The 230,686-nt window shown below is 68.8% G+C and carries 203 protein-coding genes, 1 tRNA gene and 5 pseudogenes (2 of these 209 cut by a window edge); 124 read left to right on the forward strand and 85 right to left on the reverse strand.

Annotated features, from left to right (window positions below; all coding sequences use genetic code 11):
• The 3 genes from IEY55_RS00845 to IEY55_RS00855 all read right to left on the reverse strand — a co-directional run.
• A protein-coding gene (locus IEY55_RS00845) for a putative bifunctional diguanylate cyclase/phosphodiesterase (RefSeq protein WP_189052855.1) crosses the window boundary here: on the reverse strand, positions 1-608 show its 5' end (the start). The gene continues 1,549 nt to the left of window position 1, outside the view; only the first 608 of its 2,157 coding nucleotides appear in the window; it begins with the start codon at positions 606-608; the stop codon falls past the left edge of the window.
• Between the two features lie 229 nt (positions 609-837).
• Complete coding sequence (locus tag IEY55_RS00850) at positions 838-1,662, reverse strand: SAM-dependent methyltransferase (RefSeq protein ID WP_189052856.1); 825 nt, start codon at positions 1,660-1,662, stop codon at positions 838-840.
• 313 nt (positions 1,663-1,975) lie between these two features.
• On the reverse strand, positions 1,976-2,788 hold the full coding sequence (locus IEY55_RS00855) for an SAM-dependent methyltransferase (RefSeq protein ID WP_189052857.1): 813 nt from the start codon (positions 2,786-2,788) through the stop codon (positions 1,976-1,978).
• Positions 2,789-3,056: 268 nt separating this feature from the next.
• Between IEY55_RS00855 and IEY55_RS00860 the strand changes: the two genes are divergently transcribed.
• On the forward strand, positions 3,057-4,406 hold the full coding sequence (locus IEY55_RS00860) for a cytochrome P450 (protein WP_189052858.1): 1,350 nt from the start codon (positions 3,057-3,059) through the stop codon (positions 4,404-4,406).
• Between the two features lie 76 nt (positions 4,407-4,482).
• On the opposite strand, the gene IEY55_RS00865 is transcribed toward IEY55_RS00860, so the two are convergent.
• Both IEY55_RS00865 and IEY55_RS00870 read right to left on the reverse strand, forming a co-directional pair.
• Positions 4,483-5,307 (reverse strand): SAM-dependent methyltransferase, encoded by an 825-nt coding sequence (locus IEY55_RS00865; RefSeq protein ID WP_268239262.1) that lies wholly within the window; start codon positions 5,305-5,307, stop codon positions 4,483-4,485.
• A 140-nt stretch (positions 5,308-5,447) separates the two neighbouring features.
• On the reverse strand, positions 5,448-6,323 hold the full coding sequence (locus IEY55_RS00870) for an SAM-dependent methyltransferase (protein ID WP_189052860.1): 876 nt from the start codon (positions 6,321-6,323) through the stop codon (positions 5,448-5,450).
• A gap of 739 nt (positions 6,324-7,062) precedes the next feature.
• On the opposite strand from IEY55_RS00870, the gene IEY55_RS00875 reads away from it, so the two are divergent.
• Positions 7,063-7,977 carry an alpha/beta hydrolase gene (locus tag IEY55_RS00875; protein WP_229685827.1) on the forward strand — a complete coding sequence of 305 codons (915 nt, stop codon included), beginning with the start codon at positions 7,063-7,065 and terminating at the stop codon, positions 7,975-7,977.
• 135 nt (positions 7,978-8,112) lie between these two features.
• Here the strand turns inward: IEY55_RS00875 and IEY55_RS00880 are convergent, their stop codons facing one another.
• Positions 8,113-8,928 (reverse strand): SAM-dependent methyltransferase, encoded by an 816-nt coding sequence (locus tag IEY55_RS00880; RefSeq protein WP_189052862.1) that lies wholly within the window; start codon positions 8,926-8,928, stop codon positions 8,113-8,115.
• A gap of 356 nt (positions 8,929-9,284) precedes the next feature.
• On the opposite strand from IEY55_RS00880, the gene IEY55_RS00885 reads away from it, so the two are divergent.
• Entirely contained in the window at positions 9,285-10,661 is a 1,377-nt protein-coding gene (locus tag IEY55_RS00885) for a cytochrome P450 (protein ID WP_189052863.1), read from the forward strand.
• A gap of 140 nt (positions 10,662-10,801) precedes the next feature.
• On the opposite strand, the gene IEY55_RS00890 is transcribed toward IEY55_RS00885, so the two are convergent.
• A complete protein-coding gene (locus IEY55_RS00890) occupies positions 10,802-11,290 on the reverse strand; it encodes a MarR family winged helix-turn-helix transcriptional regulator (protein WP_189052864.1) in 489 nt (162 codons plus the stop codon).
• A 193-nt stretch (positions 11,291-11,483) separates the two neighbouring features.
• Here IEY55_RS00890 and IEY55_RS00895 point away from each other — a divergent pair, with 193 nt between their 5' ends.
• The 3 genes from IEY55_RS00895 (at position 11,484) to IEY55_RS00905 (ending at position 14,865) form a co-directional block, all read left to right on the forward strand.
• Positions 11,484-13,223, forward strand: a complete 1,740-nt coding sequence (locus IEY55_RS00895) for a chloride channel protein (RefSeq protein WP_444543279.1) — start codon at positions 11,484-11,486, stop codon at positions 13,221-13,223.
• Between the two features lie 154 nt (positions 13,224-13,377).
• Positions 13,378-14,151, forward strand: coding sequence for an exonuclease domain-containing protein (locus IEY55_RS00900; RefSeq protein WP_189052865.1), 774 nt, complete (start codon positions 13,378-13,380; stop codon positions 14,149-14,151).
• Positions 14,152-14,160: 9 nt separating this feature from the next.
• Positions 14,161-14,865: a DUF5710 domain-containing protein gene (locus IEY55_RS00905; protein WP_189052866.1), complete on the forward strand. Its 705-nt coding sequence runs from the start codon at positions 14,161-14,163 to the stop codon at positions 14,863-14,865.
• A 483-nt stretch (positions 14,866-15,348) separates the two neighbouring features.
• Here IEY55_RS00905 and IEY55_RS00910 read toward each other — a convergent pair whose 3' ends face one another.
• On the reverse strand, positions 15,349-15,576 hold the full coding sequence (locus IEY55_RS00910; RefSeq protein ID WP_189052867.1) for a cupin domain-containing protein: 228 nt from the start codon (positions 15,574-15,576) through the stop codon (positions 15,349-15,351).
• 237 nt (positions 15,577-15,813) lie between these two features.
• The gene (locus tag IEY55_RS00915) at positions 15,814-16,020 is read right to left on the reverse strand and encodes a hypothetical protein (protein WP_189052868.1); all 207 of its coding nucleotides are present in this window, start codon (positions 16,018-16,020) and stop codon (positions 15,814-15,816) included.
• A gap of 131 nt (positions 16,021-16,151) precedes the next feature.
• Between IEY55_RS00915 and IEY55_RS32465 the strand changes: the two genes are divergently transcribed.
• Positions 16,152-16,286: a hypothetical protein gene (locus IEY55_RS32465; protein WP_268239263.1), complete on the forward strand. Its 135-nt coding sequence runs from the start codon at positions 16,152-16,154 to the stop codon at positions 16,284-16,286.
• Positions 16,287-16,312: 26 nt separating this feature from the next.
• Here IEY55_RS32465 and IEY55_RS00920 read toward each other — a convergent pair whose 3' ends face one another.
• From IEY55_RS00920 to IEY55_RS00940, 5 genes are read right to left on the reverse strand one after another with little or no spacing between them, the layout of a single operon-like run.
• Positions 16,313-16,507, reverse strand: a complete 195-nt coding sequence (locus IEY55_RS00920; protein ID WP_189052869.1) for an MbtH family protein — start codon at positions 16,505-16,507, stop codon at positions 16,313-16,315.
• Positions 16,508-16,523: 16 nt separating this feature from the next.
• Complete coding sequence (locus IEY55_RS00925; RefSeq protein ID WP_189052870.1) at positions 16,524-17,660, reverse strand: FAD-dependent monooxygenase; 1,137 nt, start codon at positions 17,658-17,660, stop codon at positions 16,524-16,526.
• The gene (locus tag IEY55_RS00930) at positions 17,657-18,541 is read right to left on the reverse strand and encodes an SDR family NAD(P)-dependent oxidoreductase (RefSeq protein WP_229685829.1); all 885 of its coding nucleotides are present in this window, start codon (positions 18,539-18,541) and stop codon (positions 17,657-17,659) included. Before IEY55_RS00930 ends, IEY55_RS00925 begins: the two co-directional genes overlap by 4 nt.
• Before the next feature lie 23 nt (positions 18,542-18,564).
• Positions 18,565-19,860, reverse strand: coding sequence for a phthiocerol/phthiodiolone dimycocerosyl transferase family protein (locus IEY55_RS00935; protein ID WP_189052872.1), 1,296 nt, complete (start codon positions 19,858-19,860; stop codon positions 18,565-18,567).
• The gene (locus tag IEY55_RS00940; RefSeq protein WP_189052873.1) at positions 19,857-26,837 is read right to left on the reverse strand and encodes a non-ribosomal peptide synthetase; all 6,981 of its coding nucleotides are present in this window, start codon (positions 26,835-26,837) and stop codon (positions 19,857-19,859) included. Before IEY55_RS00940 ends, IEY55_RS00935 begins: the two co-directional genes overlap by 4 nt.
• A gap of 603 nt (positions 26,838-27,440) precedes the next feature.
• Here IEY55_RS00940 and IEY55_RS00945 point away from each other — a divergent pair.
• From IEY55_RS00945 to IEY55_RS00955, 4 genes and pseudogenes are all read left to right on the forward strand, one after another.
• Positions 27,441-28,418: a LacI family DNA-binding transcriptional regulator gene (locus IEY55_RS00945; protein ID WP_189052874.1), complete on the forward strand. Its 978-nt coding sequence runs from the start codon at positions 27,441-27,443 to the stop codon at positions 28,416-28,418.
• A 1,779-nt stretch (positions 28,419-30,197) separates the two neighbouring features.
• Positions 30,198-31,073: pseudogene (locus IEY55_RS32880) on the forward strand (class I SAM-dependent DNA methyltransferase); the annotation flags it as partial.
• A 70-nt stretch (positions 31,074-31,143) separates the two neighbouring features.
• Positions 31,144-31,410: pseudogene (locus tag IEY55_RS32885) on the forward strand (N-6 DNA methylase); the annotation flags it as partial.
• A gap of 54 nt (positions 31,411-31,464) precedes the next feature.
• Entirely contained in the window at positions 31,465-32,973 is a 1,509-nt protein-coding gene (locus tag IEY55_RS00955; protein WP_189052876.1) for a hypothetical protein, read from the forward strand.
• A 95-nt stretch (positions 32,974-33,068) separates the two neighbouring features.
• On the opposite strand, the pseudogene IEY55_RS00960 reads toward IEY55_RS00955, so the two are convergent.
• A pseudogene (locus tag IEY55_RS00960) lies at positions 33,069-34,238 on the reverse strand (IS30 family transposase).
• Positions 34,239-35,409: 1,171 nt separating this feature from the next.
• Here IEY55_RS00960 and IEY55_RS00965 point away from each other — a divergent pair.
• The 3 genes from IEY55_RS00965 to IEY55_RS00975 are packed head-to-tail and all read left to right on the forward strand — an operon-like array spanning position 35,410 to position 41,548.
• Positions 35,410-37,155, forward strand: coding sequence for an HsdM family class I SAM-dependent methyltransferase (locus tag IEY55_RS00965; protein ID WP_189052877.1), 1,746 nt, complete (start codon positions 35,410-35,412; stop codon positions 37,153-37,155).
• A complete protein-coding gene (locus IEY55_RS00970; protein WP_189052878.1) occupies positions 37,152-38,411 on the forward strand; it encodes a restriction endonuclease subunit S domain-containing protein in 1,260 nt (419 codons plus the stop codon). Before IEY55_RS00965 ends, IEY55_RS00970 begins: the two co-directional genes overlap by 4 nt.
• A complete protein-coding gene (locus tag IEY55_RS00975) occupies positions 38,408-41,548 on the forward strand; it encodes a type I restriction endonuclease subunit R (protein WP_189052879.1) in 3,141 nt (1,046 codons plus the stop codon). The genes IEY55_RS00970 and IEY55_RS00975 overlap by 4 nt, the downstream gene beginning before the upstream one ends.
• Before the next feature lie 553 nt (positions 41,549-42,101).
• Here IEY55_RS00975 and IEY55_RS00980 read toward each other — a convergent pair.
• Together IEY55_RS00980 and IEY55_RS32890 are read right to left on the reverse strand one after the other, a co-directional pair.
• Positions 42,102-42,905 carry an IS630 family transposase gene (locus tag IEY55_RS00980; RefSeq protein ID WP_229685831.1) on the reverse strand — a complete coding sequence of 268 codons (804 nt, stop codon included), beginning with the start codon at positions 42,903-42,905 and terminating at the stop codon, positions 42,102-42,104.
• 15 nt (positions 42,906-42,920) lie between these two features.
• Entirely contained in the window at positions 42,921-43,109 is a 189-nt protein-coding gene (locus IEY55_RS32890) for a helix-turn-helix domain-containing protein (RefSeq protein ID WP_373289942.1), read from the reverse strand.
• A 71-nt stretch (positions 43,110-43,180) separates the two neighbouring features.
• On the opposite strand from IEY55_RS32890, the gene IEY55_RS00985 reads away from it, so the two are divergent.
• Together IEY55_RS00985 and IEY55_RS00990 are read left to right on the forward strand one after the other, a co-directional pair.
• Positions 43,181-44,017, forward strand: coding sequence for a hypothetical protein (locus IEY55_RS00985; RefSeq protein ID WP_189052880.1), 837 nt, complete (start codon positions 43,181-43,183; stop codon positions 44,015-44,017).
• 105 nt (positions 44,018-44,122) lie between these two features.
• Positions 44,123-44,890 (forward strand): DUF2637 domain-containing protein, encoded by a 768-nt coding sequence (locus tag IEY55_RS00990; RefSeq protein ID WP_189052881.1) that lies wholly within the window; start codon positions 44,123-44,125, stop codon positions 44,888-44,890.
• Positions 44,891-44,909: 19 nt separating this feature from the next.
• Here IEY55_RS00990 and IEY55_RS00995 read toward each other — a convergent pair whose 3' ends face one another.
• The 4 genes from IEY55_RS00995 to IEY55_RS01010 form a co-directional block, all read right to left on the reverse strand.
• Complete coding sequence (locus IEY55_RS00995) at positions 44,910-46,115, reverse strand: DNA adenine methylase (protein WP_308424702.1); 1,206 nt, start codon at positions 46,113-46,115, stop codon at positions 44,910-44,912.
• The gene (locus tag IEY55_RS01000; protein ID WP_189052883.1) at positions 46,112-47,137 is read right to left on the reverse strand and encodes a hypothetical protein; all 1,026 of its coding nucleotides are present in this window, start codon (positions 47,135-47,137) and stop codon (positions 46,112-46,114) included. Before IEY55_RS01000 ends, IEY55_RS00995 begins: the two co-directional genes overlap by 4 nt.
• Before the next feature lie 374 nt (positions 47,138-47,511).
• On the reverse strand, positions 47,512-49,581 hold the full coding sequence (locus tag IEY55_RS01005) for a helicase HerA domain-containing protein (protein ID WP_189052884.1): 2,070 nt from the start codon (positions 49,579-49,581) through the stop codon (positions 47,512-47,514).
• Between the two features lie 163 nt (positions 49,582-49,744).
• Complete coding sequence (locus IEY55_RS01010) at positions 49,745-50,068, reverse strand: hypothetical protein (protein ID WP_189052885.1); 324 nt, start codon at positions 50,066-50,068, stop codon at positions 49,745-49,747.
• A 178-nt stretch (positions 50,069-50,246) separates the two neighbouring features.
• Between IEY55_RS01010 and IEY55_RS01015 the strand changes: the two genes are divergently transcribed.
• Complete coding sequence (locus IEY55_RS01015; protein WP_189052886.1) at positions 50,247-50,723, forward strand: NUDIX domain-containing protein; 477 nt, start codon at positions 50,247-50,249, stop codon at positions 50,721-50,723.
• A 67-nt stretch (positions 50,724-50,790) separates the two neighbouring features.
• Complete coding sequence (locus IEY55_RS31805) at positions 50,791-50,949, forward strand: hypothetical protein (protein ID WP_229685833.1); 159 nt, start codon at positions 50,791-50,793, stop codon at positions 50,947-50,949.
• Between the two features lie 112 nt (positions 50,950-51,061).
• On the opposite strand, the gene IEY55_RS31810 is transcribed toward IEY55_RS31805, so the two are convergent.
• Positions 51,062-51,430 (reverse strand): hypothetical protein, encoded by a 369-nt coding sequence (locus IEY55_RS31810; protein ID WP_229685835.1) that lies wholly within the window; start codon positions 51,428-51,430, stop codon positions 51,062-51,064.
• 226 nt (positions 51,431-51,656) lie between these two features.
• On the opposite strand from IEY55_RS31810, the pseudogene IEY55_RS01025 reads away from it, so the two are divergent.
• Positions 51,657-52,684 (forward strand): annotated as a pseudogene (locus IEY55_RS01025) (IS110 family RNA-guided transposase).
• 456 nt (positions 52,685-53,140) lie between these two features.
• Here the strand turns inward: IEY55_RS01025 and IEY55_RS01030 are convergent.
• The 4 genes from IEY55_RS01030 to IEY55_RS01045 form a co-directional block, all read right to left on the reverse strand.
• Complete coding sequence (locus IEY55_RS01030) at positions 53,141-53,617, reverse strand: barstar family protein (RefSeq protein WP_189052887.1); 477 nt, start codon at positions 53,615-53,617, stop codon at positions 53,141-53,143.
• A gap of 329 nt (positions 53,618-53,946) precedes the next feature.
• The gene (locus IEY55_RS01035; RefSeq protein ID WP_189052888.1) at positions 53,947-54,354 is read right to left on the reverse strand and encodes a hypothetical protein; all 408 of its coding nucleotides are present in this window, start codon (positions 54,352-54,354) and stop codon (positions 53,947-53,949) included.
• 28 nt (positions 54,355-54,382) lie between these two features.
• Entirely contained in the window at positions 54,383-54,799 is a 417-nt protein-coding gene (locus IEY55_RS01040) for a hypothetical protein (protein WP_189052889.1), read from the reverse strand.
• A 175-nt stretch (positions 54,800-54,974) separates the two neighbouring features.
• Positions 54,975-59,162, reverse strand: coding sequence for a polymorphic toxin-type HINT domain-containing protein (locus IEY55_RS01045; protein ID WP_189052890.1), 4,188 nt, complete (start codon positions 59,160-59,162; stop codon positions 54,975-54,977).
• A 427-nt stretch (positions 59,163-59,589) separates the two neighbouring features.
• Here IEY55_RS01045 and IEY55_RS01050 point away from each other — a divergent pair, with 427 nt between their 5' ends.
• Complete coding sequence (locus IEY55_RS01050; protein ID WP_189052891.1) at positions 59,590-60,117, forward strand: hypothetical protein; 528 nt, start codon at positions 59,590-59,592, stop codon at positions 60,115-60,117.
• A 165-nt stretch (positions 60,118-60,282) separates the two neighbouring features.
• Positions 60,283-61,689, forward strand: a complete 1,407-nt coding sequence (locus tag IEY55_RS01055) for a ricin-type beta-trefoil lectin domain protein (protein WP_189052892.1) — start codon at positions 60,283-60,285, stop codon at positions 61,687-61,689.
• A gap of 226 nt (positions 61,690-61,915) precedes the next feature.
• On the opposite strand, the gene IEY55_RS01060 is transcribed toward IEY55_RS01055, so the two are convergent.
• From IEY55_RS01060 to IEY55_RS01085, 6 genes are all read right to left on the reverse strand, one after another.
• On the reverse strand, positions 61,916-62,680 hold the full coding sequence (locus IEY55_RS01060; protein ID WP_189052893.1) for an ESX secretion-associated protein EspG: 765 nt from the start codon (positions 62,678-62,680) through the stop codon (positions 61,916-61,918).
• A gap of 49 nt (positions 62,681-62,729) precedes the next feature.
• On the reverse strand, positions 62,730-63,788 hold the full coding sequence (locus IEY55_RS32470) for a hypothetical protein (protein ID WP_189052894.1): 1,059 nt from the start codon (positions 63,786-63,788) through the stop codon (positions 62,730-62,732).
• 211 nt (positions 63,789-63,999) lie between these two features.
• Positions 64,000-64,626, reverse strand: a complete 627-nt coding sequence (locus tag IEY55_RS01070; RefSeq protein ID WP_189052895.1) for a DUF3558 domain-containing protein — start codon at positions 64,624-64,626, stop codon at positions 64,000-64,002.
• A gap of 11 nt (positions 64,627-64,637) precedes the next feature.
• The gene (locus IEY55_RS01075; protein ID WP_189052896.1) at positions 64,638-64,961 is read right to left on the reverse strand and encodes a hypothetical protein; all 324 of its coding nucleotides are present in this window, start codon (positions 64,959-64,961) and stop codon (positions 64,638-64,640) included.
• A gap of 362 nt (positions 64,962-65,323) precedes the next feature.
• Positions 65,324-65,557 (reverse strand): hypothetical protein, encoded by a 234-nt coding sequence (locus tag IEY55_RS01080; RefSeq protein ID WP_189052897.1) that lies wholly within the window; start codon positions 65,555-65,557, stop codon positions 65,324-65,326.
• 49 nt (positions 65,558-65,606) lie between these two features.
• Positions 65,607-65,987: a hypothetical protein gene (locus IEY55_RS01085; protein ID WP_189052898.1), complete on the reverse strand. Its 381-nt coding sequence runs from the start codon at positions 65,985-65,987 to the stop codon at positions 65,607-65,609.
• A gap of 1,000 nt (positions 65,988-66,987) precedes the next feature.
• Here IEY55_RS01085 and IEY55_RS01090 point away from each other — a divergent pair.
• The 9 genes from IEY55_RS01090 (at position 66,988) to IEY55_RS01130 (ending at position 76,904) form a co-directional block, all read left to right on the forward strand.
• On the forward strand, positions 66,988-67,851 hold the full coding sequence (locus IEY55_RS01090) for a helix-turn-helix domain-containing protein (protein ID WP_189052899.1): 864 nt from the start codon (positions 66,988-66,990) through the stop codon (positions 67,849-67,851).
• A gap of 12 nt (positions 67,852-67,863) precedes the next feature.
• A complete protein-coding gene (locus IEY55_RS01095) occupies positions 67,864-68,079 on the forward strand; it encodes a DUF397 domain-containing protein (RefSeq protein WP_189052900.1) in 216 nt (71 codons plus the stop codon).
• Positions 68,080-68,586: 507 nt separating this feature from the next.
• Entirely contained in the window at positions 68,587-69,354 is a 768-nt protein-coding gene (locus tag IEY55_RS01100; protein WP_189052901.1) for a hypothetical protein, read from the forward strand.
• 545 nt (positions 69,355-69,899) lie between these two features.
• The gene (locus IEY55_RS01105; RefSeq protein ID WP_229685883.1) at positions 69,900-71,480 is read left to right on the forward strand and encodes a replication-relaxation family protein; all 1,581 of its coding nucleotides are present in this window, start codon (positions 69,900-69,902) and stop codon (positions 71,478-71,480) included.
• A 438-nt stretch (positions 71,481-71,918) separates the two neighbouring features.
• Entirely contained in the window at positions 71,919-72,785 is an 867-nt protein-coding gene (locus tag IEY55_RS01110) for a replication-relaxation family protein (protein WP_189052902.1), read from the forward strand.
• A gap of 521 nt (positions 72,786-73,306) precedes the next feature.
• Positions 73,307-73,618 (forward strand): hypothetical protein, encoded by a 312-nt coding sequence (locus tag IEY55_RS01115; protein WP_189052903.1) that lies wholly within the window; start codon positions 73,307-73,309, stop codon positions 73,616-73,618.
• Complete coding sequence (locus IEY55_RS01120; protein WP_189052904.1) at positions 73,615-75,666, forward strand: recombinase family protein; 2,052 nt, start codon at positions 73,615-73,617, stop codon at positions 75,664-75,666. Before IEY55_RS01115 ends, IEY55_RS01120 begins: the two co-directional genes overlap by 4 nt.
• A 657-nt stretch (positions 75,667-76,323) precedes the next feature.
• Entirely contained in the window at positions 76,324-76,596 is a 273-nt protein-coding gene (locus IEY55_RS01125) for a ribbon-helix-helix domain-containing protein (protein WP_189052905.1), read from the forward strand.
• The gene (locus IEY55_RS01130) at positions 76,593-76,904 is read left to right on the forward strand and encodes a type II toxin-antitoxin system PemK/MazF family toxin (RefSeq protein WP_189052906.1); all 312 of its coding nucleotides are present in this window, start codon (positions 76,593-76,595) and stop codon (positions 76,902-76,904) included. The genes IEY55_RS01125 and IEY55_RS01130 overlap by 4 nt, the downstream gene beginning before the upstream one ends.
• A gap of 1,627 nt (positions 76,905-78,531) precedes the next feature.
• On the opposite strand, the gene IEY55_RS01135 is transcribed toward IEY55_RS01130, so the two are convergent.
• Complete coding sequence (locus tag IEY55_RS01135) at positions 78,532-79,383, reverse strand: GntR family transcriptional regulator (protein WP_189052907.1); 852 nt, start codon at positions 79,381-79,383, stop codon at positions 78,532-78,534.
• Positions 79,384-80,119: 736 nt separating this feature from the next.
• On the opposite strand from IEY55_RS01135, the gene IEY55_RS01140 reads away from it, so the two are divergent.
• The 23 genes from IEY55_RS01140 (at position 80,120) to IEY55_RS01250 (ending at position 96,043) form a co-directional block, all read left to right on the forward strand.
• Entirely contained in the window at positions 80,120-80,521 is a 402-nt protein-coding gene (locus tag IEY55_RS01140; RefSeq protein WP_189052908.1) for a hypothetical protein, read from the forward strand.
• Between the two features lie 248 nt (positions 80,522-80,769).
• Positions 80,770-80,931 carry a hypothetical protein gene (locus IEY55_RS01145; RefSeq protein WP_189052909.1) on the forward strand — a complete coding sequence of 54 codons (162 nt, stop codon included), beginning with the start codon at positions 80,770-80,772 and terminating at the stop codon, positions 80,929-80,931.
• Positions 80,932-80,997: 66 nt separating this feature from the next.
• A complete protein-coding gene (locus tag IEY55_RS01150; RefSeq protein WP_189052910.1) occupies positions 80,998-81,837 on the forward strand; it encodes a DUF4097 family beta strand repeat-containing protein in 840 nt (279 codons plus the stop codon).
• Entirely contained in the window at positions 81,837-82,121 is a 285-nt protein-coding gene (locus tag IEY55_RS01155) for a hypothetical protein (RefSeq protein WP_189052911.1), read from the forward strand. The genes IEY55_RS01150 and IEY55_RS01155 overlap by 1 nt, the downstream gene beginning before the upstream one ends.
• Positions 82,118-82,609 carry a hypothetical protein gene (locus tag IEY55_RS01160; protein ID WP_189052912.1) on the forward strand — a complete coding sequence of 164 codons (492 nt, stop codon included), beginning with the start codon at positions 82,118-82,120 and terminating at the stop codon, positions 82,607-82,609. The genes IEY55_RS01155 and IEY55_RS01160 overlap by 4 nt, the downstream gene beginning before the upstream one ends.
• A gap of 67 nt (positions 82,610-82,676) precedes the next feature.
• Positions 82,677-82,862, forward strand: coding sequence for a hypothetical protein (locus IEY55_RS01165; protein ID WP_189052913.1), 186 nt, complete (start codon positions 82,677-82,679; stop codon positions 82,860-82,862).
• A gap of 111 nt (positions 82,863-82,973) precedes the next feature.
• The gene (locus tag IEY55_RS01170; protein WP_189052914.1) at positions 82,974-83,393 is read left to right on the forward strand and encodes a hypothetical protein; all 420 of its coding nucleotides are present in this window, start codon (positions 82,974-82,976) and stop codon (positions 83,391-83,393) included.
• Positions 83,393-83,575: a hypothetical protein gene (locus IEY55_RS01175; RefSeq protein ID WP_189052915.1), complete on the forward strand. Its 183-nt coding sequence runs from the start codon at positions 83,393-83,395 to the stop codon at positions 83,573-83,575. Before IEY55_RS01170 ends, IEY55_RS01175 begins: the two co-directional genes overlap by 1 nt.
• A 197-nt stretch (positions 83,576-83,772) precedes the next feature.
• A complete protein-coding gene (locus tag IEY55_RS01180; RefSeq protein ID WP_189053379.1) occupies positions 83,773-83,919 on the forward strand; it encodes a hypothetical protein in 147 nt (48 codons plus the stop codon).
• Positions 83,920-84,010: 91 nt separating this feature from the next.
• On the forward strand, positions 84,011-84,784 hold the full coding sequence (locus tag IEY55_RS01185) for a hypothetical protein (protein WP_189052916.1): 774 nt from the start codon (positions 84,011-84,013) through the stop codon (positions 84,782-84,784).
• Between the two features lie 2 nt (positions 84,785-84,786).
• Positions 84,787-85,014, forward strand: coding sequence for a hypothetical protein (locus tag IEY55_RS01190; RefSeq protein ID WP_189052918.1), 228 nt, complete (start codon positions 84,787-84,789; stop codon positions 85,012-85,014).
• Between the two features lie 157 nt (positions 85,015-85,171).
• Complete coding sequence (locus tag IEY55_RS01195) at positions 85,172-86,140, forward strand: ABC transporter permease (RefSeq protein WP_189052920.1); 969 nt, start codon at positions 85,172-85,174, stop codon at positions 86,138-86,140.
• The gene (locus tag IEY55_RS01200; RefSeq protein WP_189052922.1) at positions 86,140-88,344 is read left to right on the forward strand and encodes a cell division protein FtsK; all 2,205 of its coding nucleotides are present in this window, start codon (positions 86,140-86,142) and stop codon (positions 88,342-88,344) included. Before IEY55_RS01195 ends, IEY55_RS01200 begins: the two co-directional genes overlap by 1 nt.
• A gap of 137 nt (positions 88,345-88,481) precedes the next feature.
• Positions 88,482-88,790 carry a hypothetical protein gene (locus IEY55_RS01205; RefSeq protein ID WP_189052924.1) on the forward strand — a complete coding sequence of 103 codons (309 nt, stop codon included), beginning with the start codon at positions 88,482-88,484 and terminating at the stop codon, positions 88,788-88,790.
• Positions 88,791-88,821: 31 nt separating this feature from the next.
• On the forward strand, positions 88,822-89,169 hold the full coding sequence (locus IEY55_RS01210; RefSeq protein ID WP_189052926.1) for a nucleoside triphosphate pyrophosphohydrolase family protein: 348 nt from the start codon (positions 88,822-88,824) through the stop codon (positions 89,167-89,169).
• A gap of 90 nt (positions 89,170-89,259) precedes the next feature.
• Positions 89,260-89,865 carry a GGDEF domain-containing protein gene (locus tag IEY55_RS01215; protein WP_189052928.1) on the forward strand — a complete coding sequence of 202 codons (606 nt, stop codon included), beginning with the start codon at positions 89,260-89,262 and terminating at the stop codon, positions 89,863-89,865.
• Between the two features lie 26 nt (positions 89,866-89,891).
• Entirely contained in the window at positions 89,892-90,995 is a 1,104-nt protein-coding gene (locus IEY55_RS01220) for a DUF5131 family protein (protein WP_229685840.1), read from the forward strand.
• Positions 90,992-91,243, forward strand: a complete 252-nt coding sequence (locus IEY55_RS01225) for a WhiB family transcriptional regulator (RefSeq protein WP_189052931.1) — start codon at positions 90,992-90,994, stop codon at positions 91,241-91,243. The genes IEY55_RS01220 and IEY55_RS01225 overlap by 4 nt, the downstream gene beginning before the upstream one ends.
• A 106-nt stretch (positions 91,244-91,349) precedes the next feature.
• Positions 91,350-91,823, forward strand: coding sequence for a DUF2742 domain-containing protein (locus IEY55_RS01230; protein ID WP_189052933.1), 474 nt, complete (start codon positions 91,350-91,352; stop codon positions 91,821-91,823).
• On the forward strand, positions 91,820-92,644 hold the full coding sequence (locus tag IEY55_RS01235) for a DNA adenine methylase (RefSeq protein WP_189052935.1): 825 nt from the start codon (positions 91,820-91,822) through the stop codon (positions 92,642-92,644). Before IEY55_RS01230 ends, IEY55_RS01235 begins: the two co-directional genes overlap by 4 nt.
• On the forward strand, positions 92,641-94,365 hold the full coding sequence (locus IEY55_RS01240; protein WP_189052937.1) for an AICE element replication initiation protein: 1,725 nt from the start codon (positions 92,641-92,643) through the stop codon (positions 94,363-94,365). The genes IEY55_RS01235 and IEY55_RS01240 overlap by 4 nt, the downstream gene beginning before the upstream one ends.
• 71 nt (positions 94,366-94,436) lie before the next feature.
• Positions 94,437-94,625 (forward strand): helix-turn-helix transcriptional regulator, encoded by a 189-nt coding sequence (locus IEY55_RS01245; RefSeq protein WP_189052939.1) that lies wholly within the window; start codon positions 94,437-94,439, stop codon positions 94,623-94,625.
• A complete protein-coding gene (locus IEY55_RS01250) occupies positions 94,625-96,043 on the forward strand; it encodes a tyrosine-type recombinase/integrase (RefSeq protein ID WP_189052941.1) in 1,419 nt (472 codons plus the stop codon). Before IEY55_RS01245 ends, IEY55_RS01250 begins: the two co-directional genes overlap by 1 nt.
• Positions 96,044-96,173: 130 nt before the next feature.
• Here IEY55_RS01250 and IEY55_RS01255 read toward each other — a convergent pair.
• A tRNA-Arg gene (locus tag IEY55_RS01255) sits at positions 96,174-96,245 on the reverse strand.
• Positions 96,246-96,621: 376 nt separating this feature from the next.
• Here IEY55_RS01255 and IEY55_RS01260 point away from each other — a divergent pair.
• A complete protein-coding gene (locus IEY55_RS01260) occupies positions 96,622-97,545 on the forward strand; it encodes a cation diffusion facilitator family transporter (RefSeq protein WP_189052943.1) in 924 nt (307 codons plus the stop codon).
• Between the two features lie 172 nt (positions 97,546-97,717).
• Positions 97,718-98,973, forward strand: a pseudogene (locus tag IEY55_RS01265) (ROK family protein).
• A 570-nt stretch (positions 98,974-99,543) separates the two neighbouring features.
• Here the strand turns inward: IEY55_RS01265 and IEY55_RS01270 are convergent.
• From IEY55_RS01270 to IEY55_RS01280, 3 genes are all read right to left on the reverse strand, one after another.
• Positions 99,544-101,538, reverse strand: a complete 1,995-nt coding sequence (locus IEY55_RS01270) for an acyl-CoA dehydrogenase family protein (RefSeq protein WP_189052945.1) — start codon at positions 101,536-101,538, stop codon at positions 99,544-99,546.
• Positions 101,539-101,846: 308 nt separating this feature from the next.
• Complete coding sequence (locus IEY55_RS01275) at positions 101,847-102,563, reverse strand: DUF305 domain-containing protein (RefSeq protein ID WP_189052947.1); 717 nt, start codon at positions 102,561-102,563, stop codon at positions 101,847-101,849.
• Entirely contained in the window at positions 102,560-103,360 is an 801-nt protein-coding gene (locus IEY55_RS01280) for a thioredoxin-like domain-containing protein (RefSeq protein WP_189052949.1), read from the reverse strand. The genes IEY55_RS01275 and IEY55_RS01280 overlap by 4 nt, the downstream gene beginning before the upstream one ends.
• Positions 103,361-103,566: 206 nt before the next feature.
• Between IEY55_RS01280 and argS the strand changes: the two genes are divergently transcribed.
• The 6 genes from argS to rho all read left to right on the forward strand — a co-directional run bounded on the left by argS (position 103,567) and on the right by rho (position 112,477).
• On the forward strand, positions 103,567-105,231 hold the full coding sequence (gene argS / locus IEY55_RS01285; protein WP_189052951.1) for an arginine--tRNA ligase: 1,665 nt from the start codon (positions 103,567-103,569) through the stop codon (positions 105,229-105,231).
• A 35-nt stretch (positions 105,232-105,266) separates the two neighbouring features.
• The gene (gene lysA, locus IEY55_RS01290) at positions 105,267-106,694 is read left to right on the forward strand and encodes a diaminopimelate decarboxylase (RefSeq protein WP_189052953.1); all 1,428 of its coding nucleotides are present in this window, start codon (positions 105,267-105,269) and stop codon (positions 106,692-106,694) included.
• Complete coding sequence (locus IEY55_RS01295) at positions 106,691-108,004, forward strand: homoserine dehydrogenase (protein WP_373289943.1); 1,314 nt, start codon at positions 106,691-106,693, stop codon at positions 108,002-108,004. The genes lysA and IEY55_RS01295 overlap by 4 nt, the downstream gene beginning before the upstream one ends.
• Complete coding sequence (gene thrC, locus IEY55_RS01300) at positions 108,001-109,080, forward strand: threonine synthase (RefSeq protein ID WP_189052955.1); 1,080 nt, start codon at positions 108,001-108,003, stop codon at positions 109,078-109,080. Before IEY55_RS01295 ends, thrC begins: the two co-directional genes overlap by 4 nt.
• The gene (thrB, locus tag IEY55_RS01305) at positions 109,077-110,012 is read left to right on the forward strand and encodes a homoserine kinase (RefSeq protein WP_229685841.1); all 936 of its coding nucleotides are present in this window, start codon (positions 109,077-109,079) and stop codon (positions 110,010-110,012) included. Before thrC ends, thrB begins: the two co-directional genes overlap by 4 nt.
• A 605-nt stretch (positions 110,013-110,617) precedes the next feature.
• A complete protein-coding gene (gene rho, locus IEY55_RS01310) occupies positions 110,618-112,477 on the forward strand; it encodes a transcription termination factor Rho (RefSeq protein ID WP_189052959.1) in 1,860 nt (619 codons plus the stop codon).
• Between the two features lie 785 nt (positions 112,478-113,262).
• Here the strand turns inward: rho and IEY55_RS01315 are convergent.
• Both IEY55_RS01315 and IEY55_RS01320 read right to left on the reverse strand, forming a co-directional pair.
• On the reverse strand, positions 113,263-113,664 hold the full coding sequence (locus IEY55_RS01315; protein WP_189052961.1) for a hypothetical protein: 402 nt from the start codon (positions 113,662-113,664) through the stop codon (positions 113,263-113,265).
• A gap of 122 nt (positions 113,665-113,786) precedes the next feature.
• The gene (locus IEY55_RS01320) at positions 113,787-114,368 is read right to left on the reverse strand and encodes a hypothetical protein (RefSeq protein WP_189052963.1); all 582 of its coding nucleotides are present in this window, start codon (positions 114,366-114,368) and stop codon (positions 113,787-113,789) included.
• Between the two features lie 162 nt (positions 114,369-114,530).
• On the opposite strand from IEY55_RS01320, the gene rpmE reads away from it, so the two are divergent.
• From rpmE to prmC, 3 genes are all read left to right on the forward strand, one after another.
• A complete protein-coding gene (gene rpmE, locus IEY55_RS01325; protein ID WP_189052965.1) occupies positions 114,531-114,746 on the forward strand; it encodes a 50S ribosomal protein L31 in 216 nt (71 codons plus the stop codon).
• 101 nt (positions 114,747-114,847) lie between these two features.
• A complete protein-coding gene (gene prfA, locus IEY55_RS01330) occupies positions 114,848-115,975 on the forward strand; it encodes a peptide chain release factor 1 (RefSeq protein WP_189052967.1) in 1,128 nt (375 codons plus the stop codon).
• An 11-nt stretch (positions 115,976-115,986) separates the two neighbouring features.
• Positions 115,987-116,856, forward strand: coding sequence for a peptide chain release factor N(5)-glutamine methyltransferase (gene prmC / locus IEY55_RS01335; protein ID WP_189052969.1), 870 nt, complete (start codon positions 115,987-115,989; stop codon positions 116,854-116,856).
• Here the strand turns inward: prmC and IEY55_RS01340 are convergent.
• Together IEY55_RS01340 and IEY55_RS01345 are read right to left on the reverse strand one after the other, a co-directional pair.
• Positions 116,831-117,493 carry a hypothetical protein gene (locus IEY55_RS01340; RefSeq protein WP_189052971.1) on the reverse strand — a complete coding sequence of 221 codons (663 nt, stop codon included), beginning with the start codon at positions 117,491-117,493 and terminating at the stop codon, positions 116,831-116,833. The two genes, prmC and IEY55_RS01340, sit on opposite strands and share 26 nt — an antisense overlap.
• Positions 117,490-118,320, reverse strand: a complete 831-nt coding sequence (locus tag IEY55_RS01345) for an ATP-binding cassette domain-containing protein (protein WP_229685842.1) — start codon at positions 118,318-118,320, stop codon at positions 117,490-117,492. Before IEY55_RS01345 ends, IEY55_RS01340 begins: the two co-directional genes overlap by 4 nt.
• A 194-nt stretch (positions 118,321-118,514) precedes the next feature.
• On the opposite strand from IEY55_RS01345, the gene IEY55_RS01350 reads away from it, so the two are divergent.
• The 13 genes from IEY55_RS01350 to IEY55_RS01410 all read left to right on the forward strand — a co-directional run bounded on the left by IEY55_RS01350 (position 118,515) and on the right by IEY55_RS01410 (position 130,050).
• The gene (locus IEY55_RS01350) at positions 118,515-119,165 is read left to right on the forward strand and encodes an L-threonylcarbamoyladenylate synthase (RefSeq protein ID WP_189052973.1); all 651 of its coding nucleotides are present in this window, start codon (positions 118,515-118,517) and stop codon (positions 119,163-119,165) included.
• Between the two features lie 78 nt (positions 119,166-119,243).
• On the forward strand, positions 119,244-120,533 hold the full coding sequence (glyA, locus tag IEY55_RS01355) for a serine hydroxymethyltransferase (protein WP_189052975.1): 1,290 nt from the start codon (positions 119,244-119,246) through the stop codon (positions 120,531-120,533).
• Positions 120,534-120,551: 18 nt separating this feature from the next.
• Positions 120,552-121,706, forward strand: coding sequence for a glycosyltransferase family 4 protein (locus tag IEY55_RS01360; protein WP_189052977.1), 1,155 nt, complete (start codon positions 120,552-120,554; stop codon positions 121,704-121,706).
• A gap of 29 nt (positions 121,707-121,735) precedes the next feature.
• Entirely contained in the window at positions 121,736-122,212 is a 477-nt protein-coding gene (locus IEY55_RS01365) for a Cg1360 family ATP-synthase-associated protein (RefSeq protein ID WP_189052979.1), read from the forward strand.
• Positions 122,213-122,401: 189 nt separating this feature from the next.
• Positions 122,402-123,184 carry a F0F1 ATP synthase subunit A gene (gene atpB / locus IEY55_RS01370; protein ID WP_189052981.1) on the forward strand — a complete coding sequence of 261 codons (783 nt, stop codon included), beginning with the start codon at positions 122,402-122,404 and terminating at the stop codon, positions 123,182-123,184.
• A 64-nt stretch (positions 123,185-123,248) separates the two neighbouring features.
• A complete protein-coding gene (locus IEY55_RS01375) occupies positions 123,249-123,491 on the forward strand; it encodes an ATP synthase subunit C-like protein (RefSeq protein WP_189053318.1) in 243 nt (80 codons plus the stop codon).
• A gap of 32 nt (positions 123,492-123,523) precedes the next feature.
• On the forward strand, positions 123,524-124,069 hold the full coding sequence (locus IEY55_RS01380; protein WP_189052983.1) for a F0F1 ATP synthase subunit B: 546 nt from the start codon (positions 123,524-123,526) through the stop codon (positions 124,067-124,069).
• Between the two features lie 21 nt (positions 124,070-124,090).
• Positions 124,091-124,915, forward strand: coding sequence for a F0F1 ATP synthase subunit delta (locus tag IEY55_RS01385; protein ID WP_373289944.1), 825 nt, complete (start codon positions 124,091-124,093; stop codon positions 124,913-124,915).
• A 70-nt stretch (positions 124,916-124,985) separates the two neighbouring features.
• Complete coding sequence (gene atpA / locus IEY55_RS01390; RefSeq protein WP_189052985.1) at positions 124,986-126,632, forward strand: F0F1 ATP synthase subunit alpha; 1,647 nt, start codon at positions 124,986-124,988, stop codon at positions 126,630-126,632.
• A gap of 11 nt (positions 126,633-126,643) precedes the next feature.
• Positions 126,644-127,576: a F0F1 ATP synthase subunit gamma gene (locus IEY55_RS01395; protein WP_189052987.1), complete on the forward strand. Its 933-nt coding sequence runs from the start codon at positions 126,644-126,646 to the stop codon at positions 127,574-127,576.
• A gap of 1 nt (position 127,577) precedes the next feature.
• Positions 127,578-129,005, forward strand: coding sequence for a F0F1 ATP synthase subunit beta (atpD, locus tag IEY55_RS01400; RefSeq protein ID WP_189052989.1), 1,428 nt, complete (start codon positions 127,578-127,580; stop codon positions 129,003-129,005).
• A gap of 220 nt (positions 129,006-129,225) precedes the next feature.
• Complete coding sequence (locus tag IEY55_RS01405; protein WP_189052991.1) at positions 129,226-129,594, forward strand: F0F1 ATP synthase subunit epsilon; 369 nt, start codon at positions 129,226-129,228, stop codon at positions 129,592-129,594.
• A gap of 21 nt (positions 129,595-129,615) precedes the next feature.
• Positions 129,616-130,050 carry a DUF2550 domain-containing protein gene (locus tag IEY55_RS01410; RefSeq protein ID WP_189052992.1) on the forward strand — a complete coding sequence of 145 codons (435 nt, stop codon included), beginning with the start codon at positions 129,616-129,618 and terminating at the stop codon, positions 130,048-130,050.
• Positions 130,051-130,360: 310 nt separating this feature from the next.
• Here the strand turns inward: IEY55_RS01410 and IEY55_RS01415 are convergent, their stop codons facing one another.
• Positions 130,361-130,933, reverse strand: coding sequence for a cob(I)yrinic acid a,c-diamide adenosyltransferase (locus IEY55_RS01415; protein WP_189052994.1), 573 nt, complete (start codon positions 130,931-130,933; stop codon positions 130,361-130,363).
• A 251-nt stretch (positions 130,934-131,184) separates the two neighbouring features.
• On the opposite strand from IEY55_RS01415, the gene IEY55_RS01420 reads away from it, so the two are divergent.
• The 8 genes from IEY55_RS01420 to IEY55_RS32725 all read left to right on the forward strand — a co-directional run bounded on the left by IEY55_RS01420 (position 131,185) and on the right by IEY55_RS32725 (position 140,074).
• On the forward strand, positions 131,185-131,382 hold the full coding sequence (locus IEY55_RS01420; RefSeq protein ID WP_189052996.1) for a hypothetical protein: 198 nt from the start codon (positions 131,185-131,187) through the stop codon (positions 131,380-131,382).
• Positions 131,383-131,598: 216 nt separating this feature from the next.
• Complete coding sequence (gene murA, locus IEY55_RS01425; protein ID WP_189052998.1) at positions 131,599-132,867, forward strand: UDP-N-acetylglucosamine 1-carboxyvinyltransferase; 1,269 nt, start codon at positions 131,599-131,601, stop codon at positions 132,865-132,867.
• Between the two features lie 314 nt (positions 132,868-133,181).
• Positions 133,182-135,179 carry an ethylmalonyl-CoA mutase gene (locus IEY55_RS01430; protein ID WP_189053000.1) on the forward strand — a complete coding sequence of 666 codons (1,998 nt, stop codon included), beginning with the start codon at positions 133,182-133,184 and terminating at the stop codon, positions 135,177-135,179.
• 640 nt (positions 135,180-135,819) lie between these two features.
• Positions 135,820-136,725 (forward strand): ectoine/hydroxyectoine ABC transporter substrate-binding protein EhuB, encoded by a 906-nt coding sequence (ehuB, locus tag IEY55_RS01435; protein ID WP_229685843.1) that lies wholly within the window; start codon positions 135,820-135,822, stop codon positions 136,723-136,725.
• Between the two features lie 18 nt (positions 136,726-136,743).
• Complete coding sequence (ehuC, locus tag IEY55_RS01440; protein ID WP_189053004.1) at positions 136,744-137,442, forward strand: ectoine/hydroxyectoine ABC transporter permease subunit EhuC; 699 nt, start codon at positions 136,744-136,746, stop codon at positions 137,440-137,442.
• Positions 137,439-138,101 (forward strand): ectoine/hydroxyectoine ABC transporter permease subunit EhuD, encoded by a 663-nt coding sequence (gene ehuD / locus IEY55_RS01445; RefSeq protein ID WP_189053006.1) that lies wholly within the window; start codon positions 137,439-137,441, stop codon positions 138,099-138,101. The genes ehuC and ehuD overlap by 4 nt, the downstream gene beginning before the upstream one ends.
• A 46-nt stretch (positions 138,102-138,147) precedes the next feature.
• Positions 138,148-138,972: an ectoine/hydroxyectoine ABC transporter ATP-binding protein EhuA gene (gene ehuA, locus IEY55_RS01450; protein WP_189053008.1), complete on the forward strand. Its 825-nt coding sequence runs from the start codon at positions 138,148-138,150 to the stop codon at positions 138,970-138,972.
• 163 nt (positions 138,973-139,135) lie between these two features.
• Positions 139,136-140,074 carry a lytic polysaccharide monooxygenase auxiliary activity family 9 protein gene (locus IEY55_RS32725; RefSeq protein ID WP_189053010.1) on the forward strand — a complete coding sequence of 313 codons (939 nt, stop codon included), beginning with the start codon at positions 139,136-139,138 and terminating at the stop codon, positions 140,072-140,074.
• Between the two features lie 146 nt (positions 140,075-140,220).
• Here IEY55_RS32725 and IEY55_RS01460 read toward each other — a convergent pair whose 3' ends face one another.
• The 3 genes from IEY55_RS01460 to IEY55_RS01470 all read right to left on the reverse strand — a co-directional run bounded on the left by IEY55_RS01460 (position 140,221) and on the right by IEY55_RS01470 (position 143,049).
• Entirely contained in the window at positions 140,221-141,564 is a 1,344-nt protein-coding gene (locus tag IEY55_RS01460) for a GTP cyclohydrolase IIa (RefSeq protein ID WP_189053012.1), read from the reverse strand.
• A gap of 178 nt (positions 141,565-141,742) precedes the next feature.
• Entirely contained in the window at positions 141,743-142,162 is a 420-nt protein-coding gene (locus IEY55_RS01465) for a tetratricopeptide repeat protein (protein ID WP_189053014.1), read from the reverse strand.
• A 260-nt stretch (positions 142,163-142,422) separates the two neighbouring features.
• On the reverse strand, positions 142,423-143,049 hold the full coding sequence (locus tag IEY55_RS01470) for a LysE family translocator (RefSeq protein ID WP_189053015.1): 627 nt from the start codon (positions 143,047-143,049) through the stop codon (positions 142,423-142,425).
• Positions 143,050-143,102: 53 nt separating this feature from the next.
• On the opposite strand from IEY55_RS01470, the gene IEY55_RS01475 reads away from it, so the two are divergent.
• A complete protein-coding gene (locus IEY55_RS01475; RefSeq protein ID WP_189053017.1) occupies positions 143,103-143,876 on the forward strand; it encodes an enoyl-CoA hydratase-related protein in 774 nt (257 codons plus the stop codon).
• A gap of 125 nt (positions 143,877-144,001) precedes the next feature.
• On the forward strand, positions 144,002-145,549 hold the full coding sequence (locus tag IEY55_RS01480) for a succinic semialdehyde dehydrogenase (RefSeq protein ID WP_189053019.1): 1,548 nt from the start codon (positions 144,002-144,004) through the stop codon (positions 145,547-145,549).
• A 405-nt stretch (positions 145,550-145,954) separates the two neighbouring features.
• Here IEY55_RS01480 and IEY55_RS01485 read toward each other — a convergent pair whose 3' ends face one another.
• The 10 genes from IEY55_RS01485 to IEY55_RS01530 form a co-directional block, all read right to left on the reverse strand.
• Entirely contained in the window at positions 145,955-146,968 is a 1,014-nt protein-coding gene (locus tag IEY55_RS01485; RefSeq protein WP_189053021.1) for an ABC transporter substrate-binding protein, read from the reverse strand.
• A gap of 686 nt (positions 146,969-147,654) precedes the next feature.
• Entirely contained in the window at positions 147,655-148,809 is a 1,155-nt protein-coding gene (locus IEY55_RS01490) for an acyl-CoA dehydrogenase family protein (RefSeq protein WP_189053023.1), read from the reverse strand.
• 55 nt (positions 148,810-148,864) lie between these two features.
• Positions 148,865-150,817 (reverse strand): acetyl/propionyl/methylcrotonyl-CoA carboxylase subunit alpha, encoded by a 1,953-nt coding sequence (locus IEY55_RS01495; RefSeq protein WP_189053025.1) that lies wholly within the window; start codon positions 150,815-150,817, stop codon positions 148,865-148,867.
• A gap of 11 nt (positions 150,818-150,828) precedes the next feature.
• Positions 150,829-152,427, reverse strand: coding sequence for an acyl-CoA carboxylase subunit beta (locus tag IEY55_RS01500; protein WP_189053027.1), 1,599 nt, complete (start codon positions 152,425-152,427; stop codon positions 150,829-150,831).
• Entirely contained in the window at positions 152,424-153,569 is a 1,146-nt protein-coding gene (locus IEY55_RS01505; RefSeq protein WP_189053029.1) for an acyl-CoA dehydrogenase family protein, read from the reverse strand. Before IEY55_RS01505 ends, IEY55_RS01500 begins: the two co-directional genes overlap by 4 nt.
• The gene (locus IEY55_RS01510) at positions 153,566-155,260 is read right to left on the reverse strand and encodes an acyclic terpene utilization AtuA family protein (protein ID WP_189053031.1); all 1,695 of its coding nucleotides are present in this window, start codon (positions 155,258-155,260) and stop codon (positions 153,566-153,568) included. Before IEY55_RS01510 ends, IEY55_RS01505 begins: the two co-directional genes overlap by 4 nt.
• Positions 155,257-156,048, reverse strand: coding sequence for a TIGR03084 family metal-binding protein (locus IEY55_RS01515; protein ID WP_189053033.1), 792 nt, complete (start codon positions 156,046-156,048; stop codon positions 155,257-155,259). Before IEY55_RS01515 ends, IEY55_RS01510 begins: the two co-directional genes overlap by 4 nt.
• On the reverse strand, positions 156,045-156,659 hold the full coding sequence (locus tag IEY55_RS01520) for a TetR/AcrR family transcriptional regulator (RefSeq protein WP_189053035.1): 615 nt from the start codon (positions 156,657-156,659) through the stop codon (positions 156,045-156,047). The genes IEY55_RS01515 and IEY55_RS01520 overlap by 4 nt, the downstream gene beginning before the upstream one ends.
• Positions 156,660-156,809: 150 nt before the next feature.
• The gene (locus IEY55_RS01525; RefSeq protein ID WP_189053037.1) at positions 156,810-157,355 is read right to left on the reverse strand and encodes an NUDIX domain-containing protein; all 546 of its coding nucleotides are present in this window, start codon (positions 157,353-157,355) and stop codon (positions 156,810-156,812) included.
• A 4-nt stretch (positions 157,356-157,359) separates the two neighbouring features.
• On the reverse strand, positions 157,360-158,754 hold the full coding sequence (locus IEY55_RS01530) for an amino acid permease (RefSeq protein ID WP_229685885.1): 1,395 nt from the start codon (positions 158,752-158,754) through the stop codon (positions 157,360-157,362).
• A gap of 410 nt (positions 158,755-159,164) precedes the next feature.
• Here IEY55_RS01530 and nucS point away from each other — a divergent pair, with 410 nt between their 5' ends.
• On the forward strand, positions 159,165-159,824 hold the full coding sequence (gene nucS, locus IEY55_RS01535; protein WP_189053039.1) for an endonuclease NucS: 660 nt from the start codon (positions 159,165-159,167) through the stop codon (positions 159,822-159,824).
• Between the two features lie 249 nt (positions 159,825-160,073).
• Here the strand turns inward: nucS and IEY55_RS01540 are convergent, their stop codons facing one another.
• Positions 160,074-160,268 carry a hypothetical protein gene (locus IEY55_RS01540; protein ID WP_189053040.1) on the reverse strand — a complete coding sequence of 65 codons (195 nt, stop codon included), beginning with the start codon at positions 160,266-160,268 and terminating at the stop codon, positions 160,074-160,076.
• A 217-nt stretch (positions 160,269-160,485) separates the two neighbouring features.
• Here IEY55_RS01540 and IEY55_RS01545 point away from each other — a divergent pair, with 217 nt between their 5' ends.
• On the forward strand, positions 160,486-161,298 hold the full coding sequence (locus IEY55_RS01545; RefSeq protein WP_189053042.1) for a class I SAM-dependent methyltransferase: 813 nt from the start codon (positions 160,486-160,488) through the stop codon (positions 161,296-161,298).
• A gap of 47 nt (positions 161,299-161,345) precedes the next feature.
• Positions 161,346-161,792 (forward strand): HIT family protein, encoded by a 447-nt coding sequence (locus tag IEY55_RS01550; protein ID WP_229685844.1) that lies wholly within the window; start codon positions 161,346-161,348, stop codon positions 161,790-161,792.
• 172 nt (positions 161,793-161,964) lie between these two features.
• Here the strand turns inward: IEY55_RS01550 and IEY55_RS01555 are convergent, their stop codons facing one another.
• Both IEY55_RS01555 and IEY55_RS01560 read right to left on the reverse strand, forming a co-directional pair.
• Positions 161,965-162,186 (reverse strand): DUF397 domain-containing protein, encoded by a 222-nt coding sequence (locus IEY55_RS01555; protein ID WP_189053044.1) that lies wholly within the window; start codon positions 162,184-162,186, stop codon positions 161,965-161,967.
• Positions 162,183-163,037, reverse strand: coding sequence for a helix-turn-helix domain-containing protein (locus IEY55_RS01560; protein WP_189053046.1), 855 nt, complete (start codon positions 163,035-163,037; stop codon positions 162,183-162,185). The genes IEY55_RS01555 and IEY55_RS01560 overlap by 4 nt, the downstream gene beginning before the upstream one ends.
• 357 nt (positions 163,038-163,394) lie before the next feature.
• On the opposite strand from IEY55_RS01560, the gene IEY55_RS01565 reads away from it, so the two are divergent.
• The 3 genes from IEY55_RS01565 (at position 163,395) to IEY55_RS01575 (ending at position 166,385) form a co-directional block, all read left to right on the forward strand.
• Positions 163,395-163,676, forward strand: coding sequence for a hypothetical protein (locus IEY55_RS01565; protein ID WP_189053048.1), 282 nt, complete (start codon positions 163,395-163,397; stop codon positions 163,674-163,676).
• Positions 163,677-164,385: 709 nt separating this feature from the next.
• Positions 164,386-166,071 (forward strand): sodium:solute symporter family protein, encoded by a 1,686-nt coding sequence (locus tag IEY55_RS01570; RefSeq protein ID WP_189053050.1) that lies wholly within the window; start codon positions 164,386-164,388, stop codon positions 166,069-166,071.
• Between the two features lie 11 nt (positions 166,072-166,082).
• Positions 166,083-166,385: a hypothetical protein gene (locus IEY55_RS01575; protein WP_189053052.1), complete on the forward strand. Its 303-nt coding sequence runs from the start codon at positions 166,083-166,085 to the stop codon at positions 166,383-166,385.
• 775 nt (positions 166,386-167,160) lie between these two features.
• Here the strand turns inward: IEY55_RS01575 and IEY55_RS01580 are convergent.
• Complete coding sequence (locus tag IEY55_RS01580) at positions 167,161-167,376, reverse strand: hypothetical protein (protein ID WP_189053054.1); 216 nt, start codon at positions 167,374-167,376, stop codon at positions 167,161-167,163.
• A 188-nt stretch (positions 167,377-167,564) separates the two neighbouring features.
• On the opposite strand from IEY55_RS01580, the gene IEY55_RS01585 reads away from it, so the two are divergent.
• The 6 genes from IEY55_RS01585 to IEY55_RS01610 all read left to right on the forward strand — a co-directional run bounded on the left by IEY55_RS01585 (position 167,565) and on the right by IEY55_RS01610 (position 174,627).
• Complete coding sequence (locus tag IEY55_RS01585; protein WP_189053056.1) at positions 167,565-168,569, forward strand: DUF3558 family protein; 1,005 nt, start codon at positions 167,565-167,567, stop codon at positions 168,567-168,569.
• 241 nt (positions 168,570-168,810) lie between these two features.
• Entirely contained in the window at positions 168,811-169,812 is a 1,002-nt protein-coding gene (gene dhaK, locus IEY55_RS01590) for a dihydroxyacetone kinase subunit DhaK (RefSeq protein ID WP_189053058.1), read from the forward strand.
• Between the two features lie 2 nt (positions 169,813-169,814).
• A complete protein-coding gene (dhaL, locus tag IEY55_RS01595) occupies positions 169,815-170,450 on the forward strand; it encodes a dihydroxyacetone kinase subunit DhaL (RefSeq protein ID WP_189053060.1) in 636 nt (211 codons plus the stop codon).
• Positions 170,447-171,166 carry a dihydroxyacetone kinase phosphoryl donor subunit DhaM gene (dhaM, locus tag IEY55_RS01600; RefSeq protein WP_189053062.1) on the forward strand — a complete coding sequence of 240 codons (720 nt, stop codon included), beginning with the start codon at positions 170,447-170,449 and terminating at the stop codon, positions 171,164-171,166. The genes dhaL and dhaM overlap by 4 nt, the downstream gene beginning before the upstream one ends.
• 155 nt (positions 171,167-171,321) lie before the next feature.
• Positions 171,322-173,100 (forward strand): 3-hydroxyacyl-CoA dehydrogenase family protein, encoded by a 1,779-nt coding sequence (locus IEY55_RS01605; protein ID WP_189053326.1) that lies wholly within the window; start codon positions 171,322-171,324, stop codon positions 173,098-173,100.
• A 324-nt stretch (positions 173,101-173,424) separates the two neighbouring features.
• Positions 173,425-174,627, forward strand: a complete 1,203-nt coding sequence (locus IEY55_RS01610; RefSeq protein WP_189053064.1) for an MFS transporter — start codon at positions 173,425-173,427, stop codon at positions 174,625-174,627.
• Positions 174,628-174,663: 36 nt separating this feature from the next.
• On the opposite strand, the gene IEY55_RS01615 is transcribed toward IEY55_RS01610, so the two are convergent.
• From IEY55_RS01615 to IEY55_RS01635, 5 genes are all read right to left on the reverse strand, one after another.
• Positions 174,664-175,284 (reverse strand): Uma2 family endonuclease, encoded by a 621-nt coding sequence (locus tag IEY55_RS01615; protein ID WP_189053066.1) that lies wholly within the window; start codon positions 175,282-175,284, stop codon positions 174,664-174,666.
• Positions 175,285-175,375: 91 nt separating this feature from the next.
• Positions 175,376-175,585, reverse strand: a complete 210-nt coding sequence (locus IEY55_RS01620; RefSeq protein ID WP_189053068.1) for an FmdB family zinc ribbon protein — start codon at positions 175,583-175,585, stop codon at positions 175,376-175,378.
• A gap of 34 nt (positions 175,586-175,619) precedes the next feature.
• Entirely contained in the window at positions 175,620-175,811 is a 192-nt protein-coding gene (locus tag IEY55_RS01625; RefSeq protein ID WP_189053381.1) for a hypothetical protein, read from the reverse strand.
• A gap of 297 nt (positions 175,812-176,108) precedes the next feature.
• Positions 176,109-176,390 carry a hypothetical protein gene (locus IEY55_RS01630; RefSeq protein WP_189053070.1) on the reverse strand — a complete coding sequence of 94 codons (282 nt, stop codon included), beginning with the start codon at positions 176,388-176,390 and terminating at the stop codon, positions 176,109-176,111.
• The gene (locus tag IEY55_RS01635; protein ID WP_189053072.1) at positions 176,390-177,187 is read right to left on the reverse strand and encodes a hypothetical protein; all 798 of its coding nucleotides are present in this window, start codon (positions 177,185-177,187) and stop codon (positions 176,390-176,392) included. Before IEY55_RS01635 ends, IEY55_RS01630 begins: the two co-directional genes overlap by 1 nt.
• Positions 177,188-177,577: 390 nt before the next feature.
• Here IEY55_RS01635 and IEY55_RS01640 point away from each other — a divergent pair, with 390 nt between their 5' ends.
• Together IEY55_RS01640 and IEY55_RS01645 are read left to right on the forward strand one after the other, a co-directional pair.
• Entirely contained in the window at positions 177,578-177,889 is a 312-nt protein-coding gene (locus IEY55_RS01640; protein ID WP_373289945.1) for an Rv1322 family protein, read from the forward strand.
• A 176-nt stretch (positions 177,890-178,065) separates the two neighbouring features.
• The gene (locus IEY55_RS01645; RefSeq protein ID WP_189053074.1) at positions 178,066-178,815 is read left to right on the forward strand and encodes an alpha/beta hydrolase; all 750 of its coding nucleotides are present in this window, start codon (positions 178,066-178,068) and stop codon (positions 178,813-178,815) included.
• On the opposite strand, the gene IEY55_RS01650 is transcribed toward IEY55_RS01645, so the two are convergent.
• Positions 178,796-179,365 (reverse strand): GNAT family N-acetyltransferase, encoded by a 570-nt coding sequence (locus IEY55_RS01650; protein WP_189053076.1) that lies wholly within the window; start codon positions 179,363-179,365, stop codon positions 178,796-178,798. The two genes, IEY55_RS01645 and IEY55_RS01650, sit on opposite strands and share 20 nt — an antisense overlap.
• A 259-nt stretch (positions 179,366-179,624) precedes the next feature.
• On the opposite strand from IEY55_RS01650, the gene IEY55_RS01655 reads away from it, so the two are divergent.
• Together IEY55_RS01655 and IEY55_RS01660 are read left to right on the forward strand one after the other, a co-directional pair.
• On the forward strand, positions 179,625-180,437 hold the full coding sequence (locus tag IEY55_RS01655; protein WP_189053078.1) for an alpha/beta fold hydrolase: 813 nt from the start codon (positions 179,625-179,627) through the stop codon (positions 180,435-180,437).
• A gap of 61 nt (positions 180,438-180,498) precedes the next feature.
• Positions 180,499-180,918, forward strand: a complete 420-nt coding sequence (locus IEY55_RS01660) for an ArsR/SmtB family transcription factor (RefSeq protein WP_189053383.1) — start codon at positions 180,499-180,501, stop codon at positions 180,916-180,918.
• Between the two features lie 54 nt (positions 180,919-180,972).
• Here the strand turns inward: IEY55_RS01660 and IEY55_RS33200 are convergent, their stop codons facing one another.
• Both IEY55_RS33200 and ccrA read right to left on the reverse strand, forming a co-directional pair.
• The gene (locus IEY55_RS33200) at positions 180,973-182,829 is read right to left on the reverse strand and encodes a coiled-coil domain-containing protein (RefSeq protein ID WP_189053080.1); all 1,857 of its coding nucleotides are present in this window, start codon (positions 182,827-182,829) and stop codon (positions 180,973-180,975) included.
• Between the two features lie 150 nt (positions 182,830-182,979).
• Positions 182,980-184,311, reverse strand: coding sequence for a crotonyl-CoA carboxylase/reductase (ccrA, locus tag IEY55_RS01670; RefSeq protein ID WP_189053082.1), 1,332 nt, complete (start codon positions 184,309-184,311; stop codon positions 182,980-182,982).
• A gap of 279 nt (positions 184,312-184,590) precedes the next feature.
• Between ccrA and IEY55_RS01675 the strand changes: the two genes are divergently transcribed.
• A complete protein-coding gene (locus IEY55_RS01675; RefSeq protein WP_189053084.1) occupies positions 184,591-184,947 on the forward strand; it encodes an SPW repeat protein in 357 nt (118 codons plus the stop codon).
• 387 nt (positions 184,948-185,334) lie between these two features.
• Positions 185,335-185,961, forward strand: coding sequence for a TetR/AcrR family transcriptional regulator (locus IEY55_RS01680; RefSeq protein WP_189053086.1), 627 nt, complete (start codon positions 185,335-185,337; stop codon positions 185,959-185,961).
• Between the two features lie 26 nt (positions 185,962-185,987).
• Here IEY55_RS01680 and mce read toward each other — a convergent pair whose 3' ends face one another.
• Positions 185,988-186,440: a methylmalonyl-CoA epimerase gene (gene mce, locus IEY55_RS01685; RefSeq protein WP_189053088.1), complete on the reverse strand. Its 453-nt coding sequence runs from the start codon at positions 186,438-186,440 to the stop codon at positions 185,988-185,990.
• A gap of 153 nt (positions 186,441-186,593) precedes the next feature.
• Here mce and IEY55_RS01690 point away from each other — a divergent pair, with 153 nt between their 5' ends.
• Together IEY55_RS01690 and meaB are read left to right on the forward strand one after the other, a co-directional pair.
• Positions 186,594-187,784 (forward strand): acetyl-CoA C-acetyltransferase, encoded by a 1,191-nt coding sequence (locus tag IEY55_RS01690; RefSeq protein ID WP_189053090.1) that lies wholly within the window; start codon positions 186,594-186,596, stop codon positions 187,782-187,784.
• 10 nt (positions 187,785-187,794) lie between these two features.
• Complete coding sequence (gene meaB, locus IEY55_RS01695; protein WP_189053091.1) at positions 187,795-188,766, forward strand: methylmalonyl Co-A mutase-associated GTPase MeaB; 972 nt, start codon at positions 187,795-187,797, stop codon at positions 188,764-188,766.
• 28 nt (positions 188,767-188,794) lie between these two features.
• Here meaB and IEY55_RS01700 read toward each other — a convergent pair whose 3' ends face one another.
• From IEY55_RS01700 to IEY55_RS01725, 6 genes are all read right to left on the reverse strand, one after another.
• Positions 188,795-188,989 carry a hypothetical protein gene (locus IEY55_RS01700; RefSeq protein WP_189053093.1) on the reverse strand — a complete coding sequence of 65 codons (195 nt, stop codon included), beginning with the start codon at positions 188,987-188,989 and terminating at the stop codon, positions 188,795-188,797.
• 72 nt (positions 188,990-189,061) lie between these two features.
• Positions 189,062-190,042, reverse strand: a complete 981-nt coding sequence (locus tag IEY55_RS01705; RefSeq protein WP_189053095.1) for an ABC transporter substrate-binding protein — start codon at positions 190,040-190,042, stop codon at positions 189,062-189,064.
• Between the two features lie 177 nt (positions 190,043-190,219).
• Positions 190,220-191,221 carry an ABC transporter permease gene (locus tag IEY55_RS01710; RefSeq protein ID WP_229685889.1) on the reverse strand — a complete coding sequence of 334 codons (1,002 nt, stop codon included), beginning with the start codon at positions 191,219-191,221 and terminating at the stop codon, positions 190,220-190,222.
• A 62-nt stretch (positions 191,222-191,283) separates the two neighbouring features.
• The gene (locus tag IEY55_RS01715; protein WP_373289946.1) at positions 191,284-192,045 is read right to left on the reverse strand and encodes an ATP-binding cassette domain-containing protein; all 762 of its coding nucleotides are present in this window, start codon (positions 192,043-192,045) and stop codon (positions 191,284-191,286) included.
• The gene (locus tag IEY55_RS01720; RefSeq protein ID WP_189053099.1) at positions 192,045-193,064 is read right to left on the reverse strand and encodes a class I mannose-6-phosphate isomerase; all 1,020 of its coding nucleotides are present in this window, start codon (positions 193,062-193,064) and stop codon (positions 192,045-192,047) included. Before IEY55_RS01720 ends, IEY55_RS01715 begins: the two co-directional genes overlap by 1 nt.
• Positions 193,061-194,047, reverse strand: a complete 987-nt coding sequence (locus IEY55_RS01725; protein WP_189053330.1) for a LacI family DNA-binding transcriptional regulator — start codon at positions 194,045-194,047, stop codon at positions 193,061-193,063. Before IEY55_RS01725 ends, IEY55_RS01720 begins: the two co-directional genes overlap by 4 nt.
• Before the next feature lie 344 nt (positions 194,048-194,391).
• On the opposite strand from IEY55_RS01725, the gene IEY55_RS01730 reads away from it, so the two are divergent.
• The gene (locus IEY55_RS01730) at positions 194,392-197,748 is read left to right on the forward strand and encodes a GH92 family glycosyl hydrolase (RefSeq protein ID WP_189053101.1); all 3,357 of its coding nucleotides are present in this window, start codon (positions 194,392-194,394) and stop codon (positions 197,746-197,748) included.
• 23 nt (positions 197,749-197,771) lie between these two features.
• A complete protein-coding gene (locus IEY55_RS01735) occupies positions 197,772-199,232 on the forward strand; it encodes a glycoside hydrolase family 47 protein (RefSeq protein ID WP_229685845.1) in 1,461 nt (486 codons plus the stop codon).
• 90 nt (positions 199,233-199,322) lie between these two features.
• Here IEY55_RS01735 and IEY55_RS01740 read toward each other — a convergent pair whose 3' ends face one another.
• Positions 199,323-199,889, reverse strand: coding sequence for a GNAT family N-acetyltransferase (locus tag IEY55_RS01740; RefSeq protein WP_189053103.1), 567 nt, complete (start codon positions 199,887-199,889; stop codon positions 199,323-199,325).
• A 155-nt stretch (positions 199,890-200,044) separates the two neighbouring features.
• Between IEY55_RS01740 and IEY55_RS01745 the strand changes: the two genes are divergently transcribed.
• From IEY55_RS01745 to IEY55_RS01755, 3 genes are all read left to right on the forward strand, one after another.
• Complete coding sequence (locus IEY55_RS01745) at positions 200,045-200,350, forward strand: DUF397 domain-containing protein (protein ID WP_189053105.1); 306 nt, start codon at positions 200,045-200,047, stop codon at positions 200,348-200,350.
• Between the two features lie 282 nt (positions 200,351-200,632).
• Positions 200,633-203,068, forward strand: coding sequence for a GH92 family glycosyl hydrolase (locus tag IEY55_RS01750; protein ID WP_189053336.1), 2,436 nt, complete (start codon positions 200,633-200,635; stop codon positions 203,066-203,068).
• 51 nt (positions 203,069-203,119) lie between these two features.
• On the forward strand, positions 203,120-203,509 hold the full coding sequence (locus IEY55_RS01755) for a DUF3817 domain-containing protein (protein ID WP_373289947.1): 390 nt from the start codon (positions 203,120-203,122) through the stop codon (positions 203,507-203,509).
• 89 nt (positions 203,510-203,598) lie between these two features.
• On the opposite strand, the gene IEY55_RS01760 is transcribed toward IEY55_RS01755, so the two are convergent.
• Positions 203,599-204,111 carry a MarR family winged helix-turn-helix transcriptional regulator gene (locus tag IEY55_RS01760; protein WP_189053107.1) on the reverse strand — a complete coding sequence of 171 codons (513 nt, stop codon included), beginning with the start codon at positions 204,109-204,111 and terminating at the stop codon, positions 203,599-203,601.
• A 109-nt stretch (positions 204,112-204,220) separates the two neighbouring features.
• Between IEY55_RS01760 and IEY55_RS01765 the strand changes: the two genes are divergently transcribed.
• From IEY55_RS01765 to IEY55_RS01775, 3 genes are all read left to right on the forward strand, one after another.
• Positions 204,221-204,523 (forward strand): MTH1187 family thiamine-binding protein, encoded by a 303-nt coding sequence (locus IEY55_RS01765; protein ID WP_189053340.1) that lies wholly within the window; start codon positions 204,221-204,223, stop codon positions 204,521-204,523.
• A gap of 145 nt (positions 204,524-204,668) precedes the next feature.
• The gene (gene icmA, locus IEY55_RS01770; RefSeq protein WP_189053109.1) at positions 204,669-206,402 is read left to right on the forward strand and encodes a coenzyme B12-dependent isobutyryl-CoA mutase large subunit; all 1,734 of its coding nucleotides are present in this window, start codon (positions 204,669-204,671) and stop codon (positions 206,400-206,402) included.
• 132 nt (positions 206,403-206,534) lie between these two features.
• Positions 206,535-207,515 (forward strand): tetratricopeptide repeat protein, encoded by a 981-nt coding sequence (locus tag IEY55_RS01775; protein ID WP_373289948.1) that lies wholly within the window; start codon positions 206,535-206,537, stop codon positions 207,513-207,515.
• A gap of 174 nt (positions 207,516-207,689) precedes the next feature.
• On the opposite strand, the gene IEY55_RS01780 is transcribed toward IEY55_RS01775, so the two are convergent.
• On the reverse strand, positions 207,690-209,192 hold the full coding sequence (locus IEY55_RS01780; protein ID WP_189053111.1) for a neutral zinc metallopeptidase: 1,503 nt from the start codon (positions 209,190-209,192) through the stop codon (positions 207,690-207,692).
• Positions 209,193-209,402: 210 nt separating this feature from the next.
• On the opposite strand from IEY55_RS01780, the gene IEY55_RS01785 reads away from it, so the two are divergent.
• The 3 genes from IEY55_RS01785 to IEY55_RS01795 all read left to right on the forward strand — a co-directional run bounded on the left by IEY55_RS01785 (position 209,403) and on the right by IEY55_RS01795 (position 212,736).
• A complete protein-coding gene (locus IEY55_RS01785; RefSeq protein WP_189053113.1) occupies positions 209,403-210,008 on the forward strand; it encodes a DUF6230 family protein in 606 nt (201 codons plus the stop codon).
• Between the two features lie 354 nt (positions 210,009-210,362).
• Entirely contained in the window at positions 210,363-211,709 is a 1,347-nt protein-coding gene (locus tag IEY55_RS01790) for a DUF6114 domain-containing protein (protein ID WP_189053115.1), read from the forward strand.
• A 166-nt stretch (positions 211,710-211,875) separates the two neighbouring features.
• Complete coding sequence (locus tag IEY55_RS01795) at positions 211,876-212,736, forward strand: S1 family peptidase (protein WP_189053117.1); 861 nt, start codon at positions 211,876-211,878, stop codon at positions 212,734-212,736.
• A 129-nt stretch (positions 212,737-212,865) separates the two neighbouring features.
• Here IEY55_RS01795 and IEY55_RS01800 read toward each other — a convergent pair whose 3' ends face one another.
• The 4 genes from IEY55_RS01800 to IEY55_RS01815 all read right to left on the reverse strand — a co-directional run bounded on the left by IEY55_RS01800 (position 212,866) and on the right by IEY55_RS01815 (position 219,131).
• On the reverse strand, positions 212,866-214,248 hold the full coding sequence (locus tag IEY55_RS01800) for a neutral zinc metallopeptidase (RefSeq protein ID WP_189053118.1): 1,383 nt from the start codon (positions 214,246-214,248) through the stop codon (positions 212,866-212,868).
• A gap of 249 nt (positions 214,249-214,497) precedes the next feature.
• A complete protein-coding gene (locus IEY55_RS31845) occupies positions 214,498-214,914 on the reverse strand; it encodes a hypothetical protein (protein WP_229685847.1) in 417 nt (138 codons plus the stop codon).
• Between the two features lie 34 nt (positions 214,915-214,948).
• On the reverse strand, positions 214,949-217,150 hold the full coding sequence (glgB, locus tag IEY55_RS01810) for a 1,4-alpha-glucan branching protein GlgB (RefSeq protein WP_189053120.1): 2,202 nt from the start codon (positions 217,148-217,150) through the stop codon (positions 214,949-214,951).
• Between the two features lie 10 nt (positions 217,151-217,160).
• On the reverse strand, positions 217,161-219,131 hold the full coding sequence (locus tag IEY55_RS01815; RefSeq protein WP_189053346.1) for a maltotransferase domain-containing protein: 1,971 nt from the start codon (positions 219,129-219,131) through the stop codon (positions 217,161-217,163).
• Positions 219,132-219,446: 315 nt separating this feature from the next.
• Here IEY55_RS01815 and IEY55_RS01820 point away from each other — a divergent pair, with 315 nt between their 5' ends.
• Both IEY55_RS01820 and glgP read left to right on the forward strand, forming a co-directional pair.
• Positions 219,447-219,620 carry a hypothetical protein gene (locus tag IEY55_RS01820; protein ID WP_189053122.1) on the forward strand — a complete coding sequence of 58 codons (174 nt, stop codon included), beginning with the start codon at positions 219,447-219,449 and terminating at the stop codon, positions 219,618-219,620.
• 51 nt (positions 219,621-219,671) lie between these two features.
• Positions 219,672-222,224, forward strand: a complete 2,553-nt coding sequence (glgP, locus tag IEY55_RS01825) for an alpha-glucan family phosphorylase (RefSeq protein WP_189053124.1) — start codon at positions 219,672-219,674, stop codon at positions 222,222-222,224.
• A 915-nt stretch (positions 222,225-223,139) separates the two neighbouring features.
• On the opposite strand, the gene IEY55_RS01830 is transcribed toward glgP, so the two are convergent.
• From IEY55_RS01830 to glgX, 4 genes are all read right to left on the reverse strand, one after another.
• Positions 223,140-223,439, reverse strand: coding sequence for a hypothetical protein (locus IEY55_RS01830; protein WP_189053126.1), 300 nt, complete (start codon positions 223,437-223,439; stop codon positions 223,140-223,142).
• Between the two features lie 205 nt (positions 223,440-223,644).
• A complete protein-coding gene (locus IEY55_RS01835) occupies positions 223,645-224,070 on the reverse strand; it encodes a rhodanese-like domain-containing protein (protein ID WP_189053128.1) in 426 nt (141 codons plus the stop codon).
• 3 nt (positions 224,071-224,073) lie between these two features.
• Positions 224,074-224,613: a cysteine dioxygenase gene (locus IEY55_RS01840; RefSeq protein WP_189053130.1), complete on the reverse strand. Its 540-nt coding sequence runs from the start codon at positions 224,611-224,613 to the stop codon at positions 224,074-224,076.
• Between the two features lie 267 nt (positions 224,614-224,880).
• Positions 224,881-227,028 carry a glycogen debranching protein GlgX gene (gene glgX / locus IEY55_RS01845; RefSeq protein ID WP_229685849.1) on the reverse strand — a complete coding sequence of 716 codons (2,148 nt, stop codon included), beginning with the start codon at positions 227,026-227,028 and terminating at the stop codon, positions 224,881-224,883.
• Between the two features lie 149 nt (positions 227,029-227,177).
• On the opposite strand from glgX, the gene IEY55_RS01850 reads away from it, so the two are divergent.
• The 4 genes from IEY55_RS01850 to IEY55_RS01865 all read left to right on the forward strand — a co-directional run.
• Complete coding sequence (locus IEY55_RS01850) at positions 227,178-228,008, forward strand: ABC transporter ATP-binding protein (protein WP_189053350.1); 831 nt, start codon at positions 227,178-227,180, stop codon at positions 228,006-228,008.
• Positions 228,009-228,127: 119 nt separating this feature from the next.
• Positions 228,128-228,907, forward strand: a complete 780-nt coding sequence (locus IEY55_RS01855) for an enoyl-CoA hydratase/isomerase family protein (RefSeq protein ID WP_189053132.1) — start codon at positions 228,128-228,130, stop codon at positions 228,905-228,907.
• Complete coding sequence (locus tag IEY55_RS01860) at positions 228,904-229,869, forward strand: class I SAM-dependent methyltransferase (RefSeq protein WP_189053134.1); 966 nt, start codon at positions 228,904-228,906, stop codon at positions 229,867-229,869. Before IEY55_RS01855 ends, IEY55_RS01860 begins: the two co-directional genes overlap by 4 nt.
• Positions 229,866-230,686, forward strand: partial view of a class I SAM-dependent methyltransferase gene (locus IEY55_RS01865; protein WP_189053135.1) — the 5' portion only. Its footprint extends 364 nt past the window's final position; the window shows 821 of its 1,185 coding nt (coding positions 1-821); the start codon lies at positions 229,866-229,868; the stop codon falls past the right edge of the window. Before IEY55_RS01860 ends, IEY55_RS01865 begins: the two co-directional genes overlap by 4 nt.

Here is a 230,686-nt window from a genome sequence, read left to right on the forward strand (position 1 = left end):
TTGAGCCGGGACAGCCCGTCCTCCGGACAACCCAGGATGCGGGCGAACGCCTGGTTCGCGCGGGCGAAGTCGCCGTCGGAGTCGGTGACGGCGATCCCGCTCTCCGCGGAGCGGAACACCTCCTCGAACCGCTGCTCGCTGACCCGCAGCCTCCGTTCGGCGTCGCGTACCGCGCGGTACAACGCCCGGCTCAGGTTCTCCTGCTGCTCGAAGATCGAGGCGCGCATCGCCTCGGCGTAGCCGGCGGCGACCGAGCCGAGCAGGGTGATGACCCGGTCCTGCGGCCGGTGCGCGGCCAGCGCCTTGCCCAGCACGTCCAGGGTGCACTGCAGGGTCTGCCGGCCGTTGAGGTTCAGCTCGACCAGCCGGGCGCCGACCGCGGCGGCGGGCTCGGGATCGAACGGCTCGCTGCCGGCGGCGGCGAACAGGCGGTCGACCAGCTCGAGGAACTGGCGCTCGACCTCGTCCGGCGGGAGCGGGATGTAGGAGGTCTTGCTGACCAGGTACGCCCACTTGCGGGCGACGCGCGCCCGATCTCGGGCACGCTCCGCCGGCGTTCCCAGCTCGCGGAGCGGGACCGGCAGATCACCCGGGAGTGGCAGCGTCATGCCGTCCCACCAGGCGTCGTGGACCTCGGGGGTCCGGCGGAAGGACAGAAGTCAGGGACAACCGGTGCCGGACGGCAACGCGATCCCACGTGACACCTCTCCATTTCGACCCCCGCCGCAGATCGAAGGTACCGAACCTCGTCAGCCACCACCCACTTCTGTCCCCTCATTCGACCGAATGGGGATACCGGTCGACAAGTGGTGCGCGAAACGAGAATCTCGTTCGTAATCAACGCTTGCGGCCGACGCCCACGTAGAGCTGCGCCCCGGCCAGCCGTTCGGCGGGGTCGACCGGCTGTTCGGGGTACCACTCGTCCGCCGTCACGACACCCGGAGCAACCAGCTCGGTACCGGCGAAGAACCGCACCACCTCGTGATAGGGCTTCGGGTACACGGTGATCCCCTCCTTCCGGAGCGTCTCCACCACGACCTCGGTGTCCATCGGCCGACGGTCGGCGGTCGCGTGGGAGAGCACCAGGTAGCTGTCGGGCGCCAGTGCCTCGACGTAGCGGGCAACGATCTCCACCGGGCGCCGGGAGTCCGGGACGAGATGCAGCGAACCGGCCATGAGTAGGCCGATCGGCTCGGCGAGATCGAGCATCTGGGTGGTGCCGGGGTTGCCGAGTACCGCCGCGGGGTCGCACGGGTCGGAGTGGACCACGGTGGCCCGCGCGTTCCGGGAGAGCATCAGCTCGCCCTGCGCCACCTCGACCGGGTCCCGCTCCACGTAGACCACCCGGCAGGACGGATTCACTCGCTGGGCCGCCTCGTGCACGTTGCCCACCGCGGGGATGCCGAAGCCGACGTCGACGAACTGGTGCACGCCCCTGCCCAGCAGCAGGCTCACCGCGCGGCGCAGGAAGGCGCGGTTGAGCCAGGCCATCTCCCGGACATAGGGCAGCCTCGCCTCCAGGGCGCCGGCGACCCGGCGGTCCGCGGAGAAGTGGTAACTCCCGCCCAGCAGATAGTCGCGGAGCCGTGACGGGCTGGGTCGTGTGAGGTCCAGCCCTGCTGACAGGTCGTCCGAGTTCTCCGGCACAGTGCTCCCGATCATGCATCTCGGTCCGGGGTGACCAGCTTACTGATCTCGGGTGCAATGGAGTGTCACGCATTCGAGTGATTGTTTATTTTACAACCAAATTTCCGGCCGCGGCGTCCTCTTCGGACTCGGACCGCCCAGCGGTGTCACGCGTGGGACCGCCCACGTTGCGTGGATATCGTGTCGACTCATTCTTGTTGCGGCGCAGGGACATTGGCGCCCCTGATGTCTGGGCCCTGATGTCTGGGCCCAGGCGCAACCGTACTTGCACGCGAGGTCGTGTGCCTCAGCTGGGATGACCGCCGCGCCGAGGTTCGCGTTGCTGGAGCTAGGGCTTACGGCAGACCGCTCCGTAGACCCGTCCGTTGACGAGGGGGTCGTCCGAGATGTCGCCGGGTCCACGAGGACGCCACGCCGCGCACGCCACCAGCCCCGGGTCCACGAGCTCGAAACCCTCGAGGAGGTCGAGGAGCTGGTCGTAGCTGCGCGGGTAGACGTGGTCCCGGCTCCTGGCCTCGAATTCCTCGACCACACGTCCGGGTTCGCCCGCATCCAGGGTGAAATGCGAGATCGCCAGGAAGCTGCCGGGCACGACCGCCGCTCGGTAACGGGCCAACACGTCCTTGGGGTGGGCCGTCTCCGGAACGAAGTGCCACACCATGAGGGTGAGCAGGGCGATCGGCTCGTCGAAGTCGAGAAGCCGTCGTGTCTCGGGGTGCCCGAGAATGTCGTCCACGTCGCACAGGTCCGCCTGGATCGCGGTGGCACGATCGTTGCCCTGCAACATCAGCCGGCTGTGCGCCACCGCAAGTGGGTCCTTGTCCACGTAGACCACACGACTCTCCGACGTCGCCTGCTCGGCGATCTCGTGCACGTTGCCCACCGTCGGGATCCCGGACCCGAGGTCGAGGAACTGCCGGATACCGGAGTCGACCAGGAAGTCCACGGCGCGGTGCAGAAAAGCTCTGCTCAACCGCACGATCTCCCGCGCGCCCGGCATGATCTCGCGGTCGAACACCTCGGCGAGTTGCCGGTCGGCCTCGAAGTTGTGGCCACCGCCCAGCAGGTAGTCGTACACCCTCGCCACGTTCGGGATGCTCGTATCGATTCCCGCAGGCACCCACGGCAGGTCTTCGGACACGTGACACCTCTCCGCCTCCGTCAGCGAGGGAAGCATACTGATCACCAGACCGGATCCGTCGTCCCCCGGGGAGGAATGGTGGAGCGGTGCCTCGGCGAGAAACGGATCATCACCCATTTGGGTTTGCTCGGGCAGATCCCTTTCGCAGGCTCTCACGCGTCCAGGTGATGCTCGACCCGGTGGCACTACTTCTACCGTGGGCGGTGCGTTGTTGATCTTGAAAGCAGGGTTCGCAGGTGGATGTGGTGGGATGGTTGGTGACCAGGGGATGACGCGGAGCAGTGGCACAGTTCCCGGGAGTGCGCCCGGCCGATGGCCCGTACTCGGGCACGCGGTCGCGATGCTGCGGCAACCGCTTCGTTTCATGTCGTCGTTGCAGGACAGGGGATCCGTCGTCCGGATCTCTCTGGGCACCGTGCCGGTGTACGTCCTGACCACACCGGAACTGCTGCATCAGGTCCTGGTCAGCGACGCGGAGAGGTTCGAGAAGGGGATCTTCTTCCAGCGGATGCGCCCGTTCCTCGGCAATGGTCTGGTCCTCTCCAGCGGCGAGTTCTATCGACGCCAGCGACGACTGGTGCAACCAGCCTTCCACCGCACCCGGATCGCCAGGTACTCGGAGACGATGTCCCGGGTTGCGCGGGAGTTGGTCGACTCCTGGCATCCGGGACAGGTCGTGGACGTCGACAAACGCATGCAGGACCTGACGATCAGTGTCGCCGGGCAGACGCTGTTCTCGGCCGACCTCGGTTCGGAGGTGGTGCGCGAAATCGAGCGCTCCGTACCGATCCTCCTCAAGGACGGAACCATCCGGGCGTTGACCCCGAAGTTCCTGGAGAAGCTTCCGCTTCCCGGGAACCGCCGGTTCGACGAGGCGATCTCCCGGGTCCGTCGTGTGGTGTCCGACGTCGTCGAGTCGGCTCGGGAGGGTGACACGGATCGCGGGGACCTGTTGTCGACCCTGATCTTCAGCCGGGACAAGGAAACCGGCGAGGGCATGAGCGACCGGCAGGTGCTCGATGAGGTGATCACCTTGTTGATCGCCGGGACGCAAACCTCCGCGCTGGCGCTTTCGTGGTTCTTCTATGAGATCGCGCGACATCCGGGCGTGGAACGACGGCTGCATGCCGAGGTCGACGACGTCGTCGGTCCCGGGCCGGAGGTCACCTTCGACGATGTCTCCGCGTTGACCTACACCCACCAGGTGGCGAACGAGATCCTTCGCAAGTACTCGGCCTGGTTGCTGATGCGCCGGTCCACAGCGGACGTTTCACTCGATGGGATCGACCTCCCGGCCGGGAGCGAGCTGGCGTTCAGCCCGTATGCGTTCCACCACGACCCGAGGTTCTTCCGGGATCCGGAGCGCTTCGACCCGGACCGCTGGGCGCCGGACCGGGTGACGGAGGTGCCACGCGACACCTTCCTCCCGTTTGGATCTGGCATGCACCACTGTCCCGGGCATCATTTCGCGCACGCCGAGATCGCCATCACGGTGGCGACTGTGGCCTCGCGTCACCGGCTCGTTCCCGTGCCGGGGAGAACGGTGCGGCCCAACGTGACGGCGGGAATGCCATATCCGAGCCAGCTCCCCATGACCGTCGTGCCGCGCCGTGCGTGAGTGACGCTGACGCATTGGCTTCGTGGCGGTCGGTAGGCACGTTCCGTAGTCCGGCCGGCCAGGTAACCAAACCCTTTCAGCGTGGACTCGGTCCCGGCTTGCGTCCCACGCCGACGATGATGAACCTGGATGCCTCCCGTTCGTTCGGGTGCAGCGGTCGCTCGGGATTCCAGTCGCCCACCTCGACAACCCCGGGCGACACCAGATCGAAGCCGGAGAACAGCGCGACGATCTCGGCCCGACTCCTGGGATAGACCGGGTTCCCGCCCTGTTCCAGCATTGCCATCACCGCCTCGACCGCCGGCGTCCTACGTTCCACCATCCCGTGCGCGAGCACGAGATAGCTTCCCGAAACGACCGCCGTCTGATACCGGGAGATGGCTCCGGCCGGATCGGCGGAGTCGGGGACGAAGTGCAGTGAGTTCACCGAGAGAAGCCCGACCGGCCGGTCGAGGTCGAGCAGCCGCTTCGTCAGGGCGTGCCCGAGAACACCCTCGGCATCGAAGGGATCGCCTTCGATCATGGCGGCCTGGTCGTTGTTCTCCAGGACCACCCGCCCGTGCGTGGCCGTGAGTGGGTCCTTCTCCACGTATACTACCCGGCATTCCGGATGTGCACGTTGCGTGACTACGTGGACGGGATCCACCGTGGACAGTCCGGAGCCGAGGTCCAGGAACTGGCGGATCCCGTTCTGGAGGAGGAGACGCAACGCCCGTCGCAGGAAGGACCGGCTCAGCCAGATGATCTCCCGCACCGGAGGCAGTGCGCTCTGCATGTTGCTCGCCAGCGTGCGGTCTGCCGCGAAATGATGGCTCCCACCGAGCCAGTAATCGCGCATGCGAGCCATGCTTGGCGTGTCGACACCGAACTCGTCCGAACTGTCACCCGCGTCCTGAACCACTGTCGTCCCACCATCGACCAGGGAGTGATCAGCACCCTAGTGGCTGCGACCGGACCGGTTGGTAAGAGGTAGGCGAACTTGGTGCACAACTTGTCGTCGGCGGTGGGCTCGACGACGACCGTTCCGCACGCCGCTCACACTCAGCGACGCCTCCGCAGAAGCCGCCGCCAGCGCGGAGTCCGGGGTGGTGCCGGAACTCGAGGCTTTCGGCCGACGCCCCCGTAGACGAGGAGGTTCGTCGTGGGATCGTCGGAGAAATCGCCGACACCCTGAGGACGCCACGCGGCGCATCCCACGACGCCCGGCTCCACCAGCTCGAAGCCGTCGAACATTGCCACGATCTCGGCGTGGCTACGCGCGTAGGCGTTCTGGTTGGTCTCGGCGTGGTACTCGGTGATCGTGCGGCGTAGGGATTCGTCACCCTGGTCGTTGGTGAGATGCGAGATAGCCAAGCAACTGCCGGGGGCGAGGACCTGCCGGTAGCGACGCAACACCTCTCCCGGCTTGGCCGAGTCGGGAATGAAGTGCCACACCATGAGGGTGAGCAGACCAACCGGCTGATCGAGGTCGAGCAGCCTCCGGACCTCGGGACGACCGAGGATGTCCTCGGGGTCGAGCAGGTCGCCGAGGACCGCTGCGGCACGATCGTTGCCTTGGAGCATCAACTCGCTGTGTGCCACCGCGATCGGCTCGTGGTCGACGTACACCACCCGGCACCGCGGGTCGGCCTGCTGGGCGATCTGGTGGACATTGCCAACCGTCGGAATGCCCGACCCGAGGTCGAGAAACTGCCGGACGCCGTTCTCGATCATGAACAGCAGGGCGCGGCGCAGGAAGCCCCGGCTCAGCCGGACGAGATCCCGGGCGTGGGGCAAGAGCTCCCGCTCAATCCTGTGGGCCAGCTTCCGATCTGCCTCGAAGTTGTGGCCGCCACCGAGCAGGTAGTCGTACACGCGGGCGGGATTCGCGACGCTGGTATCGAGGCCGGTCGGCACCCAGTTCGGTTTTTCGGTCACCCGCACCACCTTTTCGTGCTCGAACGGCCATGTGAAGCTTACTGGTCGCGTCCGGTGTCACTTTGTCACCCGACCGTGCAGTTGTTGGCCGGAAGGGGGATGGGGTGTTCACTGGATCGGAGGTCACGGTGGCCCGCTGGGCATGCTTTGTGATCGAGATGATGGTCTGGTGTCACTCCCACTAGTGAGATTTTGCAGCAGAGAAGGTGACGACCGAGCAGTCGATACCGGAGAAAAAATGATCATCGGGCAGACCGGTCCGGGCGTGTTGTCATCCGGCTCGTCATGGCGACCGTGCTCCGACACGGCCTGCGTCGCGGCGTTGACGGGGGTGCTTCGACGATGAACCGTCACGATGCGCGATGGCTCGGGCGGGGTGGGTGACGGATGCTAACGCGATTAGTGGGATGATCGACCGGCACCGGGATGGTCCTTCAGGAGTATCTATGAACCGCCCTCCGGGCTAGGCGCGGGTCCGTCCGTGGGGGCCGACCCGATGCGATCTCCCTGTGCCATGCCGGCCGGTGCCGAGCCCGCGACAAGGCACCGCGCCGCTGCGACTGGTTCCCATCGGAAGTGGAGGTACCGCACCATGCGTCATCCAAGTCTCCTGCGCAGAGGATGGAAACGCGCAACCGCAGCTCTCGGCCTTGCGGCCCTGGGTGTCGTCGGGTCACTGGCACCGGCTCAGGCACGACCCGCGTCCGCCTCGTGCCAGGATCAGAACATCCCGGTCTCCATGCGGGGCGAGGCGCAGACCCTGTACGGCAAACTGTGCGTCCCCACCGGCGGGGCGAGCACCGTACAGCTTCTGATCCCGGGCGCCACCTACAACAGCACCTATTGGGATCCGCCGGCCACGCCGGGAGTACACAACTTCCGGGCCAGCATGAATCAGGCCGGGTACGCGACGCTGACCGTGGACCGCCTCGGAACGGGGCGCAGCTCGAAACCACTGAGCCTCAAGTTGAGCGCGCTGGGGCAGGCCGAGGTGATGCACCAGGCGGTGCAGAAGCTTCGGTCCGGGGAGTTGGGGCCCAAGTTCGAGAAGGTGATTATCGGCGGGCACTCACTCGGTTCACTGATCAGCATCCTGGAGGCGGCCACGTACCAGGACGTCGATGGTGTACTGATCACGGGTATCGCCCACAAGCTGGCCGTTGTGGACGTGCTCAAGGACGGCTTCGGGTCCATGTACCCGGCGACGCTGGACGGCCAGCTCGCCGAGCGGGGTGTTCTCGATCCCGGGTACCTGACGACCCGGCCGGGTACCCGGGGGAACGCGTTCCACTGGCCCGGTAAGGCGACTGACGCGGCCCTGAAGCTGGACGAGGCGACCAAGGACGTGTTCGCGACGACCGAGGCCGCGGACGGCCTCGGCGTGGCGCTGCTCACGCCGTACACGAGGAAGATCGCGGCACCGGTCTACCTGGTGATGGGCGGTCACGACCGGCTCTTCTGCGGTCCCCTGGGCGTCGACTGCTCCTCGGCGCAGACGCTGCTCCGGGACGAGGCACCGTTCTACTCCCCGGAGGCCCGCCTGCAGGCCTACCTGTTGCCCGGCAAGTACGGGCATTCCTTCAACTACGCGCCGAACGCGTACCAGTACCACCAGGCGGTCGTCCACTGGGCCGACACCATGGTGGGCCGCTGACCGACCGCGCCACGGCAGCCTCGACCGCGACCGCCCCGTCTCCGTCCGATCTGGACGGAGACGGGGCAGTTTCTGTGAGAAGGTGAGGATGCGGTGGTGACGTGGTCTCCGAGCCAGCGCGTCACCCCTTCGCGGTCACTGTTTCCGTGCCACACCGACGTAGAGCTGGGCGCCCGCGAGCCGTTCGGCGTGCCGCGTCGGCGGTCCCTCCGGCCGCCACTCGTCGGCGGTCACCAGCCCCGGGTGGACCAGGTCGAAACCGGTGAACAGGCTGGTGACATCCGGGCGGGGCCGGAAGTGGACGCTGATGCCGCTGGCGTCCAGCAGCTCGGCGATGACAGCGGAGTCCGCTGGCCTGATGTCCGCAGTTGCGTGGGAGAGCACCAGGTAGCTGCGGTCGGCGAGCCGATCACGGTAACGTTCGATAATCCGGGCAGCGTCCCGAATGTCCTTGATGAAGTGCACGGAGTTCATCGCGAGAAGGGCGACCGGCTCGGCGAAATCGAACGTGTCCCGTGCCTCGGGACGGGCCAGGACGTCCTCGACGACGTTCCACGGATCGGCCCGGATTGCCACGGCGTGCGGGTTCTGCGCCAGCATCAGCTGGCCCCTCGCCACGTCGACCGGGTCGGAGTCCACGTAGACGAGCCGGCACGGGAGCCCCTTTCGTCGGGCGACTTCGCCGACGAGTTCGACGCCCCGGACGCCGAACCCGAGATGGACGAACTGCCGGACACCCTGGCCGAACAGGAATGTCACCGCCCGGTGGAAGAATCCCTGGCTCGTCCAGGCCATCTCCTGGACGTGGGGAATCCTCGACTCCAGGTCGGTCACCAGTCGCCTGTCGGCAGTGAAATGGTAACTGCCGCCCAACAGGTAGTCGCGGAGTCGGTTGACGTGCGGGACGTCGATGCGGGAGTGTGCGGTTTCCTCCTCCGGGCGCCTGTGCATGGTTCTCCACGTCGCATATTGCCTGTACCCCACGTCGCTGTCGATCTCGTCGACGGCGGCGAGCCTACTCGGCCGAGCGGTTTCGACCGGCCCCCTGGCGCCGATCGTTGTGGCCCGGCGCCGCCTTGGCCGGCGCGGACAGCTTATGCGGGAGAGCCTGCTTTCGTTGTCACCCGTCCGGGGGTTGGTCGGATGGTGCAGGATGGATCCCCGAGTTACGCCGCGGTGACGCCGGACCGCCTGGCACTCGTGCTTGTTCTCGCTCTATCGGGTGAAGACCGGGGCGGGTGCGTCACGCCGGTGGGGTGGCCACTGTTCAGCTTGTTGGGCCCGATGGACCGGATCAGGGAGTGTCGATGGCGGAAATCGCTGGTGGCTCGCGTGGGGTGCGGGGCGTCTCCGGCGCGGTACCGGTGGCAGCCCGCCGCTGGCCGCTGGTGGGCCACGTGTTCTCCCTGCTCCGCGATCCACATCGCTTCATGACTTCGCTCTCCGTGCGGGGTGACGTCGTCTGCATCTACCTGGGTACCCTGCCCGTCTACGTACCCACCACCCCGGAACTGGTCCACCAAGTTCTGGCCACCGACGCGAACAAGTTCGAGAAGGGAATGCTCTTCCAGCGGCTGCGTCCGCTGCTCGGAAACGGCTTGGCGGTGTCCGGCGGTGACTACTACCGACGCCAGCGACGGCTGGTACAGCCGTCCTTCCAACGGGTACGTATCGCGCGGTACGCGGAGATCATGTCCGAACTCGCCGGCGAGCTGGTCAGCTCGTGGAAGCCGGAACAGGTCGTCGGGGTCGACCGGAGCATGCAGGACCTGGCGATCGCCGTCGCGGGGCGTGCGTTGTTCTCCACCGATCTGGACACGCGGGTAACAAGCGAAATCCAACGTTCGGTACCGGTCCTGCTCCAGGACGGCTCAGCACGGGCGCTTACGCCGAAACTGCTCGAAAAGCTGCCCATCAGTTGGAACCGTCGCTTCGACGAGGCGATCGGGCAGCTGCGGCGGATGGTGTCCGAACTTGTCAGGACGATGCGGACGGACGATGTCCGCCCCGACGACCTGCTGTCGGCACTGATCTCCGCCCGTGACGAGGAAACCGGCGAGAGTATGAACGACCAGCAGGTGCTCGACGAGGTCGTCACCCTCCTGATCGCCGGGACCCAGACGACCGCGCTCGCCCTCGCCTGGTTGTTCCACGAGCTCGCCAGGCACCCCGAGGTGGAACGGCGGCTGCACGCGGAGATCGACGAGGTTCTCGGTGGCCGGCGACGGGCCACGTTCGACGATCTGCCGGCGTTGACCTATACCCGGCAGGTGGCCAACGAGGTCCTCCGTAGGTATGCGCCGTGGCTGCTGATGCGGCGTACCACCGAAGAGGTCGCGCTCGACGGGCTCGTTCTCCCCGCGGACACCGAGGTTGCAGTCAGTCCTTACACCCTGCACCACGATTCCCGGTACTTCCCGGAACCGAACCGGTTCGACCCGCGGCGATGGGCGCCCGACCGCGACGCGGGCCTACCACGGAAGGCGTTCCTTCCGTTCGGCTCGGGGCTGCATCACTGTCCGGGACACAGTTTCGCGCACGCCGAGATCGCCATCACGGTGGCGACGGTGGGATCGCACTACAAGCTCGTACCCGTGCCCGGCAGACGGGTTCGGATGAAGATGACCGCAGGCATGCCCTATCCCAGCCAGCTCGCCATGAGGGTGATCCCACGGAGTCGGTGACAGACCCGCGGCGGCCCGTGTCGCGTGGCTCACGGGCTCGCCTCGAGGAGCGGGTGGCCACCAGTCGGCCGCCACGGTGCCCGCCCACGTCCGGCACGGCGGGCTGGAGTCCCGAGAGCGCGGGCAGAGTGGGTTCAGGCTCAGATGGCGTCCAGCGCGGTGCTCGCCGGGGGTTCGCCACCAGCCTCGGCAAAGGCAGCGAGCACCTCGACCAGCCCCTGGCGGGCACTGCTCGGCATCTTGGCCACGATCGCTGCGATCTCCTTGCGCCGGCGCGCGGTGACCTGGCGGACCACCCTGCGCCCTTCCACGGTGAGGTCGACGACGACCTCCCGGCGTGAGGTCGGGCTGGCCCGGCGCTGCACCATGCCGACCGAGGTGAGCCGGTCCACCATCCGCGTGACCGTGGAGGGATTGACGCCCAGCTGCTCGGCCAGCGCCGCGTGCTTGAGCGGGCCCCGGTTGTGCAGCACGACCAGCAGCCGGAACTGGGGCAACGTGATCGTCTCCTCCACCGCGGAGATCGAGCGGGCGGAGATGGCTACCAGCAGCCGCGAGGCGGTCAGCACGGCGTCGGTCACGGCATCGACGTCCGAACTGGCGCTGGCGGCGGCCTTGGTGCGGGTCATGGCACCCAGTGTGCCTGACGGCACGCCCGGCGCGGCTTCTGTTCCGTTCCCCACAACACCCTATCGGTGCACTGAGCAAGTGTTGCACACTGCAATGGTGACTGGGTCGAACGCGCCGCTGTCCCGAAATCGACTTCCCCTGGGAGCGCGGCAGCCCCTTGGTACGTGGTTGCGGGGGAGCACGGCCGGCCTGGTGACCCTGGCGGTGGCCATCGGTGCCGGGGCGGGGTTGGGTGCGATCGTGTTCAGGTGGCTGATCAGCAGCTTCACCTGGGTGTTCTCCGGGCATGCCGACTATTCGGCGACTGGTGGGCAGGCCCACCCGTGGCTGCCGGCGTTGGGGCCGTGGTTCGTCCTGTTTGCCCCGGTTGTCGCGGGTCTGGTGTACGGACCGCTGGTGCATCGCTTCGCGCCCGAGGCCCGGGGGCACGGGGTGCCCGAGGTAATGTACGCCGTTGCCGAACGGGGCGGCCGGATCGCACCGCAGGTGACGGTGGTCAAGGCCCTGGCCTCCGCGCTGTGCATCGGCTCTGGCGGCTCCGTCGGTCGGGAGGGGCCGATCGTTCAGATCGGTTCGGCGTGGGCGTCCGCGCTGGGACGCCTCGTCCGCCTGCCCGAGTCCCGTGTGCGGGTGCTGGTGGCCTGCGGCGCCGCAGGCGGCATCGCCGCGACGTTCAATGCGCCGCTGGCGGGCCCCTTCTTCGCGATGGAGCTGTTGCTGCGCGACTTTGCCGCCGAGTCCTTCGGTGCTGTCGTCCTTTCCAGCGTCACCGCGAGTGTCGTGGGCCGTGCGGTCCTGGGAGACACCACGTTCCTGGACCTGCCATCGTTCTCGCTGCGCACACCGTGGGAGTACCTGCTGCTCCTTCTGCTCGGTGTCGTCGTCGGGGCGGTAGGCGTGGTGTTCACCCGCGTGCTGTATCGGGTTGAGGACGCCTGCGATTGGGCATGGCGGGGGCCGGAGTGGCTGCGTCCGGCGGTTGGTGGTCTCCTGTTGGGCGGTCTCCTTCTCGTCCTGCCGCAGATGTACGGGGTGGGCTACCCGGTGCTGCAGGATGCCCTGGGTGGTCGGTACTTGCTGGGCATGTTGGTGCTGTTGCTCGTCGGCAAGATCGTGGCCACCAGCCTGACCATCGGAATCGGCGGCTCGGGAGGGGTTTTCGCGCCCTCGCTGTTCATCGGCGCGATGGCGGGCACCGCCTTCGGTGAGGTCGTGCACGTCCTGTTGCCGTCGGCCAGCTCCCCGCCCGGCGTCTACGGGCTGATCGGGATGGGGGCGGCTTTCGCCGGGGCGGCTCGGGCGCCGATCACAGCCGTGATCGTGTTGTTCGAGCTGACCGGCCAGTACACGATCATCCTGCCGCTCATGGCCGCGATCGTGGTGGCCACGCTGGTCTCCCGGAAGCTCAGCCGGGACACGATCTACACCCTGAAGCTACGTCGCCGCGGTGTCGACCTCGATCGGCTGGCCACGACGAACCCGCTTGCCGGCAGGACCGTGGACAGTGTCCTCGAACCGCTGCCCGAGCCCCTCTCATCAGACACCGACCTGGTCAGTGCCGGGCACCAGTTGGCCCTCTCCGGCCACGGGATTCTTCCCGTTGTTGGCGGCGACGGTCGTTACCACGGCTGTGTCAGCGCCCGCGCCGTGGCGGAAGCGCTCGGTGGGGTGCGGGCAGGTGACCTCGTCGTGGCGGACCTCGCCGAGCTCCCGCCCTTGATTACCTGCGACGCTCCGCTCACCGACGCGGTAGCCGCACTCGTGAACGCCCGGGGAACCGGCCTGCCCGTGCTCGATCGGGACGGCACCATACTCGTTGGCTGGATCACGCACCAGGCTATCCTCACGGTCCCGCAGTCAATTTCTCGAACCGGTTTTCCTCTCAAGGAAACCATCCGAAAGCCGGCGTCCGTGAGCACCGGTGCGGGCTGACACCGGGCATCGTCTTACCAGGCTCTTGGTCGGCCACCCGGAGTGAACCGCGCCGTGAGGAGGACCGGGGCAGGTAGCCCGGGCAGGGCCAGTCCAGGACATGACTCGGACTCACACGTGACTTCGCGGTCGGCTCTGCACTAACTTCCAGTTCATGATCACTACCGGTGTGTCGTGGGCTGACGGCCCCTTGTTGTCGTTCGACCTGGAGTCGACCGGCCTCGACCCGGCTACTGACCGCATTGTGGCCGCGTCGCTGGTGTCCATACTTCCCCAGCAGGCGCCGCAGGTTCGCACATGGCTGGCTGATCCGGGGGTGCAGATCCCCGCGGAGGCGACGGCGATTCATGGCATCAGCACGGAGCACGCGCGGGCGCACGGCCAGAACATCGCGGAGGCCGTGGCGGAGATCGTTGGCGAGCTAGGCCGGTCGTGGTCGTCGACAACGCCATTGTGCGTGTTCAACGCTTCCTTTGATCTCTCGCTGTTGGCCGCGGAGCTGCGTCGGCATCACGGGCAGGACCTGGTCGTGGCGGGCCCCGTCGTCGACCCGATGTGTCTTGATCGACACCTGGACCGTTATCGGAAGGGTAAGCGGACGCTGGGTGCGTTGTGCGCGCACTATCGGGTGCGCCTGGAGAAGGCGCACACCTCCACGGATGACGCGTTGGCCGCGGCCCGGTTGGCGTGGCGACTTGCCAAGTCCTATCCCGACAAGGTCGGGGGAGTGGCGTTGGCGGAACTGCACCAACGTCAAATCGGCTGGCACCGCGAGCACACCCGCGGGTTCGCCGACTATCTGGACCGATTGGCCGCGCGGACCGCTGATCCAGTCGAGGCTGGCGAACTGCGTGCCCGCGCGAGTGTGGAGCGCGCGGCTGCTGGGCAGTGGCCCTTGCGCGCCGTCGTGCAACCAGTTGAGGTGTGAGGAGCCTGAATGACGGAACAACGGATCTGGCTCGACGTTCCCTTCGCGGAGAAGAACAACGCCAAAGCAGCCGGTGCGCGGTGGGACCCGGCTGCGAAACGGTGGTACGCCCCACGTCCTGACATGGCGGAACTGGAGAGATGGGCGGCCTTGCCGGACGTGCCGGACCTGCTGCCCGGCGAGGATCGTTCGTTCGGTTCCGGGTTGTTCGTCGACCTCGTGCCGTCCTCGTGCTGGTTCACCAACGTGCGCTCGTGCGTGAGCCCGCGGGACTGGGAACGACTACGCCGCATGATCCTGAAACGGGCAGGCCACCGCTGCGAAGCGTGTGGGCAGAGGGAGGAGCGCGCTACCCGTCGCTGGCTCGAAGCTCATGAGCGGTGGGCTTATGACGACGCTGGACGGGTTCAGACGCTGCGTAGGCTGATCTGCCTCTGCACGCCCTGTCACACCGCGACCCACTTCGGGCTGGCCACCGTGCGCGGTGTGCAGGACCAGGCGCTCGCGCACCTGTGCTCCGTCACGGGGATGTCCCAAGACGAGGCTCTCGATCACGTGGACGCGGCATTTGACTTGTGGCGCCGGCGTTCCCTCGCATCCTGGACACTCGACCTGAGCATGCTCACCACTGCCGGGATCACCGTCGTACCTCCACCTGACGCCAAGGCTCGGGCCGCTGTCGCCGAACATACCCTCCGCCAGCGGTGCCCCTGACCCGGTGGCGACAGCTCGTCGATGCCGTGCATCCGATGTTCAGGTCCTGTTCGTGTTGCCAGGCGGTGAGCGGTTCGCCGGCTCCTGCGGCTTCCCCCCTTTGCCGCGGCTGCGCTGACCTGCGCCAAGAGGATCACCCAGAACCACTACCGAGACAGCCACCTAGTCGGCCAGTAGCCGGTTGAGTGCCACAGGTCAGGGGTGGTCTCCGTTGTTGGTCTGTGAGGGTGGTTGTTGGGGGTGTCCTGAGCGTCCGGGCACACCTGGGGCAACACCGTTCGTGATTTTCGATGGGGGACACGTACGCCGTGGGACGTACGCCGTGGGTTTGCGCTGTGGTGCATCAGCGAGACACGAAGGCAGCATCCACTTGGAGCTGAGAGCGTAGGGGACCCCAGGTTCAAGTCCTGTCGTCCCGACCCACCGAGCTTCTTCATGTCTCGTAGGATCTCACCTTGGCGCTTTCGTGATCGACGGTTGTGATCACCAGCGAGCATTACGGTCGAACAGAGACGCGCTCGTGATCTTCCCTTCGGTGACGGCGATGTGGGTCATGAACGTGCCGGGGGCCGCGCCGTGCCAGTGCTCCTCCCCGGGCTGGCAGCTGACCGTGTCGCCGGCCCTGATCTCCTGCCGTTCCCCGCCGCGGGTCTGGACCAGGCCCACGCCCTTGGTGACGTGCAGCACCTGACCGGCGCACCCGCAGATCACGCACGAACAGGACGGGAGCCTGCGACTCCAGCTCGGGCGAGATGAGCAGGTCGCTCGTCGGGGCGATCACCTTTACCGGGATGTCGGTCGAACGGGGCCGCGGAGTCAGCAGTCGCCCGGCGATGTTCGCACGGTACAGCTCGACGCCATGCACCATGTTCGCCTCGGCCCCTTCGGGCTGCGCCGCGGCGACCGATCCCCGGCCGAGCCGGTTCGCGAACCCGGCGACCCGGTCGATCACTCCCGGCGGACCGCGAACTCCGGCAGCATCGGTAGCTGGAACAACAGCGTGTAGTACGACTTCAGCAGTCGCTTGACCACCGCCCGAGGGAACCCATGGTCGATCCGCCACGGCGCAGCCCGCTTGCTTGTGCCGGAGAACAGACCTCCGGTTCCGTTGGCGCCGTGGCCAAAGCCGGTCCGGCGCCTGCATGCGGGGCCCATTCCAGTCTCGGCGCCTGGCAGCATGACGACCGTCAAGACAGCGATAGATCAGTCCTCCCGCTGGTGCGACATCGGACCAGCAGGCCGCCGCCATAGTCGAGCCATCGAGATCGCGCGTCGGCTGCTGCGGCATGGCCTCCGTCAACGCCGTTTCCAACTATCCGCAGATTCAGTCGCTGCCCATAGGCGGTGTCGGCGATCCCGGCTTCGGTCACACGGCGAAGATCGACAACCTCACGGCCGAGATCACGACCGTGCTGCACTGAGGCGAATTGCGGACGAATCGGTGCTCCTACGTCCGGGCACTGAGCGGGCGGATGTCGGTCCAGTTCCGCTCAATGTAGGCCACGCACGCGTCGCGGGTGTCGTCGGAATGCGCGACCTGCCACCCACTGGGCACCGGGACCTGACTGGGCCACAGCGAATGCTGTTGTTCCGCGTTGACCAGCACGGAGAACGTGCCGTCGGGGTCGTCGAACGGGTTCATCTCTGTCCTCCTCGGATCAGGCGGGAAGCTCGAAGCGCATCGCTGCGAAGATTTGGCTGCGCACGATGGACATCGGCGCGTACCGGAAGGCGAGGTCGCGCAGCCGCGCGACAATCGGGTTCTCCAGCTGTTCAAGCCGGCTCAAGCGCCGCGACGCCGAGACGAGCCAGCGAGCGTGATCGCGTCGTGTGCGCTCGTAGGCGCGCAATCCCGCAACTGGTTCGGTTCCGGCAGCCAGGTGGTGCGCGAGGGCGTAGCCGTCCTCGATGGACGAGCTGCCGCCCTGACTGAGGCTGGTCAGCATCGGATGCGCGGCATCTCCGACCAGGGTCACCGGTCCGTCGCCCCAGGATTCGAGAAACGTCCGGTCCTGGGCCGGTACAGTCGCGATGTCGGACTCCGGAGTCCGTGAGATGACGTCGAGCACCTCGTTTGCCCAGCCCGCGAAGCACTGCAGGATGTCGCCCTTGGTGCCACTCCAGCGGCGCGCAACGTTCTTCGTGCCCCACCAGTAGGCCTGCCCACCGCCGATGTCCATCAGACCGAACCTTTGCCCGTTGCCCCAGTAGTGGACGGCACCCCCGGCCGGCAGGCTGGGATGCTCGAACGGGGCGGCCGCGATCCAGCAGACGTAGCCGTAGTCGTTGACCCGTTCCTGGCCGACCATCTGCGCCCGGATGGCGGAGTTGATCCCGTCCGCACCGACCAGCACATCACCGGTGTAGCTCCGGCCGTCCGCGCACGTGATCGACACACTGTCTCCGACACCGTCGTACCGCACGACCTCGGCCCCGTAGTGGATCGGTGTATCGCCCAGGGAGTTGCGCAGCAGGGTGGTCAGGTCGCTGCGACGCACGTTGACCAGCGGCGTACCCACCTCATCGGCCACGGACCTGATCGGCAGCTCGCGCAGCGGTTTGCCGGTCGGAGTCCGCAGATGGAACTCGTCGCAGACGCGTCCCACCCCCGCCGTGGACAGATCGACGCCCAAGGCTCGGAGCACCTTCGTGGCGTTGCAGGCGATCCCGAGCCCGCCGCCGGACGTCCGGGGTTCGGACGCGGCCTCGAACAGCTCGACCTCAATGCCACGCCGGCGCAGGGCGATCGCGGTCGTCAAACCGCCCACCCCGGTGCCGACCACCAGAACCTTCATCGCCGGGCCTCCTGCCGTTTCGGTACGGCGGCCGCCAACTCGCGCCGGATCACCGCGTCGAGAAGGCGGTCTGGCAGCATCCGGGCGGCCACGGTTGCGCCCCAGGAGTCGGGGCCGACGCGGTAGCGGGTACGTGGCCGCCGTGCGGTCATCGCATGGCCGACGGCGCTCGCGACCGCCTCGGGTTTCGTCTTGCTGTCCCGCGCGCGCTTCTCGTTCAGGGCGACGAATGATTCGAACATCTGCCGGTACGAGTTCGCGACACCGTCAGGCGCCGCAATGAGAACCCGCCGGGCAGTGTCGGCGACCTTGTCCCAGATCGGGGTCATGATGGCGCCGGGCTCGACCACCGAGACACTGACCGACAGCGGCGCAAGCTCCCGGCGCAGCGCGTCCGACACGCCTTCCTTGGCAAACTGCGAGGCGGCGTACGGGCCGAGGAACGGTGCTGCGACCCGGCCGACGCCCGAGCAGACGTTGACGATTCGGCCCGCCAAGGCCGCTCCGTCAACCGGGCGCATGCGCAGCAGCGGCAGGAACTCTTGAGTCACCGCGACCGTGCCGATGAGGTTCACCTCCAGCTCGGCCCGCAGCTCATCGAGTGGCACGCATTCCATCGGCGCCGACACGCAGATACCGGCGTTGTTCACCAAGCCGTGCAGGCCCGCCTCGCCGGTCTGCTCGCGTACCAGCTTGCCTGCCAGGCGGATCGACTCGTTCGACGTGACGTCCAGGAGCACCGGACGAATGTTGCGGCTCTCGGCGGCGAGCCGCGCGCCGTTCGCCTGCGACCGCACCCCGGCGTACACCGTGAAGCCGGCGGCGGCCAGGCGCAGCGCGCTGGCCTGTCCAAGGCCGGTGGACGCGCCGGTGACCAGCACCGCGGGCTCGTTGTCTGACATGATCAACCTCCAATACTCGACAGTAGGATCTCGACCGCGCGGTCCGCGATCCGCTCGGCACGCTCGCGGATGAGTGCGCCCTCGATGTAGGAAAAGTTCCAGCTCAAGGCGGAATGGCTGGTGATCACGACCGCGACCAGCAACCCGCTGATCGAGAGGCCGGCGACGGGCTGGATTCCGGACACGTCCCACTCCCCAACTCGGTCCGGGAAGGGGAACCGCCCCAAGTTGGACAGGCAGACGTTTCCCGGCCCCATCCGGTCGACCATTGCGATCGTGCGTGCGCTGCGGCCGACCGAAGGCGGCGTCATGAACCGCAGCATCGAGATCAGCGCGAGGTGCTGGCCGAACCGCGTGCGCCTGTTCAGGTCTCGCTGGGCCCGGCGCGCGGTCGCCCACAAGGGACCGATTCGGATGTGGGACGGCACTGTGGCAACGTACGAGCCCAGGTCCCGGGACCCAACCGGCCTGACCAGCTCAGCCCGGAAGTCCACGGGGGAGCCGAGGGTGACACACCGGGCGTCTTCGCCCGCCACAGCGATCGCCATCGTCGCGGTCAGCGCGCTGTGCACGGTCAGGCCTTCGCGCTTGCACCGGCTCACCAACCGGTCCAGCTGCTCGGCATCGAGCTCGCGGTGGACCAGCCTGGTGCGCCTGCGCTCGGCCGGCACCGGCGTATCGGGTACCAGCCGGCGTGGCCGCGCGATCGCCGTCGCGATCTGATCGGCAACCGCCCAGGCGACCGTCTGCAACGTCCGAGGCACGCCCTTGATCCATCTTGGCAACATCGCCTCGGGCGGAGGCAGCGGGTCGTGCGGCTCCGGCGACGGCGTGCCCGCGGCCAGCTCCAGCAGCCGCCGTAGCATTTCCATCACGGCTGTCCCGTCGGCGATGATGTGCGACACGGTGAGGATCAGGTCGTGGCACTCCTGCGCGCTCCCCGGCGCGTGAATGATGTCGACGATCCGGGCCAGCGGACCCGAACGCGTGGCAAGGGGCGTGACCAGCTCAACCCCGTCGATCTCCCGTTCCCACCGGCCCGGGTCTTCGGCTGTGACAGTGCGGATCGGGATCCGCGGATCCTTCACGGGCACGAAACGTGGGCGGGTGCCGTCCGGCGCGGCGGCGACCGCCACCCGCAGCAGCGGGTGCTCGGCGACCAGCCCCGCCGCGGCACGCTCCAGGTCCGCGCAAGACACCGCTCCGGCTATGTGCACCCTGACGATACAGTTGAGCGGAGAGAGCTGGTCGCAGAGCCAGTACCAGCGCTCGGCGGGGCTGAGCGGTCGGTTGATCACTGGGCCACCTCGGCACGGGCAGAACGGAAGGAGTCTGCGCGCTGCAGGGCGAGACCGAGTTCGTCTGCCAGTACCTGGACGTTCGGAGCATCCATCATGGACAGGTGGTTGCCGGGGACCTTGACGATCTCGACGGGCTCCTCAGTCCACTGCTCCCAGCCGTTGTCCGGGCTGTTGAACAAGGTGCCGACGTTGCGATGTGCGACCGCGAGCCCGCTCGGCATCTCCTCGGTCGCCCGCAGCAGAAGGAGCGGCCTGCGCAGGTTCTCGACCCGATAATCCATGCCAGCCTGCATGTTCGCCCGGAAGACCCGGTACAGCCGCCGAACAAGTTGCGGTGAACTGTCCCGCGGCAGGACGCCGAGCTCGACGCACCGGTCCAGCGCCGAAGTGAGATCGACGATGTCGCCGAGCTCGTCGTCCAGCTGCACGTCGCCGCGCGAGCTCGCGAGAAGTTCCCCGATGAAGAACGTGATCATCTGCTTCTCGTCGAGCGCGGTCCTGGGGCCAGCGCCGAGCGCGATCGTGTCCAGCACCGTCAGCGAGGACACCTGGGCGGGGTCGAGCTGCCGAGCGATCTCGACCGCGACGAAGCCGCCGAAGGACCAGCCCGCGAGGTGGAACGGCCCGTCGGGGTGGACCCGCCGAATGGCCTCGATGTACGAGGCGGCAAGGGATTCCATCGACGTCAGCGGCTCGGTGCCCGGCTGCGTTCCCGCCGCCTGCAGGGCGTGCACCGGCCGGTCCGCGGGAAGATGGTTGACCAACTGGCGGTAGCACAGGACGGTGCCTCCGATGGGATGTATCAGGAACAGCGGCACGCCATCGCCCGCCTCCCGCAGGGGCACCACGGGATCGAAGGTGTCGCTGCCGTCGTGGGCGCGGATGACGGCAGCGATCTCGCGCGCGGTCGGCGCGGCCAGGAACGTCTGCAGCTGCAGGTCAACTCCCCAACGCTTGGCGATGGTCATCGCAACGCGGGTGGCGCCGATCGAGGTGCCGCCCGCATCGAAGAAGCCGGTGTCCACGCCGAGCGCGTCGACGCCGGCGAACTCCGCCAGCAGGCCGGCAACCGCCTCCTCGAGCTCGTCACCGGCCGACACCACGGTGTCGGACCCGCGCGAGCCAATCGCCCGCAACGCGGCGTCGTCCCGCTTTCCACTGGGCGTCAGCGGCATGGCGTCGATCCACTGGAAGGTCGACGGCACCATGTGCGGTGGAAGGACCTGGCGCAGCTCCGAGCGCAGCGCCTCGACGGGAACCCGATCGGCGTCACCGACCAGGAACGCCTGCAGCACCGCGTCGGGCCCGCCCAGCGAGCGCGCCACGACTGCGGCCTGCTCGACACCGGGGTACCTCGCGGCCAGCGCCAGGATCGCGAGCTCGACCTCGGCGACCTCGACTCGGAAGCCACGCACCTTGACCTGGGTGTCCGCCCGGCCCAGGCACACGATGTCGCCGTTGGGCAGTGCGAGGCCGATGTCCCCGGTGCGATAGCGGACGGTGCCGTTGGGCCCGGCGACGAATCGCTGTGCGGTCAGGCCCGGCCGCTTCTCGTATCCCTGCGCAACGCAAGCGCCTTCGAGGTAGATCTCGCCCTTGACGCCCGGCCGCACCGGGCGCAGCTTCTCATCGAGCAGCGATGCCGTGATCGCCGAGATCGCGGCGCCGATCGGCGGCAGCGGCGGGTGGTCGCTGACCTCCCCCGGCAACTGGTGCGCGAGCGCCACATGCGTCTCGGTCGGGCCGTACTGGTTCTCCAGCACGGTGCCGGGGTTCGCGGCACACAGCGCCCGGATCTCCGGGGTGATCCGCAGCTGCTCACCGGAGGACATGATTGTGCGCAGCGATGCCGGGTACACGCCGGTGACCGCTGCCGCCTCGGCCAGCCCTTGCAGCGCGACATAGGGCAGGTAGATCCGGTCCACGCCACCCTCGTCGATCGTCTTTAGCAGCGCCACCATGTCCTGGCGGGTGCGCTCGTCGATCACCCGCAGGGTGCCTCCGCCACATAGCGTGGAGAAGATCTCCTGGAACGAGACGTCGAACGACAGCGGCGCGAACTGCAGCGTGGTCCGCCCGACCGCAGTGGTGGGACGCTGGTTCTGCCAGCGGATGAGGTTCGTGAGCACGCGGTGCGGCACCGCCACCCCCTTGGGCTCACCGGTCGATCCCGAGGTGAACAGGACGTAGGCGACGTCCTCGGGATGGATCCGGGGCAGCGGCAGCGGCTCACCGTCAGCCGGCTGGCAGAGCAGCTCGTCGAGACCGGTGACCGTGAGATAAGGCTCGGCGATCTCGGCCATCAACCGAATGCGTGCCTCCGGGTACGCCGGGTCGAGCGGAACGACGGCCGCCCCGGCGCGCATTGCACCCAGCACCGCGGCCACCAGCTCGATCGAACGCGGCATGCGGATCGCGACACGTGCCCCGGTCGGCATTCCCCGCCGCAGCAGCTCCTGGGCGACGGCGTCGGCGATGTCGTTGAGCCTGAGGTAGTCCCACTGGCCGGTGTCGCTGACCACCGCGGTTTTCGCCGGGTGCAGCGTGGCGACCTGGTCGACCAGGGCGGTGACATCCCCGCTTCCGGCCGCCCAGAGGGCGATCTCGCCATCCGGGTCCCGGACGATCTCGCCCAGCAGCCCGATGAGCGCCCGGCCGAATTCGGTGCACTGGCTTGCAGCCAGCCCTTCCCCACCGGTGCTGATCCGCAGCCGGATGCGGCCGTCGCGTGGGTCGACCATCGCGGTGGTCAGCAGCGTGAAGTTGGTCTCCTCGCGGATCGTGACGTCGACCAGCTCCACCCCACCGAGAGCTTGTCCGAGCTGGTGGTAGTTCACGAAATTGAACGCGGTGTCGAAGGGCTGCGGGCTGAGGGGGAAGCGCCGGTGGGGGAAGGTGTCCCGCTCCCAACGCACGATGTGCTCCACGGCGTCGCGCCACGTTTCCTGCTCGCCGTCCAGGCGCACCGGGATCGTGTTGAGGAACAGCCCAGCGCACGACTCGGCATCCTCGCGTTGCGGCCGGGCGTGCGTCACGCAGCCGGTGACCACGTCGTCGGAACCGGTCATAGCGCGCAGCGCAAGGCAGTGCGCGGCCAGCAGCACCGACTTCAGCGGCACGCCGTTGACGCGCGCGAACTGCTTGACGCAGCGGTCCAGCCAGGAGGACAGCGTCATCAGGCTGGAGCCGTCTGGTTCGGGGGCCAGGTGGTTGCGCGCTGACTCGATCGACGTGGACCGGGCGGCCTCCAGCGCCTGGACCCAGAACTCCCGCGCGACGGGATCCTGCTGGGACTGACGTTCGGTGCGAGCGTATTCGGCGAGCAGGAATGTCGACGGCGACGCCAGATCTGCCCCGGCGTCCGACAGGTAGTCGGCCAGCAGGTCACTCAACAGGCTGGCGACGCTCCAGCCGTCGAGGATCGCGTGGTGGAAGTGGAACACGAGTTCGATGCAGTCCTCCCGGACGAACACCCGCATGCCGTGCAGGGCGGTGTGCTCCCCGTCGTCGACCAACCGGTACGTGGTGCGGTGCATCCGCTCCAAATACGCCGTGGCGTCCGAACCGCTGGAGTCGATCTCGAGCGTGTCCGGAATCTCGCGGAAGACAACCTGCAGCGGAGTGGCGCGGCCGGTGAGGTCGAAGTTGGAGCGCAGCGCCGGCTGGCGGCGCACCATCCGGTAATAGGCGCGGCGGAACTTGTCCTCGTCCCACGGCATCCGCAGCCGGTAGGCGAAGGCGTCCTTGTATAATGTGGAGTCCGCGCGTTCCAGGCTGTGGTATAGCATGCCCAGCTGGAGCTGGGTGGCGGGGAAGGCGTCCTCGATGCCGTCGGTGAAGCTCGCCCGGTCGATAGCCGGCACCAGCTCGAACGGCACGGTCACCGGGTTGCCGCTCACGTGTTCCCGGTGGGCCACGTGTACGGCAAGACCGGCGATGGTCGGATTGGCATAGAACCGGTCGACATCGAAGGCCAGCCCGCGCTTCTCGGCCTCGGTGCGCATGCGCAGCACCAGGATCGAGTCGCCGCCGACGGTGAAGAAATCGTCGTGCACGCCGAACTCGCTCGACCCGAGCACGGCGGACCAGATGTCGGCCAGTTTCCGCTCGACCGGAGTGCTCGGCAGCGCCGATTCGCGCTCACGGCGGCCCAGCGCGGCCAGTGCGCGCCGGTCTGCCTTGCCGCTGCCGGTCAGCGGAATGTTGTTCAGCAGCACGAAGTCCGAGGGGATCATGTACGACGGCAGCCGGTCGGCCAGGAAGCCCACCAGGGACCGGACAAGGCCGGGCCGCTCCCCCGCTCGCGCGACGACATAGGCGACGAGCCGGGTGCCCGTCTCCGATCGCTCGTCGACAACGGTCGCCGCGGCAACGTCCGGGCATCGGGCCAGCGCGCTCTCGATCTCGCCGAGAGTGATGCGGTTGCCGCGGATCTTCACCTGGTCGTCGAACCGGCCCAGATACTCCAGCGTGCCGTCGGAGAGCCACCGCGCGAGGTCTCCGGTGCGATACCGGCGCCCCTCCGGAATGGAGGCGTCGTCGACGAACGCTTCGGCGGTGCGCTCGGGCTGGCCGAGATAACCGCGGCCGACACCGACGCCAGCGATGTTGAGCTCGCCCGGCACGCCGATCGGGCAGCGTCGGCCCTCGGTGTCGAGCACCATCAGCGCGATGTTGTCGATCGGCCTGCCGATCGGCACCCGGTTGATCGGCCTCAGGGCCGAGATGTCGTAGTAGGACACGTCGACCGTGGCCTCGGTCGGCCCGTACAGGTTGGCAAGCTGGACGCCGGGAAGCGTCGAGCGGAACCGCTCGGCAAGCGCCGGGGTCAGCGCCTCGCCGCTGCAGAACACCAGACGCAACGACCGCACCTGCTGCGGGTTCTGCTCGACGTGATCGAGGAACGGGCTGAGCATCGACGGCACGAAGTGCATGACGGTCGCGCCGTGGCGCTCGATCGCGGCGCCGAGTTCGCGCGGGTCGCGCTCGGCCCCCGGTGGCGCCACCGCGACGCTCGCGCCGGCCAGCGCCCACCACATGAGCTCCCAGACCGAGACGTCGAACGTGGCGGGCGTCTTGTGCAGGATGATGTCGTTGTCCCGCAACGGATACTGGCGCTGCATCCAGATCAGCCGGTTGACCACCGAACGGTGCTCGATCATCGCGCCCTTGGGCATGCCGGTGGAGCCGGACGTGTAGATGACATAGGCCAGATCGGTCGGCCGCGGAGGCGTCACGTGATCGACCAGCTCACCCGTTTCCGAGGGGTCGACCGGCCGGATGCCGAGCTCGTCCAGCAGGCCGTCGAACTTGCCGTCAGTGACGACCAGCCGCGCGTCGCAGTCGGTCAGCAGGGTCCGCACGCGCTGCTCGGGATGCTGGGGATCGATCGGCACGTAGGCGCCGCCCGCGGCCAGCACCGCGTGGATCGCGACCAGGAACTCCGGCGATCGCGGCAACAGCACCGGCACGCACTCATCGGGTCGCAGGTCCCCGAGCTCCAGCGCCAGGTGGGAAACCCGCCGGTGGAACTCCTCATAGGTGAGCACACCATCAGACCCGGCGACGGCCGGACGGTCGGGTGCGCGGCCGGCCTGCTCAGCCACCAGCCGGTCGATGGTCGCAGACTCGTCGAACTCGACGGTATGCGGGCGCTCGAACCCGGAGAGCCGAGCGGCCTCGGCGGGGCTGATGAGCGACAGCGCGGCCAAGGGCGTGTCCGGCGCGCGCAGCCCTTCCCCAAGCAGGGTCATCACGTGGTCGATGGCCGACTCGATAGCGAAGTGGTCGTCGAAGACATCGTCGGCGTAAAAGACGTGGACATCCAGCGAACCATTGCGCTGGTACTCCCGCACGAGGACATTCAGCGCGCCGAGGGAGTACCCGGACGACATCACATTGGTCTCGACGTCGTGCTCAGCAACGATCATGTAGGAGTACGTAACGTCGAAGAGGTCATGGACCGGCTGACCCGCGTCACGCAACGCCGCCCGCAGATCGCCCAGCGCAAACCGCTGACGCGACTTGAGGCCCCGAACTTCCGACCGGACCTGGTCGGCGATCTCGACCAAGGTGCGCTGCTCATCGATCGCGACGTGCAGCGGAAGGATGTTCGTCACGTTCGACACGGTGGCCAGTTCGATCGGCGTCTCGCGGTTCAGCATCGGCATGCCGAGCACGATGTCGCCATCGCGGTGTACCCGACGCAGGTAGGCGGCCAGAGCGGCCGCGGTGACGGAGAAGATCGATCGACCAGTCGCCCGGATCCGGTCTGCGGTTAGCGCGTCGATGTGAACGGTCTTGCGCCGGTGGCGGCGACCGCGCCCAGTCGCCGTGCGAGCGAACAGGGCCGGGGTAAGCACGCCCATCGCCGCGGTAAGCGCGTCCCGGTCCGCCTGCCAGTCCGGCGAGCTCCGATATGCCTCATCGGCCGCGACGAGGTCGAGGCAGCTTGGTGCGGGGGTCTCCTCGGCGGTCTCGTCGGCGTTGGAGTAGTAGCGTTCGGCGATCTCCTTGATGAGAAGGTCGATTCCCCACCCATCGGCGGCGACGTGGTGGATCCAGCCGCATACGATCAGCGAATCGGTGTCCTCGGCCAGGATCGTGAACTTGACGAGTGGGCCGTCCAGTGCAATCACGTCGTCGGTGCTGCGACTCATCCACCGCTGGCACGCCTCGCGCGGATCCGACTCGGACAGGAACGAGACGACCTCGACGTCCGGGCAGTCGGGCACAACTTGCTGGACCGTCTTGTCACCGTGTTCCTCCAGCCGCAACCGCATGGCGTCATGCCGCAGCGCCGTGCGGCGTATGCACTCCTTCAGCCGGTCGACATCGGCCGGACCGGGCAACCGGACGTACCCGCCGGGAGCCAGCGGCAGATCGGGATGGGTGAGCGCGGTCGCAACGATGTCCTGTTGATAGCGGCTCAGCGGCGCCACGACAGTGCTTGGGCCCGCGGCTGGGACTGACATGGATTTACCCTCAACGGAGTGTCGATATCGTAACTTACACGTGTAAGTACGATATCTACCCGAGTCTTACCCCAACAAGAGGGCAGCGTGTGTTGATCAACACATCGACCTGCAGCGTGTCGACGGCCATCTTTCTGCGGCACCGTACGCCGACTTCACAAGTCAGCGACTTTGCAGGCGGTTCCCGGTGCTATCACTTTCCTTATTTTTCCGATCGGGTACAGAATGAAGCAATTCCGCTCCAATGGCCGCTGACGCGGACCATCGCCCTCATGCAAACCTTGACCGGAGACGGACAGTATGGCGCCCTAGCCCAGGTCAGCCCGGGAATCTCCAGCCGCACTTCCGGTGCCCGCACCGCCAGTTTCGGCCGTGCGATGTCGCGTCAATACGACCGGACAGCCCTGCTCGCATTTAGTCCGACCATTCGCGCGACACAGATATCTGCCTTCATGACCACTAGCAAACCTGGGTGCAAATATCGACCGGAGTCACATTCCGGCGTACCAACAACCATTACACAACAAGTCAGGACACTGACACGAGTAAGTGGTACGTTGACCGTATCCCTTCAGTTCACCTGAAAGACAAGGAAGCCCGGCCATGGCCGAGAAGCGGGTGACCAGCGCCGATGTGGCTCGCGAAGCGGGCGTGTCCCGCGCGACGGTCAGCTACGTGCTCAACAGCACGCCGAACCAGAAGATCGCGGCCAGCACCCGCAACCGGATTCTGGCGGCAGCGGCCCGGCTGGGGTACGCGCCGTCAGCGGCCGCACGAGCACTGCGTACCGGTCGCAGTGACGTGGTCCTGTGCCTGTTGCCTGACTGGCCGATCAGTCCCACGATCGCGCGGATTCTCGAGCATTTGACCACACACCTCGCCGAGCGCGATCTGACACTCGTCACCCACGTTCGTGCGCCCGCGTGTCGGTCCACCAGCGAGATCTGGAAGGCGATCACACCGGCCGCGATCATCGCGTACGAGCAGCTCGACGACGACACGCTTGCCGCGATCCGGGCCGCCGGCATCACGGCCACGGTAGTCCTGTTCGGCCGTTCGGGCGGTCCACTCGTAACGGCGCAAGAACGCGCGGGGCGCCTGCAGGCCGAGCATCTTGCCGCCGCGGGCCACCGACAGATCGGCTACGCCTACCCAGAAGACCCGCGTCTGCGGGTCTTGGCCGAGCCACGACTTGCCGGCGTCCGCGCCGCATGCGCCGAACTCGGCCTCCCCCAACCCGACGTCCGGGCCGTCCCCCTCGACCCGGCAGCCGCAGCCGACCCGGTACGCGTATGGCACAACGCCGACTATTCTGGGATCTGCGCCTTTAACGACGAGGTCGCCCTCGCAGTCCTCGCCGGAGCCCACACGAGCGGGCTTGCCGCACTCGGTGACCTCGCCGTGATCGGCGTCGGCGATCTCGCCGTCGCCCGGCTTACTTCCCCCGCACTCACCACCGTCGCCCTGGACACGGCGGCCCTCGCCGACGCGATGACCGCCACCGTACTCGCCGCACTCGCTGGGCAACCCGCTACGAGAAGCCCGGATTCCGCACGCGTCATCGTCCGGGCGTCCGCTTAGAGCCGGTACCCGCCGCCGAGGTTTGCAGCTCGGTGCAGCGGACCATCGGCCTCGCCCTACGGATGAGTGTTGGGACCACCTACCAGGGTGCTGCGGCCCCGCCGTTCATGGGTGTGGGCGGTTCGGGTGAGTGTTGGCCCCATCTGGTGGGCTGTGGTGGAAGCATCGGGGTCTGGTGGGAGGGGGCGCTCGTGCCACCGAGGTCCAAGGTCGAGTTGTTCGCACTCCTCCAAGATCCGCTTCTTATACTCCGCGATGTAGCCTCGAGGTGGCCGATACGCTCAAACCTCTCGGTCTGGCGCATCCTCACGTCGATCCGTCACGAGGGACGCGGTCTCCTTCACACGCCCTCAAGCCAACAGTTTCGGGAAGATTATCTGCTCAAGATCAGCTGGACAGCGAGCGCCGAGGGTTCCCCTCCACCGCGCCGCCCGTCACTTGCCCGCAAGTTGGTTAAACGTCAAGCTATGCCGTACGTAAGGGGGTTAGCACCCGGAGGCCATGGCTGTGGCACCGTGAGCATTCAGCGGGAACGACGGCCAGGACGCCCGTTCGGCGCGTAGTACTGCGACCAGCTTCCGGGGAGCGTGCTACACCTACCCGAAGCCGTTTCCGCAAGGTCTCGGCCGAGAATCGGTCGCCTATATCGTTCCCAGTGCTCAGCATCCGCCTGTCGGGCGAGTTCCAGGTACTGGTCCTCGCCAGTGCGGCAGGCATTGATGTCTGTTGTGGATTGATCATCCGCGGGTCGATCGGATGCCGGTACCGCTCCCCAATAGTCGGCTCCACCGGGAGGCTGCTCGACTCGGCGGTCCTGGGCAGGCACCCCATCGGTGTTCACGATTGGTGTGCGACCGATGTCGCCGATTGCCTGCAAGAGCCCGTGGCCGACTTCTGTCCATCCCATCAGCAGCAACCGGCAGGTCCACCGCTGGCGCCACCAGGGGTGCTACCCACCCCGGCACCCTCAGCCGCAGCGTGAGACTCCAGACATTGCCGAACCTGAACAAGAACGTCAGCCCGACGACAACACATGATCAGCGTCACGGCCCGGAGCGCGCGCTCGGTGTCTGCCGAGATGCTGTGCCGCGGGCGAGCGCCTAACGCAACCCAGGCAGCCATCAGACGCCACGTCCAGGCTGGAGATCTGGAAGCTGCCCTCGGTGATCAGCATGCCAACGGAACGTTGCTGGTGAGGGCCTGGGACCGTCGGTGAAGTGCCCCCGGCGGGACTACCAAAGGATGGGAATGGGGCTGACCAGCGGTTTTATGTCGGCAGCCTGGTGGTGGAGTCATCGTTCGGCCTATCCGCGCCCGAGTAGCGGCCTGGGACGGGTCGCTAGGACCCGTCCCCACCGCTGGTGTTCCCCCTCCAATCCAGCGACGGTGAGACTGTCTCAACCAGCCAGGAAGGCGGGGAATTGCGGGGGTGCCCTGCCGGAGAGGTCTTGCGGGAGCCACTCGGGCTGCGGCGTACGCCACTGTCCACTGCTCCAGCTGGTCGGTCACGTCATCTCGCAGTGTGACAACGGGCGTCTCGCGGATGGTGTGTGCGCTGATAAGGCGTTGTAGACCGCATCCGATCGATGAAGCCGTTGACTGCGGAACGAACGGGAACGAACGGGAAGGGTGACCAGACCGTCGTTGATCACCGCGCGGCGCCAGACCGCGCTCCTCGGCGTCGAGCTGGCGAACGCGGACCCGGAAGCGAGCTCTCGTCCGTAGTAGTGTCAGCCGTCTGCTCCGGGCGATAGCGTTGACCGGGTGATCACGGCTGAGATGAAGCGCAAGATCGACCAGGTATGGAGCTCGTTCTGGGCAGCGGGCATCTCGAACCCACTGGAGATCATCGAGCAGATCACCTGCCTGGTCCACCTCCGCCGGCTTGAGGAGCTGTACCCAGGCACCGACGGTTCGTCGCAGCCGCTGATTTACCGGGCGTCGACCGAGCGCCTGCGGTGGTCGAAGCTCACCGAAGAAGCCCCGCAGCGCATGCTCGCGATCGTTCGCGACGACGTTGTCGCGTGGCTGCGGGATCTCAGTTATCGGTTTCCGGATCACTTCGGCCAGTTCAAAAGCGTGCGGTTCACCATCACTACGCCGAGCTTGCTGATGAGGGCAGTCGATCTTGTCAACGACTTCGACATCAGTGAGGCGAGCACCGCTGGAGCTCTCTACGAGCACTTGCTCGGCAAGATCGACGGGAACTCCGGACACCTCCGCACACCACGCGACGTCGTCGAGCTGCTGGTGCAGATGACGAAACCGGGCAGAGCAGACGACATCTGCGACCCTTTCTGCGGTACAGGAGAGCTCTTGCTGGCCGCCGGACAGTTCGTCAAACGATCGGATGTGGGAGGACCGTCCGAAGGTGTCCTCCGAGGGTTCAGCGCGCACTCTGGGTTTCTGCCCATCACGGAGATGAACCTGGCCCTGTACGGCGTAGCGCAGCCGGATCTCCGGTCGGTCGACCCTTTGAGCCGCGATGCCGACGGCTTGGGCGAGTACTCGTTGATCCTGGCCAACCCACCTTTCGGTGGCTACTACGACTACGACCGGCTCTCTGATGTGCTGAGAATGTATGCCGGAACCAGGAAGACCGAACTGCTCTATCTTGCAGGGATTCTGCGGTGGCTGAAGCCGGGTGGACGTGCCGGAGTCGTGGTGCCGGACGGGAGTGCTCTTCGGAAGTACCTCGGCTCATCAAGAGATTCGGCGCACTCTTGTGGAGAAGCACAGGCTGGACGGCGTGGTGAGCTTGCCCAAGGGGGTTTTCCAGCCGTACTCGGGAGTGCCGGCATCGCTACTGTTCTTCACCAAAACGGACCGCACGGACTTCGTGTGGTTCTACGACATGACCGGAGAGGAATGGGGGCGCGACGGCGCCCACGCCTCGACGTTGGCCGACGTTGTATCGAGGTGGCAGAAGCGAGACAGCTCGGAGCGCAAGAGAACTCCGGCCGATCAGAGCTTCTGCGTACCGGTGGCGGACATCGTCGCCAACGGGTACGAGCTCACGCCTCACCGCTACCGGCACGAGCACGAGATGAAGAAGCTCGCTCGAGACGGTGTGTGGCGCCTCGGCGACATCGCCGAGGTGATCGCGGGAAAGGTGCGGACCTCGTCGGCGGACAACGACGTCGACGCCACCGGGGCGGGTAATGAACGGCGGGTGCTCCGCCCCGCCCTGCTCGACGTTTCGCTGCCTGACGTCGAAGATCTCCCGGTCACCGCACGGACAGCCGACTCCGGCAGTACCCTGCGCGAAGGCGACGTGGTAGGGCGTGATCTGGCCACAGCCCGTCACTGGACGGTGCTGCCACGCCATTATGAGGGAGTGCAGGCGGGGCAGGGGTTGCTGGTCGTACGGCCTGTCCAGGGCGAGGTACCCGCCGAGTATCTGGCGGCCTACCTGTCCAGCCCGCAGGCTGAACGCAACTTTCCTCGCTACAACGTCATTCCGCGGATCCGTCCCAAGGAACTGGCCGATCTCCTGGTCCCGGCGTGTGACGGCACCTTCGCCGAGATTCGCGCCGCCATGACAAGACTGACGGAAGGCGTCGACGAGGCCGCGAAGATCCACGACAACCTACGGCGCTCGAAGACGGCGATCTTCGAGCCGGGCGGCAGCGGCGAGCGTCGGAGCAGGCTGGAACAGGCGGGCGAGCTGAGCTCGCTGGTCGCGCAGAACCTGCGCAGGCAGGGTGAACCGTATCGGCTTTTCCAGGATTCCTATCCGTACCCGATCGCCCGTGCCGTGCGCAGGTTCAAGCACAGTTCGTCTCCAGCGGAGAAGCACGAGGCGGCTCTCCTGTGTGTCGAGTCCTTGATCCTCTCTTTGGGCATCGTCTCCCTTTCTCTTTCCGCGCAACGAGGGTGGGACGCCCTGGCAGAGGTACAGGCGTGGGCGACGGGAGTGCGGCAGGGCGGTGTCTCGCTGGGGCACTGGGTGGGCGTGATCAGGGCCACGGGAACGTTCGCCCGGGAAAGCGGGGACGAGGCAGCAGGCCTGGCCGAGGCGACGGCAACGAAGAAGGGAGGGAAAGGCTTGATGGCCGACCTAGGCTCCCTCGTGACGCTGCGGAACAAGATCAGGCACGGAGCCGGTCCCCGTACTCGCGCAGAGATCGAGCGCAGCCTGGAGAAACTGGAGGAGCTGACCTTCAGGGCACTCACCGGGAGCTCGTTCCTCGCCAAGATGTCACTGGTGCACACGAGCAAGCTGCGCTGGCTTCCGAACGCCGGCAAGTACGAGGTCGCGGGCCTTGCGCTGATGGGTGATCACCCCGACTTCGAACCTGCGGTGTTCGAGACCGGCCGCCCGCTCGCCGATGATCGTCTGTACCTGTTCACCCGGCAGGGAGAGATGATTCCGCTGTGGCCCTTCTGTGTGCTGGGCGACTGCCCAACCTGCCTGACTCCAGAGGTCTACTACCCGGATCGGCTCACGGGGACGACAGCTTTGCTGAAGAGTCTGGACCGCGGGCACGAACTCGAGAGCGAGGAGGTGTTCGAGGACCTGAAGCGGTGGACTACGCCAGCCTCGGCCGACTGACACACATGGCACCTGTCAACGGCGTTCGAATATTGACCCCCGGTGGTCGCGCGGGTTCTAGGGCGGATTCGAGTGATCATTGCAACGTCGCTGGATCATGATGACAGCACGTCCCGGAGGACGTCTGCGGGTGTCCGCCAGCCAAGGGTTTTGCGTGGGCGGTTGTTGAGGCGGTCCTGGACGGCTTGGAGGTCGGCGGGAGTGTGGACAGAGAGGTCGGTGCGTTTCGGGAAGTACTGGCGCAGCAACCCGTTCGTGTTCTCGTTCGTGCCGCGCTGCCACGGGCTTGCGGGATGGGCGAAGAACACGCCTTCCCGCAGCAGTGGCGCAATCTGTCCATGGCAGGCCATCTCCAAGCCCTGGTCCCAGGTCAGCGTCAGCCGCAACGACTCTGGCAAGCCTCCGAGCACCGAGGTGAGGGCATCACGAGTCGCCTCCGCGGTGCGGTCGGCGGGCAGGTGTACCAGCAGGGCGTAACGGCTGGCGCGGTCGACCAGGGTGCCGATCGCCGAGCGGCCCCGGCGCCCACGATGAGGTCCCCTTCCCAATCGCCGCACCGAGTCCGCTCCAGCGCAGCGGAGGGGCGCCGGTCGATCAACTCCGCCGGCGCGATGAACCTGGTGCTGCGCCGGTCGGCGCGCCGACGGTGCTTGCGCAACGGTCGACCGGTGCGCAGCCGTCGCGTGAGCTGCCTGCTCAAGCCGCCCCTGCCGCCGTGATAGAGCGCCTGGTAGATCGTCTCGTGGCACACATGCCAGCCGGGTCGGTCGGGGAATGCGATCCGCAGATGGGCCGCGATCTGCTCCGGACTCCACTCCGACTCAAGCCTGGCCTGCACCTCCGCGCGCAACAGCGCGTCGTCGACCAGCCGGGACCGCCGTGGCCGACGACTCCGCTGCCGCGCACGCGCGTGCGCCAGGTCGCCGTCGTAGCCGCGGTCGTGGGCGAGGACGTTGCGGCGCAGTTCCCGGCTGACCGTCGACGGCGCACGACCAATCATCGCCGCGATCTTCCGAACACCCAGCCCCCCTCGGCGCAGCGTGGCGATCCGCTGCCGCTCCAGCAAGGACAGGAAATCTGTTCGACCGGGCCGGCTCCGGCAGCCTCACCGGCGACAGCCCGCCGTTCTCCGACCGCCACCGATAGCCGGTCTTGCGACCGATCCCCAGTCGTCTGCACGCCTCGACGACGCCCACACCGGCGGCCAACAGCAACCAGGACTCCGACTCCAGATCGAGTCTGCGCTTGCGCCCACGCCTCGCCATCAACACGCCCTTCATGATCAGGTGTGTTGCGACAAGCACTAGAACCCGCGCGTCCCGCCAGGGGGTCAGTTTTCACGCGTCGTCGACAGCACCGACGGACGAGCTACTCCTGCGGATCATCATCCGCTTGGAGCAGGTAGTCGATCACCCACCAAGCCAGCGGTGCGGTGCCTTCAGCAACGTTGTCGCCTGCGTAGGTCGCCAGGTAGAAGGCTCCTGGACTACCTTTCTCGCTGCCCGGTCGGACTGGAGACCCGGACCACCACCCCGACTACCGTCCCGGTCTGTTCCAGCAGCTCATGCCAGCCTGCCTCGGCCCGAACCGCCGGCCGGTTTCACGACCCGACCGGGCGAAAAGCGCAGCTCGTCAGATGCAGAAGTCGCGTCATCCGTCGGAGGTCGAGGCACTGTTCGGAGACCAGTGGCGGCGGCATTCCCTCCTGACGGTAGGTGATCTCGGTACGTGCCGCCGCCCTGGCCGGACCTCGGGGAGGGCACCACCCTGCGCGAGATCGTTGTGCGGAGGGCCGGACCTCGGGCGGGAGCACCAAAGGATGGGAACTGGGCTGACCAGGGGATTCGTACCGGCAGCTTGGTCATCGAGTCGTCTTTCGGGTTGTCTGGAGCAGGGTGACGCTTGCCAAGCATGGGTGGCGTGGTGCTTCGCCCAGATGCTTGCCCCTGAGGGGCCTGACCGCACACCCTGGGTCTTGGGTGGTCAGGGGTCAGCGCGCGCCGCGGGCTCCGCTAGACCCGATTCCGTCGGTGGACCAAGGACGCCATAGTGCGCCTACCTGTGGAAACAAAACTTCCGCAGATCGGCGAGGTTCCGTTCAGAGCCGTTGAATGCAGTTCAGGGCCGTCGAGCGCGCCTGTCTGCTCCCCAGCTCCCCGACGGGTGGAAGCCGCTTCCAGCCGACGCTGATCTTTACACCGAGCTTGCCGACGCACGGCATACCGACCGGCCTCGAGGAAGCCGTCCATGCGCAGTAGCATGCCGCCCTTGACCTGCGTGGATGTGGCTATCGGCATGCACAGTGTCGTGATGCGCGATGATGTTCTTGTGACGCACCGGCTGCTGCAGACTGTGCGCCGGCCTGTTCGGACGGCGGGCACGGGCTCGCGCTGGGCGTCCAACATTCATCGTCGAGTGAGCCTCGTAAGGAGCCTTGTGAGCACCCTGGGTAGTTTCATCTGGTCGATCGCCGACCAGCTTCGGGGTCCCTACCGCCCCAACCAGTACGGCAACGTGATCCTCCCGCTCACGATCCTGCGCCGCCTCGACTGCATCCTCGAGCCCGACCGGGAGACGGTCCGGGAGTTGGCGGCGAAGTACGACAACCCGAACCGGCTCAGGATCGAGGTCAAGAAGGCGACCGGCCGGCCGTTCTACAACACCTCGAACTACTCCTTCGCCAACCTGCTTGCCGACGCCGACGGGCTAGCGGACAACCTGGCCGACTACATCGACCGGTTCTCGCCCGATGTCGACGTGTTCGAGTACTTCGACTTCAAGAAGGAGATCCTCGCCCTGAAGAAGGCGGGGCTTCTGCGCGAGGTCATCACGTCCTTCAAGGCCGTCGACCTACACCCGGATGTTGTCTCCAACGCTGACATGGGTGATGCGTTCGAGTACATCATCCGCAAGTTCAACGAGGCCGCGAACGAGACCTCGGGTGACCACTACACCCCGCGGGACGCGATCCGGCTGCTGGTCGACCTGCTCTTCGCCGAGAAGGAGGTCGACCTGGCCGAGGCCGGCATCGTTCGTACGCTGTACGATCCGACCGCGGGCACCGGCGGCATGCTCGCCTTGGCCGAGGAGCATCTGCTCGCGCAGAACCCCGACGCGAAGCTGAGCCTGTACGGCCAGGAGTACAACCCGCAGTCGTACGCGATCTGCAAGTCCGACCTGCTGGCCAAGGGCCACGACGCGTCCAATATCGCGTTCGGCAACACGCTCACCGATGATGCGTTCAAGGGCCGCCAGTTCGACTTCTGCATGTCCAACCCGCCCTACGGCGTCGACTGGAAGCAGTACGCCAAGGCGGTCACAAAGGAGCGCGACGAAGCGGGCCCCTACGGCCGGTTCGCCCCCGGCCTCCCGTCGACCTCGGACGGGCAGATGCTCTTCCTGCTCCACCTGGCTCACAAGATGCGGGCGCCGGAGGACGGCGGCGGCCGGGCCGGGATCGTGATGAACGGCTCGCCGCTCTTCAACGGCGCCGCCGAGTCCGGCCCCTCCAACATCCGCAAGTGGCTGCTGGAGAACGACCTGGTCGATGCCATCGTCGCGCTGCCGACGAACATGTTCTTCAACACCGGGATCGCCACCTACATCTGGATCCTCGACAACACCAAGCACCCCGACCGCAAAGGCAAGGTTCAGCTCATCGACGGCACCTCGTTCTGGACCAAGATGCGCAAGAACCTCGGCTCCAAGGGCCGCGAGATCAGCGACGCCGACCGCGCCAAGATCGTCAAGCTGTACGCCGACTTCGACGATGCAGACCCGGACTTGTCCAAGGTGCTGCGCAACGACGAGTTCGGCTACTGGACGATCACGGTCGAGCGCCCCCTCCTCAACGAGAACGGCAAGCCGGTCCTCGACCGCAAGGGCAAACCCAAGCCGGACAGCAAGAAGCGCGACACCGAGAACGTCCCGTTCACCTACGGCGGCTCGACCGCCGGCGCGGCCGGCAAGGTCGAGGTCATCCAGGCGTACTTCGACGCCGAGGTGAAGCCACACGTCCCCGACGCCTGGATCGACTGGGCCAAGGTCAAGACCGGCTACGAGATCCCCTTCACCCGCCACTTCTACAAGTACGTCCCACCCCGCCCCCTCGCCGAGATCGACGCCGACCTGGAAAAGCAGGTCGCCAAAATCCTCGACCTGCTGCGGGAGGTCGAAGGATGACCGACTCGGTCCGACTCAAGTGGCTGCTCACCGAATCCGACGTGCGAGCGGGCGCGGAAGCCGAGGCACTGCCGCTGCTGTCGGTCTCGATCAGTTGGGGCGTCCGACGTCGGGATGCGTCGGATATGACCACGCGGGCGGCGTCCGAGGATCTGTCCAACTACAAGCTCTGCCGCGCGGGCGACCTTGTCATCAACCGGATGCGGGCGTTCCAGGGCGCGCTCGGCATCGCGCCGGAGGACGGGGTCGTCAGCCCGGACTACGCGGTGCTGCGAGTTGACCCGAGGATCGACAAGCGGTGGCTGAACTACTTCCTCACCAGCGGATACAGTGTGTCGACGATGGCGAGCCTGGTCCGGGGCATCGGCGGAACCGAGGCCGGGAACGTTCGAACTCCCCGGCTGAACATCAGCGACCTGCAGTCGATGATCGCACCCCTCGTGTCGGCCGACGAGCAGCGCGCCATCGCCGACTACCTCGACCGCGAGACCGCCCGCATCGACACGCTCATCGAGGAGCAGCAGCGCCTGATCGAGCTGCTCCGCGAGCGACGCGAGGTCGTCATCGACGAGGAGTTGGCCAAGCGTGGCGTCCGCGCGCCCACTTCTCTCGACGGCAGCGCGCGATACGAAGTCCCAGATGGTTGGCAGGTTGTTCTTCTCGGCCGCGCACTTCGTCAACTGACCAACGGATTCGTCGGGCCGACTCGAGACATCTTGGTGGAGGACGGCGTCCGCTACATCCAGAGCACGCACATCAAAGCTGGTCGCATCGACTTCGAGCGGCGCCCGTTCTACGTGTCACGCGAGTGGCATGACGAACGCCCACGGATCCACCTACAGGCCGGTGATGTCCTTATTGTGCAGACAGGCGACATCGGGAAGGTGGCCGTTGTCCCTCCGGGCTTTGGCGACGCGAGCTGTCATGCCCTTCAAATCGCACGGGTACGCCCTGAATTGTTGAGCGGCGAGTATCTCGCGACGTTTCTGAGCTCCCGGCTCGGATACAACTCGTTGCTCGTGAGAGCGACTGGTGCGCTTCACCCACACCTTGAGGCGGGAATCCGCGCTGTCCCCCTCGTCGTGCCGCCCTGCCCAGTTCAAGCGGAGATCGTTCAGAGTAGTGCGGAGCAGACCGCCAAGATAGACGTGCTCATCGCCGAGACCGAGCGGTTCATCGAACTCGCCCGCGAGCGGCGGGCGGCGCTGATCACGGCGGCGGTGACGGGGCAGATTGACGTACGGGAGGCGACGTGACGGCCGATCACAATGAGGTCGTCTTCGAGTCGGAGATTTGCGAGTATCTGGCCGCCCACGGGTGGCTGTATTCGGCGAACGACACCGGCTACGACCGGGAGCGTGCGCTCTTCCCCGAGGATCTGTTCGCCTGGCTGGAGGAGACCCAGCAGGCGCCGTACGGGAAAGCCTTGAGGGCGGCGGGGTCGGAGGCGAGGTTCCTTGATGTGCTGGCCACGGCGCTTGACAAGCCGCTCGAACACGGTGGGGGGACGCTGAACATCCTGCGCAACGGGGTGCAGTACATCGGCGGTGGCCGGTTGAAGATGGCGCAGTTCCGGCCCGAGACCTCGCTGAACACGACCACGAACGAGCAGTACGCGGCGATGCGGGTGCGGGTGATGCGGCAGGTGCACTTCTCCACCTCTGATCAGCGCTGCATCGACCTGGTCTTCTTCGTCAACGGGCTCCCGGTCGCCACCGTGGAGTTGAAGACCGACTTCACCCAGTCGCTGGATGAGGCGATCAACCAGTACCGCAAGGACCGGCACCCGCTGACCAACGGGCGGCCGGAGCCGCTGTTGTCGTTCGGGCATCGGGCGCTGGTGCACTTCGCGGTCTCCAACGACCTGGCCGCGATGACCACCCGGCTCGAGGGCGAGAAGACTCACTTCCTGCCGTTCAACATGGGCCACGATGGTGGCGCGGGGAACCCGCCGGGTGAAGGTGGGCGGTCGGCGACGGCGTACCTGTGGGAGCGGGTCTGGGAGAAGCACGCCTGGCTCAACATCATCGGCCGGCTGATGATCGTGGAGACCAAGGAGGAGTGGGATGTCGCGACCGGGACGTCGGTGCGGCGTACGAGCATGCTCTTCCCGCGGTTCCACCAGTGGGAGGCCGTGACGAATATCGTGGCCGCGGTGCGCGAGGAGGGGGTGGGGCATCGCTACCTGATCGAGCACTCGGCGGGTTCGGGGAAGACGAACACCATCGCTTGGACCGCGCACCGGCTGGCGCGGCTGCATGTGAACGACGAGAAGGTCTTCGACTCGGTGATCGTGGTCGTGGACCGCACCGTTCTTGACGGGCAGCTCCAGGAGGCGATCCGGCAGATCGACGGGTCAGGGAAGATCGTGGTCACGATCAGCCCGGAGGACGTCCGTAAGGCGGGGGCCAAGTCGAAGTCCAGGCTGCTCGCGACCGCATTGAGGAGCGGGGAGTTGATCATCGCGGTGACGATGCAGACCTTTCCGTTCGCGCTTGAGGAGATCCGGGCCGACAAGGGTCTGAAGGGCAAGCGGTTCGCCGTGATCGCGGACGAGGCGCATTCCTCGCAGTCCGGGCAGATCTCCTCCAAGCTCAAGGCCGTGCTGACCGCGGAGGAGATCAAGGAAATCGAGGAGGGCGGCCCCGTCGACGTCGAGTCGATCCTGGCCGCGGAGATGACCGAGCGGGCCGAGTCGGAGAACATCTCCTACTTCGCGTTCACCGCGACGCCGAAGAACAAGACCCTGGAGCTCTTCGGCCGCAAGGGTCCTGACGGTAAGCCGGTCGAGTTCCACCTGTACTCGATGCGGCAGGCGATCGAGGAGGGCTACATCCTCGACGTGCTCAGGGGCTACCAGTCCTACGACACCGCGCTGAAGATCGCCGGTCAGGCCGAGAGCGGCGAGGGTGAAGTGGTGGTGGAGGAGGCTGCGGCGCGGAAGGGGCTGATGCGGTGGGTGAAGCTGCACCCGACCAACATCAGCCAGAAAGTGCAGATCATCGTCGAGCACTTCCACGCCAACGTCGCCCACCTGCTGGAGGGCAAGGCGAAGGCGATGGTCGTGACCGACTCGCGCAAGGCCGCGGTGAAGTACAAGAAGGCGATCGACGCCTACATCGCCAAGCGGGCCGCCAAGGACGCCTCGTACAACTACCGCACTCTGGTCGCCTTCTCCGGCTCGGTGACGATGGCCGAGGACGAGGAGTGGGTCTCGGACTGGGGGCCTCAGCCGAGCAAGGACGACGAGTTCACCGAGGCCAACCTGAACCCTGGTGCCGGCTCGGACTTGGCCGCCGCCTTCAAGGGTGCGACGTACACGATCATGCTGGTCGCCAACAAGTTCCAGACCGGGTTCGACCAGCCACTGCTCTCGGCGATGTACATCGACAAGAAGCTGTCCGGGGTCACCGCCGTGCAGACGCTCTCCCGGCTCAACCGCACCCATCGCACTGCGGGCGGGGAGCAGAAGCGCAAGACGTTCGTCATCGACTTCGTGAACAAGCCCGAGGACATCCGGGCTGCGTTCGAGCCGTACTTCACCAACGCCACCCTGGAGACCGAGACTGACCCGTACGTCGTCGTCCACCTCGCCACCAAGCTCGCCCAGGCTGGGATCTACACGCCAGAGCAGGTGCGCGAGGTCGCCGAACTGTGGGTCACCCGGAAGGGCAACAACGCGCTCTCAGCCGCGATCAGCCCGGCCAAGAACGAGTTCGCCCGCCGCTACGCGGCGGCGATCGAGGCCGACGACAAGGTCACCCTCAACACCCTCGACCTGTTCCGCAAGGACGTCTCCACCTACGTCCGGCTCTACGACTTCATGAGCCAGATCGTCGACTACGGCGACCCGTACATGGAGATGTTGTCGATCTTCCTGCGGCTTCTGGAGAAGGTCATCGCAGACTCATCCTGGGCCGCGGAGGTCGACCTCTCCGACGTGGTCCTGGTCGGCGTCAAACACAGCAAGGGGACTGCGGTCGACATCTCGCTGACCGGTGACGGTGAGCTGAAGGGGATCAGCGCCGCGGGCACCGGGGCGCGGCAGGAGCCGAAGTACGTCGCACTCCAGGTCGTCATCGACAAGATGAACGATCTCTTCGGCGCCGAGTCTTTCACCGAGTCTCAGGTCCGGGAGTTCGTGCGGGGCCTGGTGCAGCGGCTGCTCGCGTACCCGGACCTGATCAAGCAGACCAAGGTGAACTCGAAGAAGCAGTTCATGGAGTCGCAGGACTTCCAAGCGGCGGTCATTGAGGCGGTGGTCGAGAACCAGGAGGCCCACAACACCATGGCCGACTACTTCTTCAGCGACGGGCCTGGCATCAGCGCTGTCATCGTGGCGCTCGCGGACGCCTTCTACGAGGCCGCGATCGATCAGCGGACGGACGTGTGAGCGGCCCGGCCCCGGAAGGGGACCGTGCGGTACAGGTTGAACAGCTACCACGACCGCAACACCACCGTCGCCGGCGACCAGGTTCGACGGCACTTCGCCACGGAGGAGGGCGTTGATCTGCTCGGCGGCGACGGTGCAGCACAGGCAGTTGGTTCCAGCCACGGTGCACGCCATGTGTGTGGGCTGATAGCCACGCCAGGCGCCCCGGTCGAAACTCAGTTACCGGATTTGACCTGGCGATCTGCGGTGATCCATGATCGCCGGCTGCAAGTTCGGCTGCTGTTTGATCGTGATTCAGCCGTCGCAGTTGGTGTTGTTGTCTTGGTCGTTGGCGTGGAAGAAAAGCCGAGATCTTGGCGTTGTGCCACGAGGTGGCGGTGTTGCGCCGCGCGAATCCGACGCCGCGGCTGTTCCGCATCGCCGACTGGTAGCCAAGAAATGGAACCAGCCCCTGCCGCCGGGCTGCCCGTCCGTGAGCGAGGAGATCGTCGCTTTGGCCGTGAGGCTGGCCACCGAGAACCGGACGTGGGGTGTCGTACGCATTCAGGGTGAGCTAGTGAGCTGGTCCGGAGATTCGTGAGCAGTAGCGACAGATGTGGTCGATGATCTGTTCGGTGGTCTTGGTCCACCGGAACGGGTGCGCATCCTGGTTCCAGAGCGTGATCCATTCCTGGAGTGCGATGGTGAGGTCCTCCAACGAGCAGAACACGCCCCGGTCCAGGCAGCGGCGTTGCAGCTCGGCGAACCACCGCTCCACGAGGTTGAGCCAGGAGGAGTAGGTGGGGGTGAAGTGCAGGGTGACGCGGGGGTGATCCAGCAGCCAGCGCTGCACGGGTGGGGCCTTGTGCGCCGACAGGTTGTCGCAGATCACATGGATGGTCAGGTCGGGGTCGTCGGGCTGGGCGACCGACTGGTCGAGGTGGTCGAGGAAGTCGCGGAAGTCGATGGCGCGGTGTCGCGCCGACAGGGTGGTGATGACCCTGCCGGTGGCGGTGTTGAGGGCGGTGAACAGGTCGATGGTGCCGTGCCTGCGGTAGTCGTGGCTGCGCCGCTGGGGGGTGCCGGGGATCATCGGCAGCACCGGGGCGGTCCGTTGCAACGCCTGGATCTGTGGTGTCTCGTCCACGGCGAACACCACCGCATGCTGGGGCGGGGCCAGATACAGCCCCACCACGTCCCGGATCTTGTCCAGCAGCAACGGATCGGTGGAGATCGTGAAGTCCTCGGTCCGCCACGGCTGCAGCCCGAACGCCTTCCAGATCGGCTGCACCGTCGAGGGCGAGATCCCCACCGCCTTGGCCAGCTCACGCTTGGACCAGTGCGTGGCCCCGGCCGGGATTTCCTCCAGGGTGCGCACCACCACCTCCTCCACCTATGCGTCGGTGATGGTGCGCGGCACCCCAGGCCGGGGCTCCTCGCTCAGCCCGTTCAGACGGTCACGCTGGAACCGCGACCGCCACTTGGCAGCGGTGCCGCGGCTGACGCCCACCCGAGCAGCCACCGCGGTTTCGCTCCGGGTGGCCCTGTGGCTGGCGGACGAGATGCACGGGCGTCCTGTCACGTGTCGTGGCGGGCCGCCGCTGTGTGCGAATGAAGATCTCGTTCTCTCGATGGACGTGGGAGGCTGCCCAGGTGCCTCTGCTCAAGAACATGCCGCTCGAACGAGCGAACCAGGTCTTGCGCCATCCGATCCACCAGGAGGGGATTGGCACCCTGGTGCGGCTGATCACTGCGTTGCGGCAGCGTCGGGGTGCTGAGGATTACTACCAGTTCCAGCAGGATCTGCTCACGGCACTGCGCCGCAGCATTGCCGACACCGAAGCCAAGATCAAAAGAACCGTGCGCAACCTCGAACTCGTCGATGACCCCGACCGGGACCTCATCCGCGACATCAACGAGCGCCGCGCCGAGCTACGCGCGCAGAAAGAACAGTTCGAGTCCCAACTCGCCGAGGTCGAGGAACGCATCCTGCACGCACCCAACCCCGACCTGATCGACGCGCTACCAGTCGCGAAGATCCAGATCGACGAACTCTCCGACGATCTTGCCCGCGCCCTGTTTGAGGCGCTACGGCTGGAAATCCACTACAACAAACACACCAACCAGGCCACCTGCCGTATCACCCTCACCGGGCAGACCATCACAGCGGCCCGCCACGCCGCCCGCACCGCCGTGGCACCGCTGCGGCGTCAACAAGGCGGTGACCAGCAGGAACAAAACAACAAGGACCAGGGTCACGTCCCAACCGACGACGACCCTGGTCCCATCCTTGTAGTGCCCCCGGCGCGGCTCGTACTGCATCTACACGAACCCGTACCCGTCGTGAACTGCTGGTTTCCGCCACGGTTGACGTTGTTCGGCGTCACCGCCGCCGTTCGGACGGTGATGCGCAGTGAACGCCGAGAAGGTCATCACGGGGTTGTCACCGTTGCAGGCCGATGGGCTGGCCTGCGTCGAGTGTGGAGCTGACTACCTCCGCATCCGTGCTCCACATGTGCCGGTTAGCCGGCCGGTGACGGGCTCGCACTGCTGCTGCCCGGACAAGGTACAGCGCGCGGGGGGAGGTGTGCTGCGGTGAACACCACGGCATCCCCGGCTCGGCGGGACCGTGCGCTGTGGGTGCAGTGCGCCTGCACCCTGCTCGTGGCCGTCGGCGCGGCCTACGTCTCCTACCGGCACGGGCGTGAGTTCGCCCTGCGATTCGGCGCGGACGAGGCCACGGCCGCCATCTGGCCGCTGATTGTGGACGGGTTGCTGACCACGGCCACGGTCGAGCTGTGGAAGAGCAGCCACGGCCGCCGTGCCGGTGGCCGGTGGGCGGCGTGGTTGTCCTTCGTGTTCGGGATCTGCCTCTCGCTGTGTGCCAACGTGGCGGCGGCCCCGGAGTTGAGCGTGTTCGCTGTGGCGGTGGCGGCGTGCCCGCCGCTGGCGCTGCTGCTGGCGGTGGAGTTGCTCAACCGTGCCCTCAAGCGGCACCGTGCCGAGACCACGAGCGAGATCAGCACCGAGACCGCCGCGACGGGCGAGACCGGTGACGAGACGGCGTCGGTGGCGAGTCTCGCGGCGGTCCCGGCCGGGTCTCGTCTGCCAGTCGAGCCGACCGCCGAGCAACGGATGTGGGCGTACTACGTGACCGAGCGGTCGAAGGGCCGCGTGCCGACAGGTGCGGAATTGGACCGGATCACGGGTACGAACAACTACGGCCGGAAGGTGCTGCGACGGTGGCGGCAGGCGGGGCACCTTCCCAGGGTCACCGGCCCCCGTGAGCAGGAACCGGCCATTAGACCGGCGCGTCCCGCAGCTCGTCTGGTGCGTGAACCGGTTACCCGCCGCTTGCCGTAAAAGCTTTAGCCCAAACTGCTTATGGCAGCTCGCGCAGCTGGTGATCTACGGGGACGGTCGACGGCGGCAGGGTTGTGATGAGGAGTTCGTCGGCGTCGCGCTTGCCGGTCTTGCCGCTGGCGGTGTAGCGCGTCCTTACCAAACGTTTGGTCAGAGTCCAGGAGTGCACGCCGAGCGTCTCCCGGTCCTCGCGGCTCGGCGTCATGCGGGCGTGCGCATAGAGCCAAGGGCTTTCGGTCAGCAGTGGGTTGTTGTCGTAGCTGAGCAGCCAGCGAAACTGCGCCTTGGTGCGCAGGTATACGGCGAGCTGCATGTGGAGCATGTGGTCGTTCGATCCCGCCTTACCGGCCCTGTCAGCGCCATATCCACCGCTCGGATCGAAAGAGGTGCGGTACAAGTGGGAGGCCTTCTCGATATAGGGCGGGTCGAGGTAGGCAACGACGCGGGAGGGGATCAGCTGCGGGTAGCACTCGGGTACATCAGCGAGCGTCTGTTTCCAATCTTTGTGCCAGACATCGACAAGTCGGCCGGTTTTATACAAGTGACCGACGTATCGAAGCCGTTCCTCTATGGATTCCGGATTCCACCGACATCCGATGCCGTACGGGCTTTCCTGTTTGCGCCCACCAATCGGGCCTGCCTTGCCGTGGAGGATGCCAGAAAACGTTGTGCGGTTCAGGAACAGGCACTGCACCGCCAACCCAAGCCGGGCCGTGGCGGGCTTCGCGTTCCGAGCGGGTGCCCAGGAACGCCAGTAGTCCCACCGTTCGACCGCGGCCGCTCCGCCCGGCTTGATGTATCGGGTCCACTCGTCGTGCATACGGTCGATGAGCGGCTCCGTGTCAGCGGCTGCGGCCTGCCAGAATGCAGTCACCAGCGGATCAACGTCGGCGAGCAGTACTCGGTCGACGATCCCTTGGCCGACGAGTCGCAAGGACGCCGATGCTCCGCCGGCGAACGGCTCGACCAGCAGGTTGATTTCCGGAACGGTGCGCGAGCACTTGGCCGCATCCAAGATCCGGGCGATCACTGGGGCAAGGGACGACTTTGCCCCTGGGTAGCGTAGTGGCGACTGATACCTGCTCGTCATGAGCGCGTGGTCGATGGCGCCGAGAGGTGAGACGAGTTGGCGGGGGTTGTCGAGGATGTGCGTCGGGATTGTGGGCGTGGCAGCGCGAGCGGCGGGCAGGGGTGCGACTGGCGGTACATCCACATTCTGGATCATGGGGCAGACCGTCCCGGAGCCGGTTGCCCACCAGACGAGTCGAGGCCGAGACGTTTGGTGGCTACGAGGCGGAGCACATCGGTGCCCACGCCGATCGGGAACGCGGCTTTCCCGTGCGCGGCCGCCACCGGGATGATGCCATCGACGTACATCGAGGAACCGGTGCGGTCGATCACGTCGAGGATTGCCGGCAGCGTCGGGTAGGCCGCCGGATCGGCTTTGCCGCCGTGGGCATCGTATGGTGCGCCGGTCGGCGGTGGCACGGTCGGGACGACGACTCGCCCATCAAGCGCGCGATACACGAACTTGCGGCCCCAGTACGTCTCCTTGCCGTAGGCGCGGGCGTTGTTGGCGTTGACGACGCGAGCGATGACCTGTTCGTCGCATACCAGCAGGTCGCCCGGTTCGAGAATGCCGTGCCGGGCCAGTTGGCGCGCGTAGTCGACCAGAGCGCCGGACTTCTCGATCCCACAAACGTATGGCGCTTTGCCCGGAGCAGTACTGCCCATCGCTTGGAAGTACTCGAGGGCTCGCCCGCGTAGCTTTGCTGGTGTGCCGAACACGGCCAGTGGGCCATCGATGATGAACAGCGTCGTGGGCAGGGCCTTTTGGCGCGACTGCTCCCACAGCAGCGTCGCCAGCCCGACCAGCACCAACAGCTCGATCACCGACATTAGCCGCCCGAGAGCGGACTGGTTCGTGCCCTCTTCGCCGACCTCCTCATGGATACGAAGCACGTCGGTGGGAAAGAGGTGCACGCCACACGCGTCGCAGTCGACACCAGCGGGCGGCACGGGAACGTCCTTGTTGCAGTCCTGGGTCGGGCAGTTGACCGGCACTGTGGTCGCTGGCTTACCGGGGACGCCGTGGAGAAGGAAGAGCAGGTCCAGCAGTGGCTGGTCGAGGCGGTTGACGTCGATCTTCTTCTGCCGGAACAGCTCGTTGATGGCCTCGCGCCACGACGTCACGATGTCGACACCGGCGCGCGTGTACGCGCCGGAGACGGGCAGATCCAGCGTCACGAGGGCGGTGTTGACCGCACGCTCGATCTTGTATGGGTCGACAAACCGCTCGGCCCGCTGCGACTCAAGGACGCCGAGGTCTACGTACGCGGCGGCGGCCTGTGCGAACCCGTACAGGACCGATGGTAGGCCGTCACGCACCTGCTCAACGACGTGTGAACCGTCGATTGCCAGCGCGGCGGTGAGGCGCCCTGGCGCAGGCGGGGCGGCGAAGTCGCCCCGTGAGTGGACTCGCTTGCGGATCGAATCCGAGTCCTGGATCGCCTCGGCCGGAACATGGAAGGTGCGTTGGTCCGCGATCGCCCGGACAGCGGCTGCCGAGTGCCCCAGCCGCGATGCAATCTCGTGAGCCCCGTTGGCGGTCTCGTACGACATCAGAGTGCCGTCCCGTTCAGCGTCAACGGCGGGTCACCGGCTGCGGCTCGTGCCTCGTTGACGAGCGCGATGTCGTACCGATCGATCTGGACGGGGACGATGTACGGTGAGGACAGCGTCTTGAGCCGCACATACCCACGGTCCTCGGAGGCTATGATCGCATCTGAGAACGCCCCGAAGTCGTAGAACTTGGCCAGTTCCCGCACCTCTGTCGTGTTGTTCAAGTGGGCGACAACCCAGTTGGCAGTGTTCGCCTTGACCTGGTGCGCTACCCCAGAGACCTCCTGCGTCGCGTATGTCATGCCGAGATTGAGCTTGCTGGCTTCCTTGGCGAGCTTGACCCACACGTCGAGGTCATCCTTGTACCGGTCCGACGAGAACAGATTGTGAGCCTCCTCAAGCATCACCTGGATGTGCGGTGGTTCCTGTCCCGACGTGAACACCTCGGTCTGTTTGGAAAGGAGCCGACGCGTAATCGACTCGCTCAGCGCCTTGGTCACGGCCTCGGCCCCGACATGCAAATCGACGATCACAATGCGCCCCCGGACCAGCTCCTGGTAAATCTCGATCGCAGGATCGTTCCGTGTCGCAGGGCTGTGAAACGGACGCAGCGGATTCAGGTTTCGCCAGCCTCGGACGCTGCGGTTCCCGCTGCGAGTCGTGAAGATCGGCTCAACGCTCTTCCAGCGGACATCCTTCGTGAAGCTGGTCGCGTCGGTGTCGCCGGCCTCGCGCAGCTCCACGATCTTGTCGACGACATCCTCGACGTCTGCCGCAGCGACCGTCACGAAGTTGGCGGTGCCTCCGGCCTGCGTAAACGGGTTGCGGCCGAGTCCGGCGACTGCGGTTGAGCCAGTGATGCCCGTGACGATCTTCTGCTGAAAAGCGCCGCCAATATTGATTCGCACACGAAAATTTGCCGGTACTGTGAACCCCGCGCGCATCAGCGCACCGTAGAGAACGAGCCGGGCGCGTTGGGCATGTGTGGTGGCGGAGTGATCCCCTGGCACATCAGCGTAGGACGTGCCCGCGAAGTCTTTGACGTAGCCAGACTCATCACTGCTGAGAGTGTCGGAGATCAACCCCTGGACGGCGTCGATCTGGTTCTCGGAAAAGAAGTTGATGTTGAGAGGCTTCACGTGTGGCTGCGTACCGTCTGCGCCAAACTTGAAGATGCGGACGTGGTTCGCGCCGATCGCCGCGATCTCTGTGCCATCCTGCGTGTTCGGGTTGGCGTACTCCCCCTGCGGGTCGAAGATCAGCTGACCGATGGGGTGTCCGCCCATGGCGCGCTGCCGTTCGGAGACGACGAACGTGCGCGCGATGATGATCTTTGCGGTATTCGACTTGCCCATCCGGGTCATGCCGAGCAGAGCGGTCTTGTTGCCGATGAAGTCCCGAATGTTGACTTCGACTGCGGCGTCGGCTTGCTTGGAGGTCTTGGCTCGCCGCCGCGTCGCGGAGTACCGCACTGCGCCGATACGCACACGTTCGACCGGGCGCCCGGTCGGCTTGAGGTAGGAGGCGATCGTCGCGAGGCCGCCGCCGATAGGCTTCAGGACTCGATACGTGGACGTGGCGTAGAAGTTGTCCACGTCGGCACCGAACTCGAGCACCTTCTGCCCGTCCACGTCGTCTTCGTAGAAGGTGCCGAGGATCTTGCACCGCACGCCGGTGAACGACACTCGGTTCTTGGTGAACGGGTCGAGCTCCGCATCGAGCACGACAGATGGCGATGGGTCCTGGTTGTTCGAAAGGGCCGTTCGCAGGGACTCCTCGCGCACGGCGTGCAGGTCGCGCTCAAGCGACAGCGGTGCCGTGCCCTCCACACGCAGAAGCAGCACCTCGTCGTCGTCGACGCGAGGGTCGTTGACGTCCTGTGCGGTCGCAAGCAGGAACGAGAACTGCGGGATGCCACCAGCGTCGAACTTCCAGCGGTCGTGGGTCAGCACGACGGCCTGGCCGTAGTCGATCTGGTGAATCGCGCCGATCCGGGTCGACCGACCGTCCGCAAGCAGTTCCGACCGCAGCAACGACCCGGCGCCGACGCCGGGGATGAACTCTGTCATTCTCCGCCCTCTCGAGACACCGCCAGGAGGCACCCTCGCGCAGCTTACCGACAAGATCGACGAACCCGTAGCGCGTCGTGGATGACTTGCAACGTGGGCAGCGGAAAACCGGTCGGTAAGCCGCCTACTGCGAGGTGGGGCCGCTGCGCCAAGTTCAGCCTGTTCACGGAAAAGGGTCCTCGGCCTCGGCGAACGGCTCTGCCCGTTCCCCGGCGAACTCGCGCAACCGCTGGCCAGCCCACTCCAGCGCGTTGGCCAAGACCACCATCTCGGCATCGCCACGGACGCGGATGGTGACCTGGTCAACATCAGAGGCGTGAGCGTGTGCCGTGTCGACCTCGATTCCGCAGTTGCCTTCCGAGTTGATCAATGTGATCTCGGTCCATCCGCCGTGCCCAGCGTCGCCACCCATCTCACCTGTCGTGGCGACGGCGACCTTGAGATGGCAGGCATCCTCGAAGAGTGCTTCATCCCGATGGACTGGCACGGCACCAGAGTAGCGGCAAGGTCACTCAACGGCACGGAGTTGCCTGCCGGGGTAGATCGAGTTCGACACGTGAGGTCACCAGCCAGCGTAGAGCGCCGCTTCTTGCGGCTGTGACGGACAGTTGTCGATCAAGCGACTGCCGTGATTGGGCTGAAGCGGCGGGCCGTGAGCTTGTGACGTGACGGATCAGTCGACGGTGGCAGTGGGACGGCGCGCGGCACGGGCGATCCTGATCGACGATCTCGGCCGGTTAGTATTGATTAAGCGGACCAAGCCGGGGCAGGCGCCGTACTGGACCGCGCCCGGCGGCGGTGTCGAGGACACCGACGACTCAGTGGAGGCGGCTCTGTACCGGGAGCTGGCGGAGGAACTGGGCGCGAAGGCCACAGATGCGTCACAGGTGTTCCTGTTCAGCTCGCCGTCGGACGCGGGGGTCGCGGTGCAGCACTTCTTCGTGGCGCTGCTGGCCAGCCTGGACGAGTCGGCCCGCGGCGGCCCGGAGTTCAGTGATCCGTCGCGGGGCGGGTACGAGTTGGACCGCGTTGACCTGCGCGGAGATGATCTGGTCGCCATCGACTTGAAGCCGACCGCGTTGAAGGAGTTCATCTTGGCCAACCGGGAGGCTCTGCTGGTCGAGGCGGGCGCGGTCGCCTGAGCTGCGGCTGCGTGCCCCAGCGAATGTAGGCGGGGGTGGCGCGACCCGGAAGGGTGCGCAGAGTGTCGTGGTCGGTGCCGAGGGTGTCGCGCAGGGCTGCGGTTTCTCCTGGCCACTTGGGGCGGGCAAGTTCGTCGAAGGCGAGCACGCTGCCCTTGGTGAGGTACGGCCGGATGGCGTTGATGGTGTCGCGGGTGGGTTCGTAGAGGTCGAGGTCGAAGTATGAGGTCGAAGTAGGCCAGGGCGACGACGGTGTGCGAGTTGTCCGTCAGGCAGCGCGGGAGGGTTTCGCGCACGTCGCCCTGGACGATCAGGGTGCGCCGGATGTGGCCGAGGTGTTAGCCCTGTTCGTGGGCGTTGAGCACGTCGTGCAGGTGGTGGGGGTAGCCGTCGGTGAGCGCGAACCGGCCGGCGGCGGCACTGGGGCTGGTCGTGTCGATGTCGGTCACGTCGGGGAAGCCGGTGAAGGTGTCGAAGCCGATGATCCGGCGGTGCGGGTTGCACGGCTCGTGGACGCCGCGCAGCGCGGTAAGGGCGGCGAGGTGGCGTCCGCGGTGCAGGCCGAACTCCATGATCACGCCTGGAATGTCGAGGATCATCCGGTAGAGCGCGTCCAGGGAGAGCAGCTCGGCGAGGCAGTGGCGGACAGTCCGCTCGTGGCTGGATTCGCGCGGCAAGATCCGGTCGTCAGCTTGATCGTTGGTCACGTGGTCTCCATAAGCTTGTTGGTGTCCGGGGCGAAGATTCTGGATGCCCGGGACGGCGGGGTGTGGCTGATGTGGTCTTGCCGTTGGGTGGCCTCGTGGGAGTGGCCGCCTTGCCGTTCTGGACGCCTCACCGCTGATTGAAATCTGCGCGCTTGGTCGCTGTTTATGGAGCTGCTGGGCGAGGTCGTCCACGGGGCTGAACAGGGAAGACAGGAGGACGGGTCGCGTGGCGGCGTGCAAGGAGTGGGCGGGGATCGATGTCGGCAAGGGCTTTCACCACGCGTATGCGGTGGACGAGACCGGCACGGTCGTGTTCCCCCGCAAGGTCGTCAACGGGCAGGCCGCGATCGAGCAGTTGATCGCCCGCACCATCGCCGAAACCGCCCGAATGCGCGGCGATCTCACCCCGATCACCAGCCCCGACTAGGTCGTGACCGACCTGCAGGTACTCACCGCTCGCCGGGAGGATCTGATGGCCGACTGGGTGCGTGGGGTCAACCGGCTGCGGGAGCTGCTGGCCTCGATCTTCCCCGCTCTGGAACGGGCTTTCGACTACTCCACCCGCTCCGCACTGGTCCTGCTCAACGGCCGACGCCCGCCGGCATCCGCCAGGCCGGTGCCCGCGGCCTGTCCGCCTACCTGACCGAGTACGGCGCCTGAGCCAGAGGTATCCCGTCCATGGTGGACAAGGCCCTCACCGCCGCCAGCGAGCAAACCGTTGCCCTGCCACAAGAATTGGTGACCGCACCCCTGATCTCCCGCTGGCCCGCCAGCTCCTCGACCTGGACCGGGACATCAAAGAGCTCAGCAAACACCTCAGGCGACCGCTTCGCCGATCATCTGCACGCCGAGCACATCACCAGCGTCGACGGCTTCGGCCCCATCCTCGGTGCACAGCTGATCGCTGACACCGGCGGTGACCTGCAGACCGCCTTCGGCAACCCAGAACGCCTGGCGGCCTACGCCGGCCTGGCTCCCGTACCCCGCGACTCCGGCAGGGTGCGAGGCAACCTGCACCGCCCCAAGCGCTACCACCGCGGCCTGCGACGCGTGTTCTACATGGCCGTCCTGTCGGCCATCAAACGCCCCGACGGCCCATCTCACATCTTCTACCAGCGGAAACGCACCGAAGGGAAGATCTACACCCAAGCCCAGATCGCGCTCGCGCGCCGTCTGGTCGACGTCGTCTGGGAACTGCTGCGCGACAGTCGCACGTTCCACAACTCACCACCGCTCACAGCCCACGCGGCTTGACACGATCATTGAAACCCATTCGTAGGGCTGGCACACGATTCGGCGTCGTCCGAAGCGAGTGCGGTCGATCCTGGCAGCGGCGAAGTCTCCGGTTGCGCTGGTGTCACAGTAGTGGCCGAACCAGGGCAATGGCGGGAGAGTGATCCACCGTGGGCCACCACTTGGAACGCGGGCGGTGCCGAACACGAGATCGAGCGGAACATCGATGGGTCACCGCCGCAGTGGCATCTTCTCGCCCCTCCCGCTTTCAGTCTGCCGTTCCCGGTCGTCCGCTGGCCCGCTCACGTCGCCGGGCGGATCTTGCCGCGCGATCGAGTTCCCCAATGTAGGCGGGCCAGTCGGCGCTCATTTGAAGGTCCTCGAGGTCGGACTCGGGGCTGTTCTCCATGCATGGCGATGGCCCGGCCTTTTTCGGCCGGGGACATTGCCATGAGTGGCTTGCTCAGTTTGTTCCGATTAATCTATTGCGTAGCGGGAAACGTCTGTTGAGACGGTCGCGACGTCCTCTGCCGTGTTGCAGAGGAGGAGGACGTTGAAGGGGATGGGTTGATTGTGTTCTTTACCTAGGGGGTTAGCCCAAAAATATGCCGCACGCGCGAGTATCCTGTAAAATACTTCTTTTGCATCGGGCTCGTCAGTGAGCACACGCTCGGCGCTTTCGACGACGAGGAGGTATCGCTCGGCGGGGCACCAGTTGAGATCCTCCAGGCAATCAGAGAGTGCGTCCCAGTTCCACCCAAAGTAGACCGGGAATCTGAGAGCTGTATTGAACTGCTCGAGGACGCCGTATTCGTCTGTCATTTTCGAGCCGTCCAGGTGGGCGGTGACCGCCGTGCCCGGTGGAGGTATCAGCTGGAACACGGGAAGCTGTGACTGCAGGGGGGCGACGTGGAGTCGCGGTTCGGTGTCTGTCCAGAGGTCTGGCGAGGTCATATTCCTGGCACCGCCACGATTAGGTATGGTAGTGGGTGGCCGTGTAGTAGATCGATCCGTCTGACCCGGTCACGATCCGCTCGTTCGCAGGCTTGGGGTTTTTGCTGACTGCACGGTTGCCCACTCCAGGTAGCTGATTTGTTTCCTTGGCTATCATACTCCCGAAGTTTGTATCCACCATTCCTGTCGACATTATCAAATATTCGCGGGAGGATGCTGAGTTCTGCCAGTTGCTTGGGAGACCGCGGCGGTGAGCGTCCGGACTACATCGATCAAACCGGCCCATGGCGACCCAACCGATGCCGTTCAAACGTTAGCTCTGAAGGACGTCAGTCGTTGAAATATTCTGACCGCATGACGTGCGACTCGAGATCCTTGTGTTCGATGGCGGATGGCTCAGAAAATCCGAGATCATCCTCTGCAAGGTAGAGCGCGCCCGCCACGACGTAGCCTGTTCTGAAGTTTGCGGCGGACAGGGCGAAGACGTGCCTGGACTCGTGCACCTCGGTGACGCCGAGCTGGTCGTTGATGCGTTCCGGGTCGGTGATAAGGTCGATCTCCAGTTCTTCCATGGTGTTCTGGAGTCGCATTTCCTCGATGTCTTTGAACATGAGTTCGATCCTGGTGGGATACTCCGCGCTGTTTCTGCTCCGGAGCAGCAGGCCGCCATGGCCTACAATGTATGAGAAGAACTCGAATCGTCGGTGGAGTTTTAGCGGGAAAACAATCTTGGGCATCTTATCTCTCCTTGTTGTCGACAGCTTGTCACTGGGGTGCAATATAGTGGCCAGACCGGAGAACGTACCCCCTAAGCTCTTCGCTGTTGATCGTGATCGGATCATGGTCGGACAAGGTGTCCTCCGAGATGTATAGTTCTTTTGCTATCACATAGCCTGTGTCAAACTTTATTCCGGCAACACTAAAGACACATCCACTGCCTTTGTCTTGAATATTAAAAAATTCGTCGACAGATGGATGATCGAAGGGGATCATGTTGATGGTGATGCAGTCCATGAAACTTCGAAGCCTTATCTCGGTAACACCCTGAAACAGGATGTCGACGCGAGTCTGGTTACGATTCGTAATCAGACTCCTGAGCAGGAGCGAGTTGCTGTGGCTGTCGTAAGACCGTGTGGCAAACTTTCGCGGAAGATAGAGAGGGAACTTGACCTCCTCGTGCATGTCCTCCAGAGTAAATTTCGGATTCACGCTTGTCGTCCTTTCGTGAAATCGCCAGTCCTTGTTCCTGCTGGAACCCGAGTGTGGCACGCTTCGCCTCCCCGTTTAAACCCATTGGGCCTGTCCCGGTAGGAGCTCCTACCGGGACAGGCCCAATGGTAACTCATGAGTCGTTGGTTCAGAAGGGGTTTGGTTGAAGTTTGTCGCCCAGGTAGAAGTTTACGTGTTTGAGGACGCCCATGTGTTTGAGGGTGGCCAGCTCCCAGTCGGCAGGAGAACCCCTTCCGAGTATGTCTCGATGTACTGCCGAGTACACCGCGGACTCAACGCCCTTTTCGATGTCTGGCATGTCATCGAGACGGAACGAGAGGCGCACGGAGGTGGGGTCTTCACGAAGGAGGGCGGCGGCGGTAATGAATGTGCCTCTCCAATCCTGATCCTTCATGAGGTGCCTGGCGCCAACTCCTTTGGCGAATTCGTCGAGCCCGATGCTTTTGCCGAGTGCGATATGGTCGAGGCATCCTCCTCCGGTGTTGTGCACAAGGATGGGGGTGGTGCCTGCCAGCACGTAGTAGGTGTGCAGGTCCTCGACGTCGAGGTTGTAGACCGTCGTCGCTGCCGTTCGGGCGTTGGTGCCAGTGACGACTGCCTGCTGACCGTTGCGGGTACGCAGGTGTTCACCGGTCTTGAGGTCTTTTGCGTCGACCCAGCTTCGCGAATCCTCACTCCAGATGGGGTGCTGTGTGGTCGCGGTGACGACAGCGTTGTTGTTGGTGGGTGTGGAAGCATTGACCGTGATGTCAACAAGGTGCTTTGTCCCGTGACCGGCAATCACACGGCTGACGGCACGCGGTGCGATAGTGCCGCTGACGGGTTCGGTCGCTATGACCATATCGCCGACAGCGACGTTCTTGATTGGCTTGGCGCTGCCGTCCGCCATCAACACCGGCGTGTTTGCGGTGAAGCTGTTGGCGGGCTTCACGCACGGTGGGAGGAAACCGGGAGGTCGACCGACAACCTTCGCGGTCTCGGCAGCTAGCCGCGCTCCCGCGGCATTCGCTTGAGTGCTCGATCGTTCGACTTGTCCGAGGAAACCGGCGAGTCGGACGCCGCCGCTGACGGCTCCGGTCGCGAGCACGCCGGCCTGCCAGCCGGGGAAGAAGGCCATGCCGTCGGGTGCGATCGCCAGCAGGAGGCCGCCACAGATCGTGGAGAGGATGCATCCGATGCCGGCGGAGAGGACTGCGGTGGCGGCCAGGGTGACGGTGAATGCCTGGACGTAGGTGACGATTTCTTGGGCGAGGTCGAGTTCGAGTTCAAACTCGAACCAGGGGTTGAAGATCTTGTAGGCGCACTGCTTGGCGCCCGGGGTTCCTTCGCCGTAGCGGAACTCGCAGTCTCCCAGGCGTTTGAGGTAGTGAGCTGATTCTCCCCGGAGTGAGGCGTTGAGCGACTCGAGGCAGCTGTTGGCAAAGTTTCCCGGGAGATGGTCGCAGGTGTCTGCGATTTCAAGGAGTTTCGGCGCCTTTTCGTTGACGTACTTTTGTTTGACGGTGTGCCAGGCGTCGGCGGCTGCTTGTGCGGCGGCCTTGGCGTCCTTGCCGGCGGCTTCGGCCGCAGCACGGGCTCGCTGTGCCGAGGCGTAGGCGTCGCGGGCATAGCTGGCGGCCTGCTGTGCCGAGCCTGCGGCCAAGGCGGCCGAGAGGTTCGCCCGATAGGCCGCGTTCCGGGCAGAGGAGGCGGCGTCCTGGGCGGTCTTGGCGGAGGCGGCCGCCTGTCGCGCGGATTTCTCCGCCTCGGCGGCCGATCGTTGGGCGTCCTGGGCGGCCTGCTGGGCACGTTGGGCGTACTGGTCGGCTTGCTGCGCGTAGCGGTTGGCCTCGTCCGCGGCGGCCCGGGCCCGGGCGGCGACGACTTGGGCGTCGGCGGCGTTCCGGTTCGCGTCGGCGGCAGCCTGAATGGCCCGGGCCACGTGACCGGCGACCAAGGCGTTGTGGGTGGCGGTGTCGTGGTCACGTTGGGCAGCAACATGCTGACCCTTAACCAGGAACTGCCGCAGCATGGCGGGAGTGCCGTCCAAGGCGACTTGGGCGGCGGCCTTCAGTTCCGGTCCGCTGGTGTCGGCGGCCAAAATCCGGTTGACGCGGATGCGGTCGTCGTGCCCGGCGGCGAGGTACTGGCCCCTAGTGAGGAACTCACGCAGGGCGTGGCCGTCGTCATCGGCGTCGAGGGCCTTCTGGGCGGCGTCCCGGGTCGTGACCCGACCGTCGCGTTGCGCGGTGGCGAGGATGCGGTTGACCTGGATCCGAATGTCGTGATAGCCGCCGGGGTACTCGCGGGTTTCCAGCAGGGTGCGCACGTCAGCGTCGGAACCGGCCAGGGCCTTCTCCGCCGCCTCGCGGAAGTTCTCCGTTCCCTTGCCCGCCAGGCTGGTCAGGGTGAGCCGGTCGTCCTGTCCCGCGGCCCGCTCAAGGCCGTTCCGGACGAAGTCGACCACCTCGGCTTCGGAGCCCCGTAACGCGGATTCGGCGGCGGCGCGGGTCCATGTGCCGGTGGCGGTGGAGGCGAGTCGGAGGGCGATGCGCCGTCCGCGGTCCACCACGGTGGCCTGGTTCGCATCGGGGGCTGTGGTGTCGGTGAGCCAGCGTTGGGTGTCGGCGTCGCGCTGCGCGGCCTGGGAGGTGTCCCACCCGGTTGCCGGTTCACCCTCCTGCTTCTTTAGCGCCTCGGCGGCGGCGCGGGCGGCCTCCTGGGCCTGTTCGGTGCGGGCGGCCAGCCGCTCGGCGTCAGCCTTGCGTGCCAGCTCATAGACCTCGCGTGCCTGGTTGGCGGCCTCGGTGGCGCGTTGCGCCGCCTGACTGGCCGCATTGGCGTGGGCGGTGGCGCGGTTGGCGGCCTCGGCGGCGTTGCCGGCGTGCTCGGCGGCCTCATCCGCGGCCCGGGCAGCCTCGTAGGCGTCCTGCGCCGCCCGGGTCGCGGCCTCCCGGGCCCGGCGGGCAGCGTCGGCGGACTGTCGTGCCAATGCGGTGGCGGCGTTGGCGGCGCGGGTCGCGCGGTGGGCTTGCGCCCGAGCAGTGGCCGCGGCCTGGCGGGCGCGGGAGGCTTCCGCCGCCGACAGCCCCGCGTACCGGCTGGCGTCGTTGGCCGCATCGGCCGCGTCAGCGGCGTGGCGGGCCGAACCGGCTGCGGCCTGACCCACCTCCTCGGCCTTCTTCGAGGCGGTCTCGGCTTCTCCCGCGGCGTTGGCGGCCTGCTCTGCGCCGCGTGCGGCATCCCGCGCCGCGTCCGCGGCCTGACGGGCCTCCGACGCCTTCGTGGCATCCGTCACCGCGTTCGCGGCGGCCGTATGCGCCCGAGAAGCAGCCCGGCCCGCCAGCGCCGCAGCGGAGGCCGCCCGCGCCGCCGCGTTCGCCGCAACCTGGGCCGCGGCCCGGGCTGCATTGGAGGCATCCACCGCCTCCCGAGCGGCCTGCGCGGCGCCCAGCGCCGCCTGCGCCGCTTCCCGGGCCGCGCCGGCGGCCGTCTGGGCGTTGTTCTGGGCGCCGTCCATTGCCCGCCGTGCCCGTTCGGCCGCTTGGCGGGCCAGCTCGGCTTCCTTGATCGCCTGCGCGGCGGCCTGCTTGGCGGCTTCGGTCTCCCGGGCCGCCTCCGCCGAGGCGTCCTGCGCCAGCCCGGCCAGCTGCGAGACGGTCGCGGTCTCCTGGTCCCGTGCCTGCGCCACGGGCCAGTCCGTGGTCAAGAACTCCGTGAGCGCCTCGGGATTCTCGGCATCCAGGGCGCGTTGGGCCACCTTCTTCACTTCGGGCCCGCCACTGGCCAGGATCTGGTTGACCCGGATGCGCTGGTCGTGCTCCCACGGGGTCTTCCACCCGGACTTGAGGAATTCCTCCAGCGCCTTGGCGTCCTCGGCGTCCAGTGCCTTCTGCGCCGCCTGCTTCAGCGTCGGTCCGCCCGCGGCCAACATCTGGTTGACCCGGATCCGCAGGTCATGCTCCGAGGGTGTCTTCCATCCCGAGGCCAAGAACTCCCGCAGTGCGGCGTCGTTGTCTGCGTCCAGCGCCTTCTGCGCTGCGTCCTTGACTGTTGGCCCGCCGCTGGCGAGCATTCGATTGACGCGGATCCGGTCATCGATGCGGGCGACCCGTTCGTACTCCTTCTCGAAGAACGCCCGAACATCGGTGTCCGACCCCAGGAGGACCTTCTCGGCCGCGGCCCGCGTCGTCGGACCACCGGTCCGCCACAACGCCACCACACGGGCGCGGTCCCCATTGGCAGTGGTCTGCGAAGTGGCCGTTGCGTTCGCGGTGTCATCGGTTGCCGCTGCCGCCGGGACGGACACCAACCCGACGAGCAACGATGCGCTCACAGCCAGAGCGGTTCCGAGCCGTCCGGCCCGGAACCAGCATCTTCTGCCGCTCATCCCACAATCCCCTCGCTAATTCTGGACATGACAACACAACGCACAAGAACCAGTTCGTTGTGCGCTGCATCGTGGCCAGCACAAACAAGCCCCAAGTGGCAATTAGTCCATTTGGCGGCTTGTCCTAATCCCCTCTACGTGTTGCCCCTGCCTCACCCTTCGGGTGATCCCCGTTGTAATGACCGGGGGTACAGTATCGGTAGTCGAAGAAGAGGGTCAACGGCTGTGATGAGCGGCACAGCGGTTATTGTGTGTTGACGGCCTCCCAGGTCGTGCTTAGCGTCTCAGTGTGTCAGGAAACAGGGGTGTCGTGTTGTGTGCTCAGGGACGATCTCCCCGCTTTCGATTCGACAAGAAAGGGTGAAAGCTGGTCATGGGACTTTTTCCGCGTGCCATGGTGGCATTGTCAGCAGCCGGCGTCATCGGTGCTCTCGGCGCTACCGTCACGCTAGCCGCCCAGCCCGACGAGCCGTCGCTGAACGACGAGATGCCCCCCGCCGTGGAGGACTACTCCTACCCCGGAGCGGAAACAATCTTGAGAGACTACGGGGTGAAGCTCACCTCCGGCGATGGCCATATCCTTTTTGCCAACTGCTCTGATGACGGCAACTTCCTCAAGGTTCGCACACAAGAAAAAATCGGAGCCGACCAGAAAGGGCTGATCTGCTTCCGAATTACGGACACACCCGGATACCTCAACCTGATGGTCCCTGCCGTCTATGAAATTCGAGGAGACGGCCGCGCGCCCGGAGAAGGACACAAGGTCAAGGCCGAACTCACGACGGACAAGGGCGACCGTACCGTCGTCGACGTCAATCCACACGGAAGCACCCCTGTCGGCATTAGCACCGGAAAGGACGGCCAGCCCACCACACTGCTCCGCCTGGACGCCCACCCCTGACGACAAAGCGGATTCAAGAACTGCTTCTTGAGTCCGAATCCGAGAAAGGACACGGCAACAATCCCAAACGAGGAGAATAACCGACTCGTGCCAACACGTGATATCAAGGAGAGATCTGCGGTGTCGTGCAGACGTTCCACAGCGGGTCTAGCGGTGGGCCTGCTGATGACGACGGTAGGGCTGCTATCCGCCACGCCTGCCCACGCGGTTGGTGGTGGCACCCCAGCACAGGACGGCGAGTTGCCGTTCGTGGCGAAGGTGGATGTGGACGGGCGGTCGTGTAGTGGGGTGTTGGTGGATCCGGAGTGGGTGGCTACTGCGGGTCCGTGTTTCCCTGAGGAGGGTGTGGGGAAGGCGACGGTGACGGTGGGGCGGTCGGATCTGCGGGGCCGGGATGGCCAGCAGGTGACGATCGTGGACATCGTGAAGCGCGAGGATCGTGCGTTGGTGTTGGCGCGGTTGGCGCGGGCGGTGTTGGGGGTGGCGCCGGTTCCGGTGGCTACGGCGGCGCCGAAGTCGGGTGAGGTGCTGCGGGTCGCGGGGTTTGGGCGGACCGCGGAGGAGTGGGTGCCGGACAAGGCGCACGTGGCGTCGTTCAGGGTGCAGAAGGTCACCAGCACGCGGGTGGACGTCGTGGGAGCGGAGGACAAGGCGGCGATCTGTAAGGGGGATGCGGGCGGTCCGCTGTTCCGGGAGGCCGGCGGCCGGCTGGAGCTGGTGGGCCTGAACCACACCTCCTGGCAGAAGGGCTGTTTGGAAGAGACCGAGACCCGGGACGGGGCGCGCGAGGTCCGGATGGACACCGTGGCCGACTGGGTCGGGCAGCAGATCCCGCGGGTGACGATCCGCAACAGCAACGGGTTGTGCTGGGATATCGGGTCGAATGAGCCGGCCACGCCGGTGGTCATGATCAAGTGTCAGTTCGGCAACGGCAGTCAGTACTGGTGGACGTTGCATGCGGATGGCACGGTCCGCAACACCAACGGGTTGTGTGCGGAGGCGACGACTAAGAACACGGTGATCACGCAGACGTGCAAGCCTGGCAATGCTGGTCAGCGGTGGGCGTGGGCGTCGGATGGGTCGTTGCGGAACAAGGCCCAGGAGCTGTGTGCGGACATCGTGTCGAACGAGCCGGGCACGCCGGTGGGGGTGGCGCGGTGTGTGTTCGGGAATCCGAGTCAGCGGTGGTCGGCGCTGAGTGACACGATGATCCGGAACACTAACGGGTTGTGTATGGATCTGAACACCAACAACCGGGGGGAGATCGTGTTGACGGCCAACTGTCAGCCGACGAACCCGAGTCAGCGGTGGGCGTTCGGGGCGGACAGGACCATTCGGAACTTCAACGGGCTGTGCATGGACCTGTCCTCCAACGCTGCGGGGACGAAGGTGGGGATGAACACCTGCCAGCCCACGAATCCCAGTCAGCACTGGGAGTTGACCCCGGACAGGACGATCCGGAACAGCAACGGGCTGTGTATGGACATCTCGTCCAACAAGCCAAGCACGAACGTGATCATGGTGCGGTGCCAGCCGAACAACCCGAGCCAGCACTGGACCCAACAGCGGTAACTTCCTAGATCGCCGAGGCGAGCCCACTGCGAACGAGAACATGCGCCCGAGGCTCGCTTCTCTCGACGTTGTCACCTCACTAATGTTGGTGGGCGACTGTGATCACCCTGCGGAGCAGGTGATCACAGTCGCCCACCGGAGCGGCTCGCCACATTCACCGAGTGAACGCTCGGCCAGCTTTGCGCGGACCAGTGTCCGGTGACCCCTCCCGCTCGCGCCAGTCCGTTCACAGAATGGCGCGCATCTCGTTGAGCCGGGCGACGAGGAGGCGGCGGTCGGCGGGGGCGATCACCGCCCAGGGTCGGTTGCCTCGGGTGGGACGTCGTTGGGCCATCCACCGACCTTCCGAGGTGTCAATAAACGCCACGGGGTGGAGGGTGCGGTGTCGTCGGCCGAGGCGGTCGCGGGTGGCGACATGGAGTTGGCCGGCGCTGATGCGGGGCAGGGCCAGCACCTCGCGGGCATAGTCGGTGGTCTCGGTGTCGGCGGGCCGGACCTCCTCAAACCAGTCGTCGTCCGGCTCAGCGGGCCGGCGGCCAGCGAGGTAGTCGGCGGGCAGGGTGACAGACCGGCCCCGAGCAGGCGGCACTTCCGGAAGCGCGGACACTAATGATTCGGCCAGGGCCGTGGGCCGGATTGGGTGCAGGTGCAGGACCTGGTTGATGAGGACGGCGAGGATGGCGGCGTCGCCGTGGAGGGCGGCCAGTGCGGTGTAGTCCTCGCGGTGGGCCTGGTTGATCCAGCCATAAACCTCGTCGGTGGGGTGGGCTAACACCTCCAGCGCGTCCCGAAGGTCCTCATCGATCCGGCCGCGGTGGAGGAGGCCGGTGTGTTCCAGTTCGGTCCACGCCCGGTGTTCCAGGACGGCGCGTTCCTCGTGGGTCGTCCCGGGGGAGGGGGTGTTCAGGGCGTTGGGTTTGTCCCCGAGGTTGTGGTGCTGCCAGAGCACGTCGTAGGCCAGCGTGGACAGCGCCACGCTCGCGCGCAGCATGGACAGGCTCTCCCTGGTGGTCCTGATGGTGGTGGTGTCGGTGGGTGGGTCAGCGCTGCGGCGGGCGCTCGCCGAGCACCGGCGGCGCCACCCGGCGGCCATCGCCGAAGATGTCTTCGGTTTCCACCAGGTAGTGCGGCCGCTGGTGCTGGGTGTCTTCCTCCTTGCGGCCCGCCCCGGCACTCATCCCGCCGGCCATGCCAGCCCCAGCCCGGTTGGGCGGAACTTCGGGGCCGAAACTTGCTGGGCGGGGTCCACTACCGGGGTTGCCCGTGGCGGTGCCACCGCCGGGTCCGAGCGGTCCCTGTGGGCCGGGGCCGAAGCCGGCGGAGCCGCGCGGTCCGAAGCCGGTGCCCGGCCCAGCACCGGGCATGCCGGGGCGTCCGCCCGGTGCCTGTCCCTGGCCGGGGCCGGGCAGGCCCGCGCGGACCGGGGGGCGCGGTGTGGGGGCGCTGGTGTGCTGGCCCCCGCCCCCGCCAGGTGGCAGCACGGGGACGAGGGGGTGAGGGTGCGGCGAGACCGGCCGGGGGTTGCCGCTGTCGACGGGCGGGCGTACCGGCTCGACGCCGCCATACTGGCCGGGGTGGGCCCAGGAGGGATCGACGGTGGCCGGCGGCGGCTGCACCACGCTCCCACCGGGTGGTGTCGGATCGGTGGGTCGCACCGGGGGCGGGCTGACCGGATCACCTGGGCGCCGGTCCACGCTGGTCTGGTGGGTGACGTTGCGGGTGGGGTCCGCCGAGTGGTCCCGGTAGCCGGGATCGACCGGCGTGGACTCCGGCGTAGTGACGTGGGTCTCGATCGAGGGCGGTGGGGTGAAGGTGGGCAGGGAGCTGAGGTTGCCCGTGGTGGTGCTGCCGTATGCGGTGACTGCCTGGATGTTGCGGTCGGTGACGGCCTTGTTCGCGCTGACGACCTCGTCGTAGTCGGTTTGCCAGGGCAAGTAGTCGTTGAGGAACGGCTTGTCCGGCACCTGCTGCGGGGGTTCCACCTTGTGTTTGGTGTCGGTGAACGCCGAGCCCTGGTTCTCCACCCGCCCGGCGACACCCTCGGTGACCCGCTTGGCCTCCTCCGCCCACGCCGCCAGCGGTGACACGGCTGCAGTCATGGCTGCGGCCGCCTTCCCAGGCGCCTTCTGCCTTGCGGAGTTCGTCTTCGACCAGCTGTTGGACCGCGTCGTAGCGCTTGCCCAGGGAGCGCCACGCCTCCGAGGCGGGGTGAATCGTCTGCCCGGTGTCCTTGCCCTCATGGAACCAGCGAAAGATCGTGGCCGCATCCCACCCGGCCGGTCTCGGCGTCCCCTCGATCGCCCCCATGACCTACTTCGCCCCCTTGAGATTCTCAATCACCATGCCCGCCGCCCGATCACTGACCCTGCACGCGGTCGTGTACTCCGAAATCTTCTTGTCGTTGATGAACACGTAGGTAACGACCAAGCGGTCCTCGGAGATCCCGATCAGTGAGGTGCACTTCCCGTTAGCTGGGCCGCCTTTGTCATCCAGAGCATGTACCCCGGGGTAGCCCCCAACCTCGGTCTTCTCAAACAGTCCGAACTTGTCGCGCCGCTGGTAGATGCCCTCCAGGCCACCCGACTTGGTATTGATCTCAGCGGTGACCGAGATCCCGAGGGTGCCTGTCTTCAGCACGCTTTCCGGGTCCCATGTGCAGCTGGGCCCGGTCAGGCCGTTCTTGGGTTTGGGGGGCTCGCTCTCACCGAACTGCTTGACCTGGTCCGGGCGCAGCAGCGTGCACGGGTCCTTCTCGAACGAAGTTGTGTCCAGCGGCGGCTCGGCCAGCGGCGGCGACAGCCGCGACGTCTGTGTCGTACCCGAGCCCGGCGCGCCGGTGCCGTCCGTGGTGGTGGGTGCGCCCGGCGAGGGGTTCGCGCAGGACGCAGTCAGCGCTGCCACAGCACACATCGCGGGCACGAGGAGGAATCGGCGCAAGGTTCGCCCCTTCAGGCCCGCATGGTGTTCTGCTGCTCGACTTGACGGTAGGTCTCCAGTGAGGCCCGCAGGTTGTCGATCACGTCCTGAATCGCCTGCTGGTACTGCCGGTTGGCTTGGCCGTGGCAGCCGTCCTCGCTGGAGGCCAACCGACTGATCTCCTTGATCGCGCGTTGCGTGTGCGGATCACCGCTCCCCGGCGCCTCAAGGTGGGCAAGTTCCTGCGCGTCGCGTTCGATCGCCTGAAGCTCTTTCAAGACCGCCTGGAGGCCCCTGATGAGTCCCTCGACGTTCTCCGGCGCGACGACCAGCTTGACGTCGCTGTCGTTCGGCATCGACCCCAACACCCCTTACCGACACACGACAACACCACGGCCGTAGGCCGTGGTGCGGCGTGCACCCCAACTGCAGCTACCTCAACAGGGGCGGATCTTACCGGGAGAGTGCGGAGCGTGACCGATAGTTCACGAAAACTGCTCGTATCGGCAGGGGGGCGGTGGAGCCGCGGAGGGGGTAGGACCCTCGGCGGCCCCACCGCCAGTACCGGGCAGCGCGGGGTGTTGAGGTGTTGAGGTAGCGCGCTGCCCGGAGTCACTGGGGTTGGGGTCGGCGTGGGCAGGGTTCGTGCAGCCGGGACCGGGCGCGCCCCCACTGGTGTGGGGCTGCGCCCGGTCCGGGTCGCACGACGCAGGCTCGCTCACGCGGTGATGGCCTCCGGGGCCTGGGCCGCGGTGAGCGTGCGCAGCGCCTCGGTGAACCTGGTGACGCACTGCTCGAGCATTCCGCGGTCGAGCACCAGTTCGAAGTCGGCGTCGCCGAAGTGCACCATGACCGACTTCTCGTCACGGCAGACGATGCAGTGGACATCACTTCCTTCCTCGACGGACACCCAGGTCCCGATGGTGACCGGTGACCGGTTGAAATAGCCCATGGTGTGCGTCCTCCTATCTCACAATTTCCTTCTCTCACTGGGTATTGCGCTAGCGATGAGCAGCGGAGGGGGTGACGAGCTTGTTGTGCGATGGGGGTAGCCACAGGCTGCTGGGTGCGGCCAGCGCGCGGGTCGGTGCGCCGGGTTCGCCGGGTGCGGGAACCTTCAGGAGTTCGGCGACCACCGTGACGAAGGCGCCCTCGTGCTTCCAGACCACGTTGTGGTCGGCGAACAACTGCGACTCGTGGGCGTCGCTGCGGGCGCGGACGCCGGTGGCGTCTTTCTCGCCGCGGACGTGGATGGCGTCCATGTAGCTGGGCCAGTCGCGCACGTAGAGCAGCGTGTACGGCACCACTCCGTCGCCGGGACCGGGAACCCAGACGAACCCCGCCTCGTTGAGCGCGACCAAAGCATCATTGACTGAGCGCATGTTTGCCCGCCTGGTTGTCTGGAACTGTCGGGAAATCCCAGCGGATGTGCGGCATCCACGTCGGCGTCCGCACACCCGCCTGATCAATGATCGCAGCGGAATCTTGGTGTCCGGCATGAACAGCAGGTCGTACAGTCGACGCCCAACGCTCGTAGTGTCGAAAAAGACCCGGACCCACAGCATCGTTTCGGCCAGGATGACGGTGGCCCACAGCACGGAATCGGGCAGTCCCACTGTCGACACCGTCCCCGAGATTCTCATCGGTTGGCGTGTCAGGGTCCGTAGAAGGCGAGGAACGGCTGGTGAGTTGGGCGACCAACTCGGCGACGGAGACGCTCGCCGTCGTCAGCGCGTGCGCCCCGGACACCCGGCCGCGGAGGAGTCGCCAGGTTGTCCCCGCGCCGAGGCAGAAGGCCGTGAACAACAGCAACGGAAGCCAGAACATCACGGTCACGTCGCACCCCCTACCGGTCGTGTCGGTGGCGGATGGCGGACAACCAGCGCAGCGCGTCACCGGCTTGCAACGCCACGACCGGTACGGCAATCAACAACAGCACCCAGCCAGCTCCGGTCATGGCTGCTGCCCCCCGATCTTCGGGTTGAGCACGGCGACAGGGGTCGCTTGGTTCCTGGAGAGTGGGTGGATCAGCCGCGCAGAGCGCGGTGTGCGGTCATCGATCGCGTCACCACCACACTCACGGCGCTGACGGCGCAGCCCTTCGGCGGTAAGCCGGCGGCCTGCGATGTGCGCAGGTGGCGGCGGAGGCTGGTCGGCTCGGTGCCTGCCGGCCCTCTGACGTTGGGTTCTAGGCTGTGGGGTCATGGAGAACACCTCCCCTTCGCTTTGGTAGGGACACGTGTGTCCGTGGAACACGCGTGTCCCAGTAGGTTAGGGACACATGTGTCCCTTCGCATGTGCCCGATCGGGCGAACCTGTCGGTGCTGGCGGTGGCTCGTGCTGGCTGGGCAGGCTGGCCCGACCACATCAAGCAGGGAGGTCGTGCACGTGGCCAAGGCGGTGGCGACGCTGCCCCGGGTCTTTCTCGGGGAAGCGCTCAAGCAGTTGCGGGCCGACGCGGGCACGTCGTTGGACGACGCGGCGCGAGCCATCGGCAAGGATCGAGCACGGCTGATCAAGGTGCTCGAAGGTCGAGCAACGCTCACCGCCGACGAACTGGCGACGCTGCTGGACTTCCTCGGGGCAAAGCCCAAGCACCGCAAGGAAATCCTGGCGCTGGGCGTGGAGGCCCGCAAACGGTCCAACGGCAGCCCGTACATGGACCTTGCGCCGGGATCATTTCGCCGTGTGGCTCAACTGGAGGCGCTGGCCACCGAGATCTGGTCATACGAGAAGGGCATCTTCCCGTACCACCTGCAGGCACCGGAGTACGTAGAGGCGATCATGGATGCCTCCAGCGGAATCTGGTGGGAGGCATCGGAGGAAGAACGCGCGAACCGGGTTGCCTTCCGACTGGAGCGCCAGCGACTGGTGCTGGGCGCAGACAAGCCCAAGAAGCTGCATCTCCTGTTCACCGATGACTCACTCGTGGCCGAGGTCGGCAGCCCGGCGATCATGAAGCGGCAGCTCGCCCACGTGCTCCACATGATCGACCAGTACAAGAACCTCACGGTGCAGATCGTTCCCACGACGGCACGCAACAACCCAGCGCAGCACGGCGGGCTGAACGTTCTTCATTTCGGTGACGTCCTACGACCCGTCGGGTTTCTGCCCGTCGTGTACGGACCCTCCACCTACTTCGACAAGACAGAGGACACGAACAGGCTCACACGTGCGTTCACCAGGCTTCGGGAGCTCGCGCTGAGCCCCGAGGACACAAGAAGAGTAATCGAAGAAAAACTATGAGGAGAACTGGCCATGCCCTACGCCGTCCCGGGTGACACTGGCTGGTTTAAAAGTAGCCACAGCGGTGGCGGGAACGATCAGTGCGTGGAAGTGCGCATGATCGCGGATGCTGGAATCGGTGTCCGCGATTCCAAGAACCGCGATCACACGACGTTATGGTTCACCTTGTCATCGTGGGGTGCGTTCATCGCGCACGTTAAGCATGGCAGGTGCGACCTCTTCGAATAGGAGATCACACCCGATAATGAATACATCCACCAATGCGGGGCCCCAGCCGGGGCCCCGCATCACATCATCAAATGCTCTTCACGGGGGCCACCGACGACCATCACCTGATCGGTGACGCAGAGACGGAGTGTCTTGCCCGCATGGGCATCCTCCAGCATGATCAACCCTGCTGATCAAGCTGTACCTCAAGGGACGGCAACCAGAAGAGGCGCGGTGAGATCAGCATCGGTCGGGCGACCGAGGAACATCGGGCGTCGAGTATCGCTCCGCCCGCCTCGGTCGTCCGATCCATGTATGGTTGTCTGCCTCGAACGTCCACTGCAGGTCGCAAAGTCGAGAGCACTTGGTAGCCATGTCTACTCGCAGTGTGAATAACGCACTCCAAGTCGGTACCAGAACGTAGTTGATTGTCTCCGATTTGCAGTCACAGGTGCGAAAGAGTGAACTTGGCTCCCGGTTGGGAGCACAATGTCTATCTCTCGACTGTCATCGAGTACGGGGGCGGTCATGTACGCAGAACGGCATATCTCTCCCTATCGCACGATCAATACAATGAAGAATATTCTTCTGCTGCTGGCGCTTCTGGTTGTCGGAAGTGTTCTGCTGTACTGGTCATCTATGTTGGAGGGGACTTGGCGAGTATTTGTAAGCAGCGTGGGTGCACTCTTTACGGTGTCTGGCGTACTGGGTGGAGCATGGCAGTTCCAAGGAAGGCGGGCATTCAAGGAGGAAATCCTTGAGACTACTCGTGTTGCCAGGGACGTCATCTCATCGGGTTTGGTTGGAGTGGGAACTAGCTACTTGCATGATCTGAATTGGCGCGACTTGCTGGGCAAGGTGAAGCATCTTGACCTTCTCCTGGCCTATGGCGACACTTGGCGCAGATCAAATATTCACGAGCTTCGCAAACTCGGTCGAAAGAAGGGGAGGAAGATCTGCATCTTTCTGCCTGATGTGGCAGATGCGCAGACTGTTGAGACTCTCTCTTGGAGATTTGGCATGACGCAGGATGAGCTTATTGGAAAGATTGAAGAGGCGAGGCAAGATTACGAGTTGATCCGAGTTTCCAAAGGTGCCACGGTGCGGATCTATTACTATCCCGGGGATCGCTACTTTAGTCTCTACCGATTGGATCAGCGTGCGGTACTGACACTCTACAGCCATGGCAGGGACAGGCGGCCTGTGCCCACGCTAATCTTCGATGTCGGGGGAAGTTTGTATAAGTTTGTTGAGGAGGAGCTTGAAGATATTCTTCGCCGAAGCAGGGCAGTCTGATGGTAAGATCAAGTAGTAAAACACTTGTCGACCTTGGTTCAGGCCGCCACTGCTGAGCCGCAAGTGCACTCGTCCGCGCACTTCATACGCCGAAGTTTCCAGTTTCCCAAGCATGTAGACCAGCGCATGGCTGATGGCCCGGACCATATCGCCACCACATCGGCGACGTTGTGGCCCTGTGGGCGCGCCGCGACAGGTGGGCGACCACAGCGTCGACGTGCGTGTGGTAACGCTGTCGCAGTGCCTCGGGATCGCGTGCATCTGGGCGCCAGGTCAGCCCCCCGGGCGACGCGGCTACACTGCTGGCTCGGCCCGGTACCCAGTCATGACTGTTGTTGCTTGTCCTACAGGACCAAGTCCCCCCGCGCCGGCCCAACACAGGACCCCTGCTGCAAACCCCGGCGACCTCCAGCGGAACACAGCCTACCCTGTCAGCTGTGTTGTAGGTCATATTTTCGGGGGTTGATGTCCTATTCAGGTCCGAAATCCGGAGTTCAGGAGATGCCCAGGGTTTCCGGTTCCGGAGGAAAGGCCGGGTGGGGCTCATGGTGGGCGGTGGCCGAGGCGGTGACCGCGCGGCGAGTGCTGCGTCTGGTGTGGCGGGTGGGTCGGCACGGGTTCGGCGCTCTGAATCCGCTGCCCCATCCGCCGAGGGTCGGACTCCTGAAACCGCTGGTCGGTGGCGGCGCCGGGTGGGGCGTTCGGGGGGCCGACTGAGTGGTGTCTCCGCAGGATGTCACCACCCACGCGGGGGCGGGGGGCGCGGCGGCCAGGGCCGCCGCAGTGGTCGGGCTGGGGAGCCGGACGCCGGGCTGTGGTTTCGGTTGGTGGAGCGGGATCGGCGCCTCCTGGCGCTGTTGGGTGAGCACCGGGTGTTGACCACCCGCCAGATCGCGGCTATCGAGTTCGACTCGGTGCGCCGTGCCCAGGACCGGCTGCGCCAGCTACGGGAGCTGGGCGTGGTGTTCGCCTTCCGCGACTCCTACCCCGGCGGCGGCACCAGCCAGACCCGGTACGCGCTGGGTTACCTGGGGGCGCGGCTGCTGGCCGCGCAGCGGGCGGAGCCGCCCCCGACACCCAAGGCGTATACCGAGCGTCTGGAGCGGCTGGCGCCGTGGCCGAAGCTGGCCCACCAGCTCGGGGTCAACCAGTTCTTCTGCGAGCTTGTGGCCCACACCCGCCGCACCCCGTCCACCACAGCGGGGGCGAGCAGTGCCGGGAAGCCGTGCGGTGTGACGCAGTGGTGGCCGGAGGCCCGCTGTGCCGACTTCTTCTGGAAGCCCCGCACCTACCGCAACATCAGGCCGCGCCCGGACGCCTACGGGTGCTGGGAGGACCAGGGCCGTACGGTGCGGTTCTTCCTGGAACACGACACCGGCACCGAACCCTGGCCAGGGTTACCGGCAAGCTCAACGACTACGCTGCCTTCCCCACCGACCAGTTCGGGGTGCTGCTGTTCTCGGTCCACTCCAGCACCCGCGAGACCAATTTGCGGGCGGCGCTGCGCCGCGAATGGGCGGGCGACGGTCCGGGGTTCGTCATCGCCACCGCCGCCCGCGACCACGGCCACCCGAACGGCCCCGCCGGCCCCGTCTGGGCGCTCTGGACACCCCAGGACCGCGACGGTCGAGTTGCCCTGCGGTGCCGGCTGGCCGAGCTGCCGCAACGGGGGCCGCACGTGCCCCACCACCCACCGTGGGACGGCGTGCCCTACACCGAGGCCGCCTTCGACCCATACGACCGCGCCATCCTGGACCGCCTGGCCGCACCACCACCGGCGCCCACCCCGGTGCTCGCCCAGCCGCCCCAGCCGGACGCGTATTGGGCCGACGACACCGACGATGAGGTCCTCGTCCTCGAGGACGCGGTGGAGGCCGACGGATGACCGGCACCGTCCACACCAGACACCCACCGAGGCGCGAATCCTCTCGTGCGCAGTGGACCCCATGCCATGCCCAGGGGGTCGGGCACCGGGGGTTCGGCCCCCGCGACACCGGCGCCGAGACGGCAAGCGAGACCACCGGGATTTCGGCGAGACACCAAATCTCCCCGGAGGAATCACTCATCTCACCGCGCAAGTGACGCGTCTCACATTCGGTGGGGGTGATTGTGAATATCGGGCATGAAGCCCGCTGTTAGAAGGGTGACAGGGATTCTCGATGCCCGATGTCGGCGGGCGTCAAGGCCATATGCGGGCGACTGGGGCGGGGCGTGTCCACGCCAACGGTTCGGGACCGGCGATTGTCTCGACTCGGCCGCTGCGGGCCGTTCGTGGGATGGGGAGCGGTGGCTTGCCGCGATGATCAGGTCGCGTCCGGCTCCTCGCGAGGGCCGCGCGGGGGCCGGGGCGCCGTCCAGGGAGCCGTTGGCCCCTCCGGCAGGGGGCCGTCTGGGGCTCCGTCTCAGAGTTGCCGCCCCGACCTGCCGGAGCCGGGTGGGGTTCCCGCAGCTCAGCGGGCTGCCGCCAGTGGATAAGGGGTGCCAGACTGATGGAGAACCATCAACGTTTCTGCCCGGCGGGGCCGACGCGTGCGCGAACAACAGCCGTCTCAGCGTCGGGGCGGTTGACGGCGCGGGACCGTCAGGTGTTGGCGCTGCTGGCCGAGCACTTCACCGTCACCACCTCCCAGCTCGCCGTGTTGGTCGGGTTCGGCTCGTTGACCACCGCAAGGCACCGGCTGGCCACACTGCACGCCCGCGGGGTGCTGCACCGGGCGCGCCCGTTCCGCCCCGGCGGCGGCTCCTTCGAGTGGCAGTGGATGCTCGGGCCGGTCGGCGCCCGGATCGTGGCCGCCGAGCACGGCGTCACACCGCTTCGGCCGGCGAAGATCGCTGCCCGGTGGCGCAGGCTGTTCCATGGCTGGCGGTGGGAGGAACTGGCCGCCCAGCACGCCTGGTTCTGCGCCCTGGTGGCCGCCGCACGCGCCCACAACGGGCCGGGTGGGGAGTTGATGGCCTGGCGCTCGCCGTGGCGCGTCAGCCGCGCCTGGCAGGCCACCACCGACGGCCACGGGCTCTGGCGCTTCCCCGACGGCGCTCTGCTGTCCTTCCTGCTGCTGCTCGACGACCCGCCCCGCATCGGCCTGGGCGAGCTGCGGGACCGGCTCACCAGCATCCCCGACCCCACCCTCCCGCTGCCGGTACCCGACGGATTCCCCGACAAGACAGTGACCCTGATCTGGTGCGCCACCCTCACGCGGGAACAACGACTCCGGCACGCGATCACCACACAGCTCGGCAACGACACCAGCGGGCTGGCCGTGGCCCTGGGCTGCGCCGACTACGCCCACCACATCACCAGCGGCCCCTTGGGGCGCGTGTGGCTGCCGCTGGGCGTCCTCAACCGCCGGCCCGGACGCCTCACCCTGCGCGAGATCACCACCGCCCTGCACACCACCCACCCCCAAAGCCATCCTTCCGGCCGACCATAGGGAGGAGGTGGACCATGAGCTGATTCCCGACGACACGAACGGTGGTTGCCAGATCTCCTGGCCTGGCACCGTCATATTGCACAGCAAGAAGATTTGGACCCATGCGTCGAGCTGTCCGCATCTGGTCTCGCTCCTGCGGGAACGTACCGGGACACCGAGAAGAGACCACCGAGACACAAACGAGACGAGGCGGTCTCGGCCTGTACCGCGGGTCTCGCAGAGATGTCTCCTGTGGACAGTGGGAGGGTCCAGTCAACCAGCGACTGCTGGCCCCGACGGGTGCCGATGTGCAGTTGGGGGGTCGAAGTGTCGCGGGTTGTGACAGTGGAATCCCCTGCCAGCTCTTTCCGGCACGCCCGTTCCTGGGTGTGGCTGTACTTCCCTTGGGCGGCAACGCAATGGTGGAAGGCTCGGTGACCACGGCTGGCGGGGTCTGCTGATCGACGGTTGCCTTTCTGACCGTGACCAGCGCCCGCGATATCCCGCCATGAGCGGGTTCGCGGGCAGGCGGGAGGTGCCTCATGCACACCGACGACACCACCGCGGACGATCCGCACGACGATCCCACGGCCGTGGCAATCCCACGGCCGCGAACCGCACCCGATAGTGACATTGAAAATCTGCCGAAAACCGGCTCTGACCAGCCAGTTTGGTGGTATGATCAGAGGCGGAGACGTGGCAGTGACCGCCAATATCTCGGCTACGTGAATCCCATTTCCGGCACGGAAGGCGAACGAATCCGCGGGAAACTCGCCGACGTGATCCGTGACCTTCTCGACTGGGCCGCCCAACAATCGCAAGATCAGTCTACTGAGGATGGTGAAGCGGCATGACCTCGGACGAGGTGACCGTCAACCCGCCCGCACCGGCGTTGACCCGGCGTGCCACGTCAGTGTCGGCAACCGTACCGGTCTCCGGACCGTCTGGATTGTCCGACTATGCGGTCTCGCCGTTGGGGATGCCGGTGGCGTTGCTGCGGGACGAGGTGCGGGTGGCGTTCCTCGGCCGTACATCCACCGAGGACCAGCAGGACCCTCGGCAATCCTTATTGCGGCAGCTCGGGAACTCCAAGACCGCGATCCCCGAGTCGTGGGTGATCGTGGCGCACTTCTACGACGTCGAGTCCGGCCGGATGGAGCTGGAGGCACGCGGCCACAAGGAGAACTACGAGCGGTTCGACATCCCCATCGCCCGGGACGGTGGGATCGCCGACCTGTTGGAGGAAGCGTCCCATCCCGGTCGCCGGTTCGACGTGGTGATCTGCGAGTCCGTGTCCCGTGTCGCCCGGCGCACGTTCGAGGGCTTGTCCATCGAGCGCGAGTTGGAACGCTCGGAGGTGCCGCTGTTCGCCGCCAACGAGCCCATCACGCTGACCGGCAGCCGGGCACAACGCATCCTGCAGCGGCGGATCAACCAGTCAGTGGCCGAGTACGAAGTCCTCAACACCCTCGAACAATCCTGGGGCGGGCTGTGTACACACGTGCGCGAGGGCTGGAACATCGGCAAACCGCCCTACGGGTACAGGGCCAAGACCTACCGGCACCCCAACCCCACCAAGGCCGCCAAGGGGCAGATCAAGACCCGGCTCGAACCCGACGGCATGCGGGGCGAGACGGTCACCCAGATCGCGCTGTGGCGCTACCACGAAGGACTCGGCTACGACACCATCGCCGAACGGCTCAACGCCGACTCGACCAAGTACCCGCCGCCCGTCCCACCCGGCAAGGAACGGGCACGCGGCGCCTGGGGCAAGACCAGCGTGTACGAGATCCTGAAGAATCCGAAGTACACCGGCTACCAGGTATTCAACCGCCGCGCCTCCCGCTCCCGAGGCGGTAAGGTCAACGACCCGATCAAGTGGGTGTGGTCCACCGAACCCGCCCACGAGCCGCTCATCCCCAAGTGGATGTGGGACGAACTCAACGCCCGCCGCCAAGCCCGGCGCGGCTCCCGCAACGGCAACACCCTCAACACCCACCCCGCGACCCGACGCACCTACCTGCTGCGCGGCATGGTGTTCTGCGGGTGCGGGCGGCGCATGTTCGGCAACCACCGCCATGGTCACGCCTACTACATGTGCTGGCCCCGCAACAACAACCGCGGACGCCCCGACAAGTACGCCGGCCACCCCAAGGCCGTCTACCTCCGCGAAGACGCTCTGCTGGACGCGGTGTCCCGCTTCTTCGCCGACCGGATCTTCGGGCCCCATCGGCGGGAGATCTTGGCCGCCGACCTTGCCGGGATCGACGACCGGGCCACCCGTGAGCGGCAGGCCGAGCGGGAACGGCTGCAACGGGTGGTGGCGGACGTGGCGCGGCGGCAGAACTCGATCCTGCGCCAAGCCCAGGACGGCGACCCCGACGACCCCTTCACCAAGGCCCTGCGCGGCACCTACAACGACCTGGAAGCCGAGAAGACCGCCGCGCTGGCCGCCCTCGCCCAGCTCGACGCCGCAAACCAGGCCGAACCCGCCCGCCCCAGCACCGACGACATCGCCCTACTCGACACGCTGCCTTACCTGGCGCTCAACCTCGCCACGGCGCCCGAGTCGCTGCTCCGCAAACTGTTCGAGATCACCCAGCTCATCATCCGCCTGCACAACGACAGCGACCACGTGACCATGACCATCCGACTGCCTGCCGACCAACTACCCCAGATCGCCCAGGCGGCCGAAAGGATCACCGAAACCATGACCACTACACAAGAAACGCCTGCTGAAATGGCAGGCGCGGCTTGTGTAGATGCTATACGTGCCCCCGGCAGGATTCGAACCTGCGCACCCGCCTCCGGAGGGCGGTGCACCTGTACGCCTGGCCAGCTCCTCTACCAGCGGTTTTCTCGCCTGATCACCCTTCTCGACGACGAACTTCGGCACGAATAGGGCGTAGCCGCGCGCCGACGAGCCGACGCGTGAGCCGCGGACGGCGGCGCGCTCACCGGTCTGTGCTCCACCCTCCCGGCGTGCCGGCACCGGCCGCGCCCCAGCGGCCACCGGAGGTGAGGGAGGCTCAGGAGGACACGATGAGCCCGGTGCCTTCTATCCGCCCACGTCGTGTTCGGCGCTCTCCGGCCATCTCAGGGCGTGTTCGGGCGAAAGCGCTGGTCACGGCGACCCTTCAGCGGCGCTCCAGACACACGGGTGGCGGTTGTCGGTCGAGCGGCCCCCGGGCGGCGCCGTCCGCCGGGACTCGGAAACCAGAGGTGGCGGGATTGTTGACCCGCGACACCCGCAACACCCGCGGCAGGCTCCTGACCTGCGGTTTCACTGCGGGTTACCCGTCGGTAGTCGGTGGGTCCGACACCCGCACCTACTCGCGGGTAACCCCGCGATGCGGGTGTCCGCGGGTGTCGGCTCTGTGGGCTACCTGCGGGTAACCCGCGGTGTCTGTGCTGGTCACAGCCCTGCTGCGGGTGTTGCGGGTCTTGCGGGGGCCAATTCCGGCCACCTCTGGATTCGGTCCCTACTCGGCAACCGGAACCACGGGGTGTACTACGTCGTGTAGTCGCATGTGTAGGACACTGGCGCTATCGTGGGGGTATGACCAATCCGACTACCGTCCGGTTGGACGAGACGACCCTGCGCCGGCTCGACGAGCTTGCCCAGTGCTACCCCAGCCGCACCGCCGCCGTGGTCGACGCCATCAACAAGGCGTGGCAGGAGCTGCACGAGGCCAAGCTTGCCGCCGCCTACGACGCCGTTGCGGCCGAGAACCCGCACTACCCCTACGAGTCCGCCGAGGAACGTGACGCGATGCGTGCCCGTCGCGCCGCTCGTCTCCAGCGCCTCGCCGACGAGGAGCCTGACGCGTGAGCCACCCGTTACGTGGCGAGGTCTACCGCGCCGACCTTGGCTACGGACTCAAGCCGTGGCTCGTCGTCTCCAACAACCACCGCAACCGAGCCTTCGCCGACATCTTGGTTGTCCGGATCACCACAACCGCCCGTGACCTGCCCACATGGGTGCCGCTGGGACGGGACGACCCCCTCGGGGGCTACGTCAGCACCGACAACATCGAGGTGGCAGGCAAGGACGAACTCGGGCAGCGTCTGGGAGCGCTCTCACCCGGAACCATCGTCAAGGTCAACGAGGCCCTGGCCATCGCGCTCGGCTTGTCCTGACCCGTGGCGTACCCGAGCCCCGGCGACCCAGAGCCGCCGCCCCCGACCGCTTCCCTAAACCAGAGGTGGCCGGAATTGGCCCCCGCAAGACCCGCAACACCCGCAGCAGGGCTGTGACCAGCACAGACACCGCGGGTTACCCGCAGGTAGCCCACAGAGCCGACACCCGCGGACACCCGCATCGCGGGGTTACCCGCGAGTAGGTGCGGGTGTCGGACCCACCGACTACCGACGGGTAACCCGCAGTGAAACCGCAGGTCAGGAGCCTGCCGCGGGTGTTGCGGGTGTCGCGGGTCAACAATCCCGCCACCTCTGGTTTCCGAGTCCCGGCGGACGGCGCCGCCCGGGGGCCGCTCGACCGACAACCGCCACCCGCATCAGGTACTCGGTCCGGGCTGAGCGTGACGGAAGCGCGTCGAGTTCAGCCTGCTGCTCGTCGAGCGCAGCTTGGAGTGTCGGCAGGGAACGCGGCGGGAATGGGGACGAGAAAGGGCTAAGCGGAGTCGCCACCACTCCAGAAGCCCCTGCGGCAACGCTCCCAGCGACGTCCCGCGAGGAGGCGGCCCAGAGCACGAACGATGATCCCGTCTCGGCTCGAATCGCAGTGAGATCGGTCTTCGCCACCTTGGCCACCTTCGCCCCGGCTGGAAGACATCCACCCTCACGAGCCAGGGCACACACCTCTGCGTTGAGCACGGTTCGCGAATGGAGCGGATGACTGTAGACGTAGCTCTCCGTCGGCAGGGATGTCAAGAATTCGCACGCAACTTCTCTGTCTCTCAAGTCACGCATCACTGCCAGCGGCCGGATACCACGGCTCACCGCTTCGTCTACGTCCTGGCACGTCCAGACTGACGCGAACAGCCGAGAAGCTTTGGTGACCTCTAGCCAGATGTCGAGAATGGCGGCACGTTCCTCCACCGTGCATAGGTCGCCACGCGTGGTAGTTCCTGAGAGAATAAAACCATCGACCCAGGTATCAGCAGCCCGTTTCGCGTAGCGAAGTATTGTGCGATTGTCGAGACTGCCGTCAGCTTGACGGAAGGTTAGTGCTGGAACAATGACCTGAGCCATCGTTTCTCCTATCGCATCTTCACCAAGCAGTCATGGATAATCTGAGCGGCTTCCCCAGGAGAGTGCTGATCCGTGTTTATTCTGATGTCGAAGTCACCTGTGCCGTTCAATTCGATGTCGCGCGCTGTCTCGTCCCATGCTGCGATTCGGGCGCTGACGTCGGAGGACCCACGCGCGCGAGCCCTCTCTGCACTGACCTCCCTGGGGCACCACAAAAGCACAGCGAGCCACGATGCCGGGTAGCGTCGGACGGCTTTCACTCCGATGATCTGTCCAAGGTGAAGGACCGGAATCGCGGCGGAGGCGAACAGCTCATCCAAGTATGGTCGATCAACCAGATAACGATTTCCGTATCGCTCGTTCTCATAGATGACGAGGCCACGACGTACGAGGTCATCTACGGCTGCGGCAGTCGTGAACCGGTACCCGTATGTACGGCCACCGCCAACCTTGAGCCTCCGGTAATAGACGCATTCGGGGAACAGCCTCGTTAGCTCCTGTGTGATGGTGTCCTTACCACTAGCAGGAGGCCCGTAGAGAATTACACCCCGACTCACGGTCGAATCACCTGGTCAAGCAGCTCTGCCGCCTGCTGCTGCAATGGACGAGATTCTGCTGAATTATCAATAATCTGATGCTGAATGACTGGGCGAAATTCAATGTCCTTACCTGTCAGGTACTGTTCCCAATGGGCCAGCTTCCACGCATCCCGTGCTGCTCCCCGATGTCGCAAGTAGGTGCGCATGGTGTCTGCGTCGCAGCGCACCCACACCACGTAGAGCTCAGCACCCATGCTCGTCAGGTTCGCGCTCAGTCGATCACACCACGCCTGGTCGCCTAGCTCCCGGATAAAGGGTGCGGTCACGATGGATGAGTTCCCACACTGAGCGTTTTCGATCAACGTCGCGATGAGTGCGTTGTACTCAGCTGGCCGGATCACTGTCAGGTACAGCTCAGACTCGCGGTCGTGTGGGGACTCCCCCAAGGTCTCCAGGGCGGCCTCCACTACAGCGCGGGTAGTGGTGTCCTTGTCCAAGATTGGCCAACCCGTTTCGCGAGCGAGGATGCGTCCAAGCTCTGTCTTGCCGGAACCGGCGTACCCGCCGATGAGCACGACCTTGGGTGTTCTCGGCCGGCCATCGGGTCGCTTGGCCACGCCGGCCGGGTAGTTGACCAGGCGGCTCGAACGCGCACGGTTCAGCACCAAGCCCTCCTCCGCCAGCATCCCCATCGCGCGGTTGATCGTCGCCACGCTGGTGCCCCACTCGTCGGCGAGCGCACGCGTGCTCGGGAGCTGCTGACCGTGAGCCAACCGCCCGGACTCAATGTCGTTGCGGATGTTCCGGGCGATCACCAGCGCACTGGTCCCCCGCTGCAGGTTCTGCGGGCTCGCCGGAGTGGTCATGTCGTCCTCCAGATCGTTTCAGGCGCAATCCAGACTGTAACAGGCTCCGAACAGTTGTGCTCCAAACGAGTGATCTAGGCCCGCATCATCCCTGCTCAGGCAACCTCCCACCAACTTCCCTTGCCTGACCGGTTGACTCGCTCTGATTCGTACTGTTAGCTTCTGTTTCATTCAGATCGATGGTGATGTCGATCACAGATCGCAAGGAGGTGGTTGGGCTACTCGGCAAGGGGTCCCGCTCCCGGTAGTCGGGGTGTGAGGGCTTCGGGCCGTGGGGGTTGGTCTCCCCTGATTACTCGTTCTCGCGAGTGAGAGCTGCGAGCGGCACTCACGTGTCGTCAGGTGGTCGCTCCTAGTGCTGGGGCCAACGTGACCGGCGTGGCGCCATGTAGCCCGATGGGGAGCATGGCGTGAGACCTACGGGGAATCGTCTGGCAGCCACGTTCACCGCGTGAGATATGACTACCGGGAGCGGTAGTCCCATAGCGGATACTGTGCGCCTTTTTCGGGCGCATATACATCAATCTGGGGTGGCCTTTGTCTGTCGTGCCGCCCCGTTTCTCCCCGCCTTTGTTGGGGAGTATCCACGATGCCCACAGGCCGGTGTTGGCGCGGGTCATGTGGGCTGTTCACCGTGGTCGGGGGTGCGGCGCCTGCGGTGTTCGTGCCCCCGACCATTCCCCTATCGATGTCACGTCAACCGTTTTCGAGATTTTTCGATGTGGAGTGATGCGTCATGGCAAAAAACGAGACCGCCGCCCCGGTCGTGGCGTTGCTGCGCCTGGCGGAGGAGAAGGCGTGCACCGGGTATCTGGCGGCGCGGAAGGCACAGATGCGGCTGGGGGCGCGGGTGATGTCGCTGCGCCAGCTGGTCACCGAGCACCCCTCACGCACCGACTACCGGGCAGCGTGGAATGCGGCGGCACTGGCGTTCTACGACGCGGTGCAGCGCACCCGGCTGGCCTACGCCGCCTGGCACCGAGCACAGGTGCGTACCGACGCGAAGTGGACCGCCACGGAAAGCCGTGTGCGTACCTTCCAGCGTCTCGGAGCGTCGCCGCGTACGGCAGTGATCCGCAGCATTCCCAGCGCGGCCGTCTCGTGTGGTGAGGACGTGCCGGGTGGGGAGGCCGCGTGATGGATGTGAACGCGGCCTTGAGCGGCACAAAGCTGACCTGCCCGGCCTGCGGCAACAACTCTGCGTGGAACGGCGTGCAGATCACAACGGCCAGTTCACCACCCAGTGCGGCCGGCGGGTGAAGAAGTGACGCGCTGGTGGGGCGGCCCAGCGGCCAAGCAAGCCCGCCCCACCAGCTCCAACCCCAATCCCTCATGGAAAGGACCGGAGTCATGGGCTGGTTTACCACAGATCGCGACCATCCCACCTTGCGCACGAAGGCTAAGGAACACGCCAAGAAGAAGCGCCGCGAAGCGTGGGCCAGCACGGGCGGAGCGCTGTGCCTGGTCTGTGAGAAACCGATCGCGGCGCGGGCCAGCAAGGCCAACGTCCATCCCAAGTGCGCCCGCAACGCCTCGTGGCTGTGCTGAACCCGCACCCCATCTTCACTGACGTCCCTGATCTGGCATCGCCAACACTTCAAGGGAGAACAAGGAATGCGCACCCTCACCCACACCGACACCGGAACTGTCCGCCTGGAATTAGAGCTGAGCGTGGGAGTGATCGAGGTCTGCGCCGAGGACCGGGACCGCGCCGAGGTCACTCTCACCCCGGCCACCCCGGGCGACGAGGTCGCCGCTGAGTTGATTCGCCGTGCCCAGGTGCACCGTGACGGCTGGCGGATGATGGTGACCGTGCCCCGGCCGGCCAGTGCCGGCACCACCGTGATCCGGACCGGGGGCGGTGTTACCCAGACCTGCATCAACACCGGCGGCGGCATGGTCTTCCAGTCCGGTGGGCACACGATCATCAACGGTCACGTGATCAGCGGAAACACCAACACCACGCCGTCTGGCGGTGCGGTACGTGCGGTGGCCCGGGTGCCCCGGGGTTCCACGCTGGTGATCAGCACCGAGACCGCCTCGGCCTGGACCCACGGGGCACTGGAGCGAATCCAGTTCCGTTCCGAGTTCGGCAACCTCCGCGCGGCCAGCGCGGATGTCCTGAACGCCTCCACCGTCTCCGGCGACATCACCGCGCACGTGGCCGGTTCGGTGACGGTGCACACCACCTCCGGTGACGTCGAGCTGGGACCCACTCACGAGGCGTCGGTGACCACGGTGTCCGGCGATGTCGAGGTCACCGATCTGGGCGGCACCGCCCAGGCCATGACGGTCTCCGGCGACGTGCACATTCAGGCCATCGCCGACTCCCAGGTCACGGCCACCACGATCAGCGGGGACATCAGGGTCACCGCCGAGCCCGGTGTGTCGGTGCGCACCCGCACCCAGACCGTGTCCGGCCGCGTCCGCACCCCGGACCAGGCCGGTGCGTGATGGGCCGCCGGATCACGGTCGAGTTCACCGAGTTGCAGGCGCGGGTCATCGTGCGAGCGCTGCAGTTCGGGCTCCGTGTCGCCCACCGGTTCCCCGGTGGTCTGACCGAGGCGGAGCGCACCGCACTGATCAAGGCCAGTTCCAAGGTCAGCACCGCGCTGTTCTACGACCGCCGACACCCGCACTCTCCTGCCTCTGGCCCTGCGGTGTCAGTCCCGCCACGAACTCCCGCCGCCGGGCCGGGCTCCCCAACCACCAAACGAGCAGTGAGGAGGCAACGGTGACACACCGCTTACCGATCCTGACCACCGCGGCCGTGGCCGGCCTGCTGGTCGCGCTCACCGGTTGCCAGCCCCGCACCGGCACCGAGGCCGCACCGGACCGGGCCGGGTGGGTGGTCGCCGGCACCCCGGGCGAGCAGGTCGGCGCCCGTCACTGGCGGTCCGGTGCGGAGTCGGGGGACTCCGTGCTGTGTGTGCGGGCCGGCGCCCCGGTCGACCGTCATGGCCTGCACGACCCCGCCGACCAGAGGCGCGTCGTCGCCAGCTACGGCGCCCTGTTCACCGCCGGTCAGCCCTGCCCGCCCGGCCGGGAGGACACCCGCCTCAGCCCCGAGTTGGAGCGGGAGGCCCGCGGCGCGCTGCGGGACCCCCGCCCGCCGGTGTGGCAGCGGGTGTGTCAGGGCGGCCCGCACGACGGGTCCGAGATCGCCTACTACGACGCGGCACCCACCGACATGGCCGCCATGGAGCGCCTCTGCCCCACCGGCTAACCCCGCCCCGGAGACGCACGCACTCAGACCGGGCAACCCGCCGGGTCACGACACCAAGGAGATCACCATGGGTCTCTTCCGCAGCAAGCCCAGTAAGCCGAAGCCGGCGAGTGGCCGCACGTGGGTCGAGGTTCCCGTTTGCCCCACGATCCCGAACTGCCGGCACGAGCACTACTACGAAGAGCGCGACGGGAACGTGATGCGCGGCAACTGCAAGGACTGCCCCGCCACCTGGACGCGACCAGTTCGCTGATCCGCCAACAACAGGTCTGCTGCCCCGGCCCGGCGGTGTCAGTCCCGCCAAGAATTCCCGCCGCCCGGCCGGGCTCCCCAACCACGTGAACGAGTAATGAGGAGAACCACCATGTTCCAGGTCGACACCCATGCTGCACGAGCGGTGCTGGATTTCCTCGACAGCCATCCGCAGCTTCCCCGCATCGCGGCCATTGACCACCACTCGTATTCCCACCCACGAGACAGGCGCAGCTATCACGACCTGCAGATCGATGACGAGAGTATTGCGGCCGCGTTGGCGTGGCACGACGTCCTCACCGAGGTGAGGGTGGTACTCAACGACTACCCGGACAGCGGATCTGTCCACATCGGGCTGTACGGGTTGCTGCCCACCGGTCCCGGTGTGCACGTCTACGCCGCAGTGCGTGGTGACGAGCGGATCGCGTTGCTGCTTAACACCGATCTCCGGTTCATCTCCCACGGGTGCGAGGTTGACGTCAGCGTGCTGCGTCGGCTGACCGATGCGCGCGTGGCGGAAGCGGTGGCCTGATGGTGCACCTCCGCGTGGAGGGACGTCCCGACGAGATCGCGCATGCAGTGACGCTGTTGCGGTGCGTACTGCGCATCAGCTCAACCAGTCCCTTCTATCCCCACCGTCGGGATGGCGGGACCGGCCTGGTCTACCTCGATGCCGCTCCACTCCCTGCTCAGGAAGGGAAGGACTCGGCATGAAGTTCCTACGCCGCCTGCAAGACCGCGTCCTGACGACGCTGGACGAGTGGAGCACCTGCCACACCAGCAACCAGTAGCCACACCACCCTGGCCCTGCGGTGTCAGTCCCGCCAAGAACTCCCGCCGCCGGGCCGGGCTCCCCAACCACCAAACGAGCAGTGAGGACACCCATGTCTGTGATGCACATCGTCCCAAGCGTGCGCGCCACTCTCGCTGACCTCGGCCTGGCCAGCTACCGCACCTACTGCGGTGTGACGTTGACCCGAGGTGCGCAGAGGAACGCTCCAATGTGCCCGGCCTGCATGAAGAAGGCCGGGTGGAAGGACGACAAGCGCAAGCACTGAAGACCGAGCACCGGCCCGGCAGCCAGTTCTGCCATGGAATCCCGCCGCCGGGCCGGTCCCTGCCCCAGTGACTAGGGGAAAGGACTTTGCAATGGACACATTGACCACGATGCCGGTCGGGCTGGTCGAGGTGATGGTGCGCCGTGGTGACCGCATGGGGGCCATGCTCGGTGAACCGACCAGCTCACCCGGGTTGTTCATCGTTCCCGATCCGGGCAGCGACGGAGTGACCTGGACCGGGAATTTCTGCGTTGTGCACAGTGCTTCCGGTCACACCGCTGTCCGGCCGACCGCTCTGGCCTACGCCCGCGAAGTTGCCGAGCAGCTCGCTGAATCCGGCGTGGACTGGACCCGGCCACTGAAGGAACTGCACACGCGGGACGAGGCCAAGGACGCCTACCTGCGGGTAATGCTGGCGCTGGATGCCGCGGAGGACACGGGAACACCGCTGCGGTGGGCGCGACTGAGCTGGCGACAGCATCCGCCGTTGTACCGGATCCTCGGCGACCGGTACTACGACGATGTCGTCTTCCGTGGCTGGCCTGAGCTGGTGGACTGGCTGGACCAGCTGGTGGAGGACTACTGGTCGCCGAGCCCGACACCCACAGCCCGGGTGGTACGCGACACGAATCCCGCGTGGCAGCTGGTCTGCGCCGCACCCCTGTGCGGCCACCGTCGCCGTGAACCTGCCGCAGTGCACTTCACCACCGAGGACGGCGACGAGTTCGAAGGCATCACCTCCGAACGGCACGAGCTGGTCGAGGCCGCCGCCTATGAGGGATGGCGGGACGTCGACGGAGAGCACTGGATGTGCCCGCACTGCAGCGCGGCCCACCCCAAGCGCACCGAGTGGGAGCGCTGCTGACCATGGTTGCGCCTCGACCGATCACCGAAATCCTCACCGAAGTCCTGCGCAGCGTTCCCGCCGCCAACCCACCGCTGCAGGAACGCGTGGCCTGGCTACGCCGCAAGACCATCCTGCTCGAGGAGATCGCCCACCACGGGGGACCCGAGGCAGCTCCGGCCCTGGACCGCGCTGCCAACGCCCGGGCTGAGGCAGCCCGCATCCATCGAGTCAGCTTCCCCAAACCGTGAAAGGAGAACGCGACCGATCTTGGCGGCTACATGGCCGAGAGGAAGGCCGCGTTCTCCGGCTGAGTGCGCCCCGGCCCGGCGGTGTCAGTCCCGCCAAGAACTCCCGCCGCCGGGCCGGGCTCCCCAACCACCAACGAGCAGTGAGGAGAGCCCCATTATGTCTGCGCCGAACAGGGCGACACACCGCCCACCCGAACGGCAGCGCAGCGCCTACCCACCCCGCGTGGAGGACTTGGTGCCGCAGGCGCGGGGGCTGGCCGAGCAGTTGGGCCAGATCCCCTCCCGCAACCGGATCATGGAGGAGTTCCGGGTGGGTGCCCCGAAGGCGCGCGCTATCCGGGAGGCGCTGGTCGGCTCCGAGTTCGGCCCGGACTGTGCGCCCGAGCGGACCCGGCTGCGGGTGGTCGGCCAGCCCCACCCGGCCGAGCCGGAGCCGGGCACGGACCCGGGTCCCGACACCGTGGCCGAGACCGACGCCCCGGCCGCCGAACCCGCTCCGACGACCCCGCCGACCGGACCGGCCAGCAGCAGCGTGCCGGCGGAGCCGGCCCCGGTTCCCGGACCCATCCCTCAGCCGTCACATACCCCGAAGCGGGACGTGGAGGCGGCGCAGACCAGCACACCCGCAGACCCGGGCACGAACCCGAACACGACCGCCGGCCCGAACCCGGCAGAGGACCCGGGACCGCCGGTGGCGCGGTGGCCGGTGTTGTTGTTGGCCGCGCCCGCGTTCGTGGCGATCTGGTCGGGCTGGGTGGGTCTGGGTGCGCTGACCGGGTTCGGGGTGGTGCACCCGCTACCCGGGATCTGGGACAGCTTCACGCTCAACACCGCGATCACGTTGCCGATCGGGGTGGAGACCTACGCCGCCTACGCCCTGCGGATCTGGCTGGCTTCCCATGTGCCGGCCCGCGCCCGGCGGTTCGCCAAGTGGTCCGCGCTGGGCTCCCTGCTGCTGGGGATGCTCGGCCAGATCGCCTACCACCTGATGAAGGCCGCCGGCTACACCGCCGCACCCTGGCCCATCACCACCGCCGTGTCCTGCCTGCCGGTGGCCGTGCTCGGCATGGGCGCCGCACTGGCCCACCTCATGCACACCGACGAGACCCGGAAGGAGGAGAACTGATGTCGACCACAACCCCGGTGGCCACACCCGACCCGGACGAGCCGCAGGACCCCACGGGTGGGCGGGTGCTGGACTTCCCCGGGTCCATGCGGTCCCCGAACGGCACGGAGACTGACACTCCGCCTGCTGGCGGTGTGGACGGTGGCAGCCATTTCGAGGTCGAGTTGGACCCCGAACCGCAACCCGGCGGCGCCCCGGTGGACACGCCCGGCGCCACGCTGACCGACGCACGGCAAGGGAACACATCGGACGGTCGCCGCCCGGTGATCCCGGTGGCACTTCAGGGATGGGCCAACATCAAAGCCACCCTGTACGACGCCGCCCGCCAGGTGGGGCACCTGGCTGGCTACCACGCGGTGCGTATGCCGTGGTACGCCGTCCAGATGTGCTGGTGGGCAGTGGTCGGCGCGTTCCGGCTGGTGATCCGGCAACTGCGGTGGTGGTGGGTGACCGAGCAACACGCGCTACGCCAGCGCGCGGCCAGCGCTGATGACCCGATGGCCTGGCTGCGGTTACACCAGGAAGCCAAACGGACCCGCGTGTGGCGCGGCCTGGTGATCGCTGTCGAGGTGTTCGCGGTGGTGGTCGGTGCCCCGCTGCTGTGGGCGCAGGCGCCCTGGTGGGTGGTGGTCGCCGGGGGTGCGCTGGCCGTGGTGGGTCTGGCCCGCCTGGGTCGGCCCGTGGACCGACCGATCGTGTCCGCCGCGGTGGTCGCCGGCCGGCACCGCCGGTTGAACGCCGACATTGTGCTGCGCGCCTACTACGCCGCCGGTCTGGGACATCCGGACAAGCCCAATCAGCAGATCGGGTTTGGGTCCACCATGTCCCGCGACAAGACCGACACCGGGTCGCAGGTGGTCATCGATCTGCCCTACGGCAAGGGCTTCGACGACGCACTGAAGGCCAAGGGCGCCATCGCATCCGGGTTGGACGTGTCGATCAACCAGGTGTTCCTCACCCGCGATCCGTCGTCGCACCGCCGGCACACCCTGTTCGTGGCCGACCGGGACCCGCTGGCTCTTCCCGCCGGCCGCACACCGCTGGTCGACGGCAAGCTGCGGGACATCTGGAAGCCGGCACCGTTCGGGTTGGACGAACGCGGTCGCAAGGTCACGCTGCCGCTGATGTGGATCAGCGTCCTGGTGGGGGCGCAGCCCCGCAAGGGCAAGACGTTCTCCGCCCGCCTGTTGGCCCTGTATGCCGCGCTCGACCCCTACGTGCGGTTGATTGTGGTGGACGGCAAGAACTCCCCGGACTGGGACAAGTTCCGGCTGGTGGCGCACCGCGCGGTCTTCGGCACCGTGCCCAATAGCCGCGACACCGACCCGGTCACCCACCTACTGGAGGCGTTGCGGGAGATCAAACGCCACATCCAGGACGTCAACGAGTTGTTGTCCACGCTGCCGGTCACCGAGTGCCCAGAGGGCAAGCTCACCCCGCAGCTGGCACGCACGTATCCGCAGTTGCGGGTGTGGATGCTGGTCATGGAGGAGTTCCAGGTCTACTTCGAACTGGACGATCAGGACGTCAACAAGGAGATCGCCGCCCTGCTGTCGTTCATCATGGCCGTGGGCCCCTCCGCCGGGGTGATCATCCTGTCCTCCTCGCAGAAGCCCTCCGGTGTCGGCGCCGGGGATGTGTCCCGGCTGTTCAACCGCTACCGGGACAACCACGCCGTCCGGTTCGCCCTCAAGTGCGGCAACCGGACGGTGTCCGAAGCGGTGCTGGGCGGGGATGCCTACGCCGAAGGATTCGACGCCTCGGCGCTGCCCACGGGCGCGGCCTACCGGGGCGTGGGGATTCTGTACGGCGCCAGCGATGACACCCCGATCGTGCGCACGTATCTGGCCGACCACACCGACGCGGAAAAAATCCTGCTCGCGGCGCGGAAACACCGCCAGGCGGCCGGGACGCTGTCCGGGCTGGCGGCCGGGGAGGACCTCGACCGCGACACGCGGGACGTGCTGGCCGACGCCCGCGCGATGTTCAACCCCGGTGACAAGGGGTTGCAGTGGGAGGAGCTGGCCGCCCGCTTGGCCGACCGGATTCCCGAGCACTACGCCGAGATCACCGCCGAGGCCATCTCCGCCCAGCTGCGCGGTCTCCGGATACGCAGCGTAGACGTCAAGCGCCACGGCGCCGCCCGCAAGGGCTGCAAGGCCGAGGACCTCGACACCGCGCTCGCCGCCCGCGCCGCCAGCTAACCCGGTCGCGACGCTCCCGCGACCGGTCGCGCCTCCGCGACTCGACCCGCGACCGCCCTGGTCAGCACCAACACCGGACGGTCGCGGGTCGCGCCACCCCTGCCCACACCCCAGGAAACCCCGTGGGAGGCCCCCGTATGCCCCTCGTTGACGCGACCGCGACCCCCGGACACGGCGCCACCACCGCGCTCGCCCTCCTCACGATCATTATCACGCTGTGTTACCTCGGATTGTGTGCGGTCTGGCCGTTCCGCGCCTGCCGCCACTGCGGCGGCACCGGCCGCCGCAAGGGTCCCTTCGGCGGTATCCGCCTCTGCCGGCACTGCGACGGCACCGGACTCCGCCTCCGCACCGGCCGCCGCCTCCTCAACGCCACACGTCGCTGGCAACGCCGCCACCGCGATCCCGGCAGCACCCGCCAAGGCGACTCACCCCGCCGCATCTGAACCCCGCCCGATCCACGCAGGGAGGAACACCATGACCCGGGCACTGCCCACCGACGTGAACCAACTCCGCAACGCACTGCTGGACCTGCTCACCCAGGACGATCGATCCGCAGCCGCCCGCCCGGCCGTGCTGGCCGACATCGCCGCCGAGCGTCAGCGCCAGCACGCCGAGCACGGCGACCATGCCCCCGACTCCCCTCACATGACCGACCGGGACCGGTTCGCCGTGCTGGTCGAACAAGTCGGGGAAGTCGCGCAACAGCTCACCCCAAACGGCGGCGGCAACCCCTGGCGGCTGCGGGACGAACTGATCCAGGTCGCCGCCGTCACGCTCGCCTGGCTGGACCGCCTCGACGAACTCGACAGCATCCCCTTCTGACCGCCCACAAGCCCCGGGGCCAGCCATCGCCTTCCACCGCACGGCTGGCCCCGGGTGCCCCCCACCCGCATCGAGGGGAGGACACCCGCCATGCTCCCAGAACTCGCGGCGGTCGCCGCAACAGCCGGATGGGCGGCCACCACCGGCTACGCCGCCCACCTGCACCGCCAGTTACACACCGACGAACTGACCGGACTCGGTAACCGCCGTGCCTTGTACCGCCTGGCCCGGCGGGCCGCCCGCCGGCCGCGGCTGGTCGGGCTGCTGCTGGCCGACCTGGATGGCTTCAAGGCCATCAATGACACCTACGGCCACCCCTTCGGCAACCGGATCCTGGCCATGGTCGGCACCCGACTGGCCGAGATCTCCCGGCCCGGCGAAACCGCAATTCACCTCCACGGCGACGAGTTCGCCCTGTGGCTGGGCCGCCTCACCGGCCCCACCGACGTCGAGCAGCGCGCCCGCGACGTCACCACGGCGCTGGCCACGCCACTGTGGATCGACGGACACCGCATCACCACCAGCGCCAGCGTCGGACTTGCGCTCGGCCCGGCCTGCGCACCGCTGGCCGAGCTGCTGCGCGCGGCCGACACCCACCTGTATGCGGTCAAAGCCGCCCGACACGCGGCACTGCCGACGTTGCCGACCACCCCGGGCCGCATCCGCGACCAGCGCCCACCCGCCGGTGCCGCCTGATGAACCCCGGATATGAGGAGTCCCCCGTGAGCACGAACAGCCGCATCGAGTGGACCGACGCCACCTGGAACCCCGTGACCGGCTGCACCAAGGTCAGCGAGGGCTGCCGGAACTGCTACATCACTCGCACCCCACCGTTCCGCATGGAACACCGGGACTTCGACCAACCCGGCCCCGGCGGCACCACCGGGGTGAGGCTGCACCCCGAACGCCTCAACCAGCCGCTGCACTGGCGCACACCCCGCCGCGTCTTCGTCAACAGCCTGGCCGACCTGTTCCACGACGAGGTGCCCGACGAGTACATCGCCCGCGTGTTCGCTGTCATGGCTGCCACCCCGCAGCACACCTACCAGATCCTCACCAAGCGTCCCGCCCGGATGCGATCCCTGTTGGTCGACGAGTGCACGTGTGGCAACGGGCACGCACCGGGAGTGCATTTCCGGTCGGCAATGGACTGGGTAGCGACCCCGCACAACCCAGACCATGTGCCCGGTACAGCAGGAAAGAAGGTCTACTACGCGGGCTGGCCGCTGCCCAACGTGTGGCTGGGTGTCAGCGTCGAGAACCAGCAGTGGGCGGACATCCGTATCCCCGCCCTGCTGGACACGCCTGCCGCGGTGCGGTTCCTGTCCTGTGAGCCGCTGCTCGGCCCGGTGGATCTGTCGTCCTGGACCACCTGCGGGCACGAGAGCATGAGCGGCGGCGAAGGCCCCGTCGAGCTCCTCGGACGCTGGCCTCGCCGGTGGGTCTGTGACGGGTGCGCGGCCGTTCTGGACGACGACACAGGCACGACTCGGCCGGGTCTCTCGTGGGTCATTGCCGGCGGGGAGTCCGGGCCGGGGGCCCGGCCGATGCACCCGGACTGGGTGCGCTCGCTGCGCGACCAGTGCCAAGCCGCCGGGGTGCCGTTCTTCTTCAAGCAGTGGGGCGAGTGGGCACCCGAAGCCGTCTGCGCCACCGAGCACGGTGCCGCGAACGCCCGGTACCTGGAACGGGATGGCTCGACCCGACCCGCCCGCTGGGGTGCCCGCGGCAGCGCGATCACCGTCCAGCGCAACGGCAAACACCGCACCGGACGCAGGCTCGACGGCCGTACCCATGACGAGGTCCCAAAGGCGGTCGTGTCATGACCCCGTTTCTCGACATCGGATCAATCCTCAACGAGGAGTGGGTGGACCGCGCCATGTGTGCCCAGACCGACCCGGACGCCTTCTTCCCGGGGAAAGGCCAGAACGCCCGGCAGATCAAGCGTGTCTGTGCCCGCTGCGAGGTACGCGCCGAGTGCCTGGCCTACGCGCTCGAACACGATGAGCGCTACGGCATCTGGGGCGGACTGTCCGAACGCGAACGCCGCCGCCTCAAGAACCCGCCCCGGTAGCCCACCCCCGGTCTGACCACACCTGCCCGCCCGGCCCGTCGCGGCCGGGCGGGTTTTTCAGACCTCCATTCCCTTTGCCGTCCCGTGCTGTTGTTGGGAAGCCACCATGCCCCTGCCCCCACACCACCCTGCCCTCGACCCACTGGCCGCGGCCGGCGCCCTCCTCGGCCGCGGTGACCGTCCGCCCCTCTACGGCAGCCCGGAATGGGAGCAACTGTCCAGCACCGACCCACGCAAGTGGGCCGGGCTGCTGCTGGCCGCCGAGTGCTGGCGCCGGTTCTGGCACCCCGACATGGCCGCCCTGCGCGCCGACTGGTTCGACTGGGACCAGCGGCGCCGCTTCCGCGACACCGCCAACACGATCAGCGCCGTAATGCCCACCACGCTCGGACCTAGCTATGCCGAACTGGAACGCCGCCGACGGCTGGTGAGCCGCGTCCCCTGTGGCGTGCCGAACTGTGCCCAGGTTGTCGAGCTGGTCCACCCGCTGGCCGACAAGTACGCCGCACGCCTGCCCGACACCAGCTGGGCGCGCTGCGACATCCACGTCTGTGCTACCGACGTCGGGAGGGCGGCATGAGGGCCCCGTTTGCCTACTACGGCGGCAAGACCACGTTGGCTGACCGGATCGTGTCCCTGCTGCCGGCTCATGCGCACTATGTTGAGCCGTTCGCCGGAAGCTGCGCTGTCCTGCTGGCCAAGCCGCCGTCACGCATGGAGACGGTGAACGATCTGGACCACGACCTGATGACCTTCTGGAAGGTCTTGCGGGACCGACCCGCTCAACTGATCCGGGTCTGTGCCCTGACGCCGCACTCCCGCGCCGAACACCAGGCCGCATTCCACCCCACGACCGATGAGCTGGAGCGGGCCCGGCGGGTGTGGGTGCGCCTGACCCAAGGAAGGTCCGGCACGCTGCGCCGTACCGGGTGGCGCCACTACGTCAATCCGTCCGGCTCGTCCGCCTCGATGCCCAGCTACCTGGCTGGCTACGTGGAGCGGATGGCGGGTGTCGCCGAACGACTCTCGGCGGTGTCCTTGGAGTGTCGGCCCGCCCTGGAGGTCATCACCGCCTACGGTGCGCAACCTGACGCCCTGCTCTACGTCGATCCTCCCTATCTGGGCTGCACACGCACCAGCACCAACTACCAGTACGAGATGCCCAGCGAAACCGATCATTGTGCGCTGGCTGAGGCGTTGCGGGACTGTCGGGCCGCGGTGGTGCTCTCCGGCTATCCTTCGCCGCTCTACCAGCGGCTCTACGCCGACTGGCATGTCACCCGTATCCCCACCGCCACAGCCCAGGGTGGTGCTCGTAGCGAGCGCACCGAGGTGCTGTGGAGCAACCGACCCCTGGGTGACCAGCCTGACCTGTGGAGTTCCCGAGGGGAGGTGGCATGACGATGTCTGCGTCCACGCTGTTGGTTCAGATCGCGTGCGAGCAGTACCGATTCGGGATCAGCGACTCCGGTGAGACGTACGCCGTGCCGCGGGACGGCCCCCGGGTGGTGGTGATGCTGCGGGGCGGCAAGACCTCGCTGCGCAGTCAGCTGGCACGGGAGTTCTTCCAGCGTAACGGAAAGACAGCATCCGCTCAGGCACTGTCGGATGCACTCCTCGTTATCGAGGGAATGGCGCAGGACCAGAAGGAAACCCGACTCTATCTGCGGGTCGCCCGCGGCGAGGGCGCGGTGTGGCTCGATCTGGGCGACGACACCGGCCGCGCGGCGCGCGTCAGCCCGGAAGGGTGGGCCATCGAAGATTCCGCGCCGATGCTGTTCAAGCGCACCACGCTGAACAGCCCACTACCGGAACCCGTGCGCGGCGGAAGCCTGGCCGAGCTGTGGTCCTGGCTGAATGTCACCGAGCACGACCGGCCACTGGTGGCCGCGTGGCTGATCTCGGTGCTGTTCTGCGACATCCCACACCCGGTGTTGGGCATCTTCGGTGAGCAGGGCACCGGCAAAACCACCGCCGAGAAGGTGCTGGTGCAGCTACTCGACCCTGGCCCGGTACCCACCCGCAAACCGCCCCGGGATCTGGAGTCCTGGATGACCGCAGCGGCAGCATCGTGGGTGGTCGGGCTGGACAACCTGTCGGACATGCCCGCGTGGTTGTCGGATTCGCTGTGTCGGGCCGTCACCGGTGATGGCGACGTGCGCCGCAAGCTCTACACCGACAACGAGCTGGCCGTGTTCAGCGTGCGGCGCTGCATCGTGCTCAACGGGATCGACCTCGGTGCACTGCGCGGCGACCTCGCCGACCGGATGCTGCCCATCGAACTGCACCGCATCGATGAACAACACCGCCGCGAGGAAGAGGAATACTGGCCGGAGTGGACCAAAGTGCACCCCCGCATCCTCGGCGCACTGCTCGACCTGGCCGCCGCGGTCATGGGAGTTCTTCCCGCCATCCGCCTAACACGTAAACCACGTATGGCGGACTTCGCCCGCATCCTCGCCGCGGTAGACCAGATTCTCGGGACCCGAGGAATGGACCGGTTCACCGACAAACAGAAGTCCATGGCCACCGACTCACTGACCGGTGACCCGTTCATCACCGCCCTGCGGAACGCGATCACCGACACCTTCACCGGAACAGCATCCGAGATCCTGGCACTGCTCACTCCGGAAGAAGAGAAAGGACGCGTCCCGAAGGGATGGCCCACCACGCCGCGCCAGGTCACCCAGCGCCTGAAGCGGCAAGCCCCACCGATGCGCAAAGCCGGCTGGGACATCAGCGACGACGGTGGCGCCAACCGCGACAAGGTCGTGCGCTGGACCATCACCCCGCCCACCGAAGCGAGAGAGAGCCGGAATCAACCCCCGCAAGACCCGCAACCCCCGCAGCACGGCCGTGACCAGCACAAACGTACGCGGGAAGTGCGGGTCAACCGCGGGTCAGGATCCGGGTCACCGCAGGAGTTAGACCATCAACCCTCGCATCCGAACGACAGTGAAACCGCAGGTCACGAGGCCGGTGCGGGTCGTGCGGGTCTTACGGGTCACCCATCCCCGCCACCTCTTGCTCAGGACGAATCCCGGTGCTGCAACGGCGGCCCGACCACCCTGGCCTGCCAACTCTGCCGTCGGTCGCCGACCTACTGGCAGGCCGCCTCATAACCAGCTCCGGCTGTCCTACCACGACCAAGCACGGCCGAATTGGCAGTTCACCACGTGAAGAGGAGGAGAAGATGGGTCGCGCGCGCGAGCGACTAACGATTGCCGATGTGTGCGCGGATCTAGGTATTTCGCGCTCAACGTTCTATGACTGGCGTGTGAAGGGACGGGCTCCGCGTTGTATCAAGCTCCCCAACGGGGAGATTCGGATCAACCGGACCGAGTACGAACGCTGGCTGAGTGCGTTGCAGGAGGCTGCCTGATGGCCACCACCTACGACGTGCGTATCTGGAAGATGGACGTTTACAAGGGGAAGCGGGGAAATACCTACTATGTCCGTTGGCGAGTGGCCGGGAAGCCATGGAAGGAATCCTTTAAGTCCAGGGGATTGGCCGAGAGCTTCCGGTCCGACCTGATATCGGCCGCCGGGAAGGGGGAGGCGTTTGACGTCGAGTCCGGGCTTCCCGTGTCCATGCGGCGCCTCAACCAGGACATGAGTTGGTACGAGTTTGCGTGCACGTTCGTTGACATGCAGTGGCCGCGGGTGGCTGCGACGACTCGGCGGACGCACGCGGAAGCCCTGACTGCGGTGACGATGGCGCTGTTCACCACGGATCGGGGGAAGCCGGACGACAAGCTGATCCGCTCGGCGCTGTGCCGATGGGGGTTCAACACGGCCAAGCGGGACAGCCCGGACTGTCCGGAGGAGGTTCGGCGAACGCTGCGGTGGGTGGCAACACACACGCGGCCGGTGTCGTCGCTTGTCAGACCGGAGGCTCTGCGTTCGGTGTTGGACGGGTTGACGGTGAAGCTGGACGGGGGCCCGCGGGCGCCCAGCGTCGTCTCACGGTGGCGGAAGATCCTGAACCGGGCCGCGGAGTATGCGGTTGAGCTGAGGCTGTTGGAGCGTAATCCGGTTCCGTTGCTGAAGTGGCGGGCACCCAGGACGGTCCAGGTCGTCGACCGTCGGGTGGTGGCCAACCCGGTGCAGGCGCGGACACTGCTCCACGCGGTCGGAGAGCAGCCCGGCGGGAGACGGCTGGTGGCGTTCTTCGGGTGCCTGTACTTCGCCTTCCTGCGACCGGAGGAAGCCGTCAGCCTCAACAAGCGCAACCTGTCGCTGCCGCCGGCCGAGTGGGACGCCGAACGAGGCGAATGGGAGTTCCCGAAGGGAGTTGATGGATGGGGTCAACTCCACTTGGAGATGGCCGAGCCGTATGCGGGCAAGGACTGGACCGACACCGGCGCCAACCGGGACCGGCGGCAGCTCAAGCAACGGGCGGTAGGGGAGACACGGCCCGTGCCGTCTCCTCCTGAGCTCACGGTGTTGCTGCTGGATCACCTGCGCCTGTTCGGCACGGCGCCGGACGGGCGACTGTTCGTGGGAGAGCGCAACCGGCGGGAGCTGCCCAAGCTGACGATTGTCCGAGCCTGGCAGCGGGCACGGGAAGCAACATTCACGCCGGAGGTGCTCGCCTCACCGTTGGCGGGCACGCCGTACGACCTCCGGCACGCCGGGGTGTCGACCATGTTGAACGCCGGGGTGTCGCCGACCACGGTGGCCGAGTGGGCGGGGCACTCCGTCGAGGTGCTGTTGCGGATCTACGCGAAGTGCCTCGACGGCACGGACGTGTTGACCCGTCAGCGGGTTCAGGCCGCGCTCGGCCACCGGTCCGGCTGAAAACTTCGGCACGTATTCGGCACAGACAGCCGGACGATCACGGATCTGGCCGGACACGGCCGGACACAACAAAGAGCCCCCTGACCGCGTTCGCGCCGGTCAGGGGGCTCTTTGTGCTGGTTACGAAACGTGCCCCCGGCAGGATTCGAACCTGCGCACCCGCCTCCGGAGGGCGGTGCTCTATCCCCTGAGCTACGGGGGCCCATCGGTCGCGATCTCTCGCGGCGACGTGAGAAAGCTTAGCGCATCGATCGGCACGTCTCGCACACCCCTCCCCGCCGGGTATGCCGTCGCACTGCGTGATGGGGTATGCGCGAGGAGTGTGGCAAGGGGGGCTCCTGGGAAGGCTGGGTCAGGGGTAGCTGGAATGGGTGATTTTCGAGGTCAGGGGCTCGGGTGAGGGAAGGTCAAGTCCGTCGGTGAGGGCGAAGTGCCGATGGGTGGCCGAGCGGGGAGGGGTTGCCGAGTCTCGGAAACGGGCAGGTGGAGCGCGCCATCAGAGGCGCGATGTGACACAGGTCGCCCCTCGGTTGAATATATGCGCATCTCGCTATATGTTGGCCGCGGAAGGAGGCAGGATGGGTCAGGGACACGGACACGGACTGTCAGCCGCGGAAGCGGTCAGCGCGTCCGGGCGGTATCTCAACGGGCTGTGGATCGCGGCCGGGCTCGGCGCGGTGACGTTCGTGCTCCAGGTGACAGTGGGCTTGTCGACCTCGTCGCTGGCGTTGCTCTCGGACTCCGCGCACGTCTTCACCGACGTGTTCGGCGTGTCGATGGCGATCACCGCGATCCTGGTCGCCCGCCGGGTCGGCCGCGGCGCTGGCCGCACGTTCGGCATGTACCGGGGCGAGGTCCTTGCGGCCCTGGGCAACGCGTTCCTGCTCTTCGCCGTCGCCGGGTGGGTGCTCTACGAGGCTATCGGGCGTCTCGCGTCGCCGCCGGAGGTGCCGGGCTGGCCGGTGATCATCGTCGGCGCGATCGGCCTGTTCAACAACTTCCTGGCCTTCATGATGCTCCGCGAGGGTGCGAAGGAGAGCATCAACGTTCGCGGTGCCTACCTGGAGGTCATGGCCGACGTCCTGGGCTCGATCGGTGTCCTGGTCAGCGGTGCGGTCACGGTCCTCACCGGTTGGCGCTACACCGACACCGTCATCGGTGTCGCCATCGGCCTCTTCGTCCTACCCCGGGCGTTCGGGCTCGGTCGCCGCGCGTTGCGGATCCTGTTCCAGCACGCACCGGAGCAGATCGACGTCACCGTCCTGCAGACCGAGCTCGGCCAACTCGACGGCGTCACCGAGGTGCACGACCTCCACGTATGGACCCTGACATCCGGCATGGAGGTCGCCTCCGCGCACCTGACCACCCGGCCCGAAGCGGACACCGGCGCCGTACTGGTGGCGGCGCAGAAGATGCTTGCCGACCGCTACCACATCGAGCACGCCACGCTGCAGGTCGAGCCGGGCGATGCACCTACTCGCTGCCGCGAGCTTTCCTGGTGACGTAAGGGTTTTACCGGACAGGTAGCCGAAGTGCGGCGTGTGGCGCCCAGACGCCACACGCCGCATCCGTTTCCTGGTAGGAAAAGCGGCGGAAGCAAGCCGCTTTGCCCGAACCCCGCCCCACCGCCGCCCCGCGCTCGTAAACTGCGCCAAACGATGGGGGAGGCGGGAAGTGGCGGTCGTACGGACTCCACAGGTCGGCAACCCGGCCAGCATGCGCGAACTGAACCAACGCCTCGTGTGGGACCTGCTGCGAGCTCGAGGGGCAACCACCCGCCCCGCCATCGCCAAGGAGACGGGCCTGTCCAAACCCACGGTCGGCCAAGCACTCGTCGGCCTCGAGGAAGCCGGACTCGTACGCACCGCGGGCCAACACTCAACCGGTCCCGGCCGCTCCGCCGTGCTGTACGAGGCGGATCCGTCCGCCGGTCACGTGCTCGGCGTCGACATCGGCCGGGAACGGATCCGGCTCGCAGTGGCGGACCTGTCCGGCACGGTCGCCTCCCGCCTCGACGCACGCAACGGCTGCCACTCGGCCGATGCCCTGGTGCGGCTGGTCCGCGAGCTGGCCAACGGGGCGGTCGAGCGTGCCGGCCTGGCCCCCGGTGACGTGGTGACGACGGTGGTCGGGAGCCCGGGCGTGGTCGATCCGCGCAGCCGCGGGCTGCGATTCGCCCCGAACCTGCCCGGCTGGAGCCGAGCCGGCCTGCTGGACGAACTGACCGCGGTGCTCGGTGAGAACTTGGTCGTGGAGAACGACGCGAACCTGGCCGCGGTCGGGGAGCGGCAGCACGGGGCCGCACAAGGCGTCGACGACTTCGCCTATCTGGCCGTCGGCACCGGGCTCGGGATCGGGCTGGTGGCGGGCGGCGAGGTCTTCCGGGGCGCGCACGGCGCCGCCGGGGAGATCGGCTACCTGCCGTTCGGCGCCGGGATCGAGGAGCTGGTCACCGTCGATGGACCGGGAAACGAAGAACTGGCAACCACCGCGTCGGCCTCACCCAGGGAGCGCGGCCGGATGGAGGACGCCGCGGCCGCCGCGCCGTACTGGCCACCGCGCGGGAACTCGGTCTGACCGAGGCCCGCTCGGCCCGCGACGTCTTCACCTTGGCCAGGGCCGGGAACGAGCGCGCGTTGCAGGCCGTGCGCACCGAGGCAGCGCGCCTGGCCTACGTGGTGGCGGCGGTGACCGCAGTCGTCGATCCGGAGCTCGTCGTCCTGGGTGGCGGGGTCGGCGCGAACGCCGACCTGCTGCTGGAGCCGATGGGGGAGGCACTGCAGCGGTTGACGCCCCTGGCACCGCGTGTCGTAGCGGGTGCATTGGGCGCGGACGCCGAGCTGACCGGCGCGCTCGCGGTCGGCCTCCGGACAGCCGAGGACATCGTCTTCGCACACAGGCTCGCCGCGGCCCAGGCGAACGTCACCTGATCCCGCGAGGGTGCGCCCGCCTCGCCGACGCGTCGCCGGGCCCCGGGGCCGAACACCTGAATGGCCGCGTCATTGCTTCCCGTTGGTGACATTTGCCGGCAAACGCGGGAGTGACAGGCGTGGTCTTCACCCCAAAGGGTGGGCAGACTTTTTCTTGCTTTGGGCATAGCGTTACATCACCTCCTCCCTGGAGGGAGTCCTTTCCGTCGCATGGGTCAGCCGGGGAGACGGGGGAGGTGAACGCCTCCAAGGGGCCTGCCGCTGCCGGCCATGCGGTGATGGGGACGAGTTGCGGGACGGCACCGCGCCAGCCACACCTGTCGTCCCGCAGCGTGGTCTGGATCCAGTCGATCTTTCACTGACGTGCGGAGATCGTCGGAGGGCGCGGGGCGGACCGCGAGGAGGCGGGCGGCGACAAGGAGGCCGGTCAATACTGCGGCCGACTCCCCACACGCATTCCCGGCGAGCACATCGAGGTCCATGCCGGGCCGGAGTCGGTGGCCGGTCGTGGTTTTCCGGCCACCGTGCCGCCCTGGTCTCGTGTCCTCCAGGCGCTCTCCCCACGCGTAGTCACTCGATCTTGCGGTGTACGTCCGCCTTCGTCGACGGGCCGGGCTCTTGCTCGGCGATCCACGGCCCCGGCACCGACGCATCCAGCACACCCTCCTCCAGCCACGTGTAGCGGCCGGACAACACCTGCCTCGCCAGCTTCCGATCGCCGGTGTCGGTGTTCCGCCACAACCGCTCGAACAGCTCGTCGACCCGGACCCGTGCCTGCCGGCAGAACGCGTCGGCCAGCTCGTAGGCGGAGCGCCCGCGTTCGGGGTCGTCCCGGTGCTCCTGACGCAGGGCCTCGGCCCGCACGCAACTCGCGCTCATCGCGAACAGCTCCGCGCCGATGTCCACCACACGCCCCAAGAAGCCCTGCCGACGCTCCAGCCCACCCTGCCAGCGGGACATCGCGTAGAAGGTCTGCCGGGCCAGCCGCCGGCTGGCGCGCTCGACGTAACGCAGGTGCTTCGCCAACGGCCCGAAGTCGCCGAACCCGCCTGGAACCTGGCCCTTGCCGAGCACCAGCGTCGGCAACCACCGGGCGTAGAAACCGCCGGCCCGCGCCACGGCCTTCGCCTTGCGTGCGGTGTCCGCCTCGGGGTCGATGATGTCGCCGGCCACCGACAGGTGGGTGTCGACCGCCTCGCGTGCGATGAGCAGTCGCATGATCTCCGAGGAGCCCTCGAAGATCCGGTTGATCCGCAGGTCGCGCAGCAGCTGCTCGGCAGGGACACCGCGTTCCCCCCGCGCGGCCAGCGACTCGGCGGTCTCGTAGCCCCGGCCACCGCGGATCTGCACCAGCTCGTCCGCCACCAGCCAGGCCATCTCCGAGCCGTAGAGCTTGGCCAGCGCCGCCTCGATCCGGATGTCGTGGCCGCCGGCGTCGGCCAGTTCGCTGGACAGCTCCAGTACCGCGTCCAACGCGAACGTGGTGGCCGCGACGAAGGCGACCTTGCCAGCGATCGCCTCGTGCTCGCCGACCGGCCGTCCCCACTGGACACGCACGCCGGACCACTCGCGGGCGATCTTCAGGCACCACTTGGCGGCACCGGAACACAGCGCGGGCAGCGACAGCCGGCCGGTGTTCAGCGTTGTCAGCGCGATCTTGAGGCCCTGTCCCTCCTCGCCGACGCGGTTCTCGGCGGGGACGAAGACCCGGTGGAAGCGGGTGACGCCGTTCTCGATGCCGCGCAGCCCCATGAAGGCGTTGCGGTTCTCCACCGTGATCCCGGAGGAGTCCGCCTCCACCACGAAGGCGGTGATGCCACCCCGGTAGCCGGGACGGTCCGAACCGGCCGACCCCTGCTCCGGCCTGGGCACCCGGGCCATCACCACGAGCAGGTCGGCGACAACTCCGTTGGTCGTCCACAGCTTCACGCCGTCCAGCAGGTAGCCGGTGCCGTCCTCGGTCGGCGTGGCCGTCGTGGACAGCCGGGCCGGGTCGCTGCCCACGTCCGGTTCGGTGAGGAGGAACGCGCTGATGTCGGTTTGGGCGCACCGCGGCAGGAACTTCTGCTTCTGCTCGGGAGTACCGAACAGCTTCAGCGGCTGCGGAACGCCGATCGACTGGTGGGCCGACAGCAACGCGCCCAGCGCGGGGTGCGCCGAGCCGGCGATCATCAGGGCACGGTTGTAGTACACCTGGGACAGGCCGACACCGCCGTACTCGCGGTCGATCTTCATACCCAGCGTGCCGAGTTCCTTGAGGCCACGCACGACCTCGTCCGGGATGCGCGACTCGCGCTCGATGCGCAGGCCGTCCACCTCGGACTCGCAGAACCGGCGCAGCCGGTCCAGGAACTCCTCGCCGCGCTCGCGCTCGGCCGGGTCCCCGCCCTGCGGGTAGGGGTGGATGAGGTCGAGCCGAAGCCGGCCGAGGAAGAGCTCCTTGCCGAAGCTGGGCTGGCGCCACCGGGTCTCCCGCGCGGCCTCGGCCACCCGCCGGGCCTCACGCTCGTCGACCTGCACGTCGGGCTGCTGTTGTCCCTTGCGGGCTGGATCCACTGCGGTCATGGTTCACGACTCCCTGCCGCTGACGGATTCCTCGACGGTACTACTGGCCGGTAACCCCCGCGAGCCGCCGATTGCGCTACGCAGTGGGGCACTCCGCGGGAGGCTGGGTCAGGACGCGCGCATGGCCCAGCGTTCCCCGCTGTCCCGCATGCGAAACGTGAGAAGTTGTCGCCTGTGGGGTGTGGGGTCTCCGCCGATCCAGCGTATTCGTCACGCCAGCTCGGTGACGGGCGAAGCGAGCATCGCGACGAGGCGACGAGGCGCGCGGCGAAGCCCGGAACCGAGCAATCCCACGGACGAGCGACAGGTCAGTTGGGTGCCGGAAGCGGTTGGGCGCCGCGCTCGGCGAGCAGCTTCTTGAGCGTCTCGGCCTCCTGCGACTGCGTCTGCAGCATGCGGTCGGCGATGTTGCGCACCACGGGCTGGCCGGCGAGCTCGGCCGCGTACTCCATCATCGGCACGCCGCCCTGGTGGTGCCGCAACATCAGTTGCAGGAAGTAGGTGTCCAGCTCCTTGCCGGACAGGGAGCGGAGCCGGCCCAACTCCTCGGGGGTCGCCATGCCCGGCATCCTGCTCGCGGCCGCGTTCGGAGTCCCGGCGCCGTGCCCGTGCCCCGGGTCGTCGATCATCCACCGCATCGGCGGTCCGGTGGGCAGCTCCGACCGGTCCCACAGGCTGAGCCAGCCCTTCATTCGGCCGACCTGCTCCAGCTGGCTGGTCTCGATGTCGTAGGCGAGCTGGCGGATCGCCGGATCCTCGGTCCGTCCGCGCACCCAGCCCGCCATCTGCACGGCCTGCAAATGGTGGACGCTCATGTCCTGCGAGAACCCGACGTCGACGGAGCCCGCGCCCGGCCTGACCGACTCGATGTCGTCCCGGGCACCGAGCACCAGCCCGACGGCGGCGCCGAGCAACAACACCGCCAGCACTCCCGCCGTCACGACCAGCACCCGGGCGACACCACCGGAACGCTGTGGCGTCGTCTCGTCGTGGGTGTCCCAATGTTCGCCGCCCTCGGCGGTCATCGACCACCCTCCGGCTCGTCCATGCCGCCGCGGCCCCCAGCGGCCCCGCTCCCGGTCATCGGCACGGCGTCCGGGCCGGGCGGGGTCGGGTCGAACGGCGGCGGGTTGTCGGGGTCGAACTGGCCCGGGCCGAGCGCGTTGCAGGTGGCGCCGGTCTCCGGATAGGTGTACTGGTTCCGGCGCAACGAGCGCACGAACTGGTCGATCCGTTCGTCATCGGCGCTCTCCAGCTTCAGCTGGTGGCCCCAGGACTGCAGCGAGATCGGCTGGCCCAGCCCCGGGTACGGGGACATGACCATGAACGGCTGGCCCTCGGCCTTCCTGCGCAGCGTGTCGAGCGCGGCGCCCCGAACCTTCTCGGGGTCGTAGGCGATCCAGACCGCGCCGTGCTCCAGGGAGTGGACGAGGTTCTCCGTGCGGACCGGGTTGTCGTAGACCACGCCGTTGCAGGCGGCCCAGAAGCCGTCGTGCGGGCCACCGAACGGCGGGTTCTTGTCGTAGGCGACCCGTTGCGCGGGCGAGACGTGCTGGCCTTCCTTGTATTCCTGGACGACGACGCCCGGGATCTGTGTCGAGGGATCCTTGTTCTCCGACGAGGGCGTCCACTGCGCCAGCCTGGCCTCGCGGGCCTGGTTCTCCGAGTGCTGGTTGTAGACGTAACCGAAGATTCCGGCCGCGAAGACCAGGACGGCCACCACCGCGGCCACCGTGCCCCACGGCTTCGATCTCCGCGACGTCATCGCCGACCGCGCTTCACGCAGGGCTCTACTGCTCTTGTTCTTCTTGCTGCTGGGCATGGTCTGCTGGCCCTCGTTTCCACCCGCCGCCACTGTGCCCTGGCAAGTGTAGGCAGGCGACCTATCCCGTCAACGCTTCAACGATCGAGTCGCGAGTCGATCTCTCCGGTCGCCCGCAGTGACCTCGCGCACACGGTGTCCCAGGGGCCGGGAAGAGCACCGAACCGGTTCGGGAGCAGCGGGAACGTCCGCCTAGACTGCTTCGGGTGACTCCTGCCGCGCTCGCTGACCTGGTTCGTTCCACCGCCGTCGACGTCCTCGTCGCGCGAGGGCTGGACACCGCCGCGCTGCCGGCGACGGTGACGGTGGAGCGACCCCGGCACCCCGAGCACGGCGACTACGCCACCAACCTCGCCCTGCAGAGCGCCAAGAAGCTCGGGGTCAACCCCAGGGAGCTGGCCGGCTGGCTGGCCGAGGCGCTGTCCAGCCGCGAGGGCATCGCCTCCGCCGAGGTGGCCGGGCCCGGCTTCCTCAACCTGCGGCTGGCCGCCGACGCCCAGGGCCAGGTGGTGCGCGACATCCTCGTCAGGGGCGCCGACTACGGCCGCGGCGACCGCTACGCCGGGCTCAAGGTCAACCTGGAGTTCGTCTCCGCCAACCCCACCGGCCCCATCCACCTCGGCGGCACCAGGTGGGCCGCGGTCGGCGACGCCCTGGGCCGGGTGCTCACCGCCGAGGGCGCCGAGGTGACCCGGGAGTACTACTTCAACGACGCCGGCGCGCAGATCGACCGGTTCGTGCGCTCGCTGGTCGCCGCCGCCAAGGGCGAACCGATCCCGGAGGACGGCTACGGCGGCGCCTACATCGCCGACATCGCCGCCGAGGTCCTGCGGCGCGAGCCCAACGCGCTGGACCTGCCGGCCGAACAGCGGGACGAGACTTTCCGCCAGGTCGGCGTCGGGCTGATGTTCGCCCAGATCAAGCGGAGCCTGCACGAGTTCGGCACCGACTTCGACATCTACTTCCACGAGGACTCGCTGCACAAGTCCGGTGCGGTGGAGCAGGCGGTCGAGGAGCTGAAGAAGCACAACCACCTCTATCTCGCCGACGGCGCGTGGTGGCTGCGCTCGACCGAGTTCGGCGACGACAAGGACCGTGTCGTCATCAAGAGCGACGGTTCGCCGGCCTACATCGCCGGGGACATCGCCTACCTGCGGAACAAGCGCGAGCGCGGGTTCGACCTCTGCATCTACATGCTCGGCGCCGACCACCACGGCTACATCGCCCGGCTCAAGGCCGTCGCCGCGGCGTTCGACGACGACCCGAACGTCGTCGAGGTGCTCATCGGGCAGATGGTCAACCTGCTCAAGGACGGCAAGCCGGTCCGGATGAGCAAGCGCGCCGGAACGGTGGTCACCATGGAGGACCTGGTCGACGCGATCGGCGTGGACGCGGCGCGGTACGCGCTGATCCGGTCCTCGGTCGACTCCGCGCTCGACATCGACCTCGACGTGTGGACCAGGCGCACCAACGACAACCCCGTCTTCTACGTGCAGTACGCGCACGCCCGGTTGTCCTCGTTGCTGCGCCACGCCACCGATCTCGGCATTCCGACCGAGGTCGCGCCGGAGAACGTCGACTTCGGCCTGCTCACCCACGATCGGGAGGGCGACCTGATCCGGACGCTCGGCGAGTTCCCGCGCGTGGTGGCCGGCTCCGCCGAGCTGCGCGAGCCGCACCGCATCGCCCGGTACCTGGAGGAGCTGGCCAGCGCCTACCACAAGTTCTACGACTCCTGCCGGGTGTTGCCGCAGGGCGACGAGCCCGCCACACCGCTGACCACGGCGCGCCTGCAGCTGTGCGCCGCGGCGCGCCAGGTGCTGGCCAACGGCCTGGGCCTGCTCGGCGTGTCCGCACCGGAACGGATGTAGCGCCGGCCCGCCGACGAGTGGATGTGAGCTGACCGATGCGAGCGCACCCCGCAGGACCACGGCACGCGGACGTCCTCGTCCCCGCCAACACGGCGGGGCCGCCTCCGTCCACTTCGGACGAGCTAAACGAGCTGCATCCCCGGGTCTGGCCGCGCAGCGCCGAGCGGGATCCCGATGGCGTGCTGCGCATCGCTGACATCGACGTCCGCGATCTCGTCGAGGAGTACGGAACGCCGCTGTTCGTGTTGGACGAGGCGGACTTCCGGGCCCGGTGCCGCGAGCATGCCGAGGCGTTCGGTGATCCGGCGCTGGTGCACTACGCGTCGAAGGCGTTCCTGTCGGCCACGGTCGCGCGTTGGGTTGCGGAGGAAGGGCTTTCGCTGGACGTGGCCAGCGGTGGGGAGCTGGCGCTCGCGCTGCACGCCGGCTTCCCGGCCGAGCGGATCGCCCTGCACGGTAACAACAAGTCGCTCGACGAGCTCACCACCGCCGTGGAGTCCGGTGTGGGCGTGGTGGTACTCGATTCCTTCCTGGAGATCGCCCGGCTCGACCAGATCGCGCGGGACCGCGACGTGGTGCAGCCGGTGCTGGTGCGGGTCACGGTCGGCGTCGAGGCACACACCCACGAGTTCATCGCGACCGCCCACGAGGACCAGAAGTTCGGTTTCTCGCTCGCCGGCGGCGACGCCGCCGAGGCCGTGCGCCGCGTGCTCCGCTCACCCGGGCTCCGCCTGATCGGCCTGCACAGCCACATCGGATCGCAGATCTTCGACGCCGACGGGTTCGAGGTCGCCGCGCACCGGGTGGTGGGGCTGCTCGCCGCCATCCGCGACGAGCACGGCCCGGACACGGTCGCGCAGTTGTCCACAGTGGACCTCGGTGGGGGACTGGGCATTGCCTACACGGCCCAGGACGACCCGCCACCCTCCGCGGCCCTGGCCGAGCAGTTGCGGGCCATCGTGCGGCGCGAGTGCGCGGCCGCCGACCTGCCGGTGCCGCGGGTCGCGGTCGAGCCCGGGCGCGCCATCGCCGGCCCCGGCACCATCACCCTCTACGAGGTCGGCACCGTCAAGGACGTCGTCCTCGGGGGCGGCGCCCGCCGCCGTTACGTCTCGGTCGACGGGGGCATGAGCGACAACATCCGCACCGCCCTCTACGACGCCGTCTACGACTGCCGTCTGGTGTCGCGGGCGGCCGGGGACGACACTGGTGCCGCGCTCAGCCGCGTGGTGGGCAAGCACTGCGAGTCCGGTGACGTGGTCGTCCGGGACTGCTGGCTGCCGGCCGACGTGGCACCGGGGGACCTGGTGGCCGTGGCCGCCACCGGCGCCTACTGCTACTCGATGTCCAGCCGGTACAACCTGCTGCCGCGCCCGGCGGTGGTGGCCGTCAGCGACGGCAAGCCCCGCCTGCTGCTGCGGCGGGAGACCGTCGAGGACCTGCTGCGCCTGGAGGTGCCGTGACAGTTCAGCTGAGGCCGGAGGCGAAACCGGTGCGGGTGGCGTTGCTCGGGTGCGGCACGGTGGGCACCGAGGTGGTGCGCCTGCTGCACGAGCAGGCCGACGACCTGGCCGCCCGGGTCGGTGCCCCGGTGGAGCTGGCCGGCGTCGCCGTGCGCCGCCCGCACAAGCACCACGACGTCCCGGCGGAGCTGCTGACCACGGACGCCGCCGGCCTGATCGCCTCCGACGTCGACGTCGTCGTGGAGGTCATCGGCGGAATCGAGCCCGCCCGCACCCTGCTGCTCGACGCGTTGCGCGCCGGCCGGTCGGTGGTCACCGCGAACAAGGCGCTGCTCGCCGAGCACGGCGCCGAGCTGTTCGAGGCCGCCGACGCCGCCGGGGCCGACCTGTACTTCGAGGCCGCCGTCGCCGGCGCGATCCCGCTGCTGCGCCCGCTGCGCGAGTCCCTGGCCGGGGACCGGATCACCCGCGTCATGGGAATCGTCAACGGCACCACCAACTTCATCCTCTCCGCCATGGACGGCACCGGCGCCAGTTACGCCGAGACGCTGGAGGAGGCCACCCAGCTCGGCTACGCCGAGGCCGACCCCACCGCCGACGTCGACGGGTTCGACGCCGCGGCCAAGGCCGCGATCCTGGCCTCGCTCGCCTTCCACACCCGGGTCACCGCGGCGGACGTGTACCGGGAGGGCATTGCCGCGGTCAGCGCCGCCGACGTCGCCGCCGCCCGCGAGCTGGGCCGCACCGTCAAGCTGCTCGCCATCTGCGAGCGCGAGGCCGACGACGAGGGCGAGGCCGTCTCGGTGCGGGTGCATCCGGCGATGATCCCGCGCAGCCACCCGCTGGCCGGCGTCAACGGCGCGTTCAACGCGGTGTTCGTGGAGGCCGACGCGGCCGGCCAGCTCATGTTCTACGGCCAGGGTGCGGGCGGGGCACCCACGGCGAGCGCGGTGCTCGGCGACCTGGTCGCGGTCGCCCGCAACCGGGTGATGGGCGGCCGCGGGCCGCGCGAGTCCGCCTACGCCGACCTGCCGGTCCGCCCCATGGGCCGCACCCCGACCCGCTACCACATCAGCCTGGACGTCGCCGACCGCTCCGGCGTGCTCTCGCAGGTCGCGGCGGTGTTCGCGGAGCACGACGTGAGCATCGCCGTGGTGCGGCAGGAGGGCCGCGGCGCGGACGCCAGCCTGGTCGTCGTCACGCATTCCGCACCCGATGCCGCGCTGCGCTCCACCGTGGACAAGATCGCCGGACTGCCCGTGGTGCGCGAGGTGGTCAGCGTGATGCGTGTCGAAGGAGAGGAACTATGACCTCGGCGCCCACCCCGACGCGTGCCAGCTGGCCCGGCGTCGTCGAGGCATACCGGGACCGGATCGCGCTGCCCGCCGACGCGCGCGTGGTCACCCTCCACGAGGGCGACACCCCACTCGTGCCCGCCCAGCACCTTTCCGAGCTGACCGGCTGCCAGGTCCTGCTCAAGGTGGAGGGCGCCAACCCCACCGGCTCGTTCAAGGACCGCGGCATGACCGCGGCCATCAGCGCCGCCCTCGCCACCGGCAGCAAGGCGGTCATCTGCGCCTCCACCGGCAACACCTCCGCCTCGGCCGCCGCCTACGCCGCCCGCGGCGGGCTGACCTCGGCGGTTCTGGTGCCGCGCGGCAAGATCGCGCTGGGCAAGCTTGCCCAGGCCGTCGCGCACGGCGCCCGCATCCTGCAGGTCGACGGCAACTTCGACGACTGCCTGGAGCTGGCCCGCAAGACCGCTGCCGAGCACCCGGTGACCCTGGTCAACTCGGTCAACCCGGCCCGGCTGGAGGGCCAGAAGACCGCGGCGTTCGAGGTCTGCGACGCGCTCGGCCGCGCCCCGGACGTGCACTGCCTGCCCGTGGGCAACGCCGGCAACATCACCGCCTACTGGCGGGGCTACCGGGAGTACGCCGCCGACGGTGTGGTGCCCGCCACCCCGCGCATGGTCGGCTTCCAGGCCGCCGGTGCCGCCCCGCTGGTGCACGGCCGGCCGGTGGCCGAGCCGGAGACCATCGCCACCGCGATCCGGATCGGCAGCCCCGCCTCCTGGGGGGGCGCCGTGGCCGCGCGCGACGAGTCCGGCGGCCTGTTCGACGCCGTCACCGACGAGCAGATCCTGGCCGCCTACCGGCTGCTCGCCGGCCGGGAGGGCGTGTTCGTCGAGCCGGCCTCGGCGGCCAGCGTCGCCGGCCTGCTCGTCACCGCGGCCGACGGCCGGCTGCCGGCCGGCTCGCTGGTGGTGTGCACGGTCACCGGGCACGGGCTGAAGGACCCGGACACCGCCCTGCTGGGCATGCCCGAGGTGGAGCCGCTGCCGGTGGACCCGACGGCGGTCGCCACCGCCCTGGAGCTGGCGTGACCGGCGCCGTAGGCTACGCCGTTCGGGTGACCGTGCCCGCCTCCACCGCCAACCTGGGCTCCGGATTCGACACCTTGGGAATGGCGCTGGGGCTGCACGACGTTGTCGAGGTCGAGGCAACCCGCTCGGGCCTGGTCATTGAGGTGACCGGCCAGGGAGCCGGGCAGGTGCCCACCGATGAGCGTCACCTCGTGGTGCGCGCCCTGTGCGCGGCCTGGGAGACGCTCGGGACCAGCCCGGCCGGCCTGCGCCTGCGGTGTCACAACGCGATCCCGCACTCGCGGGGGCTCGGCTCGTCGGCCGCGGCCGCGGTCGCCGGAGTGGCGGCCGCCTACACGCTGCACGCTGCTACCGAGGGTCGGGAGCCCGACCTGGGCGATCCCCGCGCACTGCAGGTGGCGGCCAGCCTCGAGGGGCACGCGGACAACGCGGCCGCCAGCCTGTACGGCGGGCTGGTGGTGGCGTGGTCGGAGGTCGGTGAGGAACCTCTCGACGCCACGCCGCGGTATTCGGCGGTACGGCTGGAACCGTATCCCGACCTCGCGCCGGTGGCGCTGGTTCCGGAGGTGGAGTCGGCCACGTCGACGACGCGCGGCCTGCTTCCGGACCACGTGCCGCACGCCGACGCCGCGTTCGCCGCGAGCCGGGCCGCGCTGGCCGTATACGCCCTGACGACGGATCCCGACCGGCTGCTGGCGGCCACCGAGGATCGCCTGCACCAGGACTACCGGGAGCCGGCGTGGCCGGAGAGCATGCGGCTGGTCCGCGAGCTGCGCGCGTACGGGGTTCCGGCCGCCATCTCCGGCGCCGGGCCGACCGTGCTCGCGTTTCCGCTCGGTGGGGTCCTGCCGGGTGATGTCGACACCGCGGGCTTCGCGGTGGTCACGCTTCCGGTCGACCGGACCGGGGTGCGGGTCCAGCGGCTGGCCTGACACCGCTCGGTGACGGGCGGAGCGAGCATCGCGGCGCGCCGGTAAGGCGCGCAGCGAAGCCCGGAGGCGCGCAATTCAACACAGTGCGGTGACGGGCGAAGCGAGCGAGTAATCCGACACAGCGGCGCCGCGGCCGCTGGGCCGGCGGCGGGACAGTGGTGGGCGGGTTGTCCAGCGGGGGCCTCACGGGCACCCCGAACGGGCGTGCACCGGTCCGACCAGCCCGCTCGCGCCGGTGCGAGCGGGAATGGTTCGGTTCGGCGAGTTGGGTGGGGGGTTGTTGCACCGCCGGGAGCGGACGTCTACCCTCGGGGGCGATCAGTCACCGCGCGCACGGGCGCCGGTGCCGTCTCCGGGCAATCGTTCCCGGGTCGCATCCCCTGTTGCGAGTCGATCCCACGCCGAGCGGGCGCTGGGGTTGTCAGCGGATACCCGAACCGCCGTGGTGGCCGATGTGCAAGTCCCGTGCCGGCGGTCCCCGTCGTCAGTGCAACCCGTGCTACGTCGAGGTCCGCCTCCACCGGACGATGTGTCGCCCGCGTTCCGTCGGGCGACAGGTCCGCTGGTCCCGCGTAGGAGGCGCGGACCGGTCAGGAAGGACATTCGTGAGCGACACCAATCTGTTGAGCAGCGAGGCGCCGAGCGCCACCCATCAGGAGGGCTCGTCGGGCCCGTCGAAGAACGGCACCGCGTCGCGTCGCCGTGGCCTGTCCGGCATGGTGCTCGCCGAACTGCGCGCGCTGGCCAAGGAGTTGGGCATCCCCAACACCACCGGCATGCGCAAGGGCGACCTCATCGCTGCCATCAAGGAGCGGCAGGGCGGCGGGTCGCCGGGCCGCGGCCGGCGGTCGGAGTCCGAGGCCGCGCAGCTGCCGCTGACCGGCACCGAGGAGGCCGGGCAGCCCACGGGCGAGCCGGCCGGTGCCGCCACCGGCGCCGAGCAGGCCGAGTCGGCCGCCGGCGCGGAGGAGCCCGCGCGTCGTGGCCGTCGCCGCCGCGCGGCCAGCCGGCCCGCCGGGAGCCCCGCCGCCGAGGGCGCGGAGCAGCCGGCCGAGCAGGGCGGTGACCGGGCCGCCGCGGACAAGCCCGCGGACCGCGTCGCCGAGCGCACCGAGCGGGAGGGCGCGGAGCAGCGCCCGGACCGCCGGGAGCAGCAGCGCGGGGACCGTGGCGAGCGCGGCGGCAGGGGCGAGCAGGGCCAGCAGGCCCGCCGTGACGAGGACGAGGACGAGGGGGGCGGCCGCCGTCGCGGGCGCCGCTTCCGCGACCGGCGCCGCAACCGTGGCCGCGGTGAGGGCGGCGGCGAGCCGGAGATCCGCGAGGACGACGTGCTGCTGCCGGTGGCCGGCGTGCTGGACGTGCTGGAGAACTACGCGTTCGTCCGCACCTCGGGCTACCTGGCCGGGCCGAACGACGTCTACGTGTCGCTGTCGCTGGTCCGCAAGTATGGGCTGCGGCGCGGTGACGCGATCACCGGCGTCGTGCGGCAGCCGCGCGAGGGCGAGCAGCAGCGGCAGAAGTTCAACCCGCTGGTCCGTGTCGACTCCATCAACGGGCTCGACCCGGAGCAGGCGCGCGGCCGCGCGGAGTTCCACAAGCTGACCCCGCTCTACCCGAACGAGCGGCTGCGCCTGGAGACCGAGCCGCACCTGCTCACCACACGGGTGATCGACCTGGTCATGCCGATCGGTAAGGGGCAGCGTGCGTTGATCGTCTCCCCGCCGAAGGCCGGTAAGACCTCGGTGCTGCAGTCGATCGCCAACGCGGTCACCAAGAACAACCCCGAGTGCTGGCTGATGGTCGTCCTGGTGGACGAGCGGCCCGAGGAGGTCACCGACATGCAGCGCTCGGTGAAGGGCGAGGTCATCGCCTCGACCTTCGACCGGCCGCCGTCGGATCACACCACGGTCGCCGAGCTGTCCATCGAGCGTGCCAAACGACTGGTCGAGATGGGCCATGACGTGGTCGTGCTGCTCGACTCGATCACCCGGCTGGGCCGGGCCTACAACCTGGCGGCACCGGCGTCCGGTCGCATCCTGTCCGGTGGTGTGGACTCCACCGCCCTGTACCCGCCGAAGCGGTTCCTGGGCGCGGCCCGCAACATCGAGAACGGCGGCTCGCTGACCATCTTCGCCACCGCGTTGGTGGAGACCGGGTCGACCATGGATACCGTGATCTTCGAGGAGTTCAAGGGCACCGGCAACGCCGAGCTCAAGCTGGACCGCAAGATCGCCGACCGGCGGGTCTTCCCGGCGGTGGACGTCAACCCGTCCAGCACCCGGAAGGAGGAGCTGCTGCTCTCGCCGGACGAGCTGGCCGTCACCCACAAGCTGCGTCGGGTGCTGCAGGCCCTGGACAGCCAGCAGGCCATCGACCTGCTGCTCGACCGGTTGCGCAAGACGCGCACCAACATCGAGTTCCTCATGCAGGTGGCCAAGACCACGCCGGGCGCGGACAACGAGTGACGACTGCGTCGCGGTACGGGCGGGGTGGTTCCCACACGGGAGCCACCCCGTCCGGCTTTTGCGCGCTGGAAACCGCTTCGGCGGTGGACGATCCGTGGGACACCTGTTCAACGTCCCTCCCACCGAGAAGACAGCGGCTTGACGTTCCGCCACGGCTCAAGCCGGAGTTCCGGCCCGGTATTCGGGAGAGGTTGGTGCGGCGGGAGCACGTTCTACGCTCCCGTTGGGCTTTTTCTTGCGTCAGTGATGATTCGCGGGTTGATCGCGGTCGCCGAGTGGTGTTGGCAGGCGGGGTGTTGGGTCCCCCGGCGTTCGGCATTCGGGGCTTTCCGAGCCGAGGTGGGAGAGTCGGGCAAGACGGTCCACGCTGCGTCGCAGCGGCCGGGTTCAGCGGTGCTGGTTGCCGGTAGTGGCAAGGGAAAGCGGTACCGTGGCGAGGAGCCTGGCACATCCCAGCCCGGGGTTGCCGGCTCGCTGGCGCCGCGGTGTCTCGTTATGTCCCTGGCGGGACGGAATGTCCCTGGTGGGACGGAGAGGGGCGCTACCCGGCTCGCGAGGCGCCGCAAAGACGCTGGGCGGGGACTTCGGCGAGCAGATCGACCGGAGGACGGAGCACGGACCGGAGTCCTCGGTCAGAGCTGTCGATCAGCCCGAGAAGACGTAGCGGACATGAGCCGTGACGCGGCCGTCCGGGTGTCGTGGCCTCCTGGATCGCAGGTCACCGCGGCGGGGCCGCAGCCTCTCGGGCGGGACCGACCCCGCGCCTCCGGGGACTTCCCACTCGCTCAGAGGCGGTAGACGGGGGTGGACGAGGGGCGGGGGCGCAGGCACGACTGGCGCTGGGTGCGACGCAGCATCCGCATCAGCGCGACCGCGGCGGGCGCACCCAGCCCGGCCACCACCGGGGCCGGCAGGGTCATGCCGTCCACGGCGATCCCCAGCAGCCCGAGCCCGGCCAGGTACGGCCACCGCAGCCCGTGACGCTGCCAGTCCGCCCGCCACTCCACCTCGTCGGAGTTGGCCAGCCCCACCGCGACTCCGGCGCCGAACAACGCGCCGTACACCTCGACCTGCCACCCCAGGGCCATGAAGGGGACCGCGGCGACCCCGAGGGCGGCCGCCACGAAGAGCAGGGGCAGCAACAGCCAGGTTGACACCCGCAGTTGCCGACCGGTCGCGCAGAGCACGGGGCCAGCATGGAGCGTTCCCGCTGGTCCGCCAACCGAAGAACGGTGACCGGTGACGCTTGGGCGCCGAACGGACGATCACGCGCGCCGAACGGTCGGTGACCGTCGAGTAGTGGTTCGAGTCAACCGTTCGGCCCAACGCGCTGGTCGTTCGGTGACCGGACCGGCCGCCACGGCGACCGGCGTCGCAACATCAGCACCGTCCCCGGGAGCACCGCCGCGAGCAGGCCCGACACCAGCATGGCCGGGACGCCGGCCACCGGAACCGGCCACGCCACTGGCAGCGCCATGCCCACGGCCAGCAGGACCACCGGGACACCCCACCGGACCAGTAGCCGGTACCGCGGTCGGCCCAGCGCGGGTGCCCGCAGCAGGAGGAGGGTCCCGCAGCCGCCGCTGAACACGATGGTCCCCAGCTCCGCCGGGGCCCAGCCGAGCAGCTCCGTGCAGCTCACGTGCAGGAACAGCGGCAGGTCCATGGCCAACAGCACGAGCAGCGCCCACGGCAGGGGCGGGATCTGGGTGCCGGCGGTGCCGAGGCGTCCCGACACGAGGGGCGGATGAGCATCATCGGTCGGGAACAGGACGTCGAGTAGGCCCGAGCCCGAGCGGTCCGACCCGCGAGGTGGCGGGCTGTGGTGAGCGTCGTCACCCGGTGGTAGAGCACCGGGCGAGCCCCAGGCCGAGGGGTCGGTCGCAGTCATGATCAACAGGCTAGATCCGGGGGAACAGCGGACCACCCAGGTGCGTTTCAGCCGAGGTCAGCCCGTCTGGCAGACTGGACAGTCGAGTCCGGCACCGGTTCACCCCCGCCGCGAACGGCCCGGGGGACCCGGCGGCCACCGAACGAGATAGGGACGAGACACGTGAAGAGCGGTATCCACCCCGAGTACGTGGTCACCCAGGTGACCTGCGGCTGCGGCAACACCTTCACCACCCGCAGCACGAAGAGGACCGGCCAGATCCACGTCGAGGTCTGCTCCAACTGCCACCCGTTCTACACGGGCAAGCAGAAGATCCTCGACACCGGCGGCCGGGTGGCCCGCTTCGAGGCCCGCTACGGCAAGCGGAACAAGAAGTAGCTTCGGCAACGGCGCCCGCCCGGGCTTCCCGGGCGGGCGCCGTCGTCGTGTCCGGGGCCACACCTTGCCCCGTCTCGTCGTCGAAGGGAGGTGCGCGCGACATGTCGAGTAAGGCGGCGGCCGCGCATGCGGCGGCCAGGTCGGCCGATACCGCAACGATCGCCCGGCTGTTCGAGGAGTACGCGGAGCTGGAGCGGCAGCTGGCCGATCCGGCGGTGCACGCCGAGGCGGGCCGTACCCGCAAGCTGGGCCGCCGATACGCCGAGCTGACCCCCCTCGTCCGCACCGCCCGCGAGCTGGAGCAGGCCCGGGCCGACCTGGCCGCCGCCCGCGAGCTGGCCGCCGAGGACCCGGCGTTCGCCGCCGAGGCCGAGCAGCTGGCCGCGGCCGTGCCCGCGCTGCAGACCCGGCTCACCGAGCTGCTGCTGCCGCGGGACCCGCACGACGGCTCCGACGTCATCATGGAGATCAAGTCCGGTGAGGGCGGCGAGGAGTCCGCCCTGTTCGCCGGGGACCTGCTGCGCATGTACACCCGCTACGCCGAGCGGCGCGGCTGGAAGGTCGAGGTGCTCGGCTCGGTGGAGTCCGAGCTGGGCGGCTACAAGGACGTCACGGTGGCCGTCAAGGGCCGCGCCGACGTCCCGCCCGACCAGGGTGTGTGGGCCCGGCTGAAGTTCGAGGGCGGCGTGCACCGCGTGCAGCGGGTGCCGGTCACCGAGTCGCAGGGCCGCATCCACACCTCGGCCGCGGGCGTGCTGGTCTACCCCGAGCCCGACGACGTCGAGGTCGAGATCGACGACAGGGACCTGCGGATCGACGTGTTCCGCTCCTCCGGCCACGGCGGACAGAGCGTGAACACCACCGACTCCGCGGTGCGCATCACCCACCTGCCCACCGGAGTCGTCGTCAGCTGCCAGAACGAGCGCAGCCAGCTGCAGAACAAGGCGCGCGCCATGGAGGTGCTGCGGGCCCGGCTGCTGGCCATGGCCGAGGAGGAGGCCGAGCGGCAGGCCGCGGACGCCCGCCGCAGCCAGGTGCGCACCGTGGACCGCTCCGAGCGCGTGCGCACCTACAACTTCCCGGAGAACCGGATCTCCGACCACCGGGTCAACTACAAGGCGTACAACCTCGACCAGGTGCTCGACGGTGACCTCGATGGAGTGTTGGACGCCCTTGCCACGGCCGACCGTACGGAGCGGCTCGCCGCCGCGGGCCGGGTGAACGCCTAACTTTGTCTGATATGACGAGACAGCCGCTCCGCCTGGCCGTGCAGGAGGCCGAACGGATGCTCGCCGCGGCCGGGGTGGACAGTCCCCGGGCCGACGCCGAGCTGCTGGCCGCGCACGTGCTCGGGGTCGAGCGGAGCCGGCTGCCGTTCGTCCCGCTGGTCGACATTCCCGTCATCGCGGAGCTGCGGAAGCTGGTCGAGCGGCGCGCCAAGCGGGAGCCGTTGCAGTACCTGTTGGGCACCGCGGTAATGGGTGGTGTCACGGTCGCGGTGGGGCCCGGGGTGTTCGTCCCCCGCCCGGAGACCGAGTTGCTGCTCGCCTGGGGCCTGTCGACACTGGAACGCACCGCGAAGCCGGTGGTTGTCGACCTGTGCACCGGCTCGGCCGCGCTCGCGCTCGCGGTGGCCGACGCCCGCCCGGACGCCGTGGTGCACGCGGTCGAGCGGGACCGGGGGGCCCTGGTGTGGGCCCGGCGCAACGCCAACGCACGGGCGGACGCCGGGGACACCCCGATCCGCCTGCACGCCGGCGACGTGGCGGACCGGACGCTGCTGGACGACCTCGACGGCACCGTCGATCTCGTCCTGTCCAACCCGCCTTACGTGCCGGAAGGCAGCCCGGTGTCGCCCGAGGTGGCCGACTACGACCCGTACCACGCCGTCTTCGCGCCCGGCGACGGCCTCGAGGTGATCCGAAAGGTCGTCGACTGCGCCGCACGGCTGCTCCGGCCGGGCGGCGCCGTGGCCATCGAGCACGACGACACCCAGGGCGAGAGTGCTCCCGCACTGCTTTCGACCCGCCGTGTACTCACCGACGTCCAGGATCACCGCGACCTCGCCGGGCGGCCGCGTTTCGTCACCGCACTCCGCGCACGGTCCTGACCCGCACGGTGACCACGGCGCTCGCCGTGAGCAGGATCAGCGCGACCGCGGCGTCACTGGCCAGCCGATCCGGGAGGTCGGGCGCGGAGCCGCCGGTCAGCAGTAGGCGCACGGAGGTGTTGACCGGCGGCAGGTTGCGCAGGAAGGCCAGCGCCAGGACGAGGACCAGTCCCGCTGCCAGTGCGGTTCCCGGGCGGCGGATCAGGGGCCGGGAACAGAGGAGGCCGGCCGCGATTCCGGCCAGGCCGCTGGTGAGGTGGGAGAGCAGACCGTCGACCACCTCGACAACCTGCGTGGGAGTTGCGGTGTGCATGAGCGGCACGCCCAAGGCGACCGCGGTGAGAACGAGGACCACGCACAGTGCACTGAGGACAGACGCAACGACGGTCCGCTTGTGACCCCTTGCCGTGACGCTGCTGATGGCAAGTTGTTCCGGGCTCTCGCCGTTGACGAGAGCGACTGTCAGCCATGTCGTCACCGGCAGTAGGACGCCCGCACTGATGCCGTAGAGATGGAGGAGTGGGTCAGGTGTGTCGCTGTTGAGTACCGCAATCGTGACGAGAAACAGCAGCAGTGGCGGCAGGAAACGCTGCGATGTCGTGAGTACGGCGAGTTGGTAGCGGACAAGTGCTGTCATTGGCCTGCTCCGCCCACTCTGGTCAGCGACTCCACCAACCACCCGTGCTCCAACGCTGCCTGGAGGAGAGCATGCCGGTGGCCGGCCTCGATTTGGACAGTCAGGTGACCATCCAGTTGATCCATGGCGCGGATGTCGAGTGTGGACAACCAGTCCAGATCTCCACCGCCGGCAAGCTCCACCCGGAACACAGGTTCCGCCGGGTTCAACGGCGTTTCGTTGAGCACCAGCCGACCTCGATGAAGGCGGTGGACGGCGGAGGCCGCGACGCGGGTCACCCCGGCGGCATGGTCGGTGAGCAGCACCGCACAACCCGCCGCACGTACTTCGGCCAGCATGTCGACCACGACCGGGTGTGTCACGGCGTCCAACCCGGACCACGGTTCGTCCAGCACCAGCAGCTCGGGCGAGATGAGAAGGGCCTGTGCGAGCGCGACCTTCTGGGCGTTGCCCTTGGACAGGGCATTGAGGGGCCCGGTGGGGTCGCCGGTGAGGGCCAGACGTTCCAGCAGCTCCTCGGCGCGCCTGGTGGCGGTCGCCGTGCCCAGGCCGCGGACGCGGCCCAGGTGGCGGAGGTAGGCGAGGGCGGACATGCGCGTGGTGACGGGGAACCGCTCGGGTACGTAGCCGACGGGCGCGGGCCGGCACAACACGCGCCCCCGGGACGGGCCGAGCACGCCGGCGGCGATCCGCAACAGCGTCGACTTGCCTGCGCCGTTGTCGCCGACCACGGCGACCGTGGCACCCGGCGGGACCGTCAGGTCGATGTCGACCAATGCCCAGCGGCCACGGCCGTAACGCCGGCCAACACCTTCCAGCCGGAACACACTCGCTCCAAGGAACTCGGCGTGCGGGGAACCGAGGTCGGATTGCTCGGTTCCGGGCTTCGCTGCGCGCCTTGTCGCCGCGCTGCGATGCTCGCTTCGCCCGTCACCTCGCGTAACCCGACCCTAGCCACGGCGTGTGTCGTGAGGGTGAGGCCGGGAGTGGACGACGTTGGCGGTCGTGCCAGGATCGGGGCGTGAGCATCGTCTACGACTGCAGCCGGCCGGAGACGCGGGAGGCCGGCTTGGCCGCCGCGGCGGGGGCCGTGCGGGCCGGCCAGCTCGTCGTGCTGCCCACCGACACGGTCTACGGGATCGGCTGCGACGCGTTCGACTCGGCCGCGGTCGACGCCCTGCTGGCCGCCAAAGGGCGGGGCCGCGACATGCCCGTGCCGGTGCTGGTCGGCTCCTGGACCACCATCGACGGGCTGGTCATGTCCGTGCCGCACGAGGCACGCCAGCTCATCGAGGCGTTCTGGCCGGGTGGGCTCACCCTGGTCCTGCAGCACGCCTCCTCGCTGGCCTGGGATCTCGGTGACACCCGGGGGACGGTGGCGCTGCGCATGCCGCTGCACCCGGTCACGCTGGAGCTGCTGCGTGAGGTCGGGCCGATGGCGGTCTCGAGCGCCAACCGCTCCGGCCAGCCGCCGGCCTCGACCGCCGAGGAGGCCCGCGCGCAGCTCGGCGACTCGGTGCAGGTCTACCTGGACGGCGGGCCGTCCGGGGAGCCGGTCGCCTCCACCATCGTCGACCTCACCGGAGCCGGGCCCCGGGTGCTGCGCGAGGGCGCGATCTCCCGGGCCCAGATCAGCGAGGTCCTCGGCACGGACGTGCTGCTGGAGCCGTGATCATCACACCGATTGCTTCCCGATAACGTTGGCGTCACGCCACCGTCCCGCGCCGGGTTGACAGGGGAGCACCGCGCAGTGAGCACGCCGTTCTGGGGGCCGGACTTCGCCGCCCTGCAGGCCACCGACCCCGAGATCGCCGAGATCGTGCTCGCCGAGCTGGACCGCCAACGCACCGGCCTGCAACTCATCGCCAGCGAGAACCTGACCAGTCCCGCCGTCCTCGCCGCACTCGGATCCACACTCTCCAACAAGTACGCCGAGGGCTACCCCGGCCGCCGCTACTACGGTGGCTGCGCCCAGGTCGACCGCGCCGAGGAACTCGCCGTCGCCCGAGCAAGGGCGCTGTTCGGCGCCGAACACGCCAACGTCCAACCGTACTCCGGTGCCTCGGCCAACCTCGCCGCCTACGCCGCCTTCTGCCAGCCTGGCGACCGAGTCCTGGCCATGGACCTCAAGCAGGGCGGCCACCTCACCCACGGCTCCCGGGCCAACTTCTCCGGCAGGTGGTTCCAGGCCATCTCCTACCCGGTGCGGCCCGACGACGAGTTGATCGACTACGACCAGATCCGCGACCTCGCCATCACCTACGAGCCCCGCATGATCATCGCGGGCGCCACCGCCTACCCACGCCTGATCGACTTCCCCGCGTTCCGCGAGATCGCCGACGAGATCGGCGCGGTCCTGATGGTCGACGCCGCCCACTTCATCGGCCTTGTCGCCGCCGGCGTGATCCCCTCCCCGGTCCCGCACGCCGACGTTGTCACCTTGACCACACACAAGGTCCTGCGCGGCCCTCGCGGCGGCATGATCCTGTCTCGTGCCGAGCACGCGAAAGCGCTCGACAAGGCAGTTTTCCCGTTCACCCAGGGTGGTCCACTCATGCACGCCGTCGCGGCCAAGGCCGTCGCGCTGAAGGAGGCCGCCACGCCCGGGTTCGCCGTATACGCGAACCAGGTCGTGGCCAACGCGCGTGCGCTGAGCCAGGACCTGGCCGCCGCCGGCCTGCGACCGGTGTCCGGCGGCACCGACACCCACCTGGCCCTGCTGGACCTGCGCCCCATCGGGGTGACGGGGGCCGAGGCCGAGTCGCGGTGCGAGGCGGCCCACATCACCCTCAACAAGAACGCCATTCCCTACGACCCCGAACCCCCGATGGTGTCGTCGGGCATCCGGGTGGGCTCCCCATACGTCACCACACAGGGAATGACCGAGGCCGAGATGTCGGTGATCGCCCGGCTGATCGCTCGCGCGGTGCGTGCCGAGCGGGGGACGGTGCGGGGCGACGCCGAGCTGGCCGCGGTCACCGGCGAGGTCGCCGAGCTGGTGGCACAGCACCCCGCCTACCCCGAACGGCGTAAGTCATAGTCTGGGAGAGTGGGGCCGATGCCTGCTTATGGCCTCCCCATCCGGGAGTTCGCGCTGGTATGTCTGGTGACGGCCGGTGTGACCTTCCTGCTCACCGGTCTGGTTCGGCTTCTCGCGATCCGGGTCCGGGCCGTCGCCCACCCCCGACGCCGCGACGTTCACGTCAAGCCGATGCCCCGGATGGGCGGGCTGGCCATGTACCTGGGGGTGCTGGCCGGGATGTGGCTGGCCCACCAGCTGCCCGTGCTGCGGCGCGCCTTCGACTACTCGCTGGACGTCGAGGCCGTGCTCATCGCGGGCGCGGTGGTCGTGCTGGTCGGCGCGCTGGACGACCGTTTCGAGGTGGACTCGCTGACCAAGCTGGCCGGCCAGACCACCGCGGCCGGCCTGCTGGTCCTGCTGGGCGTGCAGTGGTCGATGTTCTGGGTGCCGTGGAACGGTGGGGACAGCCTCGGCTCCGTGCTGGTGCTCAGCGGCAACCAGGGCGGGATCCTGACCATCCTGTTCGTGTTGACCATGATCAACGCGATGAACTTCGTGGACGGCCTGGACGGGCTGGCCGCCGGAATCGGGCTGATCGGGGCCAGCGCCACCTGCGCGTTCTCGCTCGCTTTGCTGCACGCCAAGAACGGCGACGTCGTCGCCTACCCCCCGGCGCTGATCGCGGCCACCCTGGCCGGGGCCTGCCTGGGCTTCCTGCCGCACAACTTCCAGCCGGCCAAGATCTTCATGGGTGACTCCGGCTCGATGCTCATCGGCCTGATGCTCGCCGCCGCGTCCACCACCGCCTCCGGCAAGCTGGACTACAACTACGGGGCCGGGGACGCCATCGCGTTGCTGTCCCCGCTGATCGTGGTGGCCGCGGTGCTGTTCGTGCCGGTGCTCGACCTGCTCATGGCCGTGGTCCGCCGTACCCGGGCCGGCCGGAGCCCGTTCTCCCCGGACAAGATGCACCTGCACCACCGGCTGCTGGAGATCGGTCACTCACAGCGCCGCGCGGTCCTCCTCATCTATCTGTGGGCGTCGGTGCTGGCCTTCGGCGCGGTCGCGCTCACCCTGTTCGAGAACCCGTTCGTTGTCGCCGGCGGCGTCGGCGTGGGCTTGTTGCTCGCCCTGGTCGCTTCCGCCGTTCCGCGGCTACGGGAGCTGCGAAAGGCCCCATTCTCGGAGTGATCTCGAACACACCTAGACTGGCTGTCGAGATGAGCGAAACAGACAAAGCCCCAGCAACCGACCGGGCCAACACGTTTCCCGAAACGCACGACGCCGTGGTGCGCAAGCTCGCCGACGCCATGTTGCGCAGCGTGCTGTGGTCCTCCGGCGCCACGATCACGCTGGGAATCGTCGTGTTCGCCGTGCCCTGGGGGCTGCCCGGCGCCCTGGGTGCGCTGGTTGGAGGGGCCGTGGCGCTCGGCTCCTCCTTGGCGACGCTGTGGTTGATGCGCCGGACCGCGGCGGCGTCCGTCCAGCGGGTGATGGTCGCGGCGCTCGGTGGGTTCGCCGGCAAGGTTCTGGTGCTACTCGTGGTGATGACGTTGCTGCGCGGCCTGACCGTGCTGCACCCGATGGCCCTCGCGCTGACGATGGCGGGGACGATCCTGCTCGCGACCGGCGCGGAGGTCCGGGCGTTTGCGCAGGTCAAGGTGCCGACGATCATCACCGAACCGGAGCGAGGCTAAGCCAGTACGGCTGTACGACATCGCCTGATCGGCTGTTATAGTGCGCGCCATGACGGCGGCCCGTCCCAGCGGGGATGCGGCCGAGGGGGTCACGTCTCGACGCCCGTGATGCGTCAGGTACGTTGTGTCTGGATTGGGACGATTCCCCCGGCGGGGTGAACGCCGGCCGGGAGAACCGGAAGGAGCCCAGTGGGCAAGCTGGTGCTGGCCGAGGGTGGCGAGTTCGTGCCGCCCGGCGCGAAGGATTTCTTCTTGCCGCCGATCTTCGGCGGGGTCACCAAGCCGATGGTGCTGCTGGTCCTGTCGGTCCTGATCGTCGCGGCGTTCTTCCTGGTCGCAACGCGGAACCTCAAGCTCGTTCCCGGCAAGTTCCAGTTCGCCGCCGAGTCGGTCTACAACTTCGGCCGCAACTCCATTGCCCGGGAACAGATCGGCGCGAAGGACTTCAGGCCGTTCGTTCCTCTCATCCTCGCGTTGTTCACCTTCATCCTGGTGAACAACCTCTTCGGGATCATTCCGTTCATCCAGTTCCCGACATTCGCGCATATCGGCTTCCCGCTCGCGCTGTCGGTGCTCGTGGTCTATCCGGTGTACCACGGCGTCGGGTTCCGGCGGCACGGTTTCGTCGGCTACTTCAAGCACCAGTGCTTCCCACCGGGCGCGCCGTGGTGGGTCTACATTCTGCTGGCGCCGATCGAGTTCTTCCAGAAGTTCGTGCTGAACCCGTTCACGCTGGCGATCCGGGTGTTCGCCGCGATGTTCGCCGGGCACCTGTTGCTGCTGGTCTTCACGCTCGCCGGCGAGTACCTGCTGCTCAACGGGGGTGGCCTGCTCAAGCTCGTCTCGCCCGTCTCGTTCGCCGTCGCGATCGCGCTCACGTTCCTGGAAGCGCTGATCCAGGTGCTGCAGGCATACATCTTCGCGCTGTTGTCCGCCAGCTACATCGGTATGGCGCTGGCCGAGGACCACTGACAACCGAAAGGCTCCCGATCCGCACTGACGCGGACCGAGTTGGAAAGGGAATAAGCAAGTGAGCATGGTTCTTGCGCAGGCCGCTGAAGCCGTCAACCTCAACCAGGGCCTCGCGGCGATCGGGTACGGCCTCGCGGCGATCGGCCCCGGTATCGGCGTCGGCCTGATCTTCTCCTCGGTCATCAACGGCACCGCGCGGCAGCCGGAGGCCCGGGGCGTGCTGCTCGGCCTGGCCTGGACGACCTTCGCGCTCGTCGAGGTGCTGGCCCTGATCGGCTTCGTCGTCTACTTCCTGGCCTCGGCCTGACCCACCCCCTCGGCGTATAGGGAGAGGGCCTCATGAACCCCACCAGCTACCTGGCCGCGGAGGCGCCGAATCCGGTCCTTCCGCACCCCTCCGAGATCATCCTCGGGCTGATCGCCTTCCTGTTGCTGCTCTTCGTGCTGCAGAAGTTCGTCTCGCCGCGGTTCGAGAAGCTCTACGCCGAGCGCGCCGAGCGGATCGAGGGCGGGATCGCCAAGGCCGAGGCGTCCCAGGCCGAGGCCCAGCGGGTGCTGCAGGAGTACAAGGCACAGCTGGCCGAGGCCCGCGCCGAGGCCGCCCGGATCCGGGACGACGCCCGGGCCGAGGGCCAGGCGATCGTGGACGAGATGCGCGAGCAGGCGCAGACCGAGTCGGCCCGGATCGTGGCCCAGGGCCAGGCGCAGCTGGCCGCGCAGAAGGCGCAGATCGTCGCCGAGCTGCGGGCCGACCTCGGCCGGATGGCCGTGGACCTGGCCGGCCGCGTGGTCGGGGAGTCCCTGGAGGACGAGGCCCGGCGCCGCGGCACCGTGGACCGGTTCCTCGACGAGCTGGACGCGGTCTCCGCGCCGGCGGGCAAGTAGGAGACGGGCGGTGACCTGGTCATGACACTGCACGCCGCGAGTCGCGACGCCCTCGCCGCCGCCGAGCAGCAGCTGGCGGCACTCGGTGAGGGACTGGCCGGCGACGCCCTGGGCGCGGTCGGCGACGAGCTGTTCGCCGTCGCCACGCTGTTCACCCGGCAGCCGTCGCTGCGTCGCCTCGTCTCCGACGCCAGCAGCGACCCGGCCCGCCGGGAGCGGCTGGTCCGGGACCTGCTGGCCGGCAAGGTCGGGGCGGCGGCCCTGGAGGTGCTCACCGCCGTGGTCACCGCCCGCTGGTCGAGCCCGCGCGAGCTGGTGCACGGCGTGGAGACGCTGGCCCGCACCGCGTGGCTGGCGCGGGCGGAGCGCGACGGCCGGCTGGACGCGGTGGAGGACGAGCTGTTCCGGCTCGGCCGCATCGTGGCCGCCCAGCCCGAGCTGGACCGGCTGCTGTCCGACCCGATGGCCGACGAGACCGGCAAGGCCGACCTGGTGCGCCGGCTGCTGGCCGGCAAGGTCGAGCCGGTCACCCAGGCCCTGGTCGAGCAGCTGGTGCGCCGGTTGCACGGGCAGGACGTGGTGGCCGGGCTGGACGAGCTGGCCGAGATGGCCGCGCGGCGCCGGGAACGCTCGGTGGCCCACGTCCGCAGCGCGGCCGCGTTGACCGAGGCCCAGCAGGACCGGCTGTCCGCGCTGCTCCAACGGATCTACCGGCGGCCGATCGCCCTGCACGTGGAGCTGGACCCGGCGCTGGTCGGTGGCCTGGTGATCCGGGTGGGCGACGAGGTCATCGACTCCAGCGTCCTGGGTCGCCTGCGGGCCCTGGGCCGCGAGCTGGCCGGCTAGGCCACCGGGTCCGCAAGGACCGTCCCCTACAGGCCCCTTGAACCTAGGAACGAACCGAGGCAGGAACGACATGGCGGAGCTGACGATCTCGTCGGACGAGATCCGCAGTGCGATCGAGAACTACGTCTCCAGCTACTCCCCGGAGGTCGGCCGGGAGGAGGTCGGGGTCGTCACCGACGCCGGTGACGGCATCGCCCATGTCGAGGGCCTGCCCTCGGCGATGACCAACGAGCTGCTGGAGTTCCACGGTGGCGTGCTGGGTGTCGCGCTCAACCTGGACCCCCGCGAGATCGGCACGGTCATCCTCGGTGACTTCGAGTCCATCGAGGAGGGCCAGGAGGCCAAGCGCACCGGCCAGGTGCTGTCCGTGCCGGTGGGCGACGGCTTCCTCGGCCGGGTGGTGAACCCGCTGGGCCAGCCGATCGACGGGCTCGGCGAGATCGTCGCCGAGGACCGGCGCGTGCTGGAGCTGCAGGCCGCGTCCGTGATGCAGCGGCAGCCGGTGAAGGAGCCGCTGCAGACCGGCATCAAGGTCATCGACTCGCAGACCCCGATCGGCCGGGGCCAGCGGCAGCTGATCATCGGCGACCGCAAGACCGGGAAGACCGCGGTCTGCGTCGACACGATCCTCAACCAGAAGCAGAACTGGGAGACCGGCGACCCGCAGCAGCAGGTGCGCTGCATCTACGTCGCGGTCGGCCAGAAGGGCTCCACGATCGCTGCGGTCCGAAAGACGCTCGAGGACGCCGGCGCGATGGCCTACACCACCATCGTCGCCGCCCCGGCCTCGGACTCGGCCGGCTTCAAGTGGCTGGCGCCCTACACCGGCTCCGCGCTGGGCCAGCACTGGATGTACCAGGGCAAGCACGTCCTGATCATCTTCGACGACCTGACCAAGCAGGCCGAGGCATACCGGGCGATCTCCCTGCTGCTGCGCCGCCCGCCGGGCCGCGAGGCCTACCCGGGCGACGTGTTCTACCTGCACTCGCGGTTGCTGGAGCGCTGCGCCAAGCTCTCCGACGACCTGGGTGGCGGCTCGATGACCGGCCTACCGATCATCGAGACCAAGGCCAACGACGTGTCGGCCTACATCCCGACCAACGTCATCTCCATCACCGACGGCCAGTGCTTCCTGGAGTCCGACCTGTTCAACCAGGGCGTCCGGCCGGCGATGAACTACGGCATCTCGGTGTCCCGGGTCGGTGGCTCCGCGCAGGTCAAGGCGATGCGGAAGGTCGCCGGCTCGCTGCGGCTGGAGCTGTCGCAGTACCGGGAGCTGGAGGCGTTCGCCGCGTTCGCATCCGACCTGGACGAGGCGTCCAAGGCCCAGCTAGAGCGGGGTATGCGGCTGGTCGAGCTGCTCAAGCAGCCGCAGTACAGCCCGTTCCCGGTCCAGGAGCAGGTCGTCTCGATCTTCACCGGTACCAGGGGGCACCTGGACTCGGTCCCGGTGGAGGACGTCCGCCGGTTCGAGGCCGAGCTGCTGGACTACATTCGGCGCAACCACGCCGGCATCCTGAGCGAGATCAAGGAGACCAAGCAGCTCTCCGACGAGAACGAGGAGCGGCTGGTGGACGCGATCAACGCGTTCAAGCAGCAGTTCACCACCACGTCGGGCGTCTCGGTGGTCAACGAGCCGGAGGCCGAGGCGATGGAGGCCAGCAAGGTCGGCCAGGAGTCGGTGAAGGTGCACAAGCCGGCCCCGAGCAAGAAGTGAGCTGACGCCAGATGGCAGCCGAACTGCGGGTCCTGCGCCAGCGGATCAGGTCGGTCCAGTCGACCAAGAAGATCACGCGGGCGATGGAGCTCATCGCCACCTCGCGCATCGCCAAGGCGCAGGCACGGGTGGCGGCGTCCAAGCCGTACGCGGACGAGATCACCAACGTGCTCTCCGCGCTGGTCGGCAAGTCCACTCTCGACCACCCGTTGCTGGTGGAGCGCGAGCAGCCGCGGCGGGCCGGTGTCCTGGTGGTCACCAGCGACAAGGGCATGTGCGGTGGCTACAACGCCAACGTCATCCGCGCCGCCGAGGAACTTCAGGCGCTGCTGCGCGAGCAGGGCAAGGAGCCGGTGCTCTACGTCATCGGGCGCAAGGGCCTCGGCTACTACAAGTTCCGCCAGCGCGCACTCGCCGGGTCGTGGACCGGGTTCTCCGAGATCCCGCACTACGTGAACGCCTCGGAGGCCGGTGACGTGCTGGTGCAGGCGTTCCTGGCGGGCACGGACGACCAGGGCGGGCACCCGGGTCCGGACGACGTTCTCGGAGTGGACGAGCTGCACGTCGTCTACACCGAGTTCCGCTCGATGCTCACCCAGACCCCGGTGGCCAAGCGGATCGCCCCGCTGGAGATCGAGTACACCGAGGAGAGGCCGGCGACGCTGCCGCCGAGCTACGAGTTCGAGCCGGACGCCGAGACGCTGCTGACCGCGTTGCTGCCGAAGTACATCAAGACCCGCCTGTTCGCGGCCCTGCTGGAGTCCGCGGCCTCGGAGTCGGCGGCCCGGCAGCGGGCGATGAAGGCGGCGACGGACAACGCCAACGAGCTGATCCGGACGCTCACCCGCGAGGCCAACCAGGCCCGCCAGGCCCAGATCACCCAGGAGATCAGCGAGATCGTCGGTGGCGCCGACGCGCTGGCCGCCGCAGGAAGTGAAGAGTGACATGACTGCTGCAACTGCTACCGCGACCGGCCGTGTCGCTCGCGTCATCGGGCCGGTCGTCGACGTCGAGTTCCCCCGCGACGCGGTGCCGGAGCTCTTCAACGCCCTCCACGTGCAGGTCTCGGGTGCCGGCATCGAGCGGACGCTGACCCTGGAGGTCTCCCAGCACCTGGGCGACAACGTGGTCCGCTGCATCTCGATGCAGCCGACCGACGGCCTGGTGCGTGGCGTGGACGTCACCGACACCGGCAGGTCGATCTCGGTGCCGGTGGGTGACCTCGTCAAGGGCCACGTGTTCAACGCCCTGGGCGACTGCCTGGACCAGCCCGGCTACGCCGCGGACGCCGAGCGGTGGAGCATCCACCGCAACCCGCCGGCCTTCCGCGACCTGGAGCCGCGCACCGAGATCCTGGAGACCGGCCTGAAGGTCATCGACCTGCTCACGCCGTACGTGCGGGGCGGCAAGATCGGCCTGTTCGGCGGCGCCGGTGTGGGCAAGACGGTGCTCATCCAGGAGATGATCAACCGTATCGCCAAGAACTTCGGCGGCACCTCCGTGTTCGCTGGCGTGGGCGAGCGGACCCGTGAGGGCAACGACCTGATCCTCGAGCTGGACGAGGCCAACGTCCTCAAGGACACCGCGCTGGTCTTCGGCCAGATGGACGAGCCGCCGGGCACCCGGCTCCGGGTGGCGTTGTCCGCGCTGACGATGGCCGAGTACTTCCGCGACGTCCAGAACCAGGACGTGCTGCTGTTCATCGACAACATCTTCCGGTTCACCCAGGCCGGTTCCGAGGTGTCCACCCTGCTGGGCCGGATGCCCTCGGCCGTGGGTTACCAGCCGACGCTGGCCGACGAGATGGGTGAGCTGCAGGAGCGGATCACCTCGACCAAGGGCCGTTCGATCACCTCGATGCAGGCGATCTACGTGCCGGCCGACGACTACACCGACCCGGCACCGGCCACCACCTTCGCCCACCTGGACGCCACCACCGAGCTCTCGCGTGCGGTGTTCTCCAAGGGCATCTTCCCGGCGGTGGACCCGCTGGCCTCGTCCTCGACCATCCTCGACCCGGCCATCATCGGCGAGGAGCACTACCGGGTGTCGCGCGAGGTCGTGCGGATCCTGCAGCGGTACAAGGACCTGCAGGACATCATCGCCATCCTCGGTATGGACGAGCTGTCCGAGGAGGACAAGGTCCTGGTCAACCGGGCCCGCCGGATCGAGCGGTTCCTGTCGCAGAACATGTACGCCGCCGAGCAGTTCACCGGCCAGCCGGGCTCGAACGTGCCGCTGAAGGAGACCGTCGAGGCATTCGACCGGCTCACCAAGGGCGAGTTCGACCACATGCCGGAGCAGGCGTTCTACATGTGCGGTGGCCTCGACGACCTGGAGGCCAACTACCGCAAGCTCACCGGCAAGAAGTGAGCTGACGACGCAGCACGAGGGCCGGGTTCGCCGTGGCGGCGGCCCGGCCCTTCGTGCGTATAGACAGCGGGGTCGGTGCGATCCCGGGTGTCCGCGATACCGGTGGCCCGGGGCCGGCCGGGCCCCCGACGGGTCGGGCGGGCGTTTCGCCTGGGACGGCGTCGGTCCCTTCCCCGGCCTCCATTAGACTCTGCGAGGACGACCGACGAAGGAGAAGCGCGTGGCCGAGATGTCCGTCCAGCTGGTGGCGGTCGAGCGCCGTCTGTGGTCCGGTAAGGCGTCCATGGTGGTCGCGCAGACGACCGAGGGTGAGATCGGCATCCTGCCGGGGCACGAGCCGGTGCTGGGCCAGCTGGTGGAGGGCGGCGTCGTCCGGATCACCGAGACCAGCGGGGACGTGGTGACCGCCGCGGTGCACGGCGGCTTCCTGTCGGTGACCGGAGCGGGCGTCAGCGTGCTCGCCGAGGCCGCGGAACTCGCCCACGAGATCGACGTCGAGCGGGCCAGGGAGGAGCTGACTCGCGGCGACGAGGAGGCCAGGGCACGAGCCATCGCCCGGCTTCGGGCCGCCGGACACCCGGTCGCCTGAGTCGCGCGGGCGGGCCGGGCCGTGTGGATCGCCGAGATCGCCGGGGTGGTCCTCTTCGCGGTGTCCGTCGTGCTCGCCCTGCTCGCCTGGCGTCGGTTGCGTCTGCTCCGGCAGGGCGGGGTCGACGTGGCCCTGCGCCGCGACCGGGTGGACGTCACCGGTCGCGGCTGGCACCTGGGCATCGCCCGTTACCGCGGTGACGAGTTCGTCTGGTACCGCATCCTGAGCCTGCGCTCCGGCCCGGACCGGGTGCTGCGGCGGGACGGCCTGGAGATTGCCACCCGGCGGGAGCCCAGCGGCCCGGAGACCTACGGCATGCCGGCCGGTGCCACGGTGCTGACCTGCCGGGACGGCAGCGGGCCGGTGGAGCTGGCGATGGGGCCGGACGCGTTGACCGGCTTCCTGTCCTGGCTGGAGTCGGCGCCCCCGGGTCGCCGGGTCCCCTGGGCCTCCTAGGGCTCGGGGCCTCCCCGGCCCTCGGGCATGGCTTCCCCGGGTCCCGGCCGTGACGCGGCCCGGCCGACGGGCCCCGTAGCTCACGGGAGAGAGCACCACCCTCCGCAGGGGCGGGTGCGCAGGTTCGAATCCCGGGGGCACCCCAACGCTTCATCGCCTTCCCGCCCGGGGACGCGCGGCCGGGTCGCCGCCGGGTGCGGCCCGCCTCAGGCGGGCCGGCCGAGGCTGGGGCGAACCGGGCGTGGCACGGACCCGCGCGGGAAGGGTTGGCAGCCGCGGCCGACCGGGGGCCGGGCCAGCCGCAACGGCATCAGGCGTTCCCGCCGGGCTGCCAGAGCACGTCGCCGTCCGGGTTGGCGATCCGGGCGAGGATGAACAGCAGGTCCGACAGCCGGTTCAGGTACTTGGCGGCCAGCTTGTTGGTGTGCCCCGGGTCGGCCTCCAACAGCGCCCACGTGTTGCGCTCGGCACGCCGGGCCACGGTGCGGGCCTGGTGCAGCAGCGCGCCGCCGGGGGTACCGCCGGGCAGGATGAACGAGTTGAGCTTGGGGAGCCGCTCGTTGTACTCGTCGCACCAGCCTTCCAGGCGGTCGACATAGGGCTGGGTGACGCGCAGCGGCGGGTACTTGGGATCGGGCACCACCGGGGTGCACAGGTCCGCACCCACGTCGAACAGGTCGTTCTGCACCTTGCGGAGCACCGCGGCCACGTCGTCGGGCAACGCCCCCAGCGCCAGCGCCAGCCCGATCACGGAGTTGGTCTCGTCGACGTCGGCGTAGGCGGCCAGCCGCGGGTCGGTCTTGGGCACCCGGCTGCCATCGCCCAGTGCGGTCGTGCCGTCGTCGCCGACGCGGGTGTAGATGCGGGTCAGGTGCACGGACATGTCCGCAGCGTAGCGATCGCACCGCACGGGCAGTGTGGGATTGCTCGAGTTCGTGCTTCGCTGCGTGCCTTGTCGCTGGGTGGTGATGCTGGTTTGGCCCGTCGCCTCTCTGTGCCGGATTGCGAGGCTCCGGGCTTCGCTGCGCACCTTGTCGCTGGGTGGTGATGCTCGCTTCGCCCGTCGCCTCGCGGAGGTGAGCTGGGTCGGAGGGGGCGGACAAACGGGGTCCCGGCGTGTCAGGCTGGCAGGTGATGAGTGAACTCCCCCAGGGCAGCGCCGCCCACGTGTACAGCCCCGACACCGTCTGTCCCTCCTGCCGGGGCAACCACGAGATCTCCATCTCCCGCCTGGGCGTCACGGAGGGCGTCGGCAGCACCATGAACCTGCTGCAGGAGTGCCCCCAGTGCGACGGTGACGGTCGACTGACCGGCTTCCAGCCGCCGATGTGACCCCGCCCGGCGAGGAAGCACCGCACCACCGGCCCCCGGACGCCGTCCGGGAGGCCGTTTCGAGCTGCCCGGGGCGGCCAGGCAGGACGACTCCCCCGCTACCGGGAGAGGGAGCGACGTGGCCCGTGTGAAGTGCGTGTTATCCCCCGATCGGAGTTCTGGTGGTCGGCCGGGCGGTTCCGGACCGCGCCGGGCGCACCCATACGATGGTCCGTCGTGAGCGAGCACTTCCGGGTCCATGGTGGCGCCCGCCTGGTGGGTGAGGTCGATGTCGTCGGAGCCAAGAACAGCGTCCTGAAGCTCATGGCGGCGGCCCTGCTGGCCGAGGGCACGACCCGCCTCACCAACTGCCCGGAGATCCTCGATGTCCCGCTCATGGCCGACGTGCTGCGTGGCCTGGGCTGCACGGTGGACATCGACCGCGATGTGGTCACCATCACCACCCCGACCGAGCTGAGCCACCGTGCCGACTTCGCGTCCATGGGCAAGCTGCGGGCCTCGGTGTGCGTGCTCGGCCCACTGGTGGGCCGGCTGCGCAAGGCCGTGGTCGCGCTGCCGGGTGGCGACGCCATCGGCTCGCGGCCGCTGGACATGCACCAGAACGGGCTGCGGCTGCTCGGCGCGCACAGCGAGATCGAGCACGGCTGCGTGGTGGCCGAGGCCGAGGGCCTGCACGGCGCGCAGATCTGGCTGGACTTCCCCAGCGTGGGTGCGACGGAGAACATCCTGATGGCGGCGGTGCTCGCCGACGGCACCACGGTCATCGACAACGCGGCGCGCGAGCCGGAGATCGTCGACGTGTGCACGATGCTGCAGCAGATGGGCGCCAAGATCGAGGGTGCCGGGACGTCGACGCTCACCGTGCACGGGGTGGACTCGCTGCGCCCGACCGAGCACCGGGTGATCGGGGACCGGATCGTGGGCGCGACCTGGGCGATGGCGGCCGCCATGACCCGCGGGGACGTCCGGGTGCACGGAGTGGACCCGCACCACCTGGACCTGGTGCTGGAGAAGCTGCGCACGGCCGGGGCCGAGGTCAGCCTGTTCCAGGACGGGTTCCGGGTGGTGATGGCCGGCCGTCCGCACTCGGTGGACTTCGTGACCCTGCCCTACCCGGGCTTCGCCACCGACCTGCAGCCGTTCGCGGTCGCGCTGGCCGCGGTGTCCGACGGCGTCTCGATGATCACCGAGAACGTGTTCGAGGCGCGGTTCCGGTTCATCGAGGAGATGGTGCGGCTCGGGGCCGACGCACGGACGGACGGGCACCACGCGGTCATCCGGGGCGTGGACCGCCTGTCCAGCGCGCCGGTGTGGGCCTCGGACATCCGGGCCGGCGCGGGCCTGGTGCTGGCCGGGCTGTGCGCGGACGGGGTCACGGAGGTGTGGGACGTGTTCCACATCGACCGCGGCTACCCGTGCTTCGTGGAGAACCTCCGCAAGCTCGGCGCGGACGTGGAGCGGGTGAGCGCGCCGCCGGAGCGCTGAGCCCCCGGCGGGCGGGCGTCGTCACTCGGCACCGGGTTTGCGGGCCCGGCCCGCGGATGCGTCGCCGAGCTCGACCGAGACGCGCTGGTAGAGCGCTGGGCGGGGAGCCGTCGCGCAGCCACCGCGGCGCCGGTGTTGGGAGCACACTGGAGGAGGGCGCCGCCGGGCTTCCGGATGCCGGAACGTGGCGGGCGGTCGGCTGATTGCTTCCCACACCGTTGGCCTCATGCTGGAGGGTGTGAGCAACTCCATGCCGCACCGAGGTTACTCGCCAGTACGCTGACCGCACACGTCGTTGTGAGCGGGAGGTTGACATGCCGTACCCGACCGACCGTGAGCGCGATCGCCCGTGGGTGATGCGCACGTACGCCGGCCACTCCTCGGCCGCCGCGTCGAACGCGCTGTACCGCCGGAACCTGGCGAAGGGGCAGACCGGTCTCTCGGTGGCCTTCGACCTGCCCACCCAGACCGGCTACGACTCCGACCACGAGCTGGCTCGCGGCGAGGTGGGCAAGGTCGGGGTGCCCATCGGCCACATCGGCGACATGCGGCAGCTCTTCGAGGGCATCCCGCTGGCCGAGGCCAACACGTCGATGACGATCAACGCCACGGCCATGTGGCTGCTCGCGCTCTACGTGAGCGTCGCCGAGGAGCAGGGCGCGGACATCGCCACGCTCACCGGCACCACGCAGAACGACATCATCAAGGAGTACCTGTCCCGCGGCACCTATGTGTTCCCGCCCGGGCCGAGCCTGCGGCTGATCACGGACATGGTCGCCTGGACCGTGCGGCACGTGCCGAAGTGGAACCCGATCAACATCTGCTCCTACCACCTCCAGGAGGCGGGCGCCACGCCCACCCAGGAGGTCGCCTACTCGATGTCCACGGCGATCGCCGTGCTGGACGCGGTTTTCTCCTCCGGCCAGGTGCCCGAGGAGCGCCGCGGTGACGTGGTCGCCCGCATCTCCTTCTTCGTCAACGCCGGCGTGCGGTTCGTCGAGGAGATGTGCAAGATGCGTGCCTTCACCGCGCTGTGGGACGAGATCACGCGCGAGCGGTACGGCATCGAAAACCCGAAGCACCGCCGGTTCCGCTACGGCGTGCAGGTCAACTCGCTGGGGCTGACCGAGGCGCAGCCGGAGAACAACGTCCAGCGGATCGTGCTGGAGATGCTCGCGGTGTCGTTGTCCCGCAACGCCCGCGCCCGCGCGATCCAGCTGCCGGCGTGGAACGAGGCGCTGGGCCTGCCGCGACCGTGGGACCAGCAGTGGGCGCTGCGAATGCAGCAGGTGCTGGCGTACGAGACGGACCTGCTGGAGTACGAGGACCTTTTCGACGGTTCCCCCGTGGTGCAGGCGAAGGTCGACGAGATCCTCGAGGGCGCCCGTGCCGAGATCGACCGGGTGCAGGCGATGGGCGGGGCGGTCGCCGCGGTGGAGAGCGGCTACATGAAGTCCCAGCTGGTGGCCTCGCTGGCGGAGCGGCGACGGCGCATCGAGGCGGGCGAGGAGATCATCGTCGGGGTCAACCGGTTCTCCTCGACCGAACCGAGCCCGTTGCAGGCCGAGGGCGCGCAGGCCATCGAGACCGTCGACCCGGCCGTGGAGAAGAGCGGGATCGAGGCGATCGGCAGGTGGAAGGCCGAACGCGACCGGGTCGCCGTCGACAACGCGTTGCGCGAGCTGCGGGACGCGGCGAAGACCGACACGAACCTGATGGAGGCCACGCTGGCCTGTGCTCGTGCCGGCGTGACCACCGGGGAGTGGGCCGGTGCGCTGCGCGAGGTGTTCGGTGAGTACCGGGCGCCGACGGGTGTCTCGGCGGCCGCGGCCGCCGGTGAGGCCGGCGAGGAGCTGGCCCGGGTCCGGGAACGGGTGCGGGCCACCGGCGAGGAACTGGGCGAGCGGCTGCGGATGCTGGTCGGCAAGCCCGGCCTGGACGGCCACTCCAACGGCGCCGAGCAGGTGGCGGTGCGCGCCCGTGACGTCGGCTTCGAGGTGATCTACCAGGGGATCCGCCTGACGCCGGCGCAGATCGTGGCGGCGGCCGTGCAGGAGGGCGTGCACGTGGTGGGGCTGTCGGTGCTCTCCGGTTCGCACCTGGAGGTCGTGCCGGCGGTGGTCGAGGGTCTGCGCGCCGCGGGCGCCGGCGACGTTCCGGTCGTGGTCGGCGGGATCATTCCCAACGAGGACGCGGAGACGCTCCAGGCGCGTGGCATCGCCCGCGTCTTCACGCCCAAGGACTACGCGCTCACCGAGATCATGAACCAGATCGTCGACGTGGTCCGCGAGGCCAACGGCCTGTCCGCCTAGGCGCTCGCGGCGCCCGGCTCGCACCATCTCCGGGCCGCCCTTCCAGCGGACCACGCGGAGGGCGGCCCGGCCCCAAGTCTGGTGCGGTGTTGGCACCCTCGGCTCGCCAACGTGTGCCTGAGACCCCGCGGTGTCCGTCGCGCCGTGAGTCACCAAGCATCCATCCCCGATGGCATCTCGCTGACAGGTCAGTACATCCCGATGCTCGGCGGCTATCCGGCGCGCGGCCGGCACCCATGAGGAGATCACATTCAGCAACGCTGTGCGCCGTTCCTGTGGCATACCTCATTCGAGTGAACGACGACAGAATTCACCCCCGATCGGGGTGTCGGATTCGCCCGTTCTCCGGCTGGACAGCACGGCGTTCAGCAGGAAGGACGGCCATGAAAGACGGTCCAGCGGGAGAACGCGACCGAGTCAAGTATTTGTGATGGTCATCACATCTCGTAACTCTCGTGGCGCTGCCGTAAAGCTCGTGTTGACCAGCGGAAATGATCGCTCTCAGTAGCGATGGGCCATCGCCGCGCATGTTTGAGACATTCGGATGACACTCCTAGGGTCGTTCGCCGGGTGCCTCCCCGGGTGCCCGGCCAGCGAACGCCGAAGCGAGGAGTCGCCACGCGTGTCCGAGGTGCCGTCCGTGTCCCCATCGAGCCGCCGCCAGTTCCTGCGGGCCGCCGGCGTCACCGTGGCGGGAGCACTGGGAGCCGTGGGGCTGACCACGGCGTGTTCCCGTATCGACCTGACCGCGGCCGAGGGCGGTGGCGACCTCCTCGAACGGCTGCGCGTCACTGGCCAGGTCAAGGTGGGTTTCGCCAACGAGGCGCCCTACGGCTTCATCAACCGCGACGGCGAGCTCACCGGTGAGGCCCCCGAGGTCGCCAAGGAGATCTTCCGCCGGCTGGGCGTGGACGACTTCGTGCCGGCGCTGAGCGACTTCGGTTCCCTGATCCCCGGGTTGCGCGCGGGCCTGTTCGACGTGATCGCCGCCGGCATGTACATCACGCCTCCCCGGTGCGAGCAGATCATCTTCTCCGACCCCGACTACAACGCGCCGGAGGCGTTCCTGGTGCCCCGGGGAAACCCACGCGGCCTGCGCACCCTCGACGACCTCCGCGCGCAGCCCGGGCTGCGGGTCGGGGTGCTGCTGGGTGCCGTGGAGTCCGGCTACCTGGACAAGCTGGGACTGTCCGACCTCGCCGTGACCTTCCCGGACCAGGCCAGCGGAATCGACGGTGTGCTCGCGGGCCGGGCCGACACCCTGTTCCTCACCGCGATCTCGCTGCGGGACGCGTTGGGGCGCCGTCCGGACGCCCCGCTGGAGGTCACCGAGCCGTTCGTGCCGGTGATCGACGGTGTGGAGCAGTACGGGGCCGGCGGCTACGGGTTCCGCCCCGGCGAGACCAGGCTCCGCGACGCCTTCAACGCCGAGCTGCACGAGCTCAAGCGTTCCAGCAGATTGCTGGAGATCGTCCGACCGTTCGGTTTCACCGAGGCCGAGATGACCGACCTGACCGCCGACCAGCTGTGTCGGCCGGCGGCGTGAGGGAAAGGAGGCCTCGCCGTGTCCGCCGGTCTGCTTCGGCACCTGCTCGACGGCCTGCTCGTCACCCTGCAGCTCACCATCTTCGGCGGTGCTTTGGGGCTGGTGTTCGCCGTGGTCGCGGGGTTGGCCCGGCTGAGCCGCAGCCGCCCGGTGCGCGCCCTCGCCTTCGTCTACACCGAAGGATTCCGCGGGCTGCCCGCACTGGTCGTGCTGTTCTGGTTCGTCTTCGCCTTGCCCCGCCTGGGATTCCAGATGCTGCCGCTGTTCGCCGGCGTGCTCGCGCTGGCGCTCAACATCGGTGCCTACGGCGCGGAGGTCGTGCGGGGCGCGATCCGCGCCGTGCCGAACAGCCAGCTGGAGGCGGCCACCGCGCTGAACTTCACGCGGTGGCAACGCATGCGCCTCGTAGTGTTCCCCCAAGCTCTGGTGGCCATGGTGCCGCCGTTCGGGAACCTGCTCATCGAACTGTTGAAGGCCACCGCGCTCGTGTCCATTGTGTACATCCCTGACCTGACCTTCCAGGGTCAGCTCGTGCGCGCGGCCACCGGCAACACCGCGATGACCTTCTTCGGCCTGCTGCTCGGCTACGCGGTGATCGCCCTGGCGTTCACCGGGTTCATGCGCTGGGTGGAGCGGCGTGCCGCGACCTCGGTCGGGCGGCAGCCGGAGCCGGGTCTGGTGACGCGAATGATCCGTCGGCGGGAGGTGGCCGCGTGAACTTCGACTGGCGGGCGGCGTGGGACTCCGTTCCCCGGCTGCTGGACGGAATGCTCGTCGCACTGCAGGCGACGGTGCTGGGTTACCTCATCGCCCTGGTGCTCGGGCTGGTGTTCGCCCTGCTACGGCGCAGCCAGCAGCCGTGGGTGCGGATGCCCGTGGCCGTCGTGGTGGAGTTCATCCGCTCCACCCCGCTGCTGGTGCAGTTGTTCTTCCTGTTCTTCGTGTTGCCGACGATCGGCATCGAGTTCTCGCCGCTGGCCACCGGTGCGATCGGTCTCGGCGTGCACTACGCGACCTACACCTCCGAGGTGTACCGGGCGGGCATCGACGGTGTCCCACCCGGCCAGTGGGAGGCCGCGACCGCGCTGAACCTCTCCCGGCGGCGTACCTGGACGGCGGTGATCCTGCCGCAGGCCGTGCCGCGCGTGGTTCCGGCGCTGGCCAACTACGTCATCGCGATGTTCAAGGACACCCCCCAGCTCACGGCGATCACCGTGCTGGAGGGGCTGAGCGTCGCGCGCAGCCTGGGGGCGGAGACCTTCCGCTATCTGGAGCCGTTCACGCTCGTCGGCATCATGTACCTGACCATGGCCCTGGTGATGGCCTGGCTGGCCCGGATCGTCGAACGACGGTTCGGCCGGGTTCGCGCCGTCTGACCACCGGTTCCCCGCGGGGAGCCGTAGTAGGGAAGGAAATCCCAGCATGACCGAGACCACCAGCGCCTCCTCGGCGCCGGCCTCGTCCGGTGGCCACGAGGGCAACCTCATCACGTTCGACGGTGTGGGGAAGCGGTTCGGGGACAACGTCGTGCTGGACAACCTGTCGTTCGGCGTGCGTCCCGGGGAGCGCGTCACGCTGATCGGCCCCAGTGGCTCCGGCAAGACCACGATCCTGCGGATGCTGATGACGCTGACCCGCCCCGACAGCGGGACCATCCAGGTCGGCGACGACTACCTGTACCACGAGGAACGCACCGGCAACCTGGTTCCGGCCTCGGAACAGCACATTCGTCGCGTGCGGCGCCGGATCACCATGGTCTTCCAGCATTTCAACCTGTTCCCCAACATGCGCGTGCTGCGCAACGTCACCGAGGCCCCGGTACACGTACTGGGACTGTCCAAGGAGGAGGCGGAGCAACGCGCCCGAGAGCTGCTGGACATGGTGGGCCTGGGGGAGAAGCTGACCGCCTACCCCACCCAGCTGTCCGGCGGGCAGCAGCAGCGGGTCGCCATCGCGCGGGCCCTGGCGATGCGACCGGACGTGCTGCTGCTGGATGAGGTCACCTCCGCGCTGGATCCGGAGCTCGCCGCGGGCGTACTCGACGTCCTGCGGGACATCGCCCGGACCTCGGACGTGACCATGCTGTGCGTCACGCACGCGATGCGGTTCGCCCGCGACATCTCGCACCGCGTGCTGATGTTTGACAGCGGGCGCATCATCGAAGATGCGCCGCCTGGGGAGATGTTCGACGCTCCCCGCCACGAGCGCACTCGTGGCTTCCTGCAATCCGTCATCAACGAGACATAACTGCACGACATAACTGAACAACCACACAAGATCGAGGAACCCTTACCCCTGCAAGGAGAACCTCGTGCGTATTCGGCACGCGGCGACCACGGTCGCCGTATTTGGCGCGTTATCAATCGGTTTGACAACGTTGACGGCAGCCCCCGCGCTGGCTCACGGGTCCATGCAGTCCCCGAAGAGCCGGATCCTCACCTGCCGGGAGGAGGGGCCGGAGAACCCCAAGACCGCCGCCTGCAAGGCGGCGATCCGGACCGGGGGGACCCAGGCGGTCTACGACTGGAACGAGGTGAACATCCCCAACGCCGCGGGGCGGCACCGGCAGATCATCCCGGACGGCAAGCTGTGCAGTGCCGGACGGGACAAGTACAAGGGTTTCGACCTTCCACGGGCCGACTGGCCGGCGACCTCGATGCCCACGAGCGGCCAGTTCACCTTCACCTACCGGGCGACGGCCCCGCACCGGGGTGGCTTCGAGCTGTACGTCACCCGTGACGGGTACGACCCCACCAAGCCACTGCGGTGGTCGGACCTGGAGCCGCAGCCGTTCCTGAAGGTGATGGATCCGCCGCTGCGCAACGGCTCCTACGTGATGTCCGGGAAGCTGCCCGCCGGCAAGAGCGGGCGACACCTGATCTATGCCATCTGGCAGCGTACGGACAGCCCGGAGGCGTTCTACTCCTGCTCGGACGTGGTGTTCGGTGGGAAGGCCGACCCGGCCGTGCCGAAGGACCAGGGCCAGGGCGGGCCGGCTGCCGCCGCACCGGCCGACCACGGTAACCATGGCAACCACGGCGATCACGGGTCGACCGGCAAGGGCGATCCGTACGACCAGGCCGCGGGAAGCGGCCACGGGAAGCACGCGCCCGCCGGTGACAGCAGGCCACAGCCCATGGCCGCGGCGCAGGCTCCGCGGGCCGGGCAACAGCCCCCACCGCAGGCGGCACCGGCTCCCGTCGAGAAGCCGGTCGCCGCGACGGGAGAGTCCGGGGAGCTGGCCAACACCGGCGTGTCAGGCATCGTCCCGCTCACATTGGGCGGTCTGGGCCTGATCACCCTGGGCGGCGTGGCGGTCCATCTCTACCGCCGCCGAACCACCGGCTGATCACCTCTGCCCGACGGGAGAGCCGCGGCGAGCACGTCTCGCCGCGGCTCTCTCCCGTTCGGCCCGTTGCGCACCCTGCGGGGGCGCAACTCGGGAAACCTCGGGTGCTGCGATCGCGCCGTGCTCCGCTGACGTCGCAACTCGGTTCAGTGCGCCACTGGCGTCGGGGCGTCCAGCTTCTCCACGACGAGGCGGTAGAGCTGCCGCGGCCGGCCCGGCCCCGCGGTACGCAGTGGCGGAAGCTGCCACGCCAACCCCATCTCGGCCAGCGCGTGCAACACCCGCCGCGCCGCGCGAGGCGTGATGTCCAACAGCTCGGCTACCGTGCTGGCGTCCACGACCGGCCGTTCCACCGGGGAGAACTCCGCCGCCCGCAACGCGTCCGCCAGCCTGCCCAGCGTGCCGAGCGCCTTGCACCGCGCCTCCTCGTGCGCCTCCTGCCGGGCCCTGGGGTGTTCCGGCAGCAGCAACACGTTCCCGTCGTGCCCGACGACGTAGCCCTGCCCGCCCGTTGAACCGCGCCCGCGGCCCAACGCCACCCGCGCGTTCGCCTCGGCGTCCCGCGCGGTCAGGCCCAGGCCGATACCCAGCTCGACGTCGACGCCGAACTCGTCGCGCACCCGGTCGACGAACGGCGGTACCCGGAAGTCGTCCGTGGCCGCGACCAGCGACCCGAGCGTGGCCACCAGGTAGTAGCTCCGCTCGTCGCGCGGCAACACCGTCGCGCCCATGCGGCGCGCCTCATCGGACAGTGTCCGTTGCACCGCGACCCGGTGCTCGTGCTGGCCGCCGCCTGCCGCCCCGGCGGGCAACGCCACGATGCCGATCGCGATCTGCGACTCCTCGAGCCGGCTGCCCAGTCCCAGCAGCGCCGCGTGCCGCAGCTCGTCGCGGATCACGGCCCTGGTCGGCCGGACCACCATGGCCGGCACCGAGACGGCGGCAAGCCGTTGCGCCACCGCCGGAACCCCGGTGAGCGCCAGGGTGGTCGCGCCGGTGCGCCACAGTCGCTCATGGAAGGCCACGAACTCCGCGGGCGAGCTGCCGGCGCGGTAGGCCATCACCTGCACCCCGTCGGTGCGCACGTGGATGTCCTGGTACGCCTGGCCGATCTCGGCCGCCGGCACCGAGTCCACGCTCACCCGGCCCAGGTCGAACCGCCGGGTCAGCGCGGCGCGCAGCAGCGTGCCGTACAGCGCCGACCCGGACAGCGGGATGTAGGTGGCCGGCACCGAGACGACTCCGCTGCGCCGGGCCACGTCGTAGGGCAGCGGTCCGGTGAACAGGCACGCGTCGATCTCCCCGCGCACGCGGGCGAACTCGCGCGCGACGTCGTGCTCGTCGGCGAAGGCCACCCCGACCAGCCGGCAGTCCACCGGGCGCCCGGCCATTCCGGCGCCCAGCTCAATGATCTCCTCGACGAGGTCGGCGGGTCCTGCCACGCCGACAACGGGTCGGTGCGGACCGGCCACCGCTTGGGCCTCGGTCACCGTGCGCCCCCGAATCGGTTGGTTGCCGCTCGTCCGTGACGCAGCTCGATGCTACTCGGGACTGGCCCTTTCGGCTGTCCCGCACGTGGGTACGGCGGGACAGGGAAGGCAACTTCGGCAACCTGGGGCGGGTTCGGCTCCGCCGTGCGCCGGCGGGACGGCCTGGCGTGCGGGGCGCTCAACGGGTTGCGCCGTTGGTGGGCGGCACGTTGTTCGCGCGGCGCGTCTCCCGTGTGCGCCGCGCGCGGTCGGCGACCAGCCGCGCGAGCAACCGGGAGGCTTCCAGCGGGTCACCGGCCCGGCGGACCCAGTGCGCGTGGTTCTCCCGGATCTGCAACGTGTCCGGGTGCTCCGGGCCGAGGGCGCGGGAGGAGTCCAGCACCAGCGAGGAGTACAGGCGGACCGCCTCGGCGGGGCTGATGGTGACTCCGACGAGCCAGGCGTGGCGGTCCCGACTGGCCAACGTCTCCGGATGGTCGGGGCCGAGGGCGCGCAACGCTTCCCGGGCCCGCTGTGCGTGCTCGCGCAGCTGCTGGGCCGGCGGCCGGATCGGGGTCGCGGTGGGAACGGGTGGATCGGCGGGTTCGGAGCGGTACATCTCAGACCTCCGCCGGACGGCGCGGGTGGGGCGGCGTTACCGGGTGTCGCCGCGGTGTGCGGGAGAGGACGGCTGCGGACCGCATGGTCTCCTCCTTGCGGCGTTCCGGTGCTCGGGCGCGGCCCGAGACGCGGTGCGGAGCGGTTCGGCAGCAGGGGTCCGCACGACAATCGTCACCGGTGGCCGGGCGCCTCGGCCAGTCCTCAACCTTGAGGACTTGACCGCGGCGGCCGGAGCAGTTCGTCCACTATGGACCAGTGTCAGGCCCGCTCGAGCGCGACCCGCACGCCGAGCCCGACCAGGACACAGCCGGTGAGCCGGTCCAGCGCCACCCGCACCCGGTCCCGGGCGAGCCCGCGACCCAGCACGCCGACCAGCAGCGAGAAGGCGCGCCACCACGCAACAGCGGTGGCGAGAAAAGTTAGCGCGAGTACGGCGGAGGTCTGGACACGCGGCTCATTCGCGGCGACGAACTGCGGCAGCAAGGTCAGGAACAGCAGGGCGATCTTGGGATTCAGCAGATTGTTCAGCACACCGTGGCGAAACGCCTGAATGCGTCCGACCGGTGCGGTTTCCGGCATCGCGCTCACCGGCGCGGGAGCGCGGCGGGAGAGCCATAGGGCACGTGCTCCGAGGTACACCAGATACAGCGCGCCGGCCACCTTGAGCACCGTGTAGGCGGTGGTCGAGGCCGCCAGCACGGCCGAGAGTCCGAGCACCGCAGCGGTGGCGTGCAGGGCGATGCCGGCGCAGCAGCCCAGTCCGGTCCACCACGCCGCGCTCGACCCGCCGCGGACGCCGTTGCGGAGCACGATCGCCCAGTCCGGCCCGGGCGTCACCGTGAGCACGGCGACGACGAGCAGGAAGGGCAGGAGCTGCTGGGGCATGGCGGCACCCTAGGGGCGGACACCGAGCGTCCCGGGGGCGTAACGTCGGGTGAGTGAGTGACTACCAGCACATCCTCGTCTCCGAGGACGATGACGTCGCCCGCATCACCATGAACCGTCCCGAGCGGCGCAACGCGCTGTCCGCCGAGCACCTCGGCGAGCTGTTGGCCGCGTTCCGTGCGGTGGCCGGCACCGGGGCCAGGGGTGTGGTGCTGGCCGGGAACGGTCCCGTCTTCTCCGCCGGCCACGACTTCGCCGACGTCGCCGAACGCGACCTGGACGGCGTCCGCGAGCTGCTGGAGCTGTGCCTGGAGCTGATGCGCACGATCCAGCACGTCCCCCAGGTCGTGATCGCCCGGGTGCACGGGCTGGCCACGGCGGCCGGCTGCCAGCTCGTGGCATCCTGCGACCTCGCGGTGGCGGCCGCCTCCGCCGGGTTTGCGTTGCCGGGCGGCAAGGGCGGCTGGTTCTGCCACACGCCCGCGGTGCCGGTCGCACGCGCCGTCGGGCGGAAGCGGCTGATGGAGATGGCCCTGACCGGGGACGTCGTGGACGCGCGCACCGCGGCCGAGTGGGGCCTGGTCAACCGGATCGTGCCGGACGCCGAGCTGGACGGCGCCGTCGACGCGCTGCTGGCCAGGGCGACCCGGGGGAGCCGGGCCAGCAAGGCCGCCGGCAAGAGCGCCCTCTACGCCCAGCTCGACCGGCCGGAGGAGGAGGGTTACCGGATCGCGCTGGAGATCATGGCCTCGAGCTCGCAGACCCCGGCCGCCAAGGAGGGGATGGCGGCGTTCCTGGCCAAGCGGACACCGGTCTGGCCGGACTGAGCCGGTCCGGCACCCGGAGCGGCAACGGCAGATTTCTGTGCGGTTACGGCTACCCAACGGGCGTGGTTGAGGACACAATGGAGATTTCCTGAACCAGCCGGTTCCGACTAGCGGGGTGGAGGCTGATGAGCACCACGACCCTCCCGACGAGCCAGGTGGCACGACTGACCACCCGGGCGGTGGCCAGTGGGCCGGCAGCGCCCGTGATCGCGCCGTTCACCGGCGAGCCACTCGCCGACCTGCCCCAGTCCACCGTCGAGGACGTCCACGAGGCATACAAACGCGCCGCCGAGGTGCAGCAGGAGTGGGCGGCCACGCCGGTACGGGAGCGGTGCGCGATGCTGCTGCGCTTCCACGACCTGCTCCTGGAACGCCAGGACGAGGTGCTCGACCAGATCCAGCTGGAGACCGGTAAGTCCCGTTGGCACGCTTTCGAGGAAGTCATCTCGGTCGTCAACAACGCCCGCTACATCGCCCGGCGCGCTCCGCGGCTGCTCGCCCCGCGTCGGCGCAACGGGGTCATGCCGGTGCTCAGCGCCGCGCGCGAGCTGCGGCGTCCCAAGGGTGTGGTCGGGCTGATCACGCCCTGGAACTACCCCTTCGAGCTGGGCCTTGCCGACGGGCTGGCCGCGCTGGTCGCCGGCAACGCGATCGTGCACAAGCCGGACCAGCAGGGCGCGCTGTCGGTGCTGCTCGGCATCGAGCTGTTGCGTGCGGCCGGCATGCCGGACGGGCTGTGGCAGGTGGTCCTCGGGGACGGGCCGGTGATCGGCGGTGCCGTGACGGACGGCGCCGACTACGTCTGCTTCACCGGGTCCACCGCCACCGGCCGCATCGTTGGCCAGCGTGCGGGGGAGCGGCTGGTCGACTGCTCGCTGGAACTGGGCGGCAAGAACGCGATGCTGGTGCTGGACGACGCGCCGGTGGAGCGGGCCGCGGAGTGTGCCGTGCGCGCCTGTTTCTCCTCGGCAGGCCAGCTCTGCGTGTCCATCGAGCGGATTTATGTGGACCGCAGGGTGCACGACGCGTTCGTCGACGCCTTCGTCCGCCGGGTCAAGGAGATGAAGGTCGGGCCGGGGACGGACTGGGACGTCGACATGGGCTCGCTGATCTCACGGCGGCAGCTCGACGGTGTCCAGGCGCATGTCGAGGACGCGGTGGCGAAGGGCGCGCGCGTGCTGGCCGGCGGCCGGCACCGGCCGGACCTTGGCCCCTACTTCTTCGAACCGACCGTGTTGGCCGACGTGACCGAGGAGATGGCCTGTTTCGGCGCGGAGACCTTCGGTCCGGTGGTGGCGATCCACCCGGTCGACGGCGTCGAGAAGGCGATCGTGGCCGCGAATGACACGCCCTACGGGCTGAACGCCAGCGTGTGGGGGCGGAACAAGCGCCGGGCCGCGCTGGTGGGTGCCCGGTTGCGTGCCGGCTCGGTGAACGTCAACGAGGGCTATGTTGCAAGCTGGGGAAGCGTCGACATCCCGCAGGGCGGCATCGGCGACTCCGGGGTGGGCCGCCGCCATGGCGCGGAAGGCATTCTACGGTTCACCGAGGCGCAGGCCGTGGTGACGCAGCACCTACTGGACTTGGGCCGGCCACCCGGTTTCAGCTACCGCGGTTGGGCGAAGGTCTACCGCCTGCTGATGCGCACGATCCGCCTCATCCATCGGGCCTGAACCCATTCGTCGGGCGTGATGCCGCGGTGCCCGTGCCGACCCCCAACGTTCGGCACGGGCACCGCGTCCTCGCGCCACGCCGTGCGGCTTCTCTCTCGCCTCCCGTCCGATCCGGTGCGCTGGACCCCGGTTCCTTCCCTGTACCGGGAAGAAGTCCCGACCGCAGCATGCGACCTCGACCAAGCTCGAAGTCAAGACCCCCGGATCGGGGCCGGGTCGCTGGGTTGGGTGGGTGCGCTGACCGCGCTCAAGATCCGGACGAAGGGCGGGAGCGGCTCGTGTGATCCGAAGTCGCGAGAGAAACTGGCCGCAATGTCCACTTGGGACGGAGTGGAGAAAGGTGGCGGCGGGCCGCTATGGGGGAGAGTGGGGACAGTAGCGGCCCGCCGCGGTGGGGGAGGCTTCTCAGGCAGCCTTGATGAGGTCGGTGATGCGGAAACGGGTGGGAACGAGACCGAAGGTGTGCATGAGGTCGGCCACCCGCTGGATCTTCACGGCGGTGAGGGAGGGTGGGTAGGAGCCAACCGACATCAGAGCGGCGGTCGACGGGTCGATGCCCGTGTAGCTGGGCAGGATCCGCTCGATCGCGGCGCGGTCGGCGGCCCGCTTCTGCGCCTCGACCAGGGCCCGCCGGAACGTCGCGAGGGTGCGCGGGTTCTGCTCGGCGAACCTGGCGGAACAGGCGTACCCGGACAGTGGGATGTCCGCCGTCGGCCCGTCCGCGGTGTCGGCGAGGATCGCGATCCCCGAGCTGAGCCGCAGGTTGGTGATGAACGGCTCGATCAGCCATGCGGTGTCGACCTCGCCGCGCTCCAGCGCCCCACCCATGTCCTGGAACGGCATGTGCACCCACCGCACGTCGTCCTGGCGCACCCCGAGCGGAGTCATGATCGCGCTCGTGAGCAGCACCCCCAGGCCCTTGAGGTTGTTCACCGCGATCTTCGGCTGCTTTCTGTCCGGCAGCCGACGGAAGGCGGAGCGCTCGGGCACCACGAGCGCCGTCACGCCCGGCGATGCCTCATATGCCTCGCTCACGAACCGGATGTTGCCGCTGGCTCCGTAGTTGGTGAGCAGCGAGACGTAGCTGTCGAACAACACGTCCACCGGACCGTCGTCCAGATCCACCTTGTTCTCGCCGGCCAGATCCATCTTCACCAGCTCGACGTCGAGGCCCGCACGGCTGAAGAGCCCCTGGCGGTCTGCCAGGTGCAACGGCGCGACGTCCGGCACGGGGAGCACGCCCACCCGCAGCGTGCTCCGTTCCGGCGGCCCGTCCGCCGCGCCGTTCTCGCCGGAGTCGCAGCCGGCCAGAAGCAACGCACCTCCCGCGATGAACCCGCCCCGCAGCAGGCCACGACGACCGAATCGGCGTTGCGAAAACAGCACTGTGCCCTGCCCGGATAATTCGTCGTTACGCATTCCCCATCCCCCGGCGTGTCGGAAACTGCCGCGCTGGCCTACCTGTCCGGTCCGCCAGCGCGACGCCCCCGAACCGCACGTTTCTGTGCTCGTGGTGCAGGGACGGTAGATGACGAAGGTCACTTCCGGAAGCTACCTTTGGCGTAATCCAAACGGAGCAACATGGCTGCCTGGCGGCAAGAAAGTCGCAGGTCGGCATCGATTGGCCGGACCGTGCGCCGGGAAGCCGGCGTCATGGTACAAGGACGAACCATCGAAAGTTGGTGAGAATTGTCGGCAGATATCGAAGATTTGTTGGTTTTGTACATCAATGCATTGATAGTGATGCGATCGGTTGCGTTGTTGCAAAGAATTGGCGGCAATGTGTTGTGTAGGCTCGGCCCCGGCGCGCCGGTGGGATGGGACGTCCGCCCCGGCGGTCCATGGCGCAGGGGCCGGCCGGAGGGACGTTGTCGGCGTGCGGACACGCCTGGTGCCCCGCACTCCTCGGGCTGGGGCGGGGCACCAGGCCAGTCACCCGCTGGTGTCGGGCGCAACGAGTCTCTTGTGTCGCTGGTGTGCTGATGTGCCCGGCGACTGCCGCACGCACCGACTGGGTGCTGGAGAAGATGGTCGACGAGCAGGTCGCCCGGATGTTCCCGGCCGTGACCGAGCCGGTGCGCAAACAGACCTGCTGGCCGGATTTACTAGTACGACCGTTGCAGGCCGAGCGTGTGCTGGGCGACGAAGTTGAGGATCATCTCCCGGCTGACCGGAGCGATCTGGGCGGCGCGAACCGCACCCAATAGCGGTCCGACGCCGTACTCGGCCGTCATCCCGTTACCACCGTGCACCTGGATCGCCGTGTTGACAGCGTCGAATGCGCTTTCGGCCGCGGTGTACTTGGCGATGTTCGCGCTCTCACCGGCGGTCGGGTCGTCCTGGTCGTAGGCCCAGGCGGCGCGGGACACCGCGAGCCGGGCCAGATCGACCTCCATGTGTGCCCTGGCCAGCGGATGCGCGAGCGCCTGATGCGCGCCGAGCGTGGTGTCCCAGACCGACCGGCTGTTCGCGTACTCGATGCCCTTGCGGACGGCGTACCGGCCGATACCGCAGCAGTAGGCGGCCACGGTGATGCGCTCGGGGTTCAAACCGGCGAACAGCGCGGCGAGCGCGGCGTCCTCGCCCCCGACGAGCGCGTCCGACGGCAGGCGCGCCTCGTCGAAGTGGACGCTGAACTGTCGTTCCGGCGAGACCAGTGCCATGGGAATCGGGTGGAACTCCATCCCCGGTGTGTCGGTGGGTACGACGAACAACGCCGGCTGCAGCTTGCCGGTCCTGGTGTCCTCCATGCGCGCGACCACCAGCGTGGCGTCGGATTCGTCGACCCCGGAGATGAAGACCTTGCTGCCGCTGAGCCGCCAGCCGTCACCGTCGCGTCGTGCCGTGGTGGTGAGGCGGTGGAAGTTGGAACCCGCGTCGGGCTCGGTGATCGCGAACGACATCTTCAGCGACCCGTCCGCGAAGCCGGGGAGCCAGGTCCTCTTCTGCTCGTCTGTTCCCGACTTCGCGATGACGGTGGCGGCGATTGCGGGTGAGACGACGAGGAGGAGCAGCGGGCAGCCACCGGCGGCCAGTTCCTCGCACACGATCGACAACTCGGTGATGCCGGCGCCACCACCGCCATACTCGGTCGGCACCGCCACACCGAGGTAGCCGAGCTTGCCCGCCTCGGTCCACAGCTCGGTGGTCGGCTGCCCGGCCGTGGCCTTCTCGACCAGGTATCGATGCCCGTACCGGGCGGCCAGCGCGGCCACCGCCGCCCGCAGCGCCCGCTGCTCCTCGCTTTCCCGGAACTCCATCCCGATCTCCCTCCAGGAGGTGTCCAGCCCCCGCGCCCCACCGGGCGGAACCGGCTCAGGACACGATGGCCAAGACCTCTCCCGCGTCGACCTGTGCCCCGGCCGACACCTTGATCGCACGAACGACGCCGTCCACCGGGGAACGCACCGCGTGCCGCATCTTCATCGCCTCCAGGACCAGCAACGGCTGCCCGGCGCGAACGTCCTCGCCCTCGGTGACCTCGATCTCGGCGACCGCACCGGGCATCGGGGCCAGCAACGACCCCTCCGCAACGACCGAGCCCGGCTCGACGAGGCGGGGAACCCGCCGCAACACCACCGAGCCGAGAACGGAGTCGACATGGACGTCGTCGCCGTAGGACTCGACCAGGAACCGGCGGTGAACGCCGGCGGTGTCGAGCACCACCTGATGCGGTTCGACGGAGACGAGACGAATACCTTCCAGCCCCGCCACCTCGAGACCACCCCGGCCGAGCCGGTACCGGACCTCGACACGGCCGTCCCGCGTGGTGAACTCCTTGTGCTCCAACTGGGAAGGCAGGTTTCGCCACCCGATGGGGACACCGGGCTGCACAACGCTCGCCACCCGATTCCCTGCTGCCCCGGCCAGCGCCGCAGCAAGCGCGGACAGCACGCGCGCCTGCTCGTCGGCAAGTGGTGCCGCAAGCGCGTCAGGACCATGGGTGGCCAGGAATGCGGTGTCCGTGTCGCCTGCCAGGAACGCCGGATGGCGCAGTACGCGCACCAGAAGATCACGGTTGGTGTGTGGGCCGTGAATCCGCGCACCGGCCAGTGCGCCGGCCAGCCGGCGGGCAGCCTCGGTCCTGCTCGGTGCCCAGGAGATCAGCTTGGCCAGCATGGGGTCGTAATGGACGCTGACCACCGATCCGTCGACCACACCGGAGTCCAGGCGAAGTCCGCGTTCCACCGCGCCGATCCCGAACTCGACGTCCACACCGGGCACGTCGAAGCGGTGCAGCGGCCCGCTGCCAGGTCGCCAGTCCTGCGCGGGATCCTCGGCGTAGAGCCGAACCTCGATGGCATGGCCACGTGCGGACGGTGGCTGCGCATCCAGGGCCGCCCCCTCGGCCACCGCGAGCTGCCACCGCACAAGGTCCACGCCGGTCACGCACTCGGTCACCGGGTGTTCCACCTGCAACCGTGTGTTGGTTTCCAGGAAGTAGAACCTGCCGTCGTCGCCCAGCAGGAACTCCACGGTACCGGCGCCCACGTAGCCGATCGCCTTCGCCGCGGCCACCGCCGCCGAACACATCGCCGCACGCAGCTCGGGACCGACGGCCGGGGATGGCGACTCCTCGACGACCTTCTGGTAACGCCGCTGGATCGAACACTCACGCTCGCCCAACGCCCACACGGTGCCGTGCGAGTCCGCCAGGACCTGGACCTCGACGTGCCGTCCCCGCTCCAGGTAACGCTCGCAGAAAACCGTTCCGTCACCGAAGGCGGCCGATGCCTCGGCGCGCGCCGTGGCCACCGCCGCCGGCAGCTCCTCCAGGGAACGGACGACCCGCATCCCACGACCACCGCCCCCGGCGGCGGCCTTCACGAGAACGGGAAGGTGATGCTCTGCGACGTGGTCCGGGTCGATCTCGGCAAGCACCGGAACCCCGGCGTCGGCCAGCAGGTGCTTCGCCCGGACCTTGTCGCCCATCGCCTCGATCGCCGCGGGCGGGGGCCCCACCCAGGTCAGGCCGGCCCGCTCGACTTCCCGTGCGAAATCGGCGTTCTCGGACAGGAACCCGTAGCCCGGATGCACCGCGTCCGCACCCGCGTCCAGCGCGGCCTGGACGAGCAGATCCCCACGCAGGTAGGTGGCGGTCGGAGCATCGCCCGGTAGACGCACCGCCAGATCCGCCTCCGCCACGTGCGGGGAGCGCTCGTCAGTGTCCGAGAACACCGCGACCGGGGAGACCCCCAGCGCACGGCAGGTTCGCACGACCCGGCGGGCGATCTCGCCGCGGTTCGCTATCAGCAGACGGGAAATCACGATGCGCCCCCTCACATCCGGAACACGCCGAACCGATCCGTTCCCCGGATCGGTGCGTTGTGAATGATCGAGAGACAGATACCGAGCACGGTGCGGGTGTCCCGCGGATCGATGATCCCGTCGTCGTAGAGGCGGCCGGACAGGAACGGGGCCAACGACTGTTGCTCGATCTGCTGCTCGACCATCGCCCGCAGGTTGCGGTCTGTCTCCTCGTCGTAGGGCTGCCCCTTTGCCGCGGCCGCCTGCCTGGCAACGATCGACAACACACCGGCGAGCTGAGCCGGACCCATCACCGCCGACTTGGCGTTGGGCCAGGTGAACAGGAAGCGTGGGTCATAGGCCCGGCCGCACATCCCGTAGTTGCCGGCGCCGTACGAGGCGCCCATGACGACCGTCAGGTGGGGCACGGTGCTGTTGGACACCGCGTTGATCATTGCCGCGCCGTGCTTGATGATCCCGGCCTGCTCGTACTTCTTGCCGACCATGTAACCGGTCGTGTTCTGCAGGAACAGCAACGGGATGTCGGCGGAGTTGGCGAGCTGGATGAACTGGGTCGCCTTCTGTGACTCGGCGCTGAACAGCACCCCGCGCGCGTTAGCCAGAACGCCGATCGGGTATCCGTGCAGCGACGCCCAACCGGTGACGAGGCTGGTTCCGTAGCGCGGCTTGAACTCGTCGAAGTCCGAGTCATCAACCAGGCGCGCGATCACCTCTCTGGGGTCAAAAGGCGTGCGCAGGTCGGTTGGTACGATGCCGAGCAGCTCCTCGGCGTCGTAGCGGGGTTCGACCGGCGGCACCGACGGTCCGGGGCCCAGCTTGCGCCAGTTGAGGCGGGCCACGATGCGTCGACCGATCCGCAACGCGTCGTGCTCGTCCTCGGCGAAGTAGTCGGCCAGACCCGAGGTGCGGGCGTGCATCTCCGCACCGCCCAGCTCCTCGTCGTTGCTCTCCTCGCCGGTGGCCATCTTCACCAGCGGCGGACCGGCGAGGAACACCTTGGCCCGCTCCTTGACCATGACGACGTGGTCCGACATCCCGGGGATGTAGGCCCCGCCGGCCGTGGAGTTGCCGAAGACGAGGGTCACGGTGGGAAGGCGAGCGGCGGAGGCCCGAGTGAGGTCGCGGAACACCCGCCCGCCGGGGATGAAGATCTCGCTCTGGCTGGGCAGGTCGGCGCCACCGGACTCGACGAGGTTGATGACCGGAAGCCGGTTGTCGGCCGCGATGTCGGTGGCACGAAATGTCTTGCGCAGTGTCCAGGGGTTACTCGCGCCACCACGAACCGTCGGGTCGTTCGCGACGATCAGGCACTCGACACCGGAGACGACCCCGATGCCGGTGACCACGCTGGCACCCACCGTGTAGTCGGTGCCCCAGGCCGCGAGTGGGGAGAGCTCGAGGAACGCCGTGTCGGGATCGATCAGGAGCTCGATGCGTTCCCGGGCCAGCAGCTTGCCGCGCCCGTGGTGCCGGTCGACGTACTTCGGGCCGCCGCCGGCCAGTGCCTTGGCGTGCTCGGCGGCCAGCTCCTCGAGCCTGGCCAGCATCGCCTCCCGGTTCGCCGCGAACTCCGGCGAGGCCGTGTCCAACGTGGACCTGAGAAGGGTCATGCCGTGTACCCCATCCGTCGTGCCGCCAGCTCGGCCAGGACCTCGGTGGCACCCCCGCCGATGCCGAGGATCCGGGCATCCCGGTAGTGCCGCTCGACCTCGGCGTCGCGCATGTAGCCGAAACCACCGTGGAGCTGCACCGCGGCGTCGACCACCTGCTGGCACGCCGCCACTGCCGCGTTCTTGGCCATACAGACCTGGGCGACAACCTCCTCACCGGCCGCGATCCGGGCCCCGACGGCCCGGGTGTAGGTACGGGCCAGCTCGATCTGCTGGGTCATCTCCACGAGCCGGTGGCGCACCAGCTGCCGGGACACCAGCGGACGGCCGAACGTGCTGCGCGCGCGCACCCAGTCCAGGGTCAGGTCGAGGCAACGCTGGGCGGTCGCGTACGCCTGCACGGCGAGGGACAGGCGCTCGACCTGGAACTGCCGCATCAACGAGACAAAGCCCAGATCCTGGTCGCCGACCAGGTTCGTGACGGGCACGCGCGCGTCGACGAGCGACAGCTCCGCCGTGTCGGAGCAGTGCCAGCCCATCTTTTCCAGCCGGCGGCTGGCAGTGAAACCGGGCGTGCCACGCTCGACCACGAGCAGGCTGATCCCGTCGTGGCCCGGGCCGCCGGTCCGTACCGCCGTGGTGACGAAGTCGGCGCGGATGCCCGAGGTGATGAAGGTTTTCGTCCCGTTGACCACGAAATGGTCACCATCGCGGACGGCCGCGGTGCGCAACGCGGCGACATCCGACCCGCCGTCGGGTTCGGTGACGGCCAGCGCGCCGATCAGTTCACCGGCGAGCGTGGGGCGGACGAACCGCTCCACCAGGTCGGGGTTGCCGGAGTCGACGATGTGCGGAAGGGCGATGCCGTGGGTGAGCAGGGCGGCGACGAGACCCGAGGAGCCACCGGCCTCGATGAGTTCCTCGGTGACGACAACGGTGTCCAGGAGATCGCCGCCGCTACCGCCCACCGGCTCCGGGAAGCCGATACCGAGTAGTCCCAGTTCCGCGGCCGCGTGGTGCAGCGCACGCGGGACCTCCCCGGACCGCTCCCACTCGGACAGGTGCGGCACGACCTCGCGATGGACGAACCGTCGCACAGTCTCCCGTAGGGTGCGGCGCTCCGGTGTGTCGAAGACGTTCACAGCAGGGTCTCCGGGATGTCCAGCTCGCGGGAGCGCAGCCACTCCCCGAGCGCCTTGGCCTGCGGATCGAAGCGGGTGGACGAGGCCACGCCATCGCCGAGGAGCCCGTGGAGCACGAAGTTCAGTGCGCGCAGGTTGGGCAGCTCGTAACGCTTGATCACGAGTGGGCGGGTCTCGGGCAGGAGCTCGCGCAGCCGCTCCGCGGTCAGACCGTGGACCAGCCAGCGGTATGCGGCATCGGAACGAACCCATACCCCGAGGTTCGCGTCGCCACCCTTGTCGCCGGAACGCGCGCCAGCAATCCGACCGAGCGGAGCCCTGCGGGTCGGGCCGGGAGGGAGTGGGTCCTGGGGCGTCGTGGCAGGTGGGGTGGAAACGTCAACAGTCGAACGAGATTCCGGGGGAGGCGGCATGGTGACACGGTGCCCGTCGGGTAGGACGGCGACATGCTGCACCGCGTCCTGGGGGACGTAGGCGGAGGAGTAGATCCCGAACGGCGTGCCGTCCGAGGGTGGAGCGGCGACGTGGAAACCGGGATAGGAAGCGAGTGCCAGCTCGATGGCACCGCGAGAAAATGCCTTGGCGTGCTTCGGGTCCGGCGTCTTGACAGTGGCGTGGAGGAACGCGCTGGCGGTTTCCTCCGTGTCGGCGTCGCCCCGGTCGGTACGGACGAGCGTCCATTCGATTCCGTCGGAGCCCACCGCCGACTCGAGCTGGCGTCGCACGAGCTCGGCCTTGGCCTCGATATCCAGGCCGCACAGGACGAACGTGGTGCTGTTGCGGAAGCCGCCGAGGGTGTTGAGGCACACCTTCAGCTCCGGAGGCGGGGGAGTGCCGCGCACACCCCTGATCCGCACCTCGTCCTTGGCGACCTGGTCGAGGGAGATCGTGTCGAAGTGGGTGACCACGTCCGGACCGAGGTAGGCGGGTGCGCCGATCTCGTAGAGGAGTTGTGCCGTGACGGTGTCGGTCGTGACCGCCCCACCCGTCCCCGGATGTTTGGTGATAATCGCCGAACCATCGGAAGCCAGGCCGGCGATCGGGAAGCCAGGACGGTCTAGATCGGACACTTCGGTGAAGAAGGCGAAGTTGCCGCCCGTCGCCTGGGCGCCGCATTCCAGCACGTGCCCGGCGGCGGTGGCTCCGGCAAGAGCATCCCAGTCATCGTGCGACCAGCCGAAGTGAGCGGCCGCTGCTCCGACAACGAGCGACGCGTCGGTCACCCGGCCGGTGACGACGACATCGGCCCCACCGCGCAGGCATTCGACGATGCCCCAGCAGCCGAGGTAGGCGTTCGCGGTGAGCGGTTGCCCGAGGCCCAGCTCGGCGGCGCGGTCCCGCAGGTCGTCGCCTTCCACGTACGCGATCCGTGCCTCGACGCCGAGGCGCTCCGCCAGCGCACGTAGCGCCGTGGCCAGCCCGGCCGGGTTGAGCCCACCCGCGTTCGCGACGATCCGGACACCCCGCTGCATCGCCAGCCCGAGGCAGTCCTCCAGCTGGCGCAGGAACGTCCTGGCGTAGCCGAGGTCCGGGTCCCGCATCCGGTCGCGGCCCAGGATCAGCATCGTCAACTCGGCGAGGTAGTCCCCGGTGAGGACGTCGAGCGCGCCTCCCTCGAGCATCTCCCTCATGGCGGAGAACCGGTCGCCGTAGAAGCCGGACGCGTTGCCGACGCGCAGTGGTGCCGTCATGCCACTACTCCCCGAGGTGAACGGCCCTTCCCAGGCGGACCGGCGAACGCCTGGGCAACGGTGAGCCACTTCTTTGCCACGGGGCCCTCGGCATGGAGGTCAAGGTCATCACGATGACGCCGCTGCGTGACCAGCAGGCAGAAGTCCATCGCCGGTCCCTGCACGCGGTCGGCCGCCTCCTGGGGGCCCCAGGTCCACATCGCACCGTCCGGGCCCCGGAGCTCGACCCGGACCGGGGTCTCCGGTGTCGGCAACCCGTTGATCTGGAAGGAGAAACCCATCGTGCGGACGCCGAGGTGCGCGACGTGCCGGAGGCGTCGTGTCGGGTTCTTCTCCGCGCCCAAGGCATCGGCGACGTCCAACCCGTGCGCCCACGTCTCCATCAACCGCGCGGTTGCCATCGAGGCGGGCGCCATCGGCGGGCCGAACCACAGGATCTTGGTTGCCGCGGACAGGTTGGCCAGCGTCGTGGCCAGCCAGGTCCGGCCTTCCCGCCACCGCCGCAGGAGATCTGTCGGTGCCTCCCGCGTCCCCGCTGCCGCGCCCTCTTCCACATAACCCGCGGGATCGGCCGCGGCCTGCCGCAACGCCGAGGTGAAGCCCTCCGGATCGCGGATGGCGTTGAGCGCCTGCGCATCCGTCCACGCGAGGTGGGAGATCTGGTGGGCGACCGTCCAGCCCTCGGCCGGCGTTGGCGTGGCCCAGCCCCGCGGGGGAAGACCAGCGACGAGGGCGTCCAGTTCCTCGCTCTCGGCGCGCAGGTCGTCTACCACGGTCGCGACGTTCATCGCGTCTCCCGCAGGGTGCGATCCAGCGTCCGTGCCCATTCCCGCAGCAGGCGGTTCCGGCGGGCGCTGTCGTCGGTGAGGGTGTTGGCCAGACCGAGCCCCCGCATCAGATCGAGGGTCGCCTGCACCGCCTCCCGCACACCGGGCCGGCCCTCGTCCACGCCCAGCAGCTCCACGGTGAGCCGGTGCGACTCGCGGCCGACCTTGGCTTCCAGCGGGACCACGGCGGCGCGCAGCTCCGGATCGGTGCGTGCGGCCACCCACAGCTCCAGGGCGGCCTGGAAGAGCGGGCCGGTGTAGAGGCGGGCGAGCATGTCCAGTACGGCGGCGGTGTGGTTCTCACCCCGCGGCAGTGCGGCGACCTCGCGGCGCACCTCCTCGCGCCGCTCCTCGGCCAGATGTGCGACGGCTGCCAGCACCAGCTCGGCCCGGGTGCGGTAATGGTGCAGCTGGGCGCCCCGGGACACCCCGGCCCGCTCCGCGACGACCGTGGTCGTGGTGCCCGACCACCCCAGCTCCACCAGGCACTCGATGGTCGCCGCCATCAACCGTTGGCGGGTGTGCTGACTGCGCTCCTCCTGCCGGCTGCGGGCCGGCACGGATGTGCTCATAGCGAGTCACCATGCACGCCCCGAAACAAACAGTCAAGACTGCTTGTTTTTGCGGGGATGTTGATCGTTCCAGTGACGCCGTCCCGGCCCGTGAATGTCACCCATTTGCCGATCCTTGCAACCGGGTGCGCCCGCCGCGCGGTGGTGCGTTCAGGGCGTGGCACGCTCGTGCAGTAGGAGGAGGGTGTAGGCGGCCACGGACTGGGCGTCGGTGATCTCGCCCCGCCGGATCATCGCCTCGAACTCGTCGCGGGAGAACCAGGCGGTGCGCATGTCCTGCTCCTCGTGCTCCCGCTCGGCATCGCCCACGGTCAGCTCGGTGGCCAGGAACGCGCGGCCACGCTGGCTGGACATGCCCGGAGCCACGTCGAGCAGCCCCAGCTCGACCATGCGGCCGGCGACCAGACCGGTCTCCTCCCGTAGCTCGCGCGCTGCCAGCTCGCGCGGCTCGAGGTGGGCCCGGTTCGGCGCCGTGCCCTGCGGGAACTCCCAACGCCGGATGCCGAGCGGATAGCGGAACTGCTCGACGAGCTGCAGTCGGTCGCCATCCATCGCGATGACCAACGCGTAGTCGGGCTTGTCCACCACGCCGTAGATCCCCACGCTCCCGTCGGGGCGGCGGATGTCGTCCTCCCGGATCGTCATCCAGGGGTTGGCGTAGACCTGACGGCTGCCGAGCGTCTCCACACGGCCCATCCTGCTACTGGTGGTTGAGCTTCGATCGACGGGCACCGTAGGCGAAGTAGACGATCAGGCCGATCAACACCCAGATCGCAAACGTCGCCCAGGTGATCTCGTCGAGACCCAGCACCAGACCCACACAAAGCACCAGCCCGATCAACGGGGTCACCGGTGCGAACGGCGTGCGGAAGGTGCGGGGCAGGTTCGGCTGCTTGTACCGCAGCACGAGCACACCGACGTTGACCAGGGAGAAGGCCACCAGGGTCCCGATGCTGGTCGCCTCGGCGAGCTGGCCGAGCGGCACCAGCGCCGCCAGCAGCGCCACCACGCCGCCGACCACCAAGGTGTTGGTCTGGGGCACCGCACGCCGGTTGACCCGGGAGAAGAACCGGGGGATCAGCCCGTCCCGGGACATCGAGACCAGGATTCGGGTCTGGCCGTAGAGCACGGTGAGCACCACCGACGCGATTGCGACCACCGCACCGAAGGCCAGGATCGTTGCCGGCCACCCGGTGCCGGTCACCTGCTCCAACACCGCCGCGAGCGATGCCTTCGACGCCCCGAGCGTGTCGGTACCGACCGCGGCCACCGCGGTCAGGGCGACCAGCACGTACACCGAGGTGACGATCGCCAGCGAGATCACGATGGCACGCGGCAGGTCACGCTGCGGGTTGCGCGCTTCCTCACCCGCCGTGGAGGCCGCGTCGAAGCCGATGAAGGAGAAGAACACCGCGGACGCGCCGCCCGCGATCCCGACGAAGCCCGCCGGGCTGAACGGGGTGAGGTTGCCCGACTCGAAGCCGGTGACCGCCACCGCGACGAAGAAGACGAGCACGCCCACCTTGAGCAGGGTGGCCACCGTGGTGACGGCCGCGCTCTCCCGGATGCCACCCAGCAACACCGTGGCGGCCAGCAGGACCACGATCGCCGCCGGGATGTTCACCAGTCCACCCTCGCCCGGTGGCGCGGCGAGTGCCTCGGGGATACGCAGGCCGAGCGTGGACTCGAAGAAGGCGTTGAGGTACTCGCCCCAGCCGACCGCCACCGCGGCCACCGAGACCCCGTACTCCAGCAACAGGCACCAGCCGCACACCCAGGCGACCAGCTCACCGAGCGTGGCGTACGAGTAGGAGTACGCCGAGCCGGACACCGGCACCGCCCCGGCCAGCTCGGCGTAGGACAGCGCGGAGAACAACGCGGCCAGGCCGGCGAGCACGAAGGAAAGCACCACGGCGGGGCCGGCTTTGGGCGCGGCATCGCCGAGCACGACGAAGATCCCGGTACCGAGGGTCGCGCCGACCGACAGGGATACCAGGGGCACCAACCCCATGCCGCGTTTCAGCGCGGTATGGGCGCCCTCGTCGGCAAGCTGCTCCACGGGCTTGGTGCGCAGCAGGTTCTGTCGGGTCAGCAGCACGAGGCGCGAAGTTACCTCTAATGGCCTATTAACAGCGATGTGGGAGTGATCACTTCGGGCATGTATTGCCTGCTCAAAATCGGTGCTGTAACGGCGGAAAGCGCCACTGTCGGCAGATGTAACAGCACTTCGTTAACTTTGATCTCGTTCTTGCGCAATGATCGGCATGTTCGACAGAACGTCCGTGCGTTCACTCACTCGGACGGCCGCATCGGATGCGCACCGGAATCGTCACGATACGCAATGCATTCGGCTTTTTCCGTCCCCCTGCTGGCGGAAGTCGCCGCTCGTCGCCGATCTCGGGCCACGCCCGAGGCGTGGAGCGGTTTCCCCTTGTGGGGCCGAGGGAAGCGCGGCTCGCTCGCCGGTCGTCCTTGCCGCGGGAGCGCTCATCTACCCTTGGCCCGGTGCGTCTCGTCATCGCCCGCTGCCAGGTGGACTACGTCGGCCGACTGACCGCCCATCTCCCGATGGCCCAGCGGTTATTGTTGGTGAAGGCGGACGGGTCGGTGTCCGTGCACTCTGACGACCGCGCCTACAAGCCGCTCAACTGGATGAGCCCGCCGTGCTGGCTCACCGAGGAGGAGGGGCGGTGGACGGTGCAGAACAAGGCGGGCGAGAAGCTGGTCGTCACGCTGGCGGAGATCCTGCACGACAGCAAGCACGAGCTGGGTCCGGAACCGGGCCTGGTCAAGGACGGGGTGGAGGCACACCTGCAGGAGCTGCTCGCCGAGCACGTCACCACCCTCGGCGAGGGCTGGTCGCTGGTGCGGCGGGAGTACCCGACCGCGATCGGACCGGTCGACCTGCTGTGCCGGAACGCCACCGGCGGCACCGTGGCGGTGGAGGTGAAGCGGCGCGGGGAGATCGACGGGGTCGAGCAGCTGACCCGGTATCTGGAGCTGCTGAACCGGGACCCGCTGCTCGCGCCCGTGCAGGGCGTCTTCGCCGCGCAGCAGATCAAGCCGCAGGCCCGGGTACTGGCCGAGGACCGCGGGATCCGCTGCGTCACGCTGGACTACGACGCCCTGCGCGGCATCGAGTCCGACGAGTTCCGGCTGTTCTGAGCCGGACGGTCGCCTGCCCGATCCGGTGGACCCACCGGTGCAGAAAGGACGCGATGCCTCGAGAAGATCAACGGGCAGCAGGGTCTGCTCGCGCGTGTGGACGATCAGCGTTGGTACTCACCCTGGAGATCGCCGATGGCGCGGTCACGGGTATCCAGCTGCTGTCCAATCCGGACAAGCTGGCTGATGTCCCGCTGAGCGCATGGTGAGAGAACAGAGCCCTGCTACCCGAGGCCGATGTTCTTGCGCCTAGAGCGAGGTGATCGATCGCTTCTCCAGGGCGGGTGCCCAGACGTGCCAGCCGCCGCCGAAGGGGCACCAGACCGCCTCCAGCCGGCCCAGGGACTCCGCGACGATCGCGTCCGCTGTCTCCTGCACGAGCAGCGGCCGGTAGGAGTGATGGGCGCAGCGGTCGGCCTGACTGAACGCGACTCCAGGTCCCATACCCCATCGTGTACCGGTACTCGGGGTCCGGCGTACGTCGTCTGACTTTTCCGCACGCTTTCGGGGTATTCGGGTACGCGGGCCGCGTAGTCCGGACCGGTAGCCGTCCATGGCTCCTGTCTTCGGCGATACGCGAGGCGAGCCGTGTGCTGTGAGTTGTGGCCTTGCCGAGAACCCGCCTGTTCCGTTCGGACGCTCCATCGGTAAGGCTATGCCCATGAGCGCTGTGGGGAGTTGGCGCGACGCGTTGGCGGCGTGGCGGATCCCGGACGAGGTGCTCGCCGGCGCCGAGGACTCGCCATGGGTGCTGCCCCGACATGTCTTCACCGGCCGGACCGACGAGCAGATCGCGCACCCCGGCGGGGCGTCCTTCACCGCCGCCCACAGCGCCCTGGTACCACCGGGCTCGGTGCTCGACATCGGCGCGGGCGCGGGGGCGGCCAGCCTCCCGCTAGCCGACCGTGCCACCGAGATCACGGCGGTGGACACCGACCAGCAGCTGCTCGCGGAGTTCCGGCGACGCGCCGAGCCGCGGAACGTCGCCGCACGCACCGTCGTGGGCCAGTGGCCGGACGTCGCCGACCAGGTCGAGCCGGTCGACGTCGTTCTCTGCCACCACGTCGTCTTCAACGTCGCCGAACTCGGGCCCTTCGTCGAGGCCCTGACCGCGCACGCGCGCCGGCTCGTCGTGGTGGAGCTGACCGAGCGTCACCCGCTGACCGCGCTCAACCCGCTGTGGCGGCACCTGCACGGGATCGAACGGCCGACCGGGCCGACCTACGCCGACGCCGTGGCCGTTCTTGCGGAACTGGGCATCCACCCGGACGTGGTGCGCTGGCGCAGGCCCCCGCGGGCCGAACATCCCGACTTCACCACCCTGCTCGACATCACCCGGCGTCGGCTCTGCCTTCCCCGCAGCCGTACCGACGACGTGGCCGCCGCGCTGGCGGAACTCGGGTACGACCGCGGCACGACACCGGACCTCGGTTCCTCCGGCGACGACGTCGTCACGGTGACCTGGCGGCCGTGACCGACACTTGATCGACGGTGGCCACGGCTTCCTCTAGCGTCCTGACCGTGGGCGAGCGGATCGAGCTACCGACGACCGTGAACGGGGTGTGCGTCTTCTGCGCGATCGCGTACGGCCGGGCCGAAGCGAGTGTTGTCGTCGACGACGGAGAGCTGCTGGCCATCGCCGACCTGCGTCCGGCGACCACCGGGCATCTGCTGGTCATCCCCCGCCGCCATGTCGAGGGCCTCACCGACCTGCCCCCCGACCTCGGCGGCCGGATGTTCCAGCTCGGCCAGCGGGTGGCCGGGGCACTACGGCGCAGCGGGCTGCGCTGCGAGGGTGTCAACCTCTTCCTGGCCGACGGGGCGGCCGCCGGGCAGGAGATCTTCCACGTCCACCTGCACGTCCTCCCGCGATTCGGCGGGGACGGGTTCCGGCTGCGCGCGGACTGGCGGGTGCGCGACCGGGCGGAACTGGACGAGCTGGCGGCCCGCGTCGCCGCCGCACTGTGACAAGCGGTTCCATTCCGCTGGAAGGGCGGCGAACGCTGCGTGTTTCTGATTTCGATTATTGATCGTGCCGTGACTCATGTGGGTGCCGACGCGGTGCCTTTCTGTTGATGAATGTGCCGTGTCAAAAAGGAAGGGGCGGCCGACGGCCGCCCCTTGATCGGTGGTCGATGTTTCACCCCAGGTCGAACTCACCTGACTTCGTCCCGCTGATGAAGGCGTCCCAGTGGGTCGAGGAGAACAGCAGGACATCGCCCCGGGGCCGCTTCGAGTCCCGGACGGCGACCCGGTCCCGGCCGGGTGCCACCTCGACGCAGTTCCCGCTGTTGTCGCTGTGTCTGCTCTTTCGCCAGGTGATTCGGGTAGGGCCGCCGGGTCTACCCCAGTCGTCGGTCACGCCAACTCCTTCACCACCGCCGCGAGGATGGCGGCGGACTCGTCGGGAGCACACGCCTTCGCCCGCAGGTGCTCCCACACCAAAGAAAACCGTTGCACCTCAACGGTCTTTTCCGTATACAGGCCGCCCGTCAGGCTGTCCAAGTACACGATGGTGGGATCGGATGGCGTCGTGAAGTCGAGCATGACGAACGCTCCGGACATTGCCGGATGTGCGCCGATCTCGAACGGAAGGATCTGTAGCGTGATGTTTGGCCGTTCCCCTTCCGTGATCAGCCGCTGCAGCTGCTTTCGCATTACCTCGGGGCCGCCGACGGGCCGGCGCAGCGCGGCCTCGTCGACCAGGGCCCACAGGTGCGGCGGGTTGGCGCGTTCCAGCAGCCGCTGCCGGTTCATCCGTACCGTCACCCGGCGCTCGACGTCGGTGGGGTCGGCATCGACCGCGGTCATCAGGATCGCCCGCGCGTAGTCCTCGGTCTGCAGCAGGCCGGGCACCAGCATCGGCTCGAAGGTGCGGATCGCCGACGCGCCGCTCTCCAGGCCGACGAACACCTGGAACGTCTCGGGCAGTGCGTCCTCGTACGCGTGCCACCAGCCCTTCTGCCGCGCGGCGCGGGCCATGGCCACCAGCGCCTCGGCCTCGCTGCCGGAGACGCCGTAGAAGTCCAGCAGCAGCCGGACGTCACCGGGGCTGGCCGGCCGCCGGCCCAGCTCGATCCGGCTGATCTTGGACGGCGAGCAGCCGAGGTGCCGGGCCACCTCCTCGTTCGTCTTGTTCGCGGCCTCCCGTAGCCGACGAAGCTCCATCGCGAGCCGCCGACGGCGGACGGTGGGGCTCTGGCCGGTCGTCATGGGGCTTACCTCCGGTGGGGTCGTACTGGCGGCGCGCGCGTCCCGTCGGCGGTGCGCCCCGTCGGTACGGCAAGGGGGTGACGGAGCGCGCTCGTGATCGCCTCCGGGGCCGGGCGGGCAGGGGGCCGCGACGTGGCACGATCACCCGATGGCGGCCTGTTCCGCGACCGGCGGCCTGCTCCACCCGTCTGGGGCATGTGCCGCTCGGCAATTGCCAATTACCGTGCAGCCATCACGGACAGTGCCGCGTCGTCACGGCGCGCACTCGGACGCTACCGGCAAACCGCCCGCCGGGGTCCGCCGGGATCGCGTCGGCGGGCCGTCCGGCCGGGCACTGGGCGAGGGGGCCCGTCAACCATGGCGTGGAGCTATCTGCACCGCGTGGAGTTGTTTCGGATCGTGCGCGGTCAACGCGTTCTCGAGCACGTGGAGGAGTTCGACGACCACGGCCCCTACGTGGGGCGTGGCGCCGCCGAGTACGCCGAGATCGTGGCCGAGGACTACCTCAGCCGGTGGCGGCGCCCGCCGGGCCGCTGGCTGGTGGCGGTGTGGCAGCTCGATGACAGTGGCGCCAAGGCGAAACGGCTGTGCGAGGTCGAGCTGAACTGGGCCGCACCGGCCCGCAACAAGGCTGGCTGACGGCGACCCATCGCCGGCGTCCCGCCGTTCCCGCTCGACCTCGCCGACCCGGCCGCGGGTACTCGGCGAACCCGGCCGGCGACCATGGACCCTCGCGGCATCGCGACCGCGGTGCAGGGCGGTCCGTCACCGCAGAGCGCGACCCCTGGCGTGCGCGGTGGCGGGCCGTTCCGCGTCTCGGGCTCCCGCTGCGCTGGTCCTCCATCCCGGCTCCCTCCCTGGGGTCGCCTCGGCGGCGCCAGGCGTGAGCCGGCAATCCGCCGCGGTCACGGAGAGTTTTCTCGGTAGACCTGACGGGGCACGCCGGTGCCGCGCGGACCGGGACCGGACCGGGCCGGGCCAGGGCGTAGGCGGCCGCGATCGTGGCCGGGTTGTCGGCGCTGCGCGACATCGCCAGGAACTCGCCGGAACGACCTTCCCTGTCGCTTCCGCGAGGTGAGCTGTCTGATTCAGCGCCGGTCATCGGCCTTCTCGCGTCCCGCGCGGCGTCCGGAGCAAGCCCGCCTCGCCCACCCGGACGTGTCCCACGTCTCAGGATGGGGGGTTGCTCGGCGTCACGGATGAATTAGTGTTCGGTCACAACAAATTCACCCGACAGTGGGACCTGGGCATGTTGGAGGCTGTGCGGTACCGTCCGACTTCCCGCCATGTTCTGGTGACTAATGTTCATTTCTGTTGACAACGGCGTTGACTCTGGAGGTGGGGTCGGGTGCCCGTGCTCGCGGCCTCGGACCTGCGGCTTGCCGCTGGCCCGCTCGACTACGCCCTGCTCGCGATCTATTTCGCGATCGTCCTCGGCATCGGCTACCTGGCCCGCCGGTCGGTGTCGACCAGCCTGGACTTCTTCCTGTCCGGCCGGTCCCTGCCGGCGTGGGTGACCGGCCTGGCTTTCATCGCCGCGAACCTGGGCGCCCTGGAACTGCTCGGCATGGCCGCCAACGGTGCCCAGCACGGCATCCCGACCATGCACTACTACTGGGTCGGCGCCATCCCGGCCATGGTCTTCCTCGGCCTGGTGATGATGCCCTTCTACTACGGTTCCAAGGTCCGCAGCGTGCCGGAGTTCCTGCGGCGACGCTTCGGCATGGGCGCCCACCTGTTCAACGCGCTGAGCTTCGCCGCGGCGCAGATGCTTATCGCCGGCGTGAACCTCTACGCCCTGGCGTTGCTGCTCAATCTCATGCTCGGCTGGCCGATCCCGCTGTCCATCGTCATCGCGGCGCTGGTCGTGCTCGCCTACACCACGCTCGGCGGCCTGTCCGCCGCGATCTACAACGAGGTCCTGCAGTTCTTCGTCATCGTCGCGGCGCTGCTGCCGGTGACCATCGTCGGCCTGGTCAAGGTCGGCGGGTGGAACGGCCTGGTGGACAAGATCAGCGCGGGCCCAGGTGGGGCGGGGCAGCTCGAGGCGTGGCCGGCGACCGGGCTGACCGGCATCGGCGACGCCACCCTGAGCGTGCTCGGCCTGGTCTTCGGTCTCGGCTTCGTGCTGTCCTTCGGGTACTGGACGACCAACTTCGCCGAGGTGCAGCGGGCGATGTCGGCCAAGAGCATGTCGGCCGCGCGGCGCACGCCCATCATCGGCGCCTACCCGAAGGCGCTCATCCCGGCCATCGTGGTCATTCCCGGCATGATCGCGGCGGTGGTCGTGCCGCAGATGACCGCGCTGAAGGCGGGTGCCGGGGCGGACGGCATCGAGTACAACCACGCGCTGCCGCTGCTGATCCGGGAGCTGCTGCCCAACGGTGCGCTGGGCATCGCGATCACCGGTCTGCTCGCCTCGTTCATGGCCGGTGTCGCGGCGAACGTCAGCTCGTTCAACACCGTCTTCACCTACGACCTGTGGCAGCACTACATCGTCAAGGGCAGGCCGGACGCCCACTACCTGCGGGTGGGCCGGTGGGCCACGGTCGGCGGGATGGTGGTCGCGATCGGCACCGCGTTCATCGCGGCCGGCTTCAGCAACATCATGGACTACATCCAGGCGTTGTTCTCGATCTTCAACGCCCCGCTGTTCGCCACGTTCATCCTCGGCATGTTCTGGAAGCGGATGACGCCGGCGGCGGGCTGGTCGGGCCTGGTGGCCGGTACCGTGGCCGCGCTGGTGATGTTGGTGTTGACCCGGTCCGGGGTGGTGGACCTGCCCGGCCAGGGCGCCAGCTTCGTGGGCGCCGGCCTGGCCTTCGTCACCGACATCGCGGTGAGCGTGGCGGTCACCCTGGGCACCCGGCCCCGGCCGGACCGCGAACTGGTGGGGCTGGTCTACGGCCTCACGCCGAAGGCCGACCGCAAGCACTCCACCGAGGGGGCGGACGCCGGCTGGTACCGCTCGCCGGTCCTGCTCGGCGTCGGCGTGCTCGTGCTGACCGTCGCGCTCAACATCATCTTCAGCTGAGGGAGGACGACGTGACCGACCGGAACGCCAGCCAGCCGCGCCGCCGCGCCGGGCTGTTCGACCTCCGCTGGATCATCGCGGTGTTGTTCGCCATCTACGGGGCGGTGCTCACCGTGGTCGGGCTCGGTTTCACCAGCGACGCCGACGTCAGCAAGGCCGCGGGCCTGAACATCAACCTCTGGAGCGGGGCGGGGATGCTCGCCACCGCCGTGGTGTTCGGGCTGTGGGCACAGCTCCGCCCGCTGGCCGTGCCCGAGCAGCCGGCCAAGGAGGCGTTGCCCGAGACACCGCCCGGCCTCGACACCGAGTCGTGATGAAGGGACGGGAGCCGGCTCCGAGCCGGCCCCGTCCGCTGGGGATGCTTCCGGCGACGTCGTTGGCCGCTCCGGGGCATCGGCGCCCCGACCGGCGTCCCGGGACAACGTGGCGCCGACGGACCGATCACGCCAAATGCGGCGAGGTCTTCATGGGCGTCCGCGGAGCCTTGCGCCCAAGGGCCAACCGTGCGCGGCGACGACCTGGGACGGAGTGAAGCGCAGCGGGGCGATGCGTAACGGGAGGAACCGCCCCGGACACAGCGATGGGGCCAACTCTCGCTGGCCCCATGCCGGGAGTAGGTGCTCTGCCGTTGAGCTAGCAACCCTGGTCGACACCCATCTCTGGATGTCGAGAAGAGTCCGGCGGGAGTCGGACCCGTCATCTCCCTACTTCACGGCCGAGGGTAGCTCCACACCGGACTCCCAAGACCCCAATGCCGCCTTTCAGGTGACGCCCGGCCTCACCTGTGTGGGTGACAAAGTGGGGCTTCCTCGTAGGTCGAGGTTGCCGGCGAAAGGCTGCCCGTGGTGGAGCAGGCCCACCCACCACGGGCCCCGGGCAGGGCCCAGTCCGTACCGCGGCGGAGGCCCTTTACGGGGCAGGGGGCGCCAAGCCGCGATGCAGGTGTGCGCGCGGGATGCGGGAGTCACCCAGCCCGTGTTGAGTCCAAGCCAGCCACCACGAGTTCGCCAGCGGGGCCGGAAGGACCGGCCGGGGCCGGCCCCCTGCACGGGCCGACCCCGGCCGGGTCTCGCTCTGGCCCGGAGCCGGTCAGCTGCTGGCTCGGTGCGGGTAGACCGGGTTGAAGGTGTTCACCGTCCAGCGGTCCAGCGCAGCGGCGGCGTCGCGGAAGCGGACCCGCAGCGCCGCGGGCGTCAGCGCCCGCTCCTGCGCCCAGGCGGCCACGCGGCGCACCGCCCGACCGGCCGCCCCACGGAGGTTCATCTTGCGTGCGTCGTTACGGCGGCGGTTCTCGGTGCTCGTCACGTGGCTCCTCCTGGCTGGTGATCGACTGGCGAGGTGGGCGATCTCGTCCCTCACCTGCTCCAACGTGCCAACGATCCGGATCGTTCTGAGGTGACGGCGTGAGATCGAACACGTTGGAGTTGCCTACTGCGCAAGGGAAAACTCCGTTCCGCGCTCGGCGGGACCATCCGCTCGCTACCGTGCACGGCGTGTCGCGTTCCGCCCGCTCCCGAGCCGTCGCCCTCGCGGTCGCCTTCGCCGCGCCCGTCGTCCTTGCCGGCTGCGGCTCCTCGGTCGATCTCGCCAAGGTCACCTTCAGCCGGACAACCATCCCGGCGGGCGAGGCCGACCCCTCGGGGCAGCGCGGTGCCGCACCGCCCGACGACGGTCCTCTCGACGCGGCCTTCGCCATGGAGAAGCTGCGCCAGGTCGAGCCGTGTGCGCTGCTCGAGGAGAAGCTGCTGGGCACCCTCGGCACCCCGGCCGAGTCCCGGCCGAGCGGCTATTCGAAGTGCAGCAACTACATGAAGGACAAGGCCGGCAAGAAGCTCAACATCACGATCATCGTGGGTGACACGCTGATCGTGGATCAGAGCAAGCTGCGGACGGTCGTGGGCGGGCTGCGCGCCAACGTCCAGAAGCTGTCCAGCGGCAGCACGTGCTTCGTCCGGGTCCCGGTGCAGGGTGGCCGCAACGCGCTCGGTCTCTCCGTGCAGGCCGGCGTCGCCGACGGTGATCCGTGCCAGCCCGCACGGCGGGTCGCGGAGGCCGTGACGACCAAGATCCGGCGCGACCCTCCCCGGCGCGAGGCGGAGGCGGGCACGCTGGCCGGTGTCGACCCCTGCCAGCTGCTGGACGGCCCAGCACGCGCCGAGGCGATCGGCGGTGCGGGCACCGAGCGCCGCTTCGGCCTCTACCAGTGCACCTACTCCCACGGTGGCGTCGACCTGCGGGTGTCGTTCGACCTTGGGTCGGACCCGGCGAGCCGTAACGGCGACAAGGTGGACCTCGGCGGTGTGACCGCCTTCCAGCGCAGGTCGGACAACGTCTATCCGAGCTGCGAGCTGCAGTGGAAGCACCGAAGGGCGGCCGGCAACAGGAGCGAGGTCGCGCGCGTCAAGCTCGAGAACGTCCAGAAGCTCCCCGAACTCGACGTCTGCGGCAAGGCAGCGGGCGCGGCAAGGGCGTTGCTGCCCAAGCTGCCGAGGCCGTGACCCGGCATCGGCCATGGAGTAAGGAAAGCCGCAGCGACACCAATTACCGCTGTCGCCGTTCACCGTCCACCTCGGACACGTCGTTCGCCGCATACCGGTCGTGCCTCCCCCCACATCGAGCTGGCAGGCAACGGGCCGCAGCCCGATCACGCCCCACTGCCACGGCGTCGGATGCTGGAGCGGCACGCCCGGCTCCGGTAGGAAGGGGCGGACGCGAGCGGGCGAGCGGCGAGGAGGCCGCATGAAGAAGATCATCAACAATCCGTCCACGGTGGTCGACGAAGCGTTGCGCGGCCTGGCCGCCGCCCACGCCGACCTGCTGCGGGTCCACACGGAACCGACCTATGTGGTGCGCGCGGACGCCCCGCGACCGGGCCGGGTCGCGGTGGTCTCCGGTGGCGGCTCCGGGCACGAGCCGCTGCACACCGGCTTCGTCGGCCGCGGCATGCTGGACGCGGCCTGCCCCGGCGCGGTGTTCACCTCGCCCACCCCGGACCAGGTGCAGGCGGCGATCCGGGCGGTTGACGGCGGGGCCGGCGTGGTGCTCGTGGTCAAGAACTACACCGGCGACGTGCTGAACTTCGAGACCGCGGCCGAGTTGGCCGCCGCCGAGGGCATCGAGGTGCGCACCGTCGTGGTCGACGACGACGTGGCCGTCAAGGACTCGACCTACACGGCCGGCCGCCGCGGCGTGGGTGGCACCGTACTGCTGGAGAAGATCGTCGGGGCGGCCGCCGAGCGCGGTGCCGATCTCGCCACGTGCGAGGAACTGGCCCGGCGCGTGGTGGCCGGCGTCCGGTCCTTCGGCATGGCGCTCACCTCGTGCACGGTGCCGCACGTGGGCGAGCCGAGCTTCTCCCTCACCGAGGACGAGATGGAGCTGGGCGTCGGCATCCACGGTGAGCCGGGCCGGTCGCGGATCGCGCTGGAACCCGCCGACGGCATCGTGCGCCGGCTGCTGGACGGCGTGGTCGAGGACCTGCCGTTCACCGAGAGCGACCGGGTGCTGCTGTTCACCAACGGCATGGGCGGTACCCCGACGATCGAGCTGTACGTTGCGCACGGGATCGCCGAGCGGCTGCTCGCCGAGCGCGGGATCCGGGTGGAGCGGCGCCTGGTCGGCCCCTACATCACGAGCCTGGAGATGCAGGGTATGAGCATCACCCTGCTCCGGCTCGACGACGAGCTGACCGAGTTGTGGGACGCGCCGGTGCACACGCCGGCGCTGCGTTGGGGAGTGTGAGCGTGGGTTGCACTGCTGAGCGGTTGGCCCTGGCCCTGCGGGCGGCGGCCGCGGTGATCGCCGTGCACCGCGACGAGCTCGTCGAGCTGGACCGGGCGATCGGCGACGCCGACCACGGCGAGAACATGCACCGTGGTTTCACCGCGGTGGTCGCCAAGCTGGTCGGCGGCGGGTTCGACACCCCGGGCGCCGTGTTGAAGGTGACCGCGACGACGTTGATCTCCACCGTGGGCGGGGCTTCCGGTCCGCTCTACGGCACGGCGTTCCTCCGCGCGTCCACGGCGCTCGGCGACACGTCCGAAGTGGACGGACCGGGCGCCGCGGCCGCGCTGCGCGGCGCGCTGGACGGGGTGGTGGCCCGCGGCAAGGCCGAGGTCGGCGACAAGACGATGGTGGACGCACTGGCACCGGCGGTCGAAGCCGCCAAGGCGGCGGCCGAGGCCGGTGGGGACGTGGCGGCCGTGCTGGCCGTGGCGGCCGAGGCCGGCGAGCGCGGCGCCGAGAGCACGGTCCCGCTGGTGGCACGCAAGGGTCGCGCCTCCTACCTCGGTGAGCGCAGCGCAGGCCACCTCGACCCGGGCGCGCGGTCCACCGCGCTGCTGCTCCGAGCGCTCGCCGACGAGGCGGGTGCGTCATGACGATCGGGCTGGTCCTGGTGTCACACAGCGCCCGGCTCGCCGAGGGCGTGGCCGAGCTGGCCGGCCAGATGGCGCCGGACGTGCCGATCCAGCCGGCGGGCGGGCTCCCGGACGGCTCACTGGGCACCGACTACGACCTGGTGTCCGCCGCCGTGGAGCGCGCCGATCGGGGTGACGGCGTGGTGCTGCTGTACGACCTGGGCAGCGCCCAGATGACCGCTGAACTGGTCGCCGAGGCCGACAGCGGCGCGCGGAAGCTGTTCGTCGCGGACGCGCCGCTGGTCGAGGGTGCCGTGGCGGCCGCGGTCGCCGCACAGGGCGGTGCCGACCTGGACGGGGTGGCCGCCGCCGCGGCTACCGCCGTCGGCCAGGCCGGCGGGCCGGAGCAGGAGTTCGCGGCCGGGGCGGCCGGGGCGAGGGCCGAGCCGACCGCGGAGGCGGTCGCCGAGCCGTCCCGCTCGGCCGAGGTTGTTTTGCGCAACCAGGTGGGCCTGCACGCGCGTCCCGCCGCCCTGCTCGCGCGTTCGATCGCCGACCTGCAGGCCGAGGTCACGGTGACCTTCCGGGGGACGGAAGTCGACGCGCGCAGCGTGCTGGCGCTGATGGGGCTCAATGCGGGCGGCGGCGAGACGGTCACTGTGCAGGCCCGCGGCGCGGATGCCGACGAAGCGGTGCAACGCATCCTCGACTTGGCGGAGCGGCAATTCGACGAGTGAGCGTTGCGCCTCCCGCCGTCGTGCTGGAATCGTGCCGGGTGGCGAACCTCACCCCGGGGGCTCGGGACGGCGTGGCAGTATCTCGACATTACCGGTGCGTACGGTAACCACGCACAGACGTGCTCGAACCCTCGATGCAGCGGGAGGAAATGGCCTTGGCGCGGGAGATCACAACGGTCGGCGTGGTCGGCCTCGGCACGATGGGTGCCGGCATCACGGAGGTGTTCGCGCGCAACGGGCTGCGGGTGGTCGCGGTGGAGGCGGACGCCGAGGGCGTGGCCCGCGGTCGTGGCCACCTCGAGCACTCCACGGACCGGGCGGTCAGGCGCGGCAAGCTGAACGAGGGCGAGCAGCGTGCGCTGCTGGAACGCATCAGCTACAGCACGTCACTGTCCGACCTGGCCGACGTCGACTTCGTGGTCGAGGCGGTGCCGGAGCGGACGGAGCTGAAGGCCAAGGTCTTCGCCGAGCTGGACAAGGTCTGTCGGCCGGACGCCATCCTGGCCTCCAACACCTCGTCGCTGTCGGTCACCGAGATCGGCGTGCACACCGGGCGTCCCGGCAAGGTCGTGGGGATGCACTTCTTCAACCCGGCCCCGGTGCTCAAGCTCGTCGAGGTGGTGCGCACCGTCGTCACCGAGCCGGACGTCGTCGAGGACGTCGTGGCGCTGGCCGAGCGGCTGGGCAAGGTTCCGGTGGTCATCGGGGACCGGGCCGGTTTCATCGCGAACGCGCTGCTGTTCGGCTACCTCAACCACGCGGTGCGGATGTACGAGACGCACTACGCGACCCGCGAGGACCTGGACGCGGCGATGCGGCTGGGCTGCGGCTACCCGATGGGCCCGTTGCAGCTGCTCGACCTGATCGGCCTGGACACCGCGTACGAGATCCTCGACACGATGTACCACCAGTCGCGCAACCGGTTGCACGCGCCGGCGCCGCTGCTCAAGCAGATGATCACCGCCGGGCTGCTCGGCCGGAAGACCGGGCGCGGCTTCTACACCTACGACGCACCGGACTCGCCGACCGTCGTGCCCGACGTGCACACCCCGAGCGACGCCGACGAGTCGGCGCCCACGCCGCGTCAGGTGCAGCGGGTCGGTGTGGTGGGCACCGGCACGATGGCCACCGGGATCGTCGAGGTGTTCGCCAAGGCCGGCTACGACGTGGTGGTGCGGGCGCGTAGCGACGAGAAGGCGTCCGCGGCACTGGGCACGGTACGACGCTCGCTGGAGAAGGCCGTCGTCAAGGGCAAGCTCGACGAGGCCGCGCGCGACGCGGCGCTGGGCCGGATCCAGACCACCCTGCGGTTCGACGACCTGGCCGACTGCGACCTCGTGGTGGAGGCCGTCGCCGAGGAACTGGCGGTCAAGAAGGCGGTTTTCGAGACGCTGGACGAGGTGTGCAAGCCGGGTGCGGTGCTGGCCACCACCACCTCGTCGCTGCCGGTGATCGAGTGCGCCGCCGCCACATCCCGACCCGGCGACGTGATCGGGCTGCATTTCTTCAACCCGGCGCCGGTGATGAAGCTGATCGAGGTGGTGGACACGATCGCCACCGCGCCCGAGGCGTCCGCGACGGCCAAGGCGGTGTGCACCAGCCTGGGTAAGCACCCGGTGAGCTGCGGGGACCGGGCGGGCTTCATCGTCAACGCGCTGCTCTTCCCGTACCTCAACGACGCGGTGCGGATGCTGGAGGCGCATTACGCGTCGGCCGAGGACATCGACAACGCGATGAAGGTCGGCTGTGGTCTGCCGATGGGGCCGTTCGAGCTGCTCGACGTGGTCGGCCTGGATGTCTCGCTGGCCATCCAGCGCACGCTGTACCTGGAGTTCCGCGAGGCGGGCTTCGCCCCGGCGCCGCTGCTGGAGCACCTGGTCACCGCCGGTCGCCTCGGACGCAAGACCGGCAAGGGTTTCCGCGACTACACCTGATCACCTGATCTCCGGCGATGTTCACCGGCCCCGGCACGCCACGATCGTGCCGGGGCCGGTGTCGTTGCGGCACATCCCGGCTGCTCGCACTCCAATCCTTTGCCACACAAGGACTTTGAGGGCGCTCACCGGCAAGGCAGGAGCCAGTTTCCTGGGGCGTAGCGAGATCCAGGGTTCCACACTTGTCCTGTCCCATTTGTCCCTTTGGTGAGCGAGTGGCGGGAGTCCCGCCCAAGTAAGACGCGCTTGCAAATAAATGGCGTATACAAGTATTGTCTACGCGGGCAATGAGCGTCGTCATGTTCTGTGTCGAAGGGTCTTCCCATGCCACTCGCACTCTGGGCGCTGGCCATCGGCGCCTTCGGGATCGGGACAACCGAGTTCGTGGTGACCGGCGTCTTACCCGGGGTCGCGACCGAGTTCGCCGTCTCCGTCCCCGCCGCCGGCTACCTCGCCACCGGCTACGCCATGGGCGTGTTCCTCGGCGCGCCCCTGACCACCATCATCGGGACACGCATCGAGCGGAAGCGCATGCTGACGGCGCTGATGGTGCTGTTCGTCGTCGGAAACCTCCTCACCGCCGTTGCGCCCACGTTCGCCCTGGTTCTCCTCGGCCGGGTGCTGTCCTCCCTGACGCACGGCGCCTTCTTCGGTATCGGCGCCGTTGTGGCCGCAGACCTCGTCGCCCCGAACCGGCGAGCCAGCGCGATCGCCTTCATGTTCAGCGGGCTCACGCTGGCGAACGTCGTCGGCGTGCCGGCCGGCACGCTGCTCGGCCAACACATCAGCTGGCGCGCGACGTTCGGTGTCATCACCGTGCTCGGCGTGCTCGGAGTCATCGGCGTGGCCACCCTCGTTCCTCGTGGCCCCAAGCCGCAGGGCACGCGCGTTCGACCGGAACTCGCCGCCCTCACCGACCCGCAGGTGCTCCTCGCGATGGCGATGACCGTCCTCGGGTTCGGTGGTGTCTTCGTCTCCATCACCTACGTGGCACCGATGATGGTCGAGGTGGCCGGATTCTCCGGCTCCGGTGTCACCTGGCTGCTCATGCTGTTCGGCGTGGGGATGGTTGTCGGCAACTCCCTCGGTGGCCGGTTCGCCGACAACGCCCTGATGCCGATGCTCTACACCGCCCTGGCGGCGTTGGCCGTGGTGCTGTTCGCGTTCACCTGGGGTGCCCACAGCAAGATTGCTTCCGCGGTATGCATCTTCCTGATCGGCGGCTTCGGCTTTGCCTCCGTGCCGCCGCTGCAGAAGCAGGTGATGGACAAGGCCGCTGGAGCGCCGACCCTCGCGTCCGCGATGAACATCGGATTCTTCAACCTGGGCAATGCCATCGGTGCCTGGCTCGGCGGATTCGTCATCGCGCACGGGTTGGGCCTGACCGCCCCCAACTGGGCGGGTGCGTTGCTGCCGGCCGGTGCGCTCCTGCTCGCGGTGCTCTCGGCGGCGCTCGATCGTCATCGCCGCGACACCGATCGCGCCGACACACTCACCGCGCGCCCCGCGGAGATGACCACCGTATGAGGAGCTGGCCCGGAATGTCCTGCCACGGAACAGGCTTCAGGGCAGGAGATCATCCGGGTCGAACATCACCGGCACGGGCGCGGCCGTGATCGTGGCGGTTTCGCCAACTCGCGCGACCGACTCCAGGATGTACCGGCCGTTCTTGAGCTGGTAAGCCGTCACGGTGAGCGTGTCAACGAGCGATGGGGGATCCTGGGTTTGACGTTCGGGCTTCTGGAACTCAACGGTCCACAGGTAGGGGACACCGGCGGCCGCGTAGCCCCGCATCTTCTCGTCGCGCTTCTTTGGCGTGTTACCTGGCGACCAGACCTCCACCGCCATCACGAGGTTCTTCGCCCCAACGACGTGGCCAACCGGTGGCATGTCGATCACGACTATGTCCGGGATGAAGCAGTTTCGCAGCTCAACGCCGAGTTCCGTACCAACGGCGGTGACGACGTAGAGATCTGACCGGCCGGCTGTACGGAAGGTGTGCTTCAGCAACTCACGAAGTTCGTCGCCGACGAACTGGTGATGCATCGCAGGGAGCGGTGACACGCAGAGTTCTCCGAAGATCAGCTCGACCCGGGAGCCGTCCTCGCGCTCCGGAAGACTGAGCCAGTCCACCATCCGGAACGGGCCGAGGTGGTCCTCCATGTCCTGCAGAGCAGCGGTCACCTCGGCCTCCTTCTTGCCGCGCGGGCTCCTCGGCACTACTCGCCTGCTCTTCTTCGATCGAGCGTGCTCTGCCCCGGAGCCCCTGATCGGGTTACCCGCAGCATCCTCCGCCACAACATCCTCCCCCGCTCGGGGCCGGAGTGCCTGCGCCGCCGCGGCCGGTGACCGCGATGGTCGAGAGCAGCTTGACGGTGTCGTCGTGACCGGCCGGACAGGCCGCGGGCTCGGACGCGGCGCTCATCGGCCGGTTGACCTCGAACGTCGAGCCGCACGTGCGGCAGCGGAACTCGTACCTCGGCACGTGCCCATTGTGCCGCAGCCGCGGCGCCAACGGGTCAACCGGCGTGCGGGCCCGGGTCGAAGGGCACCTCGACCGACAGGGAAGGTTGCTCGGTCTCCACGATCTCGACCATCTCGGGCGGCAACACCCGAGGCGGCAGCTCGCCGAACCGCACGTAGCGCCAGAAGGCTGCCTCGGCGTCGGTCAGTCGATCCACGGTCCCTCGCGCGTCACCGTTCTCACCCAAGGCCCCTCCTGGAGTCACGAGGCCGGGACAGCGGGGCCCCTTACCAGCCAGAGTCGGGGCCTGGCGAGGAAAGGTAGCCCGCGTCCGGATCCGTTGACCTGCCTCGATAGCAATGCATCGGTGATCGGGAAGCAAGTGGATGAGTGACTCGGTTCCGTAACAGAGCACCGGCTCAGGCGGAAGCCAACGGCCGCGGCGGCAAACGGGATGGTCCCCATCGGCAGGAAGGACGCGGCTCCCGTGCGACGGGTGGCACGGGAGCCGCGGCGGCGAGGGGGCGTACTGATCAGGTAGGGATCAGTCGGCTTCCGTCCACGCCGCATGGGAAAGGACATACACGGGCCCGGGGACACCGTGCGCCGGTGTATGCGCGGTGCCGAGCGGCTCCGGGCCGACCCTGGTCTCGGTCAGCAGCCCGGTCGCCTCGACCGTCCGACCGGCGGTGGCGCCCCACTCGCGCAGACCCTCGATGTAGACCGGCCGTTCCCCGGTGACGACGAGGACCGCGCCGGCGTGCGCGTTACCGGCGACCCCCCGCAGCCGCACCGGCTGGTTGACCATCTCGGCAAGGTTGTTCATCAGGCGACCCGCGCGAACGCCACGGTGAAAACCTGCTCGTCGAAATCCAGCAGCGGCCGGGAGTAGTACCGCAACGTGCTCTGGTAGACCTTCATGCCCGGCTCCGCGTGGTTGGCGTGCCACCAGTTGTTCGTCTGCTCGTCGTACCAACCGTAGTCGAAGTTCACGTAACCCGGCCGCGCCCGGTAGCGGTAGGTGCTCATGTCGACCTGGCCGGTCCGCGGATTCGGCCGGTACATCTCGGCCGCCTGCTCGTCGGTCCAGTTCGGGTCCTGCTTCGAGTAGAACCGCTTGGAGAAGATGGCGGCGTGCAGGTTCGCCGGGTCGATGAACGTGGGGAACGCCCGCACCAGGTTCTGCACGCCCTGCAGCGCCGGGTGCTTGCGCACCTGCTCGGCGTACTCCCGCGGCGACGGCCGGGTCGCGACGATCTCGTTCAGCGCGGCCTGCACTTCCATGGCCCGCTGGTAAGTGCCGAACGACAGGTTGAGCGGCGGGTTCGGCGCGTCCTCCCGGTCGAGGTTGACCACGGTGACGCCGATGCAGCCCCGGGCGAGGTGGTACCGCTCCTCGGCCGTCATCGGCCTACCGTGTTGCTTCTCCCAGGCGGCAATGTAGTCCGGCACCGACCAGCTCTTGCTCTGCACGCCCCGGGGAAGCGGCGGTGCGATCGGTGGCAGCGACGTGGCGACGGCGGCGTGCGCGACGACCGCGGCATGTGCCGTTCCGGCCAGGCCGGCGGGTAACCCCAGGAGCACGAACAGCGCGACCAGGGCGCGCGGCAACCACTTCTTCACTTTTCCCACTTTCAACAAAACGGTGTTTCCGCTGGTTTTGGGTCCGGTTCCCTCCCGTGAAATGTCCGTGAGGCCGGACCGATCGAGTCGATCGTTGCGCGGGGAACGCCGTGGAACAACTGACGAACGGCCATCTCTATTTAAGACTTTGGTCACCATAAGTTCACGCGGATGGCCCAGCGTGCCGCCGTCGAGCTGGACTTCCGGGGTTTCCGCTGCTCCGTCGGAGTGATTTGCCGTGACCGTGCGCGAGGTTTGTGGACGTGCAGAAGGTCACATTCTCCTGGCGAAAAGTCTGGTGATTGTGGGGGATTGTGGGCCGCTATTCCGGGACCGTTGCACCCGCCGGGTGAGGGGGACGCTGCGGCGGTCGGGTTACCGTTGCGGACCGTGCCCCGTCGTCACCGCCCCGCCCGTGCGCGCAGGTCCGCCCACGCCGGCGAGCCGCGCCCGTTGGCCGGCGCCGGATGGGCGCGACGCGAATCCGGGCCGGACGGGAACTGGCTGGTCCGCACCGTGCCCGGTACGCAGACGGTGAAGACCTACCGCTGCCCGGGCTGCGATCACGAGATCCGGCCGGGCACGCCGCACGTGGTGGCCTGGCCCGCCGACGAGAACGGCTCGGCCGCCGACCGCCGGCACTGGCACGGCGGCTGCTGGAACGCGCGGCTGCACCGGTGGCCCACGCGGCGCCGGTGGTGAGCTCAGCACACCCGAGGACGAACCCGACCCCCAGCGGGCGTCCCCCCCAGCGGGCGGCCCGTGCACGCGGGCTGTTGCTCACCTGCGGCTGCTGCGCGCACGCGAGGCGCGGCTGCGGCCCAGCTCACGCACTCTCGATATCAGGTCGAGTGACATCCGGTGGCAGGATCGAGGTGATGAGCACCGAGATCCGCGCCAACACCGTGCTCCCCGGCCGACGGGAGCCGATCACCCTGCACACCGCGGACGGTCTGGAACTGGTCGGCGAGCTGGCGCTGCCGGAGTCGGGCACTCCCCGCGCCACCCTGGTCTGCCTGCACCCGCTGCCCACCCACGGTGGGATGATGGACTCCCATATCTACCGCAAGGCGGCGTGGCGGCTGCCGGCGCTGGCCGACATCGCGGTGCTCCGGTTCAACACCCGCGGCACCGCCAGCGAGGCCGGGCGCAGCCAGGGCGGCTTCGACAACGCGGTGGGCGAGCGGTTCGACGTCGCCGCGGCCCTGGAGTACGCCGAGTTCCACGACCTGCCGAACGTGTGGCTGCTGGGCTGGTCCTTCGGCACCGACCTCGCCCTGATGTACGGCTGCGACCCGCTGGTCGAGGGCGCCGTGCTGCTCTCCCCGCCGCTGCGGTTCAGCCGGCCGGAACACCTGCGGACGTGGGCCGAGTCGGGCAAGCCGGTGCACGCTTTCGTACCGGAGTTCGACGACTACCTGCGGCCGAACGAGGCTCGGGAGCGCTTCGCCGCCATCCCGCAGGCGGAGGTGGTGGCGTTCTCCGGCGCCAAGCACCTGTGGGTCGGGCGCGCCGAGGACGTGCTCGACGCGGTCGTGGCGCGGGTGGCCCCGGACGTGCCGACACCGCTACCACGCACGTGGGACGGGCCGTACGAGACGCGCCAGGTCACGATCGTCGAGAGCTGACATCGGCACCGGGGCCGGGGCGACGACCGGCATCGGGAATCGTCCAGTCGTACACGTTGGTCTGCACGCCATCCAGCTCGACGGTCCCCATGAAGCGGAAGTCCAGCCGGTGCGCCATGCGGTTCGACGGCCCGTTGTCCGGTGTCGTCATGATGACCACCAACCGGCCGGGCTGCGCGCGGGTGGCCCAGCCGAGCGCGGCGCGAGCCATTTCCGTGGCGTACCCACGGCCCCAGGCGCTGGGCCGGAACCGGTAGTAGAGGTTCAACGCGGGCCGGCCGTCGTGGACGTGGTGGCGCAGCCCGCCGAACCCGATCACCTTGCGGTCACCGGCCTCGCTGATCGCCCAGTACCCGAAGCCGTGTTGCGCCCAGTGCCGACGCCATGTCCTGAGATCTCGTGCCATCCGCTCCGGGTTCGCCGGGCCGAGCGGGTTGTGCACGTTGGTCTCGGGATCAGCGTGGATTTCCAGCGCCGCGTCGAGATCGTCGGCGGTGGGGCGACGCAGTAGCAGCCGCTCGGTCCGGATTTCCTCGGGTGCGTCGGCCATGCGGGTGACGCTAACCTCGGTCTTCCGTCGGCATCCACCCGCTTTCTCATTGCTGGAACGCAGAAGGCGCTGGAACACAGTGGAAGTTGGCCGCAGGCAACCGATGTGGGTCGTACTGGAGCTGAGCTGACCCCGGTCTTCATGGTCGGACTCGTGGTGTGGCGACGCCTCGGCGGAGAACCGCTCGCCGCCCGTCCGATCCAGGGAAGCCCACCGGCCGCACGCCCCCGGCCCGACCGATTGCCGGCAGGATGGGGGTGTGCACGTCATCGACAGTGGTGGAGACAACCCCCCGCTCGTGCTGCTGCACGCCTTCCCCGTGGATTCCCGGATGTGGACCGCGGCCGGTGATCCGCTGGCCGAACGGTTCCGCGTCATCACCCCGGACCAGCGCGGACTCGGCGCCACCCCGCTCGACGAGGGCGGCCGGGTACCGCCACCGGACCTGTCGGTCGTGGCGCGGGACGTGATCGGCCTGCTCGACGAGCTCGAGCTGGACCGGGTCGTGCTCGGCGGCCTGTCCATGGGTGGCTACGTGGCCATGGCCCTGCTCGCCGCGGCCCCGCACCGCGTGGCCGGCCTGGTGCTCGCGGACACCCGTGCGGCCGCCGACGGCCCCGAGCAGCGGGCCACCCGGCAGGCGGTCGCGGAACGGGCCGAGACGGCGGACACGATGGACTGGCTCGCCGACTCGATGCTGCCCAACGTGCTGGGCGCGACGACCCGCTCCGACCGGCGCGAGCTGGTCACCGCCGTGCGTGGGCTGATCATGGGCCAGCCACCCGAGGGCGTGGCGTGGGCCCAACGCGCGATGGCGGCACGCCCGGACAACAGCGCGCTCGTCCGCGCCACGGAGGTTCCGACGTTGGTCGTCGTGGGGGAGGAGGACACGCTCACCCCACCCGCCACCGCACGCGAGCTGGCCGATGCCATGCCTCACGCCGATCTCACCGTGCTGCCGAGCGCCGGGCACCTCTCGGCGCTCGAGGTGCCGGACTCCTTCGCCGCCACCCTGCTCGGCTGGTGGGCCCGCAGCTCCGGTGGCGCATCGGGATACGGTCACATGGAGTAACAATGAGTGCCACCGAATCGGGGAATGGGCCTCCACCCAAGTGGGCCATATCCTCCTTTCGGTGACCGAGCTGAGCAGCGCGGACGGCAGCGCCCCGACCGCCCATCCGAACGCCAGCCCGTCGGCGGGTCCGACCGCGGACGAGGAGCTGTTCGCGGTGTTTCGCGCGCTGGCCAACCCCACCCGGATGCGGATCCTGGAGTGGCTGCGCGATCCCCGGGACTTCCCGCCGCAGGACCACGACCCGGCCGAGGTGGGCGTGTGCGTCAAGCACATCCAGGACCGCGCCGGGATCGGTCAGTCCACGACCTCCCAGTACCTCGGCATGCTGCAACGCGCCGGCCTGGTCATCCCCACCAGGAACGGCAAGTGGACCTACTACCGCCGCAACGAGGCACGGATCCGGCTGTTCCTGGCGAGGCTGGCGGTCCAGCTCGCCGCCCTGCCGCGCGTGGAGGAACAGCCCCGGCGGTCGGCGTGACCTGACGAACGCCGCCAGGGCCCGGGGGCCTGGCGGCGTTCGTCGGCACATTGCTCAGCGCTTGCTCCGCGCCCGCGGGTTCTGTTGTTTGCCGCCCTGCTGCTGACCCTGCTGCGGGTTGCGCTGGGCCTGTTGCGGCGGCTGCGAACGCGGGGGCTGTCCGGGCTGGGCCTGCCCGGTCGGCTGCTGCGGCCGCGCCTGCTGGCCCGGGCCCGTGGCCGGCCGGCCCTGCTGGGCGTTGGGCTGCCCCTGGCCGGGCGGCGGCGTGGGCAGCTTGATGCGCTTGGTCGGCGGGTCGAGCTGCTCGGCCTTGGGCAGCTTCGCCGTCGGGCCGTCGATGTCCTTCCCGGCGGCGCCGGACGCGCCGCCCGCAGCGGTCGAGGCCGACTTGCCGCCGTCCCCCTGCGCCTGCCCCGACCCGGACGGCTTCCCGTCCGACCCGCCGCTCTCCTTCGACACCGCGGGCCTGGCCGGCTCACCGTCATCGGCACCCTTGTCCGTTCTACCGGCCGCCTTCTGCTGGCCGTCTGGGCTCGTCGCCGACTCCGCCTTGCCGTCCTTGTCATCCTCGTCCGTGGGCTCGTCCGCCGAAGCCTTGGTGTCCGCGGCAGGCTTCGGCTCGGCATCCCCGCCGGCCCGACCGCCCCCGCCGGCCGACTGCGTCGTGCCCTTCGCGTCCTCGGCGGTGCCGCTTCCGGTGCTCCCGCCGGCGGCGTCGTCCCCAGCGCCGGCAGCCTCGGCCGACCGGGTGCGGCCGGCGACGATGTCCTCCTCGTCGTCGTCCGGCTCGAGCTGCGGCCCGGCCTCGGCGACCAGCGAGTGCAACGCGTGCAGCTGCGCCTGCATGGACTTGAGCTGCTCGGCGACCCGCCCGCGCAACGTGCGCAGCTCGGTGACCCGGCGGGTGGCCTCGGTGACCCGGCGGTTCGACTCGTCGGTGGCCACCTGCAGCCGGCGGTTGGCTTCCTCGGTCGCCTCCCGGACGCGCCGGTTGGCCTCGTCGGTCGCCTCCCGCACCCGGCGGTTCGCCTCGTTGGTGGAGTCCTGCAGCTTCTGGTTGGACTGCTGGTTCGCCTCGGCGATCCGGCGGCCGGCCTCCTGGTTCGACTCCTGCAGGTGCCGGTTGGCCTGCTCGATCCGGCGGGCGGCCTCCTCGGCGGCCTCGCGGACGCGCCGGTTGGCCTCCTCCCCGGCCTCGTGCAACCGGCGGTTCGCCGCCTCGACCCGGCGGTTGGCTTCCTCGGTCGCCTCGCGGACGCGCCGCTCCGCCTCGGCCTTGCTCGCCGCCTCCTGCTCGGCCAGCGTGCGCATCGCCTCGGTGCGCCGGCCGGTCATGGCGATCTCGAAGTCCTCCTCGACCTGCCGGCGGCGCGCGTCGGCCTCGGCGTCGATCCGCTGCTGCCGCTGGGTGGCCTCGGCAACGATGCGCTCGGCCTCGGCCCGGGCCTGCTCCAGCACGGCGCGGTGCTCGGCCTCCATCTCGGCCCGCCGGGCGTCCATCTCCGCGATGAGCTTCTCGTAGCGGCCACGCAGCTCGGCCGCCTCCTGCTCGCCGCGGGCGCGCAGGTGCGAGGCCTCGGCCTGGGCCCTGGACTTGATCTCGCCGGCCTCTTCCTGAGCCAGCCGCAACATCCGCTGCAGGCGCTCGCTCATCCCCTCGACCGTCGTCGGGGGCTGGGCGAGCCGCTCCACCTGGCCGCGCAGCGACTCGATCTCGGTGCGGGCGACCTCGAGCTGGCGCGCGAGATCGGCCGCCTGCGACACCGCGGCGTCGCGGTCGGCGGCGAGGATGCGCAGATCGGCGTCCAGCCGTTCGAGGTGTTCGTCGACCTGGGCGCGGTCGTACCCGCGCCGGGCAATGTCGAATCCAGCTCCGAGCGGGACCAGGTCACGGTCATCGGCAAGGCCCATGGCCTCACGCTACCTGGGTCGGGGGAGTGGTTGGTGGGCAGCTCCGCCGCGACACGGCAAAGAAAATACGGAAGGTGGCCTCCGCGCGGGGAAATCGGGCGAAGGCCACCTCCGGCGTGTCGGTGCGGGCCATCCGGTGCGGGCCCGGTGTCACACCCCGCGGAACCGGTTGATCTCCGCCAGGTGCTCCTGGCGCAGCTCGTGGTCGCGTACGCCCAAGCCCTCCTCCGGGGCCAGGCACAGCACACCGACCTTGCCCTGGTGCGCGTTGCGATGCACGTCCAGCGCGGCCTGCCCGGTCTCGGCCAACGGGTACACCTTGGACAGTGTCGGATGGATCATGCCCTTGGCGATCAACCGGTTCGCCTCGTAGGCCTCGCGGTAGTTGGCGAAGTGCGAGCCGATGATCCGCTTGAGATGCATCCACAGGTAGCGGTTGTCGTAGACGTGCATGTAGCCGGAGGTGGAGGCACACGTCACGACGGTGCCGCCCTTACGGGCGACGTATACGCTGGCGCCGAAGGTCTCCTTGCCCGGGTGCTCGAAGACGATGTCCGGGTCCTCGCCACCGGTCAGCTCCCGGATCCGGGCACCGAACCGCTTCCACTCCGACGGGTCCGGGGTGTGCTCGTCCTTCCAGAACCTGTAGCCCTCGGCGGCGCGGTCGATCACCAGCTCGGCACCCATCTTGCGGCAGATCTCCGCCTTGGCCGGGCTGGAGACGACACACACCGGGATGGCGCCGCCGTTGAGCGCGAACTGGGTCGCATACGAGCCCAGGCCACCGGAGGCGCCCCAGATCAGCACGACGTCACCCTGCTTCATGTCCGCGCCGTTGCGGGAGACCAGCTGCCGGTAGGCGGTGGAGTTCACCAGACCCGGGCAGGCGGCCTCCTCCCAGGTGAGGTGGTTCGGCTTGGGCATCAGCTGGTTCGTCTTGACCAGCGCGATGTCGGCCAGACCGCCGTAGTTGGTCTCGAACCCCCAGATTCGCTGCTCGGGGTCGAGCATGGTGTCGTTGTGCCCGTCCGAATGCTCCAGCTCGACGCTCAGGCAGTGCGCCACGACCTCATCGCCCGGCTTCCAGGCGTTCACGCCCGGGCCGGTGCGCAGCACCACGCCGGCCAGGTCCGAGCCGACCACGTGGAACGGCTGGTCGTGCCGCTTGGCCAGCGGCGAGGTCCGGCCGTAGCGGCGCAGGAAGCCGAACGTGGACAGCGGCTCGAAGATCGAGGTCCACACCGTGTTGTAGTTGACGGCGCTGGCCATCACCGCCACCAGGGCCTCACCCGGACCCAGCTCCGGGGTGGCGATCTCGTCCACGTGCAGCGACTTGCGGGGGTCCTTCTCCTTGTGCGGCACCCCCTCGAACATGTCCACCTCATCGGCACGCACGGTCACGCCGCGGTAGGACGTGGGCACGGGGAGCGAGGCGATCGCGCCCAGCTCGTCGCCCAGGATCGCGTCGAGGATCTTCTGCACGGCGAGAACCTCCCTGGTGAAGGGTGTTGCGGGGGCACCGGCGGCACCCCGCGGCCAGCACGGAACGGCGCAGGTGGCCGGAGGTTACCCGTGGGTAATGATCCAGCGGCACCGAGGTGTGAGCCACTCCACCGGTATTCGCCCGATCGCGCGACGCCAACCCGGGAACCCCGTGCTCGACCGGAGCTTGACCGGCTGGCCAACCAAGGAGCACAGTGGAGGTGGGTGGGCCCGGCCCGCCGGGTCCACTTCGGTCCCCATCGATGGAGGTGGTGACGGATGAAACCGTGGACCCGTTGGCAGGACTGGGGTGCGGTGGTGTTCGGGGTGTACACCCTGCTCTCGCCGCTGTGGTTGACGACCTCGACCGGGGCGATGTGGACGATGATCGTCTTCGGCGCCCTGCTCGCGATCGCGGGCGCGTGGTCGCTGGCCCAGCCCGGCTCGGTCATCAGCGAGTACTCCCACGTCGTGTTGGGCGTGCTGCTGTTCCTGGCGCCGTGGGTGATGGGCTACGCCGACATGGCCGGGGCCGCCTGGACGTCGTGGATCGTCGGTGTCCTTGCCGTGATCGTGGGCCTGGCCGGCGTGCCGGCCGCCAATACCGCACACCGCGGACTGGCGGGCCAGCACTAGTCATTCAATAGGCAAGACCAAGCAACACGGTGCGGCGCCGGGCCGGGCGGCCCGGCGCCCACCCTGTCGCGAACCGGAAGGTGATGTTCCCCCGCGGACCATGGAGCTGTTGACAGGCACCGGCTGACAGCGCGTTGTGGGACAGGTGTCGAGCAGGGGAAACCACTGACGCGGCCACTTGTTGCCGGGACGTCGATCCACCGTCAGGCACGGGTTCGGCGAACTTCACGTCGGGTAAGCCCGGCCGTGGCTATCGTCGGCCGGGCACGCGGATCACGAGGCACCGGCGCTCGACGTCACCGGAAAGGCTCGACGTCACCGGAAAGGATGGGGATCGGCCGCCCCAGGGCATCCGGAGCCGTTGGAGCCCGCCGACAGGGAGTGCAGATGACTCACTCAGGCCGGCCGCCCGGCCCGGGCGGGCAGGTCGTCGACGGGGCGTCGACCAGGGAACGCATCCTGCGCGCCGCCGAGGAACTGTTCGCCGAGTCCGGGTTCGAGGCCACGCCCACCTCCCGCATCGCCGAGCGGGCGGGCGTGCCGAAGGGGCTGGTCCACTACTACTTCCGCCGCAAGCCCGACCTGCTGGCCGCGCTGGTGGCCCGACTGCCCGACGAGCCCATCGAGACCGCCCACGTGGTGGTGACCGGTGACGTCGCGGAGAGCCTGCGCCGGCTGGTCGGCGAGCTGGACGAGCGGCTGGGCGCCTCCCCGCTGCTCTCCCACCTGCTGTGGCGGGAGGCCGACACGCACGAGGCGGTCCGCGAGGCCCTCATCCACCGCTTCCAGCGGCTCGTCGAGCAGATCCGAAACGTGATCACCGCCGCCCGCCCGGACATCGCCGTACACGCGGACACCGACTCGGCCGCGCGGTTGCTGGCGCTGGCCGTCAGCTACCGCCATTCGGTGGCGCGGCACGGTGAGCAGCCCCGGCCCATGGCGCGGGAACTCACCTTTCTGGCCGAGGCCCTGGCCCGCGGCGCCGGCACGCCAGCGTCCGGGGCCGCCCGCTGACCGGGCGGCTCGGTCGCAGGGATGCTTCAGTGTGCTTCCGGCTCGCCCTCGGCCGGCTGGACCAACTCCACGAGCACGCCGCCGGCGTCCTTGGGGTGCACGAAGTTGACCCGGCTGTCCGACGTGCCCCGCTTGGGCTCGGAGAACAACACCCGCAGGCCCTTGGCCCGCAACGCCGCACACGCCGCGTCGATGTCGGTGACCCGGTAGGCGATCTGCTGCAGGCCGGGACCGCTGCGGTCGAGGAACTTGGCGATCGTCGACTCCTCGGTCAGCGGGGCGAGCAGCTGGATCTGCGTGCCGCCGGCGTCGCCGGGCGCGCGCAGCATCGCCTCCCGGACGCCCTGCTCCTCGTTGGTCTCGGTGTGCGTCACCTCGAAGCCGAAGGTGTCGCGGTAGAACGCGATCGCGGCGTCCAGGTCTGGCACCGCGACGCCGACGTGGTCCACGGCGGTGACGTGAGGCTGCAGGTCAGGCATGCTCGGAGGGTAGGCCCTGGACGGGGCGGTGCCAGCTGCGGAGCGTGTGCGGCTACTCACACGAAAAGCCGTCCGCGATCACGGGTATGGTCCGCAGTTAACAACCGCTAGCGTCGCCAATCGGAGCCGGAGCACCAGCTACAGGAGGCAGCCGTGACCACATCCGTCATCGTCGCGGGGGCGCGGACCCCGATGGGTCGCCTGCTCGGTTCGCTCAAGGACTTCTCGGCCGCCCAGCTCGGTGGCGTGGCCATCAAGTCCGCGCTGGAGCGCGCCGGTGTGCCGCCGGAGCAGGTGCAGTACGTGATCATGGGCCAGGTGCTGACCGCGGGCACCGGCCAGATCCCGGCCCGCCAGGCCGCGGCCGCCGCGGGCATCCCGATGACGGTACCGGCGCTGACCATCAACAAGGTGTGCCTGTCCGGGCTGGACGCGATCGCGCTGGCCTCCCAGCTCATCCGGGCCGGCGAGTTCGACATCGTGGTGGCCGGCGGCCAGGAGTCCATGACCCAGGCCCCGCACCTGCTGCCCAAGTCCCGGGCCGGCTTCAAGTACGGCGACGTGCAGCTGGTCGACCACATGGCCTACGACGGCCTGTTCTGCGCGTTCGACCAGGTCGCCATGGGCGCCTCCACCGAGAAGTACAACTCCCGCTACGGCCTGACCCGCCAGGAGCAGGACGCCTTCTCGGCCCGCTCCCACCAGCGCGCCGCGGCCGCCCAGGCCAACGGCATCTTCGCCCAGGAGATCGCGCCGGTGCAGGTGCCGCAGCGCAAGGGCGACCCGCTCGTGGTCGACACCGACGAGGGCGTGCGCGCCGACACCACCGCCGAGGGGCTGGGCAAGCTGCGTCCGGCGTTCGCCGCGGACGGCACCATCACCGCCGGCTCCGCCTCGCAGATCTCCGACGGCGCCGCCGCCGTGGTGGTGATGAGCAAGGCCAAGGCCGAGGAACTGGGCCTGAGCTGGATCGCCGAGATCGGTGCGCACGGCGTGGTCGCCGGCCCCGACCCGAGCCTGCACGAGCAGCCCTCCAATGCCATCAAGGTCGCCTGCGCCAGGGACGGTCTCGACCCGGCCGCGCTCGACCTGGTGGAGATCAACGAGGCGTTCGCCGCGGTCGGCATCGTCTCCGCCCGGCAGCTCGGCATCGACGAGGACAAGGTCAACGTCAACGGCGGGGCGATCGCGCTCGGCCACCCGATCGGTATGTCCGGTGCCCGCATCGCGCTGCACCTGGTGCTGGAACTGCGGCGCCGTGGTGGCGGCGTGGGCGCGGCCGCGTTGTGCGGTGGCGGCGGCCAGGGCGATGCGCTGATCCTGCGGGTGCCCCAGCAGGGGTGATGACCGCTTCATGGCACGCAGCGTCGACGTCGCCGACCTCGTCGACCGGGCGAGGCAGGGCCAGCCCCGCGCCCTCGCGCGGCTGATCTCGCTGGTGGAGGACGCCAGCCCGCAGCTGCGCGAGGTGGCGGCCGCGCTGGCCCCGCACACCGGACACGCCCGGGTGATCGGGCTGACCGGCTCGCCCGGGGTCGGTAAGTCCACCTCGACGTCGGCGCTGGTGTCGGCCTTCCGCCGGCAGGGCAGGCGGGTCGGCGTGCTCGCCGTCGACCCGTCCTCACCGTTCTCCGGCGGCGCGCTGCTCGGCGACCGGGTGCGGATGCAGGAACACGCCACCGACCCGGACGTCTTCATCCGCTCAATGGCCACCCGGGGCCATCTCGGCGGCCTGGCCTGGGCCACCCCGCAGGCGTTGCGGGTGCTGGACGCTGCCGGCTGCGACGTGGTGCTGGTGGAGACGGTCGGGGTGGGCCAGTCCGAGGTCGAGGTGGTGTCACTGGCCGACACCACGCTGGTGTTGCTGGCCCCCGGCATGGGCGACGGCATCCAGGCGGCCAAGGCCGGCATCCTCGAGGTCGCCGACGTGTTCGTGGTGAACAAGGCCGACCGTGACGGCGCCGACCAGACGGTGCGCGACCTCAAGTACATGATCTCGCTGGGCCGGCGGGAACGGACCGGCGCGATCTGGCGGCCGCCGATCGTGAAGACGATCGCGGCGCGCGGGCAGGGCCTGGACGAGGTGACCGAGGCCATCGACGCGCACCACGACTGGATGGTGCGGCACGGCGAACTGGAGCAGCGCCGGCAGCGTCGGGCACAGGCCGAGATCGAGGCGATCGCGGTGGAGATGCTGCGCGCCGAGCTGGGCGACGTGCACGGCGGGACGGCGCTGGAAGGGCTGGCCAAGCGGGTGGTGGCCGGCGAGGTCGACCCCTACCGCGCGGCCGACGAGCTGGTCACCGGCCTGCGCAACCAGGGTTGAGCGAGCAGGGTTGTGCCGGCCGCACGGCTCAGCCGGAGGCCTCCAGCGATCCCTCGTGTTCCCGGACGAGGCTGAGCACCCCGTCGGTCTTGACCTCCACGCGCAGGACGTCGCCGGGGCGTACTCGGGCGGCGGCCAACGCGGCGGTGGGCAGGGTGATTTGGTTCCACCGGTCCACCCGGGCCAGCCGTGGCTGCGGGTAGTGCTCCTCGGCAGCGTTCATAAGCAAAAGCCTGCCGAGGTTGGCAATCCCCGCACAGCGCTCGATGGGGTGAATTGATCAGCTGGTGCCCGCTCAGCACTCCGTCCGGTAGAAGTACCGCGACTGCTTCTCCATGTCCTCCTTGGTGATCGCCACCAGGTCGGTCTGGATCTGCGGCACGGCCGGCCGGCCCTCGATCGCGGCGACCGCCTGTTGCACCCCCTGCTGCCCGATCACGGCCGGGTCCTGGGCGATCAGCGCGTCCACACCGCCGGTCCGCAACTCCTCCACCTGCTTCGGGCTCGCGTCGAAGCCGACCAGCTTCACCTCACCGGTCCTACCCGCGTTGCGCAGGCCCGTCGCCGCACCCTCACCGGTGTTCAGGTTGGTGGCGAACACACCCGCCAGGTCCGGGTGGGCCGACAACTTCCCGGACACGATCTGCGCGGCCCGCGCCGGCTCGTTGTCGGTGTACTCCTGACCCAGGTACGTGATGTTCGGGTACCGCTTGATGGCCTCCTCGAAGCCCCGCGCCCGCGCGTCGGTGGTCGAGGTACCGGCCTTGGTGTTCAGCACCAGCACCGAACCCCTCTCCCCGATCAGCTTCGCGAGCGTCTCCGCGGCCTTGCGCCCGCCCACCTCGTTGTCCGAGGAGATTTTGGAGACCGAAATCGACGGGTCGGTCACCGTCGTGTCGACCTCGACCACATGGATCCCGGCGTCCTTGACCTGACGCATCGGGTTGATCATCGCCCTGTCGTCGGTCGGTGCGATGAGTACCGCGCCTGGCCGGGTCGCCAGCACACCGGTCACGATGGGTGTCTGCTGGCTCGCCTCGAACCGGTCCGGCGCCTGCACGGTCAGCTGGTAGCCGAGCTTCGCGGCTTCCTTCTTGGCCCCGCACTCCATCGAGATGTAGAACGGTTCGCCCTTCACCCCGGGAATCAACACCAGGTTCTTGTTGGGCTGCCCGCCTTCCGGCCCCTCACCGATGGTGCCGCCTCCGCACGCCGCCAGCGCCAACGCGGCGACCACCGCCACGCCGACGCGGAGCACCCCTGCCCCTGCAGCCATCTCTACCTCCGTTCGATTGCTCGGCTCCGGGCTTCGCTGCGCCTTACCGATGCGATGCTCGCTTCGCCCGTCACCGCTGTGTTGGACTGCTCGGCTCCGGGCTTCGCTGTGCGCCTTACCGATGCGATGCTCGCTTCGCCCGTCACCTCGCGGGCCCAGTTGTGGCCCCTTGCCCGCTCATCGACCCCGCTCCCGCGCCCTCCGCCGGGTCTGGTCGAACCACACCGCCGCCACCAGCACGATGCTCACCGCGATGGGTTGCCAGAACGGCTGCACACCGAGGATCACGAAACCTTTCTGCAGCACGGCGGGGATGAACACGCCGATCACCGTCCCGAGGACCGAACCGACCCCACCGAACAGGCTGGTGCCACCCAGCACCGTGGCGGCGATTGCATTCAGGTTGTCGGTGGCGTGCCCGCTGATCGTCGTCGTACCGAAGTACGCCAGGTTCATGAATCCGGCCAGACCCGCCAGCAGTCCCACGAACCCGTAGACCATCACGAGATGCCGGGTCACCGCGATACCCGCCCGCCGCGCGGCCTCGGCGTTGGACCCGATCGCGTAGGTGTAGCGACCGAACCGCGTGGTGTGCAGCAGCCACGCGGCGAACAACGTCACCACAGCGGCCACCACAACCAGGTGTGGAATCTGCATTGTCTGCCCGAAACCAATCGTGTTGCGCAGCGCGGTGGGCACGGTGCGTACGTCCACACCACCGGTCAGCAGCTGCGCGGCACCCAGCGCCGCGCCGAACGAACCCAAGGTCACGATCAGCGGTGGCACCCGCGCCACCGCCACGAGCACACCGTTGAGCAATCCCCACGCAGCGCCAGCCGCCAACGACAACACGAACCCGAGAAGGATCGTGCCCCAGCCGGCGTGCGTGGCGTCGCCGCCGTGCAGCCCCTCCATCACCATCGCCGCGACCACGCCGGAGAACACCAGTACCGACCCCACGGACAGGTCGATCCCGGCCGTGATGATCACGAACGTCATGCCGACCGCGAGCACCAGCAGCACCGATGCCTCGATGAGCAGGGTCTGGAAGTTGAACAGCGTCGGAAAGGCGTTGGGCCGCAACACGCTGAACACCACGTAAAGCCCGATGAGTACCAGGCCGGTCCAGAACGTGTTCGCCGTGACCAGGCGTTGCCACAGCGTGCGCTGCGGAAGCATCCGGTCGACGTTGTTGTCCACCGTGGACGCCGGTGCGACTGCCTTCCCGGTCCGCTCCTCCGTCATGCCGCGTCCTCCTGGTGCAGTGCCCCGGTCATCGCGCCCACCAGCTCCTCCAACGTCACGTCGGCGGCGCGGAACCGCGCCACCCGGCGGCCCAGCCGCAACACCTCGACCCGGTCCGCCACCGCCTGCACCTCGGGCATGTTGTGGCTGATCAACACCACCGCGATGCCGCTGTCCCGGACCCGCCTGATCACCTCGAGCACGCGTTCCCGCTGCACCACGCCGAGTGCGGCCGTGGGCTCGTCCATGAACACCACCCGGTTCGCCCACACCACGGCCCTGGTCACAGCGACGCCCTGTCGCTGGCCACCCGACAGCGAGCCGATCGGCACGTCCAGGCTCTGCACCCGCACGCCCAGCCGCTGGAACTGCTCCGCGGCCCGCCGTCGCATCTCCGCCTTGTCCACCATGCCGAGCCAGCCGAACAGCCCGCGCCGGCGCAGCTCGCGGCCCAGGAACAGGTTGGCGGCCGGGTCGAGGTCGGGTGCCACCGCCAGGTCCTGGTACACCGTCTCGATCCCCAGCGCCCTGGCCCTGGTCGGCGAGTCCAACCGCACCCGCCTGCCGTCCAGCAGGATCTCGCCGGAGTCCGGTTGCTCCACGCCCGACAGGCATTTGACCAGCGTGGACTTGCCGGCCCCGTTGTCCCCGATCAACGCGACGACCTCGCCGGCCCGCACCTCGAACGAGGCCCCGCGCAACGCCTCGACCGACCCGTAGTGCTTGACCACGTTCCGCGCTTCAAGCAGTGCCCCCATCAGTTCCTCCCCACCGCCGGCGGCCGGCACCGCACCGCGACCACGTCACCCTCCAACCGCGCCGGGCCGGCGCCGTGCGGCACCAGGACCGTGTCGCCACGTCTCACGCGAAGTCCCCCGTCCGACCCTGTTCGCAGCACCCCGCCGCCGTCCAGCACGACGAGCACCGCGAACGAGGGCTCCCACTCCACCGGTTGATCAGCCCGCAGGCGCTCGGCACGGAAGAACTGTTCCGCCTCTTCCGGGAGCAACCGTGTCACCGGCCCTTCCAGAGGGCTGGAGCGCGCGAAGTACGCCAACCGATCGGCCGGCCACCCCGAGAGGTCGAGACACTCCAGTGCCACCTCGTAACCGAGACCGAGATGCCCGGACTCCGGATCGGTGAAGCCCTCCCACTCCAGCAGCACGGAGAGATCCGTGGGCTGCTGCAGCTCCAGGATGAACACCCCCTCGCCGATCGCGTGCGGCGTTCCCGCCGGAACGAAGATGGCATCACCGGGCTTCACCGGGAACCCGTTGAGCGCAGACAACATCGTCCGTCTGTCCTGAGTGGATACCCACGAGCGGACGGCCTGCGCGTCGACATCCGAGCGGAACCCGAGATATACCCGCGGTGCGGGGCCGCTGGTTCCCGCCACGACCCATGCCTCGGTCTTGCCGAAACGACAACCGAGATGGCGCTGGGCGAAAAAGTCGGAGGGATGGCAGTGCACCGGCAACCGCTGGCCGGCATCCAGCAGTTTCACCAGCAAGGCCGGATCGGCGCCGAACTGGGCGACATGCCCGGCACCCAGCCAGAGCACCGGATCGGACCGCACCGCGTCGCGCAGCAACCGACCGTTCGGCAACGGCGACAACCCCGCCTCCACCGACCCGAACAAGGTGGTCGTCGACGCCACCCAGTCCTCGGGCAGGTAATCACCGTCGCAGTGCACGCCCCGCAGCTCCGCGATGGCGGCACCACCCCGGTAGAACCGCGGTGGCTGGTTGGCACCGAGCCGGACCGGCTGCACGCTCATGCCGGAGCAACCTCCCCCGATCCGCGAGCCAACAGACCCACCGGCAACACCACGCGGCGCGGCGGTGCGGTGTCCCCGTCCAACCGGGCGAACAGCAACTCGGCCGCGACCCGCCCGAGCACGCTCACGTCGTGCGCCACGACGGAGACCGGCGGCTTGAGCAGGTCCGCCAGCTCGAAGTCGTCGAACCCGACCAGCGCGGGCCGGCGGGAGCGCCCCGCGAGCGCCCGCACGGCGTAGACGGTGATCCGGTTGTTGCCGGTGACGACCGCGGTCGCCGGATCCGGTCGGGATTCCACCGCATGCAGTGCGGCGGCGACGGTGCGCTCGTCGTGCGGGCCCATGACGACGAGGTCCTCGTCGAACTGGAGGCCGGCCGTGACGCAGCCCTCGCGGAAGCCCCGCAACCGCTCGCCCGCGGTGAAGATGTCCGGTGCGTCGCCGAGAAACGCGATCCGACGGTGCCCGAACGAGACGAGGTGCCGGACGGCCGCCGCGGTTCCACCGAGGTTGTCCACCAGGACGGTGTCGGCCACGACATCGCCGGCGGGGCGGTCCAGGAAGACCACCGGCGTCCCGGCGCGCATCTCCGGTACCAGGTACCCGTGCTGCGTACCGGCCGGCACCACGAGCAACCCGTCCACCCGGCGGGAGCAGAACTCCAGCGCCAGCTCGCGTTCCCGCGTCGGGTCCTCGTCCGAGGAACCGGTCAGCACCTGGCGGCCGTGCGCGCGGGCAACCTTCTCCACCGCCCGGGTCAGCAGCGAGTAGAACGGGTTCGCCACGTCTTCCAGGACCAGGCCGAGCGTTCCGGTGGACGAGCCGCGGCGAAGGTTTCGCGCACCGAGATTGCGTCGGAAGCCGAGTTGCTCGATCGCGGACAACACCCGCTCGGCCGTGGCCGGATGGACCCCCGGCTCGTCGTTGACCACGCGGGACACCGTCTTGATGCTGACGCCCGCCAACCGCGCCACATCGTTCATCGTGGCGCGGCGAACCCGGCGCGGCCCCGGCTCAGACAACGTTGTCATAACGGGCGCATTCGACCGCGCAGGTGTGACCTGTGTCAATATCGCCAGCGTGAGCACATGATCACGCATCGTCGCTCGCCTCGCCAGCCGGGATGGCGCACGCCGGTCGAGTCCGGGGTGATGCTCCTGCTTACGGGGGATCTTGATGTCTGAAAACGGACAACTCGTGCAGGAAATGCTTGACGATCGTCGGACACGCTCCGCAGGGTGTCCAGCACTGCGCGTGATATCGAGACAAGGTTGTCAGCAGCGGCACCAGCGTGGTTCCGCCGGTGCCGCCCGGGGAGGCCACGCCGATGAGCAGAGCACGGGACCCCGAGACCGTGAGACCCCCGCAGCGCCCCGACCCGAACCCCCACCGCCCCATCCGGAGCAGCCTCGGCGCGACGCTGGCCGCCGCCGTGATCGCCGCGCTCGTCCCGGCCGCCCCCGTGGCGGCGGAACCCGGCGCCGGGGGCGCCCCCGAGGACCTCGCCCGGTGGGTCAACCCGTTCGTCGGAACCGAACCGGGCGGCCCCGACCACGGCACCGGTGGCGGCGCGGGCAACACCTTCCCCGGTCCGATGGTGCCGTTCGGCCTCCTGCAATGGAGCCCCGACACCGTCACCCACCAACACGGTGGCTACCACTACCCGGACAACCGGATCAAGGGGTTCAGCCTCACCCACCTGTCGGGCGCCGGCTGCTCGACCTACCAGGACGTTCCGTTCATGCCCTTCGTCGGTGAGGTCACGACCTCGCCCGCCACCGATCCGAGCCGCTACGTCTCCACCTTCTCCCACGACAACGAAAAAGCCACCGCCGGCTACTACTCGGTGGCTTTGGACAACGGGGCCGACGTCGAACTGACCGCCACGCGGCGGAGCGGGATCGGCCGCTTCACCTATCCCGCCGGAAAGCCGGCCACGATGTTGGTCAACGTCTCCGGCTCGATCTCCGGCGCGGACGACGCCGAGGTCACCATCGGGCGGGACACCGTCAGCGGCTGGGTGACCAGCGGTCGCTTCTGCGGCGTCGACCACCGGTACCGCGTCCACTTTCACGCACAGTTCGATCAGCCGTTCGCCAGCGTCGGTACCTGGAACGACGGCAGCGTCTCACCCGGCCGGACCCGGGAACGCGGTGGTGCGAGGCCGAAGATCGACCCGGAGGTCGAGCAGCCGCCCAAGACCGAGGAACGGCAGGGCCGCGGTCGGGCACCCCGGGCGCGTCATCGGGACACCACGGTGTCCGGGCCCGGTACCGGTGCGTTCGTCACCTTCGACACCATGCGCGAGAGGACCGTCACCGCGCGGGTCGCCATCTCGTTCGTCTCGGTCGACGGCGCCGAGCGCAACCTACGGGCCGAGAGCGGACAGAGGTCGTTCGAGGCGATCCATGCGGCTGCCCGGTCCGCCTGGAACGAGCGGCTTAACCAGGTTCGGGTAACGGGTGGAACCCCGGCCGAGCGCACCACCTTCTATACCGCGCTGTACCATTCCCTGTTGCAGCCCAACGTGTTCTCCGACGTTGATGGCCGCTACATCGGTTTCGACGGTCGCATTCACCGCGTGGAACGCGGCCACGCCATCTACAGCAACTTCTCCGGCTGGGATGTCTACCGCTCCGAGATGCAGCTCCTGTCGCTGTTGGCACCCGAGGAAGCCTCGGACGTCGTCCGGTCGATGATGAACTTTGCCGAACAGGGCGGTGCCTGGGACCGCTGGACCGTGGCGAACGACTACACCGGCGTCATGGTCGGCGACCCCTACCACATCATGGTGTCGAGCGCGCATGCGTTCGGCGCCAGGGACTTCGACGCACGCAGGGCCCTTCTCCTCATGCTGCGCGGGGCCACCCAGCCGACCCAGGGCTACGAGGAACGTCCGGGACTGGCCGACTACCAGCAGCTCGGCTACATCCCGGTGGGATCCCCGAACGTCTGGGGTCCGCCGGCAACCACGCTTGAGTACACCAGCGCCGACTTCGCCATCGCCGACCTGGCGCGCCGGCTGGGTGACGGCGCCACCTGGAGCACCTTCATGAAGCGTGCGCAGTTCTGGCAGAACCTGTTCAACCCGGCAACCGGCCACATCCAGGCCCGTCATCGGGACGGCTCGTTCGTGGAGCCGTTCGACCCGGGCAGCCCCACGCACTGGGTCGAGGGCAACGCCGCCCAGTACACGTGGATGGTTCCCTACAACGCGCGCGGGCTGATCAACGCGATGGGTGGTGACGCCGAGGTCGTCAAGCGGCTCGATCACTTCTTCGCCAAGCTGAACGCCGGTCCTCGGGAACCCCATGCCTTCCTGGGCAACGAACCGATCATGCACTCGTTGTGGCTCTACAACTTCGTCGGGGCTCCGCACAAGACGCAGGAGGTCACGCGGCGGGCGGTCAACGAGTTGTTCGGGCCGGGGCCCGACGGCCTGGTCGGCAATGACGATCTCGGGCAGATGTCGTCCTGGTACGTGTGGGCCGCTATGGGGATGTACCCGGTCATCCCCGGCCGGGCGGAGCTGGTCCTGAACAGCCCACTGTTCGAACAGGTCGTGGTGACCCGCCCTGGCGGGCGGAAGCTCGTCATCAAGGCAGCTGGCGCCAGGGCGAACAGGCCCTATGTCACGGGTCTGACGGTCAACGGAAGGGAATCGACCCGAACGTGGCTACCCGAGTCGTTCGTGAACAACGGTGGCACCGTCGAGTTTCGGCTGAGTGCCACTCCCGATCGTTCGTGGGGCGCGAAGGCGAGCGACGCGCCGCCTTCGTTCCGCGATGGGGAGGTGGGTCAGCGCGGATACGTCGAGCCCGGACGGCTGGTGGTGCCGGCGGGAGGTAGCGCAAAGGCGAACATCGGGGTGCTGGACTTCTCGGGCAACGGCGCCACGGTGCGGTGGCGTTCGCAGGCACGGAACGGAGTCTCGCTCGAGCCGCCATCCGGGCAGATCACCGTTCCTGCCACCGGGAAGGTCGTACAGGAGGTGACGGTGTCGGTCGCGGCCGACGCAGCGAACGGGATGCGGCGGATCCCGGTGTCCTTCACCGCCGCTGATGGCACCGCACTTTCCGACACCACGATTCAGGTGCTGGTAGCAGAGCCCGGAAGCCTACGTGCCGCGTTCAACAACGTTGGTACGTCTCCCGATGACCAACAGGCGATCGGCAATCTCGACGGATTCGGCTTCAGTTACTCGCGCGATGCCTTGGTGGCGGTGGGACTGTCTCCCGGTAGCACTGTCACGGTGGACGGCGTGACGCACGTTTGGCCCGACATTCCCGTTGGGGAGCCGGACAATGTCCGGAGCTCGGGGGAGACGGTGCGGATCGATGCGCCTCCCGGTACCTCCCGGCTCGCGTTGCTCGGCTCGGCAACCGACGGCAAGGCCAGCGGGCAGATGACGATCACCTATACCGATGGCACGACACAGGTCGTCGACATCGGGTTCTCCGACTGGGCACTGGGCGGCACCAACCAGCCGGTGGAGTTCAACAACCGCATTGTCGCCACGATGCCCTATCGCAACAGCACGGGCGGGACCTCGCAGCAGCTCGAGGTGTACGTGTTCGCCACCGAGCCGATCGCATTGCGGCCGGACAAGCAGGTACGGAGTGTGACGTTCCCCAGGGACGTCAATGGGGGCGGCCTGCACGTGTTCTCCGTTGCCGTCGGTTGATTCCCTGCCAGGAAGGACCTCGTGTGAACTTGCCCCGACGCAGACTGCTGGGGTTGCTGGGTGCGGTGGCGGGAGCCGCCGCGCTCGCCCGCCCCGCCGTGGCGGCGCCGCCGTCGCCCACCGCCCCACCGCCGGACGGCCCGGGTGCCACGCCGGCCGAACCACCGGAGGCTCGGCAGATGCAACCGTCCTCGTGGCCCGAGGCGGCCGCCGACGTGCGGCGTGAGGTGCGGTGGGCATGGCGGCAGTACGTGGAGCGTGCTTTCGGCCACGACCAGATCAAGCCGGTGTCCGGGGGGCACGAGGACTTTTTCGCCCGGGGGAAATCCGTCGGTCTGACGATCGTGGAGGCGCTCGACACGTTCTGGCTGATGGGTCTGGACCGGGAACTGGAACAGGCCCTGGAGTGGATCGAGCGGAACCTGCGGTTCGACATCGACGCCCCGTTCCAGGTCTTCGAGACCAACATCCGGATGGTGGGCGGGTTGCTGGCCGGATACCACTGCACCGGGCGTGACCGCCTGCTCGAGCTGGCCGTCGATCTGGGCGACCGGCTGCTTCCCGCCTTCACCAGGTCACCGACCGGTATTCCGTACCGGTTCGTCAACCTGACCACGGGCACGGTGAGCGCACCGCAGACCAATCTCGCCGAGACCGGAACCTACATCGCCGAGTTCGGCATGCTGTCGCGTTGGAGCGGACAGCAGAAGTACTACGACGCGGCGAAGCGGGCCTTCGAGGTCACCTTCGACAAGCGGACTCCGCTCGACCTCCTGCCGTACGAAGTGCATGCGGAGACAGGGGAGTGGCGGAACCGGACCGCAACCATCGGGCCGCCCGCGGACTCCTACTACGAGTACCTGTGGGACGGCTACGTCCTGTTCCAGGACGCCGACCTGAAGAACTGGTACGACGTGCTCACCGCCGCGATCCTGCGGCACCAGAGCGAGGTGGTGTCCGGGCGGCTCTGGTTCGCCCAGGTCGATGCCTTCACCGGCGGGATCGTCGATCGCGGGCAGAGCGAGCTGGCGTCGTTCTACGCCGGTCTCCTCGCGGAGTCGGGCCGGCTGACCGAGGCCAAGCAGTACCACGACTCCTGGAACGCCGTGCAGGAGCGGTACGGGGTGCTGCCGGAAGGAATCGACTACCCGACGCTCGCGGCCACCTCGCGCGGTAACCAGCTTCGACCGGAGTTCGTCGATTCCGCGCTCTTTCTCTGGCTGGCGACCGGGGACGACGTGTACCGCGAGCGTTCCTGGACGCACTACATGCAGATGAAGCTGACCTCGAAGGCCCGCTACGGCTACACCATCCTCGACGACGTCACCACGACACCCAAGCGCCAGGGCGACTCCTGTCCCGGCTACTGGTGGTCCGAGCAGCTCAAGTACTACTGGCTCATGTTCAGCGGTACCAGCCGCTTCGACTACCGCGACCACTACCTGTCGACCGAAGGCAACCTCTTCCGTGGCGCGCGCCGATAGCCGGGGCTACTCGGTGGCGAATGCCGTGCGGGTAGCCCCGCCACACTCGGGCGCGGTGCCTTGCGGGGTGCCTTCGTTCTTCGAGGAGGGCTAGGACGCGGACTCGGCGCGGGACGTGGCCGGCTGCTGCTTGCGGGCCACCGCGTGCAGACGGGCCTTGGCCGGGTCGCGCGTCGGCGTCTTGCGGGCCTGCTTGGGCTGCCGTGGTCCGGAAGCGTGCCGCACGAAGAGCGTCACGGTGACCTTGTCGGTGAACCCGTTGCGCTGCATGAGCCGGATCGAGGCGGCATTGTCCTCCTCGACGTCGGTGACGATGCGGGTCGCGCCCGCTGCGAACAACGCCTGGCAGGACGCCTCGAGCAGGGTCGCGGCCAGGCCGCGACCCTGGTAGTCGGAATCCACGCCGATCCACTCCACGTAGCCCCAGTCCTCGCGCTCGTCGTAGGACAGTGAGCCGAGCACGAAGCCGACGACGCGCCCGGCGTCGGCCACCACCCAGCAGGCGTCGGGCTGGGCGTCGAGGTGCACGGCAACGCTGGACAGCGACCAGGACGTGTAGGGCATCACGGAGACGTCGAAGACGCGGTGCCCGAGCTCGAGCACCCCCGCGAGATGATCCAGGCGCATCGGAACCGGCTCAAGATCGCCGGTGGCCATGGTATGCAACCCCTTCCAGGTTGTCGAAGGGCCTGCTCCGATCGTACGGACCCGCCGGATGCTCCGCCGGAACGGCCGCGGGATCACCGGACCGGGGCCCTACGGCCGAATGAGGGGAGTGAGCACCCGGTCACTCCTGGTATAGGGTTCGGAGCGTGACCGAGCAGCCGACTGACCAGTCGCAGATCAAGCCGGTGCCCGATCTCACCGGTGCGGAGTGGATCCAGACCACCGACGACGGCACTCCGGGTGTGGAGATCGCCTTCGTCGAGGACGTGGTGGTCATGCGGGACGGTAAGGAGCCCGCCGGCCCGGTGCTCGTCTTCACCCACGCCGAGTGGGACGCCTTCGTCGAGGGTGCCAAGGACGGCGAGTTCGACGAACCATGGAACTGGGACGAGGACTGGGAGGACGAGCCCGAGGAGGAGGCCGGGGAGGACACCGGTCCCCGCAACACGTGAGGTGGAGTGGGCGGCCGTCGGTGCCGCCCACCAGCTCCTGCACCGGGTGAAGGCCCCGATCAGCCGTTGTGTTGTCCACCGGACAATCCGTACCTTCGGTGACCAGTCGCCGCCGCCTGACAACGATGTCAGCCTGGGTCATCGCGGAGGTCCGTCGTGGCAGACGCACGCTCGGTGCCGGGTGAAGCGAGCATCGCCCGCGACAAGACGCGCAGCGGAGCCCGGAGGCGAGAAATCCAACATCGCCCGTCCCGGTTCCGGCTCGCCCGGTCCTTCGGCGGCCTGCTCGCCGCCGTGGCCCTGGCCGTCGCGCCTACCCCTGCGGCGATCGCCGCTCCGGCGGACGATACGAGTGTGGTCAACGACGTCGCCGCCGCGGTGAACACGTTCATCGGCACCAAGGACGAAGGCAACACCTTCCCCGGTGCCTCCGCGCCGTTCGGCATGACGCAGGTCAGCCCCATCGGCTCGCACTACGCCGGCTGGCGTTACGACGACCCGACGATCAAGGGGTTCGGTCACTTCTTCCTGTCCGGCGCGGGCTGCTGGGAACAGGGCGGCCAGATCTCGGTGCTGCCCACCACCGGCACGGTTGCGCGGGGCGGGGACTTCGACACCGCCCGACCCGGCACGTTCGACCACAACAACTACGCCGCCCGCTACACGCACGACGGTGAGCTGGGGCAGGCCGGCTACTACCGCACCCGCCTCACCAGCTATGGCGGCATCGACGTGGAGACCACCGCCGCCACCCGCACCGGCGCCGAGCGGTACACCTTCGGCGAGTCACCCGCCGCCAACATCTTCGTCAACGTCGGTCAGGCCAACGACAAGCACCGTGTGACCGCCAGCTCGATCACGGTGGTCGACGAGCACACCCTCGAGGGTGCGGTGGAGACGAAGAGCTTCTGCGGGGGAACCCGCTACACCACCTGGTTCACCATGCGGTTCGACCGCCCGTTCGCCGCGTTCGGTACCTGGGACCCCTCGGGCGGTGAGCCGGGGCGCCGGTCGACCTCGGGTGGTGCGGGACTGCGCGGGGCGTGGGTCAGCTTCGACACCACAGGCGAGAATCCGCGCTCGGTGACCGCGCTCACCGCAATCTCCCATGTCGATGCGGAAGGAGCGCGCCGGAACCTCGCTGCCGAAGGCATGCGGCACGACGAGTTGCTGAGCTTCTACGAGATCCGGGAACGCACACAGAATGCCTGGCGCTCCGAACTCGAGCGCGTCCAGGTCGGAGGTGGCACCCGGGATGACGAGGTCGTGTTCTACACCGCGCTCTACCACGTGCTGCTGCAACCGTTGACGGGCAACGATGTCGACGGCCGCTACCGCGGCTTCGACGATCAGCTCCACCGGGTCGATGACTGGACCTACTACGAGTTCTTCTCCTTGTGGGACACCTATCGCACGCACAACCAACTTCTGGCGATGCTGCAGCCGGCCCGTGCCCGTGACATCGCACGCTCGGTACTCACAATCCACGAGCAGGGTGGGTGGCTTCCCCGGTGGGCCTATGCGAACTTCGAGACGAACGTCATGACCGGCGACCCGGTCACCCCATTCCTGGTCGACCTGTGGCGGTTCGGGGCCCTGGACGGGCGGGAGGAACAGGCGTACAGCGCGTTGCGGCGGAATGCGACGGAGGTTCCTCCCGAGCAGTCGCCGTTCTCGGGCCGCTCCGGCAATCCCACCTACCTGGAGAAGGGTTTCGTCCACTACGACCCGAACTTCCGTAAGAAGGGGATGGACGTCGACCCGGCGCACGGCGGATCCGCCACGCTCGAGTACGCGCTGGCGGACTGCGCCCTCTCCGTGATGGCGGGGGGCCTGGGCGAGCACGACGACGCCAGGATCTTCCGGGAACGGGGGAACAACTGGCGGAACCTGTGGGACGACACGGTTGCCGACCGCGGTTTCACGGGCTTCCCGCGCCCCCGCAACGCCGACGGGAGTTGGTACACCCCGCCGACGGGGAAGTACTCGCCCTCGTCGGACAAGGGATTCCATGAGGGCACGGCGTGGCAGTACCAGTGGCTCGTGCAGCAGAACGTGCCGGGTCTGGTGGAGGCGATGGGTGGCGTCGACGAGACCGCACGCCGGCTGGATGCCTTCTTCGCCTATGACAAGCTCGTCGCCGATCATGTCGCCGCTCCCCGCAAGGAGTGGGTGGTCGGCCCGTACGACTACTACAACCAGTACCGCTACAACCCGAACAACGAGCCCGATTTGCACGCGCCCTGGATGTACGCGCTGATCGGGCAGCCGTGGAAGACCTCGACGGTCGTGCGGGCGGCGCAGACGCTGTTCACGAACGGGGCCGGTGGGGTCACCGGTAACGACGACCTGGGCACGATGTCGGCCTGGTACGTCTTCAGCGCGCTGGGCATGTACCCGGCGGTGCCGGGAACCGGGCAGTTCGTGCTGCACGCGCCTCGCTTCGAGAAGGTCGTCGTCGAGCTGGCGAACGGCGGGCGGCTGGTGATCGAGGCGCCTGGCGCGGACGGGCGGAGGCTGCAGTACGTGTCCGGGCTGAAGCTGGGGAAGGCGGACCGCGACAAGGTGTGGGTGAGCTGGGCCCAGCTGCGGAGCGGGCAGACGCTCTCCGTCACGCTGTCCGACAGCCCGCCGGAGGACGGCTGGGGCACGGCGCCGGGGGCCGCTCCGGCCTCGCCCTGCGCGGCGGGGGAACAGGCGGCGATCAGCGAGGAGTAGCTCACTCCCGCGCGGGTGTGACCCGAACGTTGGGTAGGCTGCCTACGCCTCGTGTCGGTCCTGGCGACGTGGGGCGGACGACCACCGCGCACCGAAGGGAACGCCGTGCTCTCCGTGTTGTCGCTGCCAGCCACCCGGTTCCGCATCATCGCCGTCGCCGAGGCGCTGTCCTGGCTGGGCCTGCTCACCGGGATGCTGTTCAAGTACGTCGTGGCCAGCAACGAGATCGGGGTGAAGATCTTCGGCCCCATCCACGGCGCGTTGTTCCTGATCTACGTGTTGATCGCGCTGTCGGTCCGGGAGCCGCTGGGCTGGGATCGGCGCACCACGATCTGGGCGCTGGTGGCGAGCGTGCCGCCGCTGGGCACGGTGGTCTTCGAACGCTGGGCCACCCGTAAGGGTGGCATGGGGGAGCCGGTCCCGGAGCTTGCCCACGACTGATCGTGGGGACCGGACAGGTTGGTCGGGTGTTCCCGGCTCCGGCCTGGCGGACCTGGGCAGCTCGGACTCCCGGCCGATGTGGCCGGACCTCACTGTGGCTCGGTGAAGTCGCCGGCGGCGCGGCGGACCTTGGCCAGCAGGCCGGTGAGCTGTTCGGTCTGCCGTTCCGTCAACCCGGGCAGCCCGAAGTTCACGTCCGTGACCGCCTCGGTCGCCCGCTTCATCAGGTCCCGCCCGCTGTCGGTGATCTCCACCAGTGTCGTGCGCCGGTCGGTGGGGTGCCCGGTCCGCCGTACCAGACCGTCCCGCTCCAGCCGGTCGACGATGTTGGTGACGCTCGTCGGGTGCAACTGCAGCCGCTCACCCATGACCCGCATGGGCAGGCTTCCGCGGCGCGAAAAAACCAGCAGCACCAACGCCTCGTAGCGGGCGAACGTCAGCCCCAACGGGCGCAGCACCTGGTCCACGGCCGAGAGCACGATCTGCTGCACCCGCATCACGCTGGTGACCGCCGCCATCGTGCCGGCCGGTCCGATCCGGTCCTGCCACAGCTCGGTGGCACGGGCGATCGGGTCGAACGGCAGTGGGCGGTGGGCCGTCATGACACACGACGCTATCAGCGAGGATCACGATGAGCGTACGGGTGACACCCCGCGGCTGACCCCGGGCCGCCCGCACGCCCAGCTTGATCGACTATCTCGGGAGGAAACGTTGCTCGTCGCCTTCAGCGTGTCGCCCCTGGGCGGGGAGTCGGAGAGCGTCAGCGAGGCGGTCGCGGACGCCGTGCGCGTGGTCCGCGAGTCCGGCCTGCCCAACGAGACGACCGCGATGTTCACGACCATCGAGGGCGAAACCTGGGACGAGGTGATGGACGTCGTGCGCCGCGCCGTGGAGGCGGTGCAGGCCCACGCGCCCCGCGTGAGCGTGGTCCTCAAAGCCGACATCCGCCCCGGCCACGGCGGGCAGCTGCAGGCGAAGGTCGAGCGCGTCGAGGAGCACCTCGACCGCTCCTGACCTGCGGTCCCGTCGCTACGGGGAGCCCCGCCCGGCGTCCGCGGGCGCATCCACCCGGGTGAGTGACCGTGGCCACACTGGCAGCAAATAGTAGGAAGTCCTACCATCGGGGGACCGACGGTGGTCCCAGCCGAGGGGGTCAGTGATGCCCGTTCCCGGATACGACCCGGAGTTCGCCGACATCGAGGCTGGTCGCGAGCGCTGGCGACAGCGTTACGCCGAGGCGCGGGCCGCCGGGCAGGTGCGCGACGCCGACTTCACCACCCTGTCCGGGGCCGAGGTCGAGCCGGTCTACGGCCCGGCCCCCGGCGAGACCGTGCGCGACTTCGAGCGGATCGGCTGGCCCGGCGAGTTCCCCTACACCCGTGGCCTGCACGCCACCGGCTACCGGGGCAGGACCTGGACCATCCGGCAGTTCGCCGGATTCGGCAATGCCGAGCAGACCAACGAGCGCTACAAGATGATCCTGGCCCGGGGCGGGGGCGGCCTGTCGGTCGCCTTCGACATGCCCACGCTGATGGGCCGGGACTCCGATGACCCGCGCTCGCTCGGCGAGGTCGGCCACTGCGGCGTCGCGATCGACTCCGCCGCCGACATGGACGTCCTGTTCCGCGACATCCCGCTGGAGCAGGTGACCACCTCGATGACCATCTCCGGCCCGGCCGTGCCGATCTTCTGCATGTACCTGGTTGCCGCGGAACGGCAGGGCGCCGACATCGGCAGGCTCAACGGCACCCTGCAGACCGACATCTTCAAGGAGTACATAGCGCAGAAGGAGTGGCTGTTCGCCCCCGAGCCGCACCTGCGGCTGATCGGCGACCTCATGGAGTTCTGCGCGCACCGCATCCCGGCGTACAAGCCGCTCAGCGTGTCCGGCTACCACATCCGGGAGGCCGGCGCGACGGCCGCCCAGGAGCTGGCCTTCACCCTCGCCGACGGCTTCGGCTACGTCGAGCTGGGGCTCTCCCGCGGGCTGGACGTCGAGAAGTTCGCCCCCGGGCTGAGCTTCTTCTTCGACGCCCACGTGGACTTCTTCGAGGAGATCGCCAAGTTCCGCGCGGCCCGCCGGATCTGGGCGCGCTGGATGCGCGACGTCTACGGCGCCCGGACGGCCAAGGCACAGTGGCTGCGGTTCCACACCCAGACCGCCGGGGTGTCGCTGACCGCCCAGCAGCCGGACAACAACGTCGTGCGCACGGCCGTCGAGGCGCTGGCCGCCGTGCTCGGCGGCACCAACTCGCTGCACACCAACGCGCTGGACGAGGTGCTGGCGCTGCCCAGCGAGCGGGCCGCCCAGATCGCGTTGCGCACCCAGCAGGTGATCATGGAGGAGACCGGCGTCACCAACGTGGCCGACCCGCTCGGCGGCTCCTGGTACGTCGAGGCGCTCACCGACCGCGTGGAGGCCGAGGCCGAGCGGATCTTCGACCGGATCAAGGACATGGCCCGGCTGGCGGTGCCCTCCGGCGAGCACCCGGTCGGTGAGATGACCTCGGGCATCCTGCGCGGCATCGAGGACGGCTGGTTCACCGGCGAGATCGCCGACGCCGCCTTCGCCTACCAGCAGGCGCTGGAGAAGGGCGACAAGCGGATGGTCGGCGTCAACTGTCACACCGACTCGTCCTCCGACGACCTGGAGATCCTGCGGATCAGCCACGAGGTCGAGCGCGAGCAGCACCGGGTGCTCGGCGAGCGGCGGGCGCACCGCGACCGGTCGACCGTGGAACGCACGCTGGCCGAGATGGTCGAGGTCGCCCGCGGCGACGGCAACCTGATCGAGCCGATGATGGCCGCGGTGCGGGCCGAGGCGACCCTCGGCGAGATCTGCGACGCCCTGCGCGCCGAGTGGGGCGTGTACACCGAGCCGGCCAGGTTCTGAAGGCGCCCCGCGGGCCCGCGGGCAGGGTCGGCCGGCGCCCCTCCCCGGGTCCGTGCCGGCATCGTCGCAGGCGGGAGGCGGGTGATCGGACCGGCCGACGGGCGAGGTGCCGTCCGTGCCAAGATGGAGGGCGTGACGAGGCCCGACCCACGTCAGCAGTCCGCAGCCGCGTTGTCCGCCGCCTTCTCCGGCGCGGTCGACCTCTCGGCCGTGAAGGCCAGGGCGGAGGCCGCCCGACAGGCGGCCGCCCAGCCCGCGCCCGCGGCCGGCGAGGCCGTGCCCGCACCGGGCTCGGCCGTGGTCGATGTCACCGAGGCCAACTTCCAGCAGGAGGTTGTCGAGCGCTCCATGCAGGTGCCGGTGGTCGTCGACCTCTGGGCCACCTGGTGCGGCCCGTGCAAGCAGCTCTCGCCGGTGCTGGAGCGGCTGGCCGCCGAGGGGCGCGGCGCCTGGATGCTGGCCAAGATCGACGTCGATGCCAACCCACGCATCGCCCAGCTGTTCCGGGTGCAGTCGGTGCCGACCGTGATCGCGATCGCGGGCGGCCAGCCGATCGACGCCTTCAGCGGTGCGCTGCCCGAGCCGCAGGTCCGGCAGTGGATCCAGGCGTTGCTGGACGCCCTGCGCGAGCAGATGCCCGGCATCCGTGCGGCCGAGGAGGGTGGTGGTGCCGAGGGTGCGGAGGTCGCCGCCGAGGTGCCCGAGGACCCGCGGTTCGTGGTCGCCGAGGAGGCGCTGGAGCGCGGCGACCTGGCCGCCGCGGAGGACGCCTACCGCAAGATCCTGGACGTCGAGCCGAACAACGCCGACGCGAAGGCCGCGCTGGCCCAGGTCCGGTTCGAGTTGCGGGCGGCGGCCGCCGACCCCACCGCGGTGCAGCGGGCCGACGGCCACCCCGAGGACGTTGACGCCCAGCTCGCCGCGGCCGACGCCGAGATCGCCAGCCAGCGGGTGGAGGAGGGCTTCCAGCGCCTGGTGGGCGTGGTGAAGCGCACCTCGGGCGACGAGCGCAACCGGGTTCGCGAGCACCTGGTCGGCCTGTTCGACCTGTTCCCGGCGGACGACCCGCGGGTGATCGCCGCGCGGCGCGCGCTGGCCAGCGCCCTGTTCTGACCTGGGCTTGTTGGTGCCGTCTCCGGTGTTCGCCGGGGACGGCACGATCTTGCTCCGCAGCCCGTGTAGGGCCGGTACGACTCGATCGAAGACCGGTTGGGAGCGGCACACCCGGTGCACCCGGGTGTGCCGCTCCCCGCGTTTTCCGGTGCGCTGACCGCACACAACGCCACCTCAGTTGAAGCGCTCGCTGCACGGACCGAGTCCGTGCATGAAGCCGACCCGCAGCGCCTCGACACGGGCGAAACCGGAGGGCACGACGTGGCCGTCGACGTCGGCCGCGATCAGGCTGTTCTTGCCGAGCAGTTCGGCCACGGCCTCGTCCAGGTCACCGGGGGAGATGCGGACGTTGCCGATGGGGTTGCGCTTGTTGAGCGGATGCTGCAGGAGCTGGCCCGCCCACGAGCCGACCATGCACGCGGTTCGCAGGCCCGCCGCGTCTCCCCGCAGGTTCGCACCGGTGGCTTCCTGCACCGCCAGCACATATCGCGACGCGACCTCGCCATAGGCGGCGAAGTCGCCGATGCCACCGCCCTGTCGTTCACCCTTCTTCGGAGGGGTCCCAATTCGAGTCAGTTCCCGCATATCGAGCGAGATCGTGTTACTACCCGGGCAGTAGGCAGCCGGCTTCGTGGGTTTCGCGTCGGAACAGGATGCGGAGCCACTACCGAATGTGGGCCGTGGCGCGCCGGTGTCCCGGAACGCCTCGTGCAGGCTCTTTTGCACCTCCCGCAAGCCTGCCTCGTCGACGGGCATGTTGCCACCGGCCCGCTTGTCCGTGGGCGTCCCGAACGGCAGCTCGGTGATGCGCGAGTGCATCTCCTGCACGCCCATGCGTGCGCACCGCACGGGCCCCTCGCCGAAGCCGATCTGGAAGGCGCTGATCCGGTCGAACGCGCTGCCGTGCGCGCCCTGCTTCTGGTAGGGCGTGCCGACCTGGTCGCGGATGAAGAACAGCGATGCCAGAACCTGGTTGAGGCCCGCCCCGGTGGAGATCTGGAAGCGCGGCGCCCGGCCCTCGGCCACGTGCCGGAAGAACGATCCGGCGTAGCAGTCGGCCTGCTGCTCGGACACGATCGTCGGAGTACTGGGCGTGATCCGCGCGTCCTCCGGGATTCCGGTGGACGCGGCCGCCCTCGCCAGCCGGTGCTGGACGGCGTGGCCCATCTCGTGGGCCAGCACGGTCACCACGGCCATCGACCCGAACTGCTTGTCCAGCATGGGAAGCAGCTCACCGCGGTCCCAGGCGATGGTGTCCTCGGGCGGGCAGTAGAACGCGTTGACCTGCCCCGAGGTGGAGGTGCGACAGGTCCGCACGCCCTTCCCGCCGGAGTCGTAGGACAGCAGCCGCGCCAGCGGTTGGTACTCCACCCGGAAGTCGGAGCGGAAGCGTTCCTTCCAGAAGTCCTGGATATCGGCCACCGCGTTGACGGCGAGCCGGTCCATCTCGCCCCGGTCCCCGTTGGTCACCGGCAGGTCGGCGTCGGGAGCCCCGGGCCGGGGGCCGCTCGGTCCGTCGTGGGCCTCGAGCCCGGCGACCGACGCCGGGTCGATCCCGCCGACCGCGCGCGGGGTCCCGGTAATCCGTTGCCCGGCGCAGCCAGCGGCCACCAGTGCCGTCACCGTCGCGAGCAACACGACCACCGCCCGTGGGAAACGGGCCGTCACCAACGTCATCCGAACGTTCCCATCCTGATCACTGGTAGGGGATCACCCTGACACACGTGCGGGTGAGAACTTACTGGTCTGCTCTTCTCCAGTGACCCGACTTGCTCCAACTGGCGGCTTGGCCGACGAGGAGAAAGCGAAGACGCTTCAGCTCTACTTCCCGGTAACCACGTCCGTGCCGTCGCGGGACGGGGCCGGGAACGCGGGAAGGAGTGGACGATGGTCACGGAGACCAAAACCGGCCGCACCCGCTGGCTGCGGTTCGGCGCCGTCTTCGGCGGCACACTGGTCGCCGCCGGTGTGCTGTTGACCGGGATCGCGGAGGGCACCCTCAACGCCTCCTTCGCGGTCTCCGGCACCAGTTTCAAGGCATCGGCCAACGAGATGCGCGGCTACGGTTACGCGCAGTACGGCGACATCGACAAGGAACTCGGGGACAAGAAGGCGCATCCCGTCGCCGTCAACGCCATCAAGCGTGCGGAGCTGGACAACTTCTGCCAGTCCGTCGTGGTGCCGGCGCCGGTCATCGGCGACGTCACGATGCGCATCGAAGCGCCGGGTACCAAGGGCATGAAGGCGGAGAATTTGCTGCTCAACGCCGAGAGCATCAAGGGCAACCTGTCGCTGAAGAACGCCGAGATCGGCCGTGACGCCAGCACCCTGAACAAGGGCGCGGGCAAGGGGCAGCCGGGTTCCTTCGGCCTGCAGGCGGACGAGGTCACTGTCACGAGCCTCCGGCAGACAGCCTGGAGCACGACCGCGTCGACGCTGTCGTTCGACGGCATGAGCCTGGGGTTGACCATGGGCAAGAACGAGTGCTTCTGAGAACGGCCCCACCCGCTCCGTGCCGTCCGGCCCGGCCGGCCGGACGGCACGGGGAGCACCCGAAGGACGACCACACGTGAGCTACCCCACCACGGCCCGAGCCGGGCTACTCCCGCCCGCGTCCCGGCGTGAGGTTCGTGCCGCACCAGCGATTCCGGACACCACCCGGGGTGTCGTGTCCCGTCCCAGCTCCCCGGACCTCACGTTCCGCCGGCTGGGCGGCCCGCGTCCTTCCGTTGGGACCGGGGGCGCACTCCCCTGTGGCCAGCCTGTTTTCCGCAGCCCCGCCGGTTCGGATCGGGTGCGGCTCCGTCGCGCCACCGCAACCCGGGAGCTGTGTCGAGAGGAGGTCCGATGAGCACCGACACCACCCGGAGCGATGCTTTCCCGGTGCGGGCCTGGCGCTGGTTCCGCGGCTGGCGGCGCACCCGCCCGTTCTGGGCCGGTCTCTTCCTCGTGTTGTCCGGCATCGTGGTGATCGCCCCGGCCTACCTCACCCTCCGGATCGGCAACCTGCTGTTGTCCATCAGCACCATTGCCGGGGCGTCCTCGCTGCTCATCGGCGTGTTGCTCATCGTGTGCGGGCTGTCGGTCTGGATCCGGCCCCAGTTCCGGATCTTCGCCGGGGTCGCCGGCGTCGTCCTCGCGCTGGTCTCGGTGGTGACCGCGAACCTCGGCGGCTTCCTGCTGGGCCTGCTGCTCGGTCTGCTCGGCTCCGCACTCGCGGTGTCGTGGATTGACACCCCGAAGCCTGCCACCCCACGACGAAGGTCCACCAACCCGGGTGGGACTGTGGACCAGCCGGCAGGGGAGCACAGCGACACGGACCCGCCCACCAAGCCGATTCCCATCCAACAGCCCACCACGGAGCAGGTGGTGACCGAGACGATTCTCGATGCCGGGGAGCAGTCGACCTCGCCCAACGGAAAGCCGGGCCAGCACCGCCCCTCGCCCGGCCCGCGCATCCCACCCACCGTGACGGTGCTCGGTGTGCTCGTCACGAGCGGTGCCGTCTTCCTTGCCGGCAGCACACCACCGGGAACCGCTACGGCCGCCCCCACATCGTCGGCCGCATCCGAGTCGAGCACCCCCGCAGACTCGGCGAGCGCCACCGCGAACCCTGGCCCTACCCCGTCCAGCACTCCGAGCATCACCCCGACCAGCCCCAGCTCGCCAAGCAACTCCACGACGACCACGCTGACACCCAGCAGCGAGCCGCCCACCAGCTCGCTGCTCCCCAGCGGCCCGCCACCGCCCACCGTGGCCGCCGATCCCAACCTCGTCGCGGTCAAGCCGGTCACCATCACCGCCGCCAAACTTCGGCTCACCGGCTCGGTCTTCGAAGGCATCGCGGAGTTGCCCACCGTCAAGGGAACGAAGCGGGCGCTCGCCTTTCGCGCTACCGGTATCGACCTCACCGACATGGTGATGAGTTCAGCTGCTGGGAACGGGCGGAAGCTCGTGGTCCGATCGGGCAAGGGCAAGACAGCCACGGTGCGCGGAAACATTCGGCTCTACACGGAGCGGCTGAAGGGCACGCTCGTGCTCGGCGGGATCATCAGGGCTCCCGTCGACTTCAGCCCGGACCACCCGCCGCCGTTGGTCCTGCCCAACCTGACCTTCGAGAACGTCACCGTGGTCAACGCCAAGCAGGCCGGGGGAGACCTGGACATCCCCGACGCCACGATTGCGTTCGAATAGCGGGAAAATGCGCTCCGTGATACAACGGTGACCCGCTGGTTGATGGCCACCGTTCATAGCGGTGGTGACTCAATGCGCGTCATCTATCGCGCACCGCATTAGCTGAACCGTGCTGTGATCCGGCTCGTTCTCGGGTTGGGGGGTACCCGAAAGAGACGGAGAAAGCATGAAGACACGAACCCTGCTCGTGAGTCTTCTCGCTGGCGCAGTGGTGGCCGGTGGCATCGCCGCCATCCCCGCCCTGCGCGCGCAGGACCCGGCAGGCCCGGCCGCCGCCGCGCCCCAGCGGGCCGCCGTCGCGAAGCTGGCCAAGGCCAACGACGCGACACCGTTCATCGTCAACGGCCAGCCCGCCACCGAAGCACCGAGCTTCATGATCTCGTTGCAGAGCCCGCAGGGGCACTTCTGTGGCGCCAGCCTGATCTCGGACCGGCTGGCCGTCACCGCCGCACACTGCGTCGTCGAGATCCCGCCGCAGGCGGTCCAGTCCGGCGAGGTCAAGGCCCGGGTCGGCACCCTCGACAACACCCGCGGGGGCACCCTCGCGACCGTCGGTCGGATCATGCTGCCGCCGAACGCCGCCCCGAACGGCGGCGACATCGCCATGGTGCAGCTGCGCCAGCGGGTGCAGCAACAGCCGATCCGGATCGCCGACCAGGTGGGCCGGCCCGGCACGCCGACCCGCATCATCGGCTGGGGACAGACCTGTCCCCAGCCAGGTGGGTGTGGAACCCCGCGCCGGCTCCAGCAGCTGGACACCCAGGTCGCTCCCACCGGGCAGTGCCGCGGCGGTGGCGTGGTCGGCCGCACCGAGATCTGCGTCGGAAGCCCCCGCGGCACCGGTGCCTGCTTCGGCGACTCGGGCGGCCCGATGGTGCAGCAGGTCAACGGTCGTCTGGAACTGATCGGTGCCACCAGCCGCAGCGGTAACGGGAACGAGCGCTGCGCCACGGGACCCGCGATCTACACCAACGTGGTCGCGTTCAAGTCCTGGATCCAGCGGACCGCCGGCCAGCTCCAGCGCTGAGCCGGCGCGCGGGAGGGTCGTCCAGGGTGGTACGCCGCACGCCCAGGACGACCCTCCCCGGTAGCCGGTTCCGCCGTGGGCAACGCGATGTGTTGTTGCAGCGCTCGATCCGGGTCGACCGGGGGCTTCCTAGTTCAGGCCGCACGCCTTGGGGCCGTTGAGCGCGCCGTCGCGGAAGACGTCCACCCGGTCGAAGCCGGAGTCGATCCCCCTGCCCCACAGGTCGCGGGAGGCGTAGTCGTCGGCGAGAAGAACCTGGACCGCCTCGTCGAGATCTCCGGGAGAGAGACCGAAGCCCTCGCGTCGCGCGGCAATGGCTCCGGTATAGGCACCCGCAAGGCAGAGCGCGGTCCTCCCCGCGTCATCGCCGTCCGCCCGACGCCCCAACGCCACCAGGCTCGCCATCCCATAACGGCTCGCGAGCAGGGTTCCCGTGGCGTAGTCACCGATCTGCTTGTGCAGCTCAGGTAGGATATCGCTGGTATCGAGCTCGATACTGCGCGTGTTCGGACAGAAGGCAACCGGGCCCTGCCTGCCACCCTCGCAGCCAGGCACCCCGCGTGTCGCCCGGATTGTCGGCTTCTCCCAGGCTTTTCCACGCTCGGACAACAGGCTGGCGAAATAGCCGTCGAGGTCGTCGCCGACCGACTCCACGATCCGTCCGAAGTCGAGGTTGCCGCCGGTGGCACGGTCCTCGAAGCTGGCGAAGCTCGTTTGCGTGAACGTGCGATTGTGCACGGTCATCCCGGCGCACAACTTCGGTCCCTGCCGAAAACCGTCCTGGAAGGCCGAGACCCGGTCGAACGCGTTGCCGTGGGCCCCGGAGTCCGCACGGGACGTGCCGACCGGGTCGCGGAACGTGATCAACGCGCCAAGGGCCGAGTCGAGCTGCTCGCCGGTGATCCGCAGATGCGGCGCCTGGCCATCGGAAACCCAACGGACGAAGGCTCCCGCGTAGCAGTCGGCCATCGCCTCGGTGAGGATCGTGGGATAGCGCTGGGGCTGCTCCCGCTGCTCGGCAACGCCGATCCCGGCCCGGTGATGCACGGCATGTCCCAGCTCGTGCGCGAGCACGACGACCACCGCCGCGTCGCCGAACTCCTCCCGCAGCACGGGCAGCAGGGCGGCCCGGTCCCAGGCGATGGCGTCCTCACCCGGGCAGTAGAACGCATTCCCCTCGACCTCGGCGGCCTTGCTCGTACACGGTGCCGGGCGGGCGGTCCGGCTGTTGGTGTCCACCGAGTAGAAGCCGCCGCGCAGGTCCCGCCAGGGCTTGCCGAACGTGGGCTCGAACCGTTGCCGCCAGAACTGGAGGACGTCGGTCACGGTGCTCGCCGCGAGCCGGTCGGTCGGGCCGCCGTCCGTGCCGTGGACGAAGAAAGGGTCGACCTCGCCCCTGCTGACACCGTCGCCGGCAACCGGCGTTCCGGGGACGGTCGCCGCGCATCCGGCGCCGAGCAGGGCAGCCACCAGTGGCCCGGTGACGCGCCACCACCCTCGCCTCCGACTCATCCCGTCATTGTGCCGCGTCCGCCGGCTCGCTCCCCGTGAAGCCGACCCGACCGGCCCTTCGGCCATCGAGACGGTGTCGGGAAGCGGCCTGGCGGACCAGCCTCGGCGTGCCCGACATGTCGCTTGTCCTGCCCGAAGGCCCGATACACGCGGGTGCCGGACGGCGTGCTCCCGCCCCGGCACTTCCGGAACTACACCGCCTACCGCTGGTTCGATCCCCTGCGCTCCGGACGGCAACTCTGAGCGGAGCTACGGACGAGAATCCTGGCTCTCCGCCCGGGCCTTTTCGACCAGCTCCGGGTAGTCGTCCTCAAGATCCGACACGTGCAGCAGGGAGATTGACCACGGGATCGGGCACGGCGGCGCGTGGTCGGGGTCAGGGCACAGCATTCTCGCGGTGAGCTCCTTGACCTCTTCCGCCTGCTGCTCGGTCGCATAGATGCCCAGTCGAACCTCCCAGACCGTGGAGCCTTCAGACATCACGTCCCCTGTTCCGGAAGGTATAAGGGGGACGACCCGAGCCGTCTCCACCTCGACGCCGACGCTATCAGATGCGCCTTGCGCCGGAACCGGTTCGTGCGGGCCGTGGTCCGGCCGGCGCTGCGGGTACCCCGCAACGACACGTGCGGGACCGTTGCCCACGGCCACAACCGGCGCGATCTCCATCACTGCACCACTGCTCCCGACCAGCCCACGGGCCTCACTCCTCGCCGGCCGGCACGAAGTAGACGGCGGCAAGCGGTGGCACGGTGATGACCGCCGAGGCAGGCCGGCCGTGATGGGGTTCCTGCCGGGCAACCACGAACTCGCCGTTGGTGACCCCGGATCCGCCGAACTCCCGGGTGTCGGTGTTGAACAGCTCGCGCCATCGTCCAGCCTGGGGCAGAGCGAGCCGGAAGTCCTCGTGGGTGATCCCCGCGAGGTTCACCACACAGGCAACCACCGAACCATCAGCGCCCCAACGCAGGAAACTCAACACGTTCCGCGCCGCGTCGCGGTCGTCGAGCCAGGAGAAGCCCTCGGGCGCGGTGTCCTGGGTGTAGAACGCGGGGCGCTCCCGGTAGACGCCGTTGAGCACACGCACCATCCGCTGGATACCGCGGTGGTAGTTCATGCCGCCGTGTTCGTCCAGCAACTGCCAGGCGATCGATGTCGACGCGGACCATTCCCATGGCTGCCCGAACTCGCTACCCATGAACAGCAACTGTTTGCCCGGATGCGCCCACTGATAGCCCAGGAGCGCACGGACGCCGGCAGCCTTCCGCCACGCATCACCAGGCATGCGCTCCCACAGCGAGCCCTTTCCGTGCACGACCTCGTCGTGCGACAGCGGCAGGATGTAGCTCTCGCTCCACGCGTACAACATCGAGAACGTGATCTCGTCGTGGTGGTACGAGCGGTGTACCGGGTCACGCTTCAGGTATTCCAGCGTGTCGTGCATCCACCCCATGTTCCACTTGAAGCCGAAGCCGAGTCCGTCCTCGTCGGTCCGCCGCGTGACACCGGTCCACGCGGTCGACTCCTCGGCGATCATCGCGATCCCGGGGTGCCGGCGGTATGCCGTCGCGTTGAGGTCCTTGAGGAACTCGATCGCCTCCAGGTCCTCCCGACCGCCGTACGGGTTGGGCACCCACTGCCCTTCCTCCCGCGAGTAGTCGAGATAGAGCATCGAGGCGACCGCGTCCACCCGGAGCCCGTCGATGTGGAACTCGTCGAGCCAGTACAGCGCACTCGCAATGAGGAAGTTGCGCACCTCGGTGCGTCCGTAGTTGAAGACCAGCGTGCCCCAGTCGGGATGCTCCCCGCGCTGCGGGTCGGCGTGCTCGTACAGCGGGGTGCCGTCGAATCGGGCCAGTGCCCACTCGTCCCGCGGGAAGTGCGCGGGCACCCAGTCCAGCAACACCCCGATGCCGCGCTGGTGCAGATAGTCGACGAAGTAACGGAAGTCGTCGGGGGTGCCGTAGCGCGCGGTGGGTGCGTAGTAGGACGTGACCTGGTAACCCCAGGAGCCACCGAACGGATGCTCGGCGACCGGGAGCAGCTCTACGTGCGTGAAGCCCATCTCGGTCACGTAGTCGGCGAGATAGTGGGCCACCTCGCGGTAGTTGAGCCCCGGCCGCCAGGAACCCAGGTGCACCTCGTAGATGCTCACCGGCTCCCGCCACAACTCCGCGCGCCGCCGACGCTCCATCCACTCGTCGTCGCTCCACAGGTAGGACGAGGTGTACACGACGGACGCGGTCGCCGGGGGCATCTCGGTGGCGAACGCCATGGGATCGGACCGCTCGTGCCAGTTCCCGTCCTCGCCCAACAGCCGGAACTTGTACCGCGCCCCGGGCTCGACCTCGGGCACGAACAGTTCCCAGATCCCGGAGGAGCCCATGGACCGCATCGGGAAGGCCCGACCGTCCCAGTAGTCGAAGTCGCCGCACAACCGCACGCCCCGCGCGTTCGGCGCCCACACGGCGAACGCGGTGCCGCTGACCGTGCCGTGCTCGGTCTCGTAGGAGTGCTCGTGCGCCCCCAACGCCTCCCACAGCCGCTCGTGCCGGCCCTCACCGATCAGGTACAGATCCAGCTCGCCCAGCGTGGGCAGCCATCGGTACGGGTCGTCAACCGTGCGGACCTCCACGCCGTACCGCAGTTCGAGCCGGTAGTCACCGGGCGGGGCCGGAACCACACCGCAGAACAGGCCGCCGGGATCGACCTGAACGAGCTCGTGCCGTTGGCCGCTGGGCAGCACCACGGCGACCGCATCGGCGTGCGGGCGCAACGCGCGGACGACCATGCCGTCCGGGTGCGCGTGCGCGCCCAGCACCGAGTGCGGGTCGTGGTGCGCGCCGGCCAACAGTCGCGCGACGGTCGGCCTGTCCGGCGGACAGTCGTCCACTGTGGACATCATGGGAGTCACCTCAGCGGGGTTGGACGGAGACGACGTGCGCCACCGCCCGGTGCGGCTCCAGCTTGACGTAGTTGGCCGCGCCCCAGTCCCACTTGTCGCCGGTCACCTCGTCGCACGCGAAGAACCGCTGGTGCCACTCCATGCCGAGGGCGGGAAGGTCGAGGTACAGGGTCGCCTCCTGGGTACGGTGCGGGTCCAGGTTCACGACGCAGACGACGGTGTCCCCGGTACCGGGGTCGGCCTTGGAGTACGCGATGATCGCATCGTTGTCGACGTCGTGGAAACGCAGGGTGCGCAGCTGCTGCAGGGCGGGGTGCGCGCGCCGGATCTCGTTGAGCCGGGTGATCCACGGTTCCAGGGAGCGGCCGTCGGCCCGCGCACTGCCGAAGTCCCGCGGTCGCAGCTCGTACTTCTCCGAGTCCAGGTACTCCTCGCCGCCCGGCTCGCGCGGAACGTGCTCGCACAGCTCGAAACCGGAGTACATGCCCCAGCTCGGCGAGAGCGTCGCGGCCAGTGCGGCACGCAACGCGAACAGGGCGGGCAGCCCGCTGTGCAACGACGCGTGCAGGATGTCGGGGGTGTTGACGAAGAGGTTCGGCCGGGCCTCGTCGGCGTGCTCCACCAGGTCGCGCCCGAACTCCATCAGCTCGTACTTGCTGTTGCGCCACGTGAAGTACGTGTAGTTCTGGTGGAAGCCGAGCCGTGCCAGGCCGTAGAGCCGTGCGGGGCGGGTGAACGCCTCGGACAGGAAGAGCACGTCCGGGTGGTCGCGGCGGATCTCGCCGAGCAACCGGTGCCAGAAGTCGGGCGGCTTGGTGTGCGGGTTGTCGACCCGGAAGATCCGCACGCCGTGGTCGATCCAGTGCGTCACCACCCGCCGTATCTCCTGGTACAGCCCCTCCGGGGCGTTGTCGAAGTTCAACGGGTAGATGTCCTGGTACTTCTTGGGCGGGTTCTCGGCGTAGGCGATCGTGCCGTCGGGTCGCGTGGTGAACCACTCCGGATGTTCCCGCACCCACGGGTGATCCGGTGCGCACTGCAGGGCCAGATCCAGTGCGACCTCCATACCCAGTGCATGAGCCCGGGCCACGAACTCGCCGAAGTCCGTGAGCGTGCCCAGCTCGGGGTGCAGGGCGTCGTGTCCGCCCTCGGCCGACCCGATCGCCCACGGCGAGCCGACGTCATCGGGCCGGACCGCCAGGGAGTTGTTGCGCCCCTTGCGGTTCACTCGGCCGATCGGGTGAATCGGCGGCAGGTACACCACGTCGAAGCCCATCTCCGCGATGCGGTCCAACTGCCGCACAGCCGTGCGGAAGGTGCCGTGCACCGGGCGCCCGCGGGCGTCCCAGCCGCCGGTGGAGCGCGGGAACAGCTCGTACCAGGCGGAGAAGAGGGCTCGTGGGCGGTCGACCCAGACCGGGTACTGGCGGCCCTTGGTCACGAACTCGCGCACCGGGTGCTCGTACATGACCCGGTTGACGCGGAACTCCAGCGCCGGGCCCACCCGGTCCGCCAGCCGGCGCCCGGTGTCGCGCAACGCCGCCGCCGCGTCGATCAGCCGCGCCCGGTCGGCCCTGCGGTCCGGGCGGCGGGCGACCCGGTCCAGCAGGCGCGCGCCCTCCTCCAGATCGTTGGCCAGCTCGGCGGCGCCCTGGCCGGCGGCCAGCTTGGCCTCCACCGCCCGCCGCCAGCTCGTCCAGGGATCGCCCCAGGCGTCGATGCGGAAGGTCCACGGGCCGGGCCGGTCGGGCACCACCGTGGCCACCCACCGGTCCAGGCCCTCGCCCTCCGGGGTCATGCGCACCCGCTGGGCGACGCGGTCGCCCGGGCCACGCCAGACCACGGTCGCGGCGACCGCCGCGTGGCCCTCGCGCCACACCGTGGCCCGCACCGGAACGTGCTCGCCGACCACCGCCTTGGCCGGGTAACGACCACAGGCGACCACCGGGGACACCTCGTCGAGACCCAGCCGGCCGCTCACCGCGATCCCGCCCTCCGTCACGTAACGTGCTCGGACGGTGACAAGTCTGCCGTGCCCCCCGATGCCCCGTTCCAGTGGCCCCCGCTGCCCGGCACCGCCACCGGGAAACCGGTGGTCGTCCGCCGTGACCAGGGACCACAGGAGACGCCGCACCCAGCCAGAATGACCGGGACATCCGGGGCGCGCTTCTCGAGCGCCTTCCCCCGAAGGTGTGGGTTAGCAGCCGATCTCGGGTGATGGCCGCCTTCCCACCGGTCGGCCGTCGATCGTGGCGAAACACTCGGTGTGATCGTGGCCGCCCACGGGGGAGGGGCCTTGCTCCCGGACCCTTCCGACGGCTCGTTTGTCGTGGTCACGGGCGGTGCGGACCCGGCCAGCGGCCGGTGGGCGCACGCGGAGGGGCCGGCCCGCGGCCCCCACCTGATCGCACCGTGGCGGTTCAGCACCGTCCCGCCGCGGGGACCTCCGACGCTGCTGGACGTGATCTAGCCCGATCGCCTGGCAGCAGGTGACCCGGTGGGAGTCGTAGGCTCCGCCTCCGTGAGAGCAGTACGCCGCTTCACCGTGCGGGCCCACCTGCCCGAGCAGCTGGCCGCGCTGGGCACGCTCGCCACCAACCTGAGGTGGACGTGGCACCCGCCCACGCAGGACCTGTTCGCCGCCGTCGACCCCGAGGTGTGGGAACGCGTCGGCGGCGACCCGCTGCGCCTGCTCGCCGAGGTGCCGGCCGAGCGGATGGCCGGGCTGGCGCGCAACGAGAACTTCCTGGCCCGCACCCGGGCGCTCGCCGACGACCTGCGCCGGTACCTGACCGGGGCACGTTGGTACCAGCGGCGGCAGGAGGAGGAGCCGGGCCTGCCGGCGGCGGTGGCGTACTTCTCCATGGAGTTCGGCGTCACCGAGGCGTTGCCCAACTACTCCGGCGGGCTGGGCGTGCTCGCCGGGGACCACCTCAAGGCCGCCTCCGACCTGGGCGTCCCACTGGTCGGCGTGGGCCTGCTGTACCGGTCGGGCTACTTCCGGCAGTCCCTGTCGCTGGACGGCTGGCAGGTCGAGCACTACCCGGTGCTCGATCCGCGCGGCCTGCCGCTGGAGCCGCTCACCGAGCCCACCGGCGCGCCCATCCAGGTGCACGTGGCCATGCCCGGTGGCCGGGTGCTGCGTGCCCGGATCTGGAAGGCCCAGGTGGGCCGGGTGCCGCTGCTGCTGCTCGACTCCGACCTGCCGGACAACGACCCCGACCTGCGTGGTGTCACCGACCGCCTCTACGGCGGCGACCAGGACCACCGGATCCGGCAGGAGATCCTGGCCGGCATCGGCGGCGTGCGGGCGGTGCGCACCTACTGCGAGCTGACCGGGCACCCGCAGCCGGAGGTCTTCCACACCAACGAGGGCCACGCGGGGTTCCTCGGCCTGGAGCGCATCCGGGAGCTGGTCACCGGCGAGGGCCTGGACTTCGAGCAGGCCCAGGTGGCGGTGCGGGCCGGGACCGTGTTCACCACCCACACCCCGGTTCCGGCCGGTATCGACCGCTTCCCGGTGGACCTCGTGCGCCATTACTTCGGCAGTGGCGTGTCGGACGGCCTGCTGCCGGGCGTGCCCGCCGACCGGGTGCTCGCACTCGGCGCCGAGGACAACCCCGGCATGTTCAACATGGCGCACATGGGACTGCGGCTCGCCCAGCGCGCCAACGGGGTCTCGGCGTTGCACGGCCGGGTCAGTCGGGAGATGTTCCACAAGCTGTGGCCGGGTTTCGACGTCGACGAGGTACCGATCGGCGCGGTGACCAACGGCGTGCACGGCCCCACGTGGGCCGCCCGGGAGATCAGCAAGCTGCTGGGTGAGTCCGAAGTGGACAGTGGGGTGGGGTTGCGGGGCTTCGAACCGGTGACCGACTCCCTGCTGTGGGAGCTGCGGTGTGCGTTGCGGACCCGGCTCGTGGAGGAGGTGCGGCGCCGGGTCCGCCAGGCGTGGCTGCAGCGCGGTGCCGCCGCCCTGGAGTTGGGCTGGACCGACTCGGTCTTCGACCCCGAGGTGCTCACGGTCGGTTTCGCGCGTCGCGTGCCCACCTACAAGCGGCTCACGCTGATGCTGCGCAACTCGAACCGGCTGCGCCAGCTGCTACTGGACCCCGAGCGACCGGTCCAGCTCGTGGTGGCCGGCAAGTCGCACCCTGCGGACGAGGGCGGCAAGGCGTTGATCCAGCAGATCGTGCGGTTCGCCGACGATCCGGCGGTGCGCCACCGCATCGTCTTCCTCACCGACTATGACATGCAGCTTGCCCGGTACCTGTACTGGGGCTGTGACGTGTGGCTGAACAACCCGCTGCGCCCGCTGGAGGCATGTGGCACCTCAGGCATGAAGGCGGCCCTGAACGGCGGGCTCAACCTGTCCGTCCGGGACGGCTGGTGGGACGAGTTCTACGACGGCAGCAACGGGTGGGCGATCCCGACCGCGGACGGCGTGGGCGACCCGAACCGACGCGACGACCTCGAGGCGGCGGCCCTGTACGACCTGCTCGGCTCCCAGGTCGCGCCGCTGTTCTACGACCGCGGCGAGGACGGCGTGCCCAACCGCTGGATGTCGATGGTCCGGCACACCCTGGCTTCGCTGGGGCCGCGGGTGCAGGCGTCCCGCATGGTGCAGGAGTACGTCGAGTCCTACTACCTGCCGGCGGCACGCTCGGCGGCGGCCGTCCGTGACGAGGGGTTCCGCGGTGCGAAGGACCTTGCCGAGTACCGGGCGCGTGTGCAGTCGGCGTGGAACCGGGTGCGCGTGCTGGACTGCGACATGTCGGTCAACGGTGCCCAGGCCCCGGTGCTGGGCGCGCCCGTGACGGTGCGGGCCCGGGTGGAGCTGGCCGGGCTGGATCCGGCCGAGGTGGACGTCCAGGCGGTCGTGGGTCGGGTGGACGACGCCGACGAGCTTCGGAACGTGGTCACGGTGTCGATGGTGCACACCGATGCCGGCGAGTACGTGGCCGAGGTGCGGCTCCCGCACACCGGTGCGGCCGGTTTCACCGTTCGCGTCCTGCCCCGGCACGCGTTGCTGGGCACCCCGGCCGAGCTGGGCCGCGTCGTCCTCGCCCGATAACCGGCTCACGGGCGGGAGTCGGCCGGCGAGCCCTGTGATGACCTCTAGGCGGGTGTCGTGAGCCTCGAGCGCAGACGGGACACCGCTTCGCGGATGTTCCGGCCGTATGCGTCGTCCGGGAGAACGTGCAGCCGGCCCTCCGCCTGTTCGAGGTGGCTCTGTGCCCGGTCGTGCTCGCCGAGCAGGTGGTGATCCTCGGCGAGGTTGAGGTGGAGCGAGGGCGGCCCGGTCCGCGGGCAGGCGGAGCAGCCGGAGCAACATCCACCCGGTCGACGTGGAACCGGCGTTCTCCCGGGGCAACAACGCATACGCCAGCGTGGCCAGAACACCGGTCGCCACGCCACGCCCGAACGGTCCCGCCGCCAGCAACACTGCGGTGACGACAGCTGCCAGCCCCGCTACCGCGGAGCAGACCGCCGCCACCCACATCCGGGGCCGCACCGGTGCGCGACCCGGCCCCACCGCGACCGACAGCACGATCGGCACCGCACGGAGCACCACGGCCCGCCGCGGCGTCGTTCGCTCCCACAGCCGGGAGCCGATGCCGACCACGACCCGGTGCACGCGGGCGCAGGCACCGAGCGCGCCGGCCAGCATGCCGAGCTGCAGCGCGGCCAGCTCGAGCAGCAGGCCGGCGACCGCGCCGGGCACGCCGAGCGCGATCGCGGGGACCGACCGTTCGACGGCGACCACCGCGACGAGCGCCGCGAGGGTCGCCAGCCCACCGGGGCGGGCCAGGAGCTTCAGGGAGCGCACGAGCTCCAGACGTTACGGGCGCCGCTCCGGTTCCCGCACCGTCCCGCGCGATTCCAGGCCCTGACCAACTGCCCCACAATCAGGCCGGAACCGGCCGCGGCGATCGGAACACGCGCGGCCGATTTCGGCACGGGTTGTCCGTGGGACGCGTATTGTTGGTTACTGTGTTTCGGCGATGACCAGTGCCGTCACATATCCGCTGTACGGGTCGTCGAAGTTCTTGTCCGCGTATTGCGCCTCCACCCGGAAGGTAACTGTTCTCCCGGAGATCGACACGATGTCGGTATCCGCCTCGAGCACGTTGATGTGGTGGTCGGAGTTGGCGTAGTCCAACTTGAAGCCGTTGAGCGCCACGCCGGCCCGGATGACGTTGGTGCCGAAGGTCACCGTGCCCTGGATGGACCGGCGGCCGGTGCCGTTCGGAATGGTGATGGAGGACGTGCGGAACTCGACAGGCATGGTTCTCCCCTTTCCGTGGGCACCAGAAAACGGTTGACGGAAGAAACATCCGGGCAACCGGTCGGAATCGTTCGCCAGACCCTCGTCAGTGTGGGTGACGACGTGATCCGGTGCCATCGGCTCGTCGGGTGAAAGGGGTGAATGGTGATTGTCAACAGAAAATGTGAAACTGATTCGGTCGGATTTTCGGTGTTCCGGAACCGCCTCACGACACGGCCGGGCCCCCGCCGATCGCCACCGGCAGGCCCGCGTCCTTCCAGGCGCGGAACCCGCCGATCAGGTCGGTGGCGTGGCGAAGGCCCAGCCGGTGCAGGTCGCGGGCGGCGAGGCTGGACGCATAGCCCTCGTTGCAGACCAGGACCACCGTCGTCTCGGGAGTGATCCCCGGCAGCCGGTGCGGCCCGCCCGGGTCGAGCCGCCATTCCAGCACGATCCGCTCGACGGGAACCGCGTCGGGAATCTCGCCCTCGGCCACCCGGGTCTCACGCGGGCGGATGTCCACCACCAGCACGTCCGGCCGGCGCTGCAGGTCGGCGAGCTGGTAGGGGGTGAGCCGGGCCAGCTCGCCACGGGCCTCGGCGAGCAGGTCGTCCACCCTGACCCGGTCCCGCGAGGGGATCTTGCGGCTCATGCGTCACGCCTTTCTGGGCACCGGAACCGAGGAGATGTCCGCGGGAACGTCCAGCAGGCTCGCGTACTCCCGGACCGGGAGCAGCGGTGGCGAGTAGGCGTGCACGCTGGCCGCGTTCGACTTGCCGCTGTTGCCGAGCTGGTGCGCGCGGTTCGGGCCGAACCCGAGGTTCGCGCCCACCCGGTGCTTCCCGCTCCGGATGGGACCGCCGGGGTAGCGGTAGTCCTCGCTCAGTGTGCCGAGCAACACACTGAAGGATCCGGAGGCGCCGCCATGGTCGTGCGGCTCGGTGCCCTGGCCCGGCGTCCAGGACAGCAACCACACCTCCACACCGGAGGTCAGCGCGAGCCGGGCCCACCATCGCTGCTGCGGATCGAAGTCGACGATGTCGAGCAGCTCTGTGGTGAGCTCACTGGTCAGCGTCCAGGTCAGCTCGCGCAGCTGCTGCGGGGTCCACAGTAGACGATCGGGATGGACCAGGTCACGGAACAAGGCACGGTCGACGCCGGGATGGATGTCCAGCTGGGGAATGTGCGTGGTCAAGGCTTGCGCTCCTGTCGCTCTCGGGTCGGGTGGGCGAGCAGGACGCGGCGCGGCCACGTTCTCCTGGGAAAAAGGGGAAAACGAGCGTTGAGGGACGATCCGGCGGGGTGGATCAGTTGCCGCGCCGCGTCCCGGTACACGCACACGTGACCACCCGGAGCAGGTCGACCGGTCGATCCCGGTGCAGCAGTGGGCGGAACACGTCGGCGATGGTGACAGAAACCGGCCTGTTCCCGCCACCCCTCCCAGACTCCGGGAGCGCGCCGGTCACGGTCGGAACGTGGCGCAGAAGAGCAACACCGTGCGGGCCGGTACGCGAACGCGTGCGCCGGGCGGAAGTGGCGTTGTGTCAAGGGGAACGCCGTCGGTTGTTCCGGTGTCCAGAACCGGCTCGAAACGTTGCCCGAACTCCGCGTCGGGGAGCACCACCGTGGTGGCCGCGGTTCCAGAGTGCAGCACGATCAACCAGGAGTGGTCACCGAGCGGCTCGCCCTCCCGCGTCCGGGAACGGCAGTCCGACCCGTCGATCCAGATGCCGATCGTGCGGCGGTCGTTGTCGAACCAGTCGGTTTCGGCCATCTCCAGGCCGTCCCGCCGGAACCAGACCAGGTCGGGATCGCCGGTGGGAGTGGTCCGGCCCTCGAAGAACTCCGGCTGGCGCAACGCCGGGCAGCTGGCTCGCAGCGAGATCACGCGGCGCACGAACTCCAGCAGCTGGTTGCCCTCGCTGTGCTCGTCGTGCAACGGCGACCAGTCGAGCCAGGAGATCTCGTTGTCGTGGCAGAAAGGATTGTTGTTGCCACGTTGCGTGCGCCACAGCTCGTCGCCGGCCAGGATCATCGGGGTGCCGGTGGCGAACAGCAGCGTGGCCATCAGGTTCCGGGCCTGCCGTGCCCGCAACGCCAGCACCTTCGGCTTCGTCGTCTCGCCCTCGGCACCGCAGTTCCACGACCGGTTGTCGTCGGTGCCGTCCTGCCCGTTCTCCCCGTTGTCCTCGTTGTGCTTGTGGTTGTAGGAGACGAGGTCGCGCAGGGTGAACCCGTCGTGGGCGGTGACGAAGTTCACCGACTGCCAGGGCCGGCGGCCGTCGTCGGCGTACAGGTCGGAGGAACCGGACAGCCGGTAGGCCAGGTCCGCGACGCCTCCGTGACCCCGCCAGAAGTCCCGCACGGTGTCGCGGAACCGGCCGTTCCACTCCGCCCACTGCACCCCGAAGTCGCCCACCCGGTAGCCGTCGCCGGTGGCGTCCCACGGCTCCGCGATCAGCTTCCGCTGCGACAGCACCGGATCGGTGCTGATCGCGGTCAGCAGCGCGGCGTGCGGGTCGAACGGCCCGCCGCCCGGCCGGCCCAACACGCTGGCCAGGTCGAACCGGAACCCGTCCACCCCCATCTCGCCCGCCCAGTACCGCAGCGAGTCGGTGACCAGCCGGACCACCACCGGGGAACCGGCGTCCAGGGTGTTGCCGCAGCCGGTGATGTCGATCTGCCGCCCGTCGTGGCTGTGCAGGTAGTAGGCGGGGGCGTCCAGCCCGCGGAAACACAGCGTCGTCCCGCTCAGGTCGCCCTCGCAGGTGTGGTTGTAGACCACGTCGAGGAACACCTCGATGCCCGCGGCGTGCAGCGCGGCCACCATCGTGCGGAACTCCGCGACCTCCTGCCCGGGCACGCTCGCGTAGCCGGGGTGCGGGGCGAAGAACCCGAGCGTCGAGTAACCCCAGTAGTTGCGCTGCCCGCGGCGGACCAGCGGGGGCTCGGCCACGAAGGCCTGCACCGGCAGCAGCTCGACGGCGGTCACGCCCAGCCCGACCAGGTGGTCGACGACGGCGGGATGGGCCAGCCCCAGGTAGGTGCCCCGTTGGTGCCCAGGCACCTCGGGGTGCAGCCGGGTGAAGCCGCGGACGTGCAGCTCGTAGACGACCGTCTCCTCCCAGGGCACCTGGGGGGCGGGGCCGGTGCCCGGCATGTCCTGCTCGGCCACGACCGACAGCGGCACCGATCCCAGTGAGTCCACCGGTGACGGTGGCCCGGTCATCGGGTCACCCAGATAGCCCAGTGCCGCCGACAGGTTCACCTCCTCGCCCGCCAGCAGCCGCGCGTACGGGTCCACCAGTAGCTTCGCCGGGTTGCACCGCAGCCCCCGGTGCGGGTCGTAGGGCCCGTGCACCCGGAACCCGTACCGCTGCCCGGGGCGGACGCCGGGCACGAAGCCGTGCCACACGCCGAAGGTGCGCTCGGTCAGCTCCACCCGGCGCTCGACGAGCTGGTCGCCGTCGGCGTCGACCAGGCACACCTCCACCGCCTCGGCCGGGGCCGTGGCCACGGCGAACCGCACGCCGCCGCCCTCGGGGTGGGCGCCGAGCGGGAACGGCCGCCCGGCCAGCGCGGGCGGCGCGGACACGGCACGCGGGCGCACACCGCGATCATCCCCGACAACGCCGGCCGCCGGATGCGGTCAGCCGCGTGTCGGGGCTCGCCCGCCAGGTGAGCGGCGGCCGGGTACTCCCGGTGACAAGCGTCCCGGACCGGGTCGCAAGAATGGGGGGCGTGACCGAGCACGCCGGGATGCAGGCCACGTCGGAGCGAGGAGACGGGGCGGAGGTGGACGTTACCGATCTCGTGGTGCGGATGGACCGCGTCGGGGTTCGCCGCGGACGCACCCACCTGCTGCGCGCCGTCGACTGGCGCGTCGAGCTGGACGAGCGGTGGGTGGTGCTCGGCCCGAACGGGGCCGGCAAGACGACGCTGCTCCGGTTGGCCGGTGCCGAGTTGCACCCGACCAGCGGTTCCATCCACCTGTTGGGTGAGCGGCTCGGCCGCAGCGACGTGTTCGAGCTGCGCCCGCGGATCGGCTTCTGCTCGGCCGCGCTGGCCAACCGGGTGCCCGGCGAGGAGAAGGTGCGCGACCTGGTGGTCAGCGCCGGTTACGCCGTACTGGGCCGGTGGCGCGAGCAGTACGACCAGCTGGACACCGGCCGGGCCGACGAGCTGCTGGACACGCTGGGCATCGCGCACCTGGCCGACCGCCCGTTCACCACGCTGTCCGAGGGCGAGCGCAAGCGCACCCTGATCGCCCGGGCGCTGATGACCGACCCGGAGATGCTGCTGCTGGACGAGCCCGCCGCCGGCCTGGACCTGGGCGGCCGGGAGGATCTGGTCGGCCACCTGGCCGCGCTGGCCGCGGACCCCGACGCGCCGGCCCTGGTGCTGGTCACCCACCACGTGGAGGAGATCCCGCCGGGCTTCACGCACGCCCTGCTGTTGCGGGAGGGGTCCGTGGTGGCGCAGGGTCTGCTGGAGGACGTGGTGACCGCGGAGAACCTGTCGGCGACCTTCGGCCAGCATCTGGAGCTGGACCACTCCGGCGACCGGTTCTTCGCCCGCCGCCGCGGCTGAGGCGCGGAACGCGCCCGGGATGTGGCCGGCCCGCCCCCTTCGGCGCGGGCCTACCGGGGGGTAACCTGCGCTGGGTCGGCGGGGCGGCCCGCCGGCGGTGGCGACGAGGAGGTTTGGGCGTGGGCGAGTTCGTCAGGCTCGAGGTCGAGGGCGGCATCGGCACCATCCGGCTGGACCGTCCGCCGATGAACGCGCTGAACACCCAGGTCCAGGAGGAGATCCGGGCCGCCGCCGGGGAGGCCACCGCCCGCGCCGACGTGCGCGCGGTGGTCGTCTACGGCGGGGAGAAGGTGTTCGCCGCGGGAGCGGACATCAAGGAGATGGCCGACATGTCCTACGCCCAGATGGCGGAGCGGGCCGGCGCGTTGTCGTCGTCGTTCACCGCGGTTGCCGAGATCCCCAAGCCGACCGTGGCCGCGATCACCGGCTACGCCCTGGGCGGAGGCTTCGAGCTGGCGCTGTGCTGCGACCGCCGGATCGCCGGCGACAACGCCAAGGTGGGCCAGCCGGAGATCCTGCTCGGCATCATCCCGGGGGCCGGCGGCACGCAGCGGTTGTCCCGGCTGGTCGGCCCGAGTAAGGCCAAGGACCTCGTCTACACCGGGCGGATGGTGCCCGCCGAGGAGGCGTTGGCGCTGGGCATGGTGGACGAGGTCGTCGCGCCGGACGCGGTCCACGACGCCGCGCGCAGCTGGGCGGGCCAGTTCGTCAACGGCCCGGCCCGCGCGTTCGCCGCGGCCAAGGCCGCGATCGACGGCGGCCTGGACACCGACCTGAACAACGGGCTGCGGCTGGAGAGCCACCTGTTCGCCGCCCTGTTCGCCACTGACGACCAGAAGGCCGGTATGCGGTCGTTCATCGAGAACGGGCCGGGCAAGGCCACCTTCAGCGGGAAGTGACCACAGTGGACCCCCAGCCGCGACCGAACGCCTCTGCCGAGGAGGTGCGGTCGGCCTACGCCGACCCCAAGCTGGCCAACGTCCTCTACCACGACTGGGAGGCCGGCACCTACGACGAGAAGTGGTCGATCTCCTACGACGAGCGCTGCATCGACTACGCCGTCGGCCGGTTCCGCGCGGTGGCCGGGAACTCCGACTGGCCCTACGAACACGCGCTGGAGTTGGGCAGCGGCACCGGGTTCTTCCTGCTGAACCTGATGCAGGGCGGGGTGATCGCCAAGGGTTCGGTCACCGACCTGTCTCCGGGCATGGTGCAGGTGGCGTTGCGCAACGCACGGCAGCTCGGCCTGGATGTCGACGGTCGGGTGGCCGACGCCGAGACGATCCCGTACGCGGACAACACTTTCGACCTCGTCGTGGGGCACGCGGTGCTGCACCACATCCCGGACGTTCCGGCCGCGATGCGCGAGGTGCTGCGGGTGCTCAGGCCGGGCGGGCGGTTCGTCTTCGCCGGTGAGCCGACCCGGATCGGCGACCGCTACGCCCGCAGGCTCGGTCAGCTCACCTGGTGGCTGACCACCAACGTCACCCGGCTGCCGGGGCTGACCGGCTGGCGGCGGCCGCAGGCCGAGCTGGACTCCTCGTCCCGGGCGGCCGCCCTGGAAGCCGTGGTCGACCTGCACACCTTCGACCCCGCGGAGCTGGAGCGGACGGCCCGCGCGGCCGGCGCGGTCGACGTGCGCGCGGTGACCGAGGAACTCGCCGCGGCATTGTTCGGCTGGCCGGTGCGCACGTTCGAGGCCGCGGTGCCGCGGGAGCGGCTGGGCCTGGGCTGGGCGAGGTTCGCCTATCGCAGCTGGCAGGGGCTGACCTGGCTGGACGAGAACCTGCTCCGGCCCGTGCTGCCGCGGGAGATCTTCTACAACGTGCTGGTGACCGGCGTGAAGCCGGCCCAGCAATGAGCTACCGGTTCAGCCTGGCCGACGTCGCCTATCTCCGCTCGGAGGCGGGGCGGGCGGCGTCGGCCGCCGCGGACCGGCTCCCACTCACCCCGGCCAGCCGGCTGGCCGATGTCAGGGCGGTTCGTCAGGAGGCGGGCGCCGAACACGCTGCCGCGGTGCTGGAGACCGCCGTGCTGCGGCGGCGGGCCGCCGTGCGGCTGGAGAGCGCCGAGGGGTGGTTGCTCACCGATGCGGCACTGCAGCAGGCGACCGCGACCCCGGTGGCGCGGCACCGCGCGTCCCGGTTGGTCGGACGGGACGTTCACGATGTGACCTGCTCGATCGGCGCCGACCTGATCGTGGTGGCGAAGGTGGCACGACGCACCATCGGGTCCGATATGGACGAGGTCCGGCTGGCGATGGCGCGGCACAACTGTGCCGTGGCGGGTGTTTCGCCGGCTCTGGTCCGTGCCGATGCTCTCCACCCGGTGACGCGGGACGCGGTGGTGGTGGCCGATCCGGCGCGGCGGGACGAGGCCGGCCGGCGACAGTGGCGGCCCCGCGACCTGGCGCCACCGCTGGACGATCTCGTGGCCGCTCACCCCGGACGCGACGTCGTGGTGAAGTGCGCGCCCGGGCTCGACATGGCCGCGGTGCCGTGGGCGGACGAGATCGAGGTGGTCTCGCTGGGCGGCCAGGTCCGGGAGGCCGCGCTGTGGACCGGTGGCTTGGCGACATCGGGTGTCCGACGCCGCGCGACGGTCCTGGGGACGGATGGTCCACTATGGACCATCACTGATGCCGAGTCGGACGACTGCCCGGTGCGTGAACCGGGGGA

Origin of the sequence: Longimycelium tulufanense, assembly GCF_014645795.1 — a bacterium.
Taxonomy (GTDB): Bacteria; Actinomycetota; Actinomycetes; order Mycobacteriales; family Pseudonocardiaceae; genus Longimycelium; species Longimycelium tulufanense.

Coding starts and splice junctions, on each gene's coding strand:
- IEY55_RS00850 (WP_189052856.1), bottom strand. CDS start 1,662: ATGATCGGGAGCACTGTGCCGGAGAACTCGGACGACCTGTCAGCAGGG.
- IEY55_RS00860 (WP_189052858.1), top strand. CDS start 3,057: ATGACGCGGAGCAGTGGCACAGTTCCCGGGAGTGCGCCCGGCCGATGG.
- IEY55_RS00875 (WP_229685827.1), top strand. CDS start 7,063: ATGCGGGGCGAGGCGCAGACCCTGTACGGCAAACTGTGCGTCCCCACC.
- IEY55_RS00880 (WP_189052862.1), bottom strand. CDS start 8,928: ATGCACAGGCGCCCGGAGGAGGAAACCGCACACTCCCGCATCGACGTC.
- IEY55_RS00885 (WP_189052863.1), top strand. CDS start 9,285: ATGGCGGAAATCGCTGGTGGCTCGCGTGGGGTGCGGGGCGTCTCCGGC.
- IEY55_RS00890 (WP_189052864.1), bottom strand. CDS start 11,290: ATGACCCGCACCAAGGCCGCCGCCAGCGCCAGTTCGGACGTCGATGCC.
- IEY55_RS00900 (WP_189052865.1), top strand. CDS start 13,378: ATGATCACTACCGGTGTGTCGTGGGCTGACGGCCCCTTGTTGTCGTTC.
- IEY55_RS00905 (WP_189052866.1), top strand. CDS start 14,161: ATGACGGAACAACGGATCTGGCTCGACGTTCCCTTCGCGGAGAAGAAC.
- IEY55_RS00915 (WP_189052868.1), bottom strand. CDS start 16,020: ATGGGCCCCGCATGCAGGCGCCGGACCGGCTTTGGCCACGGCGCCAAC.
- IEY55_RS32465 (WP_268239263.1), top strand. CDS start 16,152: ATGGCCTCCGTCAACGCCGTTTCCAACTATCCGCAGATTCAGTCGCTG.
- IEY55_RS00920 (WP_189052869.1), bottom strand. CDS start 16,507: ATGAACCCGTTCGACGACCCCGACGGCACGTTCTCCGTGCTGGTCAAC.
- IEY55_RS00925 (WP_189052870.1), bottom strand. CDS start 17,660: ATGAAGGTTCTGGTGGTCGGCACCGGGGTGGGCGGTTTGACGACCGCG.
- IEY55_RS00940 (WP_189052873.1), bottom strand. CDS start 26,837: ATGTCAGTCCCAGCCGCGGGCCCAAGCACTGTCGTGGCGCCGCTGAGC.
- IEY55_RS00945 (WP_189052874.1), top strand. CDS start 27,441: ATGGCCGAGAAGCGGGTGACCAGCGCCGATGTGGCTCGCGAAGCGGGC.
- IEY55_RS00955 (WP_189052876.1), top strand. CDS start 31,465: ATGAAGAAGCTCGCTCGAGACGGTGTGTGGCGCCTCGGCGACATCGCC.
- IEY55_RS00970 (WP_189052878.1), top strand. CDS start 37,152: ATGACCGACTCGGTCCGACTCAAGTGGCTGCTCACCGAATCCGACGTG.
- IEY55_RS00995 (WP_308424702.1), bottom strand. CDS start 46,115: ATGATCCAGAATGTGGATGTACCGCCAGTCGCACCCCTGCCCGCCGCT.
- IEY55_RS01005 (WP_189052884.1), bottom strand. CDS start 49,581: ATGACAGAGTTCATCCCCGGCGTCGGCGCCGGGTCGTTGCTGCGGTCG.
- IEY55_RS01030 (WP_189052887.1), bottom strand. CDS start 53,617: ATGACCTCGCCAGACCTCTGGACAGACACCGAACCGCGACTCCACGTC.
- IEY55_RS01035 (WP_189052888.1), bottom strand. CDS start 54,354: ATGCCCAAGATTGTTTTCCCGCTAAAACTCCACCGACGATTCGAGTTC.
- IEY55_RS01040 (WP_189052889.1), bottom strand. CDS start 54,799: ATGCACGAGGAGGTCAAGTTCCCTCTCTATCTTCCGCGAAAGTTTGCC.
- IEY55_RS01050 (WP_189052891.1), top strand. CDS start 59,590: ATGGGACTTTTTCCGCGTGCCATGGTGGCATTGTCAGCAGCCGGCGTC.
- IEY55_RS01055 (WP_189052892.1), top strand. CDS start 60,283: ATGACGACGGTAGGGCTGCTATCCGCCACGCCTGCCCACGCGGTTGGT.
- IEY55_RS01060 (WP_189052893.1), bottom strand. CDS start 62,680: ATGCTGCGCGCGAGCGTGGCGCTGTCCACGCTGGCCTACGACGTGCTC.
- IEY55_RS32470 (WP_189052894.1), bottom strand. CDS start 63,788: ATGACTGCAGCCGTGTCACCGCTGGCGGCGTGGGCGGAGGAGGCCAAG.
- IEY55_RS01075 (WP_189052896.1), bottom strand. CDS start 64,961: ATGCCGAACGACAGCGACGTCAAGCTGGTCGTCGCGCCGGAGAACGTC.
- IEY55_RS01080 (WP_189052897.1), bottom strand. CDS start 65,557: ATGGGCTATTTCAACCGGTCACCGGTCACCATCGGGACCTGGGTGTCC.
- IEY55_RS01085 (WP_189052898.1), bottom strand. CDS start 65,987: ATGCGCTCAGTCAATGATGCTTTGGTCGCGCTCAACGAGGCGGGGTTC.
- IEY55_RS01095 (WP_189052900.1), top strand. CDS start 67,864: ATGCCCTACGCCGTCCCGGGTGACACTGGCTGGTTTAAAAGTAGCCAC.
- IEY55_RS01100 (WP_189052901.1), top strand. CDS start 68,587: ATGTACGCAGAACGGCATATCTCTCCCTATCGCACGATCAATACAATG.
- IEY55_RS01105 (WP_229685883.1), top strand. CDS start 69,900: ATGGTGGGCGGTGGCCGAGGCGGTGACCGCGCGGCGAGTGCTGCGTCT.
- IEY55_RS01115 (WP_189052903.1), top strand. CDS start 73,307: ATGCACACCGACGACACCACCGCGGACGATCCGCACGACGATCCCACG.
- IEY55_RS01120 (WP_189052904.1), top strand. CDS start 73,615: ATGACCTCGGACGAGGTGACCGTCAACCCGCCCGCACCGGCGTTGACC.
- IEY55_RS01125 (WP_189052905.1), top strand. CDS start 76,324: ATGACCAATCCGACTACCGTCCGGTTGGACGAGACGACCCTGCGCCGG.
- IEY55_RS01135 (WP_189052907.1), bottom strand. CDS start 79,383: ATGACCACTCCGGCGAGCCCGCAGAACCTGCAGCGGGGGACCAGTGCG.
- IEY55_RS01140 (WP_189052908.1), top strand. CDS start 80,120: ATGGCAAAAAACGAGACCGCCGCCCCGGTCGTGGCGTTGCTGCGCCTG.
- IEY55_RS01150 (WP_189052910.1), top strand. CDS start 80,998: ATGCGCACCCTCACCCACACCGACACCGGAACTGTCCGCCTGGAATTA.
- IEY55_RS01155 (WP_189052911.1), top strand. CDS start 81,837: ATGGGCCGCCGGATCACGGTCGAGTTCACCGAGTTGCAGGCGCGGGTC.
- IEY55_RS01165 (WP_189052913.1), top strand. CDS start 82,677: ATGGGTCTCTTCCGCAGCAAGCCCAGTAAGCCGAAGCCGGCGAGTGGC.
- IEY55_RS01170 (WP_189052914.1), top strand. CDS start 82,974: ATGTTCCAGGTCGACACCCATGCTGCACGAGCGGTGCTGGATTTCCTC.
- IEY55_RS01175 (WP_189052915.1), top strand. CDS start 83,393: ATGGTGCACCTCCGCGTGGAGGGACGTCCCGACGAGATCGCGCATGCA.
- IEY55_RS01185 (WP_189052916.1), top strand. CDS start 84,011: ATGGACACATTGACCACGATGCCGGTCGGGCTGGTCGAGGTGATGGTG.
- IEY55_RS01190 (WP_189052918.1), top strand. CDS start 84,787: ATGGTTGCGCCTCGACCGATCACCGAAATCCTCACCGAAGTCCTGCGC.
- IEY55_RS01195 (WP_189052920.1), top strand. CDS start 85,172: ATGTCTGCGCCGAACAGGGCGACACACCGCCCACCCGAACGGCAGCGC.
- IEY55_RS01200 (WP_189052922.1), top strand. CDS start 86,140: ATGTCGACCACAACCCCGGTGGCCACACCCGACCCGGACGAGCCGCAG.
- IEY55_RS01205 (WP_189052924.1), top strand. CDS start 88,482: ATGCCCCTCGTTGACGCGACCGCGACCCCCGGACACGGCGCCACCACC.
- IEY55_RS01210 (WP_189052926.1), top strand. CDS start 88,822: ATGACCCGGGCACTGCCCACCGACGTGAACCAACTCCGCAACGCACTG.
- IEY55_RS01215 (WP_189052928.1), top strand. CDS start 89,260: ATGCTCCCAGAACTCGCGGCGGTCGCCGCAACAGCCGGATGGGCGGCC.
- IEY55_RS01225 (WP_189052931.1), top strand. CDS start 90,992: ATGACCCCGTTTCTCGACATCGGATCAATCCTCAACGAGGAGTGGGTG.
- IEY55_RS01230 (WP_189052933.1), top strand. CDS start 91,350: ATGCCCCTGCCCCCACACCACCCTGCCCTCGACCCACTGGCCGCGGCC.
- IEY55_RS01235 (WP_189052935.1), top strand. CDS start 91,820: ATGAGGGCCCCGTTTGCCTACTACGGCGGCAAGACCACGTTGGCTGAC.
- IEY55_RS01240 (WP_189052937.1), top strand. CDS start 92,641: ATGACGATGTCTGCGTCCACGCTGTTGGTTCAGATCGCGTGCGAGCAG.
- IEY55_RS01245 (WP_189052939.1), top strand. CDS start 94,437: ATGGGTCGCGCGCGCGAGCGACTAACGATTGCCGATGTGTGCGCGGAT.
- IEY55_RS01250 (WP_189052941.1), top strand. CDS start 94,625: ATGGCCACCACCTACGACGTGCGTATCTGGAAGATGGACGTTTACAAG.
- IEY55_RS01260 (WP_189052943.1), top strand. CDS start 96,622: ATGGGTCAGGGACACGGACACGGACTGTCAGCCGCGGAAGCGGTCAGC.
- IEY55_RS01270 (WP_189052945.1), bottom strand. CDS start 101,538: ATGACCGCAGTGGATCCAGCCCGCAAGGGACAACAGCAGCCCGACGTG.
- IEY55_RS01275 (WP_189052947.1), bottom strand. CDS start 102,563: ATGACCGCCGAGGGCGGCGAACATTGGGACACCCACGACGAGACGACG.
- IEY55_RS01280 (WP_189052949.1), bottom strand. CDS start 103,360: ATGCCCAGCAGCAAGAAGAACAAGAGCAGTAGAGCCCTGCGTGAAGCG.
- lysA (WP_189052953.1), top strand. CDS start 105,267: ATGCGAGCGCACCCCGCAGGACCACGGCACGCGGACGTCCTCGTCCCC.
- thrC (WP_189052955.1), top strand. CDS start 108,001: ATGACCTCGGCGCCCACCCCGACGCGTGCCAGCTGGCCCGGCGTCGTC.
- IEY55_RS01320 (WP_189052963.1), bottom strand. CDS start 114,368: ATGACTGCGACCGACCCCTCGGCCTGGGGCTCGCCCGGTGCTCTACCA.
- prfA (WP_189052967.1), top strand. CDS start 114,848: ATGTCGAGTAAGGCGGCGGCCGCGCATGCGGCGGCCAGGTCGGCCGAT.
- prmC (WP_189052969.1), top strand. CDS start 115,987: ATGACGAGACAGCCGCTCCGCCTGGCCGTGCAGGAGGCCGAACGGATG.
- IEY55_RS01340 (WP_189052971.1), bottom strand. CDS start 117,493: ATGACAGCACTTGTCCGCTACCAACTCGCCGTACTCACGACATCGCAG.
- IEY55_RS01360 (WP_189052977.1), top strand. CDS start 120,552: ATGCCTGCTTATGGCCTCCCCATCCGGGAGTTCGCGCTGGTATGTCTG.
- IEY55_RS01365 (WP_189052979.1), top strand. CDS start 121,736: ATGAGCGAAACAGACAAAGCCCCAGCAACCGACCGGGCCAACACGTTT.
- IEY55_RS01375 (WP_189053318.1), top strand. CDS start 123,249: ATGGTTCTTGCGCAGGCCGCTGAAGCCGTCAACCTCAACCAGGGCCTC.
- IEY55_RS01380 (WP_189052983.1), top strand. CDS start 123,524: ATGAACCCCACCAGCTACCTGGCCGCGGAGGCGCCGAATCCGGTCCTT.
- IEY55_RS01385 (WP_373289944.1), top strand. CDS start 124,091: ATGACACTGCACGCCGCGAGTCGCGACGCCCTCGCCGCCGCCGAGCAG.
- atpA (WP_189052985.1), top strand. CDS start 124,986: ATGGCGGAGCTGACGATCTCGTCGGACGAGATCCGCAGTGCGATCGAG.
- IEY55_RS01395 (WP_189052987.1), top strand. CDS start 126,644: ATGGCAGCCGAACTGCGGGTCCTGCGCCAGCGGATCAGGTCGGTCCAG.
- atpD (WP_189052989.1), top strand. CDS start 127,578: ATGACTGCTGCAACTGCTACCGCGACCGGCCGTGTCGCTCGCGTCATC.
- IEY55_RS01415 (WP_189052994.1), bottom strand. CDS start 130,933: ATGTCCGTGCACCTGACCCGCATCTACACCCGCGTCGGCGACGACGGC.
- IEY55_RS01420 (WP_189052996.1), top strand. CDS start 131,185: ATGAGTGAACTCCCCCAGGGCAGCGCCGCCCACGTGTACAGCCCCGAC.
- IEY55_RS01430 (WP_189053000.1), top strand. CDS start 133,182: ATGCCGTACCCGACCGACCGTGAGCGCGATCGCCCGTGGGTGATGCGC.
- ehuA (WP_189053008.1), top strand. CDS start 138,148: ATGACCGAGACCACCAGCGCCTCCTCGGCGCCGGCCTCGTCCGGTGGC.
- IEY55_RS32725 (WP_189053010.1), top strand. CDS start 139,136: ATGCAGTCCCCGAAGAGCCGGATCCTCACCTGCCGGGAGGAGGGGCCG.
- IEY55_RS01465 (WP_189053014.1), bottom strand. CDS start 142,162: ATGTACCGCTCCGAACCCGCCGATCCACCCGTTCCCACCGCGACCCCG.
- IEY55_RS01470 (WP_189053015.1), bottom strand. CDS start 143,049: ATGCCCCAGCAGCTCCTGCCCTTCCTGCTCGTCGTCGCCGTGCTCACG.
- IEY55_RS01480 (WP_189053019.1), top strand. CDS start 144,002: ATGAGCACCACGACCCTCCCGACGAGCCAGGTGGCACGACTGACCACC.
- IEY55_RS01485 (WP_189053021.1), bottom strand. CDS start 146,968: ATGCGTAACGACGAATTATCCGGGCAGGGCACAGTGCTGTTTTCGCAA.
- IEY55_RS01490 (WP_189053023.1), bottom strand. CDS start 148,809: ATGGAGTTCCGGGAAAGCGAGGAGCAGCGGGCGCTGCGGGCGGCGGTG.
- IEY55_RS01500 (WP_189053027.1), bottom strand. CDS start 152,427: ATGACCCTTCTCAGGTCCACGTTGGACACGGCCTCGCCGGAGTTCGCG.
- IEY55_RS01510 (WP_189053031.1), bottom strand. CDS start 155,260: ATGACGGCACCACTGCGCGTCGGCAACGCGTCCGGCTTCTACGGCGAC.
- IEY55_RS01515 (WP_189053033.1), bottom strand. CDS start 156,048: ATGAACGTCGCGACCGTGGTAGACGACCTGCGCGCCGAGAGCGAGGAA.
- IEY55_RS01520 (WP_189053035.1), bottom strand. CDS start 156,659: ATGAGCACATCCGTGCCGGCCCGCAGCCGGCAGGAGGAGCGCAGTCAG.
- IEY55_RS01525 (WP_189053037.1), bottom strand. CDS start 157,355: ATGGGCCGTGTGGAGACGCTCGGCAGCCGTCAGGTCTACGCCAACCCC.
- IEY55_RS01540 (WP_189053040.1), bottom strand. CDS start 160,268: ATGGGACCTGGAGTCGCGTTCAGTCAGGCCGACCGCTGCGCCCATCAC.
- IEY55_RS01545 (WP_189053042.1), top strand. CDS start 160,486: ATGAGCGCTGTGGGGAGTTGGCGCGACGCGTTGGCGGCGTGGCGGATC.
- IEY55_RS01560 (WP_189053046.1), bottom strand. CDS start 163,037: ATGACGACCGGCCAGAGCCCCACCGTCCGCCGTCGGCGGCTCGCGATG.
- IEY55_RS01565 (WP_189053048.1), top strand. CDS start 163,395: ATGGCGTGGAGCTATCTGCACCGCGTGGAGTTGTTTCGGATCGTGCGC.
- dhaK (WP_189053058.1), top strand. CDS start 168,811: ATGAAGAAGATCATCAACAATCCGTCCACGGTGGTCGACGAAGCGTTG.
- dhaM (WP_189053062.1), top strand. CDS start 170,447: ATGACGATCGGGCTGGTCCTGGTGTCACACAGCGCCCGGCTCGCCGAG.
- IEY55_RS01610 (WP_189053064.1), top strand. CDS start 173,425: ATGCCACTCGCACTCTGGGCGCTGGCCATCGGCGCCTTCGGGATCGGG.
- IEY55_RS01630 (WP_189053070.1), bottom strand. CDS start 176,390: ATGAACAACCTTGCCGAGATGGTCAACCAGCCGGTGCGGCTGCGGGGG.
- IEY55_RS01645 (WP_189053074.1), top strand. CDS start 178,066: ATGAGCACCGAGATCCGCGCCAACACCGTGCTCCCCGGCCGACGGGAG.
- IEY55_RS01650 (WP_189053076.1), bottom strand. CDS start 179,365: ATGGCCGACGCACCCGAGGAAATCCGGACCGAGCGGCTGCTACTGCGT.
- IEY55_RS33200 (WP_189053080.1), bottom strand. CDS start 182,829: ATGGGCCTTGCCGATGACCGTGACCTGGTCCCGCTCGGAGCTGGATTC.
- IEY55_RS01675 (WP_189053084.1), top strand. CDS start 184,591: ATGAAACCGTGGACCCGTTGGCAGGACTGGGGTGCGGTGGTGTTCGGG.
- IEY55_RS01680 (WP_189053086.1), top strand. CDS start 185,335: ATGACTCACTCAGGCCGGCCGCCCGGCCCGGGCGGGCAGGTCGTCGAC.
- mce (WP_189053088.1), bottom strand. CDS start 186,440: ATGCCTGACCTGCAGCCTCACGTCACCGCCGTGGACCACGTCGGCGTC.
- meaB (WP_189053091.1), top strand. CDS start 187,795: ATGGCACGCAGCGTCGACGTCGCCGACCTCGTCGACCGGGCGAGGCAG.
- IEY55_RS01700 (WP_189053093.1), bottom strand. CDS start 188,989: ATGAACGCTGCCGAGGAGCACTACCCGCAGCCACGGCTGGCCCGGGTG.
- IEY55_RS01705 (WP_189053095.1), bottom strand. CDS start 190,042: ATGGCTGCAGGGGCAGGGGTGCTCCGCGTCGGCGTGGCGGTGGTCGCC.
- IEY55_RS01710 (WP_229685889.1), bottom strand. CDS start 191,221: ATGCTTCCGCAGCGCACGCTGTGGCAACGCCTGGTCACGGCGAACACG.
- IEY55_RS01715 (WP_373289946.1), bottom strand. CDS start 192,045: ATGGGGGCACTGCTTGAAGCGCGGAACGTGGTCAAGCACTACGGGTCG.
- IEY55_RS01720 (WP_189053099.1), bottom strand. CDS start 193,064: ATGAGCGTGCAGCCGGTCCGGCTCGGTGCCAACCAGCCACCGCGGTTC.
- IEY55_RS01725 (WP_189053330.1), bottom strand. CDS start 194,047: ATGAACGATGTGGCGCGGTTGGCGGGCGTCAGCATCAAGACGGTGTCC.
- IEY55_RS01730 (WP_189053101.1), top strand. CDS start 194,392: ATGAGCAGAGCACGGGACCCCGAGACCGTGAGACCCCCGCAGCGCCCC.
- IEY55_RS01740 (WP_189053103.1), bottom strand. CDS start 199,889: ATGGCCACCGGCGATCTTGAGCCGGTTCCGATGCGCCTGGATCATCTC.
- IEY55_RS01760 (WP_189053107.1), bottom strand. CDS start 204,111: ATGACGGCCCACCGCCCACTGCCGTTCGACCCGATCGCCCGTGCCACC.
- icmA (WP_189053109.1), top strand. CDS start 204,669: ATGCCCGTTCCCGGATACGACCCGGAGTTCGCCGACATCGAGGCTGGT.
- IEY55_RS01780 (WP_189053111.1), bottom strand. CDS start 209,192: ATGACGTTGGTGACGGCCCGTTTCCCACGGGCGGTGGTCGTGTTGCTC.
- IEY55_RS01785 (WP_189053113.1), top strand. CDS start 209,403: ATGGTCACGGAGACCAAAACCGGCCGCACCCGCTGGCTGCGGTTCGGC.
- IEY55_RS01790 (WP_189053115.1), top strand. CDS start 210,363: ATGAGCACCGACACCACCCGGAGCGATGCTTTCCCGGTGCGGGCCTGG.
- IEY55_RS01795 (WP_189053117.1), top strand. CDS start 211,876: ATGAAGACACGAACCCTGCTCGTGAGTCTTCTCGCTGGCGCAGTGGTG.
- IEY55_RS01800 (WP_189053118.1), bottom strand. CDS start 214,248: ATGAGTCGGAGGCGAGGGTGGTGGCGCGTCACCGGGCCACTGGTGGCT.
- IEY55_RS31845 (WP_229685847.1), bottom strand. CDS start 214,914: ATGGAGATCGCGCCGGTTGTGGCCGTGGGCAACGGTCCCGCACGTGTC.
- glgB (WP_189053120.1), bottom strand. CDS start 217,150: ATGATGTCCACAGTGGACGACTGTCCGCCGGACAGGCCGACCGTCGCG.
- IEY55_RS01830 (WP_189053126.1), bottom strand. CDS start 223,439: ATGCCTGTCGAGTTCCGCACGTCCTCCATCACCATTCCGAACGGCACC.
- IEY55_RS01835 (WP_189053128.1), bottom strand. CDS start 224,070: ATGAGCCGCAAGATCCCCTCGCGGGACCGGGTCAGGGTGGACGACCTG.
- IEY55_RS01850 (WP_189053350.1), top strand. CDS start 227,178: ATGCAGGCCACGTCGGAGCGAGGAGACGGGGCGGAGGTGGACGTTACC.